The sequence below is a fragment of the Enterobacter chuandaensis genome (assembly GCF_039718975.1).
Classification (GTDB): Bacteria; Pseudomonadota; Gammaproteobacteria; order Enterobacterales; family Enterobacteriaceae; genus Enterobacter; species Enterobacter chuandaensis.
Window position 1 is genome coordinate 1,140,646 of sequence record NZ_CP097173.1, and the last position, 228,242, is coordinate 1,368,887.

The 228,242-nt window shown below is 57.2% G+C and carries 206 protein-coding genes, 8 tRNA genes, 1 other RNA gene, 2 pseudogenes and 1 other annotated feature; of the genes and pseudogenes, 103 read left to right on the forward strand and 114 right to left on the reverse strand.

The window, feature by feature from the left end:
* Positions 1–75: 75 nt before the first annotated feature.
* The 5 genes from MX657_RS05525 (at position 76) to amtB (ending at position 5,992) form a co-directional block, all read left to right on the forward strand.
* Complete coding sequence (locus tag MX657_RS05525) at positions 76–534, forward strand: Lrp/AsnC family transcriptional regulator (protein WP_008503307.1); 459 nt, start codon at positions 76–78, stop codon at positions 532–534.
* 30 nt (positions 535–564) lie between these two features.
* On the forward strand, positions 565–2,337 hold the full coding sequence (locus MX657_RS05530; protein ID WP_119915233.1) for a SmdA family multidrug ABC transporter permease/ATP-binding protein: 1,773 nt from the start codon (positions 565–567) through the stop codon (positions 2,335–2,337).
* Positions 2,330–4,111, forward strand: a complete 1,782-nt coding sequence (locus MX657_RS05535) for a SmdB family multidrug efflux ABC transporter permease/ATP-binding protein (protein ID WP_119915232.1) — start codon at positions 2,330–2,332, stop codon at positions 4,109–4,111. Before MX657_RS05530 ends, MX657_RS05535 begins: the two co-directional genes overlap by 8 nt.
* Before the next feature lie 220 nt (positions 4,112–4,331).
* On the forward strand, positions 4,332–4,670 hold the full coding sequence (glnK, locus tag MX657_RS05540; protein WP_008503304.1) for a P-II family nitrogen regulator: 339 nt from the start codon (positions 4,332–4,334) through the stop codon (positions 4,668–4,670).
* 35 nt (positions 4,671–4,705) lie between these two features.
* Entirely contained in the window at positions 4,706–5,992 is a 1,287-nt protein-coding gene (gene amtB / locus MX657_RS05545; RefSeq protein ID WP_014882787.1) for an ammonium transporter AmtB, read from the forward strand.
* Positions 5,993–6,088: 96 nt separating this feature from the next.
* Here the strand turns inward: amtB and tesB are convergent, their stop codons facing one another.
* Positions 6,089–6,949 (reverse strand): acyl-CoA thioesterase II, encoded by an 861-nt coding sequence (gene tesB / locus MX657_RS05550; RefSeq protein WP_080328051.1) that lies wholly within the window; start codon positions 6,947–6,949, stop codon positions 6,089–6,091.
* Positions 6,950–7,152: 203 nt separating this feature from the next.
* Between tesB and MX657_RS05555 the strand changes: the two genes are divergently transcribed.
* Positions 7,153–7,680, forward strand: a complete 528-nt coding sequence (locus MX657_RS05555; RefSeq protein WP_346807616.1) for a YbaY family lipoprotein — start codon at positions 7,153–7,155, stop codon at positions 7,678–7,680.
* A 33-nt stretch (positions 7,681–7,713) separates the two neighbouring features.
* On the opposite strand, the gene MX657_RS05560 is transcribed toward MX657_RS05555, so the two are convergent.
* Positions 7,714–8,025, reverse strand: coding sequence for an MGMT family protein (locus MX657_RS05560; protein ID WP_429844625.1), 312 nt, complete (start codon positions 8,023–8,025; stop codon positions 7,714–7,716).
* Positions 8,026–8,194: 169 nt separating this feature from the next.
* On the opposite strand from MX657_RS05560, the gene ffs reads away from it, so the two are divergent.
* The 3 genes from ffs (at position 8,195) to MX657_RS05575 (ending at position 9,013) form a co-directional block, all read left to right on the forward strand.
* Positions 8,195–8,291: signal recognition particle sRNA small type (gene ffs / locus MX657_RS05565), an RNA gene on the forward strand.
* Positions 8,292–8,549: 258 nt separating this feature from the next.
* A complete protein-coding gene (locus MX657_RS05570; RefSeq protein ID WP_119915230.1) occupies positions 8,550–8,801 on the forward strand; it encodes a hypothetical protein in 252 nt (83 codons plus the stop codon).
* On the forward strand, positions 8,798–9,013 hold the full coding sequence (locus tag MX657_RS05575; protein ID WP_119915229.1) for a hypothetical protein: 216 nt from the start codon (positions 8,798–8,800) through the stop codon (positions 9,011–9,013). Before MX657_RS05570 ends, MX657_RS05575 begins: the two co-directional genes overlap by 4 nt.
* Before the next feature lie 81 nt (positions 9,014–9,094).
* Here MX657_RS05575 and MX657_RS05580 read toward each other — a convergent pair whose 3' ends face one another.
* Positions 9,095–10,516, reverse strand: coding sequence for a PLP-dependent aminotransferase family protein (locus tag MX657_RS05580; RefSeq protein ID WP_119915228.1), 1,422 nt, complete (start codon positions 10,514–10,516; stop codon positions 9,095–9,097).
* An 86-nt stretch (positions 10,517–10,602) separates the two neighbouring features.
* Here MX657_RS05580 and MX657_RS05585 point away from each other — a divergent pair, with 86 nt between their 5' ends.
* The 3 genes from MX657_RS05585 to MX657_RS05595 all read left to right on the forward strand — a co-directional run bounded on the left by MX657_RS05585 (position 10,603) and on the right by MX657_RS05595 (position 15,556).
* A complete protein-coding gene (locus tag MX657_RS05585; protein WP_119915227.1) occupies positions 10,603–11,214 on the forward strand; it encodes a YczE/YyaS/YitT family protein in 612 nt (203 codons plus the stop codon).
* A 76-nt stretch (positions 11,215–11,290) separates the two neighbouring features.
* Positions 11,291–12,361 carry a LacI family DNA-binding transcriptional regulator gene (locus tag MX657_RS05590; protein WP_119915318.1) on the forward strand — a complete coding sequence of 357 codons (1,071 nt, stop codon included), beginning with the start codon at positions 11,291–11,293 and terminating at the stop codon, positions 12,359–12,361.
* Between the two features lie 102 nt (positions 12,362–12,463).
* Entirely contained in the window at positions 12,464–15,556 is a 3,093-nt protein-coding gene (locus tag MX657_RS05595; RefSeq protein WP_346807619.1) for a beta-galactosidase, read from the forward strand.
* A 33-nt stretch (positions 15,557–15,589) separates the two neighbouring features.
* Here the strand turns inward: MX657_RS05595 and MX657_RS05600 are convergent, their stop codons facing one another.
* Entirely contained in the window at positions 15,590–16,420 is an 831-nt protein-coding gene (locus MX657_RS05600) for a nickel/cobalt efflux protein RcnA (protein ID WP_346807620.1), read from the reverse strand.
* A gap of 134 nt (positions 16,421–16,554) precedes the next feature.
* Here MX657_RS05600 and MX657_RS05605 point away from each other — a divergent pair, with 134 nt between their 5' ends.
* The gene (locus MX657_RS05605) at positions 16,555–16,827 is read left to right on the forward strand and encodes a metal/formaldehyde-sensitive transcriptional repressor (protein ID WP_080328044.1); all 273 of its coding nucleotides are present in this window, start codon (positions 16,555–16,557) and stop codon (positions 16,825–16,827) included.
* On the opposite strand, the gene MX657_RS05610 is transcribed toward MX657_RS05605, so the two are convergent.
* Positions 16,820–18,385: an EAL domain-containing protein gene (locus tag MX657_RS05610; RefSeq protein WP_080328043.1), complete on the reverse strand. Its 1,566-nt coding sequence runs from the start codon at positions 18,383–18,385 to the stop codon at positions 16,820–16,822. The two genes, MX657_RS05605 and MX657_RS05610, sit on opposite strands and share 8 nt — an antisense overlap.
* A 219-nt stretch (positions 18,386–18,604) precedes the next feature.
* On the opposite strand from MX657_RS05610, the gene MX657_RS05615 reads away from it, so the two are divergent.
* Both MX657_RS05615 and ykgO read left to right on the forward strand, forming a co-directional pair.
* Positions 18,605–18,865, forward strand: coding sequence for a type B 50S ribosomal protein L31 (locus tag MX657_RS05615; RefSeq protein ID WP_006176933.1), 261 nt, complete (start codon positions 18,605–18,607; stop codon positions 18,863–18,865).
* A gap of 2 nt (positions 18,866–18,867) precedes the next feature.
* Positions 18,868–19,008 (forward strand): type B 50S ribosomal protein L36, encoded by a 141-nt coding sequence (gene ykgO, locus MX657_RS05620; RefSeq protein WP_003859006.1) that lies wholly within the window; start codon positions 18,868–18,870, stop codon positions 19,006–19,008.
* Here ykgO and MX657_RS05625 read toward each other — a convergent pair.
* Complete coding sequence (locus MX657_RS05625; RefSeq protein WP_346807625.1) at positions 19,005–19,715, reverse strand: GNAT family N-acetyltransferase; 711 nt, start codon at positions 19,713–19,715, stop codon at positions 19,005–19,007. The two genes, ykgO and MX657_RS05625, sit on opposite strands and share 4 nt — an antisense overlap.
* A gap of 101 nt (positions 19,716–19,816) precedes the next feature.
* Between MX657_RS05625 and MX657_RS05630 the strand changes: the two genes are divergently transcribed.
* Positions 19,817–21,277 carry a PLP-dependent aminotransferase family protein gene (locus MX657_RS05630; protein ID WP_346807627.1) on the forward strand — a complete coding sequence of 487 codons (1,461 nt, stop codon included), beginning with the start codon at positions 19,817–19,819 and terminating at the stop codon, positions 21,275–21,277.
* On the opposite strand, the gene MX657_RS05635 is transcribed toward MX657_RS05630, so the two are convergent.
* The 6 genes from MX657_RS05635 to acrA all read right to left on the reverse strand — a co-directional run bounded on the left by MX657_RS05635 (position 21,249) and on the right by acrA (position 28,092).
* The gene (locus tag MX657_RS05635) at positions 21,249–21,716 is read right to left on the reverse strand and encodes a YlaC family protein (RefSeq protein WP_080328040.1); all 468 of its coding nucleotides are present in this window, start codon (positions 21,714–21,716) and stop codon (positions 21,249–21,251) included. The genes MX657_RS05630 and MX657_RS05635 overlap by 29 nt on opposite strands.
* Before the next feature lie 117 nt (positions 21,717–21,833).
* The gene (gene maa, locus MX657_RS05640) at positions 21,834–22,385 is read right to left on the reverse strand and encodes a maltose O-acetyltransferase (RefSeq protein ID WP_080328039.1); all 552 of its coding nucleotides are present in this window, start codon (positions 22,383–22,385) and stop codon (positions 21,834–21,836) included.
* A gap of 209 nt (positions 22,386–22,594) precedes the next feature.
* A complete protein-coding gene (locus tag MX657_RS05645; protein ID WP_008499287.1) occupies positions 22,595–22,813 on the reverse strand; it encodes an HHA domain-containing protein in 219 nt (72 codons plus the stop codon).
* 27 nt (positions 22,814–22,840) lie between these two features.
* Positions 22,841–23,215: an Hha toxicity modulator TomB gene (tomB, locus tag MX657_RS05650; protein WP_008499288.1), complete on the reverse strand. Its 375-nt coding sequence runs from the start codon at positions 23,213–23,215 to the stop codon at positions 22,841–22,843.
* A 514-nt stretch (positions 23,216–23,729) separates the two neighbouring features.
* Positions 23,730–26,876 carry a multidrug efflux RND transporter permease subunit AcrB gene (gene acrB, locus MX657_RS05655; protein ID WP_119915219.1) on the reverse strand — a complete coding sequence of 1,049 codons (3,147 nt, stop codon included), beginning with the start codon at positions 26,874–26,876 and terminating at the stop codon, positions 23,730–23,732.
* 22 nt (positions 26,877–26,898) lie between these two features.
* On the reverse strand, positions 26,899–28,092 hold the full coding sequence (acrA, locus tag MX657_RS05660; RefSeq protein ID WP_041911060.1) for a multidrug efflux RND transporter periplasmic adaptor subunit AcrA: 1,194 nt from the start codon (positions 28,090–28,092) through the stop codon (positions 26,899–26,901).
* Between the two features lie 141 nt (positions 28,093–28,233).
* Here acrA and acrR point away from each other — a divergent pair, with 141 nt between their 5' ends.
* Positions 28,234–28,887, forward strand: coding sequence for a multidrug efflux transporter transcriptional repressor AcrR (gene acrR, locus MX657_RS05665; RefSeq protein ID WP_023310602.1), 654 nt, complete (start codon positions 28,234–28,236; stop codon positions 28,885–28,887).
* Between the two features lie 113 nt (positions 28,888–29,000).
* A complete protein-coding gene (mscK, locus tag MX657_RS05670; RefSeq protein WP_119915218.1) occupies positions 29,001–32,348 on the forward strand; it encodes a mechanosensitive channel MscK in 3,348 nt (1,115 codons plus the stop codon).
* A 16-nt stretch (positions 32,349–32,364) separates the two neighbouring features.
* On the opposite strand, the gene rsmS is transcribed toward mscK, so the two are convergent.
* Complete coding sequence (rsmS, locus tag MX657_RS05675; protein ID WP_080328036.1) at positions 32,365–32,535, reverse strand: pleiotropic regulatory protein RsmS; 171 nt, start codon at positions 32,533–32,535, stop codon at positions 32,365–32,367.
* A 14-nt stretch (positions 32,536–32,549) separates the two neighbouring features.
* Positions 32,550–33,077 carry a primosomal replication protein N'' gene (gene priC / locus MX657_RS05680; protein WP_119915217.1) on the reverse strand — a complete coding sequence of 176 codons (528 nt, stop codon included), beginning with the start codon at positions 33,075–33,077 and terminating at the stop codon, positions 32,550–32,552.
* 50 nt (positions 33,078–33,127) lie between these two features.
* Here priC and MX657_RS05685 point away from each other — a divergent pair, with 50 nt between their 5' ends.
* The 9 genes from MX657_RS05685 (at position 33,128) to MX657_RS05725 (ending at position 42,496) form a co-directional block, all read left to right on the forward strand.
* Positions 33,128–33,505, forward strand: a complete 378-nt coding sequence (locus tag MX657_RS05685) for a DUF454 family protein (RefSeq protein ID WP_119915216.1) — start codon at positions 33,128–33,130, stop codon at positions 33,503–33,505.
* Positions 33,506–33,656: 151 nt separating this feature from the next.
* On the forward strand, positions 33,657–34,208 hold the full coding sequence (gene apt, locus MX657_RS05690; protein WP_000127359.1) for an adenine phosphoribosyltransferase: 552 nt from the start codon (positions 33,657–33,659) through the stop codon (positions 34,206–34,208).
* Positions 34,209–34,296: 88 nt separating this feature from the next.
* Positions 34,297–36,225: a DNA polymerase III subunit gamma/tau gene (gene dnaX, locus MX657_RS05695; protein ID WP_333016467.1), complete on the forward strand. Its 1,929-nt coding sequence runs from the start codon at positions 34,297–34,299 to the stop codon at positions 36,223–36,225.
* Positions 35,555–35,619, forward strand: a sequence feature (DnaX frameshifting element). (Overlaps the previous gene by 65 nt.)
* A gap of 54 nt (positions 36,226–36,279) precedes the next feature.
* The gene (locus MX657_RS05700; RefSeq protein WP_003858972.1) at positions 36,280–36,612 is read left to right on the forward strand and encodes a YbaB/EbfC family nucleoid-associated protein; all 333 of its coding nucleotides are present in this window, start codon (positions 36,280–36,282) and stop codon (positions 36,610–36,612) included.
* Complete coding sequence (gene recR / locus MX657_RS05705) at positions 36,612–37,217, forward strand: recombination mediator RecR (RefSeq protein WP_006809843.1); 606 nt, start codon at positions 36,612–36,614, stop codon at positions 37,215–37,217. Before MX657_RS05700 ends, recR begins: the two co-directional genes overlap by 1 nt.
* Positions 37,218–37,327: 110 nt before the next feature.
* On the forward strand, positions 37,328–39,202 hold the full coding sequence (htpG, locus tag MX657_RS05710; protein ID WP_218728670.1) for a molecular chaperone HtpG: 1,875 nt from the start codon (positions 37,328–37,330) through the stop codon (positions 39,200–39,202).
* Positions 39,203–39,397: 195 nt separating this feature from the next.
* Positions 39,398–40,042: an adenylate kinase gene (adk, locus tag MX657_RS05715; protein ID WP_033144797.1), complete on the forward strand. Its 645-nt coding sequence runs from the start codon at positions 39,398–39,400 to the stop codon at positions 40,040–40,042.
* A gap of 124 nt (positions 40,043–40,166) precedes the next feature.
* Entirely contained in the window at positions 40,167–41,129 is a 963-nt protein-coding gene (hemH, locus tag MX657_RS05720; protein ID WP_346807635.1) for a ferrochelatase, read from the forward strand.
* 62 nt (positions 41,130–41,191) lie between these two features.
* The gene (locus MX657_RS05725) at positions 41,192–42,496 is read left to right on the forward strand and encodes an inosine/guanosine kinase (protein WP_116341548.1); all 1,305 of its coding nucleotides are present in this window, start codon (positions 41,192–41,194) and stop codon (positions 42,494–42,496) included.
* Positions 42,497–42,576: 80 nt separating this feature from the next.
* On the opposite strand, the gene ybaL is transcribed toward MX657_RS05725, so the two are convergent.
* Together ybaL and MX657_RS05735 are read right to left on the reverse strand one after the other, a co-directional pair.
* A complete protein-coding gene (gene ybaL / locus MX657_RS05730; protein WP_119915211.1) occupies positions 42,577–44,253 on the reverse strand; it encodes a YbaL family putative K(+) efflux transporter in 1,677 nt (558 codons plus the stop codon).
* A gap of 228 nt (positions 44,254–44,481) precedes the next feature.
* On the reverse strand, positions 44,482–45,702 hold the full coding sequence (locus tag MX657_RS05735; RefSeq protein WP_080328029.1) for an MFS transporter: 1,221 nt from the start codon (positions 45,700–45,702) through the stop codon (positions 44,482–44,484).
* Between the two features lie 164 nt (positions 45,703–45,866).
* On the opposite strand from MX657_RS05735, the gene ushA reads away from it, so the two are divergent.
* Entirely contained in the window at positions 45,867–47,519 is a 1,653-nt protein-coding gene (ushA, locus tag MX657_RS05740; protein WP_218728673.1) for a bifunctional UDP-sugar hydrolase/5'-nucleotidase UshA, read from the forward strand.
* Between the two features lie 90 nt (positions 47,520–47,609).
* Here ushA and ybaK read toward each other — a convergent pair whose 3' ends face one another.
* The 3 genes from ybaK to copA all read right to left on the reverse strand — a co-directional run bounded on the left by ybaK (position 47,610) and on the right by copA (position 51,631).
* Positions 47,610–48,089 carry a Cys-tRNA(Pro)/Cys-tRNA(Cys) deacylase YbaK gene (gene ybaK, locus MX657_RS05745; protein ID WP_119915209.1) on the reverse strand — a complete coding sequence of 160 codons (480 nt, stop codon included), beginning with the start codon at positions 48,087–48,089 and terminating at the stop codon, positions 47,610–47,612.
* A 198-nt stretch (positions 48,090–48,287) separates the two neighbouring features.
* Complete coding sequence (locus tag MX657_RS05750) at positions 48,288–49,082, reverse strand: TraB/GumN family protein (RefSeq protein WP_080328027.1); 795 nt, start codon at positions 49,080–49,082, stop codon at positions 48,288–48,290.
* A 50-nt stretch (positions 49,083–49,132) separates the two neighbouring features.
* Positions 49,133–51,631 (reverse strand): copper-exporting P-type ATPase CopA, encoded by a 2,499-nt coding sequence (gene copA, locus MX657_RS05755; RefSeq protein WP_346807640.1) that lies wholly within the window; start codon positions 51,629–51,631, stop codon positions 49,133–49,135.
* A 108-nt stretch (positions 51,632–51,739) separates the two neighbouring features.
* On the opposite strand from copA, the gene cueR reads away from it, so the two are divergent.
* Positions 51,740–52,150: a Cu(I)-responsive transcriptional regulator gene (gene cueR, locus MX657_RS05760; protein WP_080328025.1), complete on the forward strand. Its 411-nt coding sequence runs from the start codon at positions 51,740–51,742 to the stop codon at positions 52,148–52,150.
* Here cueR and MX657_RS05765 read toward each other — a convergent pair.
* The 3 genes from MX657_RS05765 to MX657_RS05775 form a co-directional block, all read right to left on the reverse strand.
* Complete coding sequence (locus MX657_RS05765; protein WP_080328024.1) at positions 52,147–52,599, reverse strand: NfeD family protein; 453 nt, start codon at positions 52,597–52,599, stop codon at positions 52,147–52,149. The genes cueR and MX657_RS05765 overlap by 4 nt on opposite strands.
* Positions 52,596–53,510: an SPFH domain-containing protein gene (locus MX657_RS05770; RefSeq protein WP_008499312.1), complete on the reverse strand. Its 915-nt coding sequence runs from the start codon at positions 53,508–53,510 to the stop codon at positions 52,596–52,598. Before MX657_RS05770 ends, MX657_RS05765 begins: the two co-directional genes overlap by 4 nt.
* Before the next feature lie 110 nt (positions 53,511–53,620).
* Positions 53,621–54,478 carry a hypothetical protein gene (locus tag MX657_RS05775; RefSeq protein WP_346807643.1) on the reverse strand — a complete coding sequence of 286 codons (858 nt, stop codon included), beginning with the start codon at positions 54,476–54,478 and terminating at the stop codon, positions 53,621–53,623.
* A gap of 246 nt (positions 54,479–54,724) precedes the next feature.
* Here MX657_RS05775 and fetA point away from each other — a divergent pair, with 246 nt between their 5' ends.
* Positions 54,725–55,396 carry an iron efflux ABC transporter ATP-binding subunit FetA gene (fetA, locus tag MX657_RS05780; RefSeq protein WP_217480158.1) on the forward strand — a complete coding sequence of 224 codons (672 nt, stop codon included), beginning with the start codon at positions 54,725–54,727 and terminating at the stop codon, positions 55,394–55,396.
* Positions 55,389–56,171, forward strand: coding sequence for an iron efflux ABC transporter permease subunit FetB (gene fetB / locus MX657_RS05785; RefSeq protein ID WP_333016461.1), 783 nt, complete (start codon positions 55,389–55,391; stop codon positions 56,169–56,171). The genes fetA and fetB overlap by 8 nt, the downstream gene beginning before the upstream one ends.
* Positions 56,172–56,258: 87 nt before the next feature.
* Here fetB and MX657_RS05790 read toward each other — a convergent pair whose 3' ends face one another.
* The 3 genes from MX657_RS05790 to tesA are packed head-to-tail and all read right to left on the reverse strand — an operon-like array spanning position 56,259 to position 58,594.
* Positions 56,259–57,113 carry a co-chaperone YbbN gene (locus tag MX657_RS05790; protein ID WP_151413929.1) on the reverse strand — a complete coding sequence of 285 codons (855 nt, stop codon included), beginning with the start codon at positions 57,111–57,113 and terminating at the stop codon, positions 56,259–56,261.
* 58 nt (positions 57,114–57,171) lie between these two features.
* A complete protein-coding gene (locus MX657_RS05795) occupies positions 57,172–57,981 on the reverse strand; it encodes an SDR family oxidoreductase (protein ID WP_252002513.1) in 810 nt (269 codons plus the stop codon).
* Positions 57,971–58,594 carry a multifunctional acyl-CoA thioesterase I/protease I/lysophospholipase L1 gene (tesA, locus tag MX657_RS05800; protein ID WP_346807646.1) on the reverse strand — a complete coding sequence of 208 codons (624 nt, stop codon included), beginning with the start codon at positions 58,592–58,594 and terminating at the stop codon, positions 57,971–57,973. The genes MX657_RS05795 and tesA overlap by 11 nt, the downstream gene beginning before the upstream one ends.
* Here tesA and ybbA point away from each other — a divergent pair.
* From ybbA to MX657_RS05815, 3 genes are all read left to right on the forward strand, one after another.
* Positions 58,565–59,251: a putative ABC transporter ATP-binding protein YbbA gene (gene ybbA / locus MX657_RS05805; protein WP_346807647.1), complete on the forward strand. Its 687-nt coding sequence runs from the start codon at positions 58,565–58,567 to the stop codon at positions 59,249–59,251. The genes tesA and ybbA overlap by 30 nt on opposite strands.
* Positions 59,248–61,662, forward strand: coding sequence for a putative ABC transporter permease subunit YbbP (gene ybbP / locus MX657_RS05810; RefSeq protein ID WP_346807649.1), 2,415 nt, complete (start codon positions 59,248–59,250; stop codon positions 61,660–61,662). The genes ybbA and ybbP overlap by 4 nt, the downstream gene beginning before the upstream one ends.
* 182 nt (positions 61,663–61,844) lie before the next feature.
* A complete protein-coding gene (locus tag MX657_RS05815; protein ID WP_119915199.1) occupies positions 61,845–62,990 on the forward strand; it encodes a porin in 1,146 nt (381 codons plus the stop codon).
* Positions 62,991–63,078: 88 nt separating this feature from the next.
* Here MX657_RS05815 and mnmH read toward each other — a convergent pair whose 3' ends face one another.
* The 5 genes from mnmH to ppiB all read right to left on the reverse strand — a co-directional run bounded on the left by mnmH (position 63,079) and on the right by ppiB (position 67,147).
* Positions 63,079–64,149 carry a tRNA 2-selenouridine(34) synthase MnmH gene (gene mnmH / locus MX657_RS05820; protein ID WP_346807651.1) on the reverse strand — a complete coding sequence of 357 codons (1,071 nt, stop codon included), beginning with the start codon at positions 64,147–64,149 and terminating at the stop codon, positions 63,079–63,081.
* An 84-nt stretch (positions 64,150–64,233) separates the two neighbouring features.
* Entirely contained in the window at positions 64,234–65,301 is a 1,068-nt protein-coding gene (gene purK, locus MX657_RS05825; RefSeq protein WP_080328016.1) for a 5-(carboxyamino)imidazole ribonucleotide synthase, read from the reverse strand.
* On the reverse strand, positions 65,298–65,807 hold the full coding sequence (purE, locus tag MX657_RS05830) for a 5-(carboxyamino)imidazole ribonucleotide mutase (protein WP_014882834.1): 510 nt from the start codon (positions 65,805–65,807) through the stop codon (positions 65,298–65,300). The genes purK and purE overlap by 4 nt, the downstream gene beginning before the upstream one ends.
* 119 nt (positions 65,808–65,926) lie before the next feature.
* The gene (gene lpxH / locus MX657_RS05835; RefSeq protein WP_346807654.1) at positions 65,927–66,649 is read right to left on the reverse strand and encodes a UDP-2,3-diacylglucosamine diphosphatase; all 723 of its coding nucleotides are present in this window, start codon (positions 66,647–66,649) and stop codon (positions 65,927–65,929) included.
* Positions 66,650–66,652: 3 nt separating this feature from the next.
* The gene (ppiB, locus tag MX657_RS05840) at positions 66,653–67,147 is read right to left on the reverse strand and encodes a peptidylprolyl isomerase B (RefSeq protein ID WP_000256009.1); all 495 of its coding nucleotides are present in this window, start codon (positions 67,145–67,147) and stop codon (positions 66,653–66,655) included.
* A 175-nt stretch (positions 67,148–67,322) separates the two neighbouring features.
* Between ppiB and cysS the strand changes: the two genes are divergently transcribed.
* Positions 67,323–68,708: a cysteine--tRNA ligase gene (cysS, locus tag MX657_RS05845; RefSeq protein WP_080328014.1), complete on the forward strand. Its 1,386-nt coding sequence runs from the start codon at positions 67,323–67,325 to the stop codon at positions 68,706–68,708.
* Between the two features lie 87 nt (positions 68,709–68,795).
* Here cysS and MX657_RS05850 read toward each other — a convergent pair whose 3' ends face one another.
* The 5 genes from MX657_RS05850 to folD all read right to left on the reverse strand — a co-directional run bounded on the left by MX657_RS05850 (position 68,796) and on the right by folD (position 73,302).
* Positions 68,796–69,317, reverse strand: a complete 522-nt coding sequence (locus MX657_RS05850; protein WP_080328013.1) for a metal-dependent hydrolase — start codon at positions 69,315–69,317, stop codon at positions 68,796–68,798.
* A gap of 73 nt (positions 69,318–69,390) precedes the next feature.
* Complete coding sequence (malI, locus tag MX657_RS05855; RefSeq protein WP_336238334.1) at positions 69,391–70,407, reverse strand: Mal regulon transcriptional regulator MalI; 1,017 nt, start codon at positions 70,405–70,407, stop codon at positions 69,391–69,393.
* A gap of 83 nt (positions 70,408–70,490) precedes the next feature.
* Entirely contained in the window at positions 70,491–71,990 is a 1,500-nt protein-coding gene (locus tag MX657_RS05860) for a PTS transporter subunit EIIC (RefSeq protein ID WP_039273257.1), read from the reverse strand.
* 231 nt (positions 71,991–72,221) lie between these two features.
* Entirely contained in the window at positions 72,222–72,434 is a 213-nt protein-coding gene (gene ybcJ / locus MX657_RS05865) for a ribosome-associated protein YbcJ (protein WP_045356450.1), read from the reverse strand.
* Position 72,435: 1 nt separating this feature from the next.
* Complete coding sequence (folD, locus tag MX657_RS05870) at positions 72,436–73,302, reverse strand: bifunctional methylenetetrahydrofolate dehydrogenase/methenyltetrahydrofolate cyclohydrolase FolD (protein ID WP_080328010.1); 867 nt, start codon at positions 73,300–73,302, stop codon at positions 72,436–72,438.
* A gap of 310 nt (positions 73,303–73,612) precedes the next feature.
* Between folD and fimA the strand changes: the two genes are divergently transcribed.
* The 6 genes from fimA (at position 73,613) to sfmF (ending at position 79,624) form a co-directional block, all read left to right on the forward strand.
* Positions 73,613–74,176 (forward strand): type 1 fimbrial major subunit FimA, encoded by a 564-nt coding sequence (gene fimA / locus MX657_RS05875; RefSeq protein ID WP_080328009.1) that lies wholly within the window; start codon positions 73,613–73,615, stop codon positions 74,174–74,176.
* 68 nt (positions 74,177–74,244) lie between these two features.
* Complete coding sequence (gene fimI / locus MX657_RS05880) at positions 74,245–74,790, forward strand: type 1 fimbrial protein subunit FimI (RefSeq protein ID WP_119915191.1); 546 nt, start codon at positions 74,245–74,247, stop codon at positions 74,788–74,790.
* 34 nt (positions 74,791–74,824) lie between these two features.
* Positions 74,825–75,517 carry a type 1 fimbria chaperone FimC gene (fimC, locus tag MX657_RS05885; RefSeq protein WP_346807657.1) on the forward strand — a complete coding sequence of 231 codons (693 nt, stop codon included), beginning with the start codon at positions 74,825–74,827 and terminating at the stop codon, positions 75,515–75,517.
* A 14-nt stretch (positions 75,518–75,531) separates the two neighbouring features.
* Positions 75,532–78,093, forward strand: coding sequence for a fimbrial biogenesis usher protein (locus MX657_RS05890; RefSeq protein WP_119915189.1), 2,562 nt, complete (start codon positions 75,532–75,534; stop codon positions 78,091–78,093).
* Positions 78,086–79,093 carry a type 1 fimbria D-mannose specific adhesin FimH gene (gene fimH / locus MX657_RS05895; protein WP_080328005.1) on the forward strand — a complete coding sequence of 336 codons (1,008 nt, stop codon included), beginning with the start codon at positions 78,086–78,088 and terminating at the stop codon, positions 79,091–79,093. Before MX657_RS05890 ends, fimH begins: the two co-directional genes overlap by 8 nt.
* A gap of 9 nt (positions 79,094–79,102) precedes the next feature.
* Positions 79,103–79,624, forward strand: a complete 522-nt coding sequence (gene sfmF / locus MX657_RS05900; protein WP_217480146.1) for a fimbria assembly protein — start codon at positions 79,103–79,105, stop codon at positions 79,622–79,624.
* Positions 79,625–79,675: 51 nt separating this feature from the next.
* On the opposite strand, the gene fimZ is transcribed toward sfmF, so the two are convergent.
* The 3 genes from fimZ to MX657_RS05915 all read right to left on the reverse strand — a co-directional run bounded on the left by fimZ (position 79,676) and on the right by MX657_RS05915 (position 82,560).
* A complete protein-coding gene (gene fimZ / locus MX657_RS05905; RefSeq protein WP_045328457.1) occupies positions 79,676–80,308 on the reverse strand; it encodes a fimbria biosynthesis transcriptional regulator FimZ in 633 nt (210 codons plus the stop codon).
* A gap of 812 nt (positions 80,309–81,120) precedes the next feature.
* Positions 81,121–81,837 carry a helix-turn-helix transcriptional regulator gene (locus tag MX657_RS05910; RefSeq protein ID WP_080328003.1) on the reverse strand — a complete coding sequence of 239 codons (717 nt, stop codon included), beginning with the start codon at positions 81,835–81,837 and terminating at the stop codon, positions 81,121–81,123.
* A 24-nt stretch (positions 81,838–81,861) separates the two neighbouring features.
* Entirely contained in the window at positions 81,862–82,560 is a 699-nt protein-coding gene (locus MX657_RS05915; RefSeq protein ID WP_346807660.1) for an EAL domain-containing protein, read from the reverse strand.
* A gap of 278 nt (positions 82,561–82,838) precedes the next feature.
* Between MX657_RS05915 and MX657_RS05920 the strand changes: the two genes are divergently transcribed.
* The 5 genes from MX657_RS05920 to pheP all read left to right on the forward strand — a co-directional run bounded on the left by MX657_RS05920 (position 82,839) and on the right by pheP (position 90,152).
* Positions 82,839–82,915: transfer RNA gene (locus MX657_RS05920), tRNA-Arg, on the forward strand.
* 88 nt (positions 82,916–83,003) lie between these two features.
* Positions 83,004–84,224 (forward strand): cytochrome P450, encoded by a 1,221-nt coding sequence (locus tag MX657_RS05925; protein ID WP_346807662.1) that lies wholly within the window; start codon positions 83,004–83,006, stop codon positions 84,222–84,224.
* Between the two features lie 152 nt (positions 84,225–84,376).
* Positions 84,377–86,560, forward strand: a complete 2,184-nt coding sequence (locus MX657_RS05930) for a TonB-dependent receptor (protein ID WP_346807663.1) — start codon at positions 84,377–84,379, stop codon at positions 86,558–86,560.
* A gap of 127 nt (positions 86,561–86,687) precedes the next feature.
* Positions 86,688–88,661 carry a PhoX family protein gene (locus MX657_RS05935; protein ID WP_346807665.1) on the forward strand — a complete coding sequence of 658 codons (1,974 nt, stop codon included), beginning with the start codon at positions 86,688–86,690 and terminating at the stop codon, positions 88,659–88,661.
* A 102-nt stretch (positions 88,662–88,763) separates the two neighbouring features.
* Entirely contained in the window at positions 88,764–90,152 is a 1,389-nt protein-coding gene (pheP, locus tag MX657_RS05940) for a phenylalanine transporter (RefSeq protein ID WP_346807667.1), read from the forward strand.
* A 98-nt stretch (positions 90,153–90,250) separates the two neighbouring features.
* Here the strand turns inward: pheP and MX657_RS05945 are convergent, their stop codons facing one another.
* Both MX657_RS05945 and MX657_RS05950 read right to left on the reverse strand, forming a co-directional pair.
* Positions 90,251–90,550, reverse strand: coding sequence for a helix-turn-helix domain-containing protein (locus MX657_RS05945; protein WP_346807669.1), 300 nt, complete (start codon positions 90,548–90,550; stop codon positions 90,251–90,253).
* A 52-nt stretch (positions 90,551–90,602) separates the two neighbouring features.
* Positions 90,603–90,725, reverse strand: a complete 123-nt coding sequence (locus tag MX657_RS05950) for a hypothetical protein (protein WP_429844641.1) — start codon at positions 90,723–90,725, stop codon at positions 90,603–90,605.
* Positions 90,726–90,930: 205 nt separating this feature from the next.
* Between MX657_RS05950 and MX657_RS05955 the strand changes: the two genes are divergently transcribed.
* From MX657_RS05955 to MX657_RS05970, 4 genes are all read left to right on the forward strand, one after another.
* Positions 90,931–92,166 carry an MFS transporter gene (locus tag MX657_RS05955; RefSeq protein WP_119915180.1) on the forward strand — a complete coding sequence of 412 codons (1,236 nt, stop codon included), beginning with the start codon at positions 90,931–90,933 and terminating at the stop codon, positions 92,164–92,166.
* A 15-nt stretch (positions 92,167–92,181) separates the two neighbouring features.
* Entirely contained in the window at positions 92,182–93,207 is a 1,026-nt protein-coding gene (locus MX657_RS05960; RefSeq protein ID WP_346807670.1) for a sugar phosphate isomerase/epimerase family protein, read from the forward strand.
* Positions 93,200–94,342 (forward strand): Gfo/Idh/MocA family protein, encoded by a 1,143-nt coding sequence (locus MX657_RS05965; protein ID WP_346808529.1) that lies wholly within the window; start codon positions 93,200–93,202, stop codon positions 94,340–94,342. The genes MX657_RS05960 and MX657_RS05965 overlap by 8 nt, the downstream gene beginning before the upstream one ends.
* 75 nt (positions 94,343–94,417) lie before the next feature.
* On the forward strand, positions 94,418–95,389 hold the full coding sequence (locus MX657_RS05970) for a LacI family DNA-binding transcriptional regulator (protein WP_346807672.1): 972 nt from the start codon (positions 94,418–94,420) through the stop codon (positions 95,387–95,389).
* On the opposite strand, the gene MX657_RS05975 is transcribed toward MX657_RS05970, so the two are convergent.
* Both MX657_RS05975 and MX657_RS05980 read right to left on the reverse strand, forming a co-directional pair.
* Complete coding sequence (locus MX657_RS05975; RefSeq protein WP_080327991.1) at positions 95,390–96,634, reverse strand: mechanosensitive ion channel family protein; 1,245 nt, start codon at positions 96,632–96,634, stop codon at positions 95,390–95,392.
* A gap of 65 nt (positions 96,635–96,699) precedes the next feature.
* A complete protein-coding gene (locus tag MX657_RS05980) occupies positions 96,700–98,136 on the reverse strand; it encodes an MFS transporter (protein WP_346807675.1) in 1,437 nt (478 codons plus the stop codon).
* Positions 98,137–98,243: 107 nt separating this feature from the next.
* Between MX657_RS05980 and MX657_RS05985 the strand changes: the two genes are divergently transcribed.
* Both MX657_RS05985 and MX657_RS05990 read left to right on the forward strand, forming a co-directional pair.
* Positions 98,244–99,113, forward strand: coding sequence for a helix-turn-helix transcriptional regulator (locus MX657_RS05985; RefSeq protein WP_346807676.1), 870 nt, complete (start codon positions 98,244–98,246; stop codon positions 99,111–99,113).
* A gap of 153 nt (positions 99,114–99,266) precedes the next feature.
* Complete coding sequence (locus MX657_RS05990; protein ID WP_346807677.1) at positions 99,267–99,869, forward strand: hypothetical protein; 603 nt, start codon at positions 99,267–99,269, stop codon at positions 99,867–99,869.
* Positions 99,870–99,896: 27 nt separating this feature from the next.
* Here MX657_RS05990 and nfsB read toward each other — a convergent pair whose 3' ends face one another.
* From nfsB to MX657_RS06005, 3 genes are all read right to left on the reverse strand, one after another.
* Positions 99,897–100,550: an oxygen-insensitive NAD(P)H nitroreductase gene (gene nfsB, locus MX657_RS05995; protein ID WP_346807679.1), complete on the reverse strand. Its 654-nt coding sequence runs from the start codon at positions 100,548–100,550 to the stop codon at positions 99,897–99,899.
* A 120-nt stretch (positions 100,551–100,670) separates the two neighbouring features.
* Positions 100,671–101,039 (reverse strand): MmcQ/YjbR family DNA-binding protein, encoded by a 369-nt coding sequence (locus MX657_RS06000; RefSeq protein WP_346807681.1) that lies wholly within the window; start codon positions 101,037–101,039, stop codon positions 100,671–100,673.
* On the reverse strand, positions 101,029–101,619 hold the full coding sequence (locus tag MX657_RS06005; RefSeq protein WP_346807682.1) for a TetR/AcrR family transcriptional regulator: 591 nt from the start codon (positions 101,617–101,619) through the stop codon (positions 101,029–101,031). Before MX657_RS06005 ends, MX657_RS06000 begins: the two co-directional genes overlap by 11 nt.
* Positions 101,620–101,810: 191 nt before the next feature.
* Here MX657_RS06005 and MX657_RS06010 point away from each other — a divergent pair, with 191 nt between their 5' ends.
* Both MX657_RS06010 and MX657_RS06015 read left to right on the forward strand, forming a co-directional pair.
* Positions 101,811–102,914, forward strand: a complete 1,104-nt coding sequence (locus MX657_RS06010) for a RomA family MBL fold metallo-hydrolase (protein ID WP_346807684.1) — start codon at positions 101,811–101,813, stop codon at positions 102,912–102,914.
* A 32-nt stretch (positions 102,915–102,946) separates the two neighbouring features.
* The gene (locus MX657_RS06015) at positions 102,947–103,288 is read left to right on the forward strand and encodes a RamA family antibiotic efflux transcriptional regulator (RefSeq protein WP_028012253.1); all 342 of its coding nucleotides are present in this window, start codon (positions 102,947–102,949) and stop codon (positions 103,286–103,288) included.
* 73 nt (positions 103,289–103,361) lie between these two features.
* On the opposite strand, the gene MX657_RS06020 is transcribed toward MX657_RS06015, so the two are convergent.
* Positions 103,362–105,506 carry a TonB-dependent siderophore receptor gene (locus MX657_RS06020; RefSeq protein WP_346807686.1) on the reverse strand — a complete coding sequence of 715 codons (2,145 nt, stop codon included), beginning with the start codon at positions 105,504–105,506 and terminating at the stop codon, positions 103,362–103,364.
* Positions 105,507–105,629: 123 nt separating this feature from the next.
* Between MX657_RS06020 and MX657_RS06025 the strand changes: the two genes are divergently transcribed.
* Entirely contained in the window at positions 105,630–107,198 is a 1,569-nt protein-coding gene (locus MX657_RS06025; RefSeq protein WP_346807688.1) for an alpha/beta hydrolase-fold protein, read from the forward strand.
* Here the strand turns inward: MX657_RS06025 and MX657_RS06030 are convergent.
* Positions 107,184–107,432: a DUF1158 domain-containing protein gene (locus MX657_RS06030; protein WP_041910998.1), complete on the reverse strand. Its 249-nt coding sequence runs from the start codon at positions 107,430–107,432 to the stop codon at positions 107,184–107,186. The genes MX657_RS06025 and MX657_RS06030 overlap by 15 nt on opposite strands.
* A 478-nt stretch (positions 107,433–107,910) precedes the next feature.
* On the opposite strand from MX657_RS06030, the gene MX657_RS06035 reads away from it, so the two are divergent.
* The 3 genes from MX657_RS06035 to MX657_RS06045 all read left to right on the forward strand — a co-directional run bounded on the left by MX657_RS06035 (position 107,911) and on the right by MX657_RS06045 (position 114,917).
* Entirely contained in the window at positions 107,911–110,619 is a 2,709-nt protein-coding gene (locus MX657_RS06035) for a cation-transporting P-type ATPase (RefSeq protein WP_346807690.1), read from the forward strand.
* A gap of 71 nt (positions 110,620–110,690) precedes the next feature.
* The gene (locus MX657_RS06040) at positions 110,691–111,752 is read left to right on the forward strand and encodes an efflux RND transporter periplasmic adaptor subunit (protein ID WP_346807692.1); all 1,062 of its coding nucleotides are present in this window, start codon (positions 110,691–110,693) and stop codon (positions 111,750–111,752) included.
* A gap of 9 nt (positions 111,753–111,761) precedes the next feature.
* Entirely contained in the window at positions 111,762–114,917 is a 3,156-nt protein-coding gene (locus MX657_RS06045; RefSeq protein ID WP_346807694.1) for an efflux RND transporter permease subunit, read from the forward strand.
* Here MX657_RS06045 and MX657_RS06050 read toward each other — a convergent pair.
* A complete protein-coding gene (locus MX657_RS06050; RefSeq protein ID WP_119915166.1) occupies positions 114,847–115,968 on the reverse strand; it encodes a YbdK family carboxylate-amine ligase in 1,122 nt (373 codons plus the stop codon). The genes MX657_RS06045 and MX657_RS06050 overlap by 71 nt on opposite strands.
* 105 nt (positions 115,969–116,073) lie before the next feature.
* Between MX657_RS06050 and MX657_RS06055 the strand changes: the two genes are divergently transcribed.
* The gene (locus MX657_RS06055) at positions 116,074–116,964 is read left to right on the forward strand and encodes an oxidoreductase (protein WP_346807696.1); all 891 of its coding nucleotides are present in this window, start codon (positions 116,074–116,076) and stop codon (positions 116,962–116,964) included.
* A gap of 50 nt (positions 116,965–117,014) precedes the next feature.
* On the opposite strand, the gene MX657_RS06060 is transcribed toward MX657_RS06055, so the two are convergent.
* From MX657_RS06060 to MX657_RS06080, 5 genes and pseudogenes are all read right to left on the reverse strand, one after another.
* Entirely contained in the window at positions 117,015–117,434 is a 420-nt protein-coding gene (locus MX657_RS06060; RefSeq protein WP_336238351.1) for a helix-turn-helix domain-containing protein, read from the reverse strand.
* Positions 117,431–117,741: pseudogene (locus MX657_RS06065) on the reverse strand (type II toxin-antitoxin system HigB family toxin). The gene MX657_RS06060 and the pseudogene MX657_RS06065 overlap by 4 nt, the downstream one beginning before the upstream one ends.
* 356 nt (positions 117,742–118,097) lie before the next feature.
* Positions 118,098–119,057 (reverse strand): FRG domain-containing protein, encoded by a 960-nt coding sequence (locus MX657_RS06070; RefSeq protein ID WP_346807698.1) that lies wholly within the window; start codon positions 119,055–119,057, stop codon positions 118,098–118,100.
* Positions 119,058–119,391: 334 nt separating this feature from the next.
* Positions 119,392–119,847 (reverse strand): hypothetical protein, encoded by a 456-nt coding sequence (locus tag MX657_RS06075; RefSeq protein WP_346807699.1) that lies wholly within the window; start codon positions 119,845–119,847, stop codon positions 119,392–119,394.
* A 291-nt stretch (positions 119,848–120,138) separates the two neighbouring features.
* Entirely contained in the window at positions 120,139–121,020 is an 882-nt protein-coding gene (locus MX657_RS06080; protein WP_217480115.1) for a LysR family transcriptional regulator, read from the reverse strand.
* 105 nt (positions 121,021–121,125) lie between these two features.
* Here MX657_RS06080 and budA point away from each other — a divergent pair, with 105 nt between their 5' ends.
* The 5 genes from budA (at position 121,126) to MX657_RS06105 (ending at position 125,807) form a co-directional block, all read left to right on the forward strand.
* A complete protein-coding gene (gene budA / locus MX657_RS06085; protein WP_028012263.1) occupies positions 121,126–121,905 on the forward strand; it encodes an acetolactate decarboxylase in 780 nt (259 codons plus the stop codon).
* Between the two features lie 58 nt (positions 121,906–121,963).
* Positions 121,964–123,598 (forward strand): acetolactate synthase AlsS, encoded by a 1,635-nt coding sequence (gene alsS, locus MX657_RS06090; RefSeq protein WP_346808530.1) that lies wholly within the window; start codon positions 121,964–121,966, stop codon positions 123,596–123,598.
* Positions 123,599–123,618: 20 nt separating this feature from the next.
* A complete protein-coding gene (locus MX657_RS06095; protein WP_080327965.1) occupies positions 123,619–124,389 on the forward strand; it encodes a (S)-acetoin forming diacetyl reductase in 771 nt (256 codons plus the stop codon).
* 138 nt (positions 124,390–124,527) lie between these two features.
* Positions 124,528–125,001, forward strand: a complete 474-nt coding sequence (locus tag MX657_RS06100; protein ID WP_119915160.1) for a cold-shock protein — start codon at positions 124,528–124,530, stop codon at positions 124,999–125,001.
* Positions 125,002–125,108: 107 nt separating this feature from the next.
* Positions 125,109–125,807: a GNAT family N-acetyltransferase gene (locus tag MX657_RS06105; RefSeq protein WP_119915159.1), complete on the forward strand. Its 699-nt coding sequence runs from the start codon at positions 125,109–125,111 to the stop codon at positions 125,805–125,807.
* A 68-nt stretch (positions 125,808–125,875) separates the two neighbouring features.
* Here MX657_RS06105 and betA read toward each other — a convergent pair whose 3' ends face one another.
* Genes betA through betI form a run of 3 tightly spaced genes read right to left on the reverse strand, consistent with a single transcriptional unit; the run spans position 125,876 to position 129,627 of the window.
* On the reverse strand, positions 125,876–127,540 hold the full coding sequence (gene betA, locus MX657_RS06110; protein ID WP_119915158.1) for a choline dehydrogenase: 1,665 nt from the start codon (positions 127,538–127,540) through the stop codon (positions 125,876–125,878).
* A 13-nt stretch (positions 127,541–127,553) separates the two neighbouring features.
* The gene (gene betB, locus MX657_RS06115; RefSeq protein WP_119915157.1) at positions 127,554–129,026 is read right to left on the reverse strand and encodes a betaine-aldehyde dehydrogenase; all 1,473 of its coding nucleotides are present in this window, start codon (positions 129,024–129,026) and stop codon (positions 127,554–127,556) included.
* Positions 129,027–129,039: 13 nt separating this feature from the next.
* Positions 129,040–129,627: a transcriptional regulator BetI gene (betI, locus tag MX657_RS06120; RefSeq protein ID WP_119915156.1), complete on the reverse strand. Its 588-nt coding sequence runs from the start codon at positions 129,625–129,627 to the stop codon at positions 129,040–129,042.
* A 128-nt stretch (positions 129,628–129,755) separates the two neighbouring features.
* On the opposite strand from betI, the gene betT reads away from it, so the two are divergent.
* From betT to MX657_RS06145, 5 genes are all read left to right on the forward strand, one after another.
* Positions 129,756–131,789: a choline BCCT transporter BetT gene (gene betT, locus MX657_RS06125; protein WP_119915155.1), complete on the forward strand. Its 2,034-nt coding sequence runs from the start codon at positions 129,756–129,758 to the stop codon at positions 131,787–131,789.
* Positions 131,790–132,024: 235 nt separating this feature from the next.
* Complete coding sequence (locus MX657_RS06130; protein ID WP_346807700.1) at positions 132,025–132,936, forward strand: metal ABC transporter substrate-binding protein; 912 nt, start codon at positions 132,025–132,027, stop codon at positions 132,934–132,936.
* Between the two features lie 2 nt (positions 132,937–132,938).
* Positions 132,939–133,745: a manganese/iron ABC transporter ATP-binding protein gene (locus MX657_RS06135; protein WP_080327952.1), complete on the forward strand. Its 807-nt coding sequence runs from the start codon at positions 132,939–132,941 to the stop codon at positions 133,743–133,745.
* Complete coding sequence (gene sitC, locus MX657_RS06140) at positions 133,742–134,590, forward strand: iron/manganese ABC transporter permease subunit SitC (protein ID WP_047355404.1); 849 nt, start codon at positions 133,742–133,744, stop codon at positions 134,588–134,590. Before MX657_RS06135 ends, sitC begins: the two co-directional genes overlap by 4 nt.
* Complete coding sequence (locus MX657_RS06145; protein WP_346807702.1) at positions 134,587–135,426, forward strand: metal ABC transporter permease; 840 nt, start codon at positions 134,587–134,589, stop codon at positions 135,424–135,426. Before sitC ends, MX657_RS06145 begins: the two co-directional genes overlap by 4 nt.
* Here the strand turns inward: MX657_RS06145 and entD are convergent.
* Both entD and MX657_RS06155 read right to left on the reverse strand, forming a co-directional pair.
* Positions 135,380–136,051 (reverse strand): enterobactin synthase subunit EntD, encoded by a 672-nt coding sequence (gene entD / locus MX657_RS06150; RefSeq protein WP_346807703.1) that lies wholly within the window; start codon positions 136,049–136,051, stop codon positions 135,380–135,382. The genes MX657_RS06145 and entD overlap by 47 nt on opposite strands.
* A gap of 60 nt (positions 136,052–136,111) precedes the next feature.
* Entirely contained in the window at positions 136,112–138,352 is a 2,241-nt protein-coding gene (locus tag MX657_RS06155; protein WP_265194294.1) for a TonB-dependent siderophore receptor, read from the reverse strand.
* 146 nt (positions 138,353–138,498) lie between these two features.
* Between MX657_RS06155 and fes the strand changes: the two genes are divergently transcribed.
* Genes fes through entF form a run of 3 tightly spaced genes read left to right on the forward strand, consistent with a single transcriptional unit; the run spans position 138,499 to position 143,775 of the window.
* Positions 138,499–139,698, forward strand: a complete 1,200-nt coding sequence (gene fes, locus MX657_RS06160; protein ID WP_346807704.1) for an enterochelin esterase — start codon at positions 138,499–138,501, stop codon at positions 139,696–139,698.
* Between the two features lie 10 nt (positions 139,699–139,708).
* Positions 139,709–139,921, forward strand: coding sequence for an MbtH family protein (locus tag MX657_RS06165; RefSeq protein WP_080327946.1), 213 nt, complete (start codon positions 139,709–139,711; stop codon positions 139,919–139,921).
* Complete coding sequence (gene entF / locus MX657_RS06170; RefSeq protein WP_346807706.1) at positions 139,918–143,775, forward strand: enterobactin non-ribosomal peptide synthetase EntF; 3,858 nt, start codon at positions 139,918–139,920, stop codon at positions 143,773–143,775. The genes MX657_RS06165 and entF overlap by 4 nt, the downstream gene beginning before the upstream one ends.
* Before the next feature lie 82 nt (positions 143,776–143,857).
* Here the strand turns inward: entF and fepC are convergent, their stop codons facing one another.
* Genes fepC through fepD form a run of 3 tightly spaced genes read right to left on the reverse strand, consistent with a single transcriptional unit; the run spans position 143,858 to position 146,642 of the window.
* Positions 143,858–144,652: an iron-enterobactin ABC transporter ATP-binding protein gene (gene fepC / locus MX657_RS06175; protein WP_346807708.1), complete on the reverse strand. Its 795-nt coding sequence runs from the start codon at positions 144,650–144,652 to the stop codon at positions 143,858–143,860.
* Positions 144,649–145,638 carry an iron-enterobactin ABC transporter permease gene (fepG, locus tag MX657_RS06180; RefSeq protein ID WP_218729073.1) on the reverse strand — a complete coding sequence of 330 codons (990 nt, stop codon included), beginning with the start codon at positions 145,636–145,638 and terminating at the stop codon, positions 144,649–144,651. The genes fepC and fepG overlap by 4 nt, the downstream gene beginning before the upstream one ends.
* Positions 145,638–146,642: a Fe(3+)-siderophore ABC transporter permease gene (gene fepD / locus MX657_RS06185; protein ID WP_346807710.1), complete on the reverse strand. Its 1,005-nt coding sequence runs from the start codon at positions 146,640–146,642 to the stop codon at positions 145,638–145,640. Before fepD ends, fepG begins: the two co-directional genes overlap by 1 nt.
* A gap of 108 nt (positions 146,643–146,750) precedes the next feature.
* Between fepD and entS the strand changes: the two genes are divergently transcribed.
* Positions 146,751–147,977, forward strand: a complete 1,227-nt coding sequence (gene entS, locus MX657_RS06190) for an enterobactin transporter EntS (protein ID WP_346807712.1) — start codon at positions 146,751–146,753, stop codon at positions 147,975–147,977.
* Between the two features lie 77 nt (positions 147,978–148,054).
* Here entS and fepB read toward each other — a convergent pair whose 3' ends face one another.
* Positions 148,055–149,014 (reverse strand): Fe2+-enterobactin ABC transporter substrate-binding protein, encoded by a 960-nt coding sequence (fepB, locus tag MX657_RS06195; protein WP_119915136.1) that lies wholly within the window; start codon positions 149,012–149,014, stop codon positions 148,055–148,057.
* 187 nt (positions 149,015–149,201) lie between these two features.
* On the opposite strand from fepB, the gene entC reads away from it, so the two are divergent.
* From entC to MX657_RS06230, 7 genes are all read left to right on the forward strand, one after another.
* Positions 149,202–150,377, forward strand: a complete 1,176-nt coding sequence (entC, locus tag MX657_RS06200; RefSeq protein ID WP_346807714.1) for an isochorismate synthase EntC — start codon at positions 149,202–149,204, stop codon at positions 150,375–150,377.
* Positions 150,378–150,386: 9 nt separating this feature from the next.
* Complete coding sequence (gene entE, locus MX657_RS06205; protein ID WP_346807715.1) at positions 150,387–151,997, forward strand: (2,3-dihydroxybenzoyl)adenylate synthase EntE; 1,611 nt, start codon at positions 150,387–150,389, stop codon at positions 151,995–151,997.
* Between the two features lie 10 nt (positions 151,998–152,007).
* Complete coding sequence (locus MX657_RS06210) at positions 152,008–152,862, forward strand: isochorismatase (protein ID WP_080327937.1); 855 nt, start codon at positions 152,008–152,010, stop codon at positions 152,860–152,862.
* A complete protein-coding gene (entA, locus tag MX657_RS06215) occupies positions 152,862–153,614 on the forward strand; it encodes a 2,3-dihydro-2,3-dihydroxybenzoate dehydrogenase EntA (protein ID WP_429844653.1) in 753 nt (250 codons plus the stop codon). The genes MX657_RS06210 and entA overlap by 1 nt, the downstream gene beginning before the upstream one ends.
* Positions 153,614–154,027: a proofreading thioesterase EntH gene (entH, locus tag MX657_RS06220; RefSeq protein WP_346807717.1), complete on the forward strand. Its 414-nt coding sequence runs from the start codon at positions 153,614–153,616 to the stop codon at positions 154,025–154,027. The genes entA and entH overlap by 1 nt, the downstream gene beginning before the upstream one ends.
* Positions 154,028–154,176: 149 nt before the next feature.
* Complete coding sequence (gene cstA / locus MX657_RS06225) at positions 154,177–156,282, forward strand: pyruvate/proton symporter CstA (protein WP_080327935.1); 2,106 nt, start codon at positions 154,177–154,179, stop codon at positions 156,280–156,282.
* Between the two features lie 60 nt (positions 156,283–156,342).
* A complete protein-coding gene (locus tag MX657_RS06230) occupies positions 156,343–156,540 on the forward strand; it encodes a YbdD/YjiX family protein (protein ID WP_006809671.1) in 198 nt (65 codons plus the stop codon).
* On the opposite strand, the gene MX657_RS06235 is transcribed toward MX657_RS06230, so the two are convergent.
* The 4 genes from MX657_RS06235 to MX657_RS06250 form a co-directional block, all read right to left on the reverse strand.
* Entirely contained in the window at positions 156,537–156,941 is a 405-nt protein-coding gene (locus MX657_RS06235; protein WP_080327934.1) for a helix-turn-helix domain-containing protein, read from the reverse strand. The genes MX657_RS06230 and MX657_RS06235 overlap by 4 nt on opposite strands.
* Positions 156,916–157,218 (reverse strand): type II toxin-antitoxin system RelE family toxin, encoded by a 303-nt coding sequence (locus MX657_RS06240; protein WP_017899060.1) that lies wholly within the window; start codon positions 157,216–157,218, stop codon positions 156,916–156,918. Before MX657_RS06240 ends, MX657_RS06235 begins: the two co-directional genes overlap by 26 nt.
* Before the next feature lie 182 nt (positions 157,219–157,400).
* Positions 157,401–158,144, reverse strand: coding sequence for an SDR family NAD(P)-dependent oxidoreductase (locus MX657_RS06245; RefSeq protein WP_028012303.1), 744 nt, complete (start codon positions 158,142–158,144; stop codon positions 157,401–157,403).
* 57 nt (positions 158,145–158,201) lie between these two features.
* Positions 158,202–159,290 (reverse strand): oxidoreductase, encoded by a 1,089-nt coding sequence (locus tag MX657_RS06250; RefSeq protein WP_346807721.1) that lies wholly within the window; start codon positions 159,288–159,290, stop codon positions 158,202–158,204.
* Between the two features lie 159 nt (positions 159,291–159,449).
* Here MX657_RS06250 and MX657_RS06255 point away from each other — a divergent pair, with 159 nt between their 5' ends.
* The 4 genes from MX657_RS06255 to MX657_RS06270 are packed head-to-tail and all read left to right on the forward strand — an operon-like array spanning position 159,450 to position 164,265.
* Positions 159,450–160,952, forward strand: coding sequence for a sugar ABC transporter ATP-binding protein (locus tag MX657_RS06255; RefSeq protein WP_217480091.1), 1,503 nt, complete (start codon positions 159,450–159,452; stop codon positions 160,950–160,952).
* Positions 160,949–161,944, forward strand: a complete 996-nt coding sequence (locus MX657_RS06260) for an ABC transporter permease (RefSeq protein ID WP_119915127.1) — start codon at positions 160,949–160,951, stop codon at positions 161,942–161,944. Before MX657_RS06255 ends, MX657_RS06260 begins: the two co-directional genes overlap by 4 nt.
* 18 nt (positions 161,945–161,962) lie before the next feature.
* A complete protein-coding gene (locus MX657_RS06265; protein WP_346807724.1) occupies positions 161,963–163,027 on the forward strand; it encodes a sugar ABC transporter substrate-binding protein in 1,065 nt (354 codons plus the stop codon).
* Positions 163,024–164,265: an LVIVD repeat-containing protein gene (locus MX657_RS06270; protein WP_346807725.1), complete on the forward strand. Its 1,242-nt coding sequence runs from the start codon at positions 163,024–163,026 to the stop codon at positions 164,263–164,265. Before MX657_RS06265 ends, MX657_RS06270 begins: the two co-directional genes overlap by 4 nt.
* Before the next feature lie 55 nt (positions 164,266–164,320).
* Here MX657_RS06270 and mtnK read toward each other — a convergent pair whose 3' ends face one another.
* A complete protein-coding gene (gene mtnK / locus MX657_RS06275) occupies positions 164,321–165,520 on the reverse strand; it encodes an S-methyl-5-thioribose kinase (RefSeq protein ID WP_346807727.1) in 1,200 nt (399 codons plus the stop codon).
* Positions 165,521–165,622: 102 nt separating this feature from the next.
* Between mtnK and mtnA the strand changes: the two genes are divergently transcribed.
* Entirely contained in the window at positions 165,623–166,639 is a 1,017-nt protein-coding gene (gene mtnA / locus MX657_RS06280; protein ID WP_080327927.1) for an S-methyl-5-thioribose-1-phosphate isomerase, read from the forward strand.
* Positions 166,640–166,681: 42 nt separating this feature from the next.
* Positions 166,682–167,152, forward strand: coding sequence for an SRPBCC family protein (locus tag MX657_RS06285; RefSeq protein ID WP_346807729.1), 471 nt, complete (start codon positions 166,682–166,684; stop codon positions 167,150–167,152).
* Between the two features lie 59 nt (positions 167,153–167,211).
* On the opposite strand, the gene MX657_RS06290 is transcribed toward MX657_RS06285, so the two are convergent.
* The 3 genes from MX657_RS06290 to MX657_RS06300 are packed head-to-tail and all read right to left on the reverse strand — an operon-like array spanning position 167,212 to position 169,051.
* The gene (locus MX657_RS06290; protein ID WP_119915121.1) at positions 167,212–167,754 is read right to left on the reverse strand and encodes a 1,2-dihydroxy-3-keto-5-methylthiopentene dioxygenase; all 543 of its coding nucleotides are present in this window, start codon (positions 167,752–167,754) and stop codon (positions 167,212–167,214) included.
* Positions 167,751–168,440, reverse strand: coding sequence for an acireductone synthase (mtnC, locus tag MX657_RS06295; RefSeq protein WP_080327925.1), 690 nt, complete (start codon positions 168,438–168,440; stop codon positions 167,751–167,753). Before mtnC ends, MX657_RS06290 begins: the two co-directional genes overlap by 4 nt.
* On the reverse strand, positions 168,437–169,051 hold the full coding sequence (locus MX657_RS06300) for a methylthioribulose 1-phosphate dehydratase (protein ID WP_346807731.1): 615 nt from the start codon (positions 169,049–169,051) through the stop codon (positions 168,437–168,439). Before MX657_RS06300 ends, mtnC begins: the two co-directional genes overlap by 4 nt.
* A gap of 247 nt (positions 169,052–169,298) precedes the next feature.
* Here MX657_RS06300 and MX657_RS06305 point away from each other — a divergent pair, with 247 nt between their 5' ends.
* A complete protein-coding gene (locus MX657_RS06305) occupies positions 169,299–170,459 on the forward strand; it encodes a pyridoxal phosphate-dependent aminotransferase (protein ID WP_346807733.1) in 1,161 nt (386 codons plus the stop codon).
* On the opposite strand, the gene MX657_RS06310 is transcribed toward MX657_RS06305, so the two are convergent.
* The 3 genes from MX657_RS06310 to citR all read right to left on the reverse strand — a co-directional run bounded on the left by MX657_RS06310 (position 170,460) and on the right by citR (position 173,366).
* Positions 170,460–171,086, reverse strand: coding sequence for an IbrB-like domain-containing protein (locus MX657_RS06310; protein WP_346807735.1), 627 nt, complete (start codon positions 171,084–171,086; stop codon positions 170,460–170,462).
* On the reverse strand, positions 171,071–172,294 hold the full coding sequence (locus MX657_RS06315) for a phosphoadenosine phosphosulfate reductase (protein ID WP_080327921.1): 1,224 nt from the start codon (positions 172,292–172,294) through the stop codon (positions 171,071–171,073). The genes MX657_RS06310 and MX657_RS06315 overlap by 16 nt, the downstream gene beginning before the upstream one ends.
* Before the next feature lie 172 nt (positions 172,295–172,466).
* Complete coding sequence (gene citR / locus MX657_RS06320; RefSeq protein ID WP_119915116.1) at positions 172,467–173,366, reverse strand: DNA-binding transcriptional repressor CitR; 900 nt, start codon at positions 173,364–173,366, stop codon at positions 172,467–172,469.
* A 623-nt stretch (positions 173,367–173,989) separates the two neighbouring features.
* On the opposite strand from citR, the gene ahpC reads away from it, so the two are divergent.
* The 6 genes from ahpC (at position 173,990) to MX657_RS06350 (ending at position 180,669) form a co-directional block, all read left to right on the forward strand.
* On the forward strand, positions 173,990–174,553 hold the full coding sequence (ahpC, locus tag MX657_RS06325; RefSeq protein WP_008501015.1) for an alkyl hydroperoxide reductase subunit C: 564 nt from the start codon (positions 173,990–173,992) through the stop codon (positions 174,551–174,553).
* A gap of 188 nt (positions 174,554–174,741) precedes the next feature.
* Positions 174,742–176,307, forward strand: coding sequence for an alkyl hydroperoxide reductase subunit F (gene ahpF, locus MX657_RS06330; protein WP_119915115.1), 1,566 nt, complete (start codon positions 174,742–174,744; stop codon positions 176,305–176,307).
* A gap of 192 nt (positions 176,308–176,499) precedes the next feature.
* Positions 176,500–177,075, forward strand: a complete 576-nt coding sequence (locus tag MX657_RS06335; protein WP_346807736.1) for a TorD/DmsD family molecular chaperone — start codon at positions 176,500–176,502, stop codon at positions 177,073–177,075.
* Positions 177,072–179,348, forward strand: a complete 2,277-nt coding sequence (locus tag MX657_RS06340; RefSeq protein ID WP_346807738.1) for a molybdopterin-dependent oxidoreductase — start codon at positions 177,072–177,074, stop codon at positions 179,346–179,348. Before MX657_RS06335 ends, MX657_RS06340 begins: the two co-directional genes overlap by 4 nt.
* Complete coding sequence (locus MX657_RS06345; RefSeq protein ID WP_119915113.1) at positions 179,345–179,902, forward strand: 4Fe-4S dicluster domain-containing protein; 558 nt, start codon at positions 179,345–179,347, stop codon at positions 179,900–179,902. The genes MX657_RS06340 and MX657_RS06345 overlap by 4 nt, the downstream gene beginning before the upstream one ends.
* Positions 179,902–180,669 (forward strand): dimethyl sulfoxide reductase anchor subunit family protein, encoded by a 768-nt coding sequence (locus MX657_RS06350; RefSeq protein ID WP_119915112.1) that lies wholly within the window; start codon positions 179,902–179,904, stop codon positions 180,667–180,669. Before MX657_RS06345 ends, MX657_RS06350 begins: the two co-directional genes overlap by 1 nt.
* 39 nt (positions 180,670–180,708) lie before the next feature.
* On the opposite strand, the gene uspG is transcribed toward MX657_RS06350, so the two are convergent.
* Positions 180,709–181,137 (reverse strand): universal stress protein UspG, encoded by a 429-nt coding sequence (uspG, locus tag MX657_RS06355; RefSeq protein WP_080328170.1) that lies wholly within the window; start codon positions 181,135–181,137, stop codon positions 180,709–180,711.
* Between the two features lie 180 nt (positions 181,138–181,317).
* Here uspG and MX657_RS06360 point away from each other — a divergent pair, with 180 nt between their 5' ends.
* Complete coding sequence (locus tag MX657_RS06360) at positions 181,318–182,556, forward strand: zinc-dependent alcohol dehydrogenase (RefSeq protein ID WP_346807741.1); 1,239 nt, start codon at positions 181,318–181,320, stop codon at positions 182,554–182,556.
* Between the two features lie 123 nt (positions 182,557–182,679).
* Here MX657_RS06360 and rnk read toward each other — a convergent pair whose 3' ends face one another.
* Positions 182,680–183,090 carry a nucleoside diphosphate kinase regulator gene (gene rnk / locus MX657_RS06365; RefSeq protein WP_080327914.1) on the reverse strand — a complete coding sequence of 137 codons (411 nt, stop codon included), beginning with the start codon at positions 183,088–183,090 and terminating at the stop codon, positions 182,680–182,682.
* 268 nt (positions 183,091–183,358) lie between these two features.
* Between rnk and MX657_RS06370 the strand changes: the two are divergent.
* A pseudogene (locus MX657_RS06370) lies at positions 183,359–183,975 on the forward strand (flavin reductase family protein).
* Here the strand turns inward: MX657_RS06370 and rna are convergent.
* Positions 183,969–184,778, reverse strand: a complete 810-nt coding sequence (gene rna, locus MX657_RS06375; protein WP_119915110.1) for a ribonuclease I — start codon at positions 184,776–184,778, stop codon at positions 183,969–183,971. The pseudogene MX657_RS06370 and the gene rna sit on opposite strands and share 7 nt — an antisense overlap.
* Before the next feature lie 94 nt (positions 184,779–184,872).
* Positions 184,873–186,240 (reverse strand): anaerobic C4-dicarboxylate transporter DcuC, encoded by a 1,368-nt coding sequence (gene dcuC, locus MX657_RS06380; RefSeq protein ID WP_080327911.1) that lies wholly within the window; start codon positions 186,238–186,240, stop codon positions 184,873–184,875.
* A 434-nt stretch (positions 186,241–186,674) separates the two neighbouring features.
* Here dcuC and pagP point away from each other — a divergent pair, with 434 nt between their 5' ends.
* Both pagP and cspE read left to right on the forward strand, forming a co-directional pair.
* Positions 186,675–187,250, forward strand: coding sequence for a lipid IV(A) palmitoyltransferase PagP (gene pagP / locus MX657_RS06385; RefSeq protein ID WP_346807743.1), 576 nt, complete (start codon positions 186,675–186,677; stop codon positions 187,248–187,250).
* 190 nt (positions 187,251–187,440) lie between these two features.
* Positions 187,441–187,650, forward strand: a complete 210-nt coding sequence (cspE, locus tag MX657_RS06390; protein WP_002439184.1) for a transcription antiterminator/RNA stability regulator CspE — start codon at positions 187,441–187,443, stop codon at positions 187,648–187,650.
* Positions 187,651–187,869: 219 nt separating this feature from the next.
* On the opposite strand, the gene crcB is transcribed toward cspE, so the two are convergent.
* Positions 187,870–188,253 (reverse strand): fluoride efflux transporter CrcB, encoded by a 384-nt coding sequence (gene crcB, locus MX657_RS06395; protein ID WP_014882986.1) that lies wholly within the window; start codon positions 188,251–188,253, stop codon positions 187,870–187,872.
* 67 nt (positions 188,254–188,320) lie between these two features.
* Between crcB and MX657_RS06400 the strand changes: the two genes are divergently transcribed.
* Positions 188,321–189,109 carry a deaminated glutathione amidase gene (locus MX657_RS06400; protein WP_265194271.1) on the forward strand — a complete coding sequence of 263 codons (789 nt, stop codon included), beginning with the start codon at positions 188,321–188,323 and terminating at the stop codon, positions 189,107–189,109.
* Positions 189,110–189,235: 126 nt separating this feature from the next.
* Positions 189,236–189,436: a twin-arginine translocase subunit TatE gene (gene tatE, locus MX657_RS06405; protein ID WP_028012332.1), complete on the forward strand. Its 201-nt coding sequence runs from the start codon at positions 189,236–189,238 to the stop codon at positions 189,434–189,436.
* Positions 189,437–189,517: 81 nt separating this feature from the next.
* Here the strand turns inward: tatE and lipA are convergent, their stop codons facing one another.
* The 14 genes from lipA to leuS all read right to left on the reverse strand — a co-directional run bounded on the left by lipA (position 189,518) and on the right by leuS (position 204,473).
* Complete coding sequence (gene lipA, locus MX657_RS06410) at positions 189,518–190,483, reverse strand: lipoyl synthase (protein WP_346807750.1); 966 nt, start codon at positions 190,481–190,483, stop codon at positions 189,518–189,520.
* 207 nt (positions 190,484–190,690) lie between these two features.
* Complete coding sequence (locus MX657_RS06415) at positions 190,691–191,644, reverse strand: YbeF family transcriptional regulator (protein ID WP_346807751.1); 954 nt, start codon at positions 191,642–191,644, stop codon at positions 190,691–190,693.
* 291 nt (positions 191,645–191,935) lie between these two features.
* A complete protein-coding gene (gene lipB, locus MX657_RS06420; RefSeq protein WP_080327906.1) occupies positions 191,936–192,577 on the reverse strand; it encodes a lipoyl(octanoyl) transferase LipB in 642 nt (213 codons plus the stop codon).
* A 95-nt stretch (positions 192,578–192,672) separates the two neighbouring features.
* Positions 192,673–192,936, reverse strand: a complete 264-nt coding sequence (ybeD, locus tag MX657_RS06425) for a DUF493 family protein YbeD (protein WP_006177135.1) — start codon at positions 192,934–192,936, stop codon at positions 192,673–192,675.
* 105 nt (positions 192,937–193,041) lie between these two features.
* On the reverse strand, positions 193,042–194,253 hold the full coding sequence (gene dacA, locus MX657_RS06430; RefSeq protein WP_080327905.1) for a D-alanyl-D-alanine carboxypeptidase DacA: 1,212 nt from the start codon (positions 194,251–194,253) through the stop codon (positions 193,042–193,044).
* Between the two features lie 139 nt (positions 194,254–194,392).
* A complete protein-coding gene (gene rlpA / locus MX657_RS06435) occupies positions 194,393–195,499 on the reverse strand; it encodes an endolytic peptidoglycan transglycosylase RlpA (RefSeq protein WP_346807753.1) in 1,107 nt (368 codons plus the stop codon).
* A gap of 16 nt (positions 195,500–195,515) precedes the next feature.
* A complete protein-coding gene (gene mrdB, locus MX657_RS06440; RefSeq protein ID WP_013097590.1) occupies positions 195,516–196,628 on the reverse strand; it encodes a peptidoglycan glycosyltransferase MrdB in 1,113 nt (370 codons plus the stop codon).
* Between the two features lie 2 nt (positions 196,629–196,630).
* Entirely contained in the window at positions 196,631–198,532 is a 1,902-nt protein-coding gene (mrdA, locus tag MX657_RS06445) for a peptidoglycan DD-transpeptidase MrdA (protein WP_080327903.1), read from the reverse strand.
* Between the two features lie 28 nt (positions 198,533–198,560).
* Positions 198,561–199,028: a 23S rRNA (pseudouridine(1915)-N(3))-methyltransferase RlmH gene (gene rlmH, locus MX657_RS06450; protein WP_003858701.1), complete on the reverse strand. Its 468-nt coding sequence runs from the start codon at positions 199,026–199,028 to the stop codon at positions 198,561–198,563.
* 3 nt (positions 199,029–199,031) lie between these two features.
* Entirely contained in the window at positions 199,032–199,349 is a 318-nt protein-coding gene (gene rsfS / locus MX657_RS06455) for a ribosome silencing factor (protein ID WP_003858696.1), read from the reverse strand.
* 268 nt (positions 199,350–199,617) lie between these two features.
* Positions 199,618–200,283 (reverse strand): nicotinate-nucleotide adenylyltransferase, encoded by a 666-nt coding sequence (nadD, locus tag MX657_RS06460; protein WP_346807757.1) that lies wholly within the window; start codon positions 200,281–200,283, stop codon positions 199,618–199,620.
* Positions 200,276–201,307 (reverse strand): DNA polymerase III subunit delta, encoded by a 1,032-nt coding sequence (gene holA / locus MX657_RS06465; protein ID WP_333016540.1) that lies wholly within the window; start codon positions 201,305–201,307, stop codon positions 200,276–200,278. The genes nadD and holA overlap by 8 nt, the downstream gene beginning before the upstream one ends.
* Positions 201,307–201,876 carry an LPS assembly lipoprotein LptE gene (gene lptE / locus MX657_RS06470; RefSeq protein WP_346807759.1) on the reverse strand — a complete coding sequence of 190 codons (570 nt, stop codon included), beginning with the start codon at positions 201,874–201,876 and terminating at the stop codon, positions 201,307–201,309. Before lptE ends, holA begins: the two co-directional genes overlap by 1 nt.
* Positions 201,877–201,890: 14 nt before the next feature.
* Complete coding sequence (leuS, locus tag MX657_RS06475; protein ID WP_346807760.1) at positions 201,891–204,473, reverse strand: leucine--tRNA ligase; 2,583 nt, start codon at positions 204,471–204,473, stop codon at positions 201,891–201,893.
* Positions 204,474–204,687: 214 nt separating this feature from the next.
* Between leuS and MX657_RS06480 the strand changes: the two genes are divergently transcribed.
* Positions 204,688–205,170 (forward strand): zinc ribbon-containing protein, encoded by a 483-nt coding sequence (locus MX657_RS06480; RefSeq protein WP_047347386.1) that lies wholly within the window; start codon positions 204,688–204,690, stop codon positions 205,168–205,170.
* A 54-nt stretch (positions 205,171–205,224) separates the two neighbouring features.
* Here MX657_RS06480 and rihA read toward each other — a convergent pair whose 3' ends face one another.
* From rihA to miaB, 10 genes are all read right to left on the reverse strand, one after another.
* Complete coding sequence (gene rihA / locus MX657_RS06485; protein WP_346807762.1) at positions 205,225–206,166, reverse strand: pyrimidine-specific ribonucleoside hydrolase RihA; 942 nt, start codon at positions 206,164–206,166, stop codon at positions 205,225–205,227.
* Between the two features lie 120 nt (positions 206,167–206,286).
* Positions 206,287–207,012 (reverse strand): amino acid ABC transporter ATP-binding protein, encoded by a 726-nt coding sequence (locus tag MX657_RS06490; protein WP_014883001.1) that lies wholly within the window; start codon positions 207,010–207,012, stop codon positions 206,287–206,289.
* The gene (gltK, locus tag MX657_RS06495) at positions 207,012–207,686 is read right to left on the reverse strand and encodes a glutamate/aspartate ABC transporter permease GltK (RefSeq protein ID WP_013097580.1); all 675 of its coding nucleotides are present in this window, start codon (positions 207,684–207,686) and stop codon (positions 207,012–207,014) included. The genes MX657_RS06490 and gltK overlap by 1 nt, the downstream gene beginning before the upstream one ends.
* Positions 207,686–208,426 (reverse strand): amino acid ABC transporter permease, encoded by a 741-nt coding sequence (locus MX657_RS06500; protein WP_302230952.1) that lies wholly within the window; start codon positions 208,424–208,426, stop codon positions 207,686–207,688. The genes gltK and MX657_RS06500 overlap by 1 nt, the downstream gene beginning before the upstream one ends.
* Before the next feature lie 155 nt (positions 208,427–208,581).
* Positions 208,582–209,487 (reverse strand): amino acid ABC transporter substrate-binding protein, encoded by a 906-nt coding sequence (locus MX657_RS06505; protein ID WP_008501049.1) that lies wholly within the window; start codon positions 209,485–209,487, stop codon positions 208,582–208,584.
* A gap of 419 nt (positions 209,488–209,906) precedes the next feature.
* Positions 209,907–211,445 (reverse strand): apolipoprotein N-acyltransferase, encoded by a 1,539-nt coding sequence (gene lnt / locus MX657_RS06510; RefSeq protein WP_119915101.1) that lies wholly within the window; start codon positions 211,443–211,445, stop codon positions 209,907–209,909.
* Between the two features lie 5 nt (positions 211,446–211,450).
* On the reverse strand, positions 211,451–212,329 hold the full coding sequence (gene corC, locus MX657_RS06515; protein ID WP_021242574.1) for a CNNM family magnesium/cobalt transport protein CorC: 879 nt from the start codon (positions 212,327–212,329) through the stop codon (positions 211,451–211,453).
* 84 nt (positions 212,330–212,413) lie between these two features.
* A complete protein-coding gene (ybeY, locus tag MX657_RS06520; protein ID WP_003858677.1) occupies positions 212,414–212,881 on the reverse strand; it encodes an rRNA maturation RNase YbeY in 468 nt (155 codons plus the stop codon).
* Positions 212,878–213,924: a PhoH family protein gene (locus tag MX657_RS06525; RefSeq protein WP_080327896.1), complete on the reverse strand. Its 1,047-nt coding sequence runs from the start codon at positions 213,922–213,924 to the stop codon at positions 212,878–212,880. The genes ybeY and MX657_RS06525 overlap by 4 nt, the downstream gene beginning before the upstream one ends.
* A 163-nt stretch (positions 213,925–214,087) precedes the next feature.
* Positions 214,088–215,512 (reverse strand): tRNA (N6-isopentenyl adenosine(37)-C2)-methylthiotransferase MiaB, encoded by a 1,425-nt coding sequence (miaB, locus tag MX657_RS06530; RefSeq protein WP_080327895.1) that lies wholly within the window; start codon positions 215,510–215,512, stop codon positions 214,088–214,090.
* 135 nt (positions 215,513–215,647) lie between these two features.
* Between miaB and ubiF the strand changes: the two genes are divergently transcribed.
* On the forward strand, positions 215,648–216,823 hold the full coding sequence (gene ubiF, locus MX657_RS06535) for a 3-demethoxyubiquinol 3-hydroxylase (protein WP_346807767.1): 1,176 nt from the start codon (positions 215,648–215,650) through the stop codon (positions 216,821–216,823).
* 86 nt (positions 216,824–216,909) lie between these two features.
* Here the strand turns inward: ubiF and MX657_RS06540 are convergent.
* From MX657_RS06540 to nagB, 12 genes are all read right to left on the reverse strand, one after another.
* Positions 216,910–216,984, reverse strand: a tRNA-Gln gene (locus MX657_RS06540).
* Between the two features lie 36 nt (positions 216,985–217,020).
* Positions 217,021–217,095 (reverse strand) — tRNA-Gln (locus MX657_RS06545).
* Positions 217,096–217,134: 39 nt separating this feature from the next.
* Positions 217,135–217,211, reverse strand: a tRNA-Met gene (locus MX657_RS06550).
* Between the two features lie 17 nt (positions 217,212–217,228).
* A tRNA-Gln gene (locus MX657_RS06555) sits at positions 217,229–217,303 on the reverse strand.
* 32 nt (positions 217,304–217,335) lie between these two features.
* Positions 217,336–217,410: transfer RNA gene (locus MX657_RS06560), tRNA-Gln, on the reverse strand.
* Between the two features lie 23 nt (positions 217,411–217,433).
* Positions 217,434–217,518, reverse strand: a tRNA-Leu gene (locus MX657_RS06565).
* A gap of 8 nt (positions 217,519–217,526) precedes the next feature.
* Positions 217,527–217,603, reverse strand: a tRNA-Met gene (locus MX657_RS06570).
* Between the two features lie 226 nt (positions 217,604–217,829).
* The gene (asnB, locus tag MX657_RS06575) at positions 217,830–219,494 is read right to left on the reverse strand and encodes an asparagine synthase B (RefSeq protein ID WP_014883010.1); all 1,665 of its coding nucleotides are present in this window, start codon (positions 219,492–219,494) and stop codon (positions 217,830–217,832) included.
* A gap of 250 nt (positions 219,495–219,744) precedes the next feature.
* Positions 219,745–220,497: a ribonucleotide monophosphatase NagD gene (gene nagD, locus MX657_RS06580; RefSeq protein ID WP_061098871.1), complete on the reverse strand. Its 753-nt coding sequence runs from the start codon at positions 220,495–220,497 to the stop codon at positions 219,745–219,747.
* A gap of 45 nt (positions 220,498–220,542) precedes the next feature.
* Positions 220,543–221,763 (reverse strand): DNA-binding transcriptional regulator NagC, encoded by a 1,221-nt coding sequence (gene nagC / locus MX657_RS06585; protein ID WP_080327892.1) that lies wholly within the window; start codon positions 221,761–221,763, stop codon positions 220,543–220,545.
* 8 nt (positions 221,764–221,771) lie between these two features.
* A complete protein-coding gene (gene nagA, locus MX657_RS06590) occupies positions 221,772–222,920 on the reverse strand; it encodes an N-acetylglucosamine-6-phosphate deacetylase (protein ID WP_346807769.1) in 1,149 nt (382 codons plus the stop codon).
* A gap of 54 nt (positions 222,921–222,974) precedes the next feature.
* A complete protein-coding gene (gene nagB / locus MX657_RS06595) occupies positions 222,975–223,775 on the reverse strand; it encodes a glucosamine-6-phosphate deaminase (protein ID WP_028012356.1) in 801 nt (266 codons plus the stop codon).
* A gap of 327 nt (positions 223,776–224,102) precedes the next feature.
* Here nagB and nagE point away from each other — a divergent pair, with 327 nt between their 5' ends.
* Together nagE and glnS are read left to right on the forward strand one after the other, a co-directional pair.
* On the forward strand, positions 224,103–226,124 hold the full coding sequence (gene nagE, locus MX657_RS06600; protein WP_346807771.1) for an N-acetylglucosamine-specific PTS transporter subunit IIBC: 2,022 nt from the start codon (positions 224,103–224,105) through the stop codon (positions 226,122–226,124).
* Positions 226,125–226,303: 179 nt separating this feature from the next.
* Positions 226,304–227,971 carry a glutamine--tRNA ligase gene (gene glnS, locus MX657_RS06605; RefSeq protein ID WP_041910779.1) on the forward strand — a complete coding sequence of 556 codons (1,668 nt, stop codon included), beginning with the start codon at positions 226,304–226,306 and terminating at the stop codon, positions 227,969–227,971.
* The last annotated feature ends 271 nt before the right edge of the window (positions 227,972–228,242 follow it).

Genomic DNA, 228,242 nt, shown 5'->3' on the forward strand with positions numbered 1-228,242 from the left:
AAGCACAGAAAAAATTGTTGCTATCTGGCCTTTAAAATAGAATGAAGGGAGAAAAATTTTCTCTGTGAGGTGGGTATGCTAGATAAAATTGACCGCAAGCTCCTTTCATTGCTGCAAAGTGACTGTACCCTCTCTTTGCAGGCGCTGGCAGATGCCGTTAATCTGACCACCACGCCGTGCTGGAAGCGCCTCAAAAAGCTGGAAGATGACGGCATTCTTCTGGGCCGCGTCGCGTTACTCGATCCCGAAAAACTGGGGCTTGGGCTGACGGCATTTGTGCTGATAAAAACCCAACATCACAGCAGCGAGTGGTATTGCCGCTTCGTCACACAGGTATCTGAAATGCCCGAGGTGCTCGGCTTCTGGCGTATGGCCGGCGAGTACGACTACCTGATGCGCGTCCAGGTGGCAGACATGAAGCGCTATGATGATTTCTACAAGCGGCTGGTGAACAGCGTCCCGGGCTTGTCGGACGTCACCTCAAGCTTCGCCATGGAACAGATTAAGTACACCACAGCATTACCCATTGAATAACTTCGTAAAATACCTTCAGGAACAAACCGCGTGCGATTATTTGCCCAATTAAGCTGGTACTTTCGTCGGGAGTGGCAACGCTACCTCGGTGCAGTCGCCCTGCTTATTATCATTGCCATCCTGCAGCTGATCCCGCCGAAAGTGGTGGGCTACGTCGTGGATGGCGTCACTGAACAGCATTACACCACCGCACGGGTGTTGATGTGGGTTGGCACGCTGGTGCTGACGGCGGTCATTGTTTATCTGCTGCGCTACGTCTGGCGCGTGCTGCTGTTTGGTGCGTCCTATCAGCTGGCCGTTGAGCTGCGTGAAGATTTTTACCGCCAGCTGAGCCGACAGCATCCTGAGTTTTATCTCCGCCACCGCACCGGGGATCTCATCGCCCGCGCGACGAACGACGTCGATCGCGTGGTCTTTGCCGCCGGAGAAGGCGTATTAACGCTGGTGGACTCGCTGGTGATGGGCTGCGCGGTGCTGATCGTCATGTCCACGCAGATCAGCTGGCAGCTGACCCTGCTTGCGCTGCTGCCGATGCCGCTGATGGCGCTGGCGATCAATCGCTACGGCGAACAGCTGCACGAACGCTTCAAGCTGGCGCAGGCGGCGTTTTCTTCTCTGAACGATCGCACCCAGGAGAGCATGACCAGCATCCGCATGATTAAAGCGTTTGGCCTGGAAGACAGGCAGTCCGCACTGTTTGCCGCCGATGCGGCAGACACGGGGGCGAAAAACATGCGCGTCGCGCGTATTGATGCGCGATTTGATCCAACGATTTATGTCGCAATCGGCATGGCAAACCTGCTTGCCATTGGCGGCGGAAGCTGGATGGTGGTGCAGGGCACGTTAACCCTGGGACAATTGACCAGCTTCGCGATGTATCTGGGGCTGATGATCTGGCCGATGCTGGCGCTGGCCTGGATGTTTAACATTGTGGAGCGCGGCAGCGCTGCCTACAGCCGCATTCGCGCCATGCTGGCCGAAGCACCGGTGGTCAATGACGGCAGCGAAGCGGTACCGGAAGGGCGCGGCGTCATGCATGTCGACGTCCGCAAGTTTGTCTATCCACAAACGGAACATCCGGTGCTGGAAAACGTCAGCTTTACGCTGCAGCCAGGCCAGATGCTGGGCATCTGCGGCCCGACGGGCTCCGGAAAAAGTACCGTGCTTTCTCTGCTTCAGCGCCACTTTGACGTCACCGAGGGCGATATTCGTTTCCATGATATCCCCCTGCCGAACCTGCTGCTGGACGAGTGGCGTGGCCGTCTGGCGGTGGTCAGCCAGACGCCGTTTTTATTTTCGGATACCGTGGCGAATAACATTGCGCTTGGTCACCCGTCGGCGACGCAGGAAGAGATCGAGCACGTGGCGCGCTTAGCCAGCGTACATGACGATATTTTGCGGCTGCCGCAGGGTTACGAAACGGAAGTTGGGGAACGTGGCGTCATGCTGTCCGGCGGGCAGAAACAGCGTATCTCGATTGCCCGCGCGCTGCTGCTGAATGCTGAAATCCTTATTCTGGATGATGCGCTTTCCGCCGTGGATGGCCGTACCGAACATCAAATTCTGCATAACCTGCGCCAGTGGGGCGATGGCCGCACGGTGATTATCAGCGCCCACCGTTTGTCGGCACTCACGGAAGCCAGTGAAATTCTGGTCTTACAGCACGGTCACATTGCCCAGCGCGGGCAGCATGACACGCTTGCCGGGCAGCCGGGCTGGTATCGCGATATGTATCGCTATCAACAGCTTGAGGCGGCGCTGGACGATGCGCCGGAGCAGGATGAGGAGGCCGCCAATGCGTAAGCTCGGAACGATGTGGCCGACGCTCAAACGTCTGCTGGCCTACGGCTCGCCGTGGCGTAAACCGCTCTCCGTTGCCGTACTTTTACTCTGGATAGCGGCGATTGCTGAAGTCAGCGGGCCGCTGCTTATCAGCTACTTCATCGACAATATGGTCGCGAAAAGCTACCTGCCCCTGGGGCTGGTGGCGGGGCTGGGAGTGGCCTACGTTGGTTTACAGCTGGCGGCGGCAGGGCTGCACTATGCGCAGTCGCTGCTGTTTAACCGTGCCGCCGTCGGCGTGGTTCAGCAGCTGCGCACGGATGTAATGGACGCGGCGCTTCGCCAGCCGCTCAGCGAGTTTGATATCCAGCCGGTCGGGCAGGTGATTTCGCGCGTGACCAACGATACCGAGGTGATCCGCGACCTGTACGTCACCGTGGTCGCGACGGTGTTACGCAGCGCGGCGCTGATCGGCGCGATGCTGGTGGCGATGTTCAGCCTCGACTGGCGCATGGCGCTGGTGGCGATTACCATCTTCCCGGCGGTGCTGATCGTGATGATCATCTACCAGCGCTACAGCACGCCAATCGTGCGCCGGGTGCGCGCCTATCTGGCCGACATCAACGATGGCTTCAACGAAGTGATCAACGGCATGAGTGTCATTCAGCAGTTCCGCCAGCAGGCGCGCTTTGGCGAGCGGATGGGGGAAGCCAGCCGTTCGCACTACATGGCGCGTATGCAGACGCTGCGCCTCGACGGTTTCCTGCTGCGCCCGCTGCTGAGCCTTTTCTCTGCGCTGGTGCTTTGCGGGCTGCTGATGCTCTTTGGTCTGAGCTCAAACGGTACGATTGAAGTGGGCGTGCTCTACGCCTTTATTAGCTATCTGGGCCGCCTTAACGAGCCGCTGATCGAGCTCACCACCCAGCAATCGATGCTGCAGCAGGCGGTCGTCGCCGGTGAGCGCGTGTTTGAGCTGATGGACAGGCCGCGCCAGGCCTACGGCAATGATGAGCGACCTCTGCAAAGTGGGACAATCGCCTTTGATAACGTCTCGTTTGCCTATCGCGAAGACCGGCTGGTGTTGCAGGACATTACGCTGGATGTTCCGTCGCGCGGTTTCGTGGCGCTGGTGGGGCATACGGGCAGCGGCAAGAGCACGCTCGCCAGCCTGTTGATGGGGTATTACCCGGTCACGCACGGCGAAATCCGCCTCGACGGACGCCCGCTCGCGTCTCTCAGCCACAACGTGTTGCGTAAAGGCGTCGCGATGGTGCAGCAGGATCCGGTCGTGCTGGCCGACACCTTCTACGCCAACGTGACCCTGGGCCGGGACTACACCCAGGAGCAGGTCTGGGAGGTGCTGGAAAAAGTGCAACTGGCGGATCTGGCGCGCGGGTTTAGCGACGGCATAAATACAAAGCTGGGCGAGCAGGGGAACAATCTCTCCGTTGGGCAAAAGCAGCTTCTCGCGCTGGCGCGGGTGCTGATTGAAACCCCGCAGGTACTGATTCTGGATGAAGCGACGGCCAGCATTGACTCCGGTACCGAGCAGGCCATCCAGCAGGCGCTGGCCGCGGTACGCGACCATACGACGCTGGTGGTGATTGCCCATCGTCTTTCCACCATTGTCGATGCCGATACCATTCTGGTGCTGCATCGTGGACAAGCCGTGGAGCGCGGCACGCACCGTGAACTGCTGGAAGCCAAAGGGCGCTACTGGCAGATGTACCAGCTTCAGCTGGCGGGTGAAGAGCTGGCCGCCAGCGTGCGCGAGGAAGAGTCCCTCAGCGCCTGATGCACCAAAACAAAGCAACGCGCTAACAGTCATTCCTGTTGGTGCAAGACTGAAACGCACCGTGCACTGCCATGGTGCGTTTTTTTTCACCGGTTCGTTAATGAAGGCGGCGTAACGCTCGTCGCACCGCTTTTCTCCCTCGTTTTCATTTCTGGCACATCCCTTGCAATACCTTCTGCGTGAGCTGCGGCCATTACCGAATTCTGACTGGAGGGGATCTATGAAGCTGGTTACGGTGGTAATCAAACCATTCAAACTGGAAGACGTGCGCGAAGCGTTATCTTCCATGGGTATTCAGGGACTGACTGTCACCGAAGTGAAAGGCTTTGGTCGTCAGAAGGGTCATGCCGAGCTTTACCGCGGGGCGGAATACAGCGTTAACTTCCTGCCAAAAGTAAAAATCGATGTTGCGATTGCGGACGATCAGCTTGATGAAGTGATTGATGTGATTAGCAAAGCGGCCTACACCGGCAAAATTGGCGACGGCAAAATTTTCGTTGCCGAACTGCAGCGCGTCATTCGCATTCGTACCGGCGAATCTGACGAAGCGGCACTGTAAGTAACTCCTGGCACACAGTGATAGGGATCGAGAAAATGAAGATAGCAACACTTAAAACGGGTCTGGGTTCGCTGGCACTGCTGCCGGGCCTGGCGCTGGCTGCCCCTGCCGTGGCAGACAAGGCCGATAACGCCTTTATGATGATCAGCACCGCGCTGGTGCTGTTCATGTCTATCCCGGGCATTGCGCTGTTTTACGGCGGTCTGATCCGCGGCAAAAACGTGCTCTCCATGCTGACGCAGGTTGCCGTGACGTTCGCGCTGGTCTGCGTGCTGTGGGTGGTTTACGGTTACTCGCTGGCCTTCGGTACCGGCAACGCCTTCTTTGGTAACTTCGACTGGGTGATGCTGAAAAATATTGAGCTGACCGCGCTGATGGGCAGCTTCTACCAGTACATCCACGTTGCGTTCCAGGGCTCGTTCGCCTGCATCACCGTCGGGCTGATCGTGGGCGCGCTGGCCGAGCGCATTCGTTTCTCTGCGGTTCTGATCTTCGTGGTGGTCTGGCTGACGCTCTCCTATGTGCCGATTGCGCACATGGTCTGGGGCGGTGGTCTGCTGGCAACGCACGGCGCGCTGGACTTCGCGGGCGGTACCGTTGTGCACATCAACGCCGCGGTAGCGGGTCTGGTGGGGGCGTATCTGATTGGCAAACGCGTAGGCTTCGGTAAAGAGGCGTTCAAACCGCACAACCTGCCGATGGTGTTTACCGGTACGGCTATCCTCTACTTTGGCTGGTTTGGCTTCAACGCCGGTTCCGCAAGTGCCGCGAACGAAATCGCCGCGCTGGCCTTCGTGAACACCGTTGTGGCGACGGCGGGTGCAATCCTCTCCTGGGTGTTCGGCGAGTGGGCAGTGCGCGGTAAACCTTCCCTGCTGGGTGCCTGTTCAGGTGCGATTGCCGGTCTGGTTGGTATCACTCCGGCGTGCGGTTACGTGGGTGTCGGTGGTGCGCTGCTGGTGGGTCTGGTCGCGGGTCTTGCGGGTCTGTGGGGCGTCACTGCTCTGAAACGTGTGCTGCGCGTTGACGACCCTTGCGATGTGTTCGGCGTCCACGGCGTTTGCGGCATCGTCGGCTGTATCATGACCGGTATCTTCGCCGCGAAATCGCTGGGTGGCGTAGGCTACGCTGAAGGCGTCACCATGGTTCATCAGGTGCTGGTACAGCTGGAAAGTATTGCTATCACCGTTGTGTGGTCTGCTGTTGTCGCTTTCATCGGCTATAAGCTGGCGGACATGACGGTTGGGCTGCGCGTACCGGAAGAGCAGGAACGCGAAGGTCTGGATGTGAACAGCCACGGCGAGAATGCGTATAACGCCTGATAAACAGCAAAACGGCAACCTTAGGTTGCCGTTTTTAATGTGTATTCCCTCTCCCCGTGGGAGAGGGCCAGGGTGAGGGCATCAGGCCGCACACATTCACCCGCGATTACGCATTACCCCTTCCTGTACCGTAGAAGCGACCAGCACGCCGTCCTGGGTATAAAACTCTCCACGCACAAACCCGCGAGCGCTCGACGCTGATGTACTCTCCACGCTGTAGAGCAGCCACTCATTCATGTTGAACGGACGGTGGAACCACATGGAGTGATCGATGGTTGCAACCTGCATCCCTTTTTCCAGGAAGCCAACACCGTGCGGCTGCAGCGCTACCGGCAGGAAATTGAAGTCAGACGCGTAGCCCAGCAGATACTGATGCACGCGGAAATCTTCCGGCACGGTGCCATTAGCGCGGATCCAGACCTGGCGCTTCGGCTCGGCAGTGTGGCCTTTCATCGGGTTATGGAACTCAACCGGGCGGATCTCCAGCGGTTTATCGCAGAGAAACTTCTCTTTGACCTGCGGCGGAAGCAGATGCGCCAGCGCACGGGCGATATCGGTCTCTGATTTGAGATCGTCCGGCGCGGGGGCCGGCGGCATCACTTTCTGATGCTCATACCCGGGTTCCGGCGCCTGGAAAGAGGCGGTCATATAAAAGATCGGCTTGCCGTTCTGAACGGCCGCCACGCGGCGTGCGCTGAAGCTGTTGCCGTCTCGCAGGACTTCAACGTCATACACAATCGGTTTTGCGCTGTCGCCAGGGCGTAAGAAATAGCTGTGGAATGAGTGCACCAGACGGTCTGCAGGGACGGTCTCCTTTGCAGCGTACAGCGCTTGTCCGACGACCTGGCCGCCGAACACCTGACGTAAGCCGAGGTCTTCGCTCTGTCCGCGATAGAGTCCTTCCTCAATTTTTTCCAGATTCAGTAATGTCAGCAGATTGTTCAGTGCCTGACTCATAGTTGTCCTCAATAAACGCCGTAGCGAAAGATAGGCAGAGTATAACGCAGAAATGAAAGTGGTCCGATGGGTAGAATAATCTGAATATCTGGACGTTTTCAGGCATTAATCGGTGATCTGTGCCACACTTAACTACGTTATGTGATTGAAACGACATCGGATGGGATCGATCCCGCTGGTGCATTGATGATAAGGAGACTTCAATGAAACTCGTGCCCATGCTTAGTGGTGTAGCTATTGCGGTGGCGTTGTCCGCCTGTGCCGGTAAGAGCGCCCAGGTGCCGGTCCCTGCAGCCGATCCGAACGGGATTAATACCCTTTCACAGCAATCCATTCAGCAGCCTAACGTTTCCGGTACAATCTGGATCAAACAGAAAGTCGCTCTGCCGCCGGATGCGGTATTAACGGTAACGCTGTCTGATGCTTCTCTGGCCGACGCGCCGTCGAAAGTTCTGGCCCAGCGTGCGGTCCGTACTGAAGGTAAGCAGGCGCCGTTTAGCTTCGTGCTGCCGTATAACCTGTCAGACGTGCAGCCGAATGCCCGTATCCTGCTGAGTGCAGCGGTAACCATCAACGGCAAGCTGGTCTTTATCACCGATACGGTCCAGGAAGCGATTAACCACGGTGGAACTAAAATCGACCTGAATCTGGTGCCGGTGCAGCAAACTGAAGTCCCGGTTGCTCCACAGACCAATCAGCCGTCCCTGCCAACTCCACCGACTCAGATGTAACTGTTGCTATTACCCTCTCCTTCGGGGGAGGGTTTAGTACACCCAGCGGTATTTCTGCAAATCAATCTCTCCTGCTCCCGACACCTGCACACCCTCTGAAAGCAATGCCTGACGCTGACGCTGGAGATCCGGCCCGGTTAACGAGATGGCGCCATGACGGTTCACCACCCTATGCCAGGGCAGCGTACTCCCTTCCGGCAGTCGTTTGAGGACGCCTCCAACCTGTCGCGCTGCGCGCGGGGAACCGGCCAGCCGTGCGACATCACCGTAGGTAGTGACGTAGCCTTCCGGAATCGAGGTCACGATTTGCCATACGCGCTGGGGAAAGGAGTCGTGTTCGTCCATACCTTCACCTGTGGGGATGTTTGGACCGTCATGGTAAACGAAGATCGTCCTGATTGCTGCGCCTGTTTGCGCAAGAAACCAGCATCCGGTTCCTGGTCGCTTGCAATTGGCTCTTCGCACAGGGATAATGCGCCAGCGCGTTGGTTATCAACGCTCTCAATGGGGGCTCTGTTGGTTCTCCCGCAACGCTACTCTGTTCACCAGGTCAGGTCCGGAAGGAAGCAGCCAGGGCAGACGACGTGGGTGCCGGGATGTAGCTGGCAGGGCCCCCACCCATTTGTGGTTTCATACGATCTTTCCCGCTTCACCTCTCTTTCAACCGTTATTCCACACTACGACAGTGCCTATATTCTGTAATATATATTTCATTGCGCTGAAATATTACTGTCATAAACCTGTAATAATAGCCTGTCATTTTATTATCGGATGTCTTTTTTCTGTCATAAGTTAAAAATATATATCTGGATAACAGTGTTAACTTCGTGTATTAAATAAAGAACTGATTCCGAAGGGAAGTGACGAACATGGCTACTGCGGTATTAAATGTTAAAATTGACGAAGCGCTAAAAGAAAGACTTCGCCACTTTGCGGAAGTTAATAACGAGAATTTAAGCGTGACCACAGAGAAACTGCTGCTGCTGGCATTCGAAGCAGTAGAAGAGGCGGGAGTATCGGAAGAGGATATTGATAATCAGCATACGGAAGAAGAGAGTGTTTCTCCTTTTACTCCTAAAGAAATCAAAGCTCTACGTAAACTTCTGAAGAAGAGAAAATGAAACAACAACTATCAACTGCCAGTGACTACAACGAGGCCTGCGATCTGTTGCGTTCAGGCTACGTGAAGCATGTACGTCTTGGCTGGAATGTTGGAAGCGATGAATTCTTTCGTATTGCGTCTGACTGGTGTGATACTGGCGCAAAAATAAAGAAAGAGGGAGGTAATTTCGTTATTTCCCTGAAAGGTTTCCCTATTCCTCCTCAGCATTAATTTGTGACCAGTGAAAACTGCTGACTGCATATGTGGCAGTCAGCAGTTTTTATTTTATGATCCGCTTCAAATATTTAACTATTACACCAGGCTGCGTTTTACCGATGGCGCATATGAATTTAGCGAAAGCCATAACGGTTTAATCCGCAGCAACGCCTCTTCCAGTTCCGCGGGTTCGAGCGAAAAGGGCATACGCAAAAAACGGTCAAACGCCCCCGATAAACCAAACCGCGTGCCGGTCCCCAGGTTTATCCCGATAATTTCTGCCCGCGCGGCAAGCTGCGTCGCCAGCATGCCCGGAAGCTCGATCCAGTAAGAGAGCCCACCTTCCGCCTCATGGAATTTCCACTCCGGGAAATGTTCACGCAGCAGCTCACCGCATCGATCGCGCCGTTCCGCCAGCATCTTGCGGCGGGCGGGCAGAAAACGCTCGCTATTGTCGATAAGCCACAGTGTTGCCAGCTGCTCCAGCAGCGGCGAGCCTAAATCCAGGGTATCGCGCGTCTGGGCAAGCGTGGCGATAGTACGCGAGGAGGCGCGGATCCAGCCGAGACGCAGCCCGCCCCAGAAGCTCTTTCCGGCAGAGCCTAACGTTATCACGCTGGCCTGCGGGTTAAATGAAGCCAGCGGTGGTGGCGGGGGAGAGTCAAACCAGAGATCGACCATCGTTTCATCCACCACCAGAGCCGTGCGGCTTTGTGCGGCAATATCGGTTATGGCCTGACGGGTAGCGATATCCATGCATCGCCCGGTTGGGTTATGAAAATCTGGCATCAGGTAAGCCAGGCGCGGCGCGGTCTGGGCAAGCGTGGCCGCGAATCCATCCGTATCCCAGCCGATTTCCGGCAACGACACCCCAACTGGCCGACACTGCGCTCCCTGAATAGCGGCAATGGCCAGCGGATAAGTGGGGTGATCGACCACCACGCGATCCCCCGGCCCGGCCATCATCCGCAGTACCAGCGCAAACCCGCTGACGGCACCGTTGAGCACCATCACCTCGTCTGCCCGGGTGGGAAGACCCCGCGCGGTATAGCGTGCGGCAATAGCCTCGCGCAGCGCCGGCAGCCCAAGCTGATCGTAGCCCGTCAGCGAGAGGTGCTGGGTAATGGCCGTAAGCGCATGGGTATAGGCCTGGTGGATCTCTGGCCCGGCATGGAGGGCGGCTGTGGAGAGATCCAGGGCGGCACTCGCTGCGGAAAGGGTAGGAACGGCGCGGGTATTCGGGAGGATCACGCGCGACCCGCTGCCGTGGCGGCTTTCAAGATAACCCTCTTCACGCAGATGGGCGAGGGCGCTACTGACGGTCGTCCGGCTGACATCCAGCGCTGCGGCCAGCTCCCGTTCGCCCGGCAGTCGCGTATTCAATGCCAGCCGCCCGTCAAGGATTAACAAACGCAACGCGTCGGCCAGCTGGCGCCAGAGCGGGGTGCGGGAGGAGGTTTGCTGCCAGTGGCCTAAAAGGCGTACCAGAGACTGGCTTCCGAAGCGGCGTGATGACATATGCAGTCCACTATTTGAAAACTGGACATTAATAATAGTGCCATTTTAGGTCAGGATGAAAGTCGGGTTCACTGGAGAAGATAAAAATGGTACGTCGTCTGCTACAACTTTATGTCGGTTTAGGGCTGTACGGGCTTTCCACCGCGATGTTTATTCGCGCGGATCTGGGTGTCGATCCGTGGGATGTGTTTCACCTTGGCGTGGGAATACAGCTGGGAATGAGCATTGGGACGGTGATCATTTTGACCGGGGCGGCGGTACTCTTACTGTGGATCCCACTGCGTCAGATGCCCGGTCTTGGCACGATAAGCAACGTGATATGTATTGGTCTGGCGGCGGACGCCAGCATGGCGCTTATCCCGGAACTGAATTCGTTGCCTGTGCAAATTGCGTTCCTGGTGTCAGGTATCGTAATGAACGCGATCGCCACCAGCATGTACATAGGCGCTGGTTTCGGGCCTGGTCCGCGCGACGGACTGATGACCGGTATTCACGCCCGGCTGGGATGGTCCATTCGCAGCGTGCGTACCTCTATTGAAGTGTCCGTCCTGCTGATTGGGTGCGTGCTGGGCGGCTCGTTTGGGGTGGGAACGGTGGTGTACGCTTTGACCATTGGCCCACTTATTCAGGTCTGTTTGCCCTGGTTCCGCCAGAAGCCGCGCATTGCGGAAATACCTCAGCCTGAGCGGGTTGTTTAATTTGCGAAGCGCTCACATGTTTTAACGGCGTTGCTGTGCCAGAATAGACGCTTCGAAAATCGCGATGCCAGAACGCATGAAAGCAATCACTCTCTATGATGTCGCCCTCCTGGCGGGGGTTTCTTATCAGACCGTTTCCCGCGTCATTAACGACGCGGAACACGTCTCTGCCCGCACGCGGGAAAAGGTGCAGCAGGCAATGGCGGAGCTGCATTACGTTCCCAACCTGCGGGCGCAGCAGCTGGCGGGGAAACGCACCCGTACGCTGGGCCTCATCACTACCGATCTGGCGCTGCACGCGCCATCACAAATTGTCTCGGCGGTAAAATCCCGGGCGGCAGAACAGGGGGCGAGCGTCCTGATTTCCATGGTGGAGCAGCCGCAGCAGTGTCAGGCGGCGCTTCAGGCGCTGCTGGCGCAGCGGGTGGACGCGCTGCTGGTCAATGTGCCGCTTGACGATCCTCACGCCGAAGAACTCAGGGGGCTGGCGACGCCCGTTCCGGTGCTGTTCCTCGACGTGTCACCGTCAGCGCAGGTAAACAGCCTCGTCTTTAACGCCGGGGAGGGCGCGCGCCTGGGCGTTGAGCATCTGCTTTCGCTGGGGCATCAGCGAATTGCTCTGCTGAGCGGGCCGGAAAGTTCTGTCTCTGCGCGGGCGCGTCTGGCAGGATGGCAAGCGACGCTGGCTGAGGCGGGTCTTAACGCGGAGGCCGTGGCTTACGGCGACTGGAGCGCGGCCAGCGGCTATGAGAAGGGACATGTGCTGCTCTCGGGGGCGGTATTACCGGATGCGATTCTGGTGGCGAACGATCAGATGGCGCTCGGGGTGATGCGCGCCTGCGCGGAAAAAGGGATCGCTGTTCCTGGCCAGATATCGGTGGTGGGGTTTGACGATACGGCCGACAGCGCCTGGTTTTCTCCGCCGCTGACGACCATTCGTCAGGCGTTTCGCGAGGCGGGCGAGCGCAGCGTGGAGTGGCTTCTGGCCCCCACCGGGGGGGAGGAATGCTGGCAGGTTCAGCTGCCGGTGACGCTGGTTATCCGCCACTCCAGCGCGCGCCGCACCCCGCAGCAGGCCGAACGCGAGGATCTGGCGCAGCAGCTCAGAAGTCTGGCCCTCCTTGCCGGGCAGCTTGCCCGCAAATAAAACTTTGTGATCGGACTCGCTACCCCGCGAATGAATGCTTTACCGTTACCGGGAGCCAGGGCATGTTAGCCAAAATTGTGAGCGCTTCGCAAAGAGGTTACTATGTCCACCGCTTCACCGCTGACTCTCAGCGCCATTCTGGCCCGACGGGACTGGGAAAACCCGGGCGTCACCCAGTGGAACCGTCTCGAGGCACATGCGCCGTTACACAGCTGGCGTCTTGAACAGCCTGCCCGGGATGATGCAGCATCCGCCAGCAGACGCTCTCTCAATGGGGTGTGGCGGTTTAACTATTTTCCTGCACCCGAGCAAATCCCGGAGGCGTGGGTAACCGAAGATTGTGCGGACGCCGTTGCGATGCCCGTGCCGTCGAACTGGCAGATGCAGGGGTTTGACACGCCCATCTACACTAACGTTACCTATCCTATCCCTGTTAATCCGCCTTTTGTGCCGCAGGAAAACCCAACCGGTTGTTACTCGCTCACATTTGAGGTTGATGACATTTGGCTTCAGTGCGGGCAGACCCGCATCGTCTTCGACGGCGTGAACTCGGCGTTTCATCTGTGGTGTAACGGGCAGTGGATAGGCTATTCCCAGGACAGCCGGTTGCCTGCCGAATTCGATCTCTCGGCGGTCCTGCGATCCGGTGAGAACCGCCTGGCGGTCATGGTGTTGCGCTGGTGCGACGGCAGCTATCTGGAAGATCAGGACATGTGGCGCATGAGCGGAATTTTCCGCGATGTGACCTTACTGCATAAACCCAAAACGCAGATTGCCGATTATCACGTAGTGACGGACCTGAATGCGGAGCTGGATCGCGCGGTGCTGAAGGCCGATGTCGCGCTTACGGGCTCCGGCTTTGCGGACTGCGAGGTAGACTTTACCCTGTGGCGCAAGGGGGAAAAATACGCCAGCGTTTCCCGGCGTCCGGGTACGGCCATTGTCGACGAGCGCGGCAGCTGGGCCGAGCGCCTGACGGTGGCGATCCCCGTCGAGTCCCCAGTGCTCTGGAGTGCTGAAACGCCGGAGCTGTATCGCCTGACGATTGCGCTTCGCAACCCGCAGGGTGAGGTGCTGGAGATTGAAGCGTGCGATGTGGGCTTCCGCCGCGTTGACATCAGCAATGGCCTGCTGAAACTCAACGGTAAGCCGCTGCTTATCCGCGGCGTTAACCGTCATGAGCATCATCCGGAAAACGGCCAGGTGATGGACGAGGCGACCATGCGCCGCGATATCGAAATCATGAAGCAGCACAACTTTAATGCCGTGCGCTGCTCGCACTACCCGAACCATCCGCTGTGGTACAGCCTTTGCGATCGCTATGGGCTGTACGTCGTTGACGAAGCCAATATCGAAACCCACGGCATGGTGCCGATGAGCCGCCTTGCTGACGATCCGCGCTGGCTGCCCGCCATGAGCGAGCGCGTGACCCGCATGGTGCAGCGCGATCGCAATCACCCCTCCATTATCATCTGGTCCCTGGGCAACGAGTCCGGCCACGGTGCGAATCACGATGCGCTGTACCGCTGGCTGAAAACGACCGATCCAACGCGCCCGGTGCAGTACGAAGGCGGCGGGGCGAATACGGCAGCGACCGATATTGTCTGTCCGATGTACGCCCGGGTCGATCAGGATCAGCCCTTCCCGGCGGTGCCTAAATGGTCAATCAAGAAATGGATCGGCATGCCCGACGAAACGCGTCCGCTGATCCTCTGTGAATACGCCCACGCGATGGGGAACAGCTTCGGCGGATTTGCAAAATACTGGCAGGCGTTTCGCAGCCATCCTCGCCTGCAGGGCGGGTTTGTCTGGGACTGGGTCGATCAGGCGTTGACGAAGAAAGACGAAAAGGGCAACGCGTTCTGGGCCTACGGTGGGGATTTTGGCGATAAGCCGAACGATCGGCAGTTCTGCCTCAATGGTCTGGTGTTCCCCGATCGCACGCCGCATCCGGCGCTGTATGAGGCGCAGCGCGCCCAGCAGTTCTTTACCTTTACGTTGGTCAGCACCTCTCCGTTGGTGATTGAGGTGCAAAGCGGCTACCTGTTCCGCCCCACCGATAACGAGGTGCTGAGCTGGAGGGTTGCCCGGGACGGAGACGTGCTGGCCGCAGGCGAGGTGACGCTGGCGATGGCGCCTGAAGGCATCCAGCGTCTGGAGTTGGACCTGTCGGAGCTCAACGCCGGACCGGGTGAGGTCTGGCTGAACGTTGAAGTACGCCAGCCGCGGGCTACGCCGTGGTCGCCGGCAGACCATCGCTGCGCGTGGGAGCAGTGGCCGCTCCCGGTTCCCCTGTTTATCGCGCCAGAAGTCTCTGCGGGCGAGCCTCCGCGCCTGACGCAGCATGAGAATATGCTTGAGATAACGCATCAGCAGCAGCGCTGGCAGTTCGATCGCCAAACAGGAAACCTGACTCAATGGTGGCGAAATGGCGCTGAAACGCTGATTTCACCGCTGACGGATAATTTCAGCCGCGCGCCGCTGGACAACGATATTGGCGTGAGCGAAGCGACGCGCATCGATCCGAACGCGTGGGTTGAACGCTGGAAAGCGGCGGGGATGTACGATCTTACCTCGCGCGTGCTGCGCTGTGACGCAGAACAGCACGCAGGCGAGGTGGTGGTCACCACCCGACACGCATGGGAGCATCACGGAAAGACGCTGTTCCTGAGCCGTAAAATCTGGCGGGTGGACGAGCGGGGAGTTCTGCATGGCGATATTGAGGTCGATATTGCGTCTGATATCCCCGCGCCCGCCCGCGTTGGCCTCGGCGTTCATCTCGCTGAAGCGCCGGAAAAGGTTGACTGGCTGGGGCTGGGGCCGCATGAAAACTACCCGGACAGAAAGCTGGCGGCACAGCAGGGGCGCTGGATATTACCTCTGGATGCCATGCACACGCCGTATATCTTCCCGACGGAAAATGGTTTGCGCTGCGATACCCGGGAACTTCTGCTGGGCACACATCAGCTGAATGGCCGGTTCCATTTCTCGGTGAGCCGCTATAGCCAGCAGCAGCTACGAGAAACAACCCATCATCATCTGCTGCGGGAAGAGCCGGGGTGCTGGCTCAACCTCGATGCGTTCCATATGGGCGTGGGCGGCGATGACTCCTGGAGCCCCAGCGTTTCGCCGGCGTTCATTCTGCAGACACGCCAGCTTCGTTATACCTTCAGCTGGCAGCAGACTCTTACCTGACCAGAGAGGCGGCCACCGGACGTGGCCGCCTGCTTACGCCAGAATGCCGCTCAGGCCGTGCAGGCTCATGTAAATCCCTACCACGATAATCAGCGCAGCGGAGATCCACGGCGCTTTACGGGAAAATTCGCTAAATCCGGGCCAGCGTTTTGTCGCATGTTTGAGGCTTAAGGCGGCAATCGCGCCGGAAGCGACAAGCGTTAACGCCAGACCGATGCTGAAGCTGAATACCAGCGTTGCGCCGAGGGCGAAATGCTTCAGCTGCAGGCAAATCAGCAGAACGGTGATGGACGCCGGGCAGGGGATAAGCCCGCCGGTCAGGCCAAACATCGCAATCTGTCCGGTCGTCACGTTTTGTCCGCTGAAGCGTCGGTTAATATCCTGCGCATGCGCGCGCTGGTGGGCGTCCTGCCACTCCTCTTCAACCAGCGGGTGTTCGTGGTGATGGTGGTGATCATGATGATGGTCATGGTCATGGTCATGGTCATGATGATGGTGGTGATCGTGATGATGATCGTGCGGCTGGCTCTCTTTCCAGGTTCGCCACGCCATCCACAGGGCGATCAGAACGATCAACACCCCGGAGATCAGCTGGAACCAGGGTTCGGACGTATGCGCATCCCAGCCCCGGCCAAACCACAATCCCGCCATGGCAATGATCCAGACGACCGCCGTATGGGAAAGCGTTGCCGCCAGACCAAGCAGCACCGCCTGTTTCAGCGTGCCGCGGATCGCCACGATAAAAGCGGCCATCATCGTTTTTGAGTGACCAGGTTCCAGGCCATGCAGCGCGCCGAGCAGGATGGCGCTGGGAACAAACAGCCAGGCATTGCCCTGCTGCAAAAGTGAAGCAAAATCGTTCATGGGAAATTCCGGAATGGAAAGTGTGTGCAAATAGTACTCCCCCCCAGTAGTTTAATACTACCCCCCAGTAGAAAAATACTCAGGGGGGGTAGAGCGTGATATGCTTTAAAAGCCAAAAAAATAAGGATGCAGAGATGTCACATACCGTTCGCGACAAGAAGATGTTATTGACTCGCCTGAAGAAAATTCAGGGGCAGAGTAACGCCCTTGAGAAAATGCTCAACAGCGATCATGAGTGCGCCGAAGTGTTACAGCAGCTGGCGGCGATCCGTGGGGCAGTCAATGGCATGATGATGCAGGTGATTGAAGGGCATCTCACCGATCATGTGGTGAAAGAGCCCGAAGAGGCGCAGCGTGAAGCCGATCTTGGCGTCGTGATGCAGGTAATCAAATCCTATCTTAAATAGTATGCGTCTCCAGGTTATGTTCTGCCCAGAGAATAAACTCTGCTTTTGGCAGCGCCTTACTGTAATACCACCCCTGTCCGTACTGCACCCCGTGGCGGTGTAACCAGGCGAGCTGCCCTTCGGTCTCAACGCCTTCCGCCACCATCGCCAGCTGCAGTGACTTCGCCATTTCGATGATGTGCGGCGTCACGTTTTTGTACTCCAGCGCATCCACGAAGGATTTATCAATTTTTAGCGTGTCGACATCCAGATTCTGCAGATAGCTGAGGCTGGAATAGCCCGTACCAAAATCATCAATATAAACAGGGTGGCCAGAGCGGCGGAATGCGGCGATAGCGGGCGCGCTGATTTTGGGGTCGGCAAAGCCACGCTCGGTTAACTCGAGGGCTATTTGTCCGGGATGGATTTGCCACTTATTCATAAGCTGGCTCAGCAGCGGCGGCAGATTGCCAGAGGTTAAATCAGCAGGGGCGAGGTTGATGGAGATATGCTGATCGGCATGAAGCTGCAGCCAGTGGCCCATATCTTCAAACACTTTTTCCATCACTAACTGCGTCAGCTGCGAGATAAGGCCGGTTTGCTCGGCAAGCGGCACAAAAATATCAGGCGAGAGATTGCTTCCATCCGTCTGCGGCCAGCGCGCCAGCGCCTCTGCGCCGACAATTTTTCCGCTACAGAGCGCCACGATGGGCTGATAGTGCACCACAAATTCACGGTTGCTAATAGCATCAAGCAGGCGATTGCGTGGCGACTGAATACGACGCAGTATCCGCAGCACAAACAGTGCCGCCAGCAGGCTTATCAGTACGCCAAACGGCAGCCAGAAAAGCAGCTGCCGGTGCCAGCTTTCAGCCAGAGGGGTGAGCGCCGCCCAGGCAACGACGGTAAATCCAAGCTCAGGTACCGGCTTCATCACGTACATGGAACCCTTGTACTGAACGCTGGAGACGCCCCGATCGTTGACCCGATCGCGGATATGCGGATCAAGCGTGTTGCTGCTGGCGAAAATAAGGTGCGTTGCGTTGCCCACCAGAGCGGCATCAATGGCGATCTCACCGAAAGGGATCACATCCACAAGCGAGGCAGGATCGACCAGAACAAGGTAATGACCCTTCCCGAGCACGGCCATGTAGCGGTGAAAGCCAAGATCGTTTTGTGCGGTAAGCCACGCGCTGTAGCCATCTTCGGTGATACGCATGGGGGGAGGATAAGAGGCGGATTTACTGGCCTGCTCAAGCGAAGAACAGAGGGGTTTTAGATTGTCGATGTAGATCACCTCCTGGATATAGCGCCATGAGAACGCGACCCGACGTATTTCCCTCAAATGCAGCGGACTACAGGGAACGCCCTTAAATCCCTGCAGGTGATTTAACGCTTCTTTTGCCTGATCCACGACCCTGTCAGTACGTATCAGCACGCGAGAAGCATAGCTATCCAGCGCATCGACAAATTTCTCTTCCGCCTGGCGATGAGCCAGCCAGATGCTGAGGCAAATGGGAACCAGCACGGAAAAGATAAGTACGCCAGTCACCAGACTGACCAGATGTCGGGTTTTCATGCTGTCATGTCCTTTCTCACATGTCCGAATTCGGGCATTGAGTTTCCTGCCTGCAGAGAAAGATTTTACCGCGAAATGAAATAGTTATAGCACGTGGGGGCAGGGTTTTCATTTTATCTACGTCAAATCAGAAAATATCCTCGGCAGAGAGGGGGTTGTTTTTTCAACCTGGCCTGGATATTATTTTGTTATGTTATAACAAAACACAAAGGATTTACGATGAAACCTAACATCCATCCAGCGTATCGCACCGTGGTATTCCACGACACCAGCGCCAATGAATACTTTAAAGTCGGTTCAACCATCAAAACCGACCGCGAAATTGAGCTCGACGGTGAAACCTATCCGTACATCACTATCGAAGTTTCTTCAAAATCGCATCCGTTTTACACCGGTAAGCAGAAAACGTTCTCGACGGACGGCAGCGCAGCGCGCTTCCGCAAGCGTTTTGGCGGCTTTCTTAATGCGAAGCGGGGCTAACCATGCAGGTGCTTAACTCATTGCGCAGTGCAAAACAGCGTCACCCGGATTGCCAGATAGTCAAACGCAAGGGACGCTTATACGTGATTTGCAAATCTAACCCGCGCTTTAAGGCGGTGCAGGGGCGTAAAAAAAGGCGCTAGACGCGCGTTTCTCGCCAGCTTTCCAGGGATCTTTTCTGTTTGCCATCGGCAGTAAAATTGTCGGTGGCAAGCCAGCTTTCAAACGCGCTCGCCAGCGCTGGCCACTCTTTGTCGAGAATCGAAAACCAGTCGGTATCCCGGTTATGGCCTTTTATGACCAGCGCCTGGCGAAAACGCCCTTCAAACTGAAAGCCCAGACGCAGTGCCGCTTTGCGGGATGGTTCGTTCAGGCTGTTGCACTTCCATTCATAGCGCCGGTAGCCCAGGGTATCGAACACGTACCGCATCAGCAGATACTGCGCTTCTGTCGACATGGGCGTGCGGCTTAACAGTGACGAGAAGTGAACGTGCCCCACTTCCACGACGCCGTTTTTATGATCGATCCGCATCAGGGAAAGCGTCCCGACAGGGGACTGGGTCCGGTTATCTATGACGGTAAAGTGGATGGGATCGGATAATTCGCTCACGCTCGCCACCCAATTGGCAAACTCTTCTGCGGTGGCATCAGGTTCACGCAGCAGCCACGTCCAGCTGCGGGTATCTCCGGCCAGGGAATACGCAGTGAACAACGCATGAGCATGCTCCACGCGCAGCGGCTCAAGCCGACAATAGTGACCCTGAAGTACCACCCGGGACGGATGCGGGCGAGGCTGCCAGTCGATAAGAGCTTCGCCTACGGGCTGTCCAAACTCATTGAATGTATTCATCTTTATTTCCATGACGTTGAAAAGATCTCCAGATTAGTGAATTGCTGGTTCCTTAAAAAGAACCACCAGGCTATGTCTTTCTGGTACCACGAGGAGGAAAGATGAATATACCGGGTGATGAGCTTTATACCTTGCTCCATGCCGCGCTGAAAAAGCGTGGGGAGGAGACGCTCCAGCGCGCGCTCTATCTTGCTTTACGGGAGGCCATACTGTGCGGAAGGCTTCGGTCCGGCTGCCATTTGCCCGGCTCGCGAACGCTGGCGCAGCAGCTTTCCGTTTCACGGAACACCGTCAATGCGGCGCTGGACCAGCTCACGCTGGAAGGTTATTTGCTGCGTAACCGTCAGGGGACGCGGGTGGGGCAATTCGCTCAACGTACGATTGCCCGGACATTACCGGACCCGGACGTCAGGCTGACAAAACGTGTCGCCCTGCTGCCCGCGCCTGTGCCGCGCGACACTCCGGTGATGGCGTTTACGCCGGGAACGCCCGCCATTAACTATTTCCCCTTGCCGCTGTGGCGGCGGTTGTACGATCGCGTCCTGCGTGAGGAGGGGAGTGCCCTGTTAGGGTATGGTGACCCGGCCGGCGAGCCGACGCTGCGGGCCGCGATAGCCCGCCACCTTGCGCTCTCCCGCGGCATTGACTGCGACGCCAGTCAGATTGTGATAACAGAAGGGGCGCTGGAGGGCGTCAATCTGTGCACGGTGCTGTTAAGCGAGCCGGGGGATGTCGCCTGGGTGGAAAATCCCGGCTATAGCGGAGCGAAAAGCGCTTTTGTCAAAACTGGCCTGGCGATGACAGGCATACCGGTCGATGACGAGGGGATGAGCTGGGAAGGACTGCGTGCGCCTTCACCCACCCTGATTTTTACCTCGCCATCGCATCAGTTCCCCTACGGAAGCGTGCTCAGCGCGCGACGGCGTCTGGCGCTGCTGGAACTGGCCCGGCAGCACAACGCGTGGATCATTGAGGACGATTACGACAGCGAATTCCGTTATGTTGGTGAGCCCGTACCGGCGATGCTGGGAATGGTCAACAATGCGCCCGTTGTGTATCTGGGGACGTTCAGCAAAACGCTGTTTCCGTCGCTGCGAATGGGGTTCATGGTGTTACCGCCAGCGCTGGCGCAGGCGGCGCGTCCCGCCATCGGCTCACTGCTGCGCGGCGGGCATCGTGCTGAACAGCGCACCCTGGCGCTGTTTATTGAGGAGGGCCACTATGCCCGTCATCTTGCCGCCATGCGCCGCCTTTATCGTAAGCGTTACCGCCAGCTGCGGGAGGTGCTGAGCGCAGAGCTTTATACACCGCACCGCGTTCTTGCCGGGGAAGGGGGGATGCACCTGACGCTGGCGATTGACGGTATTGACGACCAGCGGCTGGTGGAGAAGGCGAGAGCGTTTCAGCTGGCACCCGCTGCCCTGAGCGGGTATTACCTTGAGGCGAAGCAGGGGCAAACCGGTCTGGTTTTAGGTTACGGCAATACTTCTGCTTCACAGTTTGCGCCGGGTATCCGACGTCTGCAGGCGTTAATTACGCAGCAGCAGGGCGGGAAAGGGTAAAGACATCATAAAAAGAGAGCTGGCCCTTGGTGGCGACCATCTTCTGCAGCTTCTCTTTTTGCCCGGCGTCGACAGCCGGAGAGTGCAGGATGTTGTCGATCAGCTCCTCTGGTACGTAACGCGTGTTGTACCATTCGCCGTTGTAGCACACACGGAAATCGAGAACGTCGATATCTTCGTAACGGTAACGGGGATTCACGTCGAAAAAGAAAAAGGCGTTAAAGACGACAAACAGCACAACCAGCAGCCAGACGGAGTCCACCAGCGTTTCGGATTTCAGCATCACAATCAGCGTCGCCAGCCAGGCGGCATACATGGCGACAAACAGTCCAGGGTGTTTGCGGATAAAGCTAATGCTAAAGCGCGGGCGATTGTCGCGCTTTTCGCGGTGGTTAAGATCGTCGATGGTGGCGGTAAGCAGGCGCTGTATCTCGGTCATTTTTTGCCTTCATGAGAGTTGACAATACAGGGGATCTGCCAATTTTAGGGGAGCCATCAGGCTGAAAAAAGTAACAGTCTGGCGCTAAAAGACCATAACAGTTGACTCCCCGACACCTTACAGCGTTTTGATGATTTTAGCGGGATTGCCGCCCACGACGACGTTAGCCGGGACGTCTTTCGTCACGACGGCACCGGAGGCCACCACCACGTTGTCACCAATGGTGACGCCTGGGTTAATCACCGCGCGGCCGCCAATCCAGACATTATTACCAATGTTGACGGGTTTTCCGAACTCCAGGCCGCTATTCCGCTCCTCCGCATCCAGCGGATGGGTTGCCGTATAAATATGAACGCCCGGCGCGAGCATGCAGTTATCGCCAATATGAACGGGGCATACATCCAGCATGACGCAGTCGAAGTTAGCGTAAAAGTTTTTCCCCAGATAAATGTTATATCCATAGTCACAGCGGAAACTCGGCTCGATATAAGCCCCTTCGCTTTGCCCCAGCAGTTCCGCCAGAATGTTCTGGCGTTCTGTTTTCTCATCAGGCGCGGTGTGGTTATAGCGGTGAATCAGATGGCGAGCCCGCAGCCGGTCGGCGCGTAGCGTCTCATCACCCGGACGGTAATGTTCACCTGAAATCATCTTCTGTTTTTCTATGCTCATCGGAAACCTCTCTGGATGTTATTCCGGAAGGGTAATCGCAACCGGCCATCAGGGGAACGTTCCCGAAAAGCCGATGTGACCAGAGTCACAACATTGTTGCTGATGAGCGCGTTTTACACGGAGACCTGGCTTTCGCACAGGGAGCATAACGGGACAGGTGAATACAGCTTAAAACGTGGCGTAGAACCTCTACAGACACACTTCGAAGATTAACGGACAAATTTCCATACAGAAGTAGGGATTTTGTCATATAGCTTATTCATCGTTAGCTCTGCAAGGCGATGGTCCGCGGCTGAATAAAATACCGCCAGTTCATTATCAGAAAGCTCGTATTTATTCTTTTCAATGACGCGTTCGAGTGTGTCAATTGACTGACAACGTCGTAAACGCATCAAATAATCGATTTTTGTGAGTGGTTTATCAGACATAAATTCACCTTAGTAATTGTAATAATTTTAACAGGAAAGACTAACCGGGTTAGCTCTGCTCACGTTGACGAAACAGCGGAATAGCCGGTTTCCCGATTTACGCCATTTTTGCAAATCCTGAGCGTTAATGCCGTAACTGCTGAACAACATAAAGGTGTCGTCCAGGTATTCATCAATTTGCTCAATGAGCTTATTATCTTCATTGTACTTAATTTTATAATTAAGTGCGAAGGTTGCGATATGCTCTATCAGCTCATTCAACTGTAAATTGATGGCAGACGTTGGGTCGTTTACCCAGCCATGGTTACTTTCATCAAGATTGGCAAGGCAGTCATGGTACAAGGATTCGCAGAGAAATTTCAACTGCGCGATATCATGCCTTTTTGGCGAGTACTCGTCCATAGCGCATCCCCTTCTGAGTGATTTCTTACTCACCGAACAACATTGTCGGGATGGATACAACTGACTTAGCTACATGCGTGCTGTGTTCCTGATAACCTAACTATAAGTCACTCCTTCCTGGATTTCATCGCGCTATTACGAAAAATTACAAATAAAACCGCAGGCTGCGAGCATGTACGCAATTGTTCATCCGGAAACGTACCTTTTTATCGGAATGAACAATCGTTTTTTTTCGCATCCTTACGTTTCATTGACTTAGCTTAAACAACGTGTGAAAGTCCAGATCCGATATGAAGATTGTCTCAATCTATTCTTAGGAATATTCCTAATAACAGTTAAAGCAGAGAAATGAATTTAAAAAGATTCTGAATTCACCGATTAAGTTATCAGTTAATTATGATATGTCTGTTTAAGATGGCAGAAAATAAATAGGACATCAATAAGCTTATTTTATGATTTTTTCTGAAAATGAAAAAGGCCGCAAATGCGGCCTTTTTATTATATGAAACCGGTATCAGTGAGGTTCTACCGAATGACTGTGCTCAACATCTTCATTCTTACGGCTGAAGCGGCGGCGAACCACCACGAAGAACACCGGAACGAAGAAGATAGCCAGTACTGTCGCAGTAATCATACCGCCCATAACGCCCGTACCTACCGCGTTCTGCGCACCGGAACCCGCACCGGAGCTGATAACCAGCGGCATTACGCCGAGGATGAACGCCAGTGACGTCATCAGGATTGGACGCAGACGCATACGCACCGCTTCCAGCGTCGCCTCAATAAGGCCTTTACCCTCTTTCTCCATCAGATCTTTGGCGAATTCCACGATAAGTATCGCGTTCTTCGCCGACAAGCCAATGGTTGTCAGCAGGCCTACCTGGAAGTACACGTCGTTGGTCAAACCACGGAACGTTGCCGCAAGCAGCGCACCGATAACCCCAAGTGGAACCACCAGCATAACGGAGAACGGAATTGACCAGCTCTCGTACAGCGCTGCCAGACAGAGGAAGACCACAATCAGTGAAATAGCGTACAGGGCAGGGGCCTGGTTACCGGACAGACGTTCCTGATAGGACATGCCGGTCCAGTCATAGCCGATACCCGCAGGCAGTTTGCTTGCCAGCTCTTCCATCAGGTTCATGGCTTCACCGGTGCTTCGGCCTGGTGCGGCCTGACCCAGAATTTCCATCGACGGCAGACCGTTGTAACGTTCCAGACGCGGTGAACCGTATTCCCAGCGCGACGTCGAGAAGGCTGAGAACGGCACCATCTGACCATTGCTGCCGCGAACGTACCAGTTGTTAATATCGTTCGGCAACATACGGTACTGCGCTTCTGACATCACGTACACTTTCTTCACGCGACCGCGGTCGATGAAGTCGTTGACGTAGCTACCGCCCCAGGCCGCGCCCAGCGTGGTATTAATGTCGCTGATGGACACGCCCAGCGCCTGCGCTTTTTCCTGATCGATGTCGATCTTGTACTGCGGCGTATCTTCCAGGCCGTTTGGACGTACGCCAACCAGCAGGTCAGGGTGTTTAGCCACTTCGCCGAACAGCTGGTTACGCGCCTGCGTCAGTTTCTCGTGACCCAGACCGCCCTGGTCGATCAGCTGGAAGTCGAAACCGGTCGCCGTACCCAGTTCAACAATCGCTGGCAGGTTAAAGGCGAAGACCATCGCATCTTTAATCTGCGAGAAGGTGCCCATGGCACGGCCCGTGATCGCTTCAACTTTATTCTCATCGCCCGGACGATCGGCCCAGTCTTTCAGAGAAACGAAGGCGATACCGGTGTTCTGGCCACGACCCGCAAAGCCAAAGCCGTTAACCGCAAACACGGATTCAACGTTCGCTTTCTCTTTGGTGAGATAGTAGTCCGTCACTTCGTCCAGCACTTTCTGGGTACGCTCTTGCGAAGCACCCGCCGGAAGCTGTGCCATCGTCAGGAACACGCCCTGGTCTTCATCTGGCAGGAACGAGCTTGGCAGACGAACGAACAGGAACGCCATCCCCACGACGATGATGATATAGAGCAGCAGATAACGACCGGTGCTGCGCAGGATGTTGCCCACGCTGTCGGTGTAGTGGTGCGTGCTCTTATCAAACATGCGGTTGAACCAGCCGAAGAACCCCTTATGCTCGCCGTGACCGCCTTTCTGAATCGGCTTCAGCATCGTGGCACACAGCGCTGGCGTCAGGATCAACGCCACCAGTACCGACAGCGCCATCGCTGAAACGATGGTAATGGAGAACTGGCGGTAAATCGCACCCGTAGAGCCCCCGAAGAAGGCCATCGGGATAAATACCGCGGACAGTACCATCGCAATACCGACCAGCGCGCCCTGGATCTGGCCCATGGATTTACGGGTGGCTTCCTTCGGCGGTAGACCTTCTTCCGCCATTACGCGCTCGACGTTCTCTACCACCACGATGGCGTCATCCACCAGCAGGCCGATGGCGAGCACCATCCCGAACATCGTCAGGGTGTTTATCGAGAACCCAAAGGCCGCGAGGATGGCAAAGGTCCCCAGCAGAACGACCGGCACGGCGATGGTTGGGATCAGCGTCGCGCGGAAGTTTTGCAGGAACAGATACATCACCAGGAACACCAGGATGATCGCTTCTACCAGCGTTTTAACCACTTCGTGAATCGAAATTTTTACGAACGGCGTAGTGTCATACGGATAAACGATTTTCAGGCCTGACGGGAAGAACGGTTCCATCTTCTTCAGTTCCGCTCGGATCGCCGTTGCGGTGTCCAGGGCGTTCGCGCCCGTCGCCAGTTTGATACCCAGACCGGACGCCGGTTTGCCGTTAAACTTCGCAATGATGTCGTAGTTTTCGCCACCCAGCTCCACTTTGGCTACGTCGCGCAGACGAACCTGCGAACCGTCCTGGTTCACCTTCAGCAGAATTTTGCTGAACTCATCAGCGGAGGTTAGACGGGTTTGCGCGATAATCGACGCGTTAAGCTGCTGGCCTTTCACCGGCGGCGTACCGCCTAACTGACCGGCTGCCACCTGGGCGTTCTGCGCTTTAATGGCGTTAATCACGTCAACCGGCGTGAGCTGGAAGTTGTTCAGTTTGTTCGGATCCATCCAGATACGCATCGCGTACTGTGAACCGAACAGCTGCACGTCACCCACACCGGAAGTACGGCTGATGGCGTCCTTCATGTTGGCGCCCACGTAGTCGGAAATATCCTCCTGCGTCATGGTGCCGTTGGTGTTGATAACGCCGACAACCATCAGGAAGCTACTGGACGATTTCTCGACGCTCACACCCTGCTGTTGCACTTCCTGCGGCAGAAGAGGCATCGCCAGCTGCAGTTTGTTCTGCACCTGAACCTGCGCGATGTCCGCATCCGTACCGGATTCAAAGGTCAGGGTGATCTGCACCGTACCGGTGGAGTCACTGTTTGAGGACATGTACATCAGGTTATCGATACCGTTCATGTTCTGTTCGATAACCTGGGTTACGGTGTCCTGCACCGTTTTCGCATCAGCCCCCGGGTAGGTTGCGGAGATCGTCACCGCCGGTGGCGCAATCGTTGGATATTGCGCGACAGGCAGCTTCAGGATCGCAAGTCCCCCGGCCAGCATGATGATAATGGCGATCACCCACGCAAATATGGGGCGATCGATAAAGAAATTAGGCATGTCTTAACGGCTCCTGTTTAAGTTAAGACTTGGTTTGTTCTGACTGGCCAGCGGCCGAAGCTTGTTGTTTATCGTCAGAGGTCACTTCCTGTGCTTTTACCTGCGCGCCAGGACGTACTTTTTGCAAACCAGTAACAATCACGCGATCGCCATCTTTCAGACCTTCCGTCACCAGCCATTTATCGCCAATCGCCTGGGTAGCGGTGATATTGCGCGTTTCGACTTTGTTATCTGCCCCGACAACCAGTGCGCTCGCATCGCCGCGTGGCGTACGGGTGACACCCTGCTGTGGAACCAGAAGTGCGGTTGGGTTCGTTCCTTCCTCCAGACGCGCGCGAACGAACATACCTGGCAGCAGATTCTTGTCAGGGTTCGGGAAAATCGCCCGTAAGGTGATGGAACCGGTGGTCTGGTCGACCGTCACATCAGAGAATTCCAGGGTACCTTCCTGCGGGAACTTGATACCGTCGTTGGTAACCAGCTCCACTTTGGCTTTGCCGTTTTCCTGTTTCAGGGTGCCGTTAGCCAGCTCCTGTTTCAGGCGCAGGAAATCGTTACTGGACTGCGTCACGTCAACGTAGATCGGATCAAGCTGCTGCACGGTTGCCAGCGCAGTGGTCTGCCCGTTCTGCACCAGCGCCCCTTCCGTCACGGAAGATTTACCAATACGACCGCTGATAGGGGAGGTCACTTTGGTATAGGCCAGGTTAATGCGGGCGGTTTCGACAGCCGCTTTGGCTGCTACCACGGCCGCGTTAGCCTGCTGGGCATCTGCCAGGGCGGTATCGTAATCCTGTTGGCTGATGTATTTGGTACCGAGCAGTTTCTGGTAGCGGTTCAGCGTCAGCTGAGCGATTTTCGCCGCCGCTTGTGCTTTAGCCAGGTCACCTTTCGCGCTTTCATAAGAAGCCTGATAGGTCGCGGGATCAATCTGATACAGAGACTCACCGGCCTTCACATCGCCGCCTTCGGTAAAGTTACGTTTCAGGATAATGCCGCTAACCTGAGGACGCACTTCCGCAATGCGGTAAGCATTTGTACGGCCTGGTAATTCTGTGGTGATCTGCAGAGGTTCAGATTTGAGTGTCACAACGCCGACTTCTGGCGCCTGCTGAGCTCCTTGTTGAGCTGGTTTGTCGTCACATCCTGTAAGCGCTAAGCTGCCTGAGAGCATCAGAACGACCGCCAGAGGCGTTAACCCTCTGTTTTTGTTCATATGTAAACCTCGAGTGTCCGATTTCAAATTGATCAAGGGTCCTGAGTCTAAAAACCCATTGCTGCGTTTATATTATCGTCATGCTATGGTACATACATTCACAAATGTATGTAAATCTGACTCCTGTAAATTCACCCACCTATGGCACGAAAAACTAAACAACAAGCGCTGGAAACCCGACAACACATCCTTGATGTGGCAATACGTTTGTTCTCTCAGCAGGGGGTTTCTTCCACCTCGCTGGCACAAATTGCTCAGGCTGCCGGTGTGACGCGGGGAGCGATTTACTGGCATTTTAAAGACAAGTCAGATCTGTTCAGTGAAATCTGGGAGCTTTCAGAGTCCAGCATTAGCGATCTCGAGAGTGAGTATCGGGCAAAATTCCCCGACGATCCACTCTCAGTATTGAGAGAAATATTAGTATATATCCTTGAAGCAACGGTAGTTGAAGAGCGTCGCAGATTAATGATGGAAATTATCTTTCATAAATGTGAGTTCGTGGGCGAAATGGCGGTGGTGCAACAGGCGCAGCGCAGCCTCAGCCTGGAGAGCTACGATCGCATCGAACAGAACCTGAACCTGTGTATGCAGGCAAAGCTGTTACCCGCCAATTTACTCACCCGCCGGGCGGCTATCCTGATGCGCAGCTACATTTCAGGTCTGATGGAAAACTGGCTTTTTGCGCCGCAATCCTTTGACCTCAAAGAGGAAGCCCGCAGCTACGTGGCGATTTTACTGGAAATGCTACAACTCTGCCCGACGCTGCGCAGCGACGCGCCTTCGCTGACGGCCTGAGCCCTTTCCAGGATTTATCTCAGAGGCTAACGTTCTCGCTATTCTGCTTCCGACGAGCGTGATATTCTTCACGCCGGACTATTTTCGGTCATCTGCTGACATCATTCACAACTATGCTGCCCATCAATCGCTCGCAACATCCTGTATTTGCATTGCTCTTTGCTATGCTGTTTTTCTTCTCCACCGCGCCGCTTTCCTGGGCCCGCGCAGACAACAGCACTGATATTCCCTCGCGCAGCGAAATTCAGTCGCAGCTCGACACCCTGAACAAACAAAAAGAGCTCTCTCCTCAGGAGAAACTCACCCAGCAGGATCTGACGGAAACGCTGGAAAACATTGATAAAATCGAGCGCGTTAAAGCAGAAACCACCCAGCTTCGTCAGAAGGTGGCGCAGGCGCCTGAGAACATGCGTAAGGCTACGGAAGCGTTGAGCGCGCTGAGTGACGTCGATAACGACGACGAAACGCGCAAAACGCTCTCCACGCTCTCCTTACGCCAGCTGGAATCACGCGTCGCGCAACTGCTCGACGATCTGCAAACGGCGCAGTCTGACCTCGCGACCTACAACAGCCAGCTCGTCTCCCTGCAAACCCAGCCCGAGCGCGTGCAAAACGCAATGTACGCCGCGTCTCAACAGCTGCAGCAGATCCGCAACCGCCTGAACGGCACAACGGTAGGGGAAGGCACGCTGCGCCCGACGCAGCAAACCCTGCTGCTGGTTCAGCAGTCCTTGCTCAATGCGCAAATTGAACAGCAGCGTAAAAGCCTGGAAGGGAATACGGTGCTGCAGGACACGCTCCAGAAACAGCGTGATTACGTGACGGCGAATATCAACCGGCTGGAACACCAGCTTCAGCTGTTGCAGGAGGCGGTAAACAGCAAACGCCTGACCCTGACGGAAAAAACCGCCCAGGAAGCCGTCTCGCCGGACGAAACCGCCCGTATTCAGGCCAACCCGCTGGTGAAGCAGGAGCTTGAGGCTAACCACCAGCTCAGCCAGCGCCTGATACTGGCGACGGAAAACGGCAACTCGCTGGTTCAGCAAAATATCAAAGTGAAAAACTGGCTGGATCGCGCGCTGCAGGCGGAACGCAACATCAAAGAGCAGATTGCGGTCCTGAAAGGTAGCCTTCTGCTGTCGCGTATTCTCTATCAGCAGCAGCAGACGCTCCCCTCCGCCGACGAGCTGGAGGACATGACTAACCGCATTGCGGATTTACGTCTGGAACAGTTTGACGTCAACCAGCAGCGCGACGCCCTTTTCCAGAGCGATGCCTATGTCGCCAAAGTTGAAGAAGGGCACTCCAGCGACGTAAACCCGGAAGTGCATGACGCGCTGCTCCAGGTGGTGGATATGCGTCGCGAGCTGCTCGATCAGCTTAACAAGCAACTGGGCAACCAGCTGATGATGGCCATTAATCTGCAGATCAACCAGCAGCAGCTGGTCAGCGTGTCAAAAAGCCTGCAGGAGATTTTGACGCAGCAGATTTTCTGGGTGAACAGCAACAAGCCGATGGACTGGGACTGGATTAAGTCCTTCCCGGAAACGCTGAAAACGCAGATTAAGAGCATGAAAATCACCGTAAACTGGGAGAAAGCCTGGCCTGCGGTAATGATTGCTTTCCTGGCCGGTTTACCGCTGCTGCTGATTGCCGGTCTGATCCGCTGGCGTCTGAAATGGCTGAAACAGTACCAGGCGAAGCTGGCGTCGGAAGTGGGGCAGTTGCGTAACGACAGCCAGCTCCATACGCCTAAAGCGATTCTGATCGATCTCATCCGCGCGCTGCCGGTGTGTCTGATTATTCTGGCCGTGGGTCTGATTCTGCTCACGATGCAGCTTAACGTCAGCGATCTGCTCTGGGCGTTCAGTAAAAAACTGGCGCTGTTCTGGCTGGTATTTGGCGTGTGCTGGAAGGTGCTGGAAAAAGACGGCGTGGCGGTGCGTCATTTCAACATGCCGGCTCAGCTAACCAGCCACTGGCGTCGCCAGATTGTGCGCGTCAGCCTTGCGCTTCTGCCGCTGCACTTCTGGTCGGTGGTGTCAGAGCTTTCCCCGCTGCATCTGATGGATGATGTGCTGGGCCAGTTGGTCATTCTGCTCAACCTGCTGCTGATCGCGATCCTGATGTGGCCGATGTGCCGCGACAGCTGGCGCGATAAAGAGTCCCACAATCTTCGTCTGGCCACCGTGACGGTGCTGGCGATCATTCCGCTGGCGCTGATGGTGCTTACGGCAACGGGCTACTTCTATACCACGCTGCGCCTGTCCGGGCGCTGGATCGAGACGGTCTATCTGGTGATTGTCTGGAACCTGCTCTATCAGACCGTACTGCGCGGTTTAAGCGTCGCGGCCCGCCGCATTGCTTACCGTCGTGCCATTGCGCGTCGTCAGCATCAGGTGAAAGAGGGGGCCGAAGGCGCAGAGCCGCAGGAAGAGCCGACCATTGCTCTTGAGCAGGTCAACCAGCAGACGCTGCGTATCACCATGCTGGTGATGATCGCCCTGTTTGCGGTGATGTTCTGGGCGATCTGGTCGGATTTGATTACCGTCTTCGCCTATCTCGACAGTATTACTCTCTGGCAGTACAACGGTACCGAAGCCGGCGCGGCGGTGATGAAAAGCGTCACCATGGGCAGCCTGCTGTTTGCGCTGGTGTCGTCGGTGGTGGCCTGGGCGCTGATTCGCAACCTGCCGGGTCTGCTGGAAGTGCTGGTGCTCTCAAGGCTGAACCTGCGCCAGGGGGCGTCATACGCCATCACCACCATCCTGAATTACGTCATCATTATCGTCGGGGCGATGACGGTATTCGGCTCGCTGGGCGTCTCGTGGGATAAACTGCAGTGGCTGGCGGCGGCTCTCTCGGTCGGTCTTGGTTTTGGCCTGCAGGAGATCTTCGGTAACTTTGTGTCCGGCCTGATCATCCTGTTCGAACGTCCGGTGCGTATCGGCGATACCGTTACCATCGGTACCTTCTCCGGTACGGTCAGCAAGATCCGTATTCGTGCCACCACCATTACCGATTTTGACCGTAAAGAGGTGATCATCCCGAACAAAGCGTTCGTGACCGAGCGCCTGATCAACTGGTCGCTCTCGGATACCACCACGCGCGTGGTGATTCGCCTCGGCGTAGCCTACGGCTCTGACCTGGATAAAGTGAAAGAGGTATTGTTAAAAGCCGCTAAATCGCATCCAAAGGTCATGCACGAGCCCGCGCCGGACGTCTTCTTCACCACCTTCGGGCCGAGCACGCTGGATCACGAACTGCGTCTGTACGTGCGTGAACTGCGCGATCGCAGCTACACCGTGGATGAACTGAACCGTGCGATCGATCGCCTGTGCCGCGAAAACAACATTAATATCGCCTTCAACCAGCTTGAGGTTCACCTGCATAATGAGAAAGGTGATGAGCATACGGAAGTGAAGCGCGAGATTAAGGGTGACGATCCGACTCCCGCCTAAACTATTTTCCCTCTCCCTATGGGAGAGGGCCAGGGTGAGGGCAACCGGCCTTCACCTTTTCCTCAAAATCCCGCCGTACAATCTCCAGTGCCTTCAGCACCGTCTCCGCTGGGATCTCATGATTCTCCAGAAGCATAATCAAATCGACGGCCAGCTTGACCTCATCGGGTGCATTTTCCAGTGACATAGATGTGGCTCCTGTTAACGGGTCAGGCGTTCAATCACGCGCTCAATCTCATCCAGCGCCTGACGGCAGCGGACGATGCGGCCTTCCAGCGCGCTGATTTCACGCATTAAGAGCTGCTGCTCTTCCAGCGTTTCGCTGTTGTTCAGGCGCGTCTCGCGTTCGCGCTTCATCTCAAACAGCCGGCGCTCGAACTCCTGGTTCTCCAGCCGCTTGCGCTGCCATTTTCCAGGCCCTGGCGAGGCGCTGTCCCAGGCGCGCAGCGGCCAGGCGGCGATTTCCCGGTGCAGGGCGGTGATCTGCTCGGTGAGATGCTCCGCAAGCCATACCACCTGTTCCTGCTGCCCGCTTTCAACCGCATGGCGCAATTCATCGAGATTTGTCTGGGCCTCAGCCAGGTAATCCTGAATGACGGTACTGCGAGTGCGGAAAAGCTGCCGGTCAAAGCGCGGCTTCAGCGTGGCGTGCCCCATTAGCGGTGTAGCCTGCGTCCGCAGAGCAATCAGCTGATTTTGCAGCCTCTCAAGAAGCAGTGCTGTTTTCAAGGCGCTCTCCAGTGGTAAAGTAGCCGTTCAGTTTGATAACGATTCGCATTATGAAGCGTACTATTTTAATCATCATTGGCTGGCTCGCGGTAGTGCTTGGCACGCTGGGTGTGTTTTTACCCTTACTGCCGACCACGCCGTTTATCCTGCTGGCGGCCTGGTGCTTCGCCCGCTCGTCGCCGCGCTTTCACCACTGGCTGCTCTACCGTTCGTGGTTTGGCGGGTACTTGCGGCACTGGCAACAACACCGTGCCATGCCGCCCGGCGCGAAGCCCCGCGCGGTCGCGGTGATCTTAATCACCTTCGCGATTTCATTATGGCTGGTGAAAATGATGTGGGTGCGGATCCTGCTGCTTTTCATCCTCTTCTGCCTGCTTATCTTTATGTGGCGGATCCCCGTGGTTGATGAAAAGCAACAAAAGCACTGAAGCCTCATCATGGCGGTTGCAATTATTGCGTACAGCCAGTAAATTCGACCGTTTTCGAGCACAGGCGCGCCTGGTTAAAGGTTAAGCAATTGTTACCTTTGCCGACTCGTTGCGCGCCGTGAGTAACACTGTTTCATTTAGGCACAAACCGATGACCGCAACTGCACAGCAGCTTGAATATCTGAAAAACAGCATCAAAAGCATCCAGGACTATCCAAAGCCTGGCATTCTTTTCCGTGATGTCACCAGCTTGCTGGAAGACCCGAAAGCGTACGCGCTCAGCATTGAACTGCTGGTGGAGCGTTATAAAAACGCCGGGATCACCAAAGTAGTAGGTACCGAAGCCCGTGGCTTCCTGTTCGGCGCACCGGTTGCGCTGGCGATGGGCGTGGGTTTTGTGCCGGTGCGTAAGCCGCGCAAACTGCCGCGTGAAACCATCGCGGAGAGCTACGAGCTGGAGTACGGCACCGATCAGCTTGAAATCCACGTTGATGCCATCAAGCCTGGCGACAAAGTGCTGGTGGTGGACGATCTGCTGGCAACCGGCGGCACCATTGAAGCGACCGTGAAGCTGATCCGTCGTCTGGGTGGGGAAGTGACCGACGCGGCCTTCATCATCAACCTGTTCGATCTCGGCGGTGAACAGCGCTTGGAAAAACAGGGTATTACCAGCTACAGCCTGGTGCCTTTCCCGGGTCATTAATCCCGGTTTTCACAACCTCGCTCAATGGGTGAGGTTGTGATAGCATTCCCCTCCATAAATTCACCTTCCAGCGTTGCAGAGCCTGCCCATGAGTTATCAGGTGTTAGCCCGTAAATGGCGACCACAAACCTTTGCTGACGTTGTCGGTCAGGAACATGTGCTGACGGCCCTGGCGAACGGCTTGTCGCTAGGTCGCATCCATCACGCCTATCTTTTTTCCGGCACCCGCGGCGTCGGTAAGACCTCTATTGCCCGTCTGCTGGCGAAAGGTCTCAACTGCGAAACCGGGATCACCGCCACCCCGTGCGGCGTGTGCGATAACTGCCGGGAGATCGAGCAGGGGCGTTTTGTCGATCTGATCGAGATCGACGCCGCCTCGCGTACCAAAGTGGAAGACACCCGCGATCTGCTCGACAACGTGCAGTACGCCCCGGCGCGTGGACGCTTCAAGGTCTACCTGATCGATGAAGTGCACATGCTGTCGCGCCACAGCTTTAACGCCCTGCTGAAAACGCTGGAAGAGCCGCCCGCGCACGTGAAGTTCCTGCTGGCGACCACCGATCCGCAAAAGCTGCCGGTCACCATCCTGTCGCGCTGCCTGCAGTTCCACCTGAAGGCGCTGGACGTTGAGCAGATCCGCGCGCAGCTTGAGCACATCCTTGATGAAGAGAAGATCGTTCACGAGCCGCGCGCCCTGCAGCTGCTGGCCCGCGCGGCGGACGGCAGCCTGCGTGATGCTCTGAGCCTGACCGACCAGGCGATTGCCAGCGGTGACGGCAAGCTCTCCACCGAGGCGGTCAGCACCATGCTCGGCACGCTGGATGACGATCAGGCGCTGTCGCTCATCGAAGCGATGATTGCCGCCAACGGTGAGCGCGTGATGTCGCTGGTCAACGCCGCCGCGGGTAGGGGCATTGAATGGGAAGCGCTGCTGGTTGAGATGCTCAGCCTGCTGCACCGCGTGGCGATGCTGCAGCTGTCTCCGTCGGCCATCGGTGCGGATATGGCCGCCATTGAACAGCGGATGCGTGAACTTGCCCGCACCGTGCCGCCTGCCGACGTGCAGCTTTACTACCAGACCCTGCTGATTGGCCGCAAAGAGCTGCCGTACGCGCCGGATCCGCGTATGGGCGTTGAAATGACGCTGCTGCGTGCGCTGGCGTTCCACCCGCGTATGCCATTGCCGGAGCCGGAAGTGCCGCGACAGTCTTTCGCGCCGGTCGCCCCAACGGCGGTGATGTCACCGCAGCAGGTACCGCCGCAGCCGACGCCGCCGCCACAGCAAAACGTGCCGCTATCGGATGCCACCAGTTCGGTGCTTGCCGCACGCAGTCAGTTGCAACGTGCGCAGGGAGTAACCAAACCAAAAAAGAGTGAACCGGCAGCGCCAGGAAGAGCGCGGCCGGTGAACAACGCCGCGCTTGAACGACTGGCCTCGGTAACGGAGCGCGTACAGTCGCGTCCGGCACCGTCCGCGCTCGAGCAGAAAGCCCCGGTGAAAGAAGAGGCTTACCGCTGGAAGGCAACCACCATCACCGAAACGGTGAAGGAAGAGGTGGCCACGCCAAAAGCGCTGAAAAAGGCGCTGGAGCATGAGAAGACGCCGGAGCTTTCCGCGAAGCTTGCGGAAGAATCTATTGCGCGCGACGCCTGGGCCGCCGAGGTCAGCCAACTCCAGCTGCCGAAGCTGGTGGAGCAGGTCGCGCTCAACGCCTGGAAAGAACAGGACGGCAATCAGGTGCGTCTGCACCTGCGTCCGGGCCAGCGGCACCTCAATTCCCCTGGCGCGCAAAAGGCGCTGGCCGAGGCGCTTGCTGCTTTACAGGGTGTGCCGGTTGAATTGACTATCATTGAAGATGATAATCCGGCAGTGAAAACGCCGCTCGAGTGGCGCCAGGCCATTTATGAAGAGAAGCTCGCGCAGGCGCGCGAGGCGATAATTGCGGATAACAACATTCAGACCCTGCGCCGGTTCTTCGACGCCGATCTGGATGAAGAGAGTATTCGCCCCATTTGATCGTGAGTCTGACTTACGGTTGTAATCCTTAAACGTGAAAGAAGAGAGAAGCCTATGTTTGGTGGAAAAGGCGGTCTGGGTGGCCTGATGAAGCAGGCTCAGCAGATGCAGGAAAAAATGCAGAAGATGCAGGAAGAGATCGCTCAGCTGGAAGTCACGGGTGAATCCGGTGCCGGTCTGGTCAAGGTGACCATCAACGGTGCGCACAACTGCCGTCGCGTTGAAATCGACCCGAGCCTGCTCGAAGACGACAAAGAGATGCTGGAAGATCTGGTTGCAGCCGCGTTTAACGATGCCGCTCGCCGTATCGACGAAACTCAGAAAGAAAAAATGGCCTCTGTTTCCAGCGGTATGCAGCTGCCGCCGGGCTTTAAGATGCCGTTCTGATGCAAACCAGTCCGCTGCTCACGCAGTTAATGGAAGCGCTGCGCTGCCTGCCGGGCGTTGGCCCGAAGTCAGCGCAGCGCATGGCGTTTACGCTATTGCAGCGCGACCGCAGCGGCGGGATGCGCCTGGCGCAGGCTTTAACCCGCGCCATGTCAGAAATTGGTCACTGTGCGGATTGCCGTACCTTTACCGAGCAGGACGTGTGTAACATCTGTACGAACCCGCGTCGTCAGGAAAACGGTCAGATTTGCGTGGTGGAGAGTCCGGCGGACATCTACGCCATCGAACAAACCGGGCAGTTTTCCGGCCGCTACTTTGTGCTGATGGGGCATCTCTCCCCGCTGGACGGCATTGGCCCGGACGATATCGGTCTTGACCGCCTTGAACAGCGTCTTGAGTCCGAAACCATCAAAGAGGTGATCCTCGCCACCAACCCGACGGTGGAAGGGGAGGCAACCGCCAACTACATCGCCGAGCTGTGCGCGCAGTACGGCGTTGACGCCAGCCGCATTGCCCACGGCGTGCCGGTGGGCGGCGAGCTGGAGATGGTCGATGGCACCACGCTGTCGCACTCTCTGGCGGGACGCCACAAGATTATTTTCTGACCAAACGGAGGCTGCACGCGCGGCCTCCGCTTGAAAATTTCCCCCCTTATCCCCATCTCTCTCTCAACGTTTTGAAACCCCATTAAATGGCATTGTTGAGGTCGACTTAGATGAAAGGACAAGAAACCCGTGGTTTCCAGTCAGAAGTAAAACAGCTTCTGCACCTGATGATCCATTCCCTGTATTCCAACAAAGAAATTTTCCTGCGTGAGCTGATTTCCAACGCCTCGGACGCTGCAGACAAGCTGCGCTTCCGCGCGCTGTCTAACCCGGATTTGTACGAAGGCGACGGCGAGCTGCGCGTGCGCGTCTCGTTCAATAAAGAGAACCGCACCCTGACCATCGCCGATAACGGCATCGGGATGAACCGCGACGAGGTGATCGACCACCTCGGCACCATCGCCAAATCCGGCACCAAAGCGTTCCTTGAATCCATGGGTTCTGACCAGGCGAAAGACAGCCAGCTGATCGGCCAGTTCGGCGTCGGTTTCTACTCGGCGTTCATCGTGGCGGACAAAGTCACCGTGCGCACCCGTGCCGCGGGCGACAGCGCCGGGAACGGCGTGCTGTGGGAATCCAAAGGGGAAGGCGAATACACCGTTGATGACATCACCAAAGCGGATCGCGGCACCGAAATCACTCTTCACCTGCGCGAAGGTGAAGACGATTTCCTGAACGACTGGCGCGTGCGCTCCATCATCAGCAAATATTCCGACCACATCGCCCTGCCGGTTGAGATTGAAAAACAGGAAGAGAAAGACGGTGAAACCGTGGTTTCCTGGGAGAAGATCAACAAGGCGCAGGCGCTGTGGACGCGCAACAAGGCTGAAATTAAAGACGATGAGTACAACGAGTTCTACAAGCACATCGCCCACGACTTTACTGACCCGCTGACCTGGAGCCACAACCGTGTGGAAGGTAAGCAGGAGTACACCAGCCTGCTGTACATCCCGGCGCAGGCGCCGTGGGATATGTGGAACCGCGATCACAAGCACGGCCTGAAGCTGTACGTGCAGCGCGTGTTCATCATGGACGACGCCGAGCAGTTCATGCCTAACTACCTGCGCTTTGTGCGCGGTCTGATTGATTCCAACGATCTGCCGCTGAACGTCTCGCGCGAAATTCTGCAGGACAGCACCGTCACCCGTAACCTGCGCAACGCCCTGACCAAACGTGCGCTGCAGATGCTGGAAAAACTGGCGAAAGACGATGCGGAAAAATATCAGACCTTCTGGAAACAGTTCGGCCTGGTGCTGAAAGAAGGCCCGGCGGAAGACACCGCGAACGTTGAAACCATTGCTAAGCTGCTGCGCTTCGCCTCCACGCACACCGACTCCTCCGCGCAGACCGTGTCGCTGGAAGAGTACGTCTCCCGCATGAAAGAAGGGCAGGAGAAGATTTACTACATCACCGCCGACAGCTACGCGGCGGCGAAGAGCAGTCCGCACCTGGAGCTGCTGCGTAAGAAAGGCATCGAAGTACTGCTGCTTTCTGACCGCATCGACGAGTGGATGATGAACTACCTGACCGAGTTCGACGGTAAGGCGTTCCAGTCCGTTGCCAAAGCCGACGAGTCCATCGATAAGCTGGCGGATGAAGTGGACGAAAGCGCGAAAGAAGCCGAGAAGGCGCTGGAGCCGTTTGTTGAGCGCGTGAAAACTCTGCTGGGCGACCGCGTGAAAGAGGTGCGTTTTACGCACCGTCTGACCGACACCCCGGCGATTGTCACCACCGATGCCGACGAAATGAGCACCCAGATGGCGAAACTGTTCGCGGCGGCGGGCCAGGCGATGCCGGAAGTAAAATATATCTTTGAGCTTAATCCGGATCATCCGCTGGTGAAACGCGCGGCGGATACCCAGGACGACGCCCGCTTTGCCGAGTGGGTTGAACTGCTGCTGGATCAGTCCCTGCTGGCCGAGCGCGGTACGCTGGAAGATCCTAACCTGTTCATTAAACGTGTGAATGCGCTGCTGCTGGCGTAATTCAACATCAACCCCTCACCCGACCCTCTCCCCCTTGGGGAGAGGGTTAGGGTGAGGGGAATCAACCGCACCCTCCCAAATTATCTCCCCCCATTAACCGTTTCAGCCTTCCCGCCTTCCTTGAGCCACGCCCGTTCTGGTGGTATTGTTTAGCGCTTTTGAAAAATTGAAACGACATTTGAGGGGATTTTCGCAATGCGTATTATTCTGCTTGGCGCTCCGGGCGCGGGTAAAGGAACTCAGGCTCAGTTCATCATGGAGAAATACGGTATTCCGCAAATCTCCACCGGTGACATGCTGCGCGCCGCTGTAAAATCTGGCTCCGAGCTGGGTAAACAAGCGAAAGACATCATGGACGCAGGCAAGTTGGTAACCGACGAGCTGGTTATCGCGCTGGTTAAAGAGCGCATTGCGCAGGAAGACTGCCGTAACGGTTTCCTGCTGGACGGCTTCCCGCGCACCATTCCTCAGGCTGACGCCATGAAAGAAGCGGGCATCAACGTGGACTACGTGCTGGAGTTCGACGTGCCGGACGAGCTGATCGTTGACCGTATCGTTGGCCGTCGCGTACACGCTGCCTCTGGCCGCGTTTACCACATCAAATTCAACCCGCCTAAGGTTGAAGGCAAAGACGACGTGACCGGCGAAGATCTGACCACCCGTAAAGACGATCAGGAAGAGACCGTGCGTAAACGCCTGGTGGAATACCATCAGATGACTGCGCCGCTGATCGGCTACTACACCAAAGAAGCGCAGGCGGGTAACACCAAATACGCCAAAGTTGACGGCACCAAAGCCGTGGCAGACGTACGTGCAGAGCTGGAAAAAATCCTCGGCTAAGTGCACCTCTCTCACCCGGGCTCCCGGGTGAGAAATATTCTCATCTCACCTATTACAGCAATGGGTTTCGTTTAAACGCATTTCCGCTACAATTGACAGCCTATCAAATGGTTAAGAGGCGTGAATGAGTCAGGCGAAAACCGGCATCCTGCTTGCCAATCTGGGCACTCCAGAAGCACCTACATCAGACGCGGTAAAACGCTACCTGCGACAATTTTTAAGCGACACGCGCGTCGTGGATACGCCAAGACTGCTGTGGTGGCCGCTGCTGCGTGGCGTCATTCTGCCGATTCGTTCTCCGCGCGTCGCCAAACTCTATCAGTCCGTGTGGATGGAAGAGGGCTCGCCGCTGATGGTGTACAGCCGTCGTCAGGAGAAAGCGCTGGCTGCCCGCCTGCCGGATATGCCCGTCGCGCTCGGTATGAGCTACGGTAAACCTTCGCTGGAAAGCGCAGTGGAAAACCTGCTGGCGCAGGGCGTGGACCATATCGTCGTGCTGGCCTTGTATCCGCAGTACTCTTGCTCGACGGTGGCCGCCGTCTGGGACGAGCTGGCGCGTATTCTGAAGACCCGCCGCCGCATTCCGGGCGTGACCTTTATTCGCGATTACGCCGATAACGATCTCTACATCAAGGCGCTTGCAAGCAGCGCCCGCGCGTCGTTTGAGAAGCACGGCGAGCCGGATCTGCTGCTGCTCTCCTATCACGGTATCCCGCAGCGCTTCGCCAACGAAGGGGATGATTACCCGCAGCGCTGCCGCGATACCACCCGCGAGCTGGTCTCCGCCCTCGGCCTGCCGCCGGAGAAAGTGATGATGACCTTCCAGTCGCGCTTTGGCCGCGAGCCGTGGCTGACGCCGTACACCGATGAAACCCTCAAAATGCTGGGGGAGAAGGGCGTGAAGCACATTCAGGTGATGTCGCCGGGCTTCTCGGCAGACTGTCTGGAAACGCTGGAGGAGATCGCGGTGCAAAACCGGGAATTTTTCCTTGAGGCCGGTGGCGAAAAGTACGAATACATTCCGGCGCTTAACGACTCACCTGAGCATATCGACATGATGGTCTCGCTGGTGACGAACAGCCGCTGATCGCACTTCGGGCCGGGTTTGTGCTACCATTCCCGGCCCATATTCTTCGTACAGTTCAGACCATGAAATTTCCCGGTAAACGCAAATCCAAACACTACTTTCCTGTTGATGCTCGCGATCCGCTCCTGCAGCAAATCCAGCCTGAAAATGAAACCAGCGCTGCCTGGGTCGTGGGTATCGACCAGACGCTGGTGGATATTGAAGCGAAAGTGGATGATGCGTTTGTCGCCCGCTACGGTCTGAGCGCCGGACACTCGCTGGTGATTGAAGACGACGTTGCCGAAGCGCTGTACCAGGAGCTGGTGCGCGAAAACCTGATTACCCATCAGTTCGCCGGCGGCACCATCGGCAACACCATGCACAACTACTCGGTGCTGGCAGATGACCGTTCGGTCCTGCTCGGCGTGATGTGCAGCAATATCGAAATCGGTGGCTACGCCTACCGCTACCTGTGCAACACCTCCAGCCGTACCGACCTGAACTATCTCCAGGGCGTTGACGGCCCGATTGGCCGCTGCTTTACGCTGATCGGAGAATCCGGCGAACGTACCTTTGCCATCAGTCCGGGCCACATGAATAAACTGCGCGCGGAAAGCATTCCCGAAGAAGTGATCGCGGGCGCCTCGGCGCTGGTGCTGACGTCGTATCTGGTGCGCTGCAAGCCGGGCGAGCCGATGCCGGAAGCGACCATGAAGGCGATTGAGTACGCCAAAAAGTACGATGTTCCGGTGGTGTTAACCCTGGGCACTAAATTTGTGATTGCCGATAACCCGGAGTGGTGGCAGGCATTCCTGAAGGAGCACGTCTCGATTCTGGCGATGAACGAAGAAGAGGCCGAAGCGTTAACCGGCGAGAGCGATCCGCTGCTGGCTTCTGATAAAGCGCTGGACTGGGTGGACCTGGTGCTTTGCACTGCTGGCCCGGTTGGGCTCTATATGGCAGGCTTTACGGAAGAAGAGAGCAAACGCAAAACCCAGCACCCGCTGCTGCCCGGTGCGATTGCCGAGTTCAACCAGTACGAGTTCAGCCGCGGCATGCGCCACAAAGATTGCGTGAATCCGCTGCGTATCTACTCTCACATCGCGCCTTATATGGGCGGGCCGGAGAAGATCATGAACACCAACGGCGCGGGCGACGGCGCGCTGGCGGCTCTGCTGCACGACATCACCGCTAACGCCTACCACAAAACCAACGTGCCGAACTCCAGCAAGCACAAGTTCAGCTGGCTGACCTATTCGTCGCTGGCGCAGGTGTGTAAGTACGCGAACCGCGTGAGCTATCAGGTGCTGAATCAGCATTCTCCGCGCTTAACGCGCGGTCTGCCGGAACGAGAAGACAGCCTCGAAGAGGCGTACTGGGATCGTTGATTGCTAAAAGAAAACCCCTCACCCTAACCCTCTCCCCCATGGGGAGAGGGCCGGGGTGAGGGGGAACCAGACCGCACAAGCTAGCCCGTCACCCCTTCTTCAACCGGCGGCTTCGTCAGCAGCGTCAGCATGGTGTTCGCAATCTCGCGCTCGCCCATCACTACCTGGTTCGCACCGCGCTCGGTGATGTAGTCCACTTCATCGTCATAATGCGCCCGGGCGATAATCTCGATATTCGGGCACTTCTCACGGGCGGACGCCACAATCTCACCCGCTTCATAGCCGTTAGGTATGGTCAGCAGCAGCCAGCGGGCGCAGTCCAGATGCGCCAGCTCCATGATCTCTTCGTTTGCCGCATTGCCCAGCACCGCACGAATGCCGCGCTCGCGCAGCTCGTCGACGCGGGTGCGCGACGTTTCTATCACCACCAGCGGGATCCCCTGCGCCATCAGCTTCTCACCGAGCAGGCTGCCGACGCGGCCAAAGCCCACCAGCAGGGCGTGATTACAGATATCCACCGGGATCTGCTTCTCTTCTTCCGTTGCCTCTTCCAGCGTCTGCTCTTCGAGGGTTTCGGTCTTCTCGAGGTATTTTTCCAGCAGGGCAAATAATACCGGGTTTAGCATGATGGACAGGATTGCCCCCGCCAGCACCAGATTTTGCCCCGCCTGTGGCAGCAGGTTCAATGCCATGCCCAGACCGGCCAGAATAAAGGCGAACTCACCGATCTGCGCCAGGCTGGCGGCAATCGTCAGCGCCGTACGCGGCGAGTGGCCAAACATCCGTACCAGGAAGAAGGCGGCGAGCGATTTACCAAAGATAATGATTGCCAGCGTGCCCAGCACGGCGAGCGGCTGCTGGATGAGGATCAGCGGGTCGAACAGCATCCCGACGGAGACAAAGAACAGCACCGCGAACGCATCACGCAGCGGCAGAGTATCGTGCGCCGCGCGGTGGCTCAGCTCGGACTCGTTCAGCACCATCCCGGCGAAGAACGCGCCCAGCGCGAAGGAGACGTCGAACAGCTCGACGGCGCCAAAGGCAATGCCCAGCGCCAGCGCAAGGACGGAGAGCGTAAACAGCTCGCGGGAGCCGGTCGCCGCGCTGCGGGACATGATCCACGGCACCAGACGGCGACCCACCAGCATCATGATGGCGATAAATGCCACAACCTTACCGATGGTGATACTCATATCCAGCGCCAGTGAGGCGAAGCCGATGTTGTCTTTTTCCATCATCCCGGCGACGGCAGGCAGCAGCACCAGCGTCAGCACCATCACCAGATCTTCCACAATCAGCCAGCCTATCGCGATCTGTCCGCGCTGGCTGTCTATCAGCTGTCTCTCTTCAAGCGCGCGCAGCAGCACCACGGTACTGGCGGTGGAGAGGCACAGCCCAAAGACGATGCCGGTCATTAATGACCAGCCAAGGAGTGCCGAAAGCGCCATCCCCAGCAGCGTCGCCACCCCTATCTGGGCGATCGCTCCGGGTATGGCGATCGACTTTACCGCCATCAAATCCTTCAGGGAAAAATGCAGGCCGACGCCAAACATCAGCAGAATCACGCCCAGTTCCGCCAGTTCCGGTGCCAGTTTGGTATCCGCTACGAAGCCTGGCGTAAACGGACCCGCCAGTACACCTGCCAGTAAATAACCGACAAGAGGAGAAATACGCAGTTTATTGGCAATCATGCCGAGGATAAAAGCGAGCACAAGTCCACCAACAATGGTGGTGATAAGCGGTGTGGCGTGATGCATTCCGTCTCCTTTCGTTGTGGGTGTTCCTTTTTGGCGAAAACCAAAAACCGAGTAACAGTTTATGACAATTTTCGTGATTATGTTTATGAATAATTGTTGAAGTTTGAATAAAACGGCAATAAGCACTCAAAAAAGCGCATTTTGCTACATTCAGAGGGGAGAGGGGGAGGAGAGCCTTATGGCATCAGGGGGATACGCCGCCAAAGTAAAACTTTGACGGCATGTATATCAGGCTTTATGACGGTTATCAGGCAGGAATATGGTCAACATCCCCAGAAGTGGCAGGAAAGCGCAGATTTTATAGACCAGGAAGATGCTGGTGTGATCCGCAACCATCCCTAACACCGCAGCACCAAGGCCACCCATACCAAAGGCGAAGCCGAAAAAGAGCCCGGAAACCATACCGATACGTCCGGGCAGCAGTTCCTGAGCATAGACCAGGATGGCGGAAAACGCGGATGCGAGGATAAAACCAATTATCACGGTCAAAATCCCGGTCCATTCCAGACTGGCGTAGGGCAAAATAAGGGTAAACGGCGCTACGCCGAGGATAGAGCCCCAAATCACGTATTTACGCCCGATTTTATCGCCAACTGGCCCGCCAATTACCGTTCCTGCGGCCACCGCGAAGAGGAAGGCAAACAGGTGGAACTGCGCGTTTTGTACCGATAATCCGAATTTTTGCATCAGATAAAAGGTGTAATAGCTGCTGATGCTCGCCATATAGAAGTATTTCGAGAAAATCAGCACCAGCAGTACGGATACGGCCAGAATAACCTTGTTACGCGGGAGGGGATTGATAACCTTCGCTACAGGTTTGCCCTTGTTTACACGATGCTGAGCGGCGTACCAGCGGCTGATCTGTGCCAGCACGACAATCGCCAGCAGCGCGGCCAGCACAAACCACGCTACGTTGCCTTTGCCGTACGGGGCGATGATTACCGCTGCCAGCAGCGGGCCGAGGGAGCTGCCGAAGTTACCGCCTACCTGGAAGAGCGACTGCGCCAGCCCGTGACGGCCACCGGAGGCCATACGCGCCACGCGTGAGGATTCCGGATGGAAGACGGACGAACCGGTTCCCACCAGCGCGGCAGCGAGCAGAACCGCTTCAAAACTGCCGGCCATCGCCAGCAGCACCAGCCCGCTTAAGGTAAAGCACATGCCTATCGGCAGCGACCACGGCATCGGGTATTTATCCGTCCAGTAGCCCACCACCGGCTGCAGCAGCGAAGAGGCCAGCTGGAAGGTCAGGGTGATCATCCCGATCTGCACAAAGGTTAATGAGAACTCGGCCTGCAGCAGCGGATAGATTGCCAGAATCAATGACTGGATCATGTCGTTGAGCAGGTGCGAGAGACTGATTGCGCCTAATACTTTAAAGGAAGTGCGCGATTTCGGCGGCGACGCCGGAGCGCCCTGGACGGGCTGGGTTGATTCACTGATTGCCATAAATACCACGTCGATTTGTTATTAGAGATGCAGGGAGTAATTATTATCCGACTAACATACCCGTCCGTGACATTTGAAGAAAGTCGCAATTCTGAAAACTTATTTGTCTATTCTTGTTAGTCACTGTAATTTTTGCCTTTGTCTATTGGTCAGGGAGAGAGAAGATGAAGTTAATGAAGCGGGGCGTCGCGCTGGCGCTTATTGCCGCATGGGGCCTGGCAAGCCTGCCCGCGCAGGCGTATGAAAAAGATAAAACCTATAAAATCACCATCCTGCATACCAACGATCACCACGGTCATTTCTGGCGCAGCGAATACGGCGAATATGGCCTGTCGGCGCAAAAAACGCTGGTGGACGGCATTCGCAAAGAGGTGGCGGCCCAGGGCGGCAGCGTGCTGCTGCTGTCCGGTGGAGATATTAATACCGGCGTACCGGAATCCGATTTACAGGACGCTGAACCCGATTTCCGCGGCATGAATCTAATCGGTTACGACGCGATGGCCGTCGGCAACCACGAGTTTGATAACCCGCTAAGCGTGCTGCGCCAGCAGGAGAAGTGGTCCAAATTCCCGTTCCTCTCCGCCAATATTTATCAGAAAAGCACCGGCGAACGTCTGTTTAAGCCGTGGGCGCTGTTTAAGCGTCAGGATCTCAAAATCGCGGTCATTGGTTTAACCACCGACGACACGGCGAAAATTGGCAACCCTGAGTTCTTCACCGATATCGAATTCCGTAAACCAGCAGACGAAGCGAAGCTGGTGATCCAGGAGCTGCAGCAGAACGAAAAGCCGGACGTGATTATCGCCACTACCCACATGGGGCACTACGACAACGGCGAGCACGGCTCCAATGCGCCCGGCGACGTAGAGATGGCGCGCAGCCTGCCGGCAGGTTCGCTGGCAATGATTGTGGGCGGACACTCGCAGGACCCGGTATGTATGGCGTCGGAGAACAAAAAGCAGGTGGATTACGTGCCGGGCACGCCGTGCGCGCCGGACCGTCAGAACGGGATCTGGATTGTACAGGCGCACGAGTGGGGTAAATACGTGGGGCGGGCGGACTTTGAGTTCCGCAACGGCGAGATGAAGCTGGTGCATTATCAGCTCATCCCGGTCAACCTGAAGAAGAAAGTCACCTACCCGGACGGGAAAAGTGAGCGCGTACTTTACACGCCAGAGATCGCTGAAAACCAGCAGATGCTCTCCCTGCTGACGCCGTTCCAGAATAAAGGCAAGGCGCAGCTGGACGTGAAAATCGGCACGCTGAACGGTCGTCTGGAAGGGGACCGCAGTAAAGTCCGTTTCGTGCAGACCAACATGGGCCACCTGGTGCTGGCCGCGCAAATGGCGCGTACCGGCGCTGACTTTGGCGTTATGAGCGGCGGCGGCATTCGTGACTCTATCGAAGGCGGAAACATCACCTATAAAGACGTGCTCAAAGTGCAGCCGTTCGGCAACGTGGTGGTCTATGCGGATATGAGCGGGAAAGAGGTGATTGACTACCTGACGGCCGTGGCGCAGATGAAGCCGGACTCGGGTGCCTATCCGCAGTTCGCGAACGTCAGCTTTGTGGCGAAGGACGGCAAGCTCAACGATTTGAAAATCAAAGGCGAGCCGGTAGACCCTGCGAAAACCTACCGTCTGGCGACGTTGAGCTTTAACGCCACCGGCGGCGACGGCTATCCGCACATCGATAATAAACCGGGCTACGTAAACACCGGCTTTATCGATGCGGAAGTGCTGAAGCAGTACATCGAGCAGAACTCGCCGATTGACGTGAACGCGTATGAGCCGAAGGGCGAGGTGAGCTGGCAGTAGTGCGGGTGTTTTGCCGGGTGGCGGCTTCGCCTTACCCGGCCTACATTCGAATCGTAGGCCCGGTAAGCGCAGCGCCACCGGGCAATTCTCTCAATCCCGGCGCGCAATATCCGCAAACTTCGCGTCCAGCATTTTCGCCAGATCGCCCGCGGCCAGTTCAATATCCAGCCCGCGTTTACCGCCCGAAATATAGATCGTCTCAAACGCCTGTGAAGGCGCATCAATCAGCGTCGGCAGGCGTTTTTTCTGCCCGAGCGGGCTGATCCCGCCGACCAGGTAGCCCGTGGTGCGTTGCGCAACCATCGGGTCCGCCATATCCACCTTTTTCGCCCCCAGCGCCTTCGCCACTTTTTTGAGATCGAGCTGTCCGGCAACGGGCGTTACCGCCACGGCGAGGTGCTTCATATCGCCGTTCACCGCGACCAGCAGCGTCTTATACACCTGGTCCGCGTTCAGCCCCAGCTTGCGCACCACTTCATCACCAAAGTTGGTTTCATTCGGATCGTGATCGTAGGTATGGATCCGGAAAGAAATGTTGTTTTTTTCGAGTAATTTAACGGCGGGAGTCATAGATATCCTTCTTACGACAGACAATTCATGCAGCCAGCATACGCCTGACGTTTGTCTAAAAAATAGCACCATCTTGCGCAATAGTGTTGGCAGTGATGGTCACTTTGAGCGACAATCGGCTCAGCCGAAGGTCACTTCGGTATAATAAAAACGATGAAATTCCTCTTTGACGGGCCAATAGAGATATTGGCCATTTTTTTATTTCAGCAGCGACGGCAAATTCCCTTCTCCGTACAAATGCAGCGCCCCGACCGCGACCACGTACTCTCCCGCAGGTAACGCATGCAGCGTCTCTCGCCAGGCTTTGTTGCGCGCATTCATCAGCACATCATAAAGCGATTCACTGAACGTGGACGGTAGCGCCAGCTTACCGTCCGCAGGCGGCGCATCCAGCCACCAGCCAATCATGGTTTGCAGCAGACGCGCGTTGGTGTGCCAGTGGGTCAGGGTATCATCCAGCAGCATCAGACCGTCGTCAGGAAGCTGGCGCAGGAGCGCAATCTGGCTGTCCGTCCCTTCCAGCTCGATGATGGGCATACGGCGCGCCCGCGCCACGTTCAGTAGCTGGTAATCAATGCCGTAATCGCCCCTCAGGCCCAGACGCTGCGCCTGCGTGGCCTGTAATACCATCGCGATTTGCCAGAGGGGCAGGGTGTCAATCATGGAGAGTGATACGCCAGTTTCATCCGCGACGCGCGTCAGTTCCGCAAGCTGGGTTTCATCCAGACGTTCCGCCAGCGTGAGAGCGCTTTCGAGCCCGGCAAACGGTGACTCCTGACCCGAAATATCCGCCTCAACGACCAGCGCGTCGGCGCGTTTCAGCCGTTTTATCAGGCCGGGTGGCAGGGGAGACATGTCCTGGGTGCCCATATGGATGCTGCCGACCAGGTGCAGGTGTTGCCCGCCGGGGAGTGAGATATCCAGACCGGGCCAGGCGTAACGGCGAGGAAAGAGGGCGCGAAACGATGTTTTTAGACGATTAAACAGACCCATACGCGCTCCATGACCGGAAAAGTTCATGCTAGCGCGTACGGGTACAAGGTTCAATCCTTCGGTTTAAACCGCAGCAGACGGTTGGCGTTGCTCACTACGGTAATGGAGGAGAGCGCCATCGCCGCACCCGCGACCACCGGGTTCAGCAGGGTTCCGGTCAGCGGCCACAAAATCCCGGCGGCAATCGGAATACCGAGCGAGTTATAGACGAACGCTCCCAGCAGGTTCTGCTTCATGTTGCGCAACGTAGCTTTCGAAATGGCCAGCGCGTCGGCAACGCCCATCAGGCTATGGCGCATCAGCGTAATGGCGGCGGTTTCAATGGCGACATCGCTCCCGCCGCCCATGGCAATCCCCACGTCCGCCTGGGCCAGCGCCGGGGCGTCGTTGATGCCGTCACCCACCATCGCCACCTGGCGACCCTGACTTTGCAGTTTTTTGATGGCGTCCGCTTTACCGTCCGGCAGCACGCCCGCAATGACCTCATCAATTCCGGCCTCTTTCGCGATGGCGTTGGCAGTGGTCGGGTTATCCCCGGTCAGCATCACCAGACGATAGCCCGCGCGGTGCAGGCGCTGTAAGGCATCCACGCTGTCCTGGCGAAGCGGATCGCGCACGGCCAGCAGCGCGGCAGCTTTGCCATCCACCGCCAGCAGAACCGGGGTGGCACCCTGAGACGCCTGCGCTTTCAGCTCGCTTTCAAGCGCGCTGGTATCAACACCGTTTTCATTCAGCAATGCCTGGTTGCCCAGCAGCAGCGCGTGGCCGTCGGCTTCACCGCTGACGCCGAGCCCGCGCAGGGTGCGGAAATTGCTGACCTGCGGCAGGGCTGCATCGCCCGCTTTATCGAGAATGGCGCGGGCCAGCGGGTGGCTGGAGCCCTGCTCCAGCGCGGCGGCGAGACGCAGCGCCTCTTCTTCCGCAATGCCAGTTGTGCTCACGGCCACTACCTGCGGTTTGCCTTCGGTCAGCGTACCGGTTTTATCAAAGACAATTGTATCCAGGGTGCTCGCCCGCTGCAGGGCATCCGCATCACGGATCAGCACGCCAAACTCGGCGGCGCGGCCCACGCCGGAGATGATCGACATCGGCGTCGCCAGGCCGAGGGCACACGGACAGGCGATGATCAGCACCGTGGTGGCGATCACCAGGGTGTAGACAATCTGCGGCGCCGGGCCGAAGAGATACCAGATCGCGGCGCTCAGCAGGGCTATGCCGACCACCACCGGCACAAAAATGGCCGAGATTTTGTCAGCAAGCTGACCAATTTCCGGCTTGCTGCTTTGGGCCTGGCGGACCATGCGGATAATGCGCGAAAGGGTGGTATGGCTGCCGACGGCGCTGGCGCGGAACAGCACGCTGCCGTCCTGCACTACCGTACCCGCATGGACCGCGTCGCCCTGGGATTTTTGCTGGGGGATCGGCTCCCCGGTCAGCATCGCTTCATCCAGCCAGGCGTCGCCCTGGGTGATTTCACCGTCGACGGGCACCCGGTCGCCGGTGGTCAGGCGCAGCGTCATGCCCGGCTGTACCTCCGCCAGCGGGACGCTTTTCTCCCCGTCGTCTGTGACCACGCGAGCCGTTGGCGGGGTTAAATCGAGCAAACGTTCCAGCGCTTTCGAGGAGCGCTGACGCGCGCGCGCTTCCAGCATGTGGCCCAGGTTAATCAGGCCGATAATCATCGCGCTGGCTTCATAATAGAGATGGCGGGCTTCCATCGGGAACCACTGGGGCCAGACGTTCACGCTCATGGAGTACAGCCATGCCGCGCCGGTACCGAGCGCGACCAGGGTATCCATCGTCGCCGTGCGGTTTTTCAGGCTTTTCCAGGCGCTGGTATAAAAATGCCCGCCTGCAAAGACCATGACCGCAAGGGTAATCAGACCAATCACCAGCCACAGCGTGCGGTTGTCTGCGGTGACCATCATGTTGTCACCCATCATGCCCCACACCATCACCGGAATACCCACCAGCAGGGCGACAATCGCCTGCCAGCGGAAGCGCTTCATGGTGGCAATAGCCGTTTCCTGCTGGCGCTCGCGGCGTTCGGCGTCATCTTCGATGGCCTCCGCCCCGTAGCCCGCTTTTTCCACGGCCTGCACTAACTCTGCGGCGGAGGCACTGCCCATCACCAGCGCAGTACGCTCCGCAAGGTTGACCCGTGCCTGCGCGACGCCCGGTACGGCCTGCAAGGCGTTTTGTACCCGTGAGACGCAGCTGGCGCAGCTCATGCCGTTGATCAGCAGCTGTTGGCTGTCATCAATATCATCAGCTGCCGGAAGCTCAGGAGTGGCCGCTGTCAGTGCTTCCGACGGGGATGATGACTCTGCCAGCGGTTTAGCCTTTGGGTGGCTTAACTCCGCCCCGTAACCGGCCTGTTTAATGGTATCAATCAGCGCGTCGGCGCTGGCGCTGCCGGTCACGGCGGCATGATCGATAGTCACGTCAGCGCTTTCCACATCAGGGCGCTGTTCCAGGCTTTCTTTAACGCGTTTGACACAGTGGCCGCAGGAGAGGCCGTCCAGCGTCAGGTCGATAGTGTGAGACATAACAAAACTCCCGTATAATATATTGGTCAGTTGTTGACCGGAGTAACGCTTTTCGCTAACTGTTATGAAGGTTAAACCTTCCATCAAGGGGAAGGTCAAGGGGGAAATGTGAATATCAGTGACGTGGCAAAAAAAACCGGCTTAACCAGCAAGGCAATCCGCTTTTATGAAGAGAAGGGGCTGGTAACGCCACCGCTGCGCAGTGAAAACGGCTACCGCAGCTACACGCAGCTGCATCTCGATGAGCTGACGCTGCTGCGCCAGGCAAGACAGGTGGGGTTTAACCTGGAAGAGTGCGGCGAGCTGGTTAACCTGTTTAACGATCCGAAGCGCCACAGCGCCGACGTGAAAAAACGCACGCTGGAAAAAGTGGCGGAGATTGAACGCCACATCATCGAGCTACAGGCGATGCGCGAACAGCTGCTGCAGCTGGCGGAATCCTGCCCGGGTGATGACAGCGCCGACTGCCCGATTATCGATAATCTTGCCGGCTGCTGTCATCGCAAAACCCACGCTTAGCAGGCTTTCACCCGCAGGGTAATGCCTTCCACCGCAATGACCTCAACCCGCGTGCCGGCGCTGAGGTCGTCATCGGCCACCACGGGCCACGAGCTGTCGCCCACCCGCATGTGCCCGCGCCCGTTCACCAGCGCGCTGTCGAGCGTAAAACGCTTGCCGACAATTTGCTGCCCGCGCTGGTTGAGATGCGCATCGACCGGCTTCTGCGCCTTCACCCGCTTGTTCAGCCAGCGCCACCACAGCCAGGCGGCGACCAGCGTCAGCACGGCAAACAGCGCACCCTGCCACGCCCAGTCCAGAGGAAGGATCCAGACCAGCAGGCCCGTAATGACGGCGGCAACACCGCTCCAGAGCAGGTAGCCGTTGCCGCCAAGCATCTCCGCCGCCAGCAACAAGCCACCGAGGCTTAGCCAGAAGGCATGAGGATGTGCAACGATGAGCTCAATCATTTTTTACGCTCGTTTCCGCTGTCTTTGATCAGTTCGGCGATCCCCGCGATAGAGCCCATCAGGCTGCTGGCATCCAGCGGCATCATCACCACTTTGCTGTTGTTCGCGGAGCCGATCTCTTTCAGCGCATCGGTATATTTTTGTGCGACGAAGTAGTTCACGGCCTGGATATCACCGGCGGCAATCGCCTCGGAGACCATCTGCGTCGCACGGGCTTCCGCTTCTGCGGAACGTTCACGCGCTTCCGCCTGTAAGAACGCGGACTGACGATCGCCCTCCGCTTTCAGGATCTGCGACTGTTTTTCCCCTTCCGCTTTGAGGATCTCCGCCTGACGGACCCCTTCGGCTTCCAGAATATAGGCACGCTTGGTACGCTCGGCCTTCATCTGGGCGTTCATGGAGGCGATCAGCTCCGCCGGTGGACGCACGTCCCGGATCTCAATACGGGTGACTTTGATCCCCCACGGGTTCGTGGCCTCATCAACAATGTGCAGCAGGCGGGTATTGATGCTGTCGCGCTGGGAGAGCATTTCGTCCAGCTCCATCGAGCCGAGCACGGTACGGATGTTGGTCATGGTCAGGTTGACGATCGCCAGCTCCAGGTTGCTCACTTCATACGCCGCTTTCGGCGCATCAATCACCTGAATAAAGCAGACGGCATCAATGGTGACGTTGGCGTTATCTTTGGAGATCACTTCCTGAGAAGGGATATCCAGCACCTGCTCCATCATGTTGATCTTGCGGCCAATCCGGTCCATGAACGGAACAATCAGGCTTAGGCCGGGCTGCAGCGTGTTGGTATAGCGACCGAACCGCTCAACGGTCCACTGGTAACCCTGGGGGACAATCTTGACACCTGCGCCCACAATAACCAGCGCAACAAAAATAAGGACAGGAACAACGATGAGCATAAAAACCTCCTGTTTTGCATGCTTTGATAAGAGAAAAGGCGTGTGTACTGTGCGTAAGTATATCGGTTAACGGGTTAAAATTCGCCCTGCCCGTCGGGTGGGGCAGAGCGTTAGTGGTAGCTGTAGGTAAAATCAGCGATCAGCGCATCCTCACCCGCGTCAGCGATGGCTTTCGACAGGCCGTGGTAGAAGGTCTCCAGCCCGATTTCCTCTACCTGACGCAGCTGCTCGCGGATCGGCGCGCAGAACAGTTCCGCATTGCCCGCGCCCACGCGCTTGTTGTTCGGCGGAAGCTGGCCGGTGATCCCTTTGAACCAGGTGCGTACCGCACCTTTCAGTGAGGTAGGCGCGTCGTTGACGGCATCGTGTCCCGTCAGGATTTGCAGCGTCGGGAACTGGTCAGCAAAGACTGCCGCTTTCATGCGCGTATAAAACTGGCCAAAGAGTTCGAAAGACTGCAGATCGGTGACTTTGGGTTTGGTCGTTTTGCCCTGGACATTACCAGCCTTTTTCGCCGCAGGCTGCGCGGACGGCATCGTATTGAGCTGCAGATCGAACAGCAGGTTAGCGTGTTCGCGTCTTTTATTCACGTCCGGGAAACGCTCGATAAACGCGCGGATAAACTCCGGCGTCATGAGATCGGCAAAATCATGGTTGACCAGCCACTGGCCGCGGGCAAATTCACCGGGAGACTGGAACCAGGCCGGAACCTTGCCGGGTTCGAACTCTTTCACATTCCCTTTGCCGTCGATTTCAACGAAGCGAGTACCGTTATCAAATGCAAAGCGGCAATTCTTGAGCTGAATGACCGGCTTCATTTTCAGCAGGCCTTTAACAAACCGGACAAGCTCCCCGCCAAACACATAAGCCGTAATGGATTCTGAAGCAATAGCGGCAAGAAGCTGATCGATGGTTTTCACGCCGGGTTCAAGTTCAGAAAACTCATAAAAAGTGTGAATATTAGTCATTCTGGTACTTCCTTATTGTGTTGCGGGCAGAGCTTAACACCACTTTAACGAATGTTCTAAACCAGCGATGCGGAAGTGTCGCTAAGGTCACGTCGTAAACTGTAAAGCGAAAGTGTAAAGCATGTCTAATGAATACAGGTTAAACGCAATGGGAAGTCATGACGAAAAAGGGCGCGGCTAAAACGCGTTGTGACGAACGTGCGGCGCGGATTATGCTAATAACGCTCAGGGGGTACTGGAAAAAATATGAACAACGAAAATGCAGTATTGCAGATCAAGGACGTCGGCTTTCGAGTGGGAAACAGCACGATCCTTCAACACGTCGGGTTTAGCCTTTCTCCCGGTGAGTTCAGGCTGATAACGGGGCCATCAGGCTGCGGTAAAAGCACCTTACTGAAAATTGTGGCTTCACTGTTAAGCCCCACGGAGGGAACCATTCTGTTTGAAGGGCAGGATATCGCGATGCTTTCCCCGGAAAGCTATCGTCAGCAGGTCTCTTATTGCGTACAAACGCCAGTGCTTTTTGGCGACTCGGTCTATGACAACCTGATTTTCCCGTGGCAAATCCGCAATAAAACGCCGGAGCCGGAAAAATTCCAGAGCGATCTGGCGCGCTTTGGCCTCGCGCAGGAGACGCTGACCAAATCCATCAATGAACTCTCGGGCGGAGAGAAGCAGCGCGTCTCGCTGATCCGTAATCTGCAGTTTTTACCGAAAGTGTTGTTGCTGGACGAGATTACCAGCGCGCTCGATGACGCCAACAAACGCAACGTCAACGAGATTATTCATCGTTACGCCCGCGAGCAGAAAATCGCCGTGCTCTGGGTGACGCACGACTCAAACGAAATTACCCATGCGGATGACGTGATTACGCTCCAGCCGCACGGCGGGAAAATGCAGGAGGCGGACCGTGGGTGAACACAATATAACCAATGAATCTCTGGCGTTTTCGATGGTGCTGGTGCTGATTGCTATCATCGTCAGCTACCGGGAAAAGCTGGGGCTGGAAAAAGATATTGTCTGGAGCATCTGCCGCGCGGTGATTCAGCTCATCATCGTCGGCTATGTGCTGAAGTATATATTCAACGTTAACCACGCAGTGCTGACGCTGCTGATGGTGCTCTTTATCTGCTTTAACGCGGCGTGGAACGCGCAAAAGCGCAGTAAGTACATTGATAAGGCGTTCATTTCGTCGTTTATCGCGATTACCACCGGGACGGCGCTCACCCTGGCGGTGCTGGTGCTCTCCGGCTCGATTGAGTTTACGCCGATGCAGGTGATCCCTATCTCCGGGATGATTGCGGGGAACGCCATGGTGGCCGTTGGGCTCTGTTATAACAACCTCGGCCAGCGTTTCAGCAGCGAACAGCAACAGTTGCAGGAGAAGTTAAGCCTGGGGGCGACGCCAAAAGTGGCCTCGGCGCGGCTGATCCGCGAGAGCATTCGTTCATCGCTGATCCCAACGGTGGATTCAGCCAAAACGGTGGGGCTGGTGAGCCTGCCTGGCATGATGTCGGGGCTGATTTTTGCCGGTATCGATCCGGTAAAAGCAATTAAGTATCAGATCATGGTGACGTTTATGCTGCTTTCTACGGCAAGCCTGTCAACCATCATTGCCTGTTACCTGACGTATAGGAAGTTCTACAACGCGCGCCACCAGCTGGTGGTGACGCAGTTGAAAAACGTGCGCTGATTGTGCCAGGCGGCACTGCGTTTGCCCGGCCTACGATTCGTGCTTTTGTAGGCCCGGTAAGGCGAAGCCGCCACCGGGCAAAGTGCATCAATATAACAACGCGTACAGCTGGCGACGATACTTCGACGCCAGCGCGTCTCCGGTGCCCAGCGCGGCCAGGATCTCCTGGAACATCTTACGCGCCTGACCGTCTGCGGCAGCCAGGTCTTTTTGCAGATGGCTGAACAGCAGCTCCAGCGCCTCTTCGTTACGCCCTACCTGGTGCAGCTGCAGTGCCAGCTGGCTTGCCAGCGCGGCATCCGCCGGGTTGTCGGCTACCTGCTGCTGAAGCTGCTGAATTTCCGGGGTGTCCGCCGCCTGCTTCAGCAGCTCAATCTGCGCCACCAGCCCCTGATAGCGGGTGTCCTGATCCTGCATTGGAACCGTCTTGAGCACGGCTTCCGCGTCTTCTGAACGGTGCAGGGCGATCTGCGTTTCCGCCAGCAGCAGGCCGATCTGGCTGTTCTGGTTCGACAGCTGCCACGCCTCTTTCAGCAGCGGCAGCGCCTCGTCGTATTTGCCTTCCTGCATCAGCGCCATGCCTTCCTGCGCTTTCAGCTCTTCTTCGCGCGGCAGCACTTTATCCAGCAGGGCGCGAATCGCCTCTTCCGGCTGGGGCCCCTGGAAGCCATCAACAGGCTGGCCGTTCTGGAACAGATAGACGGTTGGAATGGCGCGCAGACCAAACTGCGACGCGACCATCGGCTCGGCGTCACAGTCCAGCTTAGCGAGAATGAACTGACCGTTGTACTGCGCGGCAAGGCTTTCCAGCACCGGCGTCAGCTGCAGACAGTGCTGGCTGCGCTCAGACCAGAAGTAGAACAGCACCGGTTTAGCCATCGACTGTTCGAGGACCTGTTGCAGGTTTGCTTCTGTAATATTGACGATATTCTGTACGGACATGCGGCTTTCTCTTTTGTCGGTTTACTCTTTACATGGGGATGAGCGTCGTCGCTTCAACTCAGCCGTGCAAAATTTTGTCCATTATCCTGCCCGGCAGCAGGCGCTTTAGCCAGCCGACGGCATGGGTGACCAGCGTCACCGGATAGCGCATTTTGGGATGCTCGCTCTCAAAAGCATGGCGCACTTTGGCAACCACCGCCTCTGGCCCGAGGGTAAAACGTGCGGCGATGCCGGGGTTTTCGACCGGTTTATCCGCCTGGGTCTGGTTAACGTTTTCGGTAAAGCGGGTGCGGATCGGGCCGGGTTCAATCAGGCTGACCTTGATGCCGCTGTGGCGCAGCTCCATGCGCAGGGCGTCGGACCAGGCCTCCAGCGCATATTTACTGGCAGCGTAGGCGCCGCGTCCCGGGGTGGAAATCAGCCCCATCACTGAGGATGTCATCACGATGCGCCCTTCGCCGTGCGGCAGCATGGCCGGGAGCAGGCGCATAGTGAGCTGATGGACGCCGAAGAAATTGGTTGAAAACTGCTTCTCCAGCGTTTCGCGCGAGAGCGTATCCAGCGGGCCATACACGCCGTAACCGGCATTATTAAAGAGACCGTACAGACGGCCTTCGGTCAGGGCTATCACCTCGTCGGCGGCGCGTTCAACGCTCTCCGGCGAGTCCATATCCAGCAGCACGCCGGTAAAGCCCAGCCCGTTCATACGTTCGACATCGTCAGGCTTGCGGCACGCGGCCAGCACCCGAAATCCCTGGCGCTTTAGCTCGAGCGCGCTCTCAAGGCCGATTCCGCTGGAACATCCTGTTATTAAGACCGATTTTTGCATAACTTTACCTGTCAGGAACTCCGCTGAATTACGAGTCATGTTTAACTAAAGGAGCCAGCCGCGTTGCCATCCAGTCGGCAATAAACGGCTGCGCATCGCGATTGGGGTGAATACCGTCGTCCTGCATCCACTGGGGGTTGAGATAGACCTCTTCCATGAAAAATGGCAGGAGCGGAATATCAAACTCTTTGGCAAGCTTAGGGTAGATCGCGCTAAAGGCCTCATTATACCGACGACCGTAGTTGGCGGGCAGGCGAATTTGCATCAGCAGCGGCTGGGCGTTTGCTGCCTTGATATCCTGCAGAATGGTGCGCAGCGTTTGCTCGGTTTGCTGAGGCTGGAAACCGCGCAGGCCGTCATTACCGCCCAGCTCAACCAGCACCCATCGCGGCTGATGCTGCTTGAGCAGCGCAGGCAGGCGCGACAGCCCCTGCTGCGAGGTGTCGCCGCTGATGCTGCCGTTAATCACAGACGTTTTGCTCTGCCATTTATCATTGAGCAGAGCGGGCCAGGCCGCGCTGGCCGCCATGCGGTAGCCCGCGCTCAGGCTGTCGCCAAGAATCAGTAACGTGTCCGCTGCCGCCGCGCGGAAGGTCATCAGCATCAAAAACAGGAAGGGCAAATGCCAGCGGAAAACAGTGTTGAAGTTCATCGTCTTAAGAAGTCCGTCGGTCAGGGGGAGCAGGAGCTTTCAATCCTTACCGGAGTTGAACTCGTTGTCAAACGCGCCGAAACCATCGCGCTGATTGGCGAATCCGGTTCCGGGAAGTCCACGCTGCTGGCGATTCTGGCCGGTCTGGACGACGGCAGCAGTGGGGAAGTCCACCTTGTCGGGCAACCGCTGCACCAGCTTGATGAAGAGGCGCGGGCCGCGCTGCGCGCGCGTCATATCGGTTTTGTCTTTCAGTCCTTTATGCTGATCCCGACCCTGAACGCGCTGGAAAACGTCGAACTTCCGGCGCTGTTGCGCGGCGAAAAGAGCCGTGAAAGCCGCACGCAGGCGAAGGCGCTGCTGGAACAGCTCGGCCTGGGCAAGCGTCTCGACCATCTTCCCGCACAGCTTTCCGGCGGCGAGCAGCAGCGCGTGGCGCTGGCGCGGGCGTTTAACGGCCGCCCGGAAGTGCTGTTTGCCGATGAGCCCACCGGCAACCTTGACCGTAAAACCGGCGACAAAATTGCTGACCTGCTGTTTTCGCTTAACCGCGAACATGGCACCACGCTGATCCTCGTGACCCACGATCCGCAGCTGGCCGCCCGCTGCGACCGCCGCCTGCGGCTGGTGAACGGTATTCTTCAGGAGGAAGCATGATCGCCCGCTGGTTCTGGCGCGAATGGCGCTCGCCCTCGCTGCTGATTGTCTGGCTGGCGTTAAGCCTGGCGGTGGCCTGCGTGCTGGCGCTCGGCAGCGTCAGCGATCGCATGGAAAAAGGGCTCAGCCAGCAGAGCCGCGAGTTTATGGCGGGGGACCGGGCGCTGCAGAGCTCTCGCCCTGTGCCGTCGGGCTGGATTGACGAAGCGCGCAAAGAAGGGCTGAAGGTGGGGGAGCAAATCACCTTCCAGACCATGACCTTCGCGGGAGATACCCCGCAGCTCGCCAGCGTCAAGGCCGTGGACGACATCTACCCGATGTACGGGGAATTACAAACCAGCCCGCCGGGGTTAAAACCGACGCCCGGCACGGTGCTGCTGGCATCTCGTCTGATGGCGCTTCTGAACCTAAAACCTGGTGACAGTATCGACGTCGGCGACGCGACGCTGAACATCGCCGGGGAAGTGGTGCAGGAGCCCGACTCCGGCTTTAACCCGTTCCAGCTTGCGCCGCGCCTGCTGATGAACACTGCCGACGTTGCGGCAACCCATGCCGTTCAGCCGGGAAGCCGCGTCACCTGGCGCTACAAGTTTGGCGGGACGCCTGCCCAGTTGGAGGCGTATGAAAAATGGCTTCTGCCGCAGCTCAAGCCGGAGCACCGCTGGTACGGGCTGGAGCAGGACGAAGGGGCGCTGGGTAAATCTCTTGAACGTTCTCAACAGTTCCTGCTGCTGTCTGCGCTGTTAACTCTGCTGCTGGCGGTGGCGGCGGTTGCCGTGGCGATGGGGCACTACTGCCGCAGCCGCTACGACCTGGTGGCGATCCTCAAAACTCTCGGCGCGGGGCGGGCGCAGCTGCGCAAGCTGATCGTCGGCCAGTGGCTGATGCTGCTGGTTCTCTCTGCGCTTACCGGCGGAATAATAGGGCTGCTGTTTGAAAAACTGCTGATGGTGATGCTGAAACCGGTGCTGCCAGCCGCCTTGCCCCCGGCAAGCCTCTGGCCTTGGTTGTGGGCGATAGGTGCGATGACGGTGATCTCGGTGCTGGTGGGGCTGCGCCCGTACCGCCTGCTGCTCGCCACGCAGCCGCTGCGGGTGCTGCGCAACGATGTGGTGGCGAACGTCTGGCCGCTGAAGTTCTATCTTCCGGTGATTATTGCTGTTGCGGTCGGGCTGCTGGCCTGGCTGATGGGGGGCAGCACGCTGCTGTGGGCCGTGCTGGCCGGGGCGGTTGTACTGGCGCTGTTGTGCGGCGTGCTGGGCTGGCTGTTGCTCAACGTTCTTAGAAAGCTGACGGTCAAATCGCTGCCCGTGCGGCTGGCGCTCAACCGCCTGCTGCATCAGCCCTGGTCAACGCTCAGCCAGCTGTCGGCCTTTTCGCTGTCGTTTATGCTGCTGGCGCTGCTACTCGTGCTTCGCGGCGATCTGCTGGATCGCTGGCAGCAGCAGCTTCCCCCGGAAAGCCCGAACTATTTCCTGATCAACATCGCGCCGGAACAGGTCGCGCCGCTGAAGGGCTTCCTGTCGGAGCATCACATTGTCCCCGAGTCGTTCTATCCCATCGTTCGCGCCCGTCTGACACAGATCAACGGCCAGTCAACCGAGGGGAACAAGGACGAGTCGCTGAACCGCGAACTCAACCTGACCTGGCAGGAGAAGCGCCCGGATCACAACCCGATAACCGCCGGCACCTGGCCGCCGAAAGCGGGGGAGGTGTCGATGGAAGAGGGGCTGGCGACGCGCCTGAACGTGAAGCTCGGGGACAGCGTCACCTTCACCGGTGATACCCAGGATTTTACTGCCAAAGTCACCAGCCTGCGTAAAGTGGACTGGGAAAGCCTGCGGCCGAACTTCTTCTTTATCTTTCCGCCAGGCGCGCTGGACGGACAGCCGCAGAGCTGGCTGACCAGCTTCCGCTGGGAAAACGGCAACGGCATGCTGACCCAGCTTAACCGGGAATTCCCGACGGTCAGCCTGCTGGATATTGGCGCGATCCTGAAACAGGTGGGACAGGTGCTGGAGCAGGTGAGCCGCGCGCTGGAGGTGATGGTGGTGCTGGTGACAATCTGCGGCGTGCTGCTGCTGCTGGCTCAGGTGCAGGTGGGCATGCGCCAGCGTCATCAGGAGCTGATAGTCTACCGCACGCTTGGCGCGGGCAAGCGCCTGCTGCGCATGACGCTCTGGAGCGAATTTGCTTTACTGGGGCTGGTGGCAGGGCTGGTCGCGGCGATTGGTGCAGAGACGGCGCTGGCGGTGCTCCAGACAAAGGTCTTCGACTTCCCGTGGGAGCCTGACTGGCGTCTCTGGCTGATCCTGCCCCTCTGCGGCGCGGGGCTGCTCTCGCTTTGCGGTGGCTGGCTCGGCACGCGATTGTTAAAGGGCAAAGCCCTTTTCCGCCAGTTTGTGAATTGATTTAGCATGGTGATAATTACGCACCGGGTTTTATGCCGGTGCGTAGCACATAAATAGCACAAAGTGATAACGCTATAGCGTTTAGTAGCACAAAACATTAAAAACCCGTCCACACAGCCCGATTATTTCCAGTTAATATTCACCCGCTAAATATTTAGCAGCGTGTCTATTAAGGAAAAATAATGACTATAAAAAAATCAGCGCTGGCGGCAACGATCGGCGCGGCAGTGGCATTGACTACTTTTGCATCTCAGGCAGAAATCACCGTACTTAAGCAGGATCCTCAGGCGGGTAACCCGCTGAGCCGCCTGAACTTCACCGTTGGCGGCAGTATTCGTCCTCAGTTCCAGAACATGACCGGCGACGACGGTAAAAACAGCTACAAGCGTAACGGCTTTGACGGCGGCACCCGTTTCCGTTTCGCGGCTGATTACTACCTGTTTGATGACATCAGCTGGATCAGCTACTACGAGCTGGGCGTGAACATTCCTGCGCAGTTCAACTGGGATCACCACTACGCAGACGGTGCGCACGACACGTCTCGTCGTATGCTCTACACCGGTCTGAAGAGCGACACCTGGGGTACGCTGACCTTCGGTCAACAGAACAGCGTTTATTATGATGTGGTGGGTGCGAAAACCGATATCTGGGACTACGACATGATCGGTCAGGCACCGGGTAACGGTATCAACGGCGACTACGACGGTTCTTATCGTTCACGCCAGATGCTGAAATATAAGAAAACCGTGGGCGATGCCGACATCTATGCATCTTACCTGTTTGAAGACAGCGAATACCTGCCGGGCAACGGCCTGCGCTACAAGCGCAAAGGCGGCGGCTCACTGGGTATCGATTACCACCTGACCACCGACCTGACCTGGGGCGCCGCGTGGAACTACACCCGTGCGGACATGCGTAACCCGGACAACGGCGACAGCAAAACCTACGACCAGAACATCCTTGGTACTGCGCTGAGCTGGACGCCGGACAACTGGACCTTCTCCGCGGGAGGCGGCTGGTACCAGAACTTCCTGACCACCAAAAAAGTGTCTGTTAACGACTACTTCGCCGGTGATGCATGGGGTATTGAATACTTTGCGGGCTACAAATTCCCAATCGGTCAGTACGCGGTGAAATCCATCCAGCCTTACTTCATGGGTGACCGTATTGAGTACGTGAATGGCCGTAACTACCAGCGCATCGACAACGGCGTGGGTATCAGCTTCCAGCTGGATTACGGTTTCCGCGTGGATTACGAACACGTGTTCACCTCCAGCACCGACAACCTGGGTGACATGAACCTGGTGCGTCTGCGTTACGACTTCTAAGTGGTCTGTTCCCCGGTGGCGCTGCGCTTACCGGGGCTACAAAGGCACGCGTAGGCCGGGTAAGGCGCAGCCGCCACCCGGCTTTTTTTCAGCGATCAAGCCACTCGGCAATGTCTGCGAATGTTCCGCGATACACAATCTTTTCCGCCTTTTTCGCCAGCTGATAGCCATACATTGGGTCGTAATAGTCCTTCAGCAGCGGTGCAAGCCAGCTGAAGTGCGCGTCAGTGCTGCCAGAACGTTGCTGTTCCAGCAGCGCGGAATCTAACAGCGCGGTGAATTCAGCATACCGCTGCAGCCCCAGACGACGGCGAATGGCGAACAGGCCGTGATGCAGGTACTCGCTGTACTCTTTCCAGCCCGCTTCTTCACCGTAAGCAGCAGAAAAATCGGCCCACATATGGTCAAAATACTCTTCGCGCAGGCGCTCCAGGCGGACGTCAAAGGGGTCTTCGACGACAACGATAGGGGCGTCAACCATGCGGTCGCGCAGGCACTCCGGGAGATGGTTGGAGCCAATCATCCGGCCTTCGTCTTCCAGCACCCAGCGCGTGGCGTCTTTTTTCAATAGCTCAACCGCAAGGTGATTTTCAAAGCTGGCCTGGGAAAGCTGCGGCGTGAGCGTGCGGCCAAACGACGATCCGCGATGGTGCGCCAGCCCTTCCAGATCAATGCCCTGTGCGTGCTGCTTCACCAGCAGGGTTTTACCGTTTCCGGTACAGCCGCCAATAAGCACCATCGGCTTTTGCGACTGCTCAATGGTCACCTGAATCGCCGTCTGACGCAGGGCCTTATAGCCGCCGCGGATCAGCGGGTAGTCGACGCCCGCTTCTTTCAGCCAGGCCTGCGAGATATGTGAACGCTGGCCGCCGCGCGCGCAGCAGAGATAGCCCTCAGGATGGGCAAGGCTGGCTTCCAGCCAGGCGTTGATGCGCGCGTCGCGCGTCGCGCCTTTCACCAGATTATGGCCGAGCGCCAGCGCAGCCTCGGGGCCCTGGCGTTTATAGCAGGTGCCGACGGCGGCGCGCTCGTCGTCGTTCATTAAGGGCAGGTTGACTGCCGCAGGCATCGCGCCCTGGGCGAATTCGGTCGGCGCGCGAACGTCGATTAAAGGGGTATCAGACGCGAGGATCGCGCGATAGTCCGTTCCATCGTTCATGGTTATTCCAGAAGAAAACTAAGCAGCAATGGGCGGGGATTGTACGCCGGGGAAGGGGAAGGTCAACTCCCCGGCGTGGATGTCTTACTTAAGCTTTGACTGTGCCCAGACAATGCCGCTCGCATATTCCGGCGGCAGGAGAGGGATCATCGCTTCGAGCGTGGCGCTCAGGCGATCGGTATCGCTGTCGTTCAGGTTGAGGTGACCCACTTTACGACCCGCTCGAACCTCTTTGTCATACCAGTGCAGATGCACCAGCGGCAGCTTCAGCCAGTCGTAGTTCAGATCGGTACCGATCAGGTTGATCATCACCGACGGGCTGTTGACTACCGGCTGCGGGAGCGGCAGGTCGGTGATGGCGCGCAGGTGCAGCTCAAACTGGCTGATGGACGCGCCGTTTTGCGTCCAGTGGCCGCTGTTGTGCACGCGCGGCGCAAGTTCGTTGATCAGCAGACCCGACGGCGTGACGAAACATTCCATCGCCATCACGCCTACGTAGCCCAGCTCGTGCATGATGGCAGAAAGCATCTCTTCCGCCTGCGCCTGCTGGTCGGCATTGGCCTGCGGGAAGGCGACGCTGGTGCGCAGAATGCCGTCCTGATGCAGGTTATGCGTCAGCGGGTAAAACACCGTGCGGCCATCGTGCCCGCGTGCGCCAACCAGCGACACTTCGCCGCTAAAGTTGATGCCCTGCTCAACGATGCACTCGCCGTAGCAGTCGTCCGGCAGCTCGGTGGTTTCATGCGCGCGCAGGCGCCACTGCCCGCGGCCATCGTAGCCACCCACGCGACGCTTCACGATCGCCAGCTCGCCCAGCATGGCGAAGACGTCATTCCATTCGCTTTTGTCAGACAACAGCTGCCACGGGGCGGTCGCAAGACCGAGCTTGTCGAACAGCTGCTTTTGCGTCAGACGGTCGGCGATGATCGGAAACACGTCGCGGTTCACAAAGGCGTTATGGCGCGCCAGCTCGCGGGTCAGTGCGGTTTCCGGCCAGCGTTCAATTTCGGCGGTGATCACGCTCTGTTGGAACGGCACCGCTTCCGGCTCGGCGTCCAGCCCGACGGGCCAGACGGCAATACCCAGCGGCTCACCGGCCTGACGCAGCATGCGGCCTAGCTGGCCGTTACCGAGGACGCAAACCTGCTTCATGCCGCACCCCGCGGGTCCGGGTTATCCAGCACCTCGTCGGTCTGGGCTTTACGCCACTCCGCCAGACGCTGATGGAGCGCTTTATCGTGCGTCGCAAGAATTTGCGCTGCCAGCAGGGCGGCGTTCGCGGCACCCGCTTTGCCAATCGCCAGCGTGCCGACAGGAATACCGCGCGGCATCTGGACGATGGAGTAAAGGCTGTCCACACCGCTTAACGCGGCGCTTTGAACCGGAACGCCAAGAACCGGCACCAGCGTTTTAGCGGCAATCATGCCCGGCAGATGTGCTGCGCCGCCCGCACCGGCAATGATCACCTCGTAACCGTTCTCTTCGGCGCTTTCGGCGAAGCTGAACAGTTTGTCCGGGGTACGGTGCGCGGAGACCACTTCAACGTGGTGCGGAACATTCAGGATTTCAAAGATTTCGGCGGCGAACTGCATGGTAGCCCAGTCGCTTTTGGACCCCATCACGATGGCGACACGCGCCGGATTATTGCGGGAAGACATGCGTCTTAAAACTCCTGTGGTGCGAAACACACTGCTTTCGAGGGCACAGAGAATAGCATGTTATACGGGCAAGGAAAACGGTTGCGTGGCTGAGAAACAGGCGAAACGACGAGAAAAAGTTAAAACGGAAAAGCGATCAGTTCGACACCTTCGGGGGTGACTTTGACCATCGAACCCTCAGTGTGCCACGCGCCCAATACCACACGATGGGCCGGTTCACCGTTGGCGATAAGGGAATGCACGTCAGGACGATGGGTATGACCGTGGATCAACCACTGGACGCCATGCTTCTCCATCACGCTCACCACGGCCTGCGGGTTCACGTCCATGATGGTCAGGGATTTGCTGCTGTTGGCAGCCTTGCTGCCCGCACGCATTCTGGCGGCGATGCGGTTGCGGATAAACAGCGGCAGGGCAAGGAATACCTTTTGGATCCACGGCGTGTGAACTTTGGCGCGAAATGCCTGGTAGCCGGTATCGTCGGTGCAGAGCGTGTCGCCGTGCATGATCAGCACCTTGCGACCATAGAGATCGAGCACCTGCTCTTCCGACAGCAGCGTCATGCCGCTCTCGCGGGCGTAGCGCTTGCCGAGCAGGAAATCACGGTTACCGTGAATGAAGTAGCAGGGGACGCCGGAATCCACCAGCGTTTTAATGGCGGCAGCCATTTCACGGTGCAGCGGGTTAGGATCGTCGTCGCCAATCCAGGCTTCGAACAGATCGCCCAGGATGTACAGCGCGTCGGCGCTTTTCGCTTCACCGCGTAAAAAACGCAGAAAACCGGCGGTTATCGCCGGTTCTTCTGTTTGCAGATGCAGATCCGCAATAAAGAGTGTCGCCACGAATTACTCGCTGACGGTCACGCTTGTAATCACAACGTCTTCTTTAGGAACGTCCTGGTGCATACCGCTGCGGCCAGTAGAGACGGCTTTGATCTTATCGACCACGTCCATACCTTCAACCACTTCTGCGAACACGCAGTAGCCCCAACCCTGCAGGCTTTCGCCGGAGAAGTTCAGGAAGTCGTTGTCAGCCACGTTGATGAAGAACTGCGCGGTTGCAGAGTGAGGCGCCTGAGTACGGGCCATTGCCAGCGTACCGCGGGTGTTTTTCAGGCCGTTGTTCGCTTCGTTTTTGATCGCTTCTTTGGTCTCTTTCTGGCGCATGCCAGGCTCGAAACCGCCGCCCTGGATCATAAAGCCGTTGATCACGCGGTGGAAAATAGTGTTGTTGTAGAAACCTTCGCGGCAGTAGTCCAGGAAGTTTTTAACTGTTTCAGGCGCTTTGTCATCAAAGGTCTTGATTACGATATCGCCATGATTAGTGTGGAAAGTAACCATTTTTGCATCCTGTTCCGTTATTGTGGTACGTCGACCCGCCTTCGGGTCATATATAGGGGCTTGTTATAGCATAACCACAGGACGCGATCACCTTGCATTGTGTGCTGATCCTATTCCGAATTATGGGTATTATAGGGAACAAACAACTCACACACGTGTTTACATGGAATCTTCGATGTTAAAAATCTTTAATACAATGACGCGCCAGAAAGAGGAATTTAAACCTATCCATGCCGGGGAAGTCGGCATGTACGTGTGTGGTATTACGGTTTACGATCTCTGTCATATCGGCCATGGCCGTACCTTTGTCGCGTTCGACGTGGTCTCTCGCTACCTGCGCTTCCTGGGCTATAACCTGAAGTACGTGCGTAACATCACCGACATCGACGACAAAATCATCAAGCGCGCTAATGAAAACGGCGAAAGCTTTGTTGCGCTGGTGGATCGCATGATCGTTGAGATGCACAAAGATTTTGACGCCTTAAATATTCTGCGTCCGGACAGCGAGCCGCGCGCGACCCACCATATTCACGAAATCATCGAGATCACCGAAAAGCTGATCGAACGCGGACACGCTTACGTAGCGGAAAACGGCGACGTGATGTTCTCCGTGCCAACGGACCCAACCTACGGCGCGCTTTCCCGTCAGGATCTGGATCAGCTGCAGGCCGGTGCGCGCGTGGACGTGGTGGACGTGAAGCGTAACCCGATGGACTTCGTGCTGTGGAAAATGTCCAAAGAGGGCGAACCGAGCTGGCCATCCCCGTGGGGCGAAGGGCGTCCGGGCTGGCACATTGAATGTTCCGCGATGAACTGCAAGCAACTGGGCAACCACTTTGACATTCATGGCGGCGGTTCGGATCTGATGTTCCCGCACCACGAAAACGAAATCGCGCAGTCCACCTGCGCCCACGGCGGCGAGTACGTGAACTACTGGATGCACTCCGGGATGGTAATGGTTGACCGCGAGAAGATGTCTAAATCGCTGGGCAACTTCTTCACCGTGCGCGACGTGCTGAAGTACTACGACGCGGAAACCGTGCGCTACTTCCTGATGTCCGGCCACTATCGCAGCCAATTGAACTACAGCGAAGAGAACCTGAAGCAGGCGCGCTCGGCGCTGGAGCGTCTGTACACCGCCCTGCGCGGCACCGACCGGTCTGTTCCTGCTGCGGGCGGCGAAGCGTTCGAAGCGCGCTTTGTTGAGGTGATGAACGATGACTTCAACACCCCGGAAGCCTACTCAGTGCTGTTCGACATGGCGCGCGAAGTGAACCGCCTGAAGTCAGAAGATATGGCGGCGGCAAATGCGCTGGCGTCTCATCTGCGCAAGCTCTCCTCCGTGCTCGGCCTGCTGGAGCAGGAGCCGGACGCGTTCCTGCAGAGCGGCGCGCAGGCGGACGACGGTGAAGTGGCGGAGATTGAAGCGTTGATCAAAGCGCGTCTGGAAGCGCGTCAGGCGAAAGACTGGGCGGCGGCCGATGCGGCGCGCAACCGTCTGACCGAGATGGGCATCATTCTGGAAGACGGTCCGCAGGGGACGACCTGGCGTCGTAAGTAAGTCCTCAACGCCCGGTGGCGCTTCGCTTACCGGGCCTACGAAAGCACGACCGTAGGCCGGGTAAGGCGTAGCCGCCACCCGGCTTTTTTACCTCCGTCGCCACCACAGCAACCCCATCAGCACCGCCCCCGGCAGCCACACCCACAGCAGTTCCGAGATAATCACCTGATGCCCGTACGGCGTGGTGTAGCGCGACAGCGCAAACGGCGCGACCTTAATCACCTGCCACGGCGCGAAAAAGCGTTCATCTGACCACGGCCACAGCCAGCCGACGCCTTTCCCGCCGGTGGTGATCGAATCCAGCAGGCTGTGCGACAGCAGTGACACGGTTAAAAAAAGCCAGCAGCGCGTCAGGCTGGCCCGGAACCAGCGTCGTCCAGTCAGCACGCACAGTATCGGCACCACAAAGGCAAACAGCAGGGAGTGGGTAAAGCCGCGGTGGCCGAAAATATTCCCGTAGGCAACGCCGAATTTGAACGCCAGGACGTCGGCGTCCGGCAGCATGGCGAGCACGATACCGGCAAACAGCAGGCGGGGAGGGATGGTTTTCGTTCCCAGACCTAAGCCCAGGCAAAGGGGAACAGCGGCGTGAGTGATAACGGTAGGCATCGCAATTATCCATGGCAAATCATGGAAATATAGCAGCGAATCCGCTGCAGCAAACCTGTGTCAAATTCTGAATTTACGCTGACTCGCGCGCGATAAGCTGCCCGGAGAGGGTAATGCGCTGGGTTTGCAGAGCCGGCTCTTTCAGCTTGCGGATAATCAGCCCCGCCGCCTGTCGCCCGGTTTCGTCACTGGCCGATGAGACGTAGGTGAAGGACGGGGAGGTGAGGTTAACGTGGAGCATATCTTCAAAACCGATCAGCGCTACCTGCTGGGTCAGGAACACGTCTTTCCCCACGGTGCGGCCCACCTGGTGAATGCCGGAAATAGAGCCAATCATCGCATCCGGCGAATGGCAAAGCAGGGCGGTGATGGAGCTGTTTTTCTCCAGCAGCTGGCGCGTTGCCATCGCAGCGGCCTGCGTATCGTCGCTGCAGGCCGGTGAATAGTCATCGCGCCAGACCAGCCCGTTTTGCGTCATCGCGCTGCGAAAACCGAGCAGGCGCTGCTCGCGGATAAGACAGCCCTCTCGTCCGCCAATATAGGCGATGGTGCGGTGTCCGCGCTCGATAAGATAACGCGCGGCCAGGTTCGCCGCCTGGCGGTTGTCGCGCATCACCAGATTGCATTTTTCGTCGAGCAGAGACTGCGAGACCGCCACCAGCGGCAGAGGGCACTGGCGGATCTGCTCCGGTAACGTGGCGTTACGGGTGTCGGACGCGAGATAAATAACGCCCGCGACGCCCTGCTGCTTAAACGACAGCAGGGTTCGTTCCAGATGTTCGCCGTCGTTCAGCGGCTGGCCGAGAAAAACCATATAACCCTGTTTCTCCAGCTCCTGAACGATGCTCGCCATCACCTTGATGGAAAAGCTGTCGCTGAAGTCGCGCAGGATCAGGCCGATAAGATTGGAGGTGTTGGCGCGGAGGTTGGCAGCGGCGACGTTATGAACATAGCCCAGCGTCGTGATGGCGGCATTGACCTTCCCGATCGTCGCCTCTGAGATTTTCCCTTTCTGACGTAGCACCAGCGACACGGTAGAGACCGAGACGCCAGCGTGCTTTGCGACATCAATGATGCTGACTTTCTTCAAAACCGCTCCCTGAAATTTACCGATTATCAGCCGGATAAGACACGTCTCCCAGCGTACAGGAGACGTGTCGTTCAGGCATCTTATTATTTGCCGATCATGGTGGACATGGTCTGGGCGATAAACTGTGCTCTGGCACCGAAAATCACCTGTATACCGTTGTCGCCGACGAAGACCACGCCGCGCGCGCCGAGCCCGTTCAGCCCATCTCTGTCCACCGCATCGCTCTTCGCCACTTCCAGACGCAGGCGGGTGATGCAGGAGCCGACGGAGTCAATGTTCTGCGCGCCGCCCAGCAGGCCGATGATTTCAGTGGCAAGTTCGGAATCGGACTTGTCATTCGCACTGGCGGTCACTTCCGTACGGCCCGGCGTCTTCACGTCGAAGCGACGGATCACGAAGCGGAAGGTGAAGTAGTAAATCAGCGCCATTGGGATACCGATAATAATGGCGCTCAGGAAGTTGGTCTGATAGCCGTTAAACGACGGCAGGATCCCGAACGACAGGTAGTCGATAAAGCCCGCCGAGAACGACTTGGCGATGTGCGCATGCAGCAGGTACATGGTCATGTACGCCAGGCCCGCCATGATGGCGTTAAAGACGTACAGGATCGGCGCCACGAAGATAAAGGTAAACTCTACCGGCTCGGTGATGCCCGTCAGGAAGCAGGTGAGGGCAGCGGAGAAGAGAATACCGGCCGCGATTTTCTTATTCTTCGTGTGCGCTTCGTGGTACATCGCCAGGCACGCCGCAGGCAGTGCGAACAGCATCAGCGGGAACTCACCCTGCATGAACTTACCGGCGTTCTGGTAGGTATCGCTGCTGAAGGATTTCACCCCTTCTTCCAGCATCTTGAACCAGATAGTCTGGTCGCCGTGGATCACCTGTCCCGCCTGGGTGGTGTAATCCCCGAACGAATACCAGAAGGACGGATACCAGATGTGGTGCAGGCCGAGCGGGATCAGCGCGCGCTCTACCAGACCGAAGATAAAGGTCGAAGCCGCCTGGTTGTCGCCGTTCACCACCACGGAAAGGGCGTCAATCCCGGACTGAATATGCTGCCAGACATACGGCAGCAGCAGGCCGAGCAGGAACGACAGAAACGCCGTTGCAATCGCCACAAAACGCTTGCCGGAGAAGAAGCCGAGGAACTCCGGCAGCTGCATGGTGTGGAAGCGGTTGTAGCACCAGGCCGCGAGGATCCCGCAGATAAGCCCGCCAAAAACGCCCATCTGCAGCGTCGGGATGCCGACCACCATGGCGTATTTTCCGCCCTGAGAGGCCATTTCCGGCGTGATGCTCAGCACGGTGCTGATGGTGATGTTAGTGACAAACACCGAGACTGCCGCCGAGAGCGCGGCGATGCCGGACTCCGATGCCAGACCCACGGCGGAGCCAATGGCAAACAGCATCGGCAGGTTATCAAAGATAACCCCGCCCGCGTTCATCATCAGCGGCAGGTGGAATTTATCGCCGAAGGCCAGCAGCAGGCCCGCAGCGGGAAGCAGTGAAATTGGCAGCATTAAGGCGCGACCAATCATCGATAACTTAGACAGCGATTTAACAAACCCTGATATCAGACTCATGCTGATTTCCCCCGAGTAGCGCTTTTTAAGCGCTGTTATTGTAAGTAGAACGTTTTAGTAGAACGTTCTACTTATCGTGAGGAAAGAGTGAAAAACGCGCAACTGAATTCTCACCTTTCAACAGATGAAATAGTGATTATTTGAAGTTGATCGATAATTAACCGCGATGGATGTGGGGGGATTTTTGATCCCCTCTCCCCCTTTGGGGAGAGGGTTAGGGTGAGGGGAGACTCAGGCCGTAACGGTCACGCTCTGACCTTCAAAGCTCACGGTTTGCCCCGCGACAATCTTGCAGCGCTTGCGAGTTTCCACCACGCCGTCGACTAAAACCCGCCCGTCGGCGATAACGATTTTCGCCTGCGCGCCGCTTTCGCTCCAGCCTTCGAGCTTGAGCAGATCGCACAGCTCAACGTGCGGGTGTTTGCCTAATGAAAATGTGGCCATCTTATGCTTCCTCTACATCGTGGTACTCTTCGCATGCCTGCAAAGTATTCTGAATCAGCGTTGCGACGGTCATCGGGCCTACGCCGCCCGGTACGGGGGTGATATAAGACGCGCGCGCGGCGGCGTCTTCGTACACCACATCGCCGACCACTTTGCCGTTTTCCAGACGGTTAATCCCGACGTCCACGACAATCGCGCCCTCTTTGATCCACTCGCCCGGAATAAAGCCCGGCTTGCCCACTGCAACGATCAGCAGATCAGCGTTCTCGACGTGGTGGCGCAGGTTTTTGGTGAAGCGGTGGGTCACGGTGGTGGTGCAGCCGGCCAGCAGCAGCTCCATGCTCATCGGGCGGCCCACGATGTTGGACGCACCGATAACCACGGCGTTCAGACCGTAGGTGTCGATGTTATAGCGCTCCAGCAGCGTCACGATGCCACGCGGGGTGCAAGGACGCAGGCGCGGCGCGCGCTGGCACAGGCGGCCCACGTTGTACGGGTGGAAACCGTCAACGTCTTTGTCCGGTGCGATACGCTCCAGCACCTTCACGTTGTCGATGCCCGCAGGCAGCGGCAGCTGAACCAGAATGCCGTCGATTTCGTTATCGGCATTCAGGGTGTCAATAAGTTCCAGTAGTTCCGCTTCGGTGGTGGTTTCCGGCAAATCGTAAGAGCGGGAGACGAACCCCACCTCTTCACACGCTTTGCGTTTGCTGCCGACATAAATCTGCGATGCCGGGTTGCTGCCAACCAGCACAACGGCCAGCCCGGGGGCGCGTTTTCCGGCAGCTTTACGTGCCTTCACTTTTTCCGCGACCTCAGAGCGCACCTGCTGCGCAATCGTTTTACCGTCAATAATCTTTGCTGCCATCAGAGAGAAAATTCCGTCTGTAACGTTTGAAAGGGGGGATTGCCTGTATTTTGTCAGAAGCGAGCGCCGCTGTCAGTCACCCTTTACGAGTTTTCATTCGTGAGGCACAAAAACCCTTCTTAAATGATGGTCAATTTCTTAGGCGGGATTAGGATGTGACCTGGCGAAATGGCAGCGTTTTGACATATTTAAAAATCACATCCTGAGCTACTTTGTCTCCTCCGAAATAAGCTTTCAATGAATCAATTGAACGTATTTCTTATTCCCGCTTTCACGCGGGAAGGGTTATTTACATTTTAAAGGAATAGACATGAAACTCAGCAACATTGCTTCTACTGTTATTGCTTCACTGGCCCTGGTCGCGGGTGCCGCTAATGCTGCCGATCCAGCTACGCCGGTTTCCGTAAATGGCGGTACCGTGCATTTTAAAGGTGAGCTGGTTAATGCTGCTTGTTCAGTAAATACCGATTCTTCTGAGCAGACGGTTAATCTCGGCCAGTATCGTACCGCGAAATTCACCAAAGTGGGCGACACCACTTCTAATATTCCATTCAACATTGAACTGAATGATTGCGACCCGCAGGTAGCCAAAACTGCAGCGGTTGCCTTCACCGGCCAGATCGACGCGACCGACAAAACCCTGCTGGCCGTGACGTCCGGTAACAACGACAACACCGCGAAAGGCGTGGGTATCGAGATCCTCGACAGCAAATCCAGCGTGCTGACCCCGGACGGCGCGACCTTCTCTGCGGCGCAGACGCTGATCGAAGGGACGAACACCCTGAAATTCACCGCGCGTTATAAATCAACGGCTGCAACCACCGCGCCAGGCCAGGCGAACGCTGACGCTACCTTCGTAATGAAATACGAATAATTCCCGCGCACAGGGATGTTCAGGCCTCAGGGACGAGGCCCGTCATACGCTACTGCCAGGAACGAAGGATGACAAGGACTGGACTATTACTGCTGTTAACCCTCGCGATGGCTTATCCGGCATCGGCGCATACCGTGGTGATCGAAGGTGGCAAAGTGCATCTTCGTGGTGAGCTGGTGAACGGCGGCTGTGCCGTGGCGCCCGACAGCCAGAACATGCGCATCGACATGGGACAGTACCGAACCAATTCATTTTCCGGTGTGGGCAGCTTTTCAACGGTTAACGTGCCGTTCACCGTGCGGCTGCTGGACTGCAGCGTAGATGTCTCGCGCACCGTGGGGATCCAGTTTCAGGGCGTAACGCCCGCGGAAGATCCGCAGGTTTTTCTTGCGACATCGCGGCCAGGAGAAACGCCTGCCAGCAGCGGCGTGGGGCTGGCGCTTTTTGATGAGCAACAGCGCCAGATTATCCCGAATGCCACGGCCGTCAGCTGGTTGCCGGTGAATACCAGCGAGCTCGCGTTTCATTTCAGCGCCCGCTATCGGGCTATTTCCGAACACCTCGTGCCAGGCAATATTCAGTCGGATGTCTGGTTTACGTTGATTTATCCATAACACCTGCGAACACATTATTAAAGGTACGGTTTTGATGAAGACATTAATTAAACCAGGACTGATTTTATCGTTTATTTTAATGATGGTTTCCGCATGCGCGAATGCTTCCGGCGGTATTGCCTTGGGGGCCACGCGCGTTATTTACCCGGCGGATGCAAAGCAAACGTCGCTGGCGATCACCAACAGCAACAAACAAGAACGTTATTTAATTAACGCGTGGATCGAAAATGCCAGCGGGCAAAAAGAAAAAACCTTTGCCGTCACCCCGCCGCTGTTCGTCAGCGAGCCGAACAGTGAAAACACGCTGCGTATTATTTACGCCGGGCCCGCGCTGCCCGCCGATCGCGAATCGCTTTTTTACATGAACGTGAAGGCGATCCCGTCAGTGAACAAAGCGAAAACGGAAAACAATAACGTGCTGCAGCTGGCGATCCTCTCGCGCATCAAGCTGTTTGTGCGCCCGAACAACCTGGCGATGCAGCCGGATGAGGCGCTGTCTCAGCTGCGTTTTGAGCGCGTGGGCAACCATCTCAAAGTCAGCAACGCCTCTCCGTATTACATCACGCTGGTCAATCTGAAGCTGGGCGGGCAGACGGTAGATAACCTGATGATTGCGCCAAAGAACTCGGCGCAGCAGATCCTTCCGGCCGGTGCCAGCGGCACGCTCTCCTGGCAGAGCGTGAACGACTACGGTGCCATTACACCGGCGCGTAGCGTCAACCTGTGAGCAGAGTCAGGGCGATGAAAAACCACCAGGGGCGTTACTGCCCGGTTGCACTGGCGCTGATGGCAGCGCTCTGGCCACAGGCTGGCTGGAGCGAAAGCTATTTCAACCCGGCCTTTTTGTCCGACGACACCGCCAGCGTGGCGGATTTGTCGCGCTTTGAACAAGGACACCAGCAGGCACCTGGCGTTTATCGTGTGGATATCTGGCGTAACGATGAATTTATCGGCACCCAGGATGTGCGCTTTGAGCAGGCCGAGAACACGCCGCCGGTGGCGGGCGGTTTGTCGCCGTGCATTACGCGCGCGATGCTCGATCGCTTTGGCGTCAACGTTGCGGCATTTCCCGAGCTGGCTAACGTGCAGGGCGAAACGTGCGTGCCGTTGACCACGGCCATTCCCGGCAGCGAAACGGCATTCAACTTTGCCTCGCTGCGTCTGAACGTCAGCCTGCCGCAGGTGGCGATGCAGAACAGCGCCCGCGGCTATATTCCGCCGGAGCAGTGGGATGAAGGCATCCCCGCCGCGCTGGTGAACTACAGTTTTACGGGCAACCGGGGAAGCGAAGACGACAGCTATTATCTGAACCTCCAGAGCGGGCTGAACTACGGTGCCTGGCGTTTACGTAACAACGGCGCATGGCGCTACACGCAAAATAACGGGAAGCGGCGCAGCGAGTGGCAGAATATTGGCACCTGGGCGCAGCGCACCGTTATCCCGCTGAAAAGTGAGCTGGTGCTGGGCGACAGCAACACCGGGAACGACGTTTTCGACAGCGTCGGTTTTCGCGGCGGGCGGCTCTTCTCGTCCGACAGCATGTATCCGGACAGCCTGCAGGGCTACGCCCCGACCGTGCGCGGTATTGCCCGTACGCCTGCCAAAGTGGTGGTTCGCCAGAACGGCTACGTTATCTATCAAAGCTACGTCCAGCCCGGCGCGTTCGCCATCACCGATCTTAACCCGACCTCTTCCAGCGGTGACCTGGAGGTAACGGTCGAAGAGAAAGACGGCAGCCAGCAGCGCTACACCGTGCCGTACTCCACGGTGCCCCTCCTGCAGCGTGAAGGACGCTGGAAATATGACCTGGTGGCGGGGGATTACCGCAGCGGTAACAGCGATCAGGACACGCCGTTCTTCACTCAGGGCACCCTGATTACCGGTCTTGCCAACGGTTTTACGCTGTATGGCGGCACGCAGCTGGCATCACGTTATACCGCAGTGGCCGTCGGGGCCGGGAAAAACCTCGGTGACTGGGGGGCGGTCTCCGTCGATATCACCCACGCCCGCAGCCAGCTCGCGGACGACAGCAAACATGAAGGGCAGTCGCTGCGTTTTCTCTATGCAAAATCGCTGAACGGATTTGGCACCAACTTTCAACTGCTGGGCTACCGCTACTCCACAAAAGGCTTTTACACCCTCGATGACGTAGCCTGGCGCTCAATGGAAGGCTATCAGTACGCCGACAGCAAGGACGATAACGATGTTCCTGACGTGCAGAGCTATCACAACCTGACGTGGAATAAAAAAGGCCGCTTTCAGCTTAACGTTTCTCAGTCCCTCGGTGACTACGGCTCGGTCTATATCTCCGGTAGCGAGCAGACCTACTGGGGAACTGACGAGACGAACCTCTGGTATCAGCTGGGCTATGCGGGCGGCGTGAAGGGGATCAATTACTCCCTGTCATGGTCGTGGAACAAATCCGTTGGGATAGACGGTACCGACCGGATCGCGTCGTTTAACGTCTCCGTGCCGTTCAGCCTCTTTACCCGTCAGGGCTATCGCCGTGACAGTGCAATTGACCGCGCCTATGCCACCGCATCCGCCAGCCGAAACAGCGATGGCGACACAAGCTGGCAAACCGGCGTCAGCGGCACGCTGCTGGAGGACCGCAACCTGAACTACAGCGTGACCCAGGGACACGCCAGCACCAATGGCTCAAGCGGAAGCGCAAGCGCCAACTGGCAGGCGACCTACGGCACGCTGGGCGTGGGCTACAACTACTCACGCGATCAGCACGATCTCAACTGGCAGCTCTCCGGCGGGGTGGTCGGCCACGCCGACGGGGTTACCTTCAGCCAGCCGCTGGGCGACACCAACGTGCTGATCAAAGCGCCGGGGGCTTCGGGCGTCAGCGTGGAAAACCAGACCGGCGTGAAGACCGACTGGCGAGGCTACGCGGTGATGCCGTATGCCACCGTCTACCGCTATAACCGCGTGGCGCTGGATACCAACACCATGAGCAACAACACCGATATCGAAAATAACGTGAGCAGCGTGGTGCCGACCAAAGGCGCGCTGGTCCGCGCCAGCTTTGACACCCGCATTGGCGTGCGCGCCCTGCTGACGGTGACGCGTGGTAACCAGCCTGTACCGTTCGGCGCGGTGGTGCGTGAGACCAAAAGCGGCGTTACCAGCATGGTGGGGGATGACGGGCAAATTTACCTGAGTGGGCTGCCGCTGGAGGGCGAACTGCTGGTCCAGTGGGGCGACGGGGCGCAGTCCCAGTGCCGTGCGCCGTACAGCTTGCCTGAACAGAGCCTGCAACAGGCGATCACACTTAAGGGGATCCGCTGTGAGTAAAATCCATATCTTTGCTTTGTCGCTTCTGGCATTCCTGCCCGCGACACAGGCTTTCGCCACCGTGTGCGTCAACGAAAAGGGCGTACCGACGGAAGTGCATTACGACCTGACGGATAAATTCAACAGCTCGAATAACCAGGTCGGGCAGATTGTCACCCTCAGCGAAAAATCGCAGTGGGTGGGCGTGAATGCCGTCTGCCCGAAGGGCACCGTCGGGAATACCACCAAACGTAGCTATGTGACCGATTACCCGATCACAGGGACCAGCGATGGCTACCAGTATCTGAAGCTTAACGACTATCTGGACGGGGCCATGAAAATCACCGACAGCTATGCGGGGGTGTTCTATCCGCCAAAAAGCTATATCCAGATGGGGAGCCACCCAAATGTCTCCAAAAACAAACCGTTTGGCGTGCAGGACTCCAGCCTGGTCTTCCGCCTGAAAGTGACCCGGCGTTTTATCAATATGGTGGTGATCCCGCGTGCCACCATGTTCCGCGTTTACGTCACCACGACTTCATCCGATCCGTTAACCACGCCGGTCTATACCATTAGCTACAGCGGAACCATTCAGGTGCCGCAAAGCTGTGCCATTAATGCCGGTAACGTGGTGGAGTTTGATTTCGGCGACATTGGCGCCTCTTTGTTCAGCAAGGCGGGCGTGGGTAACAAGCCGGAGGGGGTCTCATCACAGAGCAAAACCATCGCGATTAAATGCACTAATGTGGAGGCAAACGCCATGCTGACGATGCGCGTCGAGGCGGAAAAAGTCTCTGATAATGTGCTGGTCTCGGATAACCCGGACGTGGGGTTCATCATTGCCAACGAAAGCGGGGCACCGCTCACGCCTAACAACCTGACGAGCAAAATCCCGTTCCGTCTCGACGATAGTGCGCAGGCGCAGGTGGGGATCCGGGTTTGGCCGGTGAGCGTGACGGGCAATAAGCCAGCGGAAGGGCGTTTCACCTCGCGCGGCTACCTGCGCGTGGATTACGACTAAGGAGCCGATATGCGAAACGGGATCCGTTTTATCACCGTGGCGCTCCTTGCGCTTTGCACTCAGGCTCGGGCGGAGACCGCATTGGGCGAAATTAACATACGGCTCTACGGCAATATTGTCGATTTCACCTGCGTGGCAGAGGGCAGCGACAGCGACAAGACGGTCACGCTGGGCACCTGGCCCACGAAGCAGCTCAACACCACGGGGAGCCGCACGCAGCCTATGCCCTTTACGCTGAAGCTGACCGGCTGTCCGCCCGGTGCGGCGTCCATTACGTTTTCAGGTAAAGCTGACGGAAGCAATAGCGGCTTGCTGGCGCTGAATGACGCCAGCACGGCAAGCCACGTCGCTGTGGAGATCAGGGATGCGGATAAAACGCGTCTGGCTCTGCAGCAGGCCAGCCAGCCGGTCACGGTTGATGCGCAGGGGAATGCGGTACTGTCGTTCTATGCCAATTATATTGCCACTGCCGATAACCCTCAGCCCGGACGGGCCGATGCGGATGCCACTTTTATGATTAATTATAATTAGCACTGACCGCACTCCCTGCAGCTCGGATAAACTGCAGGGAGTGAATTCAGGTTATAGCAGCTCGTGTGCTTTGGCGTAATCAATTAATTCAACAATGCTTTGTACGCCCAGCTTGGAGTAAATATTGGATTTGTGCGCGCTAATGGTCTTATTGCTTAACAGTAGCTGTTCAGCAATCTCTTTATTGGATAATCCATTCGCCAGGTAACGTAATACCGTGACTTCGCGATTCGATAATGGCATATCCACTGCCATCCCTTTTCCTGAACCCAGGTGGTTTATAAAATTCAGCGTTTCCGACGGGAAAAAAGAATAGCCCATCAGGATCATCTCTACGGCATTGTAGATCTCACCCAAATCTTTTCGCTTACTGACAAAGCCGTTGGCTCCGGCGCGAATCGCACGCCCCGCGTAAAATAACTCTGATTTAGATGAGAGGAACAGAACCTTAATATCTTTGTTTAAGTTTCTGATTCTCTTGAGTAAAGAGAAGGCGTCTGTACCCGTGAGTTCGATGTCAAGGATCACCAAATCAATAGGATGATTGCGAATACAGTCAAGAACCTCATGGCTATCGCCAGACTTAAGCTTGACTGTGATATTTTTATTTTTCTGTAGCAGGACTTCTATCGACATTCTGACGATAGGATGTTCGTCCATAATGATAACGGATGCCGGTTTCATTTTTAATGCCTCAGATTGTTAAAAGCGTTATGCAGAGTTTTGTAAAACTCTCGAAATGCCGGAAGGATATAAAGTGCAGATCCCTATACCGTAGTATTTCCCTGGAAAGAGCGAAAGCATCCTTGTTTACGTAATGAAAAGAACGGTGCCTCAGCGCGGTCATCTCATTTGGCTGGTGTTGGCAAAAAGGTTTTTCTTATTCAGATTTGGTACGCATCTTATTATACAGAGTAAGTTTTTTCCGAAAACCCTGTAAATTATACGTCCCTTATTGGTTTGTATTATCTTCTGGATCTGAATGGCTACCTTTTTAAATTTAGCTGAAATATCCTGTTATCCCATTTACCGCATCTTTTCATCTTTATGTAATAACAAAAAATAACAGATGTCTCTTTATGTTGCTTAATTGTTAAAAAAAGAGAGGGCTGTTTTGCAGCCCGAATCCGGGGCCAGGAGGCGAAAAATTGCTCTCGCAGGTTGCCTGGCCTTCATCTGAAAGACCTCAGGCTGTAACCGTGCCGCGCCATACTCGTACAGGAGAAGATGCTATCTGCTTCGCTTTCCGCTCCAGGAGAGTGAAGTGAAGCTGCTTGTTTTTACATCATTATCATCTTGTTAACGCCTTCTGCATTCGCTTAACGGATGGAGGAAAGTGCTGCCGTTTATTCATTCTGTGACATTTCGCGTGGTACAAGCCCATAAATTAGGAATAGTTATAAATTCGATTTTATTGTTAAAACTTAACAAAATATTAACAATAAAGGTAAGTAAATTCCTAAAGCGCTTTAGGAAATAAGGGGTTAGGGCATCGATTAAAACGGGCAGTCTGAGAGGTTATTAAGAAGGTGTAACAATTCCTGGCGATGGCTCAGCCCAAGCTTCAGCAGAATGCAGCTGAGACGGTAGATAATGCGGCTATAGGGGCGATTGTGCAGAAGGGCAATCTGACGTAACGTCCTGCCGCGGGCAAGCTCCTGGAGGATGGGCCATTCGTTGCGGGAGAACCACTCTTTTTCGGAACCCAGCGGGGGGCGGGTGTCCATCAGGCTGTGCTGAAGTCCTGCGGCGTTGATCTGGCGTTCGAGCACGTGGAAAGGACCTGCCGCCTTGCAAAAGAGGCGGGTGTCATAATTATCTGCCCGGACCAACAGCCACGGCGTCAGGAAAGGTGGATACAGGCTATGCCTTCTCAGCTGGTCCAGTTTCTCCAGAAGCCCGGTGGTACGGCTTTCAACATCCACCACCAGACGGGCCGAAGGCCATTGTGTCTGGGCGCTCAGCGCATCCTCCAGCGTCGCGTAGTCGCAACAGCTGCTCAGGGGAAACTGCCCGTTGAGAAAGCCGGTGCGCAGGTAATGATCCTCCGTCACCAGAATGATAAACGGGGCGTCAGTTTTGCGAGGCTGGCTGATGGACTGGCTCAAAAATTCGAGTCGGTCGAAAAAGGGGGGAGCAAAAGGCGAGTGCGTAAATCCCAGTGCATCACTTCCTGTACGCCGCCGCCGGTAACGGCGCACTGTCATTCGCATGGTCTCCCTCCTGGAAATGGCGTTTTAATCCTCCGGCCATGTCCAGGACGGCCAGTAATACCCCTGGCCGAGATCTGCGCCTGCCTGCAGCGCCAGGGTACGATCGCGTTCAGTCTCAATACCTTCGATGAGCACCTTCCCGGCCAGCTGAAAGCAATGTGAAACCAGTTGCCTCAGCGCGGGCGTGGCACGCAAACGCCAGAAAGCGTTCTTATCAATTTTGATGCCGCTTAACGGTAATCGACAGGATAAAAACGGCTGCATGACGATTTCGTCAATGTCATCCAGCCAAATACGGTGCCCCTGTTCTTTAAGTTGCAGCAGGTTCTGAATAACGCTCTGCTTTTGTGCGGCAGGGAACGTCAGAAAAACAGGGGAGTCGACCAGTTCGATATTCAGCGGCCCGGTTTTCAGAGCGATAAGCCGCTGAAAAGACGCGGGCTCTGTCAGGACGGTTATCGGCAGATTAATAAAAAGGTTATTACCGTGCGGGGTATTTTTTAATGCCGCAAGCTGTGCGTCGAGCAGCGTCATTGACCAGCCTGCGGACTGGTGGCGGAAAAAATCTTCGCTGCACTGGGTTGCGGACAGGATGCTAAGCACCTCCACGCCCGCCTGACGCTGTGAGGAGAGGGCGACGATAGGCTCGAGTTTGATGCCGACGATGTCCTGCGAAAAATAGTCTAACCAGGAAGGCGTATCGATCAGGTTTTGCGCTGTCACTCCATTGTCCTGTTAACTGTCAGCCTTCACGCGGCCGGGAAACCTCACGCTAGTGTGACGGGCCGACGCTCAGGAAAACAGCAGGCGTTACTTAAATGCAACTAAGCCTTTTCGCAGCGCTGAATTTTACGGTGAAACGGCGAGAAATGCTGAGAAAATAGCCGTATTTACAATCGGCTAGCGGTAATTGACCCTGAAAACGGAAAAGGCGTTGACTCACCTGTCATTGACCGTATAATTCTTCGCGTTTCACCACCGCGAAGTACACTCTTCTCAGTGCGCCCTTAGCTCAGTTGGATAGAGCAACGGCCTTCTAAGCCGTAGGTCGTAGGTTCGAATCCTACAGGGCGTGCCATTTAGCCTTTCCCTTTTCTGAAATATTTGAACTGAAACACATCCCTGCTTTACTGAAAGGTGATTAATCCTGTAATGAGGGTTCACCTGTGGCATATGTCGACAAAGCACTTCGGTTTAATCCCGCCTCACCTGTCTTTCAGGAAAATCTTCATAACGTCTATCACCATATGCGACACCACCAGCCGGTGGCGAGAATCGGTAAAACGTGGGTGCTTACCCGCTATCAGGATGTTTATCAGGCGCTAAAAGAGCGGGCGTTTGTCTCTTCTGGCATACCTGAGGATGTTCATACCGAAATGGAAAAACAGTGCTTCAGCCTGTCTCCCCCTTTGCGGGGCGTTCTGTACGGCATTGTGCTGTTTGAAGACGGGAATGTGCATCGCGCGCACCGTCAGGCGCTGCAGGCTCTTTTTACCGGCGAATCCTGGGCGGCGTTAACCCGGCTTGTTTCTGAGGAGTCGCATTCAGTGGTGGCAGATTTAACGGCCGCCGGCCCTTTTGACGGTATACGCCAGATAGCTGCGCCGCTCTGGGGGAAACTGTTTACCGCCTGGCTCAACCTGCCGGAAGCGCAGCAGGAGGTGGTAGAAGAAGAAAAAAATGCCATCCGGCTCTTATTGGATCCCAGCGCCATCGATCGGGAGGGACTTGAGCGGCTGATCGTGGCGCTTTCCCGTCTGGATGACAGTTTTCAACAACTCGCGCAGGCGCACAGACAGGGTTACGACTCGCTTTTTTATCGCAGCCTTCTGAAAGGATATGGCGGCGATCGGGATGCGCTTGCCGCGCGCTTTAGCACCGACTGCGTCACGATGCTTATCGGCGGCAGTGAAACCAGCGAAGCGTTAACCGGAAACCTGGTGTATATGCTGGCACAGCATCCTGAATTACAGGAAAGCGTCAGAAATAATACTCTTCGGATGAAAGAGATCGTCAGTGAAACCATGTGCTTTGAGTCTCCGCTGCAGATGGGCAGGCGAAGGGTTGTGTCTCCCGTGCAGTTTCTGGGGCGCGAACTTAAAACCGGGGATAACATCTTGTTATGCCTCGGTTCGGCGAATCGGGATGAAAGCGTCTTTGAAGAGGCGGGGCGCTTTATTCCCGGCCGCAGGAACGCACAGCGACAGCTGGGATTTGGAGCCGGTGTACACCAGTGTATTGGACAACTGCTGGCGCAGTGTCAGGCTGAAACGCTGGCGATGGCCTTAAGCGAACGCGGGACGATCTCTCTGGACGGAGTCGCGAAATGGTCGAATCGAAGCCTGATTCTCCGCACGCTGGAGACGCTGCCGGTTAAAATTATCTAAGCGATAATGACGAAGGCGACCCCCCTTATCACTCACTCATTTGCGCTTGCCAAAGCATAGATAATGCGTATAGTTCTCATTTGCATTGCACCCAATACATTCTAAGGCCCGACAACGGGCTATTTTTGCGCGCACTTTAAAATGAGTTAACTATGAACAACACCATCATGCACAAAACGCTGCTGGCGCTTGCCGTTGGCGCGGCGACACATTCCGTTTACGCGGCGGAAGAAAAAAAAGAAGACACCATCGTTGTGCAGTCAGCACCTGCCAGCGACTTCAAACCCGGTGGCGACCAGTTGGTACCGGCCTTCCTTGACGGACAGGTGGCGAACGGCGGGCGTATGGGGATGCTCGGCCAGCAGAACGCCATGGACGTGCCGTTCAACATCATCAGCTACACCTCGAAGCTGGTGGAAGATCAGCAGGCGAAAACCATTGCCGACGTAGTCGCCAACGACGCGGGCGTGCAGTTCGTTCAGGGGTACGGCAACAGCGCGGAAACCTTCCGCATTCGCGGCCTGAAGTTTGACGGTGACGACATGACCTTTGGCGGCCTGTCCGGCGTACTGCCGCGTCAGGTGGTGGATGCCCAGATGGTCGACCGCATCGAGATCTTCAAAGGCGCCAACTCGCTGATGAACGGCGCGGCAAGCTCCGGCGTGGGCGGGATGATCAACCTTGAGCCGAAACACGCGGGCGACACCCCGCAGGCGAAAGTGGGCGTGGACTACACCTCGGACTCCCAGATTGGCACCACGCTGGATGCGGGCCGTCGCTTTGGCGATAGCGACCAGTTTGGCGCGCGCGTGAACCTCGTGCATCGTGAAGGGGAAACCGGCGTACCGAACGACCGCCGCCGCACCACGCTGCTCTCCACCGGTCTGGACTATAAAGGCGACCGCTTCCGCACCTCACTGGACCTCGGTTATCAGAAAAAAACCTTCCACGGCAGCCCGACCAGCGTCAACATCTCGGCGGTGGATTTTGTGCCTGAACCGCCGAAGAACGATCGGAATTTCTCGCAGAAGTGGGCCTACAGCGACATCGAAAACGAGTTCGGGATGTGGCGCAGCGAGTACGACATCACCGATAGCTGGACGGCGTATACCGGACTGGGCGCGCAGCACGCGCACGAAGAAGGGATCTACAGCGCGCCGAAGCTGATGGATAAAAGCGGTAATGCGGTAGTCAGCCGTCTTGATACCAACCGTATCAGCGATTCCGTCAGCGGCATGGCGGGCATTCGCGGTAACTTCAACACCGGCTTCATCTCGCACAAGGTGAACGTCGGGTACTCCGCAATGACCAAAAACGAAAAAATCGCGTGGAAAATGTCGGCGACGAAGGATAACCCGATCACCAACATCTACCACAACACCGGCGTCGATATGCCGGACAGCACCAACCTCAACGGCTCCGGCGGTAAATACAGCGATCCGCTGACCAGCGGGCGCACCCGCACCCAGGGCTGGCTGCTGAGCGACACGCTGGGCGTGCTGGACGACAAATTGCTGTTCACCGCAGGCGCGCGCCATCAGAAAGTGGTCGTTCGCGGGTATAACAAAATTACCGGCGCAGAGAACGACGCGGATGGTTTCGACGGCAGCCGCTGGATGCCAACCTATGGCGTGGTCTACAAACCGTGGGAGGAAATTTCCCTCTACGCCAACCACACCGAAGCGCTGCAGCCGGGCAAAACCGCACCTAACACCGCCACCAACTACGGGCAGAGCACCGGCATCGTTCACTCTAAGCAGAACGAAGTGGGCGTGAAGGCGGACTTCGGGCGCGTGGGCGGCTCGCTGGCGCTGTTTGAGATCAAAATGCCGTCGGCGATCCTCGATGCTAACAATCACTACGGCCTGGATGCGGAGCAGCGTAACCGTGGCGTGGAGCTGAACGTCTTCGGCGAGCCGATGCTCGGGATGCGTCTGAACGCCAGCGCCACCTGGCTGCAGGCGGAGCTGACCAAAACTAAAAACGGCGTGAACCAGGGCAACGATGCGATCGGCATTCCGAACTTCTACGCCGTGCTGGGCGCGGAGTACGACATCAAGCCGGTTGAAGGCCTGACGGCGACCGCGCGCGTGAACCACTCCGGCACGCAGTATGCTGACCTGGCGAACACCAAAAAGCTCGACAGCTACACCACGCTGGATCTGGGCATGCGCTATCGCTTCGCGGTGAACCACAACGCAAACCAGATGACCGTGCGCGCGGGCATCGACAACGTGACCAATGAGAACTACTGGGCCAGCGTGGACGACTCCGGTACCTACATCACTCAGGGCGAACCGCGTACCTTTAAGGTCTCGGTTGGCTACGAGTTCTAAGCGTTCCACCTCGTTATCCGGGGCACGGATGCCCCCATCCTTCCGTCACTGTGTTATAAAATTGTAATAAAAGCTTCTTACACTGGTCGCCAACTCTTTACCTCTTGGCCAATGACAGGAAGCCGCTATGGGCAGACCCCTCAAATCCGTATTTAAAAAAGAACATCGCGACGACATTACTAACCGCAGCGCCAACCCGGTTTTCTCCCAGGTTGCAGAGGTGTTCCTCTCCCGCCGCCGTTTTCTCCAGATGGGCGCCGTGGCGGGGGCTGCCGTTTCATTCCCCTTTTTGATCAAACCCGAAAATGCCGTTGCCGCAGTATCGAAGCCTTCCGCGCTGGCAAAGGCGGTTTCCCTGGGCTTTACCAGCATTGACGTCTCCACGGAAGATACGGTCAGGGTGCCGGAAGGCTATATTGCCCGCCCGTTCTATCGCTGGGGTGACCCGACGGGGATCAAAAACAACATGCCGGCCTTTAAGCCGGACGCCAGCAACACCACGGACGAACAGGCCGTGCAGGCGGGCATGCACCACGACGGGATGGCGTGGTTTAGCCTGCCGCAGGGGGCGCACAACCCGGAGCATGGCCTGCTGGCGCTGAACCATGAATACATCGACAACGGAATGCTGTTTACCGACGGGACGGCGAACTGGAGCCTCGACAAGGCCCGCAAGGGGCAGAACGCGATGGGCGTGTCGGTGGTGGAAGTGAAAAAAACCGGCAGCGACTGGCAGGTGGTACGCCCGTCCTCCTATGCCCGCCGCATCACCGTCAATACGCCGATGCAGCTTACCGGCCCTGCGCGGCATCAGGACTTAATGAAAACCGCCGCCGACCCGAAAGGGGAGCGCGTGCTGGGCACTATGCAAAACTGCGCTAACGGCCATACGCCGTGGGGCACCTATCTCACCTGCGAGGAGAACTGGTCGGATATTTTTGTCAAAAAAGCCGATCGCAACCCGCTGGAAAAACGCTACGGCATCAGCGACAGCGATGAATCCTACCGCTGGAACGAGGTGGATGAGCGGTTCAGCGTCGATAAAACCCCTAATGAACCCAACCGTTTCGGCTGGGTCGTGGAAATTGATCCGTACAACCCGACCTCCACGCCGCGCAAGCACACCGCGCTGGGCCGCTTCAAGCATGAGGGGGCGGCCGTCACGCTCGCGGCCGATAACCGCGTGGTGGTCTATATGGGTGACGACCAGAAGTTTGAGTACATCTATAAGTTCGTCTCGGATAAAAAATACGATCCCGCGAACCGTGAAGCCAATATGCAGCTGCTGACCTCCGGCACGCTGTACGTCGCCAGGTTCAACGAGGACGGTAGCGGCGACTGGCTGCCGCTGATCTTCGGGCAAAACGGTCTGGATAAAAGCAACGGCTTTGAAAGCCAGGGCGATCTGCTGATTAAAACCCGCCTGGCGGCCGACGCGGTGGGGGCAACGAAGATGGATCGCCCCGAGTGGATTGCCGTCGATCCGCACGCCAGCGGCAGCGTCTACTGTACGCTCACCAACAACAGCGATCGCGGTAAAGAGGGAAAAGCGCCGGTGGATGCCGCCAACCCGCGCGCCAACAACGTGTTTGGTCATATTATGCACTGGCACGAAGACGGCGCCGATCCTGCCGCTGCACGCTTTAAGTGGGATATTCTGGTGATGGCCGGGCGCACTGACGGCGACGATCCGAAGGCCAAAGGCTCCATGCAGGGCGCGGCATTCGGCAGCCCGGATGGGTTGTCGTTCGATCACCAGGGCGTCCTGTGGATCCAGACCGACGTCTCCTCCAGCACCATCAATAAGAAAGCGTACGAGGGGATGGGTAATAATCAGATGGTGGCCACCATTCCGGGCACCAACGAGTATCGCCGGTTCCTGACCGGGCCGCGCGGATGCGAAATCACCGGCATTGCGTTTACGCCGGACAACCGGACGCTGTTTATCAACATACAGCATCCGGGGGAGGGCGGGGATGATATTACCGACCCGGCCAATCCGCGCGCCGTCTCCAACTGGCCGGACGCCAGCCCGAACGGACGCCCGCGTTCGTCAACGGTGGTGATTACCAAAGCGGACGGCGGCATCATCGGGTCGTAACGTTTATCCGCCGGGCGCACGCGCTGGCCCGGCGTTAAGCTTGCTACCACCAGCATGAAGTGTTAAAACGTGCCCCTTCTAAAAAAGAGACAGGGGTAGGGCGTGAAAGACGCGTCATCCGCTTCAGGCCATGGTAGCGCTGAAGCCACGTCGGATCAGAATCCGACGCTGCAACGTGGTTTGCAAAATCGACATATTCAGTTAATTGCCCTCGGCGGCGCGATCGGTACCGGGCTGTTTCTCGGTATCGGCCCCGCCATTCAGATGGCCGGTCCGGCGGTTCTGCTGGGTTACGCGATCGCGGGGATTATCGCCTTCCTGATCATGCGCCAGCTCGGCGAGATGGTCGTTGAAGAGCCGGTGTCAGGCTCCTTCGCACACTTTGCCTATAAATACTGGGGTCCGTTCGCAGGCTTCCTTTCTGGCTGGAACTACTGGGTGATGTTCGTGCTGGTGGGGATGGCAGAGCTGACCGCCGCAGGCATCTATATGCAGTACTGGCTCCCGGACGTGCCGACGTGGATCTGGGCGGCGGCCTTCTTCATCATCATTAACGCCGTTAACCTCGTCAACGTGCGTCTTTACGGTGAAACTGAGTTCTGGTTTGCGCTGATTAAAGTGCTGGCGATTATCGGCATGATCGGCTTTGGTCTGTGGCTGCTGTTCTCCGGCCACGGCGGCGAGCGGGCCACTATCGACAACCTGTGGCAGCACGGCGGCTTCCTGGCGACCGGCTGGAAAGGGCTGATCCTGTCGCTGGCGGTGATCATGTTCTCCTTCGGCGGGCTGGAGCTGATTGGCATTACCGCTGCTGAAGCGCGCGACCCGCACAAAAGCATACCGAAAGCGGTCAACCAGGTGGTGTACCGTATCCTGCTGTTCTATATCGGCTCGCTGGTGGTACTGCTGGCGCTCTACCCGTGGGTGGAAGTGAAGTCCGACAGCAGCCCGTTCGTGATGATTTTCCACGATCTGAACAGTAACGTGGTCGCTTCGGCGCTGAACTTTGTCATCCTCGTGGCCTCGCTGTCGGTTTATAACAGCGGGGTTTACTCTAACAGCCGCATGCTGTTTGGCCTCTCCGTGCAGGGCAACGCGCCGAAGTTCCTTACCCGCGTCAGCCGTCGCGGCGTGCCGGTTAACTCGCTGTTCCTTTCCGGCGCAATCACCTCGCTGGTGGTACTGATTAACTATTTGCTGCCGAAGGAGGCGTTTGGCCTGCTGATGGCGCTGGTTGTCGCCACGCTGCTGCTGAACTGGATCATGATCTGCCTGGCTCACCTGCGCTTTCGCGCGGCGATGCGCCGCAAGGGACGCGAGACGCAGTTCAAAGCGCTGCTCTACCCGGCGGGGAACTATATCTGTATTGCGTTCCTGGGGCTGATTCTGGTGCTGATGTGCACCATGGAGGAGATGCGTCTCTCGGCGATGCTGCTGCCGGTGTGGGTGGTGTTCCTGTTTATCGCATTTAAGCTCTCGCGCAAAAAGTAGCGCGGTTTTCTCCCTCTCCCTGTGGGAGAGGGCCGGGGTGAGGGCACCAGACCGCACCTGCCTTCACGCCCGGTCAGGCGAAGCAGCCACCTGCAGTATCAAATCTGAAACGCGATCCGTTTCCCATTCGGTAACGTCACATCAATGCTCATTTCACCGCCGAGCGCGCTGACATAGCGCTTGAGCGTTGAAAGCCGGGGATCGTTTCCCGGTTGTTCGATTTTTGCCACAGTAGGTTGTTTTACCCCCATAGCCTCGGCCAGCTCTGTCTGTGAAACATTGAGCTCTTCCCGCAGCTGGCTCAGGGCAACAATTCTGCGCATCACTTCAACTTTAGCCGCAATACGCTCCTGACTTTCCGCGCTCTGTTGTGCCATGAGTTCGTTTAGCGTTGCCATATGGCCTCCTTATCCGCCAGATGTCTGCTGTACTCAACGTCAGCCAGCGAGATCATTTCGTTATAAAACCGTGTTTGGTTGCAACCGGTTTTGTCGCCAGCACATCTTCTTTTAATGCTGTTGTTTGTTCAAAGAACCATTCGTCAAATCTGTCCGTTGTCTCGACATTCCACATCGTTTCTCCTGTAGCTTCCTCGCGGTATCATTTTATAGCCTATTGGCTATATCGACAACCAAAACGCCTCGTTTTGTCATACAGCGATCTTTATCGTGACCCCCCTCCCAAATCTGTTTCGATCCACAGGATCTTTAATTTGTAATCGATTACTTTTCATTTGAACTGTTTTGTAATCGATTACTTTTTCCGGGTGAGGCTTATCATGGTGTCAACTGAAAGTAGTGAAAAGGCCATAGCGCAGCATCGGCTGCTGGTGCCGCGTCTGTCGCTGATGATGTTTCTGCAGTTTTTTATCTGGGGTAGCTGGTCGGTTACGCTCGGCCTGGTGATGACCCAGCACAACATGTCTCTGCTGATTGGCGATGCGTTCTCCGCTGGCCCAATTGCCTCCATTCTCTCGCCGTTCGTGCTCGGGATGCTGGTGGACCGCTTCTTCGCCTCGCAGAAGGTGATGGCGGTGATGCACCTGGCGGGCGCGGCCATCCTCTGGTTTGTGCCGGGGGCGCTGATTGCCGAAAACGGCGCGCTGCTGATTGGCCTGCTGTTTGGCTACACGCTCTGCTACATGCCGACGCTGGCGCTGACCAATAACATCGCGTTCCACAGCCTGGCGAACGTGGATAAAACCTTCCCGGTAGTACGCGTGTTCGGCACCATCGGCTGGATCGTGGCGGGCATTTTCATCGGCGTCACCGGCGTGGCGTCCAGCGTCACCATCTTCCAGGTGGCGGCGATAAGCTCCGTGCTGCTGGCGCTTTACAGCCTGACGTTGCCGCACACGCCTGCCCCGGCGAAAGGCCTGCCGGTGAAGGTGCGCGATCTCTTCTGCGCGGATGCCTTTGCGCTGCTCAAAACCCGCCACTTTTTCGTCTTCTCCGTCTGCGCGATGCTGATCTCCGTTCCGCTCGGCACCTACTACGCCTACACCGCCTCGTATCTGGCGGATGCCGGAATTGCCGACGTCAGTACCGCCATGTCGTTCGGGCAGATGTCGGAAATCTTCTTCATGCTGGTCATTCCGCTGCTGTTCCGCCGTCTGGGCGTGAAGGTCATGCTGCTGATCGGCATGCTGGCGTGGTTTGTGCGTTACGCCATGTTCGCACTGGGCGTGAGCGAGGAGGGGCGCATCCTGCTATACCTCGGCATTCTGCTCCACGGCGTCTGCTACGATTTCTTCTTTGTTGTCGGCTTTATCTACACCGACCGCGTGGCGGGCGAAAAGGTGAAAGGCCAGGCGCAGAGCATGATTGTGATGTTCACCTACGGCATCGGCATGCTGCTCGGCTCGCAGATTTCCGGCGCGCTTTATAACCGCCTGGTGGCCGGGCAGACCGTGCCGCAGGCGTGGGTGACATTCTGGTGGATCCCGGCGGTGGCTGCCGCGGCGATCGCGCTAATTTTCCTTCTCACGTTTAAGTATGACGATGACAAGGCGTAATGTTCAGGAGGTGGTATGAGGACGATAAAAGGGCCCGGCATTTTTCTCTCGCAGTTTATTGGCGCAGAAGCGCCGTTTAACAGCCTCGACGGGCTGGCAGGATGGGCGGCTGCAAAGGGTTACAAAGCGGTGCAGCTCCCCTGCAACCATCCGCATATTTTTGATGTGGAGAAAGCGGCGGAGAGCCAGAGCTACTGCGATGACATCGCCGCCAGGCTGGCCGCGCACGGGCTGGTCATCAGCGAACTGTCGACCCATCTGGAAGGGCAACTCGTGGCGGTAAACCCGGCCTACAGCGACGCGTTTGACCACTTCGCGCCCGCGTCCGTGCGCGGTAATGATGCGGCCCGCCGGGCGTGGGCGACGGAAAAGCTGAAGCAGGCGGCGGTTGCCTCGGCCAGATTAGGCCTGAAAGCGCACGCCACCTTCTCCGGCTCGCTGGCCTGGCCGTTTTTCTACCCGTGGCCGCCGCACAATGAGCAGCGTTTTCAGGATGCATTCAAGGAATTGGCAACCCGCTGGCGGCCGATTCTGGATACCTTCGACGAGCAGGGCGTGGACGTCTGCTTTGAGCTGCATCCGGGGGAAGATCTGCACGACGGCGTGACCTTCGAGCGTTTTCTGGCGCTGGTGGATAACCATCCGCGCTGCAACATTCTCTTTGATCCGAGCCATATGCTGCTGCAGCAGATGGACTACCTGACCTTTATCGACATCTACCACGCGCGCATCAAGGCGTTTCACGTGAAGGATGCGGAGTTCCGCTCCAGCGGGCGCAGCGGTGTCTACGGCGGCTACCAGCCGTGGATCAACCGCGCCGGTCGCTTCCGTTCGCTCGGCGACGGGCAGATCGACTTTAAGGGCATTTTCAGCAAGCTGACCCAGTACGACTATGACGGCTGGGCGGTGCTGGAGTGGGAGTGCTGCCTGAAGGACGGCGAAACCGGCGCGCGGGAAGGCAGCGAATTTATCCGCCGCCACATCATTCCGGTTTCCGGACGCGCGTTTGATGATTTCGCTGCTGGAGGCAAGCATGATTAACGTCGGGGTTATCGGCAGCGGGTTTATCGGCCCGGCGCATATCGAGGCGCTGCGGCGTCTCGGTTTTGTGCAGGTTGTGGCGCTCTGCGACGGCACGCTGGCTCAGGCGCAGGAAAAGGCGCGAGCCTTGAATGTGCCCCATGCCTACGGCAGCGTCGAGGAACTGCTGGCGCACCCCGATCTGCACGTGGTGCACAACTGCACGCCGAACCACCTGCACGCGGAGATTAACCGCCAGATCCTGCGCGCGGGCAAGCACGTCTTTTCCGAAAAGCCGCTGTGCATGACCCCGGGCGAGGCGCGCGAGCTGGTGGCGCTGGCGGAGCAGGCGGGCGTGGTACACGGCGTCAGCTTTGTCTATCGCCAGTTTGCGATGGTGCGCCAGGCGGCGAGTATGATGCGTGCGGGCAGCGTCGGGCGGCTGTTCGCCTCGCACGGCAGCTACCTGCAGGACTGGATGCTGCTGGAAACCGACTACAACTGGCGGGTGGATGCCGCGCTGGGCGGCGCATCGCGCGCGGTGGCGGATATCGGCTCCCACTGGTGTGACACGGTGCAGTTCGTCACCGGGCGGCGCATTACCGAGGTGATGGCGGATCTCGCCATCGTTTGGCCGACGCGCAGGGCCAGCAAGGGCGGGAATCAAACCTTCTCCCACGACGAGCAGGCGGAGTATGAAGACAAACCGGTTACTACCGAGGACTTCGGCTCGGTATTGTTCCGCTTTGACGACGGCAGTAAAGGCAGCTTTAGCGTCTCGCAGGTGAGCGCCGGGCGTAAAAACCGCCTGATGTTTGAGATCAACGGCAGCGAGCGGTCAGTGGCGTGGGATCAGGAGAATCCGCAGCAGCTGTGGATCGGCCATCGCGCACAGGCCAACCAGACGCTCACCGACGATCCGGGGCTGATGAACCCTGACGTGGCCGACAGCGCCCACTTCCCCGGCGGGCATATTGAAGGCTGGCCGGATGCCTTCAAAAATATGATGGCGCAGTTCTACCGCGCCGTGCAGGCGGGCGCGATGCCGGAGGCGCCGCAGTTTGCAACGTTTCACAACGGCGCAAACGTGATGTATATCATTGATGCGATAGTGAAAAGCCATCAGCAGCAGCGCTGGGTGCGCGTGGCGCAATGACGCGTTGCCCGGTTCGCCGGGCAACCATTTTATGGTAGCCTGCATAAAACGCTAACCGCAGGATGTGTCGTCGCTATGTCAATTCAGAAAATCGCTCAGCTTGCCGGGGTCTCCGTGGCGACGGTTTCCCGCGTGCTCAACAACAGCGACACCGTGAAGGCGAAAAACCGCGAACGCGTCCTGCAGGCGATCCAGGAGAGCAACTACCAGCCGAACCTGTTGGCCCGTCAGCTGCGCACCGCCCGCAGCTATATGATCCTGGTGATGGTGTCGAACATCGCCAACCCGTTCTGCGCCGAGGTGGTGAAGGGCATTGAAGAAGAGGCCGAGAAAAACGGCTACCGCATTCTGCTCTGCAACTCCGGATCGGATATCGAGCGCTCCCGCTCGGGCTTGAGCCTGCTCTCCGGCAAAATCGTCGACGGCATTATCACCATGGACGCCTTCTCGAAGCTGCCGGAACTGGCCGCGCTAATTGGCAACGCGCCGTGGGTGCAGTGCGCCGAATACGCCGATGCGGGCGCGGTCTCCTGCGTTGGCATCAATGATGTGGACGCTTCACAACACGCGGTCAGCCAGCTGGCCGACGGCGGCCACAAACGCATCGCGATGATCAACCACGATCTCAGCTACAAATATGCCCGTCTGCGCGAGCGCGGCTACAAGAGCGTGATCCACCTGAAGGGTCTGGAGTATCAGGCGGTGGAATACGCGAGCGATCTCAGCTCGCGCGCCGGGATGGTCGCGATGCAAAATCTACTGAAAGAGAATCCACCGGACGCGGTATTTGCCGTTTCCGATACCCTGGCGGCGGGCGCGCTGCGCGCCATTCAGCAGGCCGGGCTACGCGTGCCGGAGGATATTGCGGTTGTCGGTTTTGACGGCACCGAACTGGCGGACATGATTTCACTGACCACCATTGAGCAGCCGTCGTGGGATATCGGGCGCAAGGCGGTCGATTTGCTGTTAAATAAGATCGACAACCCGGATGCGCCCACGGAAAGGGTCATGATGGACTGGCGCTTTATTTCCCGCGCCAGCGCCTGATTATTTTGCGATAACGCCCGCCAGGGAGCGAATATCGTTCCCGGTTGGCGACTGGTGAATACGCAGACCAAATTCATCCACCACCGCAAAAATATGGTCGAAAATATCCGCCTGTATTTCTTCATATTCCGCCCAGATCACCGTGTTGGTGAAGGCGTATATTTCAATCGGCAGCCCGTTGGCATCCGGCGCGAGCTGGCGCACCATTAACGTCATATCCTTGCGAATGCGCGGGTGGTTGCGCAAATATTCATTCAGGTAGGCGCGGAAGGTGCCAATATTGGTCATCTTGCGCAGGTTTAATACCGATTCTCCCTCACCGTTCTGCTGGTTCCACAGGTTAATTTCCTCATGTCGGGCGGCCAGATAAGGCTTCAGCAGCTTCGCCTGGATCAGCTTCTGCTGCTCCTGCTCGTCGAGAAAATGAATGCTGGTGGTGTCGATATTCAGGCTGCGCTTAATGCGTCGCCCGCCGGAGGCAGACATCCCGCTCCAGTTGATAAAGGCGTCGGAGACCAGCGCCCACGTCGGGATGGTGGTGATGGTGTTATCGAAGTTGCGCACCTTCACGGTGGTCAGGCCGATGTCCGTCACCGTACCGTTAGCGCCGTATTTTGGCATCTCCAGCCAGTCGCCGAGCTTGAGCATATCGTTGGCGGAAAGCTGAATCCCCGCCACCAGCCCGAGTATCGGGTCTTTAAAGACCAGCATCAGCACGGCGGCCATGGCGCCCAGACCGCTTATGAGAATCGCCGGGGACTGGCCGATCAGCAGGGAGATAATCAAAATCCCTACCAGAATGGCGCTCACCAGCTTGATGCCCTGGAAGATCCCCTTCAGCGGCAGCTGCGACGCGGTGGCCATTTTCTGCGACAGATTGAAAATCACGTCCAGCAGCGAGAAGAAGGAGAGCAGGGCATACACCATCACCCACAGCTTCGCGCAGGTGGTGAGCATTTCCGCGGCTTCACTGCCTTTTTGCAGCCACAGAACCGCCTGAACGTTGACGATTATCCCCTGCAGGGTAAAGGCCAGACGGTGAAATAACTTATTCTGGGTAATGATCTGCAGCCATAAATGGCTGCTGGCCTGCGCGCGTTTCTCGAACGCGCGAAGCACTACTTTGTGAAGAATAAAATGAACGATGAGGGCAGTAAGAAAAATAATACCAAAGATAATCACTAAAGAGGTGGTGTGATTAATTTCAATCCCTAACTCTTCAACCTGAGCAATTAATTCCTGCATAACGTCTCCTGTATTGATGCAGCCCCATAATGGCGGCTGCGGATCTATTATGCAAATTCACAGGGTTATTTGGCGGTCTCACAGACCTTCACTACCGGCAGGCAGAGACGATGACGCATGCGCAGCGTCGCCAGCGCCAGAATAACCATCAGGCCCGTTTCCACCGCCAGGAAGAGGTTGATCGCCTGCGTATAATCCCCATGATAATTTTGCAGCCCGTGCAGCAAAATCGCGCCGAAAATGGCGGGGCCAAGCCCCAGCGCGGCCTGCTGCAGCGTGCTGAGAATGGCGCTCGCGGCTCCCGCGTCATCAGGCTGAATATCGCGCATCCCTATGCGGTAGAAGCTGTTCACAATCAGCGCCTGCCCGTAACCGACCAGCCCGGTCGCCGGGGCCAGCGTCAGCGCGGTGTTGTACACGCCCCAAATCCGGAACGTCGCGATGAGCGCCAGCAGGCCGATAATCTGGATCGCCAGTCCCGTCAGCAGAATGGTGCTGGTGCTGTAGCGGGCAATCAGGCGCGGCGCGAACCACGCGGAAATAAAGTAGGCCACGCCCAGGGCGATAAAGCTGTTCCCGGACTGCCACGGCGCCATCCCCAGGCCGGTCTGCATTGTCAGCGCCATGCAGAACATAAACCCGGACCAGACGCTGAAAAAGAGCATCGCGATCAGCACGCCAAAACGGATGCTGTTGAGCTGCATCAGACGCGGCGGGATCAGCGGGTGCGCATCTTCACGTTCTTTTTTGCGCGCGTTCAGCACCATTAAATATGCCAGTGGAATAATGGCCACCAGCGCGGCCTTCAGCGGCCACGACCAGTGCCACTGCGGGCCGAGCGCCATCGGGAACAGCAGGAAGCAGAGAACAATCGCCAGCAGCACGGTGCCGGTCCAGTCGATACGTGACGGGGTATCGCGGCGGGTTTCCGGTACGTAGCGACGGCTCAGCGCCAGCACCATCAGACAAATCGGCACGTTAATAAAGAAGGCGTTACGCCAGCCCAGCCCGGCGATATCCGCCGATACCAGCCAGCCGCCGCCCATCTGGCCGACGATAAACGCAATTCCGCCGATGCCGCCGAACAGGCTAATGGCTTTCGCATGAGCGGTCCCTTTTAACGTGACGTGCAGCGTGGCAAGGATCTGCGGCATGATGAGCGCAGCCCCCGCGCCCTGAACGATGCGCGCCGCCAGCAGTTGCTCAATGTTGCCCGCCATGCCGCACAGCAGCGAGGCCAGACCAAAACTCGCTACGCCCCACATAAACAGGCGGCGACGACCGAAGTTATCCCCCAGCTTACTGCCGAGCGCCAGACAGACGGCGAAGGCCACGCCGTAGAGGGCGACAATCAGTTCCAGCTCGGTGGCGCTGGCATGCAGTGAGTGGGTGATGGAATCCAGCGCCACGTTGGTGATGGAGGTATCAATCAGCGGCAGCATCTGGCCGGTTAACAGCAATATCAGGCCTGCGCGGCCCGGTGAAACAACAGACGTATTCATGGGAACTCCATTGCGTCATTCATCAGATGGTCGTAGCATCAACCATCTGATAAACGGGTACCAGTTCTTGCTTATACTGGTACTAGCACTACCATGCAGGGGGATTTATGGCCTTGATGTCTGAACCCGTCATCTCACTTCAGGATGACACCCGAAAACAGCTGGGGGCATTTTTGCGCGCACGCCGTGAAAGCCTCGATCCGCAGCGTCTCGGCCTGCCGCGCAGCGGTCGCCGCCGCACGCCTGGGCTGCGCCGGGAAGAGGTGGCGATGCTCGCGGACGTCGGCGTGACCTGGTACACCTGGCTGGAGCAGGGCAGGGACGTCAATCCGTCCAGCGCGGTGATGGCCGCCATCGCGAAAGCGCTGCAGTGCACGCCAACCGAGGCCCGGCATCTTTTCGTGCTCGCCGGCCTGCCGCCGGGAGAAGCGCCGCAGGCGGTCTGCTGCGAGGGCATCAGCGAAGGCACTCGTCGCCTGCTCGATACTTTGTTGCCTAAACCCGCCAGCATCCAGAAGCCCAATTTCGACATCGTGGCGTGGAACGACAGCTTCGGGCATCTGATGGGCGTTGATTTCAATGACATCCCGCCGGAAGACCGCAACTGTATTTATCTGTTCCTCACCCACCCAGCGTGGCGCGCGCGGCTCGGCAAGCGTGACGACGTGCTGCCGATTTTCGTCTCCTATTTCCGCGCGGCAATGGCGGAGCACCGGGGTGACCCGCTGTGGGAAGCGAAACTGGCGCGCTTCTTCGCGGTGTCGGAGGAGTTCAAAACCTTGTGGCACCAGCGCAACGATGTGCGCGGCGTGGAGAACCAGCTCAAGCTGTTTACCCATCCTGAGCTGGGAGATTTTACGCTGCAGCAGATGTACTGGTACTCCGCACCGCGAAACGGCTCGAGGTTGCTGGTCTATCTCCCGGTGGATGAGGCGGGGGAGAGGGCGATGGAATGGCTGGCGGAGCAGGGGAAGTAGGTTTTTTGCGAGGCGCTTTCAGGGAATCACTGCCGATTCTGCTAAGTCGATGAGACAGGTATAAGGTGAGGTTTAAATTAAACCAACCGACTGAATCGACATCATTTCGATGAGATGTTAAGTCGTTTATACTCACGGAATGAGAAACCACCGATGTCGCCACTGATGATTGATTCCGCTGACTTCAGCCAAAAACTCGGCCTTATCTCCCGAAACGTCGAACATACCGAAGCGTTTCTGGCGCGGGGTACGGTGGATTTTCATTTGCCGGGTTTTTTGCTGCCTGTCGGCTACCGGCTCTTAAAATCCCGTTATGGCGACGAATACCGTCTCGTGACTACCGACGACGGTAAGCCGTATACGGTCTATGCCGTCAAGCTTGAGTTTCATAAAGAAATTACCTTTCCCCACGGTGCTGCTACGCAGGTGATGGTGTGGCGTACGCCACGCGCCGTCCACGAACGCGTGATAAGCGGATTACCGCAATTATTTTTCCAGTGGCTGTTAAGCGAATACGACATTGTTGTTTCGGATAGCGAGCAAACGGGAGACGGACAGCGGTTCTGGCTGCGCATGATCGACTGGGCGTTTACCATGAACTATCGCATAAGCGTGGCAGACGGTACGGTGGGAGAAGCATGGACGTTAACGCCCGTAAACTCTTACGCTGAGCTGGAAGAGCGTTGGATTGCCTTTGCCTGGGGCAACGATCGCGATGTCCATCCGCATCGCAGGCTGGTCATCAGTAAAACGTAACGGGCCGCACGCAGCGGCCCGTCAGAATCAGCACTCGGTCACAATCGTGCTCAGCGGCAGGCGGGACTTCGGCAGCGTGGCGTTAAAATCTTCCACGCTGTGGTGCCCAACCGGGACCACCACCAGGCTGGTAAAGCCTTTCTCTTTCAGACCAAACTCTTCGTCGAGAATAGCGGCGTCGAAACCTTTGATTGGCACGGCGTCCAGACCCATCGCGCCCACGCCCAGCAGGAAGTTGCCGACGTTCAGGTAAACCTGTTTCGCCATCCACTGGTCGTCATCTTTCAGATCCACGCGGTGCATGTCGGCGAAGTAGGTGCGGCCCTTATGGTTCGCGGCTTTGGCTTCCGGGGTGTTGAAACGGCCATCGGCTTCTTCCTGGTCGACAACGCGCTCAAGCCATGCGTCGTCCATCGCGGTTTTCGCGCAGAACACCACCACGTGAGAGGCATCCAGCATTTTGCGTTCGTTGAAGACGTAGGTGCCCGCGGCAGATTTTGCCACGCGCGCTTTCCCTTCCTCGGTGCTGGCCACAATGAAGTGCCACGGCTGGGAGTTGGTGCTGGACGGGCTGTACTGCAGCAGGGTTTTGATTTTCTCTGCTTCTTCAGCAGTCAGTTTTTTGGTTGGGTCGAACGCCTTGGTGGAGTGGCGTTTCAGGGCGACAGAAATGATATCCATAACAACTCCTGGTGATGAAATTCGCCCGTGCGCGGGCGCGAAAGGAGAGCAGATTACCGCGCGAAGCGGCAAAAGATAAGTGCGATTCGAGCGGTTATACTGTTCGGCACAAACGAACAATCAGGCCGGACGTATCCACTTTTGATCTTTTTTCGGTAGCTTATCGACGACCAGATTCCACGAATCCGCGATCAGGTCGGTGACCAGTTCAGGCGTGATGTCCTCGGTGCCGTAGAGCGAAATCCAGTGCTTTTTATTGAGGTGATAGCCCGGTTCAATGCCACGGTAAATCTGCTGGTTTAACAAAGATTTTTCCGGGTCGGATTTCAGGCTTACGTGGGGGCGTCCGTGCGCGGTGGCCATCAGCATAAAAATTTTCCCGCCGATTTTAAACACGTCATACTCCGGGCCGAACGGCCAGCAGTGTTCGGTGAAAGGCATCTCCAGCGCCACGCGTTTTGCGTGCGCCTGCAGGGATTTACTGTCCATCGTTATCTTCCTGAGCAAGCCCGCGCCACATGGCCTCAAAACCCAGCGCTTTAAAATTAGCGGCGCGGGACGGATCGCGGGTGGCAAATTCCATGGTGGTTTCGGCCAGCGATAAGAAAAGCGCATCGCCAAACGTTTTAAATTCATCTGACATAAACACCGGGCGCACCGAGCGGCGGCACAGCTCATGGAGTTCCGGGAACATCTCTTTCACTGCCTGTTCCGTTTCAGCACTCAGTTTTTCACTGACGCCAATCTGGCGTATCGCCGCATGTGCGACAGGGTGACGAATGCCCCAGTCCACATAGCTGTTCCAGATATTACGGGTATGCTCTTTTGGCTCGGTGATGGTGCGATCGAGGTTCGTCAGCATGGTGTGGCAGAGATCCTGCTTCAGGTGCAGGTAGAGGGCATTCAGCAGATCGTCTTTGGTAGCAAAGTAGCGAAACAGAGTGCCTTCAGCGACGCCCGCGTTCTGGGCAATGAGCGCCGTTGAGGCCGCAATCCCTGACTGCGCAAACGCAGCGGTTGCTGCTTCCAGTAAGGCCTGTTTTTTATCTTCACTCTTCGGACGTGCCACTCAATTCTCCCCCTTGTCAATTGTAAAAAAACGTATTGAAGCATGTGGTTCATACCGCTGCAACGCGGAATGTCAAAGATCGAAAACGTCTTGACGATATATTCATCATATCTAATAATGAGTGCTTACTCACTCATAATCAAGTTCAACCCGCGTAAACCATCGGACGGGTCGCGTACTCGGGTCAGGAAATGAAAAAGCCTCTATTCATCTGCGTGGTGCTTGTCATGATTATTGCTTCAGCTGCGAGTTTACCTTTTATTCTGAACGCCGGATTTGGCCAGCCACCGCAGGGTGAGCAGCTCTCCGGTGTAGAAGCCTCCCCGCACTATCGCGACGGGAAGTTCCACAATACGCTGCCGACGCCGGGCTTCACCGGTGAGCAAAATATGCTGGTAGCGTGGTGGCAGTTCCTGACCCGTAAAACCGAAAATGCCCGCCCGGCGCAGCCGCTGCCGCTGGTGAAAACCGATCTTGCCAGCCTGCCGCTGGAGCAGGATACGCTGGTGTGGCTCGGCCACTCGTCCTGGTATATGCAGCTGGCGGGTAAACGCATCCTGATCGACCCGGTCCTGGGTAATTACGCCGCGCCGTTCTCGTTCCTCAATAAAGCGTTTGCGGGGGAGTACCCATGGCGCGCGGAGAGCATGCCCGAAATCGACCTGCTGATTATCTCGCACGATCACTACGACCATCTGGATTACGCCACCATCCGGGCGCTGCTGCCGAAGGTGAAGCGCGTGGTCACGCCGCTCGGCGTAGGTTCACACCTGCGCTACTGGGGCATGAGCCCGGAGATTATTGACGAGCGGGACTGGAACCAGTCGGTGCAGATCGGCGATGCGCTGACGGTGCACGTGCTGCCCGCGCGACACTTCTCCGGGCGCGGCATTAAGCGCGACCAGACCCTGTGGGGCAGCTTTATGTTCGTCACGCCAGAGCAGAAAGTTTACTACAGCGGTGACTCCGGCTACGGCCCGCACTTTAAGGCCATCGGCGAGCAGTTTGGCGAGGTGGATTTAGCCATCATGGAAAACGGTCAGTACGACCAGGACTGGAAGTACATCCACATGCTGCCGGATGAGACGGCGCAGGCCTCGGCGGATCTCAACGCGAAAGCGGTGGTGCCGGGGCATAACGGACGTTTCGTGCTGGCGAAGCATACGTGGAACGATCCGCTGATCCAGCTGGCGCGGGCCAGCAAGGACAAAAATTATCGGCTGCTGACGCCGGAGCTGGGCGAACCGGTCCGGGTGAGCGATAGCACGCAACAATTTCGCGAGTGGTGGGAATAATGTTGAACCGAGAAGCAGAGGGGGAGAGCAGTATGACGATTTCCGCTCAGGTCATTGATACGATTGTCGAATGGATCGATGACAACCTGCACCAGCCGTTACGTATCGAAGAGATTGCCCGCCACGCGGGATATTCGAAGTGGCATTTGCAGCGGCTGTTTATGCAATACAAAGGTGAAAGTCTGGGACGCTACATCCGCGAACGCAAGCTGCTGCTGGCGGCGCGCGACCTGCGTGAATCTGACGAACGCGTGTACGAAATCTGCCTGCGCTACGGCTTTGAATCGCAGCAGACGTTTACCCGCATCTTTACCCGCACCTTCCATCAGCCGCCGGGTGCGTATCGCAAAGAGAACCACAGTCGGGCACACTGAAATACATTCCCCTCACCCTAACCCTCGCCCCTTTGGGGAGAGGGCCGGGGTGAGGGGGCAGATCGCACCATGTTTACCAGCGATAATTCACCGTCGCCGTCACCGTGCGGCCAATCCCGTAGAAGCACGCCGTATCGCTTGCGCACGACGCCACATACTTCGTGTCCGCCACGTTATTAACGTTAAACTGCACGCTCGCCCCTTTCAGGCTGCGGTTCATCTCGCCCAGATCGTAGCTCACCATTGCGTCATACAGATCCACCGACGGCACCTTGAAGGTGTTCTTCGCATCGCCGTAGCTGGTGCCGATGTAGCGCATCCCCACGCCTGCGGTCAGGCTCTTCAGCGCACCGCCCGGAACGGTATAGCTGGCAAACGCCGATGCCATATGCGCAGGAATACGCGCGGGCGTTTTGCCTTCGGTGCCCGCCACCGTGGTGCTTTTGGTTTTCGCGTCGGTGTAGGTGTACGAGCCAATCAGGTTGATGCTGTCCATCAGCGTGGAGTGGATTTCCGCCTCAACGCCTTTTGAACGCACCTTGCCTGCGTTCTCGAACCAGCCTTCGGCGCTGTTGTAGGTCGCCACGTTGTCCTGGGTTAAATCGTACAGCGCGAGAGTCATCAGCGTGGTATCGACCGGCTGATACTTCAGGCCAATCTCGGTCTGCTCCCCGGTGGTCGGCTTGAAGGGCGCAACGCCCGGCGCGCGGTTGGTTTGCAGGTTTGGTTCAAACGAGGTGCTGTAGCTGACGTATGGCGACAGGCCAGCGTCGAACGCGTACAGCAGGCCGGTTCGCCAGGTGAATTTGCTGTCGTTCTGCTGCGTGAGGCTGCTGTCGGTGAAGTCGCGGGTGCGCACTTCGCTCCAGTCGTAGCGTCCGGACACCAGCCACTCCCAGCGGTTCCAGCTCATCTGATCCTGCAGGTACAGGCCCATCTGATCGAGATTTTGCTGCTCGTTAGAGGCGGTTTTGAAGGTGCTTTCATCCACGTTCACGCCGTACACCGGGTTCGTCCAGTCGAGGTTGTACTGCGAACCGCTCCCGCGTGCCAGCAGCTGTTTATCTTTGCTGGTCTTGTAGTCGAACCCGCTGAGCAGAGTGTGGCCGACGCTGCCGGTCTCCAGCAGGTACTCCAGCTGGTTATCCAGGCCGAACTCGTTGGTGGTGCGTTCTTCATGCTGCGCGCGTCGCGTTAATACCGGGCTGTTGGCCGTGCTGCTGGCGTAAACGAGGTAACGGTATTTTTGCCTGATAGCGGCGTAACGTGCGTTCTGGCGGAAGGTGAGGTCGTCGGCGAACTGATGCTCCAGCTCGTAGCCGATCGTTGTCTGTTCGCGCCAGGATTGGTTGTAATTTGGATCGCTGACGTTAAAGTCGCGCGGGATGTATTTCCCGTCGACGCTTTTAACCGTGCCGTAGGCGGGCAGGAAGTTGCGGTAGCCCGCATCCGGATCCTTCTGGTAGCTGGTCAGCAGCGTAAAGCGGGTCTGGTCGTTCGGGTACCAGGTGATGGCAGGCGCAATCGCCATCCGCGTCTCTTTATAATCGTCCACCTGATTATGCTGGGTGCGGGCAATACCGTTCACGCGATACAGCACGCGGCCATCGTCGCTGAGCCTGCCACCGAAATCAAACGCGGCTTCTGCCAGATCGTTATTGCCGGTGCGAATTTGCACGTTGCGAATAGGCTCCGCGGTTGGACGTTTGCTGGTCATGCTGATTAACCCGCCCGGATTCACCTGGCCAAACAGAACCGACGCCGGACCACGTACCAGCTCCACGCGCTCCAGTAACCACGGATCAATTGCGCCCGTCTGGGACGAGGCCGTAGCGCCGAAGCTCAGGCCGTCGAGGAATTTCGGCACATAGCTAAAGCCGCGCACGAATACCTCATCGTTACGGTTCGATGAGCCGCGGTACTCGGTAAACACGCCCGCCGAATAGCGCAGCGCCTGCGATACGGACGTCACGTCCTGCATGTTCATCTGATCGCGGGTGATCACCGAGACCGACTGCGGCGTCTTAACGATCTCCGCGCTGGTTTTTGTCGCAGAGAGGGTTTTCGTCGCCACAATCCCCTTCACGGGCGCGGTCGGCTCCTGGCTTATTCCCTGCGTCACCGTAATGGTTTCTTCAGTGGTTTCTGCCTGTACTGCCACGCTGGCCGTGGCCAGGCTCAGCAGCCAGAGCTGCATTATCTTATTATTTTTAAACATGTTTTATACACATCCTTGGTTGCTATCGCCATAAAAACACCGGTAAAACGCGTTAGATGATATTGCAAATTATTACCATGTGCATTAGCGTTGGTAACAAATTTCGTCTGGGAACAAGCGGTAATGAAGAGGGTATGGAGTGGGTTGCTGGTAGGGATGGGGGCGCTGCCCGCCGTGGCGGCAGTATGCGAGCAGTCCTCCCTGCGGGGAGACATTCAGGGAAAATTTGATGCCAGCGGTGAAGTCTGCTTTTTACTCCCTGAACTGGGTGAAAATTATGTTTCCGCCACGCTCAACGGCGTGACGGACGCGCGTCTGCTGGACGGGCAAAACCAAAACATCCGCACGCTGATCGAAAGCGGGCCAGCGGATGGCGAACACACGCTGCTGTTTGCCCTGCCGGTGAAGCAGGGTACCTCTCTGATGCTGCGCGGTGAAGCGGGTAAGCCTTGGCGCTTTCGGTGGCGGATGAAAGAAACTTCCGCTTTGCCGCGCGTACAGATGCTGACGCCTGAAAGCCCGACGCTTCAGATGCTGGCAAAAACGGTGGTTGCCGGTGGCAGTACCGAGGCCTTCTGGCAGGCACAGATTCAGCAAGGAACGCCGATGGTGGAGCCGGTAGACGCAGAACATAAGCGCGTCACCTTCCTGTGGCGCGGCGCCCGGGATAACGTCTTTATTCTCGGCTCCCCGGCGGGGGATCACGATCCGCTGTTTCGCCTTGGCAACAGCGACGTCTGGTTTCGCAGCTACGTGGTGCCCGCCGACACGGTGATGCAGTACAAGCTCGCGCCCGATGTGCCGATCGTTGAGGGGACCTCACGCGACCAACGCCGCGCGATTCTGGTAAGCGCCCAGGCCGATCCGCTTAACCCGAACACCTTTGGTCAACAGAAGGCGGATCGCTGGAACCGCTATTCGCTGGTCGATCTCAGCCCGGCACGCTATTGCTCCGTGCAGGCCACGGCCCAGCCGCTGCGCCACGGATCGTTAAGCCGCCAGAGCATCGCCAGTAAAATCCTCGGTAATTCCCGCGAGGTGACGATCTACAAACCGCGTGGCACGCAGCCTGCGCGCTGGACGCTTATCCTTTTCGACGGGCAGGTTTATCAGGACGAGTACCATTTTGCCAACGTGCTGGATGGCCTGATAGGCCGCCACCATCTCCCGCCCGTCAACGTGGTGTTTATCGACAGCCTCGATCACGCCCGTCGCGGCAACGAGCTGCCGCCGAACCCGGATTTCGCCGACTTTATGGCGCACGAGCTGCTGCCGTGGTTACGCGGGCAGGGCATCGCGGTGCAGCGGCAGAAAACGGTGCTGGCGGGATCGAGCTACGGCGGCATTGCCTCCTCATGGGTGGCGCTGCGCTACCCGCGCCTGTTTGGCAACGTGCTGAGTCTTTCTGGATCGTACTGGTGGGCACCGAAAGGCGAAGCGCCCGGCTGGCTGACGCGCCAGTACCAGCAGTCGCCGCCGTATCCGGTCCGCTTCTGGCTGCAGGCCGGAAAGTTTGAAACCACGGGGCCGGGCGGGGGGATCTATCGCACCACGCAGGATTTCGAGCGGGTATTGCGCGAGAAAGGGTACCGCGTCAGCTTCCATCCCTCATCCAGCGGCCACGACTATGCGGCCTGGTGTGAAGCGCTGATCCACGGCATGCGCGACTTTACCGGCCTACGACGCCAGTGAAAACCAGCGGCGCCAGACGAAACGCAGGATGAAGAATTCGATGGCGCCGAGCAGTAAAAACCACACGCAGAACAGAATGGTGTAAAGCTGGTTGAGATCGACCATATGAAAGGTCTGAACCAGCTTCTGCGCCAGCACCAGACCCAGCGACGGCGCGGGCAGCAGTAAGCAAGAGATCAGGGCCATCAATAAAATGCCCCCCGCAGTCAGCAGCGATTCTAACGGGTGTTTCATTGTAATGTTAATCGTCAGTTAAAAATGTCATTGTCCGGCATCCTGTAACGTAAAGCAATATCAGCCACTCAGGCGTAATTGAATAAAACGCAGGTATTATTTTGCGAATAAATAACAAAATACGACCCGACATTCATATTAATATCGCGTTATGTAAATAAACGTCTTTATCACGAAAATAATTTTACAAACATATATGTGCTGTATCCAATTAACGTCGCAATAACAATGGCTGCGACAATGTATAACGCCAGGCGTCGTCCGCGATAAATACCAAACATGGTTCCCCCTCGTTTAGCGTTGGTTTAGAAATATTTTGTAAAAATCAGCGCGTCGAAATAATTTTAATCAATTCTGAATAACCCAGCAGTAAATATATTGCGGTAGATCAATTTTAACCGCAAGACATTAAAATCAATTTATTTAAGCCAGAAAGGATTTCAGGCTTCTGTTCACCGGATATTGAAGGAAAAATACGATGACCGAAAAAAAATTGTCCTCAAACGTGCCGCCTTCCGGCGGGCTGGCATACCAGCAGACTGCAGAGCAGGTGCTTACCCACGTGCAGAGCCAGGCCAGTGGTCTGGACCGTACAGAAGCGCAGGCGCGTCTGCAGAAACAGGGCCCGAACGCGTTACCGGAGAAAAAAGGCAAGCCGGGCTGGCTGCGTTTTCTTGCCCACTTTAACGATGTCCTGATTTATGTCCTGCTGGCCGCCGCGGTATTAACGGCGGTAATGGGCCACTGGGTCGATACGCTGGTTATTTTGGGCGTGGCGGTAATCAACGCCTTAATTGGCCATATTCAGGAAAGCAACGCGGAAAAATCTCTGAAGAGTATTCGCAATATGCTCTCCAGCGAGGCGCGTGTTATTCGTAACGGCAACCATGAAACTATACCGACAACTGAAATAGTCCCGGGCGATATTATTGTATTACGTGCGGGGGATCGTATTCCGGCGGATATGCGTTTAATCGAAGCGCATAATTTACGCGTGGAAGAGGCGATTCTGACCGGTGAATCCACCGTAGTGGATAAACACACGAATCCGCTGAGTGGGGAACTGCCGCTGGGCGATCGCACCAACATGGTTTTCTCCGGGACGACCGTGAGCGCGGGCGGTGGCGTCGGCGTGGTCACGGCGACCGGTAAAGATACGGAACTCGGCCACATCAACCAGATGATGGCGGGTATCGAAAAGCACCGCACGCCGCTGCTGGTGCAGATGGACAAGCTGGGTAAAGCGATCTTCGCCATTATTCTGGCGATGATGGCCGCGTTGTTCGTCTTCAGCCTGGTGTTCCGCGAGATCCCAATGGGCGAGCTGCTGCTCTCTCTGATCAGCCTGGCGGTGGCCTCCGTACCGGAAGGTCTGCCGGCGATTATTTCCATCATCCTCTCTCTGGGCGTACAGGCGATGGCGCGCAAGCGGGCGATTATCCGCAAGCTGCCGACGGTTGAAACCCTGGGCGCGATGACCGTGGTGTGCTCGGATAAAACCGGCACCCTGACCATGAACGAGATGACGGTGAAAGCCATCATCACCGCCGACGCCTGCTACCGCGTGGACGGCAACAGCTACGAGCCGGTGGGCAACATCTACCTGGAAGGCAGCGACGAGCCGGTGCAGATCCAGCCGGGCACCGTGCTGGAGCAGTACCTGCGCACCATCGACCTGTGTAACGACAGCCAGCTGATTCAGGACGAGCGCGGCCTGTGGGGCATCACCGGCGGGCCGACCGAGGGGGCGCTGAAGGTGCTGGCGGCGAAGGCCAGCCTCGAGCCTGTCATGACCACGCTTATCAACAAGATCCCGTTCGACTCGCAGTACAAGTACATGAGCACCCACTACCAGATTGGCGGTGAGGAGCAGATCCTGATCACCGGCGCGCCGGATGTGATATTCGCCCTCTGCGCTCAGCAGCAGACCCGCAACGGCGCGGAAGCCTTCAACCGCGCGTACTGGGAAAGCGAGATGGAGCGCTATGCGCGTCAGGGGCTGCGCATGGTCGCCGCGGCGTTTAAGCCGGCTAACGGCGAGCAGGAACTGACCCACGATGACCTGAGCCACGGCCTGATCTTCCTCGGCATCGCCGGGATGATGGATCCGCCGCGTCCGGAAGCGATTGATGCGATTAACGCCTGCCAGCAGGCGGGGATCCGCGTGAAGATGATCACCGGGGATCACCCGCAGACGGCGATGAGCATCGGCCAGATGCTGGGGATCACCAACAGCGAGCAGGCGGTCACCGGCTACGAGCTGGAGAAAATGGACGACGCCGCGCTGGCGGAAGCGGCGGTGAAGTATGACATCTTCGCCCGTACCAGCCCGGAGCATAAGCTGCGCCTGGTGAAAGCGCTGCAGGACAAAGGCGAAATCGTCGGCATGACCGGTGACGGCGTGAACGACGCCCCGGCGCTGCGTCAGGCGGACGTGGGCATCGCGATGGGCATCAAAGGGACGGAGGTGACCAAAGAGGCGGCGGACATGGTTCTGACGGACGATAACTTCGCCACCATCGCCAGCGCGGTGAAAGAGGGGCGTCGCGTTTACGACAACCTGAAGAAGACCATTCTGTTTATCATGCCGACCAACCTGGCGCAGGGTCTGCTGATTGTGATTGCGCTGCTGGCGGGGAACATTATTCCGCTGACGCCAGTGCTGATTCTGTGGATGAACATGGCCACCTCCGCCACGCTCTCCTTCGGTCTGGCCTTTGAGGCTGCAGAGCGCAACATCATGCGCCGTCCGCCGCGCCAGACCGGGCAGCACGTGATGGACGCCTACGCCGTGTGGCGCGTGGCCTTCGTCGGTACCATGATTGCCATCGCCGCCTTTGCGCTGGAAGCCTGGCTGGCCCCGCGCGGCCACAGCGCGGAGTTCATCCGCACCGTGCTGCTGCAGATGCTGGTCTGCGCCCAGTGGGTGTACATGATTAACTGCCGCAACACCGAAGGGTTCTCCCTGAACCGCGGCCTGCTGGCGAACAAAGGGATCTGGCTGGTGACGGGCGTGCTGTTCCTGCTCCAGGCGGCGATTATCTACCTGCCGTTTATGCAGATGCTGTTCGGTACCGAAGCGCTACCGCTGCGCTACTGGTTTGTGACTCTGGCGGTGGCGGGCGTGATGTTCTTCGTCGTCGAAATAGAGAAGCGACTGACCCGCAGGTTCCGTAAGGCTGCATAACAAAGACCCCACACCCCTCTCCCCTTTGGGGAGAGGGTTAGGGTGAGGGGAAAACACTGAGGTACTTCGTAATGAAACTCCCGCTCCTGTTCGCACTCCTCGCCTGCACGCTGCAATCCGCATTCGCCGCCATTCCCGTTCGCGTCGCCGCCGTGGAGAAGACCGTCCATGCCGCCGAGCGCCAGATCCCGGGCCGCGTCGAAGCTATCCACACCGTTGAGCTGCGCGCGCGTACGGAAGGCGTGATCACTCAAATCCACTTCCGCGACGGGCAGTACGTGAAAAAAGGCGACGTGCTGTTCGAGCTGGACGACGCCGAGCCGCGCGCCGCCCTGCGCCTGGCGCAGGCCGAAGTGAGAAGCGCCGAAGCCACGCTGCGTCAGGCGCAGCAGCAGCTTTCCCGCTTTGAAAGTCTGGGCAGCAGCAACGCCATCAGCCGTCACGACGTGGATAACGCCCGCATGCAGCGGGACGTGGCGAGCGCCGCACTGGAGCAGGCGAAAGCCCGGCTCGATACCCGCAGCGTCACGCTGAACTACACCCGCATCACCTCGCCGATTGATGGCCGCGTGGGGCACAGCCAGTTCCACGTCGGCAGCCTGGTGAATCCTGCCAGCGGCGTGCTGGTGGAGGTCGTGCAGCTCGATCCCATTCGCATCGCCTTTGCGCTGGAAGAGGGCGCATTTGCCACCAAAGCCGGACAGCATGCGGATATCAGCGCCATGAAGCAGGCCTGGCAGGCATTCATTGACAGCAACGGCCAGCGCGTCAGCGGCGAGCTGACGTCCGTGGACAACCGCATCGATCCGCAGACCGCCAGCGTGATGCTGCGCGCCGAGTTTGCCAACCCGCGTCATCAGCTCCTGCCCGGCGGCAACGTAAACGTGTATTTGCGCCCGGCCAGCGAGCAGCCGGTGCTGACCCTGCCCGCCACCGCGGTCCAGCAGAACGGCGCCGGGTTCTTCGCCTGGGTGGTTAACGCCGACGGCAAGGCCGAAAGGCGTCCGCTGAAGGTCACCGGGCAGATCGGCCAGCAGTTCCAGATTGCCTCCGGCGTGAAGCCCGGTGAGCGAGCGATTACTGACGGCGCGCAGCGCGTGCAGCCCGGCGCTGCCGTCCAGATACTCAATTAAGGAGCCATCATGCTGACGTTTTTCATCAAACGCCCGCGTTTCGCGATGGTGATTGCGCTGGTCATTACCCTGCTGGGGGCCATCGCGCTGAGGATTATCCCGGTGGAGCAGTACCCGCAGATCACGCCGCCGGTGGTAAACGTGTCTGCCAGCTGGCCGGGCGCCAGCTCGTCTGACGTGGCGGAGGCCATCGCCACGCCGCTGGAAACCCAGCTGAACGGTGTGGATCACATGCTCTATATGGAGTCCACGAGTTCGGACGAAGGCAGCTACAGCCTGAACATTACCTTTGCGGCGGGCACCGACCCGGACCTCGCCGCCATCGACGTGCAGAACCGCGTGTCGCAGGCTCTGGCGCAGCTGCCGACCGAGGCGCAGCAAAACGGCGTGCAGGTGCGCAAGCGCGCCACTAACCTGATGATGGGGGTAAGCCTTTACTCACCGAATAACACCCACACGCCGCTGTTCGTCAGCAACTACGCCAGCACCCATGTGCGCGAGGCGCTGTCCCGCCTGCCGGGCGTCGGGCAGGTGCAGATGTTCGGCGCGCGCGATTACAGCATGCGCATCTGGCTGCGTCCGGACCGCATGAACGCCCTGAACGTCACCACCGACGACGTGGCCCAGGCGCTGCGCGAGCAGAACGTGCAGGGGGCGGCAGGCCAGGTCGGCACGCCGCCGGTGTTTAACGGCCAGCAGCAGACCCTGACCATCAACGGGCTGGGGCGCTTAAATCAGGCCGAAGACTTTGCCGACATCATCATCCGTGCGGGCGAGATGGGCCAGTTGGTGCGCCTGAAGGATGTCGCCACCATCGAGCTTGGCTCGCGCAGCTACAGCTCCGGCGCACAGCTGAACGGGCATGACTCCGCCTACCTCGGCATCTATCCTGCGCCGTCCGCTAACGCCCTGCGCGTGGCCGACGCGGTGCGCGCGGAGCTGGATCGCCTCTCGACGCGCTTCCCGGACGACCTGGTCTATGAAGTTAAATTCGACACCACTTCGTTCGTTGCCGCCACCATCAAAGAGATTGGCGTCTCGCTGGCGCTGACCATGCTGGCCGTTGTAGTCGTGGTATCCCTGTTCCTGCAAAGCTGGCGCGCGACGCTGATTGTCGCCCTCGCCATTCCGGTATCGCTGGTGGGCACCTTTGCGGTGCTCTACGCGCTCGGCTACTCCGCCAACACGCTGAGCCTGTTCGCCATTATTCTGGCGCTGACCATGGTGGTGGATGACGCCATCGTGGTGGTGGAGAGCGTCGAAACGCTGATCGCGGAAGGGCAGAGCCGCACGGCGGCGACCGCGCTGGCGCTACGCCAGATTGCCGGGCCGGTCATCGCGACGACGCTGGTGCTGCTGGCAGTGTTTGTGCCGGTGGCGCTCCTGCCGGGGATTGTCGGCGAGCTGTACCGCCAGTTCGCGGTGACGCTCTCCACCGCCGTCACGCTCTCAAGCCTGGTGGCGCTGACCCTGACGCCCGCGCTGTGTGCGATGCTGCTGCGCCCGCGCCCGGAGAAACCTGCAGCAGTCTATCGCGCCTTTAACCGTGGGCTGGACGCCACGCGCGGTTTCTACACCCGCATCGTGAACGTATTAAACCTGCGTCCGTGGCTGGCGCTGCTGGCCACCGCGGGCGCGGCGGTCGTGGTGGCGTTCAGCTTTATGTCGATGCCGAAAGGCTTCCTGCCCCAGGAAGACCAGGGCTACTTCTTCGCCAGCGTCCAGCTGCCGGAGGCGGCCTCGCTGGAGCGCACCGAAGCGGTGATGAACACCGCGCGCGAGCTGATCGCTAAAAACCCGGCGGTGGAAGACGTGATTCAGGTCTCCGGGTTTAACATCCTCAACGGCACCAGCGCGTCGAACGGCGGGTTTATCTCCATCATGCTGAAAGACTGGAGCGAGCGCCCGCCGCTGGATGAAGTGATGGGCACCCTGCAGCGCCAGCTGCTGGCCCTGCCGGAAGCGACCATCATGACCTTCGCGCCGCCGACGCTGCCGGGGCTGGGCAATGCCTCTGGCTTCGACCTGCGCATTCAGGCGCAGGCGGGGCAGAGCCCGGCGGAGCTGGAGCGCGTCACGCGTGAGGTGCTGGCAAAAGCCAACCAGCATCCGCAGCTGAGCCGCGTGTTCACCACCTGGAGCAGCAACGTGCCGCAGCTGACGTTAACCGTTGACCGCGAGCGTGCGGCCCGGCTCGACGTGCCGGTGTCGCGTATCTTCAGCAGCCTGCAAACCGCCTTCGGCGGCACCCGCGCCGGGGATTTCAGCGTCAACAACCGCGTCTACCACGTGGTAATGCAGAACGAAATGCAGTGGCGTGAGCGCGCGGAGCAAATCAGCGAGCTGTTCGTGCGCAGCAACAGCGGCGAGCGGGTGCGCCTGAGCAACCTCGTCACCATCACGCCGACCGTCGGCGCGCCATTTATTCAGCAGTACAACCAGTTCCCGTCGGTATCGGTAAGCGGTTCGGCAGCGGAAGGGGTAAGCAGCAGCACCGCGATGGCGGCGATGGGCGAAATTCTGGCGCAGAGCCTGCCTGCCGGGTACGACTACGCCTGGAGCGGCATGTCGTATCAGGAGCAGCAGACCGGCAATCAGGCGATATGGATCGTGCTGGCGGCGGTGGTGATGGCGTGGTTGTTCCTCGTCGCCCAGTATGAGAGCTGGACGCTCCCGGCGAGCGTGATGCTTTCGGTGCTGTTCGCCATCGGCGGGGCGCTGCTCTGGCTATGGATGGCGGGCTACGCCAACGACGTGTACGTGCAGATTGGCCTGGTCTTGCTGATCGCGTTAGCGGCGAAAAACGCGATTCTTATCGTGGAGTTCGCCCGCGCGCGGCGGATGGACGGGATGGAGATTGTCGATGCCGCGCGGGAAGGGGCATCGCGCCGCTTCCGCGCGGTGATGATGACCGCCGTGTCGTTCATCATCGGCGTATTGCCCATGATGCTGGCGACCGGGGCGGGTGCCCAGAGCCGCCGCATCATCGGCACCACGGTGTTCAGCGGCATGCTGGTGGCGACGGTGGTGGGGATTATGTTTATCCCCGCGCTGTTCGTGCTGTTCCAGCGCCTGCGCGAGTGGGGCCACGGCCTTACGGACTCGTCGCCCACAGCTCGCAGTGCTTCTGCACCAGAGAAATCAGCGAGCCACCGTCGGCAATAAACTCCCGCATGCGCTGCGCCTCGCTCTTGCCCTGCTTTAACAGCAGGGCAATTTCATTTATCGCGCTCGCCGCACCGAGCTTCTCGGCCGACGGCGCAACCTGCTCCAGCAGCCAGGCAATGTCTTCCGCCACGGTTTTGTGCTCGCCGGTGTGCACATCCGTCAGGATCCCCTCCAGCCCGTAGCGACACGCCTGAAAACGGTTAAAGCGGTAGAGCAGAAAATCTTTTTCCTGATGCTTATAGGGCCGCGCGGTCAGCAGCCAGTGGGACGTCGCCTGAATAAGCCCGGCGATGTTAATCGCGTGGCCGAGCGTCAGCGGCGTATCCATCACCCGCACCTCCACGGTGCCGAAGTGCGGGCTGGGGCGGATGTCCCAGTGCAGATCTTTAATGCTGTCGATCATGCTGGTTGAACTCAGGCGGCGGAACAGCCCCTCGAACTCCTGCCAGCTGTTAACCCAAGGCATCTGGCCGTTATCCGGGAACCCGGAGAAGATGTTGAGCCGCGACGAGGAGAACTTTGTGTCGGTGCCCTGCATGTACGGCGAGGCGGCCGCCAGGGCGATAAAGTGCGGCACGAAGCGCGACAGGCCGTGCAGCAGGTAAATGGCGTCATCCCCGGTCCGGCAGCCGACGTGCACGTGCTGGCCGAACACCGTCGCCTGCAAAATCAGGTAGCCAAAGCGCTCCAGCGTGACGTTATAGCGCTCGTCGTCGCACACCTCCTGCCGCTGCCACTTCTGGAACGGGTGCGTTCCGCCGCCGCAGATCTGGATATGCTGCTCCGCCGCTGCGCGCAGGATGCTCTGCTGCATCACCGAGAACTGCGCCGCCGCCTGGTCGATGGTCTGGCACACGCCGGTGGCGATTTCGAGCATGCTTTCGGTGATGTCGTGCTTAACCTCGCCGCCTTTGATCTCGTCTTTGACGGCGGCGATGAGGGCGGACGAGTCCTGGCTCAGATCGTAGCCCGGCGGATTAACCACCTGCAGTTCGAGTTCGATGCCGAGGGTAAAAGGTTCAGAGGACTTAAAATCAGGTAAAGGCATGGCGCACTCCGTTGTCTGTTGTGTGTTGAGTATAGACAACGACGTGGCGCTCACTTTTCAGGGTGGTATAACTGTTAGCAGGCTTAGCGAAAAGGGGAGTTAACCATGTCTGACAATCCAGTGATTGCGCTGATTGGGCCTGGCGCAATCGGGACCACCATTGCCGCGGTATTGCATGACGCGGGCCGCACGCCGCTGCTGTGCGGACGCACTGCGCATCCGGAACTGCGCCTGCGCCACGACGAGGGCGAAACTGTCGTGCCCGGTCCGGTATTGACCGATCCGTCCGTCATTACGCGCCCCGTCGATCTCGTTTTTGTGGCGGTAAAAACGACGCAAAATGTCGACAGCGCCGGATGGCTGCGGGCCCTGTGCGATGAACACACCGTGGTCTGTGCGCTGCAAAACGGCGTGGAGCAAAAAGCCCAGCTTGAGCCTTTGGTCAATGGCGCGACGGTGCTGCCGTCGGTGGTCTGGTTCCCGGCCCAGCGCGAGCCGGATGCCTCCGTGTGGCTGCGGGCGAAGCCGCGCCTGACGCTGCCGGACGTGCCGCAGACGCAGCGGGTAGTGGAGGCGCTTCGCGGAACGCGCTGTGAAGTTGAGCTCTCGGCAGATTTCCCTACCGTCGCCTGGCGCAAGCTGCTGCAAAACGCGGTCGCCGGGCTGATGGTGCTGGCCAACCGCCGCGCCGGGATGTTCAGGCGCGAGGATATTAGCGAGCTGGGGCTAGCCTACCTGCGTGAGGGACTTACCGTCGCCCGCGCCGAGGGGGCGATGCTGGACGATGCGGTGGCGGAGGAGATTCTGGTGAACTTTCAGCGCGCGCCTGAGGACCTGGGCACCTCGATCCTTGCCGACCGTCAGGCGGATCGCCCGATGGAGTGGGATATCCGCAACGGCGTGATCCAGCGCTACGGCCGCAAGCACGGGATTGCGGTGCCCATCAGCGACGTGGTGGTGCCGCTGCTGGCGGCGGGGAGCGAAGGGCCGGGGTGAGTGAGATACTGGTATTAAACAGGGGAATTGGTCTGGGTGAAAACCTCGCATTAATTCCCCACAAACGCACTCACTGGCAAATCAAAACGCTTCGCCAGTGCCCGCATATGATCCAGCGTTAACGTGCGTTGTCCGTTCAGGATCCGACTCACCAGCGACTTCTTGCCTATTTCGTTCTCGAAATCGCTCTGAGTGAGTTGGTACTGATCCATCAGCGTTCGCAATAACGCAACGCCTGACGGAATGCTGGCAACACGCGCGTTAAAATCTGCAAACTCCGGGGACTCGTTTTCGTATTTATCGATTTTGGCGGTGAGCATGTCTACGAGCGGGTTATCGGGGTCGTGCTCGATCAGATACTCCACCAGTGCCAGCGCATCCTCATAGTCTTGTCGTGATGGGCTTGAGCCAAGGAAAGGGAGTTCGTTTGTCAGATCGTTTGCCGCTTTGATGGCTGCTGCATAATTCATTCTTTCGTTCTCCGGTAGTAGTCCGTGAGCTTGTCATACTCTGCTTGTGTGCTGATGTGTTTGATGAAAATCTTTCCTCGCTCAAAATCAGCAAAAAACATTACTCGTAAGTGTTCGCCACTCACATCAATGACCCACCATTTTCCCGGTATTTCATCCTGTTCAGGCTGGGAAAGCGCTTTCGCATGTCGTCGGGTTACAGATAGTGTTCCTTCTTTAGTACCCGGTAAAGATCGTCCAAGGCGAGTGATTGGTTGGGAAAATGACTGGCCGCTGGGTCGAAAGGCGCTCTTGAAACTATGTGCATTCTTGCACCTTGTTTCCAGGATGGAAACAGTACAGGTGGTGGTGAGAGATAAAAGTGGATGGTTCGGTTTTGGGTATTTGTTTGATTTGCGGAGCGTATTCAGGAATTGTTTGGTGAGAAGGATTGTTGTGGGTGATTGTTTTGCTTACAGCAGTATATGGATGTGTGTAAAAGCTGCGTCCGCTTTGTGCCAAGAGAAGATGTTAAACGTCATTAATTTTATTGTTTTGCAGTCACAACAATTGCCAATTTTCTCTAAAATGTTATGGTCATCGTTCCGTTAAAAGTTTAACTTGGAAAAATCCGCTGCGATAATTTTTAAAGCAGCGGTTTTATTAATTCGACATCATCAGTCATTAGTCAAAGAATGAAAAATCATTGTTTATTTTTCTATTTAAAAGAGTATTGCTGAATCCTGATAGTGATGGGTATATCTTGGATTCTACAATACCTAAATTCATTAGCTCTTTTTTTATTCTATATGGATTGTTAATTATTATTTTGTTTAGATTCTTTTCATTTTTAGCTTGAAAAGGTTTCTCAAAATTATTATGAAACAAAAAAAGACACTCTTGAGACTGCATTCTTTTATCAAATGAATAATGTTCAATGCTCAAGGTGTCCGTTAGCGTAGGTATTGGAGTCACAGACATAAAACGATAACCAAAACTACTTAATTTAGCTATCTCTCTAAATGAGCCTTGTTCAGAACGTGTGTTTGCATGCGAGAATTTAATTGATTCAACAAGATTTTTTGTGGCATAATCAAATTCATCCCCTGTAAGATATGCTTCACTATCATAGACAAATACTGCCGCAGGGTCTTGTGTTTTGATTGTAGATTTTGACACGGCAAAGTACAATGCAATCAGCGGATTAATTGATACGTCAATAAATCGAGTAGGTAAACCATAATGTTGAGCTAATAGCAGTATAGATAAATTTGAGTTTATAAGGAACTCTTTGGATTCAATCTCTGATATGTATGTTGGTAAGTTGTTTTTAAATATTACATATGCATTGAATATATCGTTAATACGAGAGTCTATACATATCCTTAATTTTCTGTAGTCGATTTCATTCTTCTCTTTTTTATTAAGAAAGTCCTTTTTACTTGGGAAGATAGCCCTTGTTAGAGATGACACTATTCTCCATCTTGCGTCTCCTTGTCCGCGATAAAATTTACCATGATCTATATTGCTTATAATGCCAATATAATCAGAAACAGTGTTTATTTTACCCATTATATTCGTTTTATCGTCAGAATAAATTGAGTTAAGATCAACTTCAAGAGATTCGTAGGAACTGTCTATCATTATTTCTGTCCATAATTTCTAACTGGAATTGGCTCTAGGAGAATGCACCATACCGCAGGGGACATGTGCGAATGAATTATACAACAATTTCACTGAATTTCCATTGTTCATGAATAATATTAAATAAAAAATTTTTATGTTTGCGGTGCCTCATCCAGCGTATGGTCTCGTATTTGAGGATTTAATAATCGGTCTGGAACCACCAGTCTTTAATATATTCAGTGTTGCGTCTTATGTTCGCTCTTAACAGACATTCAACAAACAATGTTGTTGTTTGCATAAGGCCGAGAATCCGCTTTTTACCCAGCAGAACCCCGGCCTCCCATCACCCGCCTCAGTGCGCCGTTATATAAGGCTCCTTCACAAACTCCGCCAGCAGCCAGACCATATCATGCAGCAGCCCGGTGAGTTCTTTCGCCACGCTCACAGGCAATGCCCCGCCCATCACCGCCAGCGTTAACGCCACGACATAGTCCACCTGCAGCGTCGTCTCCTGCCAGCAGTCCGGCACGCTGGAGGTGATCTTTTCCCCCGCAACCAACTGTTCAACCAGATACGGTGGAAGTTCCGAGTCACAGCATTCCCGCAGCCGCTTCAGCGTCTCCAGCAATCGCTTACAGAGCGTGGCAAACGTCACTGCGTCGTCAGTTTCCACCAGCACACTGACATACGCAGTGCAGGCATCGGCCAGTTCAAAAAGATCAGCAGAATCGGAAACTGAAGTGTTGATGAGGTGATGAACTGCGCTTTCCTCAGATAGCGCGTAAGAAAATCCTGGGGTAGTCGCCATTTAGCATCCTCTTTGTCTAAAAAAACGTCATGTTATGCTAACGGGTTCCTACGCCCGGTTACGGATGTGCCGCAACGCAGGCACTTTACGGCGGTGAAAAAAGGAAGGAAAGGGGATAACCCTGAATTACATAAGGTTGCTTAAAAGTTTGCGAGGCGGCTTCCAGAAGGGCATTGCCGGGTGGCGGCTACGCCTTACCCGGCCTACAAAACCGCGAACAAGCCAACCAACCCGCGACACGAACCGTAGGCCCGCGCAAGCGCAGCGCCGCCGGGCACTGCCGCACCGTAGCTACCCCTCGCTCATCATCCCCAAAAACCGCTTCACCGTCCGCGAGCGTTCAAACCGCCGCCAGCAGAGCGCGATATCGGTGTAGAGCTCCGGTGAGCTCAGCGCATGATAGGTCACATTCGGCGGTGAAATGGCCGCCATGGATTTCGGTACCAGCGCAAATCCGCCGCCCGCGGAGACCATGCTCAGGGAGGAGGAAAGCTGCGACGATTGCAGCGCGCGCTGCACGTTTATTCCGGCCCGCTCGCAGCAGCCGTAAACCCGGTCATACAGACCCGGCGCGACTTCCTGCGGGAACAGCACCACCGGCGTATCCCGAAGCTGCTCTAATGCCAGCGAACCGCACGCCGCCAGCGGATGGTCGCGATGCAGCGCCACCACCATCGGCTCCCGGTCGAGGATTTTTAATTCGAACACCTTACTGCTCTCGCACGGCAGGCGCACAAAGGCGATATCCAGCTCACCCTCCGCCAGCATCGTCGTCAGCGACGACATATTGGCTTCCACCTGGTGAACCTGCACCGCCATGTTCTGCACCTGAAACTGGCGAATCAGCGCAAAAATTTTGGGATGAAAAGCGTCAGAGCTGGTGATCCCAATCGACAGGCTGCCGTTCAGCCCGCGCGCGATGCCCCGGGCTTTCTCCAGCGCGGCGTCGCTCAGCGCCAGGATCTTACAGGCGTCCTCATAGAAGGCCTCTCCCGCCTCGGTCAGCTCCACGCCACGCGTCAGGCGCCTGAACAGCGGCGTACCCACTTCCTCTTCGAGCCGTTTGATCTGCTGACTCAGAGGAGGCTGTGAAATACCCAGCGCTTTGGCCGCTTTGGTGAAGTGTCGCTCGCGTGCAACGGCGACAAAATACCGCAGATAACGAAGTTCCATATCTAAAACGTCTCAAACCAGCATGGTTTCTATATTGGAACTCTCTGCTGAATCGGGTCAACATTTATTTAACCTTTCTAAATAAAGTTGAAGAGGACCAGCATGATGATGCATTCATCTGCCTGCGACTGTGAGGCGAGCTTGTGCGAGACCCTGCGCGGGTTCTCGGCTCAGCATCCTGACAGCGTGATCTATCAGACATCGCTAATGAGCGCCCTGCTAAGCGGCGTCTACGAAGGGGAGACCACCATCGCCGACCTGCTGGCACACGGTGATTTTGGCCTCGGCACCTTTAACGAGCTGGACGGCGAAATGATTGCCTTCAGCAGCCAGGTATACCAGCTGCGCGCCGACGGCAGCGCCCGGGCTGCGAAGCCGGAGCAGAAAACGCCGTTCGCGGTGATGACCTGGTTCCAGCCCCAGTACCGCAAAACCTTCGACGGGCCGGTCAGCCGCCAGCAGATCCACGACGTCATCGACCAGCAGATCCCCTCCGATAACCTGTTCTGCGCGCTGCGCATCGACGGCAACTTCCGCCACGCCCACACCCGCACGGTGCCGCGCCAGACGCCGCCGTACCGGGCGATGACCGACGTGCTGGACGACCAGCCGGTGTTCCGCTTTAACCAGCGCGAAGGGGTGCTGGTCGGGTTCCGCACGCCGCAGCATATGCAGGGCATCAACGTGGCGGGCTATCACGAGCATTTCATCACCGACGATCGCCAGGGCGGGGGACATCTGCTCGACTACCAGCTGGAGAGCGGCGTGCTCACCTTCGGCGAAATTCACAAGCTGATGATTGACCTGCCCGCCGACAGCGCATTTTTACAGGCCAACCTGCACCCCAGCAACCTTGATGCGGCTATCCGCGCCGTCGAAAATTAACAGGAGTACTACCGTGAACAGTGAGAAACAGTCACGTCAGTGGGCGCACGGCGCCGATATGGTTGTCGGCCAGCTGGAAGCGCAGGGCGTGAAGCAGGTGTTCGGCATACCGGGGGCGAAAATCGACAAGGTGTTTGACTCCCTGCTGGACTCCTCCATCGAGATCATTCCGGTGCGACACGAGGCCAACGCCGCGTTTATGGCGGCGGCAGTTGGGCGGTTGACCGGCAAAGCCGGGGTGGCGCTGGTCACCTCCGGGCCGGGCTGTTCGAACCTGATCACCGGCATCGCCACCGCCAACAGCGAAGGCGACCCGGTGGTAGCGCTGGGCGGGGCGGTGAAGCGGGCGGATAAAGCCAAGCTGGTGCATCAGAGCATGGATACCGTCGCGATGTTCAGCCCGGTGACGAAATACGCCGTGGAAGTGAACTCCCCGGACGCGATTGCCGAGGTGGTGTCTAACGCGTTTCGCGCTGCCGAGCACGGTAGGCCGGGGGGCGCGTTCGTTAGCCTGCCGCAGGATATTGTCGACCAGCCCACCACGGGGGCGGTTTTGCCCGCCAGCGGTCCCGCGCTGATGGGGCCGGCACCGGAATCCGCCATTAACGACGTGGCGAAGCTTATCGAGAAGGCCAAAAACCCGGTCATCTTACTCGGCCTGATGGCCAGCCAGCCCGCGAACAGCGCCGCGCTGCGCAAGCTGCTGGAGAAAAGCCGCATTCCGGTTACCAGCACCTACCAGGCCGCCGGGGCGGTGAACCAGGAGCACTTCACCCGCTTTGCCGGACGCGTCGGCCTGTTCAACAACCAGGCGGGCGACCGGCTGCTGCATCTGGCGGATCTGATTATCTGCATCGGCTACAGCCCGGTGGAATACGAGCCGTCCATGTGGAACAGCGGCGACGCGACGCTGGTGCACATTGATGTGCTGCCCGCCTACGAGGAGCGCAAGTATGTTCCCGATCTTGAACTGGTGGGGGACATCGCTGAAACGCTGAACCTGCTCGCTAACCGGATTGAGCACAAGCTGGAGCTGAGCCAGCGTGCGTCAGAAATTCTGGTCGATCGCCAGCATCAGCGCGATCTCCTCGACCGTCGCGGCGCCTCGCTCAACCAGTTTGCCCTGCACCCGCTGCGCATCGTGCGTGCCATGCAGGACATCGTGAACAGCGACGTGACGCTCACCGTCGATATGGGCAGCTTCCACATCTGGATCGCCCGCTACCTCTACAGCTTCCGCGCGCGTCAGGTGATGATCTCCAACGGTCAGCAGACCATGGGCGTCGCGCTGCCGTGGGCGATTGGCGCGTGGCTGGTCAACCCGGGGCGCAAGGTGGTGTCGGTCTCCGGTGACGGCGGCTTTTTGCAGTCGAGCATGGAGCTGGAAACCGCCGTGCGCCTCAACGCCAACGTGCTGCACATCATCTGGGTGGATAACGCCTACAACATGGTGGCGATTCAGGAAGAGAAAAAATACCAGCGTCTTTCCGGCGTGGAGTTCGGCCCGGTCGATTTCAAAGTCTATGCCGACGCGTTCGGCGCGAAAGGCTTCGCCGTGGAGAGCGCCGAGGCGCTGGAACCCACGCTGCGTGCGGCGATGGATGTCGATGGCCCGGCCGTGGTGGCCATTCCCGTCGACTACAGCGATAACCCGCTGCTGATGGGCCAGCTCCATCTCAGCCAGATTTTATGAATCAATATAAGGACAGAGAAATGCAAAAAGTGGCTCTCGTAACAGGCTCAGGCCAGGGGATTGGTAAAGCGATTGCGCTTCGTCTGGTGAAAGATGGCTTTGCCGTCGCCATCGCCGACTATAACGATGAGACGGCAAGGGCCGTCGCCGATGAGATCATCCGAAACGGCGGCAACGCCGTCGCCGTGAAGGTCGATGTTTCTGACCGCGAGCAGGTATTTGCCGCGGTGGAGAAAGCCCGTACCGCGCTGGGTGGCTTCAACGTTATCGTCAATAACGCCGGGATTGCGCCGTCTACGCCCATCGAATCCATCACGCCGGAGATTGTCGACAAGGTCTACAACATCAACGTGAAAGGAGTGATTTGGGGCATTCAGGCTGCCATCGACGCGTTTCGCAAAGAGGGGCACGGCGGCAAAATCATCAACGCCTGCTCCCAGGCGGGCCACACCGGCAACCCTGAGCTGGCGGTCTACAGTTCCAGCAAGTTCGCGGTACGCGGCTTAACCCAGACGGCCGCACGGGACCTTGCGCCGCTGGGGATCACCGTTAACGCCTACTGCCCGGGCATCGTCAAAACGCCGATGTGGGCGGAAATCGACCGCCAGGTCTCCGAGGCGGCGGGTAAACCGCTCGGCTACGGGACAGAAACCTTTGCCAAACGCATTACGCTTGGCCGTTTGTCCGAGCCGGAAGATGTCGCCGCCTGCGTCTCATACCTCGCCGGGCCGGATTCCGACTACATGACCGGCCAGTCGCTCTTAATTGATGGTGGGATGGTGTTCAACTAAATACACAATACTAAAAAGCTCTGACATGAGTTTTCCCCTGCCTCCGTGCAGGGGCTTTTTTTTGTCTCCTCCGCCATTGTGCATTACACTGCGCGCTGCAAAACTTTAGTCATTACGATCTGACAGGCGGTAACAGCGATGAACGGTACAATCACAACGTGGTTTAAAGATAAAGGCTTTGGATTTATCAAAGATGAAAACGGCGACAACCGCTATTTTCATGTGATTAAGGTCGCGAACCCCGATCTGATTAAGAAAGACGCTGCGGTGACCTTCGAGCCAACCACCAATACTAAAGGCCTCTCCGCCTATGCGGTGAAGGTGATCCCCGAAAGTAAGCACCTCTATATTGCGGGCGAGCGCGTGAAGCTCACCTCGATCAAATCCTTCGTGGTATTCAGCGAAGAAGAGCCCGTTGATACCAAAATCGACAAAGAGAACGCGGTGCTGTCGGTGGGGCTGCTGATGAACAGCATCAAACCAAAATCCGACAAGAAGCCGGGCGAAATGCGTACGGTGAAGAAGCTGGCGATCACTACCTTCCAGAACACGACGATGATCTTTACCGAAGATGAAATCGACATCGACGCGACGGTCAAGCTGCTGAAGTAATTCTATGCCGGGTGGCGGTTCCACGTTACCCGGCCTGTAAATCCTCTCTTTTCGCCCGCTTTTTAACCTGCTATAACAAACTCCTTACCTTTCAGGGAGTCATCGCCGTGCCCGAAATCAATCAACATGGTCAAACCGTTAACGATATCGTTCCAGGCTGGAAAGGCGCGCGGGCGTTAACCCGCACGCCGCTGTTCGGCCAGTACTGCCGTCTGGAGCCGCTGGATGCCGATCGCCACGCGGCCGATCTCTATGAAGCCTACGCGTTGGGCGACGACAGCGACTGGACGTGGCTTGCCAGCACGCAGCCTGAAAGCGTGGAAGCCACCGCGCACTGGGTGCTCGGCAAGGTGATGGATGACGATCTGGTCCCTTATGCGGTGATCGATTTACGCACTGAAAAAGCGGTGGGGCTGGTGAGCTATATGGCTAACGAGCGGCTGCTGGGATCGGTGGAGATCGGCCACGTGACCTGGTCGCGGAAGATGAAAGGTACCCGGATGGGCACCGAAACGGTGTGGCTGTTGCTGAAAAATGCGTTTGAACACGGCTACCGGCGGCTGGAGTGGAAGTGCGATTCGATGAACACCGCTTCTCGCAACGCGGCCGAGCGGCTGGGCTTTGTCTGGGAAGGGCGAATGCGCCAGAAGCTGGTGCGTAAAGGGCGCACCCGCGACAGCGATATGCTCTCGATTATTGACGGCGAATGGCCGCAAAGGGATGCGGAGCTGCGCGCCTGGCTGGCGGCGGAGAATTTCGACGGGGAAGGGCGGCAGATTAAAAAGCTTGAGGAATTTCGAGGTTAAAAGCTTTCCCCTAACCCCAGCCCTCTCCCCAAAGAGGAGAGGGTTAGGGTGAGGGGAGCCGTTCGCACTCAGCGGCGAACCGGCGCCCCGTTCGCCACATAATACGCCGCCGTGCTCTTCGCCAGCGGCTCGCTGCCGCGAATGGCATCGGCAATTTTCTCACCGATCATAATGGTGGTAGCGTTCAGGTTGCCGGTAATAATCTGCGGCATGATCGACGCATCCACCACGCGCAACCCTTCCAGCCCGTGAACGCGGCCTTCACCGTCGACCACCGCCATCTCGTCGTAGCCCATCTTGCAGGTGCCGCACGGGTGGAACGCGGTTTCGGCGTGGTTACGCACGAACTCGTCCAGTTGCTCGTCGGTCTGGCATTCGACGCCCGGGCTGATTTCCCGGCCACGGTACTTGTCCAGCGCCGGCTGGTGCATGATCTCGCGGGTGATGCGGATCGCGTCGCGGAACTCCTGCCAGTCCTGCTCGTGGGACATATAGTTGAACAGGATCGCCGGATGCTGGTGCGGATCGCGTGATTTGATACGCACGTGCCCGCGGCTCGGGGAGCGCATGGAGCCCACGTGGCACTGGAAGCCGTGCTCTTTAACCGCGTTGGAGCCGTTATAGTTAATCGCCACCGGCAGGAAATGGTACTGAATGTTCGGCCACTCGAACTCTTCGCGGCTGCGGATAAACCCGCCCGCTTCGAAATGGTTGCTCGCGCCCACGCCGGTGCCGCCAAATAGCCACTCAGCGCCAATCTTCGGCTGGTTCCACCACTGCAGGGCAGGGTAGAGGGAAACCGGCTCCTTACATTCATACTGGAGGTACATCTCCAGGTGATCCTGCAGGTTTTCCCCCACGCCGGGCAGGTTGTGCACCAGCGGAATATCAAACTGCTTCAGCAGTTCCGCGCTACCCACGCCGGAGCGCTGGAGGATCTGCGGAGAGGCAATGGCCCCGGCGCACAGCAGCACCTCTTTGTTCGCCGTCGCTTTGGACGGAATGGTGCTTTCGCCCTCCAGCCACTCGACGCCCGCCGCGCGCTTGCCGTTAAAGATAATGCGATCGGTCATGGCGTGGGTGCGGATGGTCAGGTTCGGGCGCGGTTTCGCCTGGTCCAGATAGCCGCGCGCGGTGCTGGCGCGTCGGCCCTGCGGCGTGACCGTGCGGTCCATCGGGCCGAAACCTTCCTGCTGGTAGCCGTTGAGATCCTCGGTGCGCGGGTAGCCCGCCTGCACGCCCGCTTCCACCATCGCTTCAAACAGCGGGTTAACGCCCGGTTTGGAGGTGGTGACGCTCACCGGACCGTCGCCGCCGTGGTAGTCGTTTGGCCCCACGTCGCGCGTCTCAGCCTTGCGGTAGTAGGGCAGGCAGTTGAGGTAGCTCCAGTGCTCCAGACCCGGTTCTTTCGCCCAGTTGTCCAGATCCATCGCGTTGCCGCGCACGTAGCACATGCCGTTGATCAGCGACGAGCCGCCCAGCCCTTTACCGCGTCCGCACTCCATACGGCGGTTGTTCATGTGCGGCTCTGGCTCGGTTTCATACGCCCAGTTGTAGCGCTTGCCCTGCAGCGGAAACGCCAGCGCGGCGGGCATCTGGGTGCGGAAGTCAAAGCGGTAATCCGGCCCGCCCGCCTCAAGCAGCAGGACGGTGGTGTTCGGATCTTCAGTCAGTCGTGTAGCCAGTACGTTGCCGGCAGAGCCGGCCCCGATAATGATGTAGTCAAAGTGCAAATAAACCTCCCGGTTAAAATATGGACTGGAATTTACCCATCTCAACCTGGATGGACTTCACCTGGGTATAGCTCTGCAGCGTCATCACGCCGTTTTCGCGGCCAATGCCGGAGTGCTTGTAGCCGCCGACCGGCATCTCCGCGGCGGATTCACCCCAGGTGTTGATCCAGCAGATGCCCGCTTCGAGCTGATGAATCGCGCCATGCGCGCGGTTCAGGTCGGCGGTGACGATGCCCGCCGCCAGACCGTAGTCGGTATCGTTGGCGCGGCGGATCGCTTCTTCATCGGATTCGTAGGTGAGGATGGACATCACCGGGCCGAAGATCTCTTCGCGCACGATGGTCATCTCGTCGGTGCAGTCGGTGAACACGGTCGGGGCGACCCACGCGCCGTTATCGAAGCCTTCACCCTTCAGCACGTCGCCGCCGCACAGCACGCGCGCGCCTTCCTCTTTGCCTTTGGCGATGTAGCGCAGCACGCTGTCGCGATGCGGGAAGCTGACCATCGGGCCAAAGTTGGTGTTTTCATCGAACAGATCGCCCGCGCGGATGCGGCCCACGCGCTCAACGATTTTCTGCTCAAACCCGGCCTTGAATTTCGCGGGGACGAACACGCGGGTGCCGTTGGTGCACACCTGGCCGGAGCTGAAGAAGTTCGCCATCATGGCGATGTCCGCCGCGAGATCCAGATCCGCATCGTCAAAAATAATCAGCGGGGATTTGCCGCCCAACTCCATCGTCACCTCTTTCAGGGACGAGGACGCCGAGTTGGCCATCACCTTTTTGCCGCTGGCGACGCCGCCGGTGAACGAGACTTTGGCGATGCCCGGATGTTCGGTCAGGTACTGGCCGGTCTCCGCGCCCACGCCCGGCAGGACGTTAAACACGCCGTCCGGCACGCCCGCCTCGGTGTAGATCTCGGCAAGCTTGAGGGCGGTGAGCGGAGTAACCTCGCTCGGCTTGAAGACCATCGCGTTGCCCGCCGCCAGCGCCGGGGCGGATTTCCACAGGGCGATCTGGATCGGGTAGTTCCACGCGCCGATGCCCGCCACCACGCCCAGCGGCTCGCGACGGGTGTAGACGAATGAGGTCTCGCGCAGCGGGATCTGGCTGCCTTCCAGCGCCGGGATCAGCCCCGCGTAGTACTCCAGCACGTCCGCGCCGGTGACGATATCCACGGTTGAGGTTTCGGAATACGCTTTACCGGTGTCGAGGGTTTCCAGCGTTGCCAGCTCGTCGTTGCGCTCGCGCAGGATATCGACGGCGCGACGCAGGATGCGCGAGCGCTCCATGGCGGTCATCGCCGCCCAGATTTTTTGCCCGCGTGTTGCGCTTTCCACGGCGCGGTCGACGTCTTCACGCCCGGCGGCCTGTACGCTCGCCAGAACTTCACCGTTGGCCGGGTTGATGGTCTCGAAGGTGCGACCGCTGGTGGCGGATGTATAACCACCATTGATATAAAGCTGCTGTTCTGCCATTCGGGACATAAATTCTCCTCGGTTATTCGGTCGGTAAATGCTGGCTGATAAAGTGGCTGGTGAGCGACTGCGCCAGGGTCTTATCCAGCGGCTTGCCGCTCAGCGCGGCGCGCAGCCACAGCCCGTCGATCAGCGCCGCCAGCCCGTAGCCCGCCTCCTGGGCCTGCTCGCGCGGCAGTTCGCGGCGAAACTCGTAGACCAGGTTCGACAGCAATCGGCGGCTGCTTACCTGCTGCAGGCGGTAGAGCATCGGCTGGTGCATGCTGCTTGCCCAGAAGGCCAGCCAGGCCTTCATCGCCGCGCCGCTTACCTGGGTTTCATCGAAGTTGCCGCCGACAATCGCCTGCAAACGCTGCTCCGCGCTGCCGTCCGGCAGGGCGTGCAGACGGCTTAATACCGCATCGCGTAGCTGGCCGGTGATGTCGCGCATGGTCGCTTCCAGCAGACCGTTTTTGTCTTTGAAGTAGTGACTGATGATCCCCGTGGAAACGCCCGCCCGACGGGCGATCTGCGCGATCGTCGCGTCATGCATGCCCACTTCATTTATTGCTTCCAGCGTGGCGTCAATAAGCTGCCTGCGCCGGATCGGCTGCATCCCCACTTTGGGCATTTTTGCCACTCCATTCATCAGCGTTGGTAATACATTAAAGCGGTTTTTGATTGGACGTTCAATATAAAATGTGTCTTAATTGTTGCGGATTTGGATTTTAATAGTTACAAAAACAGTGAGGATACTGGATGACAGACCTTTCACATGACAGAGAAAAAGACAAAATCAACCCGGTCGTTTTTTATACATCCGCCGGGCTGATTTTGTTGTTTTCCCTGACGACGATCTTCTTTCGTGATTTTTCTGCCGAGTGGATTGGGCGCACCCTGAACTGGGTGTCGAAGACCTTCGGCTGGTACTACCTGCTGGCGGCGACGCTTTATATTGTCTTCGTGGTCTGCATTGCCTGCTCGCGCTTTGGTTCGGTGAAGCTCGGGCCGGAGCAGTCTAAACCCGAGTTCAGCCTGCTGAGCTGGGCCGCGATGCTGTTTGCCGCGGGCATCGGCATCGACCTGATGTTCTTCTCCGTGGCGGAACCGGTTACGCAGTATATGCAGCCGCCGGAAGGGGCAGGGCAGACGATGGAGGCCGCGCGCCAGGCGATGGTCTGGACGCTGTTCCACTATGGCCTGACGGGCTGGTCGATGTACGCCCTGATGGGGATGGCGCTCGGATACTTTAGCTATCGTTATAATTTGCCCCTCACCATCCGCTCCGCGCTGTATCCGATCTTCGGTAAAAAGATCAACGGCCCGATTGGCCACAGCGTCGACATTGCGGCGGTGATCGGCACCATCTTCGGTATTGCGACAACGCTCGGGATTGGCGTGGTACAGCTCAACTACGGGCTGAGCGTGCTGTTTGACATCCCGGATTCGATGGCGGCCAAAGCGGCGCTGATTGCGCTGTCGGTGATTATCGCCACCATTTCGGTGACCTCCGGCGTGGATAAGGGCATCCGCGTGCTCTCCGAGCTGAACGTGGCGCTGGCACTGGGCCTGATCCTGTTCGTGCTGTTTATGGGTGACACCTCGTTCCTGCTCAATGCCTTAGTGCTCAACGTGGGCGACTACGTGAACCGCTTTATGGGCATGACGCTGAACAGCTTCGCCTTCGACCGCCCGGTGGAGTGGATGAACAACTGGACGCTGTTCTTCTGGGCGTGGTGGGTGGCGTGGTCGCCGTTTGTCGGCCTGTTCCTGGCGCGCATTTCGCGCGGGCGCACCATCCGCCAGTTCGTGATGGGCACGCTGATTATCCCGTTCACCTTCACCCTGCTGTGGCTGTCGATTTTCGGCAACAGCGCGCTGCACGAGATCATCCACGGCAATGCAACCTTCGCGCAGGAAGCGATGGCGCACCCGGAGCGCGGCTTCTACAGCCTGCTGGCGCAGTACCCGGCGTTCACCTTTAGCGCCTCCGTGGCGACCATTACCGGCCTGCTGTTCTACGTCACCTCGGCGGACTCCGGCGCGCTGGTGCTGGGGAACTTCACCTCGAAGCTCAAGGACATCAACAGCGACGCGCCGAACTGGCTGCGCATCTTCTGGTCCGTCGCCATCGGCCTGTTGACGCTCGGGATGCTGATGACCAACGGCATCTCGGCGCTGCAGAACACCACGGTGATCATGGGACTGCCGTTCAGCTTCGTGATCTTCTTCGTGATGGCTGGGCTGTATAAATCGCTCAAGGTGGAAGACTACCGCCGCGTCAGCGCCAGCCGCGACACCGCGCCGCGTCCGCTGGGCGCGCAGGACAGGCTGAGCTGGAAGAAACGCCTCTCGCGCCTGATGAACTACCCGGGCACGCGTTACACCAAACAGATGATGGAAACCGTCTGCTTCCCGGCAATGGAAGAAGTGGCGCAGGAGCTGAAGCTGCGCGGCGCGTACGTGGAGCTGAAAAAACTGCCGCCGGAAGAGGGCGAAACGCTGGGGCACCTGGATCTGTTGGTGCATATGGGCGACGAGCAGAACTTTGTCTATCAGATCTGGCCGCAGCAGTACTCGGTTCCCGGTTTTACCTACCGGGCGCGCAGCGGGAAGTCGACCTACTACCGGCTGGAAACCTTCCTGCTTGAAGGCAGCCAGGGAAATGATTTGATGGATTACAGCAAGGAGCAGGTAATTACGGACATTCTGGACCAGTATGAGCGGCACCTGAACTTTATCCATCTGCACAGGGAAGCGCCGGGGAATAGCGTGATGTTCCCGGATGTTTAACTGATGGCAAACTCCTGTCGTTAAGAATCCAGCCATCTTTCTTGCCGGGTGGCGCTGCGCTTACCCGGCCTTCAAAACTGCTTTTCCGTAGGTCTGATAAGCGAAGCGCCATCAGACACGCCCTTCATTGACACAACTTTAATGATAACTATTTTCATTTAAATATAGCCTGTGCTATACCTTATAGCACGGGCTAATTTTGCTTTGAATTTAATCACCTCAGGAGACTTCTGCGATGCACCCACGGCAAGGATTGAAGCGTCTGTTGCTCGGCGCGCTGCTCATGACTGCGACCACGACCGGCGCGCTAGCGGCTGAAAAGTTTCAGGTTATCACCACCTTTACCGTCATCGCCGATATGGCGAAAAACGTGGCGGGTGACGCCGCAGACGTGACCTCTATCACTAAGCCGGGTGCGGAAATCCACGAATACCAGCCCACGCCGGGGGATATCAAACGCGCGCAGAAGGCGCAGCTTATCCTGGCGAACGGCATGAATCTGGAACTGTGGTTCCAGCGTTTTTATCAGCACCTGAATGGCGTACCGGAAGTGATTGTCACCAAAGGCATTACGCCGATGGGCATCAGCGAGGGGCCGTACGACGGCAAGCCCAACCCGCACGCGTGGATGTCGCCGGACAACGCCCTGATCTACGTCGACAACATCCGTGACGCGCTGGTGAAGTACGATCCGGCGAATGCACAGACCTATCAGCGCAACGCGGAAGCCTACAAGCAGAAGATCGTCGCCACCCTCGAACCGCTGCGTAAGCAGGTCGCGGCGATCCCGGAAGACAAGCGCTGGATGGTGACCAGCGAAGGCGCTTTCTCCTATCTGGCGCGGGATCTGGGGATGAAAGAGCTTTACCTGTGGCCGATTAACGCCGATCGGCAGGGTACGCCCCAGCAGGTGCGCAAGGTTATCGATCTGGTGAAAAAACATCGCATCCCGGCGGTGTTTAGCGAAAGCACTGTCTCGGATAAGCCCGCCCGTCAGGTGGCGCGGGAAACCGACACCCACTACGGTGGCGTGCTGTACGTTGACTCCCTGAGCGCGGAAAATGGCCCGGTGCCGACCTATATCGATCTGCTGAACGTCACCACCCGCACGCTGGTGCAGGGCATCCGTGACGGCATAAAGGAGTGACTATGCAGAAGGGGATTGTCGTCACTGACGTAACCGTGACCTACCGCAACGGCCATACGGCGCTGCGCGACGCGTCGTTCAGCGTGCCGGGCGGATCGATTGCCGCCCTGGTGGGGGTGAACGGCTCCGGCAAGTCCACGCTGTTTAAGGCGGTGATGGGCTTCGTGCGGGCGGCGAGCGGCACCATCACCATTCAGGGGCTGCCGCCTGGCCGGGCGCTGCGTCAGAACCTGGTCGCCTACGTGCCGCAGTCGGAAGAGGTCGACTGGTCGTTTCCGGTGCTGGTGGAAGACGTGGTGATGATGGGCCGCTACGGACATATGGGGTTTCTGCGTCGGCCCAAAGATCGCGACAGACAAATCGTGAGCGACGCCCTGAAGCGAGTGGATATGCTCGAGCTGCGCCACCGGCAGATCGGCGAGCTCTCCGGCGGGCAGAAGAAGCGCGTGTTTCTGGCGCGGGCGATTGCCCAGCAGGGCGAGGTGATCCTGCTCGACGAGCCATTTACCGGCGTGGACGTCAAAACCGAAGCCAGGATCATCAGCCTGCTGCGGGAGCTGCGCGACGAAGGCAAAACCATGCTGGTCTCGACGCACAATTTAGGCTCGGTCTCGGAGTTTTGCGATTACACGGTGATGGTCAAAGGCACCGTGCTGGCGAGCGGCCCGACGGAAACCACCTTTACCGCCGAGAACCTTGAGCGCGCCTTCAGCGGCGTGCTGCGCCACGTGGTGCTCAGCGGCTCGGAAGACCGCATAATTACCGACGACGAGCGCCCCTTCGTCACGCACCGTCAGGAGGCCAAATGAACGCGCTTCTCGAACCCTTCGGCTACGAGTATATGCTCAACGCGATGTGGGTCTCGGCGATGGTGGGCGGGCTGTGCGCGTTTCTCTCCTGCTACTTGATGCTTAAAGGCTGGTCGTTGATCGGCGATGCGCTGTCGCACTCCATCGTGCCCGGCGTGGCGGGAGCCTACATGCTCGGACTGCCGTTTTCTCTGGGGGCGTTTCTGTCGGGCGGGCTGGCGGCGGGCAGCATGCTGTTTCTCAACCAGCGCAGCCGCCTGAAGGAGGATGCCATCATCGGGCTGATCTTCTCCTCCTTTTTCGGGCTGGGGCTGTTTATGGTCTCGCTTAACCCGACCTCGGTGAACATTCAGACTATCGTGCTCGGCAATATTCTGGCTATCGCCCCGGAGGATATCGTTCAGCTGGCGATTATCGGCGTGGTGTCGATGGTTATCCTGCTGTTCAAGTGGAAAGATCTGATGGTGACCTTTTTTGATGAGAACCACGCCCGCGCCATCGGCCTGCGTCCGGAACGCCTGAAAATTCTCTTCTTCACATTGCTGGCGGTCTCCACCGTGGCGGCGCTGCAAACCGTTGGCGCGTTTCTGGTGATCTGCCTGGTGGTCACGCCCGGCGCAACCGCGTGGCTGCTGACCGACCGCTTCCCACGCTTGTTGATGATTGCCGTCGCCATTGGCAGCATCACCAGCTTCCTCGGCGCGTGGGCCAGCTATTATCTGGACGGCGCGACCGGCGGCATTATCGTAGTCGCCCAGACGCTGCTGTTCCTGCTGGCGTTCGTCTTTGCGCCGAAGCACGGTCTGCTCGCCAGCCGCCGTCGCGCGCGGGAGGCACACCCATGATGGCGCTGCTCCTTGAACCCTTCCAGTTTGCGTTTATGAACAACGCGCTGCTGATTTCACTCCTGGTGGCGGTACCCTGCGCGCTGCTGTCGGTTTTTCTGGTGCTCAAAGGCTGGGCGCTGATGGGCGACGCCATGAGTCATGCGGTATTTCCCGGCGTCGTGCTGGCGTGGATGATGGGTCTGCCGCTGGCGCTGGGCGCGTTCGTGGCCGGTTTGTTCTGCGCGGTCGCCACCGGATACCTGAAGGATAACAGCCGCATCAAGCAGGATACGGTCATGGGGATCGTCTTTTCTGGGATGTTCGGTGCCGGGCTGATCCTCTATATCGCCGTCAAACCCGAGGTGCATCTCGACCACATTCTGTTCGGCGATATGCTGGGCATAAACGGCATGGACATTCTGCAAAGCGGCATCGTGGCGGGGCTGATCGCGCTGGTGATTGGCCTGAAGTGGCGGGACTTTCTGCTGTTCTGCTTTGACTATCAGCAGGCGCAGGCGAGCGGGCTGCGTACCCGCTGGCTGCACTACGGCCTGCTGTGCATGGTTTCGCTGACCATCGTGGCGACGCTGAAGGTGGTGGGGATTATTCTGTCGATTTCGCTGCTGATTGCCCCCGGCGCGGTGGCGGTGCTGATCACCCGACGCTTCCATACGGCCCTGCTGGTGGCGGTCGCCGTTTCAGCCCTCGTGTCGGTTAGCGGCGTCTATGTCTCGTTTTATCTCGACAGCGCGCCCGCGCCAACCATTGTGGTGCTGTTCGCGGCGGTGTTTATCGTGACGTTTGTGGTCACCAGCGTGAAGGCTCGTCGGCAGGAGCGTGTGACAGCAGGGTGATCGCCTGCTCGCCGTGCTGCTGCCAGTGCAGGGTGAAGGCGGTGCCTTCGTGAAAGCCTGCCAGTTGACGGGCCAACGTCAGCGTAAGCGTCTTATCGTCGAGCATGGTGACGCGGGCGCAGTCAAAACCCATATATGTCTGCACCTGCGGAAAGAGGGCCTTGAACAGGCTCTCTTTGGCGCTGAACGCCAGCGTCAGTGCGAGGGCGAACGGGTATCCCGCGCGGCAAAGCACGCGCTCTTCCTGCTCATCAAGAATGCCGTCTTTGATTTCTCTGGCTTCATTTTCAGGCAGGATCGCTTCGCAGTCGATGCCGATAAGCGCTGGGTGTTGCGTGACGACGGCCATCGCCTGCGTGCCGCTGTGGGTGATGCTGCCGGAAACGCCCTCCGGCCAGAGCGGTTCCCCGCTGGGGCCGATGGCGGGAATGGTGCGCTCGTTTAGCGCATGCATGGCGGCGATGCGGCCTGCCAGGTGGTCGGCCTTGCGTTTGCGTCCGGCGTCAGCGAGCTGCGCGTGATGGGGGAGCCAGAGGAGATCGGCGTCGGTGAAGGTAGTGGGGTCGAAGGTGACGCGATGAAGGGTGTGGCCGGCGAGAGAAAATGTGCTGTGGGTTGTGTGCATGGTTTCCCCTCACCCTGACCCTCTCCACGTAGGGGAGAGGGAAGGATTGACTTCAGTGCCTTAAAAACGCGTATTCACGCTCATATACCAGGTGCGACCCGGTTCATTATACGTGTAGGCACCCGCACCGTACATATACGCGCCCGTCGTGGTATTACCTGTGGTCTGGGCATTACCCGCGCGCCACTGGCGCTTGTCGAAGACGTTATCCACGCCGCCGGTCAGGCTGACGTTTTTGGTCATGTCCCAGGTCGCGCTCAGGCCAACGATGCTGTACGGGCTGACTTCGTCTTTCTCAGACCCGGTCACCGGCTGACCTTTGTAGTTGTACTTCTTCGGCTGCTGCTTGCCGTACCAGGTGAAGGTCGACTGGAGCGATACGTCCTGATGCACCTGCCAGCTCAGGGTTGAGTTCAGCGTGTACTCCGGGATGATCGACAGACGGTCGCCGGTCTCCTTGTTCTTGCTCTGCAGCATCCAGGTGATGTTGTTGGTCCAGTTGATGGTGTCGCTGACCGGCACGTTCAGGGAGCCTTCCAGCCCTTCCACCACCGCCTTCGGCACGTTTTCCCACTGGTAGATGTCCGTCTGCACTTTACCGGACGAGGTGTGACCGATCGGCGCGTAGCCCGCCTCAATCTTGTTGCGGTAGTCGTTGCGGAACCAGGTCACGCCCGCCAGCCAGCCGTCGCGTTTCCACTCCAGACCGATCTCTTTGTTGATGCTGGTTTCGGCTTTCAGGTCGTCGTTACCCATCATGTAGCAGCCCACGCCGTCGGAACTGGCGTAGCAGCCCTGGCCTTTGCTGTACAGCAGATAGTTCGGGTTGGTCTGATACAGGCTCGGCGCTTTGTAGGCACGCGCGATCCCCATCTTCAGCGTGAAGTCATCCCCCAGACCCTGCGACAGGTTGAGCGACGGGCTCCAGTTATTGCCCACGATAGTGTGATGATCGAAGCGCAGGGCAGGGGTCAGCATGGTGCTGTCGGTCAGCTCCATGTTGTTCTCGGCGAACAGGGAGAAGATCTCCGCTGACGTATACGGGCTGCGGTCGTCGCTCATGCCCGGAATGGTGCCGCCCTGTTGAGTCTGGGTAAAGGAGGTGGAGTCCTTCATGCGCTGCTGGTTCCACTCGGTGCCGAGCGTCAGGTTCTGGTTGACGAGGAAATCAATCGGCAGGTTGATTTCACTGTGCAGCATCACGTCGGCCAGATCGGTATCGGTGAATTTATTGCTGTTGAACAGGCCTTCCAGACCGCCCGCCAGCCCTTCGCCCAGGCGGGAGTTGCGGGTGTGTTCGTACTGCGCCCAGTTGCTGGTGGTGATGCCGTTATCCCAGCCGCCGTTCCAGGTCACCGCGAAGTTCTGACGATAAATACGGTTCGTCTCTTTGCCGTAGTTTTTCTTCACCAGCGCGTTGTCGTTGTTGGTGTTCTGCGTGTCGCCCGCGTAGAGGTTGTTCTGGCGGCTGTAGCCCGCCTCAAACTCCAGGGACTGCATTGGCGCGAAGTCCCAGCGCACCACGCCGTTGATGTCTTTGTTTTCCACACCCTCACGGCCTGCGGGCAGGGTGTTGGCGTAGGCACCGGTACGATCGGACTGGTGGCCCTGGTTGATGTCCCACGCGTCGGCCTGGGTTTTATCCAGGTTACCAAACATGCGGAAGCTGAAGTCGCCGCCCAGCGGGCCGCTCAGGCTGAAGTTGGTGCGCCTGGTAGAGCCTTCATCCTTGTGTTCAGGTGCGTTCAGGTAGGTGTTCCAGGAGCCGTGCCACTGGTCGTCAAATTTTTTGGTGATGATGTTCACCACGCCGCCTGCCGCACCGTTGCCGTAGCGCGCGGCTGCCGGACCGCGGATCACTTCAATACGTTCGATCATCTCTGGCGGCACCCAGCCGGTATCGCCGCGGGTGTCGCGCTCGCCGCGCCAGCCCAGACGGATCGAGTTACGGCTGGTCACCGGCTTGCCGTCAATCAGGATCAGCGTGTTTTCCGGGCCCATACCGCGAATGTCAATCTGACGGTTGTTGCCGCGCTGGCCGCTGGTGGAGTTCCCGGTCAGGTTCACGCCCGGCATGGTGCGGATGATTTCTGCTACATCGCGCGCGGGCGGATTTTTGCGGATTTCGTCGGCGGTGATGGTCGACACGCCCGGCGCCTGCAAATTCTGCTCGGCGGCGGTGATCACCATGGTGTCTTCATGCTGCGCGGAGGCGGTGTTGTCGTCTGCCATGGCGGGCAGCGCGACACCATAAATCCCTAAATTGACCAGCAAGGCCAGAGAGTGAATCTTCTTATTCATTGTACGTCCCGCTTTTATGGTTATTTAATGAGCGCGCTTCCCACAGCGCGGGCATTACGCTATTGCAAATGCAAATAGTTATCAATAATATTATCAATAAAATTTGCTCTGAAACAAAAAAGACTGTGAAACATGGGGTTATAAGGGTGACGGCGTTAACAACCGGAAGTGAAGCGTGGTGGCAGTCGAAAAATGGGCCGGAACGGCAACGTCAGAAGGCGAGCTATCGCGTCACCTTCTGGTGGCGGGATCCGGCAGGCACGCAGAAAACGTCAGCAGTTAAACGCGTCTGGCTCTACATTACCGGCGTGACCGATCACCATCAGAATGCCCGCCCCCAGTCTCTTGAACGCATCCCGGATACCGACGTCTGGCAGTGGCAGGGCGAGTTCAGCCCCGAGTGGCGCGGCAGCTACTGTTTTATCCCTTCTGAGAATGAAAACGATTTTGCCAGCGCAGTGTTTGAAGGCCAGCAGCCGGACCGGATGGCGCTGCGCGAAGGCTGGCGTAAGCTGCTGCCGCACGCGGTGTCCGACCCGCTGAATCCGCAGAGCTGGCGAGGCGGGCGCGGTCATGCCGTCTCGGCGCTGGAGATGCCGGAGGCCCCGGAGCAGCCTGGCTGGAACCCTTCCGATACGCCATATAAAAAGCCTGTCTGCATCGAATGGAACAGCGCGCGGCTGCGCAATCGTCGACGCGTCTGGATTTTTACCACCGGGGACGACAGCCCCGAGCGCCCGCTGGCGGTATTGCTCGACGGCCAGTTCTGGGCCGAAAGCATGCCCGTCTGGCCTGCGCTGACGTCGCTCACCCGCGACGGTAAACTGCCACCTGCGGTTTACGTGCTGATCGACGTGATTGATACCGAACACCGCAGCCGCGAGCTGCCGTGCAACCCTGATTTCTGGCTGGCGGTGCAGGAAGAACTCCTCCCGCAGGTGAAAAGCATTGCCCCGTTCAGCGACCGCGCCGACCGAACCGTGGTGGCGGGCCAGAGCTTCGGCGGACTCTCTTCGTTATACGCTGGCCTCAACTGGCCGCAGCGCTTTGGCTGCGTGCTGAGCCAGTCCGGCTCGTTCTGGTGGCCACACCGCGGCGGGCAGCAGGACGGGCTGCTGATCGGGCAGCTTAAAGCAGGCGAGAAAACCGCTCGCGGGCTGCGCATCGTCCTTGAGGCCGGGCGCAACGAGCCGCTTATCTTCCGCGCAAACCAGGCGATCCTCGCCGAACTACACACTCAGCAACCGGTTTTCTGGCGTCAGGTTGACGGCGGACACGATGCGCTTTGCTGGCGCGGTGGGCTGACGCAGGGGCTGATGACCCTCTGGCAGCCGCTTATTCACTAACGGAGTCTGTATGGAATTCAGCAATCCTTTCGATAATCCGCAGGGACAGTTCGCCATTTTGCAAAATGACCGGGGGCAGTACAGCCTGTGGCCGCAGCAGTGCGAGTTGCCCGCGGGCTGGCGCGTGGTCTGCGAACCGCAATCTCAGGAGGCGTGCCAGCAGTGGCTGGCGGAACACTGGCAGACGCTTGAGCCGTCATGTTTTGCGGGGGAGCGCGCATGAACCGTCTCCCTCTTGTCGCCGCCCAGCCGGGGATCTGGATGGCGGAGCAACTTTCCTCCCTGCCAAACGCCTGGAGCGTCGCGCACTACACCGAGCTGAAAGGCGCTATCGATGCGCCATTGCTGGCAAAAGCGATTACGGAAGGCATGATGCAGGCCGATACCCTGCGGATGCGCTTTGCCGAAGAGAACGGCGAGGTGTGGCAGTGGGTGGATGACACCGTCATTCTGCCGGAGCCGTCCATCGTTCGCGTTGATTCTCACGACGCCGCCGTGGCGCTGATGGAATCCGATCTCAATCAAAACCTGCGCGTCGACGGCGGTCAGCCGCTGGCGCTTCACCGGCTGATTCAGGTCGGTGAAAACCACTGGTACTGGTATCAGCGCTATCATCATCTGGTGGTGGATGGCTTCAGTTTCCCGGCCATTACCCGCCAGATCACTGCGATTTACGCCGCCTGGAAAAAGGGCGAACCCACGCCTGAATCCCCGTTTACGCCGTTTGCCGGTGTGGTGGAAGAGTATCAGCGCTATCGCGACAGCGAGGCGTATCAGCGCGACGGTGCTTTCTGGGCCGAACAGCGCAAACAGCTGCCTTCTCCGGTCTCGCTCTCTTCCGCGCCGCTGCCGGGACGCGCTGCCACTACCGATATCCTGCGCCTGAAAATTGCATTGGACGGTCGCGCCTTTAGCCAGCTTGCGCAGGCGGCAGGGCAGGCGCAGCGCACCGATCTGGCCCTTGCGCTGGTGGCGCTGTGGCTGGGCCGCCTGACGGGGCGGCTGGACTACGCCGCCGGGTTTATCTTTATGCGCCGCATGGGCTCCGCCGCGCTGACCGCGACCGGGCCGGTGCTCAACGTTCTGCCGCTGGCGGTCAATATTGACCCCCATGAAAGCCTGCCGATGCTGGCGCTGCGCCTGGCGAACCAGCTGAAAAAAATGCGCCGCCATCAGCGCTATGACGCCGAGCAGATCGTGCGCGACAGCGGGCGTGCCGCAGGCGATGAAGCGCTATTTGGCCCGGTGCTGAACGTTAAGGTGTTTGATTATCAGCTGGATATCGACGGCGTGAAGGCCATCACCCACACGCTGGCAACCGGCCCGGTGAACGATCTGGAGCTGGCGCTGTTCCCGGACGAACAGGGCGGGTTGAGCATTGAGATCCTCGCCAACACTCAGCGTTACGATGAAGCGACGCTCAAGCGCCACGCGGCGCGCCTGAACGCGATGCTGACGCAGTTTGCCGCTAATCCGGCCCTGCGCTGTGGCGACGTGGAAACCGTTTCAGAGCAGGAATATCAGAGGCTTGCTCGCATCAACGATACCGGGCTGGCGCTGCCGTCCACCACGCTGGCGGATCTGGTGGCGGAGCAGGCATGCAAAACGCCGGATGCCCCCGCGCTGGCGGACGCGCATATTGAGCTGAACTATCGCCAGATGCGCGAGCAGGTGGTCGCGCTGGCAAACCTGCTGCGCGAACGCGGCGTGAAGCCGGGCGACAGTGTGGCGGTGGCACTCCCGCGCTCGGTGTTCCTGACTTTAGCGCTGCACGGCATCGTCGAGGCCGGTGCCGCGTGGCTGCCGCTCGACACCGGCTACCCTGACGACCGTCTGCGGATGATGCTGGAAGATGCTAAACCTTCGTTGCTCATTACCACCGACGAACAGCGTTCGCGCTTTAGCGATCTGCCCATAACCGCGTTTAGTTACAACACACTGTTACCGGCTGCGAATGCGGAACCGCTGCGGCTGGCGAAGCCGGAGCAGACCGCGTACATTATCTTCACCTCCGGTTCGACGGGACGTCCGAAAGGGGTCATGGTCGGGCATACTGCCATCGTTAACCGCCTGAAGTGGATGCAGGATCATTATCCACTGGCGGCGCATGACGTGGTGGCGCAGAAAACGCCGTGCAGCTTTGACGTGTCGGTGTGGGAGTTCTGGTGGCCGTTTATCGCCGGGGCGAAGCTGGTGATGGCCGAGCCGGACGCGCACCGCGATCCGCAGGCGATGCAGAGCTTCTTCGCACGCTACGGCGTGACCACCACCCACTTCGTGCCGTCGATGCTGGCGGCCTTTGTCGCCTCGCTGACGCCGGAAAACGTGGCGTGCTGCAAAACGCTTAAGCAGGTGTTCTGCAGCGGCGAAGCGCTGCCGACCGAACTGTGCCGCGAGTGGGAACAGCTTACCTGTGCTCCGCTGCACAACCTCTATGGCCCAACGGAAGCGGCGGTGGACGTCAGCTGGTATCCGGCGTTTGGCCCGGAGCTGACGGCGGTGGAAGGCAACAGCGTGCCGATTGGCTTCCCGGTGTGGAACACGGGGCTGCGCATCCTTGACGCGATGATGCGCCCGGTGCCGTTTGGCGTGGCGGGGGATCTGTACCTCACCGGCATCCAGCTGGCGCAGGGATATCTGGGCCGTCCGGATCTCACCGCCAGCCGCTTTATCGCCGACCCGTTTGCCCCCGGCGAGCGCATGTATCGCACCGGCGACGTAGCCCGGTGGCTGGACAACGGCGCGGTGGAGTATCTGGGACGCAGCGATGACCAACTGAAAATTCGCGGCCAGCGCATTGAGCTGGGCGAAATCGACCGGGCGATGCTGTCGCTGCCGGACGTGGCCCAGGCAGTGGCGCATGCCTGCGTGTTCAACCAGGCGGCGGCAACAGGCGGCGATGCCCGCCAGCTGGTGGGATACGTGGTCTCTGAATCCGGCTTACCGCTGGACCGCGACGCGCTGCTGGAATCGCTCAAAGCGCAGCTGCCGCCGCATATGGTGCCGGTGGTGCTGCTGCAAATCAGCGCGCTGCCGCTCAGCGCCAACGGCAAGCTCGACCGCAAGGCGCTGCCGCTGCCGGAGCTGACCAGTAAAACCTCCGGCCGCGCGCCGGGGACGGAAACCGAAGTCGCCGTGGCGCAGGCGTTTGCCGCGCTGCTGGGCTGCGAGGTGAACAATATCGAAGCCGACTTCTTTGCCCTCGGCGGACACTCGCTGCTGGCAATGCGTCTGGCGGCACAGCTCAGCCGGGCCTTCGCCCGCAGGGTCACGCCGGGGCAGATTATGGTTGCCTCGACGGTGAGCAAGCTCAGCGCGCTGCTGGACTCGCAACTGAGCGACGAGCAGGCGCAGCGTCTGGGGTATGAAACCCTCCTGCCGCTGCGCGAAAGCAGCGGGCCGACGCTGTTCTGCTTCCATCCGGCGTCCGGCTTTGCCTGGCAGTTCAGCGTGCTGGCGCGCTACCTCAGCCCGCGCTGGTCGATTACCGGCATTCAGTCGCCGCGTCCGGACGGCCCGATGCAGCAGTGCGCGGATCTGGATGGGGTGATCGAGCATCACCTTGCAACGCTGCGCGCGCAGCAGCCGCAGGGGCCGTATTATCTGTTCGGTTATTCCCTCGGCGGCACGCTGGCGCAGGGTATTGCGGCGCGTCTGCGCGAGCAGGGTGAAGCGGTGGCGTTCCTCGGCCTGCTGGATACCTGGCCGCCGGAAACCCAGAACTGGTCGGAGAAAGAGGCCAACGGCCTCGACCCGGAGGTGCTGGCGGAGATCGCGCGCGAGCGCGAGGCGTTTATCGCCGCCCAGCAGGGGCAGGGCTCCAGCGAGCTGTTTAACGCTATCGAAGGCAACTACGCCGACGCGGTGCGGCTGCTCACCACGGCACACAGCGCGCGGTTTGACGGTAAAGCGACGCTGTTTGTCGCCGAGCGAACGCGAACCCTGGATCCGCAGGCCGCGTGGGCGCCGTGGGTGGATGAGCTGGAGGTGTACAGCCAGGACTGCGCCCACGTGGATATTATTTCACCGCAGGTGTTTGAAAAGATTGGGCCGGTACTGAAGGAAATTTTTGGATAGTGCAAATGCCCGGTGGCGCTGCGCTTACCGGGCCTACGGGAGCGAAATGTAGGCCGGGTAAGGCGTAGCCGCCACCCGGCAATTACTGCCGACCCAACGGCACCACCAGCGGCGTGCCCGCCACCGGATCGTCAATAATCATGCTGCGCATGCCGTAGATCCGCGCGATCAGCTCCGGCGTCACAATCTCCTTCGGCGCGCCCTGCGCCACAATCTCGCCGTCTCGCAAGGCAATCAGATGCGTGGCGTAGCGGCACGCCTGGTTTAAGTCGTGCAGCACCGCCGCCAGGGTGTAACCCTGCGTGCGGTTCAGCTCGCTCAGCAGCTCCAGCAGATCGATCTGATGGCTGATATCGAGCCAGGTCGTCGGCTCGTCCAGCAGCATAATCGAGGTTTCCTGCGCCAGCACCATCGCGATCCACGCCCGCTGGCGCTGTCCGCCGGAGAGAGTATCCACGCTTTGCTGCGCGAGATCCGTAATCCCGGTCGCCTGCATCGCGCGGTTCACCGCTTCGTCGTCCTCTTTGCGCCAGCGGGTAAACAGCGGCTGGTGCGGATAGCGTCCGCGCGAGACCAGCTCCTGCACCGTGATATCTCCCGGCGTGGTGGCATTCTGCGCGAGCTGACCGATGCGCCTGGCCACCTCTTTGCTGGCGAAGCGCTGGATCTGCTCCCCGTCGAGGAATACGCTGCCCTCAGTTGGCGTCATCAGGCGGCTCAGCGTGCGCAGCAGTGTCGATTTACCGCAGCCGTTCGGCCCGATAATCGCCGTGAAGTGGCCGTCCGGAATGGCAACGGATAGGTCACGGGCAATGATTTTTTTGCCGTAGCTGAGGGTCAAGTTTTCGCCGCGCAAGCGGGTGGTTGAATCTGTCATTTCTTGCGTGACTCCTGAACGAGCAAGACGATGAGGTAAATCCCGCCAAGGCTGACGGTTACCACGCCCACCGGCAGTTGATAAGGCATAAACAGTTGCTGGGCGCAGAGATCGGCGGCCAGCAGCAGCAGCGCGCCGCACAGTGCCGCCTGAGTTAATCCCCAGCGCGCCGTCCCGCTAAGACGCCGCGCGATGTGCGGGGCCACGAGGGCGATAAACGAGATCGGCCCGGCGATGGCGGTAGAGGCGGCGGTCAGCAGTACGGCGACCAGCATCAGCATCAGGCGCGAGCGCTCGACGCCCACGCCCAGCGCGCAGGCGCTGTCATCGCCCATCTCCAGCAGGCGCATACGCCGCACCAGCAGCAGCGCGCCAATAAACATCAGCACAATCAGCGGCGCGGCGGGCCAGGTTTTGCCCCACGTCAGGCCGTTGAGAGAGCCTGCATACCACAGTCCGGCGGAGAGCGCGGTTTCCAGCGAGGCCTGCAGCAAAAGCCAGGTGTTAAAGGCCATCAGCATGGCGCGGATGCCAATCCCGATGATGATCAGGCGGAAGGTGTCGATGCCGTTGCGCCAGGCCAGGGCCCAGATAAGCAGGGAGGTGAGAATGCCGCCCGCCATCGCCGTAAAGGTGATCGCCGTCAGGTGCTGGCCGAACAAGACCATCGCCACCAGCACGCCGCTCCAGGCCCCGGTGTTGAGGCCCATCACATCCGGGCTGCCGAGCGGGTTGCGCATCAGCGACTGAAATATCGCGCCGCTCACGCCGAGCGCCGCGCCCACCAGAATCGCCATCGCCACGCGCGGCAGTCGCCACTCCGTCACCACCATAGTGATGTTGCGCGGCGCGCTGCCGAGCAGGGCGTTAAAGACCTGCGTAAAATCGAGCGTCACCGCGCCGCTGCGCAGGCTCCAGACTGCCAGCAGCAGAATGGCGAAAAGCAGCAGCGAGACGCTGGTGAGTAAACGACGGGACGGAGCCATCATGCGCCACCTCCTCGTCTGCGTCGTACCAGGAAGATTAGCACCGGTGCGCCGATAAAGGCGCTGACCACCGAGACGCGAAGCTCGCCGGGCACCAGCAGGCGGCCCAGCACGTCGGCAAACAGCAGCAGGGCAGGGGTGGCCAGCAGCGTCACCGGCAGCGACCAGCGGTGATCCGCCCCCACCAGCCAGCGCGCCATGTGCGGCATCATCAGGCCAATAAAGGCGATCGGGCCAACCACGGCGGTCGCGCTGCCGCAGAGTACGGTGATAGCGAGCAGACCAATCAACTGCGTGCGCGCCACGCGGTTGCCGAGGGCGGTCGCGGTGTCGCTGCCGAGGCTCAGGCTGTTGAGCGCCCGGCTTAAAAACAGCGCCACGGCGGCAGCGAGAATCACCGGGATCGCCACCACTTTTAGGGTTTCAAGGGTGCGGATATCCAGTGAACCGGCCTGCCAGAAGCGCAGCTGGTCGTAAACGTCCGGGTTCAGCAGGGCGATGCCGTTGGACAAGCCCTCCAGCACCGCCGCGAGCGCGACGCCCGCAAGCGTCAGGCGTACCGGACTTAGCTGGCCGCCGCCCTGGCTGCCGGTAAACGCCACCACCAGCGAGGCGGCCAGCGCGCCGCAGAACGCCATCGCCAGCTGTTCGGAGGGCGACGTCAACCCGAACAGCGCTGCGCCGAGCACAATGGCAAAGCTGGCGCCGGCGTTAACGCCGAGAATGCCGGGGTCCGCCAGCGGGTTCCGGGTGAGGGTTTGCATCAGGGCTCCGGCAAGGCCAAGCGCGCCACCGGCCAGCAGTCCGGCAAGGGTGCGGGGCAGGCGGGCGTCGAGCACGATGACGCAGTCCGCGCTCTGACAGGTACCGGAGAGCGCATCAACAATAACGGACGCGGGCAGCGGCTTTGCGCCGACCAGCAGGCTGAGTGCAATCGCAAGGCTCAAAAGCAGCAATAAAGCGGGCACGGCAACGGCGCGCACCGCAGAAGAGGAAAACGACATAGCAACATCCATGATTTGATAATGATAGTGATTATCGTTATCTATCTTATTTGGCTATGTTAGCATGTGCGCCCATGGAATGGGTAGAAATAGACTCAAGGCTTTGTCATGAATCAAAAATCCTGGCTGCTCAACCTCAGCCTGTTGAAAACGCACCCGGCGTATCGCGCCGTGTTTATCGCTCGCTTTATCTCCATTTTGTCCCTCGGCCTGCTCGGCGTGGCCGTGCCGGTACAGATCCAGACCATGACGCACTCCAGCTGGCTGGTCGGGTTATCCGTCACCTTAACCGGCGGGGCGATGTTTATCGGCCTGATGGTCGGCGGCGTGCTGGCGGACCGCTACGAACGTAAGAAGCTGATCCTGCTGGCGCGCGGCACCTGCGGCGTGGGCTTTATCGGGCTGTGTCTGAACGCCTTGCTGCCGGAGCCGTCGCTGATTGCCATTTACGCGCTTGGCCTGTGGGACGGTTTCTTCGCCTCGCTGGGCGTGACGGCGCTGCTGGCGGCGACGCCCGCGCTGGTCGGGCGAGAAAACCTGATGCAGGCGGGGGCGATCACCATGCTCACCGTGCGCCTCGGGTCGGTGATTTCGCCGATGGTGGGCGGGCTGCTGCTGGCGACCGGCAACGTGGCGTGGAACTACGGGCTGGCGGCGGCGGGGACCTTTATCACCACCCTGACGCTGCTGCGCCTGCCGCTCCTGCCGCCTCCGCCGCAGCCGCGCGAGCATCCGCTGAAATCGCTGACGGCTGCAATTCGTTTCCTGTTCAGCAACCCGCTGATTGGCGGCATTGCGCTGCTCGGCGGCCTGCTGACCATGGCGAGCGCCGTGCGTGTGCTCTACCCGGCGCTGGCGGGCGAGTGGCAGATGAGCGCCTCGGAAATTGGCGTGCTGTACGCGGCCATTCCGCTCGGCGCGGCGTGCGGGGCGCTGACCAGCGGCAACCTGGCGCAGAGCGCGCGTCCGGGGCTGATTATGCTGCTTGCCACGCTGGCCTCGTTTATTGCCATTGGCTTCTTCAGCCTGATGCCGGTGTGGGCGCTGGGCGTGTTGTGCCTGGTGATTTTCGGCTGGCTGAGCGCCATCAGCTCGCTTTTGCAGTACACGCTGATCCAGACCCAGACGCCGGAAGGGATGCTTGGTCGCATTAATGGTCTGTGGACCGCGCAGAACGTGACGGGCGATGCGATCGGCGCGGCGATCCTCGGCGGGCTGGGGGCGATAATGACCCCGGTGGCGTCGGCGAGCAGCAGCGGGTTTGTGTTAGCCGTTGTTGGCGTAATTTTATTGGCGGTTTTGGTGGAGTTGCGTCGGTTCAGGCAGAACCTGTAGGTCGGGTAAGGCGTAGCCGCCACCCGACAAAACGCCCGGTGGCGCTGCGCTTACCGGGCCTACGGTAAACGTGCTTCTTATTTAAAAATTGAATTCAAACGCTGCAACACCAGCATCGCGCTGTAATAATCCAGACGGAACGTCTCCGTTCCCAGCGCCCAGACGCGTTTGTTCTTCACCGACGGCAGATGTGCCAGCAGCGGGTTGGCGTAAATCGCATCCACGTCTTTCTGGTCGCCCGCAAACACAAACAGTCCTTCACCGTTCAGCCCCGTCGCCAGGTTTTCCCCGCCCAGCTGAATAATGTCGTGGCGCTTGCCCTGGCTTTGCGAGGTGTGCAGCCCGGCGGGCAGGTCCGCCAGCGTAAAGCCCAGCTGGTGCAGCAGCTTGCCCTGCGCGGATTCCGCGGTCCACAGATTGGCGCTGTGCGCGGCAGCGGTGTAGACGATGGCGTTCACCGGCTGCGGCGGCAGCTTCATCTGCTGTTTCACCTGCGCGAGCTGTTTATCGAAAGCTGCGATGCGTTCAGCGGCCTGTTTTTCGTGCCCGGTGAGGGTACCGAGCTGCGTCAGCAGTTCCTGCCAGCTCTTGTCGTCGTAGTTAATGATAAGCGTCGGGGCTATGGCGGAGAGCTGGTCGTACAGCGCCAGCGCGGAATCCCCACCGGTGGCGCTGATCAAAATCAGGTCCGGCATTTGCGCGGCGACCGCTTCGGCGCTCGGCTCGCCGATGTACAGCCGCGCAACCTTACGCTGTTTCGCAATATCACCCCACTGGCGCAGAAAACCCTGCGCATCCGCCACGCGGTTGTTGGGCGTGGTTGCGCCGCTGGCAATGACCGGTGCGTCAATCGCCAGCAGGGAGCCGGTTAAGGTCACGCTGGTGGAGACAATGCGCGTCGGTTTGCTCTCAAGCGTATGCACGCCGCGGCTGTCGGTGACCTCACGCGGCCAGTCGGCGGCGACGGCTGAGGTTAGTCCTAAAACAAAAAGTCCTGTTAAAAGAAGGGCATTGCGGCAAACGGCAGGGAGTTTCACTGAGCAGCATCCTGTTTTTGTTGAAGATAATGCTTCTCATTTTCATGTTTGCAGGGAAGGGATGCAAGCGTTTGTCACACAAGTTATTGCCGGACGGTTGACAGCGGGGCGCTGTGGGATTAGGTTAGCCGACGAAAATATAAATGATAATCATTATTGCTTCTTTTATCATTTTGAGGAGGATGATATGGACACGTCCCTGGCTGAGGAAGTTCAGCACACCGCGACCACGCTGCAATCAGACAGCTTTTTCTTTATGTCGCCTTACCGCAGTTTTACCACCTCAGGCTGTTTTGCCCGCTTCGCTGAACCTGCCGTTGGTGGCGACGATCCGGCGGGGCAGTTCCAGCAGAAATTAGCCCAGGCTTTCCGGGATGCGAAAGCCAGCGGCATCGCCCATCCCGTCATGGTAGGGGCCATCCCGTTCGATACCCGCAAGCCGTCGTCGCTGTTTATTCCGCAACGCTGGGAGGCGTTTTCCCGTCCCGCGCGTCAGCAGTCCGCACGCTATTTTTCCGGCTCGCAGGCGCTGAAGGTTGAACAACGCACCGAGATCCCGCCGCAGCCCGTGTTCGAAGAGATGGTCGCTCGCGCCGCATCGCTCACCGCCACGCCGCAGGTGAACAAGGTAGTGCTGTCGCGCCTGATTGATATCGCGACCGACAAAAACATGGACAGCGGCGCGCTGATGGAGCGCCTGATCGCCCAGAACCCGGCGAGCTTTAACTTCCACGTGCCGCTGGAAGACGGCGGCGTGCTGCTCGGCGCCAGCCCGGAACTGCTGCTGCGCAAAGAGGGCAGGCACTTTAGCTCGCTGCCGCTGGCAGGCTCCGCGCGCCGTCAGCCGGACGACGTATTAGATCGCGAAGCGGGCAACAAGCTGCTGGCCTCCGAAAAGGACCGCCACGAGCACGACCTGGTAACCCAGGCGATGAAGGCCATTCTGGCGCCGCGCAGCCATCACCTGAGCATGCCGTCTTCGCCGCAGCTCATCACCACGCCGACGCTGTGGCACCTGGCGACGCCGGTTGAAGGTGACGCGCGCGAAAACGAAAACGCTCTGACGCTGGCCTGCCTGCTGCACCCGACGCCAGCCCTAAGCGGCTTCCCGCATCAGGCGGCGAAAGAGCTGATTGCCGAGCTGGAGCCGTTCGACCGCGAGCTGTTCGGCGGCATCGTCGGCTGGTGCGACAGCGAAGGCAACGGCGAGTGGGTGGTGACCATCCGCTGCGCGCGTCTTCGCGAAAATACCGTTCGTCTGTTTGCCGGTGCGGGCATTGTGCCTGCCTCCTCGCCGGTGGGCGAGTGGCGCGAAACGGGCGTGAAGCTCTCCACCATGCTCAACGTGTTTGGCCTGCACTAAGGAACGCTCATGACCATTCCCTTTACCCGCTGGCCTGAGGAGTTTGCCCGCCGCTACCGTGAAAAAGGCTACTGGCAGGATCGGCCTCTGACCCACATCCTGACGGACCATGCGGACAGCGATGCGGTGGCGATTATCGACGGCGAGCGGCGCATCACCTACCGCGCGTTTCATCAGGCGGTGAATAACCTCGCGTCCGCCCTCCAGGCGCAGGGGCTGCACCGCGGCGAGACCGCGCTGGTGCAGCTCGGCAACGTGGCCGAGTTTTACATCACCTTCTTCGCGCTGCTGCAAATCGGCGTCGCGCCGGTGAATGCGCTCTTTAGCCATCAGCGCAGCGAGCTGAACGCCTACGCGGAGCAGATCAAACCCGCCGTGCTGATTGCCGATCGCGACCACGCGCTGTTTGCGGGCGATGAGTTTCTCAATACCTTCGTGGATGCGCACCGCTCGGTACGCGTCGTGCTGCTGCGCGGCGATAAGGGTGAACACGCCCTGGAAACGGCGCTTGCCCGCCCGGCGGACAACTTTATCCCTAACCCGACGCCCGCCGACGAGGTGGCCTTCTTCCAGCTCTCCGGCGGCAGCACCGGCACGCCGAAGCTGATCCCGCGTACGCACAACGACTACGACTACAGCATTCGCCGCAGCAACGAAATCTGCGGCATCACTGCGCACACCCGCTACCTGAATGCGCTTCCCGCGGCGCACAACTACGCCATGAGTTCGCCAGGATCGTTGGGCGTTTTCACGGCGGGCGGCTGCGTGGTGCTGGCGAACGATCCGAGCGCCACGCTCTGCTTCCCGCTGATTGAGCAGCATCAGATCAACGTCACCTCGCTGGTCCCTCCGGCGGTGAGCCTCTGGCTACAGGCGATTGCCGACGGCGCGGGCAACGCGCAGCTTAATTCTCTCAGGCTGCTCCAGGTGGGCGGCGCGCGCCTCTCCGCCACGCTCGCGGCGCGTATTCCGGCGGAAATCGGCTGTCAGCTTCAGCAGGTCTTCGGCATGGCGGAAGGGCTGGTGAACTACACCGCGCTCGACGACGCGCCGGAGCGCATCATCAACACTCAGGGCCGCCCGATGTGTCCTGATGACGAGGTGTGGGTGGCGGACGAGCACGGCAACCCGCTGCCGCGCGGGGAGGTCGGGCGTCTGATGACGCGCGGGCCGTATACCTTCCGCGGCTATTTCAACAGCCCGGAACACAACGCCAGCGCCTTCGATGCCAACGGTTTTTACTGCTCCGGCGATCTGATCGCCATCGACGAGCAGGGCTACATCACCGTGCAGGGGCGCGAGAAGGATCAGATCAACCGCGGTGGGGAGAAGATCGCCGCCGAAGAGATCGAAAACCTGCTGCTGCGCCACGAGGCGGTGATCCACGCCGCGCTGGTGAGCATGGAGGACAGCCTGCTGGGCGAAAAAAGCTGCGCGTATCTGGTGGTGAAACAGCCCCTGCGCGCGGTCGAGGTGCGCCGCTTCCTGCGCGAGCAGGGCGTTGCCGAATTCAAGCTGCCGGACCGCGTGGAGAGCGTGGATGCGCTCCCGTTAACGCCGGTCGGCAAAGTCGATAAGAAACAGTTGCGCCTGTGGCTTGCTGAACGCGCCCGGGGCTGAGGAACAGAGTATGGCCATTCCAAAATTAACCGCTTACGCGCTGCCGACCGCCGCAGAATTGCCGACCAACAAGGTGAACTGGGCGTTTGAGCCGGAGCGCGCCGCGCTGTTGATCCACGATATGCAGGAGTATTTCCTGAACTTCTGGGGCGAAAATAGCGACATGATGCAGCAGGTGGTGGCGAATATCGCCCGACTGCGCACGTACTGCAAAGAACACAACATTCCGGTGTACTACACCGCGCAGCCGAAAGAGCAGAGCGATGAAGACCGCGCCCTGCTTAACGATATGTGGGGGCCGGGCCTGACCCGTTCGCCGGAGCAGCAGCGCATCGTCGCTGAGCTTACGCCGGACGAAGCGGACACGGTGCTGGTGAAGTGGCGCTACAGCGCCTTCCACCGCTCGCCGCTGGAGCAGATGCTGAAAGAGACCGGCCGCAACCAGCTGCTGATTACCGGCGTGTACGCGCACATCGGCTGCATGACCACCGCCACCGATGCCTTTATGCGCGACATTAAACCGTTCTTTATTGCCGACGCGCTGGCGGATTTCACCCGCGACGAGCACCTGATGTCGCTCAACTACGTGGCCGGACGCTCGGGTCGCGTGGTGATGACCGACGAATTGCTGCCGTCCGTTCCGGCGACCAAAGCCGCGCTGCGCGAGCTTGTTTTGCCGCTGCTGGACGAGTCCGACGAGCCGATGGATGACGAAAACCTGATCGACTACGGCCTGGACTCGGTGCGCATGATGGCGCTGGCCGCCCGCTGGCGCAAGGTGCACGGTGATATAGACTTCGTGATGCTGGCAAAAAATCCAACAATCGACGCCTGGTGGACGCTGCTCTCCCGCGAGGTGAAGTGATGGGGTTTGATTTTACCGGCAAAACCGTCTGGGTAACGGGTGCGGGGAAGGGGATTGGCTATGCGAGCGCGCTGGCGTTTGTAGAAGCGGGCGCGCAGGTGACCGGGTTCGATCTGGCCTTTCCTCAGAATGATTACCCGTTTACCACCGAGACGCTGGACGTGGCGGATGCCGCGCAGGTGGGCGAGGTCTGCGGGCGCGCGCTGGCGTCGCTTGAACGCCTTGACGTGCTGGTTAACGCGGCGGGCATTCTGCGCATGGGGGCGACGGACGAGCTCTCGCTGGCGGACTGGCAGCAGACCTTCGCGGTCAACGTCGGCGGCGCGTTTAACCTCTTCCACCAGACGATGGGCCAGTTCCGCCGTCAGCAGGGCGGGGCGATCGTCACCGTGGCGTCCGACGCGGCGCACACGCCGCGCATCGGCATGAGCGCCTACGGTGCGTCGAAGGCGGCGCTGAAAAGCCTGGCGCTGACCGTCGGGCTGGAGCTTGCGGGCAGCGGCGTGCGCTGTAACCTGGTGTCGCCCGGCTCAACGGACACCGACATGCAGCGCACCCTGTGGAAAAGTGACGACGCAGAACAGCAGCGCATTCGCGGCTTTGGCGAGCAGTTTAAGCTCGGTATTCCGCTCGGCAAAATTGCCCTTCCGCGGGAGATTGCCAGCACGGTTCTGTTTCTTGCATCCGATTCTGCCAGCCATATTACCCTGCAGGATATTGTGGTGGACGGCGGCTCCACGCTGGGGGCGTGATGATCTGGAAACGTCATTTATCGCTTGAAGAACTGAACGCCACCAGCGTGAACACTCTGGTGGCGCACCTGGGCATTGCTTATACCCGCCTTGGGGACGACACGCTGGAAGCGGAGATGCCGGTGGATGCGCGCACCCATCAGCCGTTTGGCCTGCTGCACGGCGGGGCGTCGGCGGCGCTGGCGGAAACGCTCGGCTCAATGGCCGGTTTTCTGATGACCCGCGACGGGCAGAGCGTGGTGGGGACGGAGCTGAACGCCACGCACCATCGCGCGGTCTCTCACGGTAAGGTGCGCGGCGTGTGTCAGCCGCTGCATCTGGGGCGTTCGAGCCAGAGCTGGGAGATCGTGGTATTCGACGAGCAGGGGCGGCGGTGCTGTACGTGTCGGTTGAGTACGATGGTGTTGGGCTAAGCCATTCAGCTGAAAGTGATCGGCTTAACACTGTGGTGTAAATCTCTGGTTTGACCACGCATTATTGCGTTTCAAAGTTGTTAAATTTTATCCGTTGTTCTAGAAACAAAATGTAACATCTCACTGTTTCACAACAACGGACAACAACTATGAACAACTCAGGGAAATACCTTATGTGGGCAGGGCTCTCCGTTGTGGGAGCCTTTGCCCTGGGCTATATCGCCCTCAACCGGGGGGAACAGATCAATGCGCTCTGGATCGTGGTCGCCTCCGTCTGCATTTATCTGATCGCGTACCGTTTTTATGGCCGCTATATCGCGAAGAACGTACTGGGCGTTGACGCGACGCGCATGACGCCTGCCGTTCGCCACAACGATGGCCTGGACTACGTGCCGACCGACAAAAAAGTGCTGTTCGGTCACCATTTTGCGGCGATTGCCGGGGCGGGCCCGCTGGTGGGGCCGGTGCTGGCGGCGCAGATGGGCTACCTGCCGGGGATGATCTGGATCCTCGCGGGCGTGGTGCTGGCGGGCGCGGTGCAGGACTTTATGGTGCTGTTTGTCTCCACCCGCCGTGACGGCCGTTCTCTGGGCGAGCTTGTGAAAGAGGAGATGGGGGCAACCGCCGGGGTGATTGCGCTGGTGGCGACCTTTATGATCATGGTGATTATCCTCGCGGTGCTGGCGATGATCGTGGTGAAAGCGTTGACCCACAGCCCGTGGGGGACATATACCGTCGCCTTCACCATTCCGCTGGCGCTGTTTATGGGGATCTACATACGCTACCTGCGCCCGGGCCGCATTGGTGAAGTGTCCGTGATTGGCCTGGTGTTCCTGGTGTTCGCGATTATCTCCGGCGGCTGGGTGGCGGAAAGCCCAACGTGGGCGCCGTTCTTCGACTTTACCGGCGTACAGCTGACCTGGATGCTGGTGGGCTACGGCTTCGTGGCGGCGGTGCTGCCGGTGTGGCTGCTGCTGGCCCCGCGTGACTACCTCTCTACCTTCCTGAAAATCGGCACCATCGTCGGGCTGGCGATCGGCATTCTGATTATGCGCCCGACTCTGACCATGCCTGCGCTGACCAAGTTTATTGACGGCACCGGCCCGGTCTGGACCGGCAACCTGTTCCCGTTCCTGTTTATCACCATCGCCTGCGGGGCAGTGTCCGGCTTCCACGCGCTGATTGCCTCCGGCACCACGCCGAAGATGCTGGCGAATGAAAATCAGGCCTGCCTGATCGGCTACGGCGGCATGCTGATGGAGTCCTTCGTCGCGATTATGGCGCTGGTCTCCGCCTGCATTATCGACCCGGGCGTCTACTTCGCGATGAACAGCCCGATGGCGGTACTGGCCCCGGCCGGAACCGTTGATGTGGTGGCATCCGCCGCGCAGGTGGTGAGCGGCTGGGGCTTTGCAATTACCCCGGAAACGCTGACGCATATCGCTAACGAGGTGGGTGAGCAGTCGATTATCTCCCGTGCGGGAGGGGCACCTACGCTTGCGGTGGGGATGGCCTACATCCTCCACGGCGCGCTGGGCGGGCTGATGGACGTGTCATTCTGGTATCACTTCGCCATCCTGTTTGAGGCGCTGTTTATTCTGACGGCGGTAGATGCGGGAACCCGTGCGGCGCGCTTTATGCTGCAGGATCTGCTGGGGGTAATCTCCCCGAACCTGAAGCGTACCGACTCGCTTCCGGCTAACCTGCTGGCGACGGCGCTGTGCGTGCTGGCGTGGGGCTATTTCCTGCATCAGGGCGTGGTCGATCCGCTTGGCGGGATTAACACCCTGTGGCCGCTGTTCGGTATCGCCAACCAGATGCTGGCGGGCATGGCGCTGATGCTCTGCGCGGTGGTACTGTTCAAGATGAAGCGCCAGCGTTACGCGTGGGTGGCGCTGGTGCCAACCGCGTGGCTGCTAATCTGTACCCTGACGGCGGGCTGGCAGAAAGCCTTCAGCCCGGACAACAAGGTGGGTTTCCTGGCGATCGCCAACAAGTTCCAGGCGATGATCGACAGCGGCAAGATCCCGGCCCAGTACACCGAGTCGCAGCTGTCGCAGCTGGTGTTTAACAACCGTCTGGACGCCGGGCTGACCATCTTCTTTATGGTGGTGGTTGTGGTGCTGGCGTTGTATTCTCTGAAAACCGCGCTGGCGGCGTTGAAAGTCGACAAACCGACGGCGAAAGAGACGCCGTATGAGCCGATGCCTGAAAACCTGGAAGAGATTGTGACCCAGGCGAAAGGGGCGCATTAACCCGTGTGCCGGGTGGCGGCTTCGCCTTACCCGGCCTACATTTCCTGTGAGATCAGAACTATGTTCGACACCCTTTCCAAAGCAGGTAAATACCTGGGCCAGGCCGCTAAAATGATGATCGGCGTGCCGGATTACGACAACTACGTCGAGCATATGCGCGTCAACCATCCGGACCAGACGCCCATGACCTACGAAGAATTTTTCCGCGACCGCCAGGACGCCCGCTACGGCGGCAAGGGCGGGGCGAAGTGCTGTTAACCCTCTTTTGGTAAATAGAGGCTGATCTGCTCCTGCTTACAGCCGTAGATCGCCGCGAGCTTTTCGCGGGTGCGCTTTTGCGGTCGGGAGTCCAGCGCTTCCAGCTGTGACACGGCGGACTGGCTGATGCCAAGTTTCTCCGCCACCTCCTGCTGGGATAGCCCGCGCAGGATACGCCACGCGGCCTGCAGGCTGACATTCTCGTTATGCATGATGTCGCATACTTCACCCGGTAAACCTACGTTATCGTAGATGTCTGATTCGTAAGGGATGTCTTCCCAGTCGTTTTCATCATCGTCATCGTACTCAAGCATGGCTAAACGCATGCGAAAATATTCATCGTAGGGAATGACAACATACTGTTTTTTGCCTTCTTCATCCTTGATGAACTGAATAGTCATATTCCGTATGCTCCTCATGAAGGTAGGTGGTGGTTGTCCGGCGTTTTACCGCCACTACGTAGCAGGTGTCACCCGGCGGGTCTCCGAAGGTGTAAATGACCCTGTAATCACCTAATCGCAGCCTGTAGTGGTTTTCGGGAGAAGATAATTTCTTGATATCCGCGACAGGTGATGTTTTATCATCCATCTTCTCCAGCCTGAATTTAATGCGGTTCTGATATCGCGTATCGATTTTAGAAAATTGCTTCTCTGCTGTTTTTGACCAGACGATCTTCATCCGTACCTCCACTGTACGCCCACACAAAATATAAGGAAATAATAAGACTATTAGATAAATTCCGAATTTCTTATGGGGTACTGTAGAGCGGAGAAAAAACGCAGGTAAGAGGCAAAACGCAAACCGTCGAGGCTGCTCGGAAAGGCCTCTGCCGGGCGACAGAGGCTTGTAGAAATTTGCGATCAGGCGTTCAAACCGCCGTCCACGTCCAGACCGGTACCGGAGATCTGACCGGCAGCCGGGCTGGCAAGAAAGGTAACCGCTGCCGCGACGTCTTCCGGCTGGCCGTAATGGCCCAGGGCAATAAGCTGACGCTGAGAGTCAGCCTGTTCCCCGTCCTCCGGGTTCATATCGCTGTTGGTCGGTCCGGGGTGCACCAGGTTAACGGTAATACCGCGTGGTCCCAGGTCGCGCGCCAGCCCGCGGGTAAGGGAGTTCAGTGCAGATTTGGTCATCGAGTAAACGGCGATGCCCGGCTGCGCCACGCGGTTTGCCAGACAGCTGCCGATATTAATGATGCGTCCGCCGTCAGACATGTGCACAAGCGCTTCCTGAATGGCGATCACCACGCCGCGAATGTTGACGTTGATAAGGGCGTCGATGTCCGCCAGCGTCATCGATTCCAGCGGGCCGCCGCGCGCAATCCCGGCGTTGTTGACCAGAATGTCCAGCCCGCCAAGAGAACGCGCCGCATGGGTGACGGCGTCCTGAATCGCCTGCGCGCTGGCGCTGTCAGCTTGAATCGCCTCGCCGTGCCGCCCAAGCGCTTTAATTTCATCGGCAACCGCCTGGGCTTTGTCGGCAGATTTTTCATACGTAATAACCACGTCGGCACCGGCGCGCGCCAGCGACAGCGCGATAGCCCGACCCAGCCCGCGGCTGGCGCCGGTAACCAGCGCCTTTTTACCTGTTAAATCGATCTGCATGATGACCTCGTTAGGAGAGTGGTGAGAATCATCATTAGGTATAGCCTGTCGGCGAGATTAACGGCTGAAGGATTCCACTTTCTCAAACGCGGCGCGCAGAACGTCGGGGCTTAACGCAACCGGCAGATAGTGAATCGACTCCACCGGGCGCAGGGTGTGGGCGATAACCTTATCCAGCTCGTCGCGGTTATTGATATCAACGTCCAGCTCGCGAAGCGTGGTCGGCAGGTTGAAGCGCCGGTACGCCGTCACCAGCTGCGCCAGCACGTCGTCCTGGCCGAGCAGGGCGCTCTGCACCAGAATGCCGTAGGCCACCTTGGTGCCGTGCAGGTATTTTTCCGTCTGTGGCAGTACGGTTAAGCCGTTGTGGACCGCATGCGCCGCCGCCACGCGGGTATAGCGTTCGCCCAGGCCGCCGACCATCCCGCCGCCGGCAATAATGGCATCCACCACATCCCTGAACGCCTGGGTTTGTTTGCCGCGCTGCTGGTCAGTCAGCGCTTCCTCGCTGTGCTCCAGCAGCACGTCGCGGATCGCCAGCGCGCCGTTGATGCCCAGCCGCACGGTCAGCGGCAGGTTTTCCGGCTCAGGTGCCAATACCACCGCCTCGTACCACTTCGCCAGCGTATCGCCGATGCCCGCCAGCAGGTATTCCGCCGGAGCATTGAGGACGATCTGCGGCTCCACCAGTACCAGGAAGTTGGCGTCGTCGAAGATCTCAAACTGCAGCGCCTGGCCGGCATCGTTGTACCAGACGGAGAGCGGGGTCCACGCCGCACAGGTGGCTGCGATGGTGGGGATGCCCACGAACGGCACCCCCAGGCGGCGCGCCACGGCCTTGACGGTATCCATCACCGCGCCGCCGCCGACGCCAATCACCACGCTGGCATCGCTGCCGGATTCATTCACCAGATGGGTGACGTCACGCTCGCTGCAGTGGCCTTTAAACAGCAGGTGCTTCGCTCCAGGTGCGTTAAAACTCTCCGGCAGGAACGGGCGCGCGCCCTCTATTGCGCGCTCGCCGTAAATCCACACCGCGCGGGAAAGCTGTTCCGGGGTAAAGAAGTTATCCAGCTGCGCAAGGCTGCCGGAATGAGAGAAGTAGTTCGCCGGGCCGGGCACGACGCGGATGTCGGTGTTGCTCATGATGTTGTCCTTTTTTCGCAAGCGCTAACCCGATGTTATGTCTGGACATCCGGATGGCTAATAATATTTCGCTTTATCTTATGCCTTTTCCGTCGTTGTCAGTCAACCGGAGCTGTGAAAAATTCGATAAATCAGAAGAGTAATGAAGGATTTACGCGGATGGTTTCCAGTCGCCTTGAAATGCGCGGTATCAGCCTGGCCTTTTCCGGCTTTCAGGCGCTGTCGCGCGTGGATTTCACCCTGAACGGCGGGTCGGTACACGCGCTGACCGGTGCCAACGGCGCGGGGAAATCAACGCTGATGGCGGTGCTGTGCGGGACGCACGACCACTATGAGGGCGAGATCAGCATCAACAACCAGCCGGTAACCATCCGCGAGCCGCTGGACGCTAAGCGGCTGGGTATTCACCTCGTGCAGCAGGAAGTGGACGTGGCGCTGATCCCGGGGCTAAGCATTGCCGAAAATATCATGCTCGACCAGCTGGCGCAGCCGGGGCATCGCTACCGCTGGCGCACCGTTCGCCAGCAGGCGAGGCAGGCGCTGGCGCAGCTCGACGTGTCACTTGACGTTCGCCGCGCCATCGACAGCTGTTCCCTGGCCGAAAAGCAGCAGATTTTGCTGGCACGCGCCTTGTCACACCACTGCCGTTTTTTAATTCTCGATGAGCCCACCGCGCCGCTGGACGCGCACGAAAGCGAGCGCCTGTTTGCGGTAGTGAGACGTTTAAAGCAGCAGGGGATCGGCGTGGTGTTTATCTCCCACCGCATTCACGAGCTGAAGGCCATCTGCGACACCCTGACGGTGCTGCGCGACGGCAAGCTGATTGAGTCCGGTCCGATGGCGGATCTGAGCGGCGAAGAGATCGTTGAGAAGATGCTCGGCCATGTGCTGAGCGATATTTATCCGCCCGCGCGGCCGCCGCACGGCGACGAGACGCTGCTGCGCGTTGAGGGGCTGCACGACGACGCGCTGCTGAAAGATATCTCCCTGCACCTGCGCAAAGGTGAAATCCTCGGCATTGCCGGGCTGGCGGGCGCGGGGAAAACCGAACTCTGCAAGGCGCTGTTTGGCGCCACCAAAAGCCGCGTGGCGCGCGGTGAGCTGAACCATCAGGACTGGAAACCGCGTGACCCGGCAGATTCCGTGCTGCGCGGGCTGGCGCTGGTGCCGGAAGAGCGGCGCAAAGAGGGCATTTTTATCGACGAGCCGGTGAGCATGAACCTGGCCGTGTCCGCCGATAACAGCTTTTCGCGCTGGAGCCTGTTCGGCCATCGTCAGGCGTGGCGCTGGGCGGAAGAGGTGATTGCCCGCGTCGGCGTGCGTGCGCGTGGGCCGGGGCAGGTGCTGCGCCGCTTATCTGGCGGCAACCAGCAGAAGGTCGCCATCGGTAAATGGCTGCGTAATGACGCCAGTGTGCTGATATTCGACGAGCCGACCAAAGGCGTGGACGTGAAGGCCAAAACCGACCTGTTCCAGCTGATCGACGGCCTGGCGCGCGAGGGCAAAGGGGTGATTTACGCCTCGGGCGAGTTTGCCGAGCTGGTGGGATTGTGTGACCGCATCTGCGTGCTGTGGGACGGGCGCATCGTGGCGGAGATCGCCGGGGCCGAGGCCCGCGAAGAGACACTACTTTATTATTCAACCGGAGGAACGGCGTCGTGAGCAAGGCCCTTTCAGTGACCGCGGCGGCGTCTGGCCGTCAGCAACTTTTTGATTTTCTTTATAAGTGGGGCATGCTGCTGACCGTCGTCGCGCTGGTGGCCGTCTTTGGCCTGGCGTCAGACAGCTTCCTCGACCCGAATAACATCATCAACATTCTGCGCTCGATTGCCATCGTGACGGTGATTGCCGTTGGCGTGTCGATTTCGTTGACCGTCGGCGGGTTCGACCTCTCCGTGGGATCTACCGCCTCGCTGGCGAACGCGCTGGTGATTTCCCTTTTCGTCTGGCACGGCTTCGGTACCACCGAGTCGATTCTGATCACCCTCGCGCTCTGCACTCTGGTGGGGCTGTTCAACGCTTTCCTGATCGTCATCCTGCGCATCCCGGACATGCTCGCGACGCTTGCCAGCCTGTTTGTGATTCAGGGCGTGGCGATGACCTACAGCTACGGCGGGTCGATTACCGAGAACATGGTGCTGCCGAGCGGCGACATGGCGGAAGGCACCATTCCGGCGGCGTTCAGCCTGCTGGGGCAGGTGCCGACCATCGTCATCATTATGCTGGCGGTGACCCTGCTGGCGCAGCTTGGGCTGTCGCTGACCACGCACGGACGCCGGATGTACGCCATCGGCGGCAACCCCGAAGCCGCGCGCCTCTCCGGCATTCGCACCACGCGCTACAAGGTGGCGGCTTACGTGATCGCCTCGCTGCTGGCGGGGCTGGGCGGGATCCTGCTGGCCTCGCGCATCGGGTCGTCGCAGGTGAACGCGGGCGGCGGGTATCTGATGGACGCGGTGGCGGCGGCGTGGATTGGCTTCTCGCTGGCAGGTTCCGGCAAGCCGAACGCGCTGGGGACGCTGGTGGGGGCGGTGATCCTCGGCGTACTCTCCAACGGGCTGGTGATGCTCTCCGTGCCGTATTACGCCATGGACATTATAAAAGGGCTGGTGCTCGCGGTGGCGCTGGCGATTACCTACATACAAAAACGCTGACAACACAACGGAATAAAAATGAAAAAGATTGCGCTCTCTTTGGTGGCTCTTGGGTTACTCACGGCACTGCCGGGCTTCGCGGCTACGCCCGCGCCGGTTCCTGCTGCCATTGCCAACCACGACGGTCCGATCCGTATTGCGGTGATCCGTAACCTGGGCTCGGACGACAACACCACGCAGTTTGTTGCCGGGGCGATTCAGGAAGGGAAGAAGCTTGGCTTTAAGGTCAGCACCTTTTTGAGCAACGGCGATGATGCCAAATTCCAGGACTTTGTTAACCAGGCCATTAGCCAGAAATACGACGGGATTATTCTCTCTCAGGGGCGCGACCCGTACTCCACCGCGCTGGTGAAGAAGGCGGTGGATGCCGGGATCAAGGTCGCCGTGTTTGATACCGCCGTGAACGGCGAGATCGCGGGCGTGACCGTGACCCAGCAGGACGATGCCTCCCTGACGCACCTCTCCTTCGGCCAGCTGGCGAAAGATTTCAACGGCAAGGCCAATATCGTCAAGCTGTGGGTGGCGGGCTTCCCGCCGATGGAGCGCCGTCAGGCAGCCTATAAAGAGCTGCAAAAGCAGTACCCGGATATCAAAGAGCTGGAATCTATCGGCGCGGTCTCCTCTGACGTGCAGGGCGATACCGCCAACAAGGTAGGCGCGATCCTGGCGAAATACCCGAAAGGCAAAATCGACGCTATCTGGGGCACCTGGGACGCCTTCAGCCAGGGCGCGTATAAGGCGCTGAAAGAGAACGGCCGCACCGAGATCAAGCTCTACAGCATCGACATTTCCAATCAGGATCTGCAGCTGATGCGCGAGCCGGGTAGCCCGTGGAAGGTGAGCGTGGCGGTAGATCCGAAGCTGATTGGCGCGACCAACGTGCGTCTGATCGCCAATAAGATTGCCGGAGAAGCGACGCCGGCAACCTACGATTTCAAAGCGGCGGCTATTCCGCAGGCGCTGCTGACCGCCCAGCCGGGCCCGGTGAACGTGGCGTCTCTGGGGAAAATCATTCCGGGCTGGGGGCAGACGGAAGATTTCATCGCGCCGTGGTTTGCGACGCTGGAAGCGAAAAATAAATGAGCAGGCTTCCTACGCCAGAATACAGCCGCAATATGCGGCTGATTGGCCATAGCGACCAGGGCGGGCGTCCGGATGGTGTTCAGCTGATGGTGCACCGCGGCTTTGCGTATATTGGACATATGGTGTCGCAGGGCTTTTCGATTGTGGACGTGCGCGACCCGAAGAACCCGAAAGCGGCAGGCTACGTGCCCGCGCCGCCCGGCACCTGGAACGTCCATTTACAGGCGCATGACGACCTGCTGCTGGTGATTAACGCCCGGGATCTGTTTGCCGATGCGCGCTTTGCTGACGAGAAGGTCTACTACACCCGCCAGGTTGGGGAGACCGTCAGCGACGTGCAGAACAAAGGCTGGAGCGCCGGGCTTCGCGTTTTTGATATCTCCACACCGGACAGGCCGCGCGAAATCGGCTTTCTGTCGCTGAGCGGCATCGGCATTCATCGCATCTGGTACGTCGGCGGGCGCTGGGCGTACGTGTCAGCGCTGATCGACGGCTTTACCGATTACATCTTCCTGACCATCGACCTGGCGGACCCGCGTAAGCCCGAGGTGGCGGGGCGCTGGTGGCTGCCGGGGATGAACCAGGCAGAAGGGGAGAAGCCCAACTGGCCTGAAGGGAAACGCTACGCGCTGCACCATGCGATTATCGCGGGGGATACCGCGTACGGCAGCTGGCGCGACGGCGGCCTGACGCTGCTGGACGTGAAGGACCGCAGTCAGCCGAAGCTGATTAGCCACCGCAACTGGAGCCCGCCGTTTGGCGGCGGGACGCACACCGCGCTGCCCTTACCGGACCGCGATTTGCTGGTGGTGCTGGACGAAGCGGTGCTGGATAACCAGCAGGACGGCGAGAAGCTGATCTGGCTGTTTGACATCCGCGAGCCGTCGAACCCGGTGAGCATTTCGACCTTCCCGCAGCCGAATGAAACCGACTACGTGGCAAAAGGGGCGCACTTTGGCCCGCATAACCTGCACGAGAACCGGCCAGGGAGTTTTGTCAGCTCGACGCTGATTTTTGCCACGTATCAGAACGCGGGCGTGCGCGCATATGACATTTCCAATCCGTATCGACCGGTGGAAACGGGGGCGCTGGTGCCCGCTGCACCGGAAAGAATGATGGACACGCGGCCAAATCGTCCGCAGGTGATCCAGTCATGCGACGTGTTTGTGGATGCGCAGGGGGTTATTTACAGCACGGATTATAACGGCGGGCTGTCGGTGATTGAGTATTTGGGGTGAGTGCGGTTTGTTGCCCCTCACCCTAACCCTCTCCCCAAAGGGGAGAGGGGAAAAATCAGCTGTACTGCCGCACCCTTGCTACCAGATCTTCCGCGTTGTCGATGCGGTCGGCAATCAGAATTAGTGCTTTACCAAGCGTAATGGCGTGGCGCAGGCATTCGTGGCGCATGGCCTCGTCCTGGATGCTGTCGATATCCGCGACGTGGGAAAGCCCGACGCTGCGGCGAATAAGCTCGGTGCCGCAGAAGCCGATGGCGTCATGCCAGACCTTTTTCAGGAACGCGGAGGCATAGCCCGGCGCGCTGAGCGCGGCGTCGCGGGCTTTCTCGTTTGCCAGCGCCTGGAAGCGTTCCGCGAAGGTGTTCCACAATCCCTGAATATCGGTCAGGCGCTGCTCGCGCGCGGCGGCGGCATCGCGAATGCCCAGATGCCCCGGCAGGCCGCAGAAGTTCAGCAGCAGGTTGCCGATGGCGGTGCCGACGTCAAAGCCAATCGGCCCGAAATAGCCGAACTCGGCGTCGATGGCCTTCAGGCTGCCGTCGGCCACAAAAATCGACCCGCTGTGGATATCGCCGTGCAGCAGCGCTTCGGCATGCGAGAAAAAGCGGTGCTTCAGGGAGGCCACGGCAATTTTTAGCTGGGCGTCGTCGCGCAGAGCCGCTACGTCATTTTCCAGTTCGGCCGGGTAACTGTTGCGCTCGTGGATCTGGTACGGATCGTTGAAGAACAGATCTTCGGTGATCTCGCACATCTCCGGGTTGATGAATTTCGCCACCTGCGCTTTTTTCGCGTGCGGGTGCAGGTAGAAGTCGCTGGTGTGGAACAGCGCGTGCGCGAGGTATTCGCCCAGCTGCTGCGTCGCCTGTGGGTAGTAAATGTTGTTGATCAGCTCGCCGCGCCAGATGCGATGGCTGGAGAGATCTTCCATCACCATCACCGCCAGTTCCGGGTCGTAGTGGTGGATTTTCACGGTGTGCTGCGGGCTGTGCTGGTAATGCTCGACCAGGGTTTGTGCTTCAAGACGGGCGCGGTCCAGCGTCAGCGGCCAGGACTCGCCAACGCAGCGTACGTAGGGCAGCGCCTGCTTAACGATGATGCGGCTCACGCCCGCGCGGTCGAAAATTTTAAAGACCAGATTGAGGTTGCCGTCGCCAATTTCCTGCGCCTCTACCAGCGTTGAAGGATCGTCAAGTCCGCCAAACTGCCTGGCATACTCCACGGCGTCCTGAGCGGTAAAGGTACGGTATTGCGACATGGCCTGCTCCTCAGTTTTGCTAATTAAGACATGTAGACGTCTATACATCTGGATTTCATCCTGACACAATGTGCTACAACAACGCAACAGGGAATTAACGACATGCAGACATTACAGACGACCAGCCTGCGGGTGGCGGATAATCAGCTCTTTATTCTCGACCAGCAGGCGCTTCCGCAGGAGAAACGCTGGCTGGATGCCTCGACGGTGGAAGCGCTGGTTGGGCACATCCACGCCCTGCGGGTGCGCGGCGCACCGCTGATTGGTCTCTCTGCAAGCCTGCTCCTGGCGCTGCTGGCGGAAAACGGCAAAAGCCGCGACGAACTGGCGGCAGCGCTGGAAACCCTGCGCGCCTCCCGCCCGACAGCGGTGAACCTGATGAACAATCTCGACCGCATGAAGATTGCGCTTTGGCAGGAAGATTTCGTTCCGGCGCTGGTGGCTGAAGCGCTGCGCCTGATTGATGAAGACAAACGGCTGTGCGACGCGATTGCGAAAGCGGGCAGCGCGCTGGTGAAGCCCGGCAGCCGTTTGCTGACCCACTGCAACACCGGCGGGCTGGCAACGGCGGGCGTCGGTACCGCGCTGGGCGTGATTGCCCGCGCGCATCAGGACGGTAACGTCAGCAGCGTCTGGGTGGATGAAACCCGTCCGCTCTTACAGGGCGGCAGGCTGACCGCGTGGGAGCTGGGCGAGCTGGGCGTGCCGTATCAGCTGATTACCGACTCTATGGCCGCCAGCCTGATGGCGAAAGGGCTGGTAGACGCTGTGTGGGTGGGGGCAGACCGTATTGCCGCCAACGGCGACGTGGCGAATAAAATCGGCACCTACTCCCTGGCGGTGCTGGCGAAGTTCCACGGCATTCCGTTCTACGTGGCCGCCCCGCAAACGACTCTTGACCCGGACTGCCCGAACGGGGATGCGATCCCGATCGAGCAGCGCGCCGCCAGCGAGGTGACGGGCGTCGCCGGAAGTTTTGGCGCGGTGCAGTGGGCACCGGAAGACGCGCAGGTCTATAACCCGGCGTTTGACGTCACGCCTGCCTCGCTGATCAGCGGCTGGGTGCTGGATTCGGGCGTGGTCACGCCCCAGGAGGTTGCGGAAGGGAAATTTGCCTGAGTCCGGCTATCCTTTAAGGGGTTCCCTTAAGAGGACAACATCGTGACGCTCGATCCTGAAACAGACTTAAAACTGGAGCGCGTGGTGGACGCACCGCGCGACCTGCTGTGGCTCTGCTGGACCACGCCGGAGCACATCAAAAACTTCTTCATTCCTGCTCCCCACAAGGTGACTGAATGCGACCTTGACCTGCGCGTGGGCGGGCGGTTCAACACCGTGTTTGAGGTGGACGGGCAGCGGATGGATAACCGCGGCGTGTTTCTTGAAATCGATCCCGGTAAAAAGCTGGTCTTTACCGATGGGTATACCGAAGGCTGGAAACCTGCCGAGAAGCCGTTTATGACGGCGCTCCTGCTGCTGGAGGATGTCGGGGAGGGCAAAACCCGCTACACGGCAATTGCGCGCCACCCGACGAAGGAAATCCGCGAACAGCATGAACAGATGGGCTTCCACGAAGGGTGGGGCGTTGTGCTGGATCAGCTGGTGGGGTATGTGAAGGGATTGAAACGTTGAAGCCCGAGCGGCCTGATGTCCTCACCCCGGCCCTCTCCCACAGGGAGAGGGAGAAAAGATTATGCGAGGCGAGGATACGCATCCGCAATCGCATCACCCGTAAACTGCGCCACCCAACCCTCCGGGTTATCGAAAATACGAATCGCCGTAAAGTTCGGCTCTGAGCCCATATCAAACCAGTGGGGCGTGCCTGCGGGCACGGAGATCAGGTCGTTTTTCTCACACAGCACCTGATACACCTCATCGCCAACGTGCAGGCAGAACAATCCCGCGCCCTCCACGAAAAAGCGCACTTCGTCTTCGCCGTGGGTGTGTTCGTTCAGAAATTTCGCGCGCAGCGCCTCTTTCTGCGGGTTGTCGGCGCGCAGGCTAATGACGTCCCAGCTCTGGTAACCCTTCTCTGCGACCAGCTTGTCGATCGCATGCTGATACGCTTCGATCACGGCTTCGGGCGCGGGATCCTGCCCTAAATCGCGATCCGCAGCCCAGCGTTCGAAGCGCACGCCTTTAGCGTTGAGCTGCTGGGCGATCTCGGCGGCGTCGGTGCTGTGCCACTGGTGCTGGCTGGCGTCTTTGTCGGAATAAATGGTCAATGCGCTCATGAAGGGATCTGCTCCGGATTTATCTCGTCAAACTGGTGGACCTGATGGTGATGGCTTGCGCCGTCATCTTCACCGCGAATCAGCTGCAGGGTGCGAAAACCTGCCTGTTCAGCCGCGTCCAGTTCCTGATGAATATCGGACAGGAACAGGATCTGCGACGGCGCGATGCCCGTTTGCACCGCAATATTTTGATAAGACTGCACTTCGCGCTTGGCGCCGATGTGGGTATCAAAATAGCCGCTGAACAGATGAGTAATATCACCTTCGTCGCTGTAGCCAAATAACAGTTTCTGCGCGGCGACAGAGCCAGAGGAATAAACATAGAGATCAATCCCTTGCGCTTTCCATTTTTCCAGCGCAGGCAGCACGTCAGGGTAAAGGTGGCCGGTAAAGTCGCCGTTGACGTAGCCGTCGTGCCAGATGATCCCCTGCAGGGCTTTGAGCGCCGTGGATTTGCGGTCTTCATCCATAAAGGCAAACAGGGCGTCAGTGAGCTCGCTGACGCTGGCGTGAGGGCTACCGATTTCATCACGCAGATTGTCCAGAATGGATTTCACCGGCTCGGCGTACTGCTGCGCGGTCACGAAGGCCGCCAGCCGCTCGCGTGCGTACGGGAACAAAACATCATGGACAAAACGAATATCGCTGGTGGTCCCTTCAATATCCGTCACAATCGCGCGAATCATACTCTCTCCAGTTGGCGTAAACGCATTTCACATTCAAACAGGAATTCCAGTCCTTCCAGATGACGGCGGGCTTCGGCCACGTCGCGTCCCCAGCAGGTTAAGCCATGGCCGCGCAGAAGAAAACCATAATTAAGCGGGCGATTCTGCGCGTAATGGGCGATTCGTGAGGCGAGGGCGTCGATATCCTGGTCGTTATCAAAGACCGGGATAGCGACCGTATCCCGATGCGAGGTCTGCCCGGTGAGGGATTTTTGCATCTCGAAGCCGCTGATGTTGAGCTCGGCGTCTTTGACCAGACGCGACAGCACCGTGGCGTTAACCGTGTGAACGTGCAGAACGGCGTTGGCTTCCGGGAACAGTCGATAAATCAGCGTGTGCAGCCCGGTTTCCGCCGACGGTTTACGACCGGACGGCGCGCGGTTGGTGGCAATCTCAACCTGCAGAAAATCTTCCGTCGTCAGGCTGCCTTTGTCTTTGCCGGATTCGCTGAGCCAGCACAGGTGGTCGTCCTGACGCACCGACATGTTGCCGCCGGTGGCCGGAGCCCAGCCTTTGGCTCCTATCCAGCGGCAGGCGTCGACCAGTTGCGTGAGTTGCAGGTTGTCTGTCATTTCCTTTTACCCTCTCGGCCAGGAATATTCATATGGTTTATACCCGTCATACTTCAAGTTGCAGGTGCGTTGGCTGCACTCACTCACCCCAGTCACGTACTTATGTACGCTCCCGGGGATTCGTTCCCTTGCCGCCTTCCTGCAACTCGAATTATTTAGGGTATAGACGTCTAAGCGTCTTGATTGCCAAAGACTAACATCGTGTTATAGTGGCAGCAACATAAGTATTACAAGCAGGCACACGACAATGAGCAATAACGCATTGATTCCGCAGAGTAAACTCCCCAGTCTCGGTACCACCATCTTTACGCAGATGAGCGCCCTGGCGCAGCAGCACAACGCCATTAACCTCTCGCAGGGTTTTCCGGATTTTGACGGACCGGGCTATTTGCAGGAGCGCCTGGCGTACCACGTGGCGCAGGGGGCAAACCAGTACGCGCCGATGACGGGCGTGCAGGCCCTGCGGGAAGCGATAGCGGATAAAACGGCGGAGCTGTACGGCTATAAGCCCGATGCGAACAGCGACATCACGGTGACGGCAGGGGCGACCGAAGCGCTGTATGCGGCCATTACCGCGCTGGTGCGTACCGGTGATGAGGTGATCTGCTTTGACCCAAGCTACGATAGCTACGCGCCTGCGATTGAGCTGTCCGGCGGCGTGGTGAAGCGCGTGGCGCTCCAGCCGCCCCATTTCCGCCCGGACTGGCAGGCGTTCGCGGCGCTGCTGAGCGATAAAACCCGTCTGGTGATCCTGAATACGCCGCACAACCCGTCGGCAACGGTGTGGCAAAAAGCCGATTTCGCCGCGCTGTGGCAAGTGATTGCCGAACGTGAAATTTTTGTACTGAGCGACGAAGTCTATGAGCACATCTGTTTCGCAAAAGAAGGGCACGCCAGCGTGCTGGCCCATCCGCAGCTGCGCGAGCGCGCGGTTGCCGTGTCGTCATTCGGTAAGACTTATCATATGACCGGCTGGAAAGTGGGGTACTGCGTGGCGCCCGCTGCCATCAGCGCGGAGCTGCGCAAGGTGCATCAGTACCTGACCTTTGCCGTGAACACGCCTGCCCAGCTGGCGCTGGCGGACATGCTGCGCGCCGAGCCGCAGCACTATCGCGACCTGCCGGAATTTTATCGCGCGCGTCGGGATCTGTTTGTGAATGCGCTGAGTAAAAGCCGCCTGGAAATTTTGCCCTCTGAAGGAACCTATTTCCTGCTCGCTGACTACAGCGCGATTTCCGATCTGGACGACGTGCGTTTCTGCCAGTGGCTGACGAAAGAGGCGGGCGTGGCCGCTATTCCGCTGTCGGTATTCTGCGCCGATCCCTTCCCGCATAAGCTGATTCGCCTTTGCTTTGCGAAGCAGGAGCAGACGCTCCTGGCGGCGGCCGAGCGTCTGAACGCGCTCTGATTATTTCACTGTCCAGGCTTCCGAGTAGCGACGGTCTGCGAACAATTCCAGCAGGCCGTTGATTTGCTTGAGGCGCAGCACCTCATCGCTGTCCATACCAAGCTCTTTACTGATTCTCTCATCGCTCCAGCCAAGCTGGGCAAGTTCACGAACGATATCTGACATGGCATTGATTTGATGCCTCCCGCGTGCCCGGTTGTGTCGGATGGTGGCGGCCATGCGGTCATGTTTATCCTGTCGGTCCTGACGCAGGCAGGTGACGGGCAGGTAACCTCTTAGCGTTCGCTTCAGCGCCGCCCGACTGGTGCCAATTTCATGACGGTGAAAACCATCCACAATTTCATAATGCTGCGGTTTGCTTTCTGTCACAACAATAGGCTGGGTGAATCCATCAAGTTCCAGTGACTTGCAGAGCAACCGTTTTTCCGGCGGGGCCACATTGTTGGGGTTGTAATCGTTGGCGGTGATCGCGTCCTGTTTGATCCACAGTACGCAGTCGATGGGCTGATCGGCAAACGGGCTATTTTTATGTAGTGCCTGGCGAAAGGCGTTAATGGCGCTAATTCTGTCCTCTTCGGGAAGTGACTCAAGGTACGTTTCGATGTCTTTGATTATTCTTTGTCGCATAAAATGCCCCACTCCTTGCGCTTAGCCTTCACTCTGTCGCTGTAGCGCTGATAATGTTTAGGTTTGTTTGGGCTGAATGACAGTGCTCTGCACCAGTAGTCGTTATTCAGTAAAACCTTACAAATACGGCGCCATGAAGGAACGTCTTTGGCACCGATATCGCCTTCCTGAGTATCGGGAATATCCTCCATGCCTCTCTTCTGATACCAGTGCAGATAAACGGCGATTTTATTGCGGTAATGTTCAGCCGTATTTTGCGGCATGCTGTCGAGCAGCAGCATGGCGTATTCGCGCCAGCGAAGATGTTCGGGTTTGAGTATTTTACGGTGACCATAAAAATGATTATCGTGACCAGCATAGATCCCACCGCTGCGCACACCGTTTACGCGTTCGCACATATTCGCCCATCGCTCAGGCTCTACAACGTGGTAGAGCCATAACCCCTGACGTTGCTCCGGCCCGAAGGGTTCGCAGATGCGCATATAGCGGGGCGGTACGCCAGCCTGAAACATCAGGTCATAAAGGCGGTTATAGCAACATCCCGATTTGGCGAACCAGGTCCAGATATCGGCGGTTTTCCAGTCGTAGACAGGGTAGATATACCAGGCATGTCCCCCGGGCGCGACGGTGGTCCAGGGCTTATCATCCGCAAACCGCTGCTTTCGTGCCGACGCGATAGCCAGAAAGCGGTTGTAGGATTCATCGGCGCGGATACCAATCAGCATAGCCGCCGGGCGATGGCCTGAATACCAGTCGGAGAAACTGCGAACAAAGACTTCAAAGGTCATGCCTGGCTGGTAGAAAGGAAAAAAGGCGGGATCGGTTATCGCGTCTTCAGGTGGCTGGCGAACCCACCTGGCGTCGGGCTCCCAGCATTGCCATTCCGGCTGAAATTGCGACAGTGAATTTTGCGTTGTGAGGGGAAGGGCGACCCACCAGAAATGACTGATAACATCGCTGTACAATTCACGCATGTGTTCGACGTGGGAAATCGTATAGGTGAATTGTGCTTCCCAGTCGATAAACAGCACATCTATTTTGGTTTTCATCTGCCGCGCCTGAAGGGCAACAAGATGCAGCATGACGGTGGAATCTTTACCGCCTGAAAAGGAGACGCAGGTCCTGGGTAAATTCTCGAGAGTCCATTTTATTCGTTCCCGAGCCGCAGTAAGAACATCCTGATTAAGAGGGTACTTATAAATTGACATGCTTATTCTCATCCTGAGTAATAAATACCAGACGTTGGTGTCAATAGTAGTGTGAGGATTATATCAGTCAATAAATAAATGTATAAAGTTTATTCCGGTTGTTTCTATAACGATGGTGTATGTTTCAGAAATTACGTGGCTCTGCATTTTTGGCGAGAACCACGTTCGAATCTTACGGTAAGGTTATTTCCTCGATGAAACTCGCGAAGGCGGAGCTATTCAATGCGGAACGATTATACATCATGTAAATATCAATGCTGGGGAACTGAATATCTGTTTCTATTTTGCGCAGATTAAGAGCTGGGCCATATTGTTCAAAGGCCGGTGTGGGCGCTAATCCGATCAGATCGGAGGAACTGATCATCGACAAAAGCGAAATAAAAGAGTCGCTGCGATAGACAATATTTCTTTCGGTTAAAATGCTTTCGGCCTTCTCCTGGTAATCTCTGACGCTGTTCTCATCGCTCAGGTAGGCGGTAAAGTTTTCATTAAGGATCTCTTCACGCGTCGGGTTTGCGCCGATGCGCGGATGCCCTTCCCGACAGACAAGAACAAAAGGAAGTTGGTAGTACAGACTGCAGGCAACTGAACGACTGTTAGAGGAGGCAAAAGAAAATATCAGGTCAGCTTTTCGGTAGGCTAAGAGATCCTCCGCTGAATCAGGTGCAAGAAAAACATCATGTAACTCAACGGAGTAGTTGTACTTGCTGATGAGTAATTTCATCGGTTCAAGCATTGTTTTCGTGCTCATAAACTGCGGGGAATAAATGACAAAGTTCTTCTTTAACCCGCTGCTGTGCATGATGTTGATGGTCTGCTCAAGCTGATTCAGGTTTTGCTCCAGATGATGATGCAGATTGACGCCGACGGTGGTGGGCGTAATCCCTTTCCCTGAACGAATAAACAACGGATCGTTGAGCTGTCCGCGCAGACGCTGCAGTGACTGGCTCACCGCAGAGGGCGTAATATAGAGCGTCTCGGCCGCTTTACTGATACTCAGATGCTGATAAATGCATTCAAAAATGACGAGCAGGTTGAGGTCGAATTTTTTTAGATCGTAGAGATTTGCCATGTTTCGTCCTGAGGATGTCGTGTTTGCTGCGGTTATCACATCACTGATAACTATAGTTTGAAGTTAACCATTTACAATCCTTGTGGTTAACTCTCTTAATTTTAAATTAAACTCAACTAAATATATCACGCTATCAGATTATTGAAATAGCGCTTCAAAGATGATTAAGATATTTTTATCTTAGAAGTGAGGGTGAGCACGTCGAATGACAATTGTCATTTATATATTGAGATAGTTTTATCATAAAAATAAATTTATAACGCTCCGCAAAGATGTTCGACACTGCCTATCACAGTCATAGGCAGGAATGTCTCAGTTATGGATTGCTCATTCTCTGCACGGATGGTGTAATCAAACCGCTGTTACCGCCTTGTTATTAAGGATGTAGAGCGCAACGCAACGCCAGCTTCGGCTGGCACTGAATGTACCTGCGGGGAATTCAGGTATCAGGGCCGCCCGTTGGGGCGGCCTTTTTACTTTTGGCATTTCCTTTAAAAAGGTTCACCTTACTGTCTTGTTGATGTTGTTAGGTTTGGCTGATTGATTTGATAAAGCATACGCATTAGCCCCGATGAAGAAAGTTGGTTACCTTACATCTCAACGAAAACACGGAGGAAGTACAGATGTCTTTGATTAATACCAAAATTAAACCTTTCAAAAACCAGGCGTTCAAAAACGGTGAGTTCATCGAAGTTACCGAGAAAGATACCGAAGGCCGCTGGAGCGTGTTCTTCTTCTATCCGGCTGACTTCACCTTCGTTTGCCCGACCGAACTGGGTGACGTGGCAGACCACTACGACGAACTGCAGAAGCTGGGCGTAGACGTTTACTCTGTGTCTACTGATACCCACTTCACCCACAAAGCGTGGCACAGCAGTTCCGAAACCATCGCGAAAATCAAATACGCGATGATCGGCGACCCGACTGGCGCCCTGACCCGTAACTTCGACAACATGCGTGAAGATGAAGGCCTGGCAGACCGTGCAACCTTCGTTGTTGACCCGCAGGGCATTATCCAGGCTATCGAAGTTACCGCTGAAGGTATCGGCCGTGATGCATCTGACCTGCTGCGTAAAGTGAAAGCAGCTCAGTACGTGGCGTCTCACCCAGGCGAAGTGTGCCCGGCGAAATGGAAAGAAGGCGAAGCGACCCTGGCTCCATCTTTAGACCTGGTCGGCAAGATCTAAGTCTGTAAAGCCTGGCAGCGCTGCGCTTGCACAGGCCTACAGTATCGTAGGCCGGGTAAACGAAGTGCCACCCGGCAATCAATGGGCGCACCCCGCGCCCATTTCATTCCAGCACCATGATGCAAGTTGCATTCAGGCCGCCCGCATAAGGCAGCTTGCATGATGACGTCTTAAGAGAGGGAAGAACAATGCTCGACACAAACATGAAAACCCAGCTCAAGGCCTACCTTGAGAAACTGACCAAACCTGTTGAGCTGATTGCCACGCTGGACGACAGCGCGAAATCGGCAGAGATCAAGGAACTGCTGGCGGAGATCGCCGAGCTGTCGCCGAAAGTGACCTTTAAAGAAGATAACGCACTTGCGGTTCGTAAGCCGTCTTTCCTGATTACTAACCCAGGCTCTGACCAGGGGCCGCGCTTTGCCGGCTCTCCGCTGGGACATGAATTTACCTCGCTGGTGCTGGCGCTGCTGTGGACCGGCGGTCATCCATCGAAAGAAGCGCAGGCGCTGCTGGAGCAGATCCGCGATATCGACGGTGACTTTGCGTTTGAAACCTACTACTCGCTCTCCTGCCACAACTGTCCGGACGTGGTGCAGGCGCTGAACCTGATGTCGGTGTTGAACCCGCGCATTAAGCACACGGCGATTGACGGCGGTACGTTCCAGAACGAAATCACCGAGCGCAACGTGATGGGTGTTCCGGCGGTTTACCTGAATGGTCAGGAGTTTGGCCAGGGTCGCATGACGCTGACCGAAATCGTCGCCAAAGTGGATACCGGCGCAGAAAAACGCGCGGCGGAAGCGCTGAACCAGCGCGATGCCTACGACGTGCTGATTGTCGGCTCCGGCCCGGCGGGGGCGGCGGCTGCGGTTTACTCCGCACGTAAAGGGATCCGTACCGGTCTGATGGGCGAACGCTTTGGCGGACAGGTGCTGGATACCGTTGACATCGAAAACTACATTTCCGTGCCGAAAACCGAAGGTCAGAAACTGGCAGGCGCGCTGAAGGCACACGTCAGCGATTACGAGGTGGATGTCATCGACAGCCAGAGCGCCAGCAAACTGATTCCGGCGGCGGTGGAAGGTGGCTTACACCAGATTGAAACCGCTTCTGGCGCGGTGCTGAAAGCGCGCAGCGTGATCGTTGCCACCGGGGCGAAATGGCGCAACATGAACGTGCCGGGCGAAGATCAGTACCGTACCAAAGGCGTGACCTATTGCCCGCACTGCGACGGCCCGCTGTTTAAAGGCAAACGCGTGGCGGTGATTGGCGGCGGTAACTCCGGCGTGGAAGCGGCTATCGACCTGGCGGGTATTGTTGAACACGTGACGCTGCTGGAGTTCGCGCCTGAGATGAAGGCCGACCAGGTTCTGCAGGATAAAGTTCGCAGCCTGAAAAACGTCGACATCGTGCTGAACGCGCAGACCACCGAAGTGAAGGGTGACGGCAGCAAAGTGACCGGCCTGGAGTACCGTGATCGCGTAAGCGGCGACGTTCATAGCGTCCAGCTTTCGGGGATATTCGTACAAATTGGCCTGCTGCCAAACACCACCTGGCTGGAAGGCGCGATTGAGCGCAACCGCATGGGCGAGATCATCATCGATGCGAAATGTGAAACCAGCGTGAAGGGCGTGTTTGCTGCGGGCGACTGCACCACCGTGCCGTACAAGCAGATCATCATCGCAACTGGCGAAGGTGCAAAAGCGTCCCTGAGCGCGTTTGACTACCTGATCCGCACCAAAACCGCATAATAAAAGAAAGTAAGACATACCTGCAGTAGCCACCTCATCACGGGGTGGCTTTTTTATTTTTTGGTTTTTTTTATCCGTAATTCTCCTCGTTATTCACCCCTTCATGCGTTAATTACCTGCTTCGATCAAAGAAAATAATAAGCCTGCTGATAATATCTCGTCGTTTTTTGTTGATAAATATTTATATTTAACATGAATGATAAAAATATATTCACCACTTCAATATATGAGGCATTAACCCCGTTTGAAATAAAGGGATTACTGTTTCGTGATTTTTTTAACGCGGCGGATATGACATCGCGATGCGCCTCGTTACGCCATTTATTCCCGGAGCGCGGAGCCTGGCAGCAGGATGAGGCGTTAGACGTTGAGTATGACTTCAACGCCCTGTTTGTCGGCCCGGCAACGCTGCTGGCGCCGCCATATGCCTCGGTGTATCTGGACGATGAGCCTCTGCTGATGGGGGCCACAACGCTGAGCGTACGCGAATTCCTGCGCAGCATCGGGCTAACTGTCACCGAGGAAAATAGCGTTCCCGACGACCACGTCAGTTATGAAATGGAGCTGGTGGTAATGCTCTCCGCGCATGCCAGACATTCGCCGCAATATCATGATGCACTCGCCCGCTTTGTGCAGGGGCATCTTGAATTATGGCTCCCCGCGTTTATCGCAAAAATAAATGATTGCGCGAAAACATCCGCAATTAAATGTCTCGTGTTACAGATGACTAATTGGTTTGATGAATTAAAGACGAGAGTAATATTATGAGTATTGATAAAGGGCAGCTAAACCGGCGCTCCTTTTTAAAAGGACTGATTGCGCTGGGTACCGTCGCCGCATTACCTGGCGGACTATTATCTTCCCGATGTGCTCTGGCACAGCCCCCCATTCCGTTTAACCCGAAAACGTATAAAATTTTCCGTAACGCCTGCCCGCGTAACTGCTACGACACCTGCAGCCTGAAAACCTGGGTCAAGGATGACGTGATCACCTTCGTTGACGGGGCGAGCGAGTCCACCTTTACCCACGGCGCGCCGTGCGTGAAAGGGCTGACCTACCCGCGTCGCGTCTACTCCCCGGACCGTATCAAATATCCGATGATCCAGGATGGTCGCGGCAGCGGTAAATGGCGTCGTATCTCCTGGGATGAGGCCATGCAGCGCATCGCCAGCAAAATGCTGGAGATCAAGAAGAAAGACGGCTCCATGCTCGGCCTGGCGCTGTCGAAATACTCCGGCAACCTGGGCGTCATGAGCTATGCCGTGGAGGGGATGATGTCTTCTCTCGGTTACACCACGCGCTTTGCCGGTACGCCATGCTGGCCAGCAGGGATTGACGCCCAGCACTACGACATGGGCGACATGTGGTGCAACGACCCGGAAGATCTGGTCAAAGCCAAATACATCATTATCTGGGGCGCAAACCCGGCATGGTGCTCCATGCACACCATGAAGTACATCTATCAGGCGCGTGAGAAGGGAGCGAAAGTGGTGGTCATTGATCCGCTGTTCTCGCAAACCGCCGCGAAAGCCGATCTGTACCTGCGCGTGCGACCTGGCTCAGACGGTGCATTGGCGCTGGGTATGGCGCGCCACCTGCTGGATATTGGCCGCGTCGACCAGGAGTTTGTAAACAACTTCGCGCACGGCTTCCCGGAGTTTGAACAGTATCTGCGCAGCAGTATCACCGTTGAGTGGGCGTCTGAAATCTGTGGCCTGTCGGCAGAGGTGATTCGCCAACTGGCGGAAGAGTTCACTGCGGTCAAACCTGCCACCGTCTGGATCGGTTACGGGATGCAGCGCCACGTCAACGGCGGAGCGAACGTGCGCGCCATCGACGCTTTTGTTGCTATGACCGGCAACATCGGTGTCGAAGGCGGTGGTGCCCGCTACGGTCATCTTCAGACCTGGGGTTACAACTATCATGCGATGACGCAGAAGCCACCGGTTGGGTCTGTTGGCATGGTGGGCGAAAGCGGCCCGGTAGGCGAGTTCGTCAGCGACAGCGGCGAAAAGAGCCACTATTCCGACCGCGCGCTGAACCTGAACCAGACCGCGCAGAGCATTCTCGATGCCAACGATCCGCCCATTCGCATGCTGTGGGTCGCGTGCAAGAACCCGTTCGCGCAGGACTTTGACCGCAACAAAATGGAAAAAGCCTTCAGCAAGCTGGAGATGGTGGTCTGCGTCGATCAGTTCTTCAACGAGACGGTGCAGCATGCCGATATCGTGCTGCCGGTGACCACCACCTTTGAACACTGGAACCTGTCGTCCTCATACTGGCATTACTGGCTGTCGGTGAATGAACCGGCCATTAAGCCGATGTACGAGTGCAAGAGCGATCTGGATATTGCCGTGCTGCTCTCGCGCACCATCAACAAACTGGAGCCGGGCTCCTGCACCTTCCCGCAGGACATTGACCAGAAAAAATGGCTGGATCTTGAATTTAACGACGGCATGGCGAAGCAGTTCGGCATCCGCTCGTGGGACGATCTGCTGGATGGGCCGGTGAAAGCCAAAATGGTCAGCTCGGCGGCCTGGTACGATCGCAAGTTTAAAACGCCATCGGGCAAATATGAGTTCCTCTCCGAGTTGTGTGAAAAGAACGGCCATAAAGCGCTGCCGGAGTATCTGCCTGCCGCAGAGGGCAAGCTGCCGTTCCATCTTTTTACCCCACATTTGCAGTACGGCCTTCACTCCCAGTTCGTCAACCTCGACTGGATGCAGGTCTTCTGGCCGGAGCCGTTTGTCTATATCCACCCGGCTGCCGCGCAGAAGAAAGGCATCCGCGAGCTGGCGAGAGTCCGCGTGTTCAACGAGGTGGGTGAAGTGGAGTTGCGGGCGAAGATCACCACCAACGTGCCGGAAGATTTCCTGGTGATGTATGAGTCCTGGTTTAACAAGCTTAAGTACAACGTGCAGAACGTCGTGAAAGATACGCCAGCCGATATGGGCAAAATGGCAACCGGCGCGCCTGGCGCGGCGATCCACAGCCAGTTTGTTGACATTGCCCTTATCGCGAATGAAGGAGCAGACGCATGAGACGCGCATTTTTAGTGAACAGTGATAAATGTATTGGCTGCCGCGGATGCGCTATGGCCTGCAAGAGCTTTAACCAGCTTGAGCCGGATCGCTTCTGGCGCTATGTCTATCCGCTGGATAAAGAAATTTATCCGCACGAGGAGCGTGCGTTCTTCTCGCTGGCCTGTAACCACTGTGAAAACCCGGCCTGTCTGGCGGCGTGCCCGGTGGAAGCCTACACCAAACGTGATGACGGCGTGGTGGTGCATAACCCTGAGCGCTGCATCGGCTGTAAAAACTGCATCCGTAACTGCCCGTACGGCGCGCCGCGCTTCAATGAAGAGACGCAAAAGGCTGAGAAGTGCAGCATGTGCTATGAACGTCTGGATATCGGTATGGCCCCGGCCTGCGTTAACGCCTGTCCGGTCGGCGCGCTGACTATTATCGATCTGGATGCCGACTCGCTGCCGAACAATGCCGTGCAGTATCCGCCGGGCTTCCCGAAGATGCCTCAGCTTAATCCGGGTACGCGCTTTATTCTGGCCCGTCAGCCAAAACAGCCGGGGGATAAATAATGGAAAAGTATGAAATACCGCTCGTTATCTTTACCGTGCTGAGCCAGATGTCCGTCGGGATGACGCTGCTCCTGACCTGGCGCACGCTGCGTGGTGAAGTGCATGGCACCCGCCTTCACTGGCTGATTACCGGGCTGATTCTGGGCGTGGCCTCCATCGCCGCGGTGCTGCATCTGGCGCACCCGGAACATGCTTACAACGCGTTGATTAACCTGAAACATGCCTGGCTGAGCCGCGAGATTCTGGGCGCGACCCTGTATGGCGCCATGATTGGGCTGGCCTTCCTGAGTAAGGGAAACAAAGGCGCGGCGCTGCTGGCGTCCCTGTTCGGGATCCTGCTGGTGGTGGTGCAGGGGATGACCTACGCGGCACCGGCGATGCAGGCCATTGCCAACGGCATCACCATGATGCTGTTCTTTGCGACCGTCTGGGTGATGGGCTGTGCAGCAGCACCGCTGCTTGGGCTGAAAGCATCAAACGCCGCGTTGCGTCAGGGGATTATCGCCCTGATGGCGCTGCTGATTGCCGCGCCGGTGATGTGGCTCAGCGGCGGCACCATCATGAAAATGACCGCTCACGCCTGGCTAAGCTCGCCGCTCTACCTGGGCAGCCTGCTGTGCTGCATCGTGGGAGGCGCATTGTCGCTGAAGCACCAGCCGATGCAAAAAGCGATATTCGCGATCCTGCTGGTGGGCGTGGTGCTCAGCCGTCTGACCTTCTTCGGTGATACCGTCAGCACTATCGTCAATATTGGTCATCTGTACTGATAAACAAAACCCCGCGAAAGCGGGGTTTTTTATGGGCATTTACCGGACCACCATCACCGGAATGTGGGTGTGGCGGATCACGCTGGACGCGTTCGACCCCAGCAGATGAGTGGTAATGGAAGGGTTGCGTGAACCGATCACCACCACGTCTGCGTTCAGCTCTCCGGCCAGTTCATTGACGGCATCGCGTACGCTACCGAACCGGACGTGGGTTTTAATGCGGGAAGGGTCGATGCTGAAGTGCCCGACCATGGTCTGCAGGCGCGTTTCGGCTTCGTGCTGCAAATGTTCTTCAAAGCGACGGACGTCGGCGGCAAAGCGGTGCAGGCTCAGGCTGGCCGAGCCCGGTAAAACATGCAGCAGATGAATGATCCCATCCTGCTGCGCGAGAAATTCCGCGTGGCGTACAGCCTTGTCGCTCAGTTCCATTTCGAAAACATCAACCGGCATAATGATTGTCTTATACATAACCGTTTCTCCTTGTTTATAAACGCTGGATACATTCAACCACAAAATGTGAATGGTTTCTGTAATCGCTTCGGCACTTTTCTTATCTCGCCAGGATAAATCTCAAAAGGTGCGTATTCTCCGGCAGACTTTCAGGGGTAGCTACCCTTTATAAACTTACCTGAACCTTTCGGAGGTCGCATGAAAGCACTCACTTACCACGGTCCGCACCATGTTCGAGTCGATAATGTCCCCGATCCCATCATTGAACAGCCGGACGATATCATCCTGCGCGTGACGGCCACGGCGATTTGCGGCTCCGATCTGCATCTCTATCGCGGAAAGATCCCGAAGGTGCAGCACGGTGATATTTTTGGACATGAATTTATGGGCGAGATTGTCGAGTGCGGTCGAGAGGTGAAGGACCTGCAAAAAGGCGATCGCGTGGTGATCCCCTTTGTTATCGCCTGCGGTGACTGCTTTTTTTGCCAGATGCAACAGTACGCGGCCTGCGAGAAAACCAATAGCGGGCAGGGTGCAGCGCTGAACAAAAAGCAAATCCCCGCGCCAGCCGCGCTGTTTGGCTATAGCCATCTCTACGGCGGCGTGCCGGGTGGACAGGCGGAATACGTGCGCGTGCCGAAAGGTAACGTGGGGCCGTTTAAGGTGCCCCAGCTGCTGTCTGATGATAAAGCACTTTTCCTGTCAGATATTCTGCCTACCGCCTGGCAGGCGGCAAAAAATGCGCAGATTGAAAAAGGCTCCAGCGTCGCCGTTTTCGGTGCCGGGCCGGTGGGGTTGTTGACGATTGCCTGCGCGCGGCTGTTAGGGGCTGAGCAGATCTTTGTTATTGACCATCACCCCTACCGGCTGCGGTTTGCCGAGGCGCGTTACGGTGCCATTCCCATCAACTTCGATGATGATAACGATGCGGCGGAAAAAATTATTGAGCAAACCGCCGGGCAGCGGGGTGTCGATGCCGTCATTGACGCGGTCGGGTTTGAAGCCAAAGGCAGCACCACGGAGACGATCCTCAGCAACCTTAAAATTGAAGGCAGCAGCGGCAAAGCGCTGCGTCAGTGTATCGCTGCCGTTCGCCGCGGCGGCGTTGTGAGCGTTCCCGGCGTGTACGCCGGGTTTATCCATGGCTTCCTGTTTGGGGATGCTTTCGACAAGGGGCTGACGTTTAAGATGGGCCAGACGCATGTTCATGCCTGGCTGGGTGAACTGTTACCGCTGATCGAAAAAGGGCTGCTGACGCCGGAAGAGATTGTGACCCATTATCTTCCGCTTGCTGACGCGGAACGCGCCTATAAGATTTTCGAAAAACGGGAAGAAGAGTGCCGCAAGGTCATTCTGGTGCCGGGCGCAGAAACGTCTGAGGCCGCAGAGCAGAAGGTTAAAGGGCTGGTGAATGCCTTCCCGGGTGGGGTGGTGTGAGGTCACTCATCAGTGGCATTTATGATACCGTACCGCGATGTAGCACAATCGGCTGAAGATGCCCGGAAAGAGGATGCAGGTGCATCCTCTGTGCAACGCGGGTAGCGCTTGTTCAGAAGGGAATTAACGCAGGTAATCGCCCGCCGCTTCTGGCTGGTAAAGCAGTTCCAGCACTTCCAGATGGGTGGACGCGCCGCCCGGCAATTCCCAGTGGATGGTATCGCCCGTACGCAACCCCAGCAGTGCGGCCCCTACCGGCGCAAGTACCGAAAGCTGCGCGGCGCTGTCCGTCATCTGGGCTGGGTAAACCAGCGTGCGGGTCAGCTCTTCCCCGGTAGTCAGGTTGCGGAATTTCACCTGGCTGTTCATGGTGACCACGTCGTGCGGCATCGACTCCGGCGAGCACATCTGCGCCCGGTCGAGTTCCTCATTCAGGGCATCGGCCACCGGCAGTGAGGCAAACTCTGCTTTTTCCAGCAGCCTGTCGATACGTTCTGCGTCGAGCTCGTTAATGATGATTGTAGGTCTGGACATTTTTTACTCCATGTCGTTAATGCTGCGTCTAACGCAGAAACCAATCCAAAAGAAAACCCTCGCCGTCTGGCAGCGAGGGTTTAACTCTCCCGATGATACTGGCTGAACGCGCAAGTTTGAAGTGATGAAAGTCACATTCATGGTCCATATGAATTTTCGCTGAAATTTATTCAGTCTCAATTCCGGACGGATTACGTTACGCTGAATCTCCTGAACCCGGGTGCTGCGCGAAGCGTCATTCGCGACCGCCCACCAACGAGAGAGCACTATGTACTTCTATCAACCGTCTCAGGGGCACGGCCTGCCGCATGACCCGCTGAACGCCATTATCGGGCCCCGTCCGATTGGCTGGATCGCCTCCTGCGATCAGGCCGGCCTGATGAACCTCGCACCGTATAGCTTCTTTAACTGCTTCAACTATCGCCCGCCGATCATCGGTTTTTCCAGCAACGGCTGGAAAGACAGCGTGCGTAATATTGTTGAAACAAAGGAGTTTGTCTGGAACCTGGCGACGCGGGAGCTCGCGGAAGCGATGAATCAGACCTCTGCCACGCTGCCTCACGACCAGGACGAATTTACTTTTTCAGGATTAACGCTGCTGCCAGCAAGCTGGTGAGCGCCCCCCGCGTGGCGGAAAGTCCGGTCAATTTTGAGTGCCGTCTTTCGCAGTGCATTCAGCTTACCGGAGCCGACGGTACACCGATTGACACCTGGCTGGTGCTGGGGGAAGTGGTGGGTATCCATATTGCCGAAACGCTGCTGGAAGAGGGGATATACCAGACGGCGAAAGCGCAGCCCATCCTGCGAGCGGGTGGGCCGACGGCTTACTATGGCATCAGTGACGAACATCGCTTTGATCTGGTACGCCCGGTGGTGGGTCAGTAACCGGCTTTATCGATCACGAATTGCTTTCCGCAGTTGCCCGGATGGGGCTGCGGGGCAAAGGATGCCGCAGACAGCGGGCTGTTAATGGTGTCTGCTTTTAGCGAAATTTGCATCTCGGTCAGATACGCCGGGTTGCCGTTACAGGTCAGCTTGAACGCTTTGATATTTTCCTTGCCCCAGCTTTTGGCAACGGCGTTGTCAAAGTCGCTACGGCTGACGGTTTTACCATAGTTTTTCGCCAGGAACTGACCGACGGCGCTGTTTTTCATTTCCTGGTTCATTCTCACCATGGTGCCGAAATAGGCATCGGGATCAAAACCAAAGCAGACGCCATGTTTGGCATATTCGTAACGTTCCAGACAGGAGTTTCCCCCCGCGCCCGGCATCACCTCGTTCAGTTTCGCCGCGCCGGAAAGCGACAGACCGGTTTCGGCTGCCGCGCATTTGCGGCTGGCTTTTACTTCCGGCATGTTGGGAATGGGACGCGTGGCGCAGCCAAATCGCATCCACCGACGTTCATCCACGCCGCGTGCGGCAACGGATTTCGGCAGGCCGGGCCATAGCCCGTGAACGGTCAGAAAATCGGCTTTATTTTCGTTCTCTTTTTGCAGACGACATTCATCCGGCTCATTGCGGTTACGCTCGACCATGCTCTGACAAAATCCGGTTTGCCAGGAGAGAGCCAGCACGTAGCGGTCGAAATCGCCATACTGCGTGGCCTTGAGGGGCTCGGCCTGCGCTGAGAAGACACTGAGTGCAAGCGCTACTGCGCCAGACGGGATAACGATATCCTTCCTGAACATGTGATTTCCTGATTGGTTGTGCGCGATTAATTTCTCCGGGTTATTAAAGCACAAAAAGCGCCCGCAGGCGCTTATTGGCAATCAGGAATTTAACTTAGGCGGCGCCGGGCACCAGCACTTCGGTGGCAATAATGACGATGATCAGCCCAACCAGCACCGGCACGGACGTGCGTTTCACCACCTCAAACGGCGAGATTTTTGCCATCCCGGCTACCGCAACCACCACGCCTGAGACGGGCGAGATGGTACGACCCAGGTTTGACGCCTGGAGCATAGGAATGGAAAGATAAGCCGGGTTGATACCGGACGAGTGAGCCAGCTTCGGGATCATCTCAACGAAGGCGTAGAAAGGGGCGTTGCCGGAGCCGGTGGTCATCGCCGCCAGCATGGTGAGTACCACCAGGACCAGCATCAGGATAATACTGGCCGAGCCAAACGAGGTGGCGATGGAGATCAGGCTCTGGATAAAGCCGATCGTGCTCAGACCCTGGGCAAAGACACCTGCTGCAACCAACAGCATCACCACGCCAGCAAATGCATCTGCCATCCCGCGATACGCGACCTCAAGGCCGGAGAAGACTTTTTGCGTGTTGAAACCGCGCACGAACTCCAGTACGGCGGCCAACAGCATACAGATGACCAGAATAGTAATGATGTGCAGCTGCGGGCCCCATTTTCCGTCAAAAATGAGCACGCCGATAATCGGCGTGAACGGCAAAATGGAATAGAACGCAGGCGCGGTGGTGGTGATTTCGCTGACATCCATCATTTCATGGCTGATGTTCTCTTTCTTATCGAGATAGCGCTGCCAGAAGAAGTGCGCGATGCCCATTCCCACAATGGCAACGATTGAGATCGGCAGCGTGGTCTTAAAGGCGAAGTCGATAAGCGACATCTCGGCGGCTTTTGCCGCCAGCACAACGTCGCCAGACGTCGGGGAGAGAATAATGGCTGCCGGGGAGGCGCAGATAGCTGCCGCTGCGCCACGGCTGATGCCGACGTTCACCATCACCGGGAACAGCGTGGCCATTAACAATACGCCGAGGCCGGTTGCCGACGAAACGGCCAGCGACATCAGGCAGGCGAGGAAATAGGCGGCGACCATCAACAGATACGGTGAGTTAATGTACTGCAGGGGCTTCGAGGCAAGCTTAACAACCATGTCATTTGCGCCGATATGGGTCATGTAGGCCGCAAAACCGCACAGCATCATGATCATCATACCGAGATCGCCACCACGGCTCATCAGCAGGATTTTAATGTATTCAACAATATCCGTGGCGGTGTAGCCCGTGCTGGTTGCGCTGGCAGGTAAAACCTGATGACCCATTAATGCGCTGATAATCAGCAGCGTTAAGCCACCGACAAATAATACGCCTGTGGCTGAGTATCCTTTTATGATGTAGCGCGCTACACCGACAATGACGACGACCCCAATAAGGAGTTCGATAAACGTAAGCATGATTTCCCCTGTGCCTTTTTGCCCTGAGATACAAATAATTAATAAAAAAAGAAGGATGAAAATGTGCCGAATTAATGGGCTACCTTTGCTGATTAAAATCAATAAAGAGACGACTAAGAAGCAGCATAACAGTGTTTTTGTTATGGCTCAGACATTTATTTCATCACAACGTTGACCGTCCAAAATAACGTAGCATGTCTCTTTAATGATAACAAAATGTTAATGCTTTGTGTGGTCCGGCCTGTTGCCACAGGGATCGGTAACTCCTTAATAGACGTACACTGTATGGGTTTATTCGGGTTGGCCTGAGTATTGCGTTAAGAATATTCCCGTTAAGAGGCCTGATATTTAGGAGTAGTGCTGATGCCGTTAAGTCTTGGTTCAACTATTTTGTGGTAAACTTTGCTTTAAATATTAAGAATGGTAATTGCATTGTGATCGTACGTAATACTTTTTTCTCTATTTTAGTGTTTATTTTGGGTCAGTTAACGTTTTCTTCTGTTGCACAGGCAGATGACAACGCGACGGATAAAGGCTGGTTCTCTACCTTTACGGATAATGTTTCGCAGACCTGGTCAGCGCCTGAACATTATGATCTCTATGTTCCGGCAATAACGTGGCACGCGCGTTTTGCTTATGACAAAGAGAAAACAGATAAATACAACGAGCGTCCGTGGGGCGCCGGTTTTGGTCAGTCGCGCTGGGATGAAAAGGGAAACTGGCATGGCATCTACCTGATGGCCTTTAAAGATTCCTTTAACAAGTGGGAACCGATTGGCGGCTACGGCTGGGAAAAAACCTGGCGCCCGCTGGCGGATGAGAACTTCCATGTGGGTCTGGGCTACACCGCAGGGGTGACGGCGCGCGATAACTGGAACTACATTCCGATCCCGGTGCTGCTGCCTCTGGCCTCTATTGGCTATGGCCCTGCAACGTTCCAGATGACCTACATACCGGGGACGTATAACAACGGTAACGTTTACTTCGCCTGGATGCGTTTTCAGTTTTAACTGTAAAAACGGCTCGTTCTGGTGAAAAAACGCGCAGCCGTTGATTCATAAGCGATAAAAATCTATCAGTGAAAATTAACGCGACTTTAGTCACTTTTTATCAAAGATCCGCTGGACAAAAGGTCCCACAATTGATGTACTGGTAACCGACACAGCATTTGTGTCGTTTTTTAATGTAAAGGTAATTTTGATGTCTAAGATTAAAGGTAACGTTAAGTGGTTTAATGAGTCCAAAGGATTCGGTTTCATTACTCCTGAAGATGGCAGCAAAGACGTGTTCGTACACTTCTCTGCAATCCAGTCTAATGGTTTCAAAACTCTGGCTGAAGGTCAGCGCGTAGAGTTCGAAATCACTAACGGTGCCAAAGGCCCTTCTGCTGCTAACGTAATCGCTCTGTAATTCAGACGCGTCAGCAAGAATTTCAAAACCCGCTCACTGAGCGGGTTTTTTTCGTTATGAATCAGCCAATCAGGTACATTTTCAGGAAGCTGGCAACGATCAGTACGCTCACCAACACCATGCCTGCGCTCATCAAACTCTGTTTCATTCTGTCACCCTCGTTCAGTATTGCCCTCAGAGTGACAGAGAAAAATTAAGCCAACATTAACGCTCCGGCGGTTAATGTGTGCTCACAGAGGAAAATAGCCAAAATGCGATCCCCGTCATCGCGAAAGATCCGAGCATGTTGATCGCGATATTCACCAGCGCCCAGCCGATACGACCTTCCTGAAAGAGAAAGACCGTTTCTGCAGAAAAGGTAGAGAAGGTGGTCAAACCGCCGCAGAAGCCCGTGGTAATCAACACCTTCCACATAGGATCGATATGCGTCATCCGGTTAAACCAGGCCAGCCCCATGCCAATAATAAAGGCTCCGATCAGGTTGGCGGCCAGTGTCCCCATGGGAATCGCCTGATGCAGAGGGTTAAACCGCATACTCAGGAACCATCGCGCAACGCTACCCGTACCCCCACCAATAAAAACAGCTAAAAGGAGTTGTAACACGCTAAATACCTGCTATTTGATGTGTAAGAGTAGCGAGTTTAACGCTGTTTAGGATGAGGGGACAAATATGTATGTTGCTGTAGGGCAGTTTGCGGTCACGCCTGACTGGCAGGTTAACGCACTGCAATGCGTCAATCTGATGGAACAGGCCCGGGAGAAGGGCGCGTCACTGCTGGTGCTTCCCGAGGCGCTGTTGGCGAGAGATGATAATGATCCGGATTTATCCGTGAAGTCCGCGCAGCCGCTGGACGGCGAATTTTTACAGCAGTTGCTCGCCCAGAGCACGGGCAATACGATGACAACGATCTTAACGATCCATATTCCCTCCGCGCCGGGTCGTGCAGTGAATACGCTGGTGGCTATCCGCGGTGGTGCCATTGTGGCGCACTATGCCAAGCTTCACCTTTACGATGCGTTCAGCGTTCAGGAATCCCGACGCGTTGATCCTGGAGAGGGCGTTCCGCCGCTCATCGAGATTGACGGATTTAAGGTTGGGCTGATGACATGCTATGACCTGCGTTTCCCGGAGCTGGCACTGCACCTGGCGCTACAGGGTGCTGACGTGCTGGTACTGCCTGCCGCATGGGTCAAGGGGCCGCTAAAAGAGCATCACTGGTCAACGCTGCTTGCGGCGCGCGCGCTGGACACAACCTGTTATGTTGTTGCCGCCGGAGAGTGCGGCAATAAAAACATCGGGCAGAGCAGAGTGGTGGATCCGCTGGGCGTCACGATTGCCGCCGCAGCAGAAGCGCCAGCTCTGCTGATGGCGGAGATAATTTTAGAAAGAATTGCGCTTGCGCGTCAGCAATTACCTGTTCTAAGGAACCGACGCTTTGCGCCACCGCAATTATTGTGATGTTTTTTTCAACAATGCTTGATTCACCTTGTTACAGATTGCTATTGTGTGCACGCGCCAGATGACCGTTAATACGATCGGGTTTTTGGCGCTGAATGCAGCCTGTTTTATGTAAAGAAGGTATCTATGGGTGAGATTAGTATTACCAAACTGCTGGTGGTTGCCGCACTGGTCGTCCTGCTGTTTGGTACCAAGAAGTTACGTACGCTGGGTGGTGACCTGGGGGCTGCCATCAAAGGCTTCAAGAAAGCAATGAACGACGATGATGCAGCCGCGAAGAAAAGCGCTGACGACATCCCGGCAGAGAAGCTTTCCCACAAAGAGTAACGGCAATGCCTGAGGGCTTGCGAAAATAAACCGGCTCATGAGGCCGGTTTTTTTGTATTACTGTAAATAGATATTACAGCACTATTTAACTTCTTCGCCTTTTGCCTGCATATCCGCATGGTAAGAGGAGCGAACAAACGGACCGCACGCTGCGTGGGTAAAGCCCATCGCCAGCGCTTCGGCTTTCATCTCATCAAACTCATCCGGGCTCACGTAGCGCTGGACCGGCAGGTGGTGACGGCTTGGCTGCAGATACTGTCCCAGGGTCAACATGGTCACACCGTGACGGCGAAGATCGCGCATCACTTCGATGATTTCGTCATTGGTTTCACCCAGACCGACCATCAGACCTGACTTAGTAGGAATATGCGGATGCGCTTCTTTAAAGCGCTCCAGCAGCTTCAGAGACCAGTTATAGTCGGCTCCCGGACGCACCTGACGGTAGAGGCGTGGAACGTTCTCCAGGTTGTGGTTAAACACATTTGGCGGCGTTGCGGTCAGGATCTCCAGCGCGCGGTCCATACGGCCACGGAAGTCAGGAACCAGGGTCTCGATTTTGATGCTCGGGCTTTTCTCGCGAATGGCAGTAATACAGTCAGCGAAGTGCTGAGCCCCACCATCACGCAGATCGTCACGGTCAACGGATGTGATAACCACATAACGCAGCGCCATATCGGCGATGGTTTGTGCCAGCTTCTGGGGTTCGTTAGCATCAGGTGCAACTGGACGGCCATGAGCAACATCGCAGAACGGGCAGCGGCGGGTACAGATAGCACCCAGAATCATAAACGTCGCGGTGCCGTGGTTGAAACATTCAGCAAGGTTCGGACAAGACGCTTCTTCACAAACGGAGTGAAGGCCATTCTTGCGCATCGCCGCTTTGATCCCCTGGATACGCGAAGAGTCGGCCGGAAGTTTGATTTTCATCCATTCCGGTTTTCTTAACAGCGCCTCGCGCTCTGTAGCCACGTTTTTAACCGGGATAAGGGCCATTTTATCGGCATCGCGGTATTTAACACCGCGTTCCATCACAATGGGTTTACTCATAGCGTGCGTGTTCCAGTTGCGAATATCGAAGGAAAGCGTTTCAATTCAAGGGAATGTTGTATTTATCAACTATTTTTGAACGAACGACAGGCAGTATATCATTGAAACGGTCGTTAAAGCAGCCTGCCAGGTCGCCAATTTGTAAAATAGTTGTTGTTTTGTGCCTTTTGCCCTGCATGCGGCAGGGGCTTATGCTGGCACAGTCTGTCAGAAGGCCTGGCGGATAATGCGGATGACGTTTTCCAGAACCGGATCGCGCAAACTGAGTTTATTGTAATGCAGTGAAATCTCTATAGATTCAGCATTAAGCTGGCTGAGCGGAATACTCTCCAGCGGCCAGAGTTTACGCAGCAGGTTATACAGGCGTGAAGGCATGATGCACAGCATATCGCTGCTGCCAATCAGGGAGGCGGTGGTGAACATATTGTAACTACTAAAGCTGATCTGACGTTCCGGGAAAATTTCATCAATACGCTGGCGCAGGGCATGATTCGATTGTCCTTCGGTCATGAAAGACGAGTGGTCGTAGTTGCGCAGGTTCTCAATGGTCAATGGCTCGCTAAGAACGGGGTGCTGCTGGCGGCAAACCAGAACCAGGTTATCGGCATAAAGCACATTTTGCCCCAGCGCTCGGGCACTGAAGCTGCCGCTTTCAATAATCAGATCGGTCTGGAACTGGGCAAGCTGAACGTCAGGCTCGCTGAGAGGCACATTGCGCAGCAGAAGCTGAGGCGCATGCTCTTTCACGGCCTGGAAGATGGCAGGCATCACCAGCACGCCTACGGAAGGAGAGCAGCCGATGGTGATAGTTCTCTGTTTGTCATAGCTTCCGGTTAAATCCAGCGCACCGAGAATCGACTCCAGCCCCTGGCTGATGTACTCATGGAGATGCGTGGCGTAAGCCGTCGGCGTGACGCCCTGGCCCTTACGAATAAATAACGGGTCAGGAAATATAGCGCGCAGCTTTTGAATTGACTGACTTATTGCTGATGGCGTGAGATTAAGAATTTTCGCAGCGTTAACGATACCCTTATGGACATATACTGCCTCAAAAATAGTCAGTAAATTGAGATCAATATTACGTAAAGTCCGAAAAATTTGCGGCTTGTCTTCACCACCAAGGTCATTCAGGCGTTTGGCTGGTAAATTATTATACTCCACGCTTTCACTCCGTATACATTCACAACATGAATGATAGTTGAATTTATTTATTATGCTTGTAGAGATTCGTAAAGTGTTGGTTTTGTTTCACTTGTTTATCAAAAACAAACAGTTGTGTGATTATCACTCAAGTTACTTAGCCTGTGTATGCCGTACTGACCGGAGGCTAAATAATATGTAACGGCAATATTCGGGCGCTTCGAAAATATAGAATCTGCGGATTATTGTAAAGCGTAAAAGCGGTAAATAAACAGTGGCCCGTCAAATTATCGAGCCATTCTGTATGATATATTAAGCAGGGATATATTCGTGCGGGGGATTGTTAAGTAGCGCTAACACGTTCTTCAGCAGAACCGGACGTATATTATCTGGCGTAGCGGTATCGACCCACTGGCGCATTTGCGTCATTTCCATGCCGGCGTAGCCGCAGGGGTTTATGCGCTGGAAAGGCGTAAGATCCATATTAATATTCAATGCCAGACCGTGGAAAGAACAGCCTTTACGAATACGTAGCCCCAGAGAGCAAATCTTCATTTCGCCAACGTAGACGCCCGGCGCATCGGCACGCGGATGCGCATCAATACCATATTCCGCCAGCGTGTTGACGACGGTTTGTTCCAGTAACGTCACCAGCTCACGCACGCCCAGCTTTCTGCGCTTCAGATTAAGCATGACATACATCACCTGCTGACCAGGCCCGTGGTAAGTCACCTGACCCCCGCGATCGCTCTGGATCACCGGGATATCGCCCGTCATTAATAAATGTTCCGCTTTACCCGCCTGACCCTGTGTAAACACCGGCAGGTGTTCGACCAGCCAGATCTCATCAGGGGTGGTGTCATCGCGTGAATCGGTGAAGTCATGCATAGCCTGGGAGACAGGCTCATAAGGTTGCAGCCCGAGATGACGGACCAGAATTTTATCCTGATACAAAACTGCGTCTCCGAAGACGAGGGACAAAAGATGCGGGGGAGTATATCACAGCGGGGGAGAGGGGTTACCCGGTAAACCGGGTAACCGCAAAGGGACTACAGCACCATACGAACAATTTCGATATTGCCGAGCTCTTCGTACAGCGTTTCAACCTGCTCGATATGTGTGGCAGTGATGGTAATAGAAACCGAGTGGTAGTTGCCCTTGCTGCTTGGTTTTACTGACGGAGAGTAGTCACCCGGCGCATGGCGCTGTACCACTTCAACCACCTGATCAACCAGCTCAGGTTTCGCCAGACCCATTACTTTGTAGGTAAATGAGGTAGGGAATTCAAGCAGTTCGTTAAGTTTGGTTTTCATGTCAGCTCCGGCGTAACGTCAAAAAGAATAACTCCCACGTCGGGTGGGAGTTATCAGGATACTTAGTATATGGGGATCAAAATCACACTTTCAAGTGTTCGATTTTTAGCCAAACCAGTGATGGAACATCAATTTAATGTAATCAATGATTTTGCCGAAGAAATTGCCTTCAGGAATTTCTTCCAGCACCACGAGCGGGCGCTGATCGATTGTTTTGCCGTCCAGCTGGAAGTTGATGGTGCCCACTACCTGGTTTTTCTGCAGTGGGGCGTGCAGCTCAGTTGTGTTAAGCACGTAGCTCGCTTTCAGATCTTTCATGCGGCCGCGCGGAATGGTCAGATACAGATCTTTATCCACGCCCAGGGAAGCACGGTCGTTATCGCCGAACCAGACGGGTTCAGAAGCAAACTCTTTCCCTGCTTTCAGCGGGTTCACGGTTTCGAAGAAGCGGAAGCCCCAGGTCAGCAGCTTCTTGCTTTCGGTTTCACGGCCCTTAAAGGTGCGACCGCCCATCACGGCAGAAATCAGACGCATCTGGCCTTCCGTCGCAGAGGCTACCAGGTTGTAACCGGCTTTATCGGTATGACCTGTTTTGATGCCGTCAACGTTCAGGCTGTTATCCCACAGCAGGCCGTTACGGTTGGTCTGACGAATGCCGTTGAAGGTGAACTCTTTCTCTTTATAGATGGAGTATTCATTAGGTACATCGCGGATCAGCGCCTGACCAATCAGGGCCATATCACGTGCGGAGCTGTACTGACCGTCTGCATCGAGACCGTGTACGGTCTGGAAATGGCTGTTCTTCAGACCCAGCGCAGTCACGTAGCTGTTCATCAGGCCCACGAAGGCATCCTGACTACCGGCGGCGAAATCAGCCATGGCGACGCAGGCATCGTTACCGGACTGCAGGTTGATACCACGGATTAACTGAGAAACCGGAACCTGCATTCCTGGTTTCAGGAACATCAGGGAGGAACCTTTGAAGACAGGGTTCCCGGTTGCCCACGCATCGTTACCGATGGTGACCAGATCCGTTTCCTTAAACTTGCCGGCTTTCATGGCCTGGCCGATAACGTAGCTGGTCATCATTTTGGTCAGACTGGCCGGATCACGGCGAGCATCGGCATTCTGTTCTGCCAGCACTTTGCCAGAGTTGTAATCGATCAGGATGTAAGATTCCGCATCGATTTGCGGAACGCCAGGGATCATGGTCTTGATATTCAGGTCATCAGCATGAGCTGCAGAGAGTGCAGTCGCGCAAAGGGCCGTGGTCAGCGCCATGCGCTGCACAAAACGAGCAGAAAAAGTGGTCTTCATGGTCAGAACTACGACATCCGTGATGGAGTTAAAAAAAGTGCCCTACTATAGCAAATGCTATTCAGGCAGGCATCCGACTTTAAGCATGAGTTTGTGAATGTGTTTTACACAAATTGACATTTCGGATACCGCCGATTAATTACTTCGCAACAGCGATAAAGGACTGCAACTGCGCCTCGCTCTGCAAACGCTGCTGCAGGGATGCTGCCTGCGATTTGCTGGCAAACGGCCCCATCTGAATACGCCAGACGGCACCGTTCTGCTCAACGCGCCCGGGTACGCCAAACTGCTGGCTCAGACGTTGCTGGTACTGCTGGGCACGGGCCTGATCGCTGACGGCACCCACCTGAACGACAAAGCCGCCGCTGGCTGTTGCGGGCGCGCTCTGGGTCGCGACCGGAGCCGTTACAGGCGCAGGTTGTGCTAACTGCTGCGCGGCGGGGGCGGTAACCGGCGCTGGTGCCGGTTCGTTGCCTTCCAGCACGCCCGAGGCTAAGGTCGTCGGTGCGCCAAGAAAGCCGCTACTCTTTACCGGTGCGCCAGTGGAATCATCGCTTTGCAGCGTGTCATTGCTGATTGGGCGAATTTCGCCCGCGGGCTGAGAAGGCTCAGCCGGAGAAGAGACGCTTCCCATGCCGCCGTCCAGATTTGGGCGATCGGGAAGAGCGTAAGTCTGTTTCGCCACCGTGGTACACGCGGTTCCTGGCCCGGAGAGCGAACCATCCTGCGCCACGATAATCGGGTCAATGCGGACTTTGGTGTTGTTCGAGGTGTTCAGGCGATCGGCAGATGCGCGGGACAAGGAAATCACCCGGTCATTACCGTACGGGCCACGGTCGTTAATACGCACGACGATCATACGGCCGTTCGCCAGGTTGGTAATACGAGCGTAGCTTGGGATCGGCAGCGTCGGGTGCGCTGCGGTCAGCTGCATTGGATCAAATGTTTCACCCGATGCCGTCAGGTTACTGCCCGGCTCAGCATCATAAATGGCGGCAAAGCCAGCCTGGCTGAAGCGGGAAGGATCCTGTACGATTTTGTAGCTTTTGCCGTCGCGTTCGTAATCCTGATTCGCGCTGGCATTCAGCGGTTCGTAAACGGGATCGGCGCCGCTGATTTCAACGATCGGGCCATTACACACCGCAGGCTGCGGTGGCGCGACGGTTGCCTGTTGCTGACCATCATCACTTGTGCAGGCCGCAAGTAAACTTGCCGCAATGCAGATCCCCAGCCACTGCTTACGCATTCCGATCCCCTTATTTTTATACGCTTTTTGACAACATTTTTCTGTGGGTGTGGATCGACATCACGATACCAAACCCGGCCATCAACACGATCAGTGCCGAGCCTCCGTAACTCACCAGCGGCAGCGGTACGCCTACCACCGGCAGAATACCACTCACCATACCAATATTTACGAAGACATAAACGAATAAAATCAACATCAATCCACCCGCCATGACGCGGCCAAAGGTGGTTTGCGCGCGGGCGGCAATCCACAAACCTCGCATGATCAGCAGCACGTAAAGAGCCAGCAGGATCAGGATGCCGACCAGCCCCAGCTCCTCTGCCAGTACTGCAAAGATAAAGTCGGTGTGACGCTCCGGTAAAAACTCCAGCTGCGACTGCGTACCGTGCAGCCAGCCTTTACCGCGCAGACCGCCGGAGCCAATCGCAATCTTGGACTGAATAATATGATAGCCCGCACCGAGTGGATCGGTTTCCGGATCGAGCAGCATCATAACGCGCTGACGCTGATAATCATGCATCAGGAAGAACCAGAGGATAGGGATAAACGCCGCAACCAGCACCACCGCGATACCAATCAGACGCCAGCTTAAGCCTGAAAGGAACAGGACAAACAGGCCGGAGAGGGCGATAAGGATCGAGGTGCCGAGGTCAGGCTGCGCCGCAACCAGCAGCGTCGGCAGGAATATCAGCACCAGGGCAATGGCGGTATTTTTCAGCGACGGCGGACAGACATCGCGGTTGATAAAGCGCGCCACCATCAACGGGACCGCGATTTTGGCAATCTCCGAGGGCTGGAAACGAACAACGCCCAGATCCAGCCAACGCTGCGCCCCTTTTGAGATCGCACCGAACGCATCAACCGCCACCAGCAAAATAATGCAAAAGATGTAGAGATAGGGCGCCCAGCCTTCATAGACACGCGGCGGGATCTGCGCCATTACCACCATAATAACCAATCCCATCGCGATCTGGCCGATCTTGCGCTCCATCATGCCGATGTCCTGGCCGCTGGCGCTCCAGATAACCAGGGCGCTGTAAACCAGCAGAGCCAACAGGATCAGCAGCATGGCTGGGTCGATGTGGATTTTATCCCACAGCGATTTTTTATTTGGATTATCGGTCATGATTATTGATCCTCCGCCGCAGCGGCGGCCGGGTTTTCAGCCGGCAGTTCGGTGTTGTTATCACCCAGCATAATGTGGTCGAGGATCTGGCGCATGATGGTCCCTACCGCCGGACCAGCGCCGCCGTTCTCCAGAATCATCGCCACCGCCACCTGCGGGTTATCATAAGGGGCAAATGCCGTCATCAGTTTATGGTCACGCAGACGTTCGGCAATGCGGTGTGCGTTATAGGTTTCATTGGCTTTCAGACCAAAGACCTGCGCCGTACCGGATTTCGCGGCCACTTTATATGGCGTACCGGCGAAATATTTGTGCGCGGTACCATTCGGACGGTTTGCCACGCCGTACATACCGTCTTTCGCTATTTCCCAGAAGCCGGAATGAATGTCGCCCACTGGCGCTTCATGGGGCTGGATCCATGGCACTTTTTTGCCGTCTTCAACGGTGCTTTGCAGCAGATGCGGGACTTTAACCACGCCGTCGTTAATGAGGATCATCATCGCTTTGTTCATCTGAAGCGGGGTGGCCGTCCAGTAACCCTGGCCGATACCCACCGGAATGGTGTCGCCCTGATACCACGGCTTTTTAAAGCGCTTCAGCTTCCACTCACGGGTTGGCATGTTGCCTGAACGTTCTTCAGCCAGATCCACACCGGTGTAGTGTCCGTAGCCGAATTTGCTCATCCATTCAGACAGGCGATCAATGCCCATGTCATACGCCACCTGATAGAAGAAGGTGTCCGCAGACTCTTCCAGAGATTTCGTGACGTTCAGATGGCCGTGGCCCCATTTTTTCCAGTCGCGATAGCGTTTTTCAGAGCCGGGCAGCTGCCACCAGCCCGGGTCAAACAGGCTGGTATTGCGGTTGATGACGCCCGCGCTAAGCGCTGAGACCGCCACGTACGGTTTAACCGTTGATGCCGGAGGGTAAACGCCTTGCGTGGCGCGGTTCACCAGCGGGGTGTTAGGATCATTGAGCAGGCCGGAGTAGTCTTTGCTTGAGATGCCGTCAACAAAGAGGTTCGGGTCATAGCTTGGCATGGAAACCATGGCCAGGATGCCGCCGGTGCGCGGATCGGTGACCACCACGGCGGCACGGCTGCCTGCCAGCAGGGTTTCAATATACTGCTGCAGTTTGAGATCGAGCGTCAGATAGACGTCGTGCCCCGCCTGAGGCGGCACTTCTTTAAGCTGGCGGATGACGCGGCCACGGTTATTAACTTCGACTTCTTCATAGCCGGTTTGCCCGTGCAGGACATCTTCGTAGTAGCGTTCAATCCCCAGTTTGCCGATATCGTGCGTTGCGGCGTAGTTCGCCAGTTTGCCGTCTTTATCGAGGCGCTCGACGTCTTTATCGTTAATTTTGGAAACGTAGCCAATCACATGCGTCAGCGCGGAGCCGTAAGGATAGTAGCGACGTTTGTACCCCTTCACTTCCACGCCGGGGAAGCGGTACTGGTTCACCGCAAAACGGGCGACCTGGACTTCCGTCAGGTTGGTTTTCACCGGAATGGAGGTGAAACGGTGAGAGCGGGCGCGCTCTTTCTTGAAGGCCGCGATATCGTCATCGTTAAGATCGACAACGCTTCTCAGCGCCTCCAGCGTATTCTGCACGTTATCGACTTTTTCCGGCATCATCTCGACTTGATAGATGGTGCGGTTTAACGCCAACGGAGTGCCGTTACGGTCGTAGATAATGCCGCGGCTGGGCGCGATAGGCACCAGCTTAATGCGGTTTTCGTTTGAACGCGTCTGGTAATCGGTAAAGCGGACAATTTGCAGATTATAAAGGTTGGCGATCAGCACGCCGGTAAGCAGCAAAATCCCCGTAAAGGCGACCAGCGCCCGGCGCACAAACAGCGCGGACTCAGCCGTATAGTCGCGAAAAGAATTCTGTAGTTTCATCCGCTGCTTAATCTACCCTGGTCAGTCATTACTCGCGGTGATAAGGGTGGTTGGTAGTAATGCTCCACGCGCGATACAAACTTTCTGCTACCAGGACCCGCACGAGCGGGTGGGGCAGCGTCAGCGCAGAGAGTGACCAACTTTGTTCTGCTGCCGCTTTGCAGGCGGGGGATAACCCCTCTGGTCCGCCAATCAACAGACTGACGTCACGGCCATCCTGCTTCCAGCGCTCCAGTTCGTGCGCCAGCTGCGGCGTATCCCAGGGTTTACCTGGAATATCGAGGGTGACGATGCGGTTCTTGCCTGCGGCAGCCAGCATCAGTTCGCCCTCTTTATCGAGAATACGTTTGATATCCGCGTTCTTGCCGCGCTTCCCGGCGGGAATTTCCACCAGTTCGAACGGCATATCTTTAGGAAAACGACGCAGATACTCAGTAAAACCGGTTTGTACCCAGTCCGGCATTTTGGTGCCGACGGCGACCAGCTGCAACTTCACGCATTAACCCCAGAGTTTTTCCAGCTCATACAGGCGACGGCTCTCTTCCTGCATGACATGGACAATCACATCGCCGAGGTCAACAACCACCCAGTCAGCGGTCGCTTCACCTTCAACGCCAAGCGGTAACAGTCCTGCTGCGCGCGATTCCTGAACCACGTGGTCAGCAATCGAAACAACATGACGCGTAGAGGTCCCGGTGCAGATGATCATGCAGTCGGTGATACTGGATTTACCCTTAACGTCGATAGCGATGATGTCCTGACCTTTCAGGTCATCAATTTTGTCGATAACAAAATCCTGGAGTGCTTTACCCTGCAAGTTTTCCCCCTGGGTGAATGAGATTGTGCAACTATGAATTCGTAGCCAGACAGTATACCTGAACTGACGCCCTTGTCGGGACAAATGTCACCGGCCGGGCCTTTGAAGGCGGGTATCATCCCACCCTCCGCCTGAGATTGCATCGCCATTTTTGTAAAACAATTTCTGTAAAGCAATGATCGGCGGGAAAGTCTGGCAGCGGAGGATAACAGTATGGCTTAACCTGTCAAGGCAGGATGATCAATAAGCCGCTTTTTATGTCTTCCGGTTATTTATCTGCGCTTTTCTGATACAAACCATGTGTATGAATATACGCCAGCACCGGGGGGGGAAGCAGATCGTCACACGCTAAACCCTGCTGTAAACGCTCACGAATGAGGGTGGCTGAGATATCAAACCACGGCGTCTCCGCCAGATAAATCTTCCCGGCAGGCTGGTTGTGAAGATCTTCAACGTTGGCGGTGAGATGGTCTTCAAGCCACTGCTGGTACTGCTCTTCGCGCATGGTCAGCGGATAACCCGGACGGCGGCAGACGAGCAGATGGCTGTTCTCCAGAATGGTTTCATACTTATGCCATGTAGGAAAGTTGAGCAGGGAATCCTGGCCAATGATAAAGGCCAGCGGCTGGTCTGGCCCTTGCTCGGCCCGCCACTCCTGCAGCGTTTGCGATGTCCACGAAGGGGTGTCGCGACGCAATTCCCGTTCATCAAGTCTGAAGAGCGGTTTATCTGCAATAGCCAGAGCGAGCATCTCTTTTCGCTGCTCGCTGGTGGCCTCAGGCTGGGGACGGTGCGGCGGGACATTATTGGGCATGATGGTGACGCGCTGCAGGCCAATCAGATTCGCCAGAATTTCCACCGGCTTCAGGTGCCCGTAATGTACCGGGTCGAAGGTGCCACCATACAGGGCCTGTAAAGAATGCATACTATCCATCAATAAAAACGTCTGCCAGCGCCTTGTGGCAGAGCAGCAGGGAAAGACTTTCCAGCTCCGCCCACACCGACTGGCCGTAATCTTGTTTTAAGGTGAGCTCCGCGCGCATCAGAAGCTGCACAGCCTGACGCAGCTGTTCATGACTCAGGCGGTTGATGGCCTCAGTGGTCATCGCCCGGCGGTTTTGCCACACCCGGTGTTTATCAAAAAGAGCGCGCAGCGGCGTATGGGCAGACTGACGTTTGAGCGTAATCAGCAGCAGCAGTTCACGCTGCAGCGTACGCAGCAGAATGACGGGTTCACTGCCTTCCAGACGCAGCTGTTGCAGAATATGCAGGGCACGTTTACTTTTTGCCGACAGCAATGCATCAACCCAGTGGAACGGCGTGAAGTGTGCGGCATCGTTAACGGCCTGCTCGACGCGTGGTAACGTCAGTTTGCCGTCCGGCCAGAGCAGGGAGAGCCTGTCCAGCGCCTGTGCCAGGGCCAGCAGGTTGCCTTCATAGCAGTAGCAAAGCAGCTGATTCGCTGCATCATCCAGTTGAAGATTGTTCTGCTTTGCCCTTGCCGCCACCCATTTTGGCAGATGCGCCTGTTCAGGTGTCTGGCAGGTGACCTGCACCGCGTGGGTCGCGAGTTGGGTGAACCACGCCGCATTTTCCTGCGCTTTGGTGAGCTTGTTACCGCGCACAATCAGCAGCAGATCGCTGTGAAGCAGGCTGACGAGCGTGGCCAGCTGTTCATTGATAGCCGCGTTAGGGCCGTTCTCCGGCAGCAGGATCTGAATAGTCTGGCGCGACGCAAAAAGGCTCATCGCCTGACAGAGTGAGAAGAGGGCATTCCAGTCGGTATTATTATCCAGCTGGACGGTATGGTGTTCATCAAAGCCCTGCGCGGCGGCGGCATGCCGCACGGCATCCAGGCTTTCCTGAAGCAATAACGGATCGTTTCCGAGTAGCAGATACGCCGCGCGCAGCCCTTCATTGAGCTGCGCGCGGAGTTGTTCAGGATACAGCCTGATCATCATTTACCCAGAGAGCTGGCAGCTGGAATCGTGCCGGTATCCGGTTTTTCAACAATGTCAGAACCTTCTCTTGTCGACGCTGCAATACCTGGCAGTTTACGGATCAGCTGTTCCGCCGCCTTGTCGTACATTTCGTTGATGATAATCTGTTCCTCGGCATCTTTAGCCAGCGCCGTCTGCGGGTTATCAAAGAACGAACGATACACTTTTGTGCTGATCGGGTAGATATCTTTACCCGGGATCAGTACCGCTGCATTGACCGTCAACACCATCTGATACTCAGCGGTACGACCATCCTGGAAAATAGAGGCAGTATCTTTAGATAAGCCCCCTCCCACAACACGCAGGGACGGTACATCCTGACGAAGCGTACCTTTCTCAATAAGCTCAACGTCATTCAGACGCAGCTGGTTACGGATTGCCCGGCTGAGCGGACCATTCGGATCTGATGAGTCGAAAATCATCGTTTTCATCTCAGGCGGCACCGCCGTGGTATTGCGCAGGTGCCAGCCGCAACCCGCGGTGGCAAGCACCGCCAGAGATAAGAGTATTGTTGCCAGTTGTCGCACGTTTCCTCCCGCGCTTAGCCAACGACCAGATTCAGCAGTTTACCCGGTACGTAGATCACTTTACGTACGGTAACGCCCTCAAGATATTTCGCAACCAGAGGTTCCTGGCCTGCGCGTTCGCGAACCTGTTCTTCGGTTGCATCGACCGCCACGGTGATTTTACCGCGCACTTTGCCGTTAACCTGTACCACAACCAGCGTGGTGTTTTCCACCATTGCCGCTTCATCAGCAACCGGCCACGGCGCGTTGTCGATATCGCCTTCGCCTTTCAGCTCCTGCCACAGGGTGAAGCTGACGTGTGGCGTGAACGGGTTCAGCATGCGAACGACGGCCAGCAGCGCTTCACGCATGATGGCACGATCCTGCTCGCCGTCCTGCGGGGCTTTCGCCAGCTTGTTCATCAGTTCCATAATAGCCGCAATTGCGGTATTGAAGGTCTGACGACGACCAATATCATCGGTCACTTTCGCAATCGTTTTATGAACATCACGACGGAGCGCCTGCTGATCTTCGCTCAGCGCAGCGGCGTTCAGTGCCGGGGCATCGCCCTGTGCGGTGTGTTCGTACACCAGTTTCCAGACGCGTTTCAGGAAGCGGTTAGCGCCTTCCACGCCGGATTCCTGCCACTCAAGGGTCATATCAGCCGGAGAAGCAAACATCATGAACAGACGCACGGTGTCAGCGCCGTAACGCTCAACCATCACCTGCGGGTCGATACCGTTGTTCTTGGACTTGGACATCTTGCTCATGCCGGTATAAACCAGTTCATGACCATCAGCGTCTGTCGCCTTCACGATACGGCCTTTCTCGTCACGCTCAACGATCGCATCAACCGGAGAGACCCAGTTACGTTCGCCGTTCGCGCCAACGTAGTAGAAGGCATCTGCCAGCACCATGCCCTGACACAGCAGCTGTTTAGCCGGCTCGTCAGAGTTCACCATGCCAGCATCGCGCATCAGCTTGTGGAAGAAGCGGAAGTAGAGCAGGTGCATGATGGCGTGTTCGATGCCACCGATGTAGATGTCTACCGGCAGCCAGTAGTTTGCCGCGTCGGAATCCAGCATGCCTTCTTTGTACTGCGGGCAGGTGTAGCGCGCGTAGTACCAGGACGACTCCATGAAGGTGTCGAAGGTGTCGGTTTCACGCAGCGCAGGCTGGCCGTTAACGGTGGTTTTTGCCCACTCAGGATCGGCTTTGATCGGGCTGGTAATGCCGTCCATCACCACATCTTCCGGCAGGATCACCGGCAGCTGATCTTCTGGGGTTGGCATTACGGTGCCGTCTTCCAGGGTCACCATTGGAATTGGTGCACCCCAGTAGCGCTGACGGGACACACCCCAGTCGCGCAGACGGTAGTTAACTTTACGCTCGCCCACGCCCAGTGAGGCCAGCTTATCGGCGATGGCGTTGAAGCCCTCTTCGAAGCTCAGACCGCTGAATTCGCCGGAATTGAACAGGGTGCCCTTTTCAGTCAGCGCTTGCTCGGACAGGTCAGGTTCAGAACCATCGGCGGCCAGAATAACGGCTTTAATCGGCAGGTTGTATTTGGTGGCAAACTCGTAGTCGCGCTGATCGTGACCCGGAACGGCCATGACCGCACCTGTACCGTACTCCATCAGAACGAAGTTTGCTGCCCAGACCGGGATCGCTTCGCCAGTCAGCGGGTGCTTAGCATAGAAGCCGGTTGCAACGCCTTTTTTCTCCATCGTCGCCATGTCGGCTTCAGCCACTTTGGTGTTGCGGCATTCATCGATGAAAGTGGCCAGTTCCGGGTTGTTCTCTGCCGCTTTCTGCGCCAGCGGGTGACCTGCGGCCACGGCCAGATAGGTCGCGCCCATGAAGGTGTCTGGACGGGTGGTATACACGGTCAGGGTCTGGTCGTAGTTCTCAACGTTGAAAGTAATTTCCACGCCTTCAGAACGGCCGATCCAGTTGCGCTGCATGGTCTTAACGGTGTCAGGCCAGTGATCCAGGGTATCCAGATCGTTCAGCAGCTCGTCAGCGTAAGCGGTGATTTTGATAAACCACTGCGGGATCTCTTTACGCTCAACTTTGGTGTCGCAGCGCCAGCAGCAGCCGTCGATAACCTGCTCGTTTGCCAGAACGGTCTGGTCATTCGGGCACCAGTTAACGGCAGACGTTTTCTTATACACCAGGCCTTTTTTGTACAGCTCGGTGAAGAACTTCTGCTCCCAGCGGTAGTATTCCGGTGTGCAGGTCGCCAGCTCGCGGCTCCAGTCATAGCCGAAGCCCAGCATTTTGAGCTGGTTTTTCATGTACGCGATGTTGTCGTACGTCCACGGTGCCGGAGCGGTATTGTTTTTAACCGCGGCGCCTTCTGCTGGCAGGCCGAACGCATCCCAGCCGATTGGCTGCAGAACGTTTTTGCCCAGCATACGCTGATAACGGGCAATCACATCACCGATGGTGTAGTTACGCACGTGGCCCATGTGTAGTCGACCAGAAGGATAGGGAAGCATCGACAGGCAGTAATACTTCTCTTTGCTCTCGTCTTCGGTTACTTCAAAGGTGCGCTTCTCGTCCCAGTGTTGCTGGACTTTTGATTCTATCTCTTCCGGGCGGTATTGCTCTTGCATGGCAGCCAGTGGTCCTGTTTTCAATACAGCTACAAATGTAGCCAATGGATGTGGTAATTCAGATCCGCATAGCATAGCCCAAACGCCCGCGTCAAAACAGCCTTTCGCACAAATGCACTTTGCAGGAATTTACCGGGTCTGTGCTTCACCTGACAAAGCGGCGTCGAAATAAGGTCTATTATTAGAAATAGTTACTTACCCGGGAGGCAAAATGATGAACAAGGTTGCTCAATTTTACCGCGAACTGGTAGCGACACTGACGGAACGGCTGCGTAACGGCGAGCGCGATATCGACGCGCTGGTCGAACAGGCGCGAGCACGGGTGACGCAAACGGGTGAGTTAACGCGAACCGAAGTGGAAGAGGTGACTCGCGCGGTGCGCCGCGACCTGGAAGAGTTTGCGCGTAGCTACGAAGAGAGCCAGGACGAGGTAGCCGACAGCGTCTTTATGCGGGTGATTAAAGAGAGCCTGTGGCAGGAGCTGGCGGATATCACCGACAAAACGCAGCTGGAGTGGCGCGAGGTGTTTCAGGACTTGAACCACCACGGCGTGTACCAGAGCGGTGAAGTCGTGGGGCTGGGGAATCTGGTGTGTGAGAAATGCCATCACCATATTGCGGTGTATACGCCGGACGTGCTGCCGCTGTGCCCGAAATGCGGGCACGATCAGTTCCAGCGTAGGCCGTTTGAGCCATAAATAAAAGCGCAGGTTTGTTCCCTCTCCCTGTGGGAGAGGGCCAGGGTGAGGGCATCAGACCGCAGAATAGTAAACCAGCCGCTCCGCCAGCAAATCCACAAACGCTTCCCGGTCGATATCCACCATCAGCGTCGTATTCGGTTTATTCCCCGTCAGTGAATAGTAATCCACCACCGTCATCCCCTGGGTATATTTCCCCTGCGTCTCCACGCCAACCCAACGCTCTACCGTGGTAAACATCTCTGGCTTCAGCAGCCAGGCAATGGTGCATGGGTCGTGCAGCGGCGCGCCATGGAAGCCCCATTTCTCGGCTTTGTGATACTCCATAAAGAAGTCGAGCAGCTCGGCCACGGTCGTCGCAACCGGGTTGCCTACGGCGCGGAAGCGTTCAATATCGTCAGCCATAATTTGTGCACGGTGGGTAACATCCAGCCCTGCCATTACAATCGGCAGGCCCGACTGGAAAACGATCTCCGCCGCTTCCGGGTCGACAAAGATGTTGAACTCCGCTGCAGGCGTCCAGTTACCCAGCCCCATCGCCCCGCCCATCATCACAATACGGGCAATTTTATTATGCAGTTCCGGATGGCTGTTCAGCAGCAGCGCAACGTTGGTTTGCGGTCCGGTGGCGACCAGCGTCACGGGCACCGTGCTCTCACGCAGCACCTTCGCCATCAGCTCCACGGCGGTACAGTTTTGCGGTGCAAAGCCTGGCTCCGGCAGTGCCGGACCGTCCAGCCCGCTTTCACCGTGAACGTTGTCGGCAATGATAAGCTCGCGCATCAGCGGCTTCACGGCACCGCCCGCGACGGGAATATCGGTGCGTCTGAGCAGCGTTAGCATGCGCAGCACGTTGCGCAGGGTTTTGTCAGGCGTCTGGTTTCCGGCAGACGAGGTGACGGCTTTTACGTCGAGCTCAGGGGAGGCAAGTGCGAGGACGAGAGCGATCGCGTCATCATGACCCGGATCGCAATCGAGAATAATAGGCTGTGCCATAGCGTTCTCCATACGTAGCGTTATTTTGTGACAAGGTTAACGCTGCAATGTGACGCCGACGAGAAGCAGAGCGTGAAAGCGTGAAGCAGTGCGCAATCCGCAGATTGCGCACTGAGAAGATTAGTGCAGGATTTTAGCGAGGAAATCTTTAGCGCGTTCGGATTTCGGGTTAGCGAAGAACTCTTCTTTCGGTGAGTCTTCAACGATCTTGCCTTCGTCCATGAAGATCACGCGGTTAGCCACTTTACGGGCGAAGCCCATTTCGTGCGTCACCACCATCATGGTCATCCCTTCGTGCGCCAGTTCAACCATCACGTCCAGCACTTCGTTGATCATTTCAGGATCGAGCGCCGAAGTCGGTTCGTCGAACAGCATCGCCACCGGATCCATGCACAGCGCGCGCGCAATCGCCACACGCTGCTGCTGGCCACCGGAAAGCTGCGCCGGGAACTTATCGGCATGTGCAGAAAGCCCTACGCGCTCCAGAAGCTTCAGCCCCTTCTCGCGCGACGCTTTTTTATCACGCTTGAGCACTTTGACCTGGGCCAGCGTCAGGTTCTCAATAATAGAGAGGTGAGGGAACAGCTCAAAATGCTGGAACACCATGCCAACGTGAGAGCGAAGCTGGGCGAGATTGGTTTTCTTGTCGTTCACTTTCGTGCCGTTAACAACAATTTCGCCCTGCTGCACAGGTTCCAGACCATTAACCGTTTTGATCAGCGTGGACTTACCGGAACCGGACGGCCCGCACACCACCACCACGTCACCTTTTTTCACTTCGGTGGAGCAGTCGGTCAGCACCTGAAAGTGCCCATACCATTTAGAAACATTTTTCAGGGAAATCATTATACCGTCCTTTTCTTCAGCCAGCTGACCAACAGCGACGCGCTTAAACTAATCACAAAATAGACCGCACCCGCGAAGAGCACCATCTCAACCTGCGTACCATCACGCTCACCGATGGTCGACGCGGTACGGAAGAAGTCCGCCAGGCTCAGAACATAAACCAGAGAGGTATCCTGGAAGAGCACGATGCCCTGGGTCAGCAGGAGCGGAACCATGGCGCGAAACGCCTGCGGCAGAATAATCAGCTGCATGGACTGCCAGTGCGTCATTCCCAGCGCCAGCGCGGCGCTGGACTGCCCACGGGAGATACTCTGGATACCCGCGCGGATAATCTCGGAGTAGTAAGCGGCCTCAAACATCGAGAACGCCACCATGGCGGAGATCAGGCGGATATCGGTTTTCGGCGACAGTCCCAGCACGTTCTGTAAGAAGCCGGGAACAATCAGGTAAAACCACAGCAGCACCATCACCAGCGGGATGGAGCGGAAGACGTTAACGTAGGCAGTCGCAAACCAGGCGAGCGGCTTAAAGCTCGACAGGCGCATGACCGCCAGCAGGGTGCCCCAGACGATACCTACGATGATAGCGATCGCGGTGATCTTTAAGGTGATCACCAGGCCATCGAGCAGGTAAGGCATGGATGGGACGATAGAACTCCAGTCAAATTCGTACATTATTTGCCCCCCAGATTACCCGGCAGGCGGATTTTGCGTTCAACCAGGTTCATCACCAGCATGATGAAAGCGTTAATCAGAACATACGCGAGCGTGATCGCGGTGAAGGATTCCCACGCGTGAGCGGAGTAATCCAGCAGCTTGCCCGCCTGCGCGGCCATATCCACCAGGCCGATGGTTGAGGCGATGGCCGAGTTTTTCACCAGGTTCATCATCTCGGAGGTCATCGGTGGAACGATAACGCGGTAGGCATTAGGCAGCAGCACATAGCGGTAGGTTTGTGGCAGGGTCAGGCCCATCGCCAGGCCCGCGTTTTTTTGTCCGCGCGGCAATGACTGAATGGCGGCACGCACCTGCTCGCAAACGCGCGCAGCGGTAAACAGCCCCAGACACATCATGGAGGAGACAAAGAACTGTACGTTCGGATCCAGCTCCGACTTGAACCACATGCCAATATTTTCCGGCAGCAGTTCCGGGATGACCAGATACCAGGTAAAGAATTGCACGATCAGCGGAACGTTACGGAACAGTTCCACGTACAGGGTGCCAATTGTTGAAAGAAAACGGTTAGGGACGGTGCGCAGAATACCGAACAAAGAACCGACAAGAAACGCGATGATCCACGCCGTTATCGATAATGCCACGGTGACCTGAAAGCCGCTCCACAGCCAGCCAAGATAGGTGGTGTTGCCGAACGGGGCTTGTTGCAGGAATATGCCCCAGTTCCAGTCTATTGACATAATAAACTCCAGAAAAAAAAGGGTAGCAGCGCTACCCTCGAAGATTGGTGAGAAGCTCATTTTTCGCGCTGAGTGGGGAACGACCACTCGGCGTATAGTCTGTCCATGCTTCCCGACAATCGAGAGGGCAGGAGATCCCGCCCCTGTTGTTCTAATTAGTTAAGAGCCTTGTCATTTGGAGATTTGAACAGCGCTTTCATGTCGTCAGAGAGTTCAAAATTCATGTTCAGGTTTTTTGGTGGAATCGGGTTCTTGAACCACTTGTCGAACCATTTTTCAGCTTCGCCGGAGGTCTGCACCTGAGCGATGGTGTCATCGATCAGCTTTTTGAACTGCGGATCGTCTTTACGCAGCATACAGCCGTAAGCTTCTTTGGACTGCGCGGTGCCGACGATATCCCAGTTGTCTGGTTTTTTCGCCTTCGCACGTTCGCCCGCCAGCAGGGCGTCATCCATCATAAACGCCACCGCACGACCGCTTTCCAGCGTACGGAAGGAGTCGCCATGGTCTTTCGCGCTAATGATGCGCATGTCCATTTTCTTCTCGTCGTTCAGCTTGTGCAGCAGCACTTCAGAAGTGGTACCGGAAGTCACAACGACCGCTTTGCCTTTCAGGTCAGCAAAATCTTTGATCTCACCGCCTTTCTTCGTCAGCAGACGGGTACCCACGACAAAGATGGTGTCAGAGAAGGCAGCCTGTTTCTGACGCTCGAGGTTGTTGGTGGTTGAGCCACACTCGAAGTCAAAGGTGCCGTTTTGCAGCAGTGGAATACGGTTCTGTGAAGTGATTGGGATCAGCTTCACCTGCAGGTCAGGTTTGTTCAGCTTTTTCTTCACAGCTTCAACGATGGCGTTGGAGTAATCCTGTGAATAGCCCACGACTTTTTGCGTGTTGTCGTAGTAAGAGAACGGGACGGAAGATTCACGGTGACCGACCACGATTACGCCGTTTTTGGCAATCTTGTCGAGAGTGCTGCCTGCTGCCGGAGCGTCTTCAGCGTGAACCACGCCTGCGGACATTCCCATAACCAGCATTGCTGTGGCCAGTTTACGTAATTGCATACCCAACTCCTTTCTTATCAGCGCCAGTGACGCATTGATACCCATTGTGATGTTGTTATATCTCGCGCAATGCGAGTGCAGTGTTATGCAAGCTTGTTAACATTTAGTCTGGCTTAATGTAAAGATTTTGCTGCGTTATTGTTTATTTTTGCGAAGCGCGCCGCACCATTCAGAGGCAATAATCTCCCGTTGCACCGTTTCGGTGCTACCGATGATCTACGCTGGTGCGACAAGGTTGCACATTAAGCCAAACTGCGTTTGCGTGAATAAACAAAGCAATAGGCGTGCCAGAAATGAAATTCACCCTCACCCTGACCCTCTCCCAGGAAGGGAGAGGGAAAAGGCGGAGCAGGGAGGTGAAACGGTACGCGGATTGTTCCCTCTCCCCTATGGGGAGAGGGCCAGGGTGAGGGGTAAGATTATTTCCGACGCTGACGCAGGCTCATCAGCACGGCGCCAAAGCCAAACAGCGCGGTCAAAATCCACAGCGGCCAGTTGCCGGTGCGCGCGTAAGGGGTCAGCCCCGTGGTTGGCGTGACTTTGGTGGTCAGTACTTCACGGGTAAACTGCGGGATCATCGCCTGGATTTCACCCTGCGGACCAATCACGGCGGTGATGCCATTGTTGGTGCTGCGCAGCAGCGGACGCGCCAGCTCCAGGGAACGCATGCGTGCCATCTGGAAGTGCTGCCACGGGCCGATAGATTTACCAAACCACGCATCGTTGGAGATGGTCAGCAGATAGTCGGTATCCGGACGGAAGTTATCCCGTACCTGCTCGCCGAGGATAATTTCGTAACAGATGGCGGCCGTCAGGGCCAGGCCGTGCGCGTGCAGTTGGGGCTGAACGTACGGGCCGCGGCTGAAGGAGGACATCGGCAGGTCAAAGAACGGTGCCAGCGGACGCAGGATCGACTCCAGCGGCACAAATTCACCGAACGGTACCAGGTGGTTCTTATTGTACCGGTCGGTGGAGTTATAGCTGTATTCGCTGTCTTTGCCGAGCGTAATAATGGTGTTGTAGGTGTCGTAGCGGTTCTGCTGATTCAGACGCGCGTCGACGATGCCGGTAATCAGCGTGCTGCCGCGCGCCACCAGCAGGTCGTTCATCATGTTCAGGAACGGCTGCTGGTTAATTTCCAGATCGGGAATAGCAGATTCTGGCCAGATAATCAGCTGTGATTTACCCATCACCTCTTCGGTGGCGTTGGCGTAGATCTTCAGCGTATTCAGCAGCTCTTTCTCATCCCACTTCATCGACTGCGGGATATTGCCCTGCACCATGGAGACTTGCATAGCGCGCTCAGGCTCAGGCGTGAACCACTGGATATAGCGCAGCGGGAAGGGCAGGGCGAACAGCACAATCGCCACCACCAGCGGCTTCCAGCCGCGCGTAACCAGCGCCAGCACCAGCAGACCGCTCACCACCATCAGCAGGAAGTTAATGGCTTCCACGCCCATGACCGGCGCCAGTCCTTTCAGCGGGCCGTCAATCTGGCTGTAGCCGAACTGCAGCCACGGGAAGCCGGTCAGGACCCAGCCGCGAAGGAACTCGGTAATCTGCCAGACAACCGGCGCGGCAATGGCGACGCGCAGCCAGGTGGTTTTAGGCCACAGGCGAGAGAGAATGCCGGCGAACAGACCGGTATAGAGCGAGAGATAGGCGGCGAGCAGGACGACCAGGAAGACGTTAACCGGCCCCGGCATCCCGCCAAACTGGGCGATGCTGACGTAGACCCAGTTAATGCCGGAACCAAACAGCCCCAGCCCCCAGAAGTAGCCGATCGCAGCGGCCTGTACCGGACGACGATTCAGGGTTAATCCCTGAAGCCCCATCAGGGAGAGAATGGCGGCGGGCCAGATATCGTAAGGAGAAAAAGCCAGCGTACCGCTGGCTCCGAGCAACAGCGCCAGCAGCAAACGGACGCGCTGGCGTTCAAGCAATGGGGCAAATGCCATTTACATTAATCTTCCAGTTTTGGCACCGGTGAGTCGTCCGGCGTTCTGACGTGAACCTGAATAATACGTCGACTGTCGGCCATGGCGACTTTGAATTGGTAACCGTCGATGTCAACGGTTTCGCCACGTGCCGGAAGATGACCAAAGGCCTGCATCACCAGCCCACCAATGGTATCGACCTCTTCGTCGCTGAAGTGGGTCCCAAACGCGTCGTTAAAGTCCTCAATTGAGGCCAGCGCGCGCACGGTCCAGGTGTGACGGCTGAGCTGACGGAAGTCGATATCTTCTTCTTCGTCGTACTCGTCTTCGATTTCGCCCACGATCAGTTCAAGAATATCTTCGATCGTGACAAGACCTGAGACGCCGCCGAATTCATCAATAACAATCGCCATGTGGTAACGCTGAGAGCGAAACTCTTTCAGCATCCGATCCACACGTTTACTTTCCGGCACAACCACGGCCTGGCGTAACACTTTTTCCATGCTGAAGGCTTCGGCATCGCTGCGCATAAACGGCAGCAAATCTTTGGCCATCAAAATCCCTTCGATGTGATCTTTATCTTCGCTGATGACCGGGAAACGCGAGTGGGCGGATTCGATGATCACATCGAGGCACTCGTCCAGGGTCTGGTTACGTTTCAGGGTAATCATCTGCGAGCGGGGGATCATGATATCGCGGACGCGCTGGTCGGCGATGTCCATAACCCCTTCGAGCATTTCGCGCGTATCTTCGTCGATAAGGTCGTTCTGCCCGGAATCACGAATCAGCTCCAGCAGTTCATCACGGTTTTTCGGTTCGCCGTGGAAAAGCTGGTTCAGAATGAGGGAGAAAAATCCCTTTTTACTGGTTGTCGTGTCGCTACTGTGTGAATTGTCGTCGCTCATGGCGTTTGTTAAGGGTTCTCTTGTTAGTTCAACGTTAACCGCCGCGCTATGTCCCTGCGCGGCAGCATGGTAGTCAGTAACTGACTATTCTTTCTCGGCAATGTACGGATCCTCATAGCCCAGAGCAAGCATTATCTCTGTCTCGAGGGACTCCATCTCTTCCGCTTCGTCATCTTCAATGTGATCGTAGCCCAGCAGGTGCAGGCTGCCGTGTACCACCATATGCGCCCAGTGGGCCTCAAGCGGCTTTTGCTGCTCTTTGGCTTCCTGCTCAACCACCTGACGGCAGATGATCAGATCGCCCAGCAGCGGCATCTCAATACCCGGCGGCGCTTCGAACGGGAAAGAGAGCACGTTGGTTGGCTTATCTTTCCCACGGTAGGTCAGGTTAAGCTCGTGGCTTTCCGCTTCATCCACCAGGCGAATCGTGACTTCTGATTCTTCCTGAAACTGGGGGATTACCGCATCCAGCCATTTCTGAAACTGTGCCTCTTCTGGCATACCGGAATTGTCTTCACATGCCAGCTGTAAATCGAGGATCACCTGACTCATTTCTGTTCTTGCTCCTGCGCTTCGCGCTTACGTTCCGCAGCCTGTTCGGCCCTGCGTTTTTGATCCGCTTCTTCCCAGGCTTCATAGGCGTTAACGATGCGCGCGACCACCGGGTGACGAACGACGTCTTCACTGTGGAAGAAGTTAAAGCTGATTTCATCGACCTCGGCCAGCACTTCAATGGCGTGACGCAGGCCGGATTTGGTGCTGCGCGGCAGGTCGATCTGTGTGACGTCACCGGTGATCACCGCTTTCGAGTTGAAGCCGATACGCGTCAGGAACATCTTCATCTGTTCGATGGTGGTGTTCTGGCTTTCATCAAGAATGATGAACGCGTCGTTCAGCGTACGGCCGCGCATGTAGGCCAGCGGCGCTACTTCAATAACGTTACGCTCGATGAGCTTTTCGACCTTCTCAAAGCCCAGCATTTCGAACAGCGCGTCATACAAAGGACGCAGATACGGATCGACCTTCTGGCTCAAATCGCCGGGCAGAAAGCCCAGCTTTTCGCCCGCTTCAACGGCAGGGCGGGTCAGCAGGATGCGACGGATCTCCTGACGCTCCAGCGCATCCACCGCAGCGGCAACCGCCAGATAGGTTTTACCCGTACCCGCCGGACCCACGCCAAAGGTGATGTCATGGTCAAGAATATTGGCGATGTACTGCGCCTGGTTCGGCGTACGCGGCTTAATGACGCCACGCTTGGTCTTGATATTGATCGCCTTACCGTAGTCCGGCACGCTTTCCGCGCTCTGCTCAAGCACACGCGCCTCTTTAATGGCGAGGTGGATCTGTTCCGGCTCAATATCCTGAATTTCGCCGCGCATCGGGGCGGTATCGACATACAGGCTGCGCAGAATATCTGCAGCCGCGTTGACGCAGATAGGGCGTCCGGTGAGTTTGAAATGGTTATCGCGACGATTGATTTCGATACCCAGACGTCGCTCCAGTTGTTTGATGTTGTCATCAAACGGCCCGCACAGGCTCAGCAGGCGAGCGTTGTCTGCGGGCTCAAGGCTAATTTCACGCGTATCTATGTTCAAACTGTTCCTCTTTGAGTAGTTAACTGACTCGCCGCCACACGGCGTAATAAAACGGTCATTACCGAAATTATTCACGCCACAGAATAAAGGCGCAAGCGTTGCGGTAGATATTGGGGACGATGAGAGGAAATACAAGGCCTGCCGGACAGGCAGGCCTGAAGGATCACGGCTGGTAGATACCCACACCAGAGTCGTTGACTTTGCGGGTGCGAGAGATAACGGATTCAGGCGTCTGTGCAATGCGCAGGCCCATTTCGTCCTCGGTGCGTACCACCTTCGCGCGCAGCGAGTTGGTGAGCACTTCGACAATCTCGACGTCCACAAATTTACCGATCATGTCCGGCGTGCCTTCGAAGTTCACCACGCGGTTATTTTCGGTTCGACCGGACAGTTCCATGATGCTTTTACGGGAGGTACCTTCCACCAGAATGCGCTGAACGGTGCCGAGCATACGGCGGCTCCAGGCGTTGGCCTGCTGGTTAATACGCTCCTGCAGAATATACAGACGCTGCTTTTTCTCCTCTTCCGGCACATCGTCAACCATGTCGGCCGCAGGCGTGCCGGGACGCGCTGAGAAGATGAAGCTGTAGCTGACGTCGAAATTCACTTCACCGATGAGCTTCATGGTGCGCTCGAAGTCATCAGCGGTTTCGCCAGGGAAGCCGACGATAAAGTCTGAGCTAATTTGAATATCCGGGCGCGCTTCACGCAGCTTGCGGATGGTGGATTTATACTCCAGCACCGTATGCGGACGGCCCATCAGGTTCAGTACGCGGTCAGAGCCGCACTGAATCGGCAGGTGCAGGAAGCTCACCAGCTCAGGGGTATCGCGATACACGTCAATGATGTCGTCGGTAAACTCCATTGGATGGCTGGTGGTAAAGCGAATGCGGTCGATGCCGTCAATCGCGGCCACCAGGCGCAGCAGTTCGGCAAAGCTGCCGGTGGTGCCGTCATAGTTCTCGCCGCGCCACGCGTTCACGTTCTGGCCCAGCAGGTTCACTTCGCGAACGCCCTGCGCGGCAAGCTGCGCGATTTCAAACAGAATGTCATCCGCCGGACGGCTGACCTCTTCACCGCGGGTGTAAGGCACCACGCAGTAGGTACAGTATTTGTTGCAGCCTTCCATGATCGAGACGAAGGCGGTTGGGCCATCGGCGCGCGGCTCTGGCAGACGGTCAAACTTTTCGATCTCCGGGAAGCTGACGTCAACGACCGGGCTACGGTTGCCGCGAACCTGATTGATCATCTCCGGCAGACGATGCAGGGTCTGAGGGCCAAAGACGATATCCACATACGGGGCTCTCTGGCGGATCAGCTTACCTTCCTGTGACGCAACGCAGCCACCCACGCCAATGATCAGGTCCGGGTTTTTTCGTTTCAGAAGCTTCCAGCGGCCTAACACATGAAAGACTTTTTCCTGTGCTTTTTCACGAATTGAACAGGTGTTCAGCAGCAGCACATCGGCTTCTTTCGCATTTTCAGTCAGCTGGTATCCGTGGGTGGTATCCAGCAGATCGGCCATCTTGGATGAATCGTATTCGTTCATCTGACAGCCCCAGGTTTTTATATGGAGTTTTTTAGTCATCGACTTGCTCAGCTCAGGATTGCAAGCCGCGTATTGTAATGCTTTGGTGGGGTTGTGACCAGTATGAAGGTTATGTGTCTCAGGACCGCAAAAATCCGGTAAACTTAAAGCATTCTCCAATAAGGAAAATTGACCATGACACTCCAACACACCGAAGTTGCCGTTGTCGGCGGCGGTATGGTCGGCGGCGCGCTGGCGCTGGGGCTGGCGAAGCAGGGATTTGAGGTAACGGTAATTGAGCAGTCGGCACCGCCGGCATTCGATCCCGCCAGCAAACCGGACGTGCGTATTTCCGCCATCAGCGCGGCGTCCGTCGATCTGCTTCGCGGCCTGGGCGTCTGGGAATCGGTGCAGGCGATGCGCGCGCACCCTTACAGCCGCCTTGAAACCTGGGAGTGGGAAAATGCCCACGTGTCGTTTGATGCCGCCGAGCTGAAGCTGCCGCGCCTGGGCTATATGGTGGAAAATAACGTGCTCCAGCTGGCGCTCTGGCAGGCGCTGGAGGCACACCCGAAGGTGACGCTGCGTATGCCTGCGTCACTTAAGGCACTGCATCGCCATGACGGCGGCTATGTTCTGACGCTGGACAATGGCGATGAGCTGGCCGTAAAGCTGGTGGTAGGGGCTGATGGTGCTAATTCGCAGGTCAGACAGATGGCGGGAATTGGCGTTCATGCCTGGCAGTACCAGCAGTCCTGCATGCTGATTACCGTCCAGTGCGAGAACGCGCCGGGCGAAAGCACCTGGCAGCACTTTACCCCGAATGGTCCGCATGCCTTTTTACCGCTGTTTGATAATTGGGCGTCGCTGGTGTGGTACGACAAGCCGGCACGGGTTCGCCAGCTGCAGGGGCTGAGTATGGAACAATTGCAGCGGGAAATCCTGCAGCACTTCCCGAGCCGCCTTGGCAACGTGACGCCGGTCGCGGCAGGGGCTTTCCCGCTCACGCGCCGTCATGCTCTGCAGTATGCCCGAGAAGGGCTGGCGCTGGTGGGCGATGCGGCACACACCATCCACCCGCTGGCGGGGCAGGGAGTCAACCTTGGATACCGTGACGTCGATGCGTTACTGGACGTGCTGGGCAACGCACGCGCTCATGCGGAAGCCTGGGCCAGCCATCAGGTGCTGAAGCGCTATCAGACGCGCCGTATGGCGGATAACTTCATCATGCAGTCGGGGATGGATCTGTTCTATGCCGGGTTCAGCAATGACCTGGCCCCGGTGCGCATTCTGCGTAATATTGGATTGATGGCAGCGGAACGTGCCGGTGGTTTGAAACGCCAGGCCCTGAAATACGCCCTCGGACTCTAATCTTTATTCCCTCTCCCTGTGGGAGAGGGTTAGGGTGAGGGCATCAGGCACAAAAAAGCCCGCAGAGCGGGCTTGTTTGTTTTAAGTGGCTGGGGTGCAGGGATTCGAACCCCGGAATGCTGGTATCAGAAACCAGAGCCTTACCGCTTGGCGACACCCCAATTGCGTTAAACAGACTGCTTAACGACTTTTTAAATTGGCTGGGGTACGAGGATTCGAACCTCGGAATGCCGGAATCAGAATCCGGTGCCTTACCGCTTGGCGATACCCCAACAATTTTTTATTACCGAAACAAATCGATAATCTTAATTTGGTGGCTACGACGGGATTCGAACCTGTGACCCCATCATTATGAGTGATGTGCTCTAACCAACTGAGCTACGTAGCCAGTACTGCAATCTTCGATGGCTGGGGTACCTGGATTCGAACCAGGGAATGCCGGTATCAAAAACCGGTGCCTTACCGCTTGGCGATACCCCAATACCGCGGAGAACCGCAAAATCGAAGAAATATGGCTGGGGTACCTGGATTCGAACCAGGGAATGCCGGTATCAAAAACCGGTGCCTTACCGCTTGGCGATACCCCATCCGTGCAACGCTTACCTGGGAATGGTGCGGGAGGCGAGACTTGAACTCGCACACCTTGCGGCGCCAGAACCTAAATCTGGTGCGTCTACCAATTTCGCCACTCCCGCAAAAAAGATGGTGGCTACGACGGGATTCGAACCTGTGACCCCATCATTATGAGTGATGTGCTCTAACCAACTGAGCTACGTAGCCATCTTTTTTCGCGTTACCTTATCGGCGTTGCGGGGCGCATTATGCGTATAGACCCTTGCAGCGTCAACACCTTTTTCAACGAAAATAGCCGGAATGTGACTGTTTGGTTAGGTTGCGAACAGCGTGGCCGAATATTCGGCAATTATTGGTTATTAATCGGTTTTCGGTGGTGAAATGTGAGGCAAAAAAAACAGGCCCCTGAGGAGCCTGTTTGAAATTGTTGTGATTATTTGTAGGCGGACTGGTGAACGCCAACCGCGCGTCCTGATGGATCGTTCATCGCCTTGAAAGATTCATCCCATTCAATGGCTTTCGCGGAGGAACAGGCCACTGACGGACCGCCAGGAACACACTCGGCAGCGCTTGGAACCGGGAACAGCTCTTCAAAGATCTCACGGTACAGATACGCTTCTTTCGAGCCCGGGGTGTTGTACGGGAAGCGGAAGCTCGCAGTTTCCAGTTGCTGGTCAGAAATCTGTTTTGCCGCCACCTCTTTCAGGGTGTCGATCCAGCTGTAGCCAACACCATCAGAGAACTGCTCTTTCTGACGCCATGCCACGCTTGCCGGCAGGTAGGATTCAAAACATTCACGCAGGATATGTTTTTCCATTTTGCCGTTGCCGCACATCTTGTCCTGCGGGTTGATGCGCATCGCGACGTCGAGGAATTTCTTATCCAGGAACGGCACGCGCGCTTCAACGCCCCAGGCCGACATCGCTTTGTTAGCACGTGCACAGTCAAACATATGCAGCGCCTGCAGCTTGCGCACGGTCTCTTCGTGCAGCTCTTTGGCGTTCGGCGCCTTGTGGAAGTACAGGTAGCCGCCAAACACTTCGTCAGAGCCTTCACCGGAGAGCACCATCTTGATGCCCATCGCTTTGATCTTACGCGACATCAGATACATTGGCGTGGAGGCGCGAATGGTGGTCACGTCATAGGTCTCAATGTGATAGATCACATCGCGGATCGCATCCAGACCTTCCTGCACGGTGAAGTGAATTTCATGGTGCACGGTGCCGAGGTGGTTCGCCACTTCCTGCGCGGCTTTCAGATCCGGTGCCCCTTCCAGGCCCACGGCAAAGGAGTGCAGCTGCGGCCACCAGGCCTCGGAACGCTCCTGATCTTCCACGCGGCGGGCCGCGAATTTCTTGGTGATCGCGGAGATCACGGAGGAGTCCAGGCCGCCGGAGAGCAGTACGCCGTACGGGACGTCTGACATCAGGTGGCTTTTCACGGAATCTTCCAGCGCCTGACGCAGCTCGGCTTTATCCGTCACGTTGTCTTTAACCGCGTCATAATCGAACCAGTCGCGCTGATAGTACGGACGGATTTCACCGTCTTTACTCCACAGATAGCTGCCTGCCGGGAACTCTTTAATGGTGCGGCAGACCGGAACCAGGGCTTTCATTTCGGACGCGACATAGAAGTTGCCGTGTTCATCGTGACCCATGTACAGCGGGATAATGCCGATGTGGTCACGGCCAATCAGGTAGGCGTCTTTTTCGCTGTCGTACAGGGCGAAGGCAAACATGCCCTGCAGATCGTCGAGAAACTCCGGACCTTTTTCCTGATACAGCGCCAGGATCACTTCACAGTCAGAACCGGTCTGGAAGGCGTAGCGGTCGCCGTACTCGGCGCGCAGCGCCTGATGGTTATAGATTTCACCGTTAACAGCCAGCGCGTGCGTTTTTTTCTCGTTATACAGCGGCTGTGCACCGGCGTTGACGTCAACAATAGACAGACGTTCGTGAGCCAGAATCGCTTTGTCGCTGGCGTAAACGCCTGACCAGTCCGGGCCGCGATGGCGCATCAGGCGGGACAATTCGAGTGCCTTTTTACGCAGTTCGCCCGCATCAGTTTTAATATCCAGTACGCCAAAAATTGAACACATAACCTTCTCCGTTAACCCTGTTGCATTGTGATGTTGCTTGCTTATGAAAATGCCGCAAAAGGGGGAGGGGGCGCAAGCGTTTTACGGGTGAAAACGTAAAAAGTGCAATGGTAATTGCTGAATCTTAAAAAAAGAGTATGGCTATAGCGATTTTATTGAGGTTTATTCAGTGAAAGGCGGATTTTGTTAGATGAAGTAACGTTTTCAGGCGGCGGAAATGAAAAACCACGCCCTGAGGCGTGGTTCGGTATCAAATAACGTCGATTTCGTCGACGGAGGGGTATATCCAGCTTGGGCGGAACGGCATCGTATCAATGTCATCAAGCTGAGAGACGCCAGACAGCACCAGAATGGTTTCAAGCCCCGCCTGGAAACCGGCCAGAATATCCGTACGCAGATTATCGCCGACAATGACGGTTTCTTCTGAGTGTGCCTGCATCGTATTCAGTGCGGCGCGGATGATCCACGGGCTCGGTTTACCGACAACAAACGGCTTGCGGCCAGAGATTTTTTCGATACCGGCGCACAGCGCGCCGCAGGCCGGATAGAAACCACGGCCGTGCGTATCCGGGTTGGTGGCGATAAAACGCGCGCCGCTGGCGACAAAGTAGGCTGCTTTATGCATCATCTCCCAGTTAAAGGAGCGCGTTTCACCGACGATCACAAAGTCCGGGTTCACATCGGTAATGGTAAAGCCTGCTTTATACAGCTCATGGATCAGCGCGCCTTCACCGACAACGTAAGCTTTTTTCCCTTCCTGACGCTTCAGAAAATCCGCCGTTGCCATTGCCGAGGTATAAAACACGCTGTCCGGCACGTCGACGCCTGCGGTGGCAAAGCGGTTCGCCAGATCCTGACCGGTCTGAGAAGGGTAGTTCGTGAGTAGAACCAGTGGCATTCCTTTGTCGATGATGCGGTGAAGAAATTCCGCAGCACCTGGCACGGCAACGTTGTCGTGCATCAGCACGCCGTCGATATCACAAATTACATTCTTAATGGTCATGGACATTCCGACATCAAAAAAAGAAGGCGTTACTATAAGGTCCGATCAACTTTCCAGCAAATGCTGGAGCAGAATTCCGTTGAGCATGGCGCGTTTGACCAGCGCGAACGCGCCAATCGCCGAGCGATGGTCAAGCTTTGAACGAACCACCGGAAGATTCTGGCGGAATGCTTTCAGCGCCTGGGTGTTAATACAACCTTCAATGGCGGGGAGCAGCACCTTTTCCGCTTCAACAATCTCTCCGGCGATCACCACTTTCTGCGGATTAAACAGGTTAATGGCGATGGCGATGGTTTTACCCAGATGGCGACCTACCTGTTCGATCACCTCACAGGCCAGCGCGTCGCCTTTATTGGCAGCTTTGCAGATGGTGGCTATCTTGCAATCGTCCAGCGTGACGCGGCTTTGATAACCCTGTTCAAGCAGATGGCGAACGCGCTGTTCAATGGCCGTGTTGGCGGCGATGGTTTCAAGGCAGCCGAAGTTTCCGCAGTGGCAGCGCTCGCCGAGGGGCTCAACCTGAATGTGGCCAATCTCGCCGACGTTACCGTTGCGACCTATAAAAATACGGCCGTTAGAGATAATACCTGCGCCCGTGCCACGGTGTACGCGCACCAGAATAGAGTCTTCACAGTCCTGGCTCGCACCAAAGTAGTGCTCTGCCAGCGCCAGCGAACGAATGTCGTGACCGACAAAGCAGGTCACCTTAAAGCGTTTCTCCAGCGCGTCGACCAGCGCCCAGTTCTCAACCTGAATATGCGGCATGTAACGAATAACGCCGCTTTCCGGGTCGACCAGGCCCGGCAGAATGACGGAGATGGCGATGAGTTCGCGAATTTTACGCTGACAGCTTTCAATAAAGTGCGCGATGGTATTCAGCAGCGCGTGTTCCAGCGTCTCCTGGGTGCGCTCTGGCAGCGGGTAGTGCTCTTCGGCAATGGCTTTGCTGCTCAGATCGTACAGCGTGAGCGTGGTGTCATGACGACCAAGCCGGACGCCAATGGCCTGGAAGTTGCGGGTTTCGGTAATAATAGAGATGGCGCGGCGGCCCCCGGTGGAGGCCTGCTGATCGACTTCTTTGATCAAACCGCGCTCAATGAGCTGGCGGGTAATTTTTGTCACGCTGGCGGGAGCAAGCTGGCTTTGTTCGGCTATCTGGATCCGCGAGATTGGACCGTGTTGGTCAATCAGACGATATACCGCCGCACTGTTAAGTTGTTTAACGAGATCGACATTACCGATTTGAGCTTGTCCGCCTGGTGTCATACTTTTACTTACTCAGTGACGACCTCGTTACCATTAACGATGGTCTTAATAATTTTATAATCGTGTGTGAATGCCGTCAGGTTTGCAACCATACCTGGTGCAATTCCGCCAAGCTGTTTATCCACGCCCATCGCGCGAGCAGGATAAAGGGTGGCCATACGCAGGACTTCATCAAGTGCAATCCCACAATGCTCAACCAGGTTACGCACCCCTTCAATCATGGTCAAAGAGGAGCCACTCAGCGTACCGTTTTCATCCACACACAGTCCGTTGCGGTAGTATATTGTTTTACCGGCAAAAATGAACTGCTCAATATTTGCACCTGCTGGCGCGGTAGCATCGGTGACCAGGCAGAGCTTGTCACCTTTCAGCCGTTTAGCGTTGCGAATATTGGTGTAATCAACGTGCATACCATCAGCAATAATGCCGCAGTAGACGTCTGGCTCGTCGAGAATCGCCCCGACCAGACCCGGTTCACGGCCGGTAATATACGGCATGGCGTTGTAAAGGTGTGTAGCAAAGGTAATACCCGCCCGGAAGCCCGCTTTGGCTTCTTTCAGCGTGGCGTTTGAGTGGCCTGCTGAAACGACAATCCCGGCGGCAGCCAGTTTGCTGATGACCTCCGTACCGGTCATTTCAGGCGCCAGTGTGACTTTGGTGATGACATCAGCGTTGGCACACATGTAGTCGACCAGTTCGGCGTCCGGTTTGCGAACGTAGTCCGGGTTATGCGTCCCTTTCTTAACTATGTTCAGCCACGGTCCTTCCAGGTGCAGGCCCAGCGCCTGATTCGGATGTTTCGCCAGGTATTCGCGCATCACGCGGATACCCTGTTTCATCAGGTCATCACTGCTGGTGATGAGCGTTGGCAGATAGCTGGTGCAGCCTGATTTCTCGTTAGCTTTCTGCATGATTTTCAGCGTTTCAACCGTCACCGCCTCGGCGGTATCATTGAACTGCACACCGCCGCAGCCGTTCAGCTGTACGTCGATGAAACCGGGGGAGATCGTTGCTCCATTGAGTGAGCGCTGTTCAATCTCCGGCGGCAGTTCTGCCAGCGGACAAACACGTTCAATCAGGCCATTGGCGATAACAATCGCATGGTCATCCAGAATTTCATGGCCGGTATAAATCCGACCGTGGGTTAAAGCGTACATAACGACCCCCGGTTAAAAAAGCGGCCGCCTCTTGATGAAGAGGCGGTTATTCAATTACAGACCTTTGATGTTCTCAGCTTCTAACTCATTGAAGTATTTCAACGTTTTCACCTTCAGCTCCATCGTGGACGGCTCGTCGCAGACGATAACTGATTTCGGATGCAGCTGCAGGCAGCTGATAGTCCACATGTGGTTAACGTTGCCTTCAACGGCAGCCTGGAGCGCCTGCGCTTTCACGCCGCCCAGCACCAGAATCATCACTTCTTCGGCATCCAGCAGGGTGCCTACGCCAACGGTCAGGGCGTATTTTGGAACCTGGTTCACATCACCGTCAAAGAAGCGGGAGTTTGCCACGCGGGTGTCATGGGTCAGCGTTTTAATACGGGTACGGGAAGCCAGAGAAGAAGCTGGTTCGTTGAACGCGATATGACCATCGTTACCCACGCCACCCATGAACAGATGGATTTTACCGTAAGAACGGATTTTTTCTTCGTACTGGCGGCATTCTGCGTCAATATCCGGCGCATTTCCATTCAGCAGATTAATATTTTCAGCTGGGATATCAACGTGATCAAAGAAATTGCGGTGCATAAAGCTATGGTAGCTTTCCGGATGTTCTTTTGGCAGGCCGACATATTCATCCATGTTGAAGGTCACAACATGTTTAAAGCTAACCTGGCCCGCTTTGTGCATTTCAACCAGCGCTTTGTACGCGGTTAGTGGAGTACCACCGGTTGGAAGGCCAAGAACGAAGGGACGATCGGCAGTAGGCTTGAAGGCATTAATACGGTTAACGATATGGCGAGCGGCCCATTTACCGACTTGTTCAGCAGTTGCCAGGGGAATCAGTCTCATTGTTCACCTCAAAGTTTAAGTAGAAGAGTGGGCGGATGGGTATCGGAACCTGATGCTTAAGCGTAACCTGGAACCTTTCAGGCCGGATCAATCCGTCTCGATTTTTTGAATGATAAAATAAGTTTTGACTGTTAGCCAGTGAAAGGGAGGGGTGATTACGATATTTGGTGACAAAAATCACAAAAAATGGGTGTTTAATTTGCGATACGAATTAATTTTTCACACACTCACAATGCCAGTGAATCATCAACTGTATTAATAATTAGTGACACAATAAAAAACACAGCAGAGAACGTGCCTGAAACGGGGTCTCATAGGGGGAAGAAAGTGAGTATTCTAGGTTATTTACAGAAGGTTGGCCGTGCGCTTATGGTGCCGGTCGCCACGCTGCCGGCGGCAGCGATATTAATGGGTGTCGGTTACTGGATTGACCCGGTAGGCTGGGGTGGAGACAACGCATTAGCGGCGTTCTTCATTAAATCTGGTTCCGCCATCATCGACAACATGTCCGTGCTGTTTGCCATTGGTGTGGCTTACGGTATGTCCAAAGATAAAGACGGTGCTGCGGCGCTGACCGGTTTCGTGGGCTTCCTGGTGCTGACCACGCTCTGTTCTCCGGCTGCGGTTTCCATGATCCAGAAGATCCCGGCGGACCAGGTTCCAGCCGCGTTCGGTAAGATCAGCAACCAGTTCGTGGGTATCCTCGTCGGTATTATCTCTGCGGAACTGTACAACCGCTTCAGCAGCGTTGAGCTGCCAAAGGCGCTGTCGTTCTTCAGCGGTCGCCGTCTGGTGCCCATCCTGACCTCTTTCGTGATGATTTTCGTTGCGTTCATCCTGATGTACATCTGGCCGGTTATCTTCGACGGTCTGGTGAACTTCGGTGAACACATCCAGAAACTGGGTTCCGTCGGTGCGGGCGTGTACGCGTTCTTCAACCGTCTGCTGATCCCGGTTGGTCTGCACCATGCGCTGAACTCCGTGTTCTGGTTCGACGTTGCCGGTATTAACGATATTCCTAACTTCCTGGGTGGCGCACAGTCCATCGAAGCCGGTAAAGCGGTGGTAGGTATCACCGGTCGTTACCAGGCGGGCTTCTTCCCAATCATGATGTTCGGCCTGCCGGGTGCAGCGCTGGCTATCTACCACTGCGCGCGCCCTGAAAACAAAGCGAAAGTGCTGGGTATCATGATGGCAGGTGCGTTCGCTGCCTTCTTCACCGGTATCACCGAGCCGCTGGAATTCTCCTTCATGTTCGTTGCGCCGGTTCTGTATGTGATCCACGCTGTGCTGACCGGTATCTCCGTGTTCATCGCTGCAAGCATGCAGTGGATTGCCGGTTTCGGCTTCAGCGCCGGTCTGGTGGATATGGTGCTGTCGTCCCGTAACCCGCTGGCGACCCACTGGTGGATGCTGATCCCACAAGGTCTGGTGTTCTTCGTTATCTACTACGTGGTGTTCCGCTTCACTATCACCAAATTCAACCTGATGACCCCGGGTCGCGAGCTGGCTGTGGCCGGTAGCGAAGCGGATGGTCAGGATGTGAACGTGAGCGGTGCTCAGGAGCAGGACGTTTCTGGCCTGGCGCGTCAGTACATCGCCGCTGTGGGCGGTTCTGACAACCTGACCGGTATTGATGCCTGTATCACTCGTCTGCGTCTGAACGTGAAAGACTCTTCTCTGGTGAACGAAGCGCTGGCAAAACGTCTGGGTGCTTCTGGCGTTATCCGCCTGAACAAAACCAGCGTGCAGATCATCGTCGGCTTCGTGGCTGAGAAAATTGCTAACGCCATGAAAACCACCGGTCCGGTAGCTGCTGCAGAAGCTTCTGCCGCACCTGCCGCTGCGCCAGCGGCTGCAAAACCGAAGGCGGTGCCAAACGCGGTGACCATCGCTGCGCTGGTTTCTCCTGTCACCGGTGACGTGGTTGCGCTTGAGCAGGTTCCTGACGAAGCGTTCGCCAGCAAAGCGGTCGGTGACGGCGTGGCGGTGAAGCCAACGGACAAAACCGTTGTGTCTCCGGCGGCTGGTACCATCGTGAAAATCTTCAACACTAACCACGCGTTCTGCCTCGAAACCGAAAAAGGCGCGGAGATCGTTGTCCATATGGGTATCGATACCGTTGCGCTGAACGGTCAGGGCTTTACTCGCCTGGTGGAAGAGGGTGCCGAAGTGGTGGCCGGTCAGCCGATTCTGGAAATGGATCTGGACTTCCTGAACGCCAACGCGCGTTCGATGATTAGCCCGGTTGTGTGCAGCAACATCGACGACTTTAGCGGTCTGGTACTCCAGGCAAAAGGTCAGGTGGTTGCGGGTCAGACACCACTGTATGAGATTAAAGGCAAGTAATCGCTCCTGAGTAGAGTCATGCCTTAAGCGGCGGGGGATATCCTCCGCCGCTTTTTTTTGCAGCAAACGCCCCCATTATTTTCATCTGATACGTATTTTCCGTAACTAAGGGTTGTCACTACGTCCGGCTTATAAGATCATACGCCGTTATACGTTGTTTACGCTTTGAGGAATCCACGATGAGTGAGGCAGAAGCCCGCCCGAGTAACTTTATTCGTCAGATCATCGATGAAGATCTGGCCAGTGGTAAGCACACCACAGTCCATACGCGTTTCCCGCCGGAGCCGAACGGTTACCTGCACATTGGTCACGCGAAATCGATCTGCCTGAACTTTGGTATTGCGCAAGACTACCAGGGCCAGTGCAACCTGCGTTTCGATGACACCAACCCAGTAAAAGAAGACATCGAATACGTTGAGTCCATTAAAAACGACGTGCAATGGCTGGGCTTCAACTGGTCTGGCGATATCTGCTACTCATCTGACTATTTTGATCAGCTGTATGCCTATGCGGTGGAACTGATCAACAAAGGCCTGGCGTATGTCGACGAGCTGTCTGCCGATGAGATCCGCGAATACCGCGGTACGCTGACCGCGCCGGGCAAAAACAGCCCGTTCCGCGATCGCAGCGTGGAAGAGAATCTGGCGCTGTTTGAAAAAATGCGTGCTGGTGGCTTCGAAGAAGGCAAAGCGTGCCTGCGTGCCAAAATCGACATGGCATCGCCGTTCATCGTGATGCGCGATCCGGTGCTGTACCGCATTAAGTTCGCAGAACACCACCAGACCGGCAACAAGTGGTGCATCTACCCGATGTACGACTTCACCCACTGCATCAGCGATGCGCTGGAAGGCATTACGCACTCCCTGTGTACGCTGGAGTTCCAGGACAACCGTCGTCTGTACGACTGGGTGCTGGATAACATCACCATTCCTGTGCATCCGCGCCAGTACGAGTTCTCTCGTCTGAATCTGGAATACACCGTGATGTCCAAGCGTAAGCTGAACCTGCTGGTGACCGACAAGCACGTTGAAGGCTGGGACGACCCGCGTATGCCAACCATCTCTGGTCTGCGCCGTCGTGGTTACACTGCCGCCTCTATTCGTGAGTTCTGCAAACGCATCGGCGTGACCAAGCAGGATAACACCATCGAAATGGCGTCTCTGGAATCCTGCATTCGTGAAGACCTCAACGAAAACGCCCCGCGTGCAATGGCGGTTATCGATCCGGTTAAGCTGGTTATCGAAAACTACCCGCAGGGTGGAAGTGAACTGGTCTCCATGCCTAACCATCCGAACAAACCGGAAATGGGAAGCCGTGACGTGCCGTTCAGCGGTGAAATCTGGATCGACCGTGCTGACTTCCGCGAAGAGGCCAACAAGCAGTACAAGCGTCTGGTGCTGGGTAAAGAAGTGCGTCTGCGTAACGCCTACGTCATCAAAGCCGAGCGCGTAGAGAAAGATGCAGAAGGGAATATCACCACCATCTTCTGCTCTTATGATGCTGAAACGCTGAGCAAAGATCCGGCGGATGGCCGCAAGGTGAAAGGCGTTATCCACTGGGTGAGCGCTTCCCACGCGCTGCCGGTTGAAATTCGTCTGTACGATCGTCTGTTCAGCGTGCCTAACCCGGGCGCAGCGGAAGACTTCCTGGCAACCATCAACCCGGAATCGCTGGTAATCAAACAGGGTTATGCGGAGCCATCGCTTAAAGCGGCTGAAGCGGGCAAAGCGTTCCAGTTCGAGCGTGAAGGTTACTTCTGCCTGGACAGCCGTTACAGCACCGCTGAAAAACCGGTATTTAACCGCACCGTAGGCCTGCGTGATACCTGGACGAAGATCGGCGAATAATATTGCTGCTCTGGTCAATGAGAAACAAACGCCGCTTATTGCGGCGTTTTTTTATTGAATGATCATATCGTTATAGCGGAGCTAAAATAGGTCTGGCTGAAATTTCAGGTCAATGCGGTGCTACTTATTTTTCAAAAAAAAGTTTGTATATTTTCACCAGTCCGGAATAAGTTGAAATTAGCGAAATTTAACGGTTTTATCCTCCAGAAATTAACGCCTTGCCCCGCCAAACCTCGCCTCGCGCTAAATGTTACAAACCACTACCAATTAT

What these genes read in the sequence shown, in the direction of transcription:
- MX657_RS05775 (WP_346807643.1), bottom strand. Translation starts at nt 54,478, where the DNA reads ATGACTAATATTCACACTTTTTATGAGTTTTCTGAACTTGAACCCGGC.
- entD (WP_346807703.1), bottom strand. Translation starts at nt 136,051, where the DNA reads ATGCACACAACCCACAGCACATTTTCTCTCGCCGGCCACACCCTTCAT.
- mscK (WP_119915218.1), top strand. Translation starts at nt 29,001, where the DNA reads ATGCTGCCCATCAATCGCTCGCAACATCCTGTATTTGCATTGCTCTTT.
- amtB (WP_014882787.1), top strand. Translation starts at nt 4,706, where the DNA reads ATGAAGATAGCAACACTTAAAACGGGTCTGGGTTCGCTGGCACTGCTG.
- recR (WP_006809843.1), top strand. Translation starts at nt 36,612, where the DNA reads ATGCAAACCAGTCCGCTGCTCACGCAGTTAATGGAAGCGCTGCGCTGC.
- ushA (WP_218728673.1), top strand. Translation starts at nt 45,867, where the DNA reads ATGAAGTTAATGAAGCGGGGCGTCGCGCTGGCGCTTATTGCCGCATGG.
- MX657_RS06350 (WP_119915112.1), top strand. Translation starts at nt 179,902, where the DNA reads ATGGAAAAGTATGAAATACCGCTCGTTATCTTTACCGTGCTGAGCCAG.
- MX657_RS05590 (WP_119915318.1), top strand. Translation starts at nt 11,291, where the DNA reads ATGAAAGCAATCACTCTCTATGATGTCGCCCTCCTGGCGGGGGTTTCT.
- copA (WP_346807640.1), bottom strand. Translation starts at nt 51,631, where the DNA reads ATGTCTCACACTATCGACCTGACGCTGGACGGCCTCTCCTGCGGCCAC.
- MX657_RS06360 (WP_346807741.1), top strand. Translation starts at nt 181,318, where the DNA reads ATGAAAGCACTCACTTACCACGGTCCGCACCATGTTCGAGTCGATAAT.
- ybeD (WP_006177135.1), bottom strand. Translation starts at nt 192,936, where the DNA reads ATGAAAACCAAACTTAACGAACTGCTTGAATTCCCTACCTCATTTACC.
- MX657_RS05975 (WP_080327991.1), bottom strand. Translation starts at nt 96,634, where the DNA reads ATGCAGGAATTAATTGCTCAGGTTGAAGAGTTAGGGATTGAAATTAAT.
- mrdB (WP_013097590.1), bottom strand. Translation starts at nt 196,628, where the DNA reads ATGACCGATAATCCAAATAAAAAATCGCTGTGGGATAAAATCCACATC.
- MX657_RS05985 (WP_346807676.1), top strand. Translation starts at nt 98,244, where the DNA reads ATGGCCTTGATGTCTGAACCCGTCATCTCACTTCAGGATGACACCCGA.
- MX657_RS06015 (WP_028012253.1), top strand. Translation starts at nt 102,947, where the DNA reads ATGACGATTTCCGCTCAGGTCATTGATACGATTGTCGAATGGATCGAT.
- MX657_RS06505 (WP_008501049.1), bottom strand. Translation starts at nt 209,487, where the DNA reads ATGCAATTACGTAAACTGGCCACAGCAATGCTGGTTATGGGAATGTCC.
- tesA (WP_346807646.1), bottom strand. Translation starts at nt 58,594, where the DNA reads ATGAACTTCAACACTGTTTTCCGCTGGCATTTGCCCTTCCTGTTTTTG.
- miaB (WP_080327895.1), bottom strand. Translation starts at nt 215,512, where the DNA reads ATGACTAAAAAACTCCATATAAAAACCTGGGGCTGTCAGATGAACGAA.
- ahpF (WP_119915115.1), top strand. Translation starts at nt 174,742, where the DNA reads ATGCTCGACACAAACATGAAAACCCAGCTCAAGGCCTACCTTGAGAAA.
- adk (WP_033144797.1), top strand. Translation starts at nt 39,398, where the DNA reads ATGCGTATTATTCTGCTTGGCGCTCCGGGCGCGGGTAAAGGAACTCAG.
- cysS (WP_080328014.1), top strand. Translation starts at nt 67,323, where the DNA reads ATGTTAAAAATCTTTAATACAATGACGCGCCAGAAAGAGGAATTTAAA.
- betB (WP_119915157.1), bottom strand. Translation starts at nt 129,026, where the DNA reads ATGTCCCGAATGGCAGAACAGCAGCTTTATATCAATGGTGGTTATACA.
- fepD (WP_346807710.1), bottom strand. Translation starts at nt 146,642, where the DNA reads ATGTCGTTTTCCTCTTCTGCGGTGCGCGCCGTTGCCGTGCCCGCTTTA.
- dnaX (WP_333016467.1), top strand. Translation starts at nt 34,297, where the DNA reads ATGAGTTATCAGGTGTTAGCCCGTAAATGGCGACCACAAACCTTTGCT.
- MX657_RS06250 (WP_346807721.1), bottom strand. Translation starts at nt 159,290, where the DNA reads ATGAGCAACACCGACATCCGCGTCGTGCCCGGCCCGGCGAACTACTTC.
- tesB (WP_080328051.1), bottom strand. Translation starts at nt 6,949, where the DNA reads ATGAGTCAGGCACTGAACAATCTGCTGACATTACTGAATCTGGAAAAA.
- acrA (WP_041911060.1), bottom strand. Translation starts at nt 28,092, where the DNA reads ATGAACAAAAACAGAGGGTTAACGCCTCTGGCGGTCGTTCTGATGCTC.
- fimC (WP_346807657.1), top strand. Translation starts at nt 74,825, where the DNA reads ATGAAGACATTAATTAAACCAGGACTGATTTTATCGTTTATTTTAATG.
- MX657_RS06010 (WP_346807684.1), top strand. Translation starts at nt 101,811, where the DNA reads ATGAAAAAGCCTCTATTCATCTGCGTGGTGCTTGTCATGATTATTGCT.
- folD (WP_080328010.1), bottom strand. Translation starts at nt 73,302, where the DNA reads ATGGCAGCAAAGATTATTGACGGTAAAACGATTGCGCAGCAGGTGCGC.
- acrR (WP_023310602.1), top strand. Translation starts at nt 28,234, where the DNA reads ATGGCACGAAAAACTAAACAACAAGCGCTGGAAACCCGACAACACATC.
- MX657_RS06055 (WP_346807696.1), top strand. Translation starts at nt 116,074, where the DNA reads ATGTCTGACAATCCAGTGATTGCGCTGATTGGGCCTGGCGCAATCGGG.
- MX657_RS06040 (WP_346807692.1), top strand. Translation starts at nt 110,691, where the DNA reads ATGAAACTCCCGCTCCTGTTCGCACTCCTCGCCTGCACGCTGCAATCC.
- citR (WP_119915116.1), bottom strand. Translation starts at nt 173,366, where the DNA reads ATGGCAAATCTCTACGATCTAAAAAAATTCGACCTCAACCTGCTCGTC.
- MX657_RS05535 (WP_119915232.1), top strand. Translation starts at nt 2,330, where the DNA reads ATGCGTAAGCTCGGAACGATGTGGCCGACGCTCAAACGTCTGCTGGCC.
- fimI (WP_119915191.1), top strand. Translation starts at nt 74,245, where the DNA reads ATGACAAGGACTGGACTATTACTGCTGTTAACCCTCGCGATGGCTTAT.
- rsmS (WP_080328036.1), bottom strand. Translation starts at nt 32,535, where the DNA reads ATGTCACTGGAAAATGCACCCGATGAGGTCAAGCTGGCCGTCGATTTG.
- MX657_RS06480 (WP_047347386.1), top strand. Translation starts at nt 204,688, where the DNA reads ATGAACAAGGTTGCTCAATTTTACCGCGAACTGGTAGCGACACTGACG.
- MX657_RS06020 (WP_346807686.1), bottom strand. Translation starts at nt 105,506, where the DNA reads ATGTTTAAAAATAATAAGATAATGCAGCTCTGGCTGCTGAGCCTGGCC.
- sitC (WP_047355404.1), top strand. Translation starts at nt 133,742, where the DNA reads ATGAACGCGCTTCTCGAACCCTTCGGCTACGAGTATATGCTCAACGCG.
- MX657_RS05980 (WP_346807675.1), bottom strand. Translation starts at nt 98,136, where the DNA reads ATGAATACGTCTGTTGTTTCACCGGGCCGCGCAGGCCTGATATTGCTG.
- MX657_RS06000 (WP_346807681.1), bottom strand. Translation starts at nt 101,039, where the DNA reads ATGGACAGTAAATCCCTGCAGGCGCACGCAAAACGCGTGGCGCTGGAG.
- dacA (WP_080327905.1), bottom strand. Translation starts at nt 194,253, where the DNA reads ATGAAGACCACTTTTTCTGCTCGTTTTGTGCAGCGCATGGCGCTGACC.
- rna (WP_119915110.1), bottom strand. Translation starts at nt 184,778, where the DNA reads ATGTTCAGGAAGGATATCGTTATCCCGTCTGGCGCAGTAGCGCTTGCA.
- cspE (WP_002439184.1), top strand. Translation starts at nt 187,441, where the DNA reads ATGTCTAAGATTAAAGGTAACGTTAAGTGGTTTAATGAGTCCAAAGGA.
- MX657_RS06095 (WP_080327965.1), top strand. Translation starts at nt 123,619, where the DNA reads ATGCAAAAAGTGGCTCTCGTAACAGGCTCAGGCCAGGGGATTGGTAAA.
- MX657_RS06075 (WP_346807699.1), bottom strand. Translation starts at nt 119,847, where the DNA reads ATGGCGACTACCCCAGGATTTTCTTACGCGCTATCTGAGGAAAGCGCA.
- rnk (WP_080327914.1), bottom strand. Translation starts at nt 183,090, where the DNA reads ATGTCCAGACCTACAATCATCATTAACGAGCTCGACGCAGAACGTATC.
- MX657_RS05630 (WP_346807627.1), top strand. Translation starts at nt 19,817, where the DNA reads ATGAATATACCGGGTGATGAGCTTTATACCTTGCTCCATGCCGCGCTG.
- MX657_RS06340 (WP_346807738.1), top strand. Translation starts at nt 177,072, where the DNA reads ATGAGTATTGATAAAGGGCAGCTAAACCGGCGCTCCTTTTTAAAAGGA.
- sfmF (WP_217480146.1), top strand. Translation starts at nt 79,103, where the DNA reads ATGCGAAACGGGATCCGTTTTATCACCGTGGCGCTCCTTGCGCTTTGC.
- purE (WP_014882834.1), bottom strand. Translation starts at nt 65,807, where the DNA reads ATGTCTTCCCGCAATAATCCGGCGCGTGTCGCCATCGTGATGGGGTCC.
- ybeY (WP_003858677.1), bottom strand. Translation starts at nt 212,881, where the DNA reads ATGAGTCAGGTGATCCTCGATTTACAGCTGGCATGTGAAGACAATTCC.
- MX657_RS06100 (WP_119915160.1), top strand. Translation starts at nt 124,528, where the DNA reads ATGAACGGTACAATCACAACGTGGTTTAAAGATAAAGGCTTTGGATTT.
- rlpA (WP_346807753.1), bottom strand. Translation starts at nt 195,499, where the DNA reads ATGCGTAAGCAGTGGCTGGGGATCTGCATTGCGGCAAGTTTACTTGCG.
- MX657_RS06255 (WP_217480091.1), top strand. Translation starts at nt 159,450, where the DNA reads ATGGTTTCCAGTCGCCTTGAAATGCGCGGTATCAGCCTGGCCTTTTCC.
- MX657_RS05735 (WP_080328029.1), bottom strand. Translation starts at nt 45,702, where the DNA reads ATGGCAATCAGTGAATCAACCCAGCCCGTCCAGGGCGCTCCGGCGTCG.
- MX657_RS05725 (WP_116341548.1), top strand. Translation starts at nt 41,192, where the DNA reads ATGAAATTTCCCGGTAAACGCAAATCCAAACACTACTTTCCTGTTGAT.
- MX657_RS05580 (WP_119915228.1), bottom strand. Translation starts at nt 10,516, where the DNA reads ATGTCATCACGCCGCTTCGGAAGCCAGTCTCTGGTACGCCTTTTAGGC.
- MX657_RS06210 (WP_080327937.1), top strand. Translation starts at nt 152,008, where the DNA reads ATGGCCATTCCAAAATTAACCGCTTACGCGCTGCCGACCGCCGCAGAA.
- MX657_RS05560 (WP_429844625.1), bottom strand. Translation starts at nt 8,025, where the DNA reads ATGGACGAACACGACTCCTTTCCCCAGCGCGTATGGCAAATCGTGACC.
- MX657_RS06155 (WP_265194294.1), bottom strand. Translation starts at nt 138,352, where the DNA reads ATGAATAAGAAGATTCACTCTCTGGCCTTGCTGGTCAATTTAGGGATT.
- MX657_RS05990 (WP_346807677.1), top strand. Translation starts at nt 99,267, where the DNA reads ATGTCGCCACTGATGATTGATTCCGCTGACTTCAGCCAAAAACTCGGC.
- htpG (WP_218728670.1), top strand. Translation starts at nt 37,328, where the DNA reads ATGAAAGGACAAGAAACCCGTGGTTTCCAGTCAGAAGTAAAACAGCTT.
- tomB (WP_008499288.1), bottom strand. Translation starts at nt 23,215, where the DNA reads ATGGACGAGTACTCGCCAAAAAGGCATGATATCGCGCAGTTGAAATTT.
- ybbA (WP_346807647.1), top strand. Translation starts at nt 58,565, where the DNA reads ATGCCAGCGGAAAACAGTGTTGAAGTTCATCGTCTTAAGAAGTCCGTC.
- lipA (WP_346807750.1), bottom strand. Translation starts at nt 190,483, where the DNA reads ATGAGTAAACCCATTGTGATGGAACGCGGTGTTAAATACCGCGATGCC.
- MX657_RS05970 (WP_346807672.1), top strand. Translation starts at nt 94,418, where the DNA reads ATGTCAATTCAGAAAATCGCTCAGCTTGCCGGGGTCTCCGTGGCGACG.
- maa (WP_080328039.1), bottom strand. Translation starts at nt 22,385, where the DNA reads ATGAGCATAGAAAAACAGAAGATGATTTCAGGTGAACATTACCGTCCG.
- MX657_RS06315 (WP_080327921.1), bottom strand. Translation starts at nt 172,294, where the DNA reads ATGTCAATTTATAAGTACCCTCTTAATCAGGATGTTCTTACTGCGGCT.
- MX657_RS05555 (WP_346807616.1), top strand. Translation starts at nt 7,153, where the DNA reads ATGAAACTCGTGCCCATGCTTAGTGGTGTAGCTATTGCGGTGGCGTTG.
- MX657_RS05770 (WP_008499312.1), bottom strand. Translation starts at nt 53,510, where the DNA reads ATGCTCATCGTTGTTCCTGTCCTTATTTTTGTTGCGCTGGTTATTGTG.
- MX657_RS06060 (WP_336238351.1), bottom strand. Translation starts at nt 117,434, where the DNA reads ATGAATTATGCAGCAGCCATCAAAGCGGCAAACGATCTGACAAACGAA.
- ybcJ (WP_045356450.1), bottom strand. Translation starts at nt 72,434, where the DNA reads ATGGCCACATTTTCATTAGGCAAACACCCGCACGTTGAGCTGTGCGAT.
- uspG (WP_080328170.1), bottom strand. Translation starts at nt 181,137, where the DNA reads ATGTATAAGACAATCATTATGCCGGTTGATGTTTTCGAAATGGAACTG.
- MX657_RS05525 (WP_008503307.1), top strand. Translation starts at nt 76, where the DNA reads ATGCTAGATAAAATTGACCGCAAGCTCCTTTCATTGCTGCAAAGTGAC.
- MX657_RS05950 (WP_429844641.1), bottom strand. Translation starts at nt 90,725, where the DNA reads ATGTGGAATGTCGAGACAACGGACAGATTTGACGAATGGTTCTTTGAA.
- rihA (WP_346807762.1), bottom strand. Translation starts at nt 206,166, where the DNA reads ATGGCACAGCCTATTATTCTCGATTGCGATCCGGGTCATGATGACGCG.
- ybaK (WP_119915209.1), bottom strand. Translation starts at nt 48,089, where the DNA reads ATGACTCCCGCCGTTAAATTACTCGAAAAAAACAACATTTCTTTCCGG.
- MX657_RS06025 (WP_346807688.1), top strand. Translation starts at nt 105,630, where the DNA reads ATGAAGAGGGTATGGAGTGGGTTGCTGGTAGGGATGGGGGCGCTGCCC.
- nagD (WP_061098871.1), bottom strand. Translation starts at nt 220,497, where the DNA reads ATGACCATTAAGAATGTAATTTGTGATATCGACGGCGTGCTGATGCAC.
- MX657_RS05815 (WP_119915199.1), top strand. Translation starts at nt 61,845, where the DNA reads ATGACTATAAAAAAATCAGCGCTGGCGGCAACGATCGGCGCGGCAGTG.
- betT (WP_119915155.1), top strand. Translation starts at nt 129,756, where the DNA reads ATGACAGACCTTTCACATGACAGAGAAAAAGACAAAATCAACCCGGTC.
- asnB (WP_014883010.1), bottom strand. Translation starts at nt 219,494, where the DNA reads ATGTGTTCAATTTTTGGCGTACTGGATATTAAAACTGATGCGGGCGAA.
- MX657_RS06490 (WP_014883001.1), bottom strand. Translation starts at nt 207,012, where the DNA reads ATGATTTCCCTGAAAAATGTTTCTAAATGGTATGGGCACTTTCAGGTG.
- ppiB (WP_000256009.1), bottom strand. Translation starts at nt 67,147, where the DNA reads ATGGTTACTTTCCACACTAATCATGGCGATATCGTAATCAAGACCTTT.
- entC (WP_346807714.1), top strand. Translation starts at nt 149,202, where the DNA reads ATGGACACGTCCCTGGCTGAGGAAGTTCAGCACACCGCGACCACGCTG.
- MX657_RS06235 (WP_080327934.1), bottom strand. Translation starts at nt 156,941, where the DNA reads ATGACTATTCAGTTCATCAAGGATGAAGAAGGCAAAAAACAGTATGTT.
- ybbP (WP_346807649.1), top strand. Translation starts at nt 59,248, where the DNA reads ATGATCGCCCGCTGGTTCTGGCGCGAATGGCGCTCGCCCTCGCTGCTG.
- MX657_RS06500 (WP_302230952.1), bottom strand. Translation starts at nt 208,426, where the DNA reads ATGTCAATAGACTGGAACTGGGGCATATTCCTGCAACAAGCCCCGTTC.
- ykgO (WP_003859006.1), top strand. Translation starts at nt 18,868, where the DNA reads ATGCAGGTGCTTAACTCATTGCGCAGTGCAAAACAGCGTCACCCGGAT.
- MX657_RS05930 (WP_346807663.1), top strand. Translation starts at nt 84,377, where the DNA reads ATGAACAACACCATCATGCACAAAACGCTGCTGGCGCTTGCCGTTGGC.
- MX657_RS05585 (WP_119915227.1), top strand. Translation starts at nt 10,603, where the DNA reads ATGGTACGTCGTCTGCTACAACTTTATGTCGGTTTAGGGCTGTACGGG.
- mtnC (WP_080327925.1), bottom strand. Translation starts at nt 168,440, where the DNA reads ATGATTCGCGCGATTGTGACGGATATTGAAGGGACCACCAGCGATATT.
- nagA (WP_346807769.1), bottom strand. Translation starts at nt 222,920, where the DNA reads ATGTACGCTTTAACCCACGGTCGGATTTATACCGGCCATGAAATTCTG.
- MX657_RS06230 (WP_006809671.1), top strand. Translation starts at nt 156,343, where the DNA reads ATGTTCGACACCCTTTCCAAAGCAGGTAAATACCTGGGCCAGGCCGCT.
- entS (WP_346807712.1), top strand. Translation starts at nt 146,751, where the DNA reads ATGAATCAAAAATCCTGGCTGCTCAACCTCAGCCTGTTGAAAACGCAC.
- MX657_RS06130 (WP_346807700.1), top strand. Translation starts at nt 132,025, where the DNA reads ATGCACCCACGGCAAGGATTGAAGCGTCTGTTGCTCGGCGCGCTGCTC.
- MX657_RS06310 (WP_346807735.1), bottom strand. Translation starts at nt 171,086, where the DNA reads ATGCGACAAAGAATAATCAAAGACATCGAAACGTACCTTGAGTCACTT.
- nagB (WP_028012356.1), bottom strand. Translation starts at nt 223,775, where the DNA reads ATGAGACTGATTCCCCTGGCAACTGCTGAACAAGTCGGTAAATGGGCC.
- MX657_RS05945 (WP_346807669.1), bottom strand. Translation starts at nt 90,550, where the DNA reads ATGGCAACGCTAAACGAACTCATGGCACAACAGAGCGCGGAAAGTCAG.
- MX657_RS05850 (WP_080328013.1), bottom strand. Translation starts at nt 69,317, where the DNA reads ATGCCTACCGTTATCACTCACGCCGCTGTTCCCCTTTGCCTGGGCTTA.
- ubiF (WP_346807767.1), top strand. Translation starts at nt 215,648, where the DNA reads ATGACACTCCAACACACCGAAGTTGCCGTTGTCGGCGGCGGTATGGTC.
- MX657_RS06135 (WP_080327952.1), top strand. Translation starts at nt 132,939, where the DNA reads ATGCAGAAGGGGATTGTCGTCACTGACGTAACCGTGACCTACCGCAAC.
- MX657_RS05645 (WP_008499287.1), bottom strand. Translation starts at nt 22,813, where the DNA reads ATGTCTGATAAACCACTCACAAAAATCGATTATTTGATGCGTTTACGA.
- MX657_RS06050 (WP_119915166.1), bottom strand. Translation starts at nt 115,968, where the DNA reads ATGCCTTTACCTGATTTTAAGTCCTCTGAACCTTTTACCCTCGGCATC.
- MX657_RS05910 (WP_080328003.1), bottom strand. Translation starts at nt 81,837, where the DNA reads ATGCGAATGACAGTGCGCCGTTACCGGCGGCGGCGTACAGGAAGTGAT.
- MX657_RS06335 (WP_346807736.1), top strand. Translation starts at nt 176,500, where the DNA reads ATGAATGATAAAAATATATTCACCACTTCAATATATGAGGCATTAACC.
- MX657_RS05570 (WP_119915230.1), top strand. Translation starts at nt 8,550, where the DNA reads ATGGCTACTGCGGTATTAAATGTTAAAATTGACGAAGCGCTAAAAGAA.
- MX657_RS05615 (WP_006176933.1), top strand. Translation starts at nt 18,605, where the DNA reads ATGAAACCTAACATCCATCCAGCGTATCGCACCGTGGTATTCCACGAC.
- glnK (WP_008503304.1), top strand. Translation starts at nt 4,332, where the DNA reads ATGAAGCTGGTTACGGTGGTAATCAAACCATTCAAACTGGAAGACGTG.
- fimA (WP_080328009.1), top strand. Translation starts at nt 73,613, where the DNA reads ATGAAACTCAGCAACATTGCTTCTACTGTTATTGCTTCACTGGCCCTG.
- cstA (WP_080327935.1), top strand. Translation starts at nt 154,177, where the DNA reads ATGAACAACTCAGGGAAATACCTTATGTGGGCAGGGCTCTCCGTTGTG.
- MX657_RS05600 (WP_346807620.1), bottom strand. Translation starts at nt 16,420, where the DNA reads ATGAACGATTTTGCTTCACTTTTGCAGCAGGGCAATGCCTGGCTGTTT.
- corC (WP_021242574.1), bottom strand. Translation starts at nt 212,329, where the DNA reads ATGAGCGACGACAATTCACACAGTAGCGACACGACAACCAGTAAAAAG.
- nadD (WP_346807757.1), bottom strand. Translation starts at nt 200,283, where the DNA reads ATGGATAGTATGCATTCTTTACAGGCCCTGTATGGTGGCACCTTCGAC.
- MX657_RS06165 (WP_080327946.1), top strand. Translation starts at nt 139,709, where the DNA reads ATGGAATTCAGCAATCCTTTCGATAATCCGCAGGGACAGTTCGCCATT.
- alsS (WP_346808530.1), top strand. Translation starts at nt 121,964, where the DNA reads ATGGTTGTCGGCCAGCTGGAAGCGCAGGGCGTGAAGCAGGTGTTCGGC.
- MX657_RS05685 (WP_119915216.1), top strand. Translation starts at nt 33,128, where the DNA reads ATGAAGCGTACTATTTTAATCATCATTGGCTGGCTCGCGGTAGTGCTT.
- entE (WP_346807715.1), top strand. Translation starts at nt 150,387, where the DNA reads ATGACCATTCCCTTTACCCGCTGGCCTGAGGAGTTTGCCCGCCGCTAC.
- MX657_RS06290 (WP_119915121.1), bottom strand. Translation starts at nt 167,754, where the DNA reads ATGAGCGCATTGACCATTTATTCCGACAAAGACGCCAGCCAGCACCAG.
- holA (WP_333016540.1), bottom strand. Translation starts at nt 201,307, where the DNA reads ATGATCAGGCTGTATCCTGAACAACTCCGCGCGCAGCTCAATGAAGGG.
- MX657_RS05750 (WP_080328027.1), bottom strand. Translation starts at nt 49,082, where the DNA reads ATGGGTCTGTTTAATCGTCTAAAAACATCGTTTCGCGCCCTCTTTCCT.
- acrB (WP_119915219.1), bottom strand. Translation starts at nt 26,876, where the DNA reads ATGCCTAATTTCTTTATCGATCGCCCCATATTTGCGTGGGTGATCGCC.
- tatE (WP_028012332.1), top strand. Translation starts at nt 189,236, where the DNA reads ATGGGTGAGATTAGTATTACCAAACTGCTGGTGGTTGCCGCACTGGTC.
- MX657_RS06145 (WP_346807702.1), top strand. Translation starts at nt 134,587, where the DNA reads ATGATGGCGCTGCTCCTTGAACCCTTCCAGTTTGCGTTTATGAACAAC.
- MX657_RS05960 (WP_346807670.1), top strand. Translation starts at nt 92,182, where the DNA reads ATGAGGACGATAAAAGGGCCCGGCATTTTTCTCTCGCAGTTTATTGGC.
- MX657_RS05765 (WP_080328024.1), bottom strand. Translation starts at nt 52,599, where the DNA reads ATGATTGAGCTCATCGTTGCACATCCTCATGCCTTCTGGCTAAGCCTC.
- MX657_RS06300 (WP_346807731.1), bottom strand. Translation starts at nt 169,051, where the DNA reads ATGACAGACAACCTGCAACTCACGCAACTGGTCGACGCCTGCCGCTGG.
- MX657_RS05595 (WP_346807619.1), top strand. Translation starts at nt 12,464, where the DNA reads ATGTCCACCGCTTCACCGCTGACTCTCAGCGCCATTCTGGCCCGACGG.
- fimZ (WP_045328457.1), bottom strand. Translation starts at nt 80,308, where the DNA reads ATGAAACCGGCATCCGTTATCATTATGGACGAACATCCTATCGTCAGA.
- hemH (WP_346807635.1), top strand. Translation starts at nt 40,167, where the DNA reads ATGAGTCAGGCGAAAACCGGCATCCTGCTTGCCAATCTGGGCACTCCA.
- MX657_RS05610 (WP_080328043.1), bottom strand. Translation starts at nt 18,385, where the DNA reads ATGAAAACCCGACATCTGGTCAGTCTGGTGACTGGCGTACTTATCTTT.
- dcuC (WP_080327911.1), bottom strand. Translation starts at nt 186,240, where the DNA reads ATGCTTACGTTTATCGAACTCCTTATTGGGGTCGTCGTCATTGTCGGT.
- MX657_RS06045 (WP_346807694.1), top strand. Translation starts at nt 111,762, where the DNA reads ATGCTGACGTTTTTCATCAAACGCCCGCGTTTCGCGATGGTGATTGCG.
- MX657_RS05575 (WP_119915229.1), top strand. Translation starts at nt 8,798, where the DNA reads ATGAAACAACAACTATCAACTGCCAGTGACTACAACGAGGCCTGCGAT.
- MX657_RS05965 (WP_346808529.1), top strand. Translation starts at nt 93,200, where the DNA reads ATGATTAACGTCGGGGTTATCGGCAGCGGGTTTATCGGCCCGGCGCAT.
- entF (WP_346807706.1), top strand. Translation starts at nt 139,918, where the DNA reads ATGAACCGTCTCCCTCTTGTCGCCGCCCAGCCGGGGATCTGGATGGCG.
- MX657_RS05890 (WP_119915189.1), top strand. Translation starts at nt 75,532, where the DNA reads ATGAAAAACCACCAGGGGCGTTACTGCCCGGTTGCACTGGCGCTGATG.
- mtnA (WP_080327927.1), top strand. Translation starts at nt 165,623, where the DNA reads ATGCAGACATTACAGACGACCAGCCTGCGGGTGGCGGATAATCAGCTC.
- MX657_RS05955 (WP_119915180.1), top strand. Translation starts at nt 90,931, where the DNA reads ATGGTGTCAACTGAAAGTAGTGAAAAGGCCATAGCGCAGCATCGGCTG.
- MX657_RS06035 (WP_346807690.1), top strand. Translation starts at nt 107,911, where the DNA reads ATGACCGAAAAAAAATTGTCCTCAAACGTGCCGCCTTCCGGCGGGCTG.
- MX657_RS06080 (WP_217480115.1), bottom strand. Translation starts at nt 121,020, where the DNA reads ATGGAACTTCGTTATCTGCGGTATTTTGTCGCCGTTGCACGCGAGCGA.
- MX657_RS06070 (WP_346807698.1), bottom strand. Translation starts at nt 119,057, where the DNA reads ATGATAGACAGTTCCTACGAATCTCTTGAAGTTGATCTTAACTCAATT.
- glnS (WP_041910779.1), top strand. Translation starts at nt 226,304, where the DNA reads ATGAGTGAGGCAGAAGCCCGCCCGAGTAACTTTATTCGTCAGATCATC.
- MX657_RS05795 (WP_252002513.1), bottom strand. Translation starts at nt 57,981, where the DNA reads ATGACTCGTAATTCAGCGGAGTTCCTGACAGGTAAAGTTATGCAAAAA.
- MX657_RS06265 (WP_346807724.1), top strand. Translation starts at nt 161,963, where the DNA reads ATGAAAAAGATTGCGCTCTCTTTGGTGGCTCTTGGGTTACTCACGGCA.
- MX657_RS05635 (WP_080328040.1), bottom strand. Translation starts at nt 21,716, where the DNA reads ATGACCGAGATACAGCGCCTGCTTACCGCCACCATCGACGATCTTAAC.
- fepC (WP_346807708.1), bottom strand. Translation starts at nt 144,652, where the DNA reads ATGACAGATTCAACCACCCGCTTGCGCGGCGAAAACTTGACCCTCAGC.
- apt (WP_000127359.1), top strand. Translation starts at nt 33,657, where the DNA reads ATGACCGCAACTGCACAGCAGCTTGAATATCTGAAAAACAGCATCAAA.
- gltK (WP_013097580.1), bottom strand. Translation starts at nt 207,686, where the DNA reads ATGTACGAATTTGACTGGAGTTCTATCGTCCCATCCATGCCTTACCTG.
- betI (WP_119915156.1), bottom strand. Translation starts at nt 129,627, where the DNA reads ATGCCCAAAGTGGGGATGCAGCCGATCCGGCGCAGGCAGCTTATTGAC.
- MX657_RS06240 (WP_017899060.1), bottom strand. Translation starts at nt 157,218, where the DNA reads ATGAAGATCGTCTGGTCAAAAACAGCAGAGAAGCAATTTTCTAAAATC.
- ybaL (WP_119915211.1), bottom strand. Translation starts at nt 44,253, where the DNA reads ATGCATCACGCCACACCGCTTATCACCACCATTGTTGGTGGACTTGTG.
- MX657_RS06305 (WP_346807733.1), top strand. Translation starts at nt 169,299, where the DNA reads ATGAGCAATAACGCATTGATTCCGCAGAGTAAACTCCCCAGTCTCGGT.
- MX657_RS06400 (WP_265194271.1), top strand. Translation starts at nt 188,321, where the DNA reads ATGTATGTTGCTGTAGGGCAGTTTGCGGTCACGCCTGACTGGCAGGTT.
- nfsB (WP_346807679.1), bottom strand. Translation starts at nt 100,550, where the DNA reads ATGGATATCATTTCTGTCGCCCTGAAACGCCACTCCACCAAGGCGTTC.
- nagC (WP_080327892.1), bottom strand. Translation starts at nt 221,763, where the DNA reads ATGACACCAGGCGGACAAGCTCAAATCGGTAATGTCGATCTCGTTAAA.
- mnmH (WP_346807651.1), bottom strand. Translation starts at nt 64,149, where the DNA reads ATGAACGATGGAACGGACTATCGCGCGATCCTCGCGTCTGATACCCCT.
- mtnK (WP_346807727.1), bottom strand. Translation starts at nt 165,520, where the DNA reads ATGTCGCAATACCGTACCTTTACCGCTCAGGACGCCGTGGAGTATGCC.
- ahpC (WP_008501015.1), top strand. Translation starts at nt 173,990, where the DNA reads ATGTCTTTGATTAATACCAAAATTAAACCTTTCAAAAACCAGGCGTTC.
- MX657_RS05790 (WP_151413929.1), bottom strand. Translation starts at nt 57,113, where the DNA reads ATGTCCGTACAGAATATCGTCAATATTACAGAAGCAAACCTGCAACAG.
- MX657_RS06345 (WP_119915113.1), top strand. Translation starts at nt 179,345, where the DNA reads ATGAGACGCGCATTTTTAGTGAACAGTGATAAATGTATTGGCTGCCGC.
- MX657_RS05700 (WP_003858972.1), top strand. Translation starts at nt 36,280, where the DNA reads ATGTTTGGTGGAAAAGGCGGTCTGGGTGGCCTGATGAAGCAGGCTCAG.
- MX657_RS05935 (WP_346807665.1), top strand. Translation starts at nt 86,688, where the DNA reads ATGGGCAGACCCCTCAAATCCGTATTTAAAAAAGAACATCGCGACGAC.
- MX657_RS05860 (WP_039273257.1), bottom strand. Translation starts at nt 71,990, where the DNA reads ATGAGTCTGATATCAGGGTTTGTTAAATCGCTGTCTAAGTTATCGATG.
- purK (WP_080328016.1), bottom strand. Translation starts at nt 65,301, where the DNA reads ATGAAGCAGGTTTGCGTCCTCGGTAACGGCCAGCTAGGCCGCATGCTG.
- entA (WP_429844653.1), top strand. Translation starts at nt 152,862, where the DNA reads ATGGGGTTTGATTTTACCGGCAAAACCGTCTGGGTAACGGGTGCGGGG.
- MX657_RS06245 (WP_028012303.1), bottom strand. Translation starts at nt 158,144, where the DNA reads ATGCAGATCGATTTAACAGGTAAAAAGGCGCTGGTTACCGGCGCCAGC.
- MX657_RS05605 (WP_080328044.1), top strand. Translation starts at nt 16,555, where the DNA reads ATGTCACATACCGTTCGCGACAAGAAGATGTTATTGACTCGCCTGAAG.
- fepG (WP_218729073.1), bottom strand. Translation starts at nt 145,638, where the DNA reads ATGGCTCCGTCCCGTCGTTTACTCACCAGCGTCTCGCTGCTGCTTTTC.
- leuS (WP_346807760.1), bottom strand. Translation starts at nt 204,473, where the DNA reads ATGCAAGAGCAATACCGCCCGGAAGAGATAGAATCAAAAGTCCAGCAA.
- MX657_RS05625 (WP_346807625.1), bottom strand. Translation starts at nt 19,715, where the DNA reads ATGAATACATTCAATGAGTTTGGACAGCCCGTAGGCGAAGCTCTTATC.
- budA (WP_028012263.1), top strand. Translation starts at nt 121,126, where the DNA reads ATGATGCATTCATCTGCCTGCGACTGTGAGGCGAGCTTGTGCGAGACC.
- MX657_RS06270 (WP_346807725.1), top strand. Translation starts at nt 163,024, where the DNA reads ATGAGCAGGCTTCCTACGCCAGAATACAGCCGCAATATGCGGCTGATT.
- fetA (WP_217480158.1), top strand. Translation starts at nt 54,725, where the DNA reads ATGAACAACGAAAATGCAGTATTGCAGATCAAGGACGTCGGCTTTCGA.
- mrdA (WP_080327903.1), bottom strand. Translation starts at nt 198,532, where the DNA reads ATGAAACTACAGAATTCTTTTCGCGACTATACGGCTGAGTCCGCGCTG.
- lnt (WP_119915101.1), bottom strand. Translation starts at nt 211,445, where the DNA reads ATGGCATTTGCCCCATTGCTTGAACGCCAGCGCGTCCGTTTGCTGCTG.
- entH (WP_346807717.1), top strand. Translation starts at nt 153,614, where the DNA reads ATGATCTGGAAACGTCATTTATCGCTTGAAGAACTGAACGCCACCAGC.
- MX657_RS06030 (WP_041910998.1), bottom strand. Translation starts at nt 107,432, where the DNA reads ATGAAACACCCGTTAGAATCGCTGCTGACTGCGGGGGGCATTTTATTG.